This is a genomic window from Pararhizobium sp. (assembly GCF_965279435.1).
Classification (GTDB): domain Bacteria; phylum Pseudomonadota; class Alphaproteobacteria; order Rhizobiales; family Rhizobiaceae; genus Pararhizobium.
This window is the reverse complement of record NZ_CBDIHY010000001.1, coordinates 1-230,686: the sequence shown is the minus strand read 5'-3', so window position 1 is coordinate 230,686 and position 230,686 is coordinate 1. Positions and strand designations below refer to the sequence as shown.

The window sequence follows — 230,686 nt, the reverse complement described above, 5'->3', positions numbered from 1 at the left end:
CCTTTGTGAGGTTCACAAGTCTTGTTGCCGAAATCTTCCCCTAGCCTGATCCATAGCCCTTTTTTGAAACTGGCCATCGCCTGGCTGGTCGTCATCCTGTTCCTGTGGAAAGGATCCACTTGGCTTTCCCAGCCGATGACGGTCGGGGTGGCCATCGCCTGTTTCGCCGCGCTGTTTGGAACCATCCTGCTCGGTTCGTTCGGTGTCGTGCGCGAGGCCGACCATCTGGCTCACGAACTGGGCGAACCCTATGGAACGCTCATCCTGACGCTGTCCATCGTGTCGATCGAAGTCATTCTCATCGCCGCCGTCATGCTTGGCCCCAACGAGGCGCCGACCATCGCGAGGGATTCGATTTTCGCTGTCATGATGATCATCATGAACCTCGTCACTGGCCTTTGTCTGGTTGCCGGCGCTTTGCGTCATGGCGAGCAGGAGTATAATGCGCAGGGCGCCTTGGCCTTCTTGTCCATGACCCTGGTCCTGGCGGGTGTGGCGCTCATTCTGCCCAACACGCTGACGACCGGAAACGGCACCTTCTGGCCATCGCAGGCCATCGCGATCGGTTTGCTGACGGCGGCACTGTACGGGGCTTTCCTGGCTTTGCAGATTGGGCGGTACAGAACGCATTTCATGCAGCCGCCTGCGGGCGAAATGTCCATCCGCCGGGAGACCACGGATGCGTCCAGTGCAGCATCGTCATCGCAGCCAGGTTCGAACCGGCGCAAGCTGCTGGTGCATACCGCTCTATTGATCGCCTTGATGATCCCGATCGTCCTTTTGGCTCACGATCTTGCCGTCGTCATCGACTATGGCGTCGCCATCGCCGGTGCACCCGTTGCTGTCGGCGGCGTGCTGATCGCGATCATCGTGTTCACGCCCGAATCGATCACCGCCGTGAAGGCAGCGCTGAACAACGAAACGCAGCGGGCGATCAACCTTTGCCTCGGTGCCTTCGTGTCGACGGTCGGCCTCACCGTTCCCGCCGTGCTGGCGGTCGGCTTGCTGACCGGCAAAACAGTTGTTTTTGGGATTTCGCCAACGGAAACGGTGTTGTTCGGCTTGACCGTTGGGTTGACGGCCATGACGTATCTCGGACGCCGGACGTCGATCACGCAGGGGCTGCTGCATCTGATGGTGTTTGCAGTGTTTACCCTGATGCTGTTCACCAGCTGAACCGTGCCTGCCTGCGGCGGGTTGCAATCGCCGCAGGATATGGATATCAGACTTTTGCGCAGGACGACCTGCGCCTCGACCACCCTGGGGACGGCCCCGCATCTCATTCGTGAGAGCAGGAGCCGCCCGTGAAAACCCTTTCCCTCGCTTTCATCATTCAGTCCCGCGATCCCGTCGCGCGTGTCTTTGCGCCCTTGAGCCGGCGCGCGGACCTGCGCGTGATCGCGATCTCTTTTCAAGGATAACCGATGGCCGGTCCTATTGAACAATTCGAAATCAAGCCGCTTCTGGAGTTGACAGCAGGTGGCGTCGATCTGAGCTTCACCAATTCCTCCGCCTACATGGTTCTGACGGTCGCCTTGGCAGCCGGCCTGCTTCTGATCGGCACGGCCAAGCGCAGCCTCGTGCCCGGCCGCTGGCAATCGGTGTCGGAAGTCCTGTTCGAATTTGTTGGCAAAACGCTGCGCGAGAATGCCGGCAAGGAGGGCATGCGGTTTTTCCCGCTGGTGTTCTCGCTGTTCATGTTCATCCTCGTCGCCAACCTGATCGGGATGTTTCCGTTTGCCTTCACGGTCACCAGCCACATCATCGTGACCTTTGCGCTGGCGATGATCGTGTTTGGCACGGTGACGGTTTATGGGTTGGCGAAACACGGGTTGGGCTTTTTCCGGCTGTTCATGCCTGCCGGCATTCCGATGGTTCTGGCGCCGATCATCATCCCCATCGAGGTGATTTCCTACATGTCGCGGCCGATCAGCCATTCCGTCCGCCTGTTCGCGGTGATGCTGGCCGGACATATCACGCTGAAGGTGTTTGCGGGTTTCGTGGCGTCAATGACCGACCTTGGGACGCTGGGGATTATTGGCGCCGTACTGCCGCTGGCAATGACCGTTGCCCTGACGGCGCTGGAAATGCTGATGTCCGTCATCCAGGCCTACGTCTTCACCATGCTGACCTGCATGTATCTGAACGATGCCTTGCATCCCGGACATTGATATCCGGGAGCTACAAATTGGAAGGCCGCCGCTCCGGCGACCTTCATGACGTGCGAATTTGGCTGGCGTCCCGCCGTCCGCCCATCGTCCGGGTTACCCCGTCGGCTGCAGCCGTGACCACCGGTCCAAGAGCTGCCAGCGTTTCGTCCGGTAGCCTGACTGCCGGGCCTGACACGGAAATCCCGGCGATCGCCTCGCCATATTCGTTGAAGATCGGGGCGGCGAGGCAGCGCATGCCGAGCGTGTGCTCCTCGTCGTCGATCGACCATCCGCGCGTACGGATGGTTTCGAGGTCGGTCAGCAGTTTGGGCAGGGTGTCGCGGGTTCTTTCGGTGAACCGCGTCAGCGGGCGCGGCGTCAGCAGGCGTTCGATGGCGGCATTGTCCCACGTCGAGAGGATGGCCTTGCCGATGCCGGAGGCGTGGATCGGGCCACGGCGGCCGGGACGGAAGAAGGCGCGCATCGGGGCATGGCTTTCGACCTGCGAGATGAACACGACATCGCCGCCATCCTCGATGCCGATATTGGCGGTCTCGCCCGAATGTTCCATCAGCTGTTTCAGGAAAGGGCGGCTGATTGTCCCGAGCTTGCGGAAGCGAAGGAAGGCATTGCCGATCTCGAAGGCTTTCAGGCCGATCGTCCAGGCGCCGGTCTCGGCATCGTGGGTGACCATTCCGTGATTGGCAAGCGAGGTTAAAAGCCGGTGGACTGTGGACGGCGCCATGCCGGACAGGTCGGACAGGTCGGTCAATGCTGCGCCATCGCCACTGGCGACGAGATCGAGCAGTTTCAAACTGCGATCGAGCACCTGGACGGAGGAGGGGACGGCGTTCTCGCTCGCCTTGCGGCCGGGTTTGGCGCGCAATTGATCCTGGGGGGTCTGCTTGTCGGCCATGTCGGCTCCGTGTTGTCTCGTGGTCCCATGACATATTGCATCGGTGAGGGAAGCGGAACGGTTTTGATTGGCAGTTAGTGTTTACATTCGCTGGTGGCTCCTCTTCTCCCCTCGGGGAGAAGTGCCGAGCGCATGCGAGGCGATGAGGGGGCGGTTCGGCACGTTCTGAGCGTCTGCCCCCCTCATCCGGCGCTTTGCGCCACCTTCTCCCCTCTGGGGAGAAGGTGGGGAAATATGCGGCCATCCACATTCGCATACCACGCGTTTCGATGTCTCCATTCATGCCGGATTCGTTGAAGATGTTTATTTCCATAGAGTGGGAATGATTTCCATTAAATGATTGCTCGCCGGAAAAATTGGACTAACCTGATCCTCACACGATGGAGGAATAGTCATGGCGAAAATGCGCGCAGTCGATGCGGCGGTTCTGGTTCTGGAGAAGGAAGGTGTCGATTGCGCCTTCGGGGTTCCGGGGGCTGCAATCAACCCCTTTTACTCAGCACTGAAGGCGCGCGGCTCGGTGCGCCATATCCTGGCGCGGCATGTCGAGGGCGCTTCCCATATGGCCGAAGGTTATACCCGCGCTAAACACGGCAATATCGGTGTCTGCATCGGCACCTCGGGTCCGGCCGGCACCGACATGATTACCGGGCTCTATTCGGCCCAGGCGGATTCGATCCCGATCCTCTGCATCACCGGTCAGGCGCCGCGCGCCCGGCTCGACAAGGAAGACTTTCAGGCCGTCGATATCGCCAGGATTGCCGCTCCGCTGACCAAATGGGCGGTGACCGTCATGGAGCCGGCGCTGGTGCCGTTCGTCTTCCAGAAGGCGTTTCACCTGATGCGTTCTGGCCGCCCCGGTCCGGTGCTGATCGACCTGCCGGTCGATGTGCAGCTGGCGGAAATCGAGTTCGACATCGAAACCTACGCGCCGCTCGAGCCCTATAAGCCGTCGGCGACGCGGGCGCAGGCCGAAAAGGCGATCGCCATGCTGAACGCAGCGGAGCGTCCGCTGATCGTTGCCGGTGGTGGCATCATCAATGCGGATGCTTCGGATCTGCTGACCGAATTTGCCGAGATCACCGGTATTCCGGTCATCCCGACGCTGATGGGCTGGGGTACGATCCCGGACGACCATCCGCTGATGGCCGGTATGTGCGGCCTGCAGACATCGCATCGCTACGGCAATGCCAATCTTTTAGCCTCGGATTTCGTGCTGGGTGTCGGCAACCGCTGGGCAAACCGCCATACCGGCAATGTGCCGACCTATACCGAAGGCCGCAAGTTCGTCCATGTCGATATCGAGCCGACCCAGATCGGCCGGGTGTTTGCGCCGGATTTCGGCATCGTCTCGGATGCCGGTGCTGCGCTGAAACTGTTCCTCGATGTCGCCACCGAATGGAAGACGGCGGGCAAGCTGAAGGACTGGTCGGGCTGGGCGCAGGAATGCCGCGAGCGCAAGCGGACAATGCTGCGCAAGACGCATTTCGACCAGACGCCCTTGAAGCCGCAGCGGGTCTACGAGGAAATGAACAAGGCGTTTGGCCGCGACACCTGCTACGTCTCGACCATCGGGCTCAGCCAGATCGCCGGCGCGCAGTTTCTGCATGTTTACAAGCCGCGCAACTGGATCAATTGCGGCCAGGCGGGACCGCTCGGCTGGACGCTGCCGGCAGCGCTTGGCGTGCGGGCAGCGGATCCAAACCGGACGATCGTGGCGCTTTCGGGCGACTATGACTTCCAGTTCATGATCGAGGAGCTGGCCGTCGGCGCCCAGCACAAGCTGCCCTACCTGCATGTGGTGGTGAACAACTCCTATCTCGGCCTCATCCGCCAGGCGCAGCGCGGGCTGAACATGGATTTCGAGGTGAGCCTCGCCTTCGACAATATCAACCACTCCGGCGATGCCGAGAAGGGTTACGGCGTCGATCATGTGGCGGTGGCCGAAGGTCTCGGCTGCAAGGCGATCCGGGTCAGGAGCCCGAACGAATTCCAGGAGGCGTTTTCGAGAGCCAAGGACCTGATGGAAGAGCACCAAGTGCCTGTCGTCATCGAGTTCATCCTTGAGCGCGTCACCAATATTTCAATGGGCGCCGACATCAATGCGGTGGTCGAGTTCGAGGAACTGGCCGAACGCGGCGAGGATGCCCCGACGGCGATCATGGCGCTGCTCGACTGATCAGAGAACGGAGGATTTTTTCATGCCAAAATTTGCGGCAAACCTGACCATGCTTTTCAACGAGGTGCCGTTCCTCGACCGGTTCGCGCTGGCCGCCAAGGCCGGGTTCACGGCGGTGGAATATCTCTTCCCCTATGATTTCGACGCCAAGGCGCTGAAGACGGCACTCGAGGTCAATGGGCTGGCTCAGGTGTTGCACAACCTGCCGGCCGGCGACTGGGCCGGCGGCGAGCGCGGCATTGCCGTGCTGCCCGACCGGGTCGACGAATTCCGTCGCGGCGTGGCCTTAGCCATCGACTATGCAACGGCGCTCGGATGCACGCAGATCAACTGCCTTTCCGGCATTGCGCCGGTCGGCGTCTCCGACGACGTGCTGCGGGCCACATTCGTTGCCAATCTGCGATTGGCCGCAAGTGAACTCGGCAAGCACGGCATCCGTCTGTTGATCGAGCCGATCAACCGGTTCGATATTCCCGGCTTCTACCTCAACACGGTGGAGCAAGCCGCCTCGATCATCAAGGAAACCGGCAGCGACAACCTGTTCATCCAGTACGATCTCTACCACCAGCAGCGCACCGAGGGCGAGCTGATCGGCACGTTCAAGAAGTATCGAGCGCAGATTGCCCATGTGCAGCTGGCCGACAATCCCGGCCGCAACGAGCCGGGCACCGGCGAGATCAACTATCCCTTCGTCTTCGAGGCGCTGGATGCGGCCGGATATGACGGCTTCATCGGCTGCGAATACAAGCCGCGCACCACGACATCCGAAGGGCTCGGCTGGCTTGCATCCGCCACATCCGCCCGCGGCGCAGACATCATCAAGATCAGGAGTTAAGCATCATGGCCACAATCGGCTTTATCGGACTGGGTATCATGGGCACGCCGATGGCGCGCCACCTGCAGGATGCCGGCCACACCGTCGTTACCTCGAAATTTCACATCCCGCCGAAGCAGGAACTGCTCGATAACGGCCTGCAGTTTGCCGACACCCCAAAGGCGTTGGCGGAAAAGGTCGATATCACCATCCTGATGCTGCCGGACACGCCGGATGTGAAGGACGTCCTGTTCGGTGAAAACGGCGTTGCCTTTGGCCTGTCGAAGGGCAAGCTGGTCATCGACATGAGCTCGATCTCGCCGATCGATACCAAGGAATTTGCCAAAAAGGTTCGCGAAACAGGCGCCGAATATATGGATGCGCCGGTCTCGGGCGGTGAAGTCGGCGCCAGGAACGCGTCGCTGTCGATCATGGCAGGCGGCACCGAAGGCAGTTTCGAACGGGCGCTGCCGCTGTTCAAGCTGATGGGCAAGAACATCACGCTGGTTGGAGATTGCGGCGACGGGCAGGTGACCAAGGTCGCCAACCAGATCATCGTCGCGCTGACCATCGAGGCTGTCGCGGAAGCGCTGCTCTTTGCCTCGAAGGCTGGCGCCGATCCGGCCCGGGTTCGCGAAGCGCTGATGGGCGGCTTTGCCTCGTCGCGTATTCTGGAGGTGCATGGCGACCGCATGGTCAAGCGCACTTTTGAGCCGGGCTTCCGTATCTCGCTGCATCAGAAGGATCTGAACCTGGCGCTGCAGGGCGCAAAAGCTATCGGCGTTTCGCTGCCGAACACGGCGGCAACGCAGGAGCTGTTCAACAGCTGCGCTGCACACGGTGATGCCGGTCTCGACCATTCAGGCCTCGTCACGGCTCTCGAACGCATGGCCAACCACGCGGTCGCCTGACGACAAGGACCGGGCGGCCAGGAGGAGGGCCGCCCGGTTTTTTCATGAATGAGGACACAAGACATGGCCGTGATCGCCGACCCGAAAGCCTTTCTGGAAACGCTGTTTCATGCGGCGGTCGCTGCAGCCGATCCGGCCAAAGTGCTGGCCGCCAACCTGCCGGAAAAGCCGAAGGGCCGCACGGTGGTGATCGGCGCCGGCAAGGGTGCCGCCCAGATGGCGCAGGTGTTCGAGCGGCTGTGGGACGGACCGCTGTCGGGCGCTGTCGTCACCCGCTACGGCTATGGCGCGCGTTGCGAGCGGATCGAGGTGCTGGAGGCATCGCATCCGCTGCCGGATGATAACGGGCTGAGGGCGTCACGCCGGTTGCTGCAGGAGGTCAGCGGCCTTGGCGAAGACGATCTGGTCGTGGCGCTGATCTGCGGTGGCGGTTCGGCGCTGTTGCCGTTGCCAGCGGGCGACCTGACACTCGACGACGAGATTACCGTCAACCGGGCGCTGCTGTCATCCGGCGCGCCGATCAGCGCGATGAATGCGATCCGCAAGCATGTCTCTGGCATCAAGGGTGGACGGCTTGCGGTGGCGGCCTGGCCTGCAAAAGTCGTGTCGCTGGTGGTCTCGGACATTCCCGGCGACGATCCGGCGCTGGTAGCCTCGGGGCCGACCATTCCCGACAATAGTACACGGGAAGACGCTTTGACGGTTATTGAGCGCTACCGGCTGAAATTGCCGGAAAAGGTGATGGCGTTTATCCGCAGCGATGCGTCTTCAGCACCCAAGCCGGCCGACCAGAAGTTTCGCCGCAACGAGGTCCGGCTTGTCGCCTCGGCTGCGGTTTCGCTGGAGGCTGCTGCCGATCTTGCCCGTTCTGCGGGCGTCGAAGCAGTCATCCTGTCCGATGCCATGGAGGGCGAGGCGCGGGAGGTCGGGCGCGTGCATGCGGCGATTGCCCGCGAGGTTTCCGTTCGAAACCGGCCGTTCCGCAAGCCGGTGGTCATTCTGTCCGGCGGCGAAACGACGGTGACCATCCGCGGCAAGGGCAAGGGCGGGCGCAACAGTGAATTTCTGCTGTCGCTGGCGCTCGGGATCGATGGTGCCGACGGTATTTCCGCGATGGCTGCCGATACCGATGGTATCGACGGCTCGGAGGACAATGCCGGCGCGTTTGCCGACGGGACGAGTGTTGTGCGGCTTGTCAAGGCTGGCATCGATGGGGCCGCTTTGCTCGATCGCAATGATGCGTGGACCGCGTTCTATGCGCTCGGCGATATTTTCAAGCCGGGACCGACCGGGACCAATGTCAATGATTTCCGGGCGATTTTAGTGCGGTAGGGTCGTACCCGGGCTTTGCTTTCATAATGTAAGTTGGCTGGCGTGAGGTGGCTCCCTCTTCCGGCATTCCTGTGCCTGTCACAGGAATCCAGCGCGCCGCGTCTGCGGCGCGTATGACTTGCAATGCCAATTCCGTGGTGCGGTGTCTTCTTACGGCGCAGACGCGCCGTGACTGGATTCCTGTGACGAGCACAGGAATTGTCTGTGACTTTCGTGCTTTACTGCTCTTGAGGTTGGCGATGCGATCCCCGGGATGGCCATCCCGGGGATCGCCGCGGCAGGCGCCCGTACAGGAATAGGTCCTTGCGACCGCCGTCATCAGGGGACACTGCCGCTCCAGCCTCGCATCGCTTGCTGACTTGAATGGGCCATCGCGACGATGCGCCCGCAGACAATGCAAAGCATGGAGCATCATGATGACAGACGATGACAAAATCCAGTCCGTTCTCGGTCTCGACGTGTCCTGTGACAGCGTCACCCTGTTCGACAGCCTGACTGGCCACCCCCTGACGATCGGCAATACCCGCGACGCCCTGCATTCTGCCCTTCAGGCCTATGGCGGACGGACAGACATTCTGGCGGTCTGCGAGGCAACCGGGGGATATGAGGACCAGGTACTTGCCGTGCTGATGGCGCTTGGAATTTCCGCCCACCGCGCCGACGCCGCCAAGGTCAAGGCCTATATCCGTTCCTTCGGCAAGCGGGCCAAGACGGATGCCATCGATGCGCGCTGGCTGGCGCAGTATGGCCTCGACCGCAGTCAAACCCTGGTCCGCTGGCAGCCGCCGCAGGCCAGCCAGAGCCAGGTGCGGCTGTTGAGTGCCCGCCGCACCGATCTCGTTGCCATGCGGGTTCAGGAAAAAAACCGGCTCAAGGCGCCCCGCAGTGCCATGATCGCAGCCGATATCGAAGACCATATCGCCGAGCTCGACCGACGCATTGCTCTCATCGAGGCGCAGATCGAAACTCTCATCCGCGATGACACCGGGCTGCGGCGCCGTGAAAAGGCTTTGCGCTCCGTGCCCGGCATCGGCGCCACCATCGCAGCACTTCTGATCGCCGCCATGCCAGAACTCGGCAGCATCAACCGCCGGCAGGCGGCCAGTCTGGCCGGATGCGCGCCGCATCCCAGAGACAGTGGAAAGCTGAATGGCTATCGGGCAGTTTGCGGCGGACGCCGGCATCTCCGGCCAGCACTGTTCATCGCAGCCCTCACTGCCATCCGTGGCGACAACCCGCTCGCCACCGCATACAAGGCCTTCCTGTCCGCCGGAAAACCAAAGCGCCTGGCGCTCGGCGCCATCATGCGGAAGATCATCACTATCGCAAATGCAAGAATACGTGACGCCCAAGCGGCCCCCGACAACTGACTTGATGACGGGGGCGAGCGAAAGTTCTGCCGCCACGCATCGACTGGACGAAGAGTTGGGAACCAAACCTCTGATGGCCAGTTAATTTCCTCATGGTTTAACGCAAGAGGATAACGGCGATGCTGAAATCATTGTCTGGCGCGATCTCCGGCATCGAGATCGATCCACAGCAGGGCGGAATGAGTCTGGCGGATTTCGAATGGCGCTACCGGGTGGTGATCATTTTCCCTGACGACGGTCATATCGATGCGGCCCGTCAGGCGAACCAGCTGCTTGCCGAGGCAGCCGGTCTGCGTGAGCGGGATATGATCGTGCTGGAGGTCGGGCGCAATGACGTCAGGGCCTTGTTCGGGCCGGAACACGATCTCAATTGCTACGCCATCCGCTCCGATCTGGACGTCACGGACGGGTTCTTTGCGATGACGCTGGTCGGCAAGGATGGCGCGGTCAAATTCCGCACCGACGAGGTGGTGCCGGCAGCCGTGCTGTTTGAGCTGATCGACCAGATGCCGCTAACCCAGAAGAAACGTTCGAACTGAAACCGGTGATGCTTAAGCCGAGCTCAGCAGCCACTCGTTGATTCCCTTTGCCGCTGCCCGCCCGGTGGCAAAGCAGGCCGTTAGAAGGTAACCGCCGGTCGGTGCTTCCCAGTCCAGCATTTCTCCGGCAGCGAAGACGCCGGGCAGCGCTTTCAGCATATAGCGTTCGTCGAGGCCATCGAAGCGAACGCCGCCCGCCGAGGAAATGGCTTCGGCAATGGGGCGGGGGCGGACAACCGGGATGGGAAGCGCCTTTATTAGGTTGGCCAATCGGCCGGGATCATTGAGAGATTGGAACCCGAGTTCCCGAACCAGTGCGGCTTTGACGCCTTCGAGACCGGCGCCCTTGCGCAGGCGGTTGGAGAGGCTGATTTTCCCGTCCTGCCGCGCCAGGTCTTTTGCCAGGCGTTCGACGCTGCGGCCGGGAGCGAGATCGACAAACAAGGTTGCGTGACCCTGCCGCACCAGACGATCCCGCAATGCTGCTGAATGGGCGTAGACGAGGCTGCCTTCGATACCGTGGCGGGAGATGACGAATTCGCCCGGGAAGGTGCCGGCGTCCGATGTGGCCGTGACGGATTTCAGCGGCGTACCGGCAAAGCGGTCCTTGAAGACATCGCTCCAGTCGACATCGAAGCCGCAATTGGCGGGTTGCAGGTCAGCGATCTCCACACCCCTGTCTCTCAACAGTGGGATCCAGCTGCCATCGGCGCCCAGACGCGGCCAGCTGGCGCCGCCAAGGGCCAGCAGCGTCGCATCGCTGCGAATGGTTTTGAGGCCGTCCGGTGTTTCGAAGACGAGGCCGTCATCGGCAAAGCCCGTCCAGCGATGACGTGTCATGAGCTTGACGCCCTGCGCCTCCAGCCGCCCCAGCCAGGCGCGCAGCAGCGGCGAAGCTTTCATGACGGTTGGAAAGACGCGGCCGGATGTGCCGGTGAAGGTTTCCGTCCCGAGACCGGATGCCCAGGAGCGTACGTCTTGCGGCGTAAAAGCATCCAGTGCTGCGCGCAGGCGCTCCGACGCCGCGCCGAAACGGGTGGTAAAACGCTGGTAGTCTTCTGAATGGGTGATGTTGAGGCCGGATTTCCCGGCAAGCAGGAATTTCCGGCCGAAGGTCGGCATGCCATCATAGACCGTCACGGCATGGCCGGACACCGATAGCACTTCGGCCGCCATCAGGCCCGCCGGCCCGCCGCCGATGATTGCGATCTGTTTTCCTGACATGTTTTGCCTGTTGCCGTTTGTTCTGACCCCGTCTTGGAGACTGTGGGCGGTTCACGCAAGGGCAATCGCAAATCATTGCCGTCGCAGGAGAGGTGCCGTTGCCGTCCCGCCGGTGTCCCGCCACCTCAAACCAGCGGTCTGATGGGGCAATTTTTTACAAATCATGCGTGCAAGCGCCTGTCTTGGTTCGGAAATTGTTGTGCGGCTGTGTTAGTCTCGAAAAATGGCATCGGCGCGGTGGAGAGGAGTCCACAGCGCCGGCGTCTTGCAGCGGCTGCTGTACCGGGAGGAATGCAGGTATCCTTGACCGCCTTTTCGAGGCCGGGTCTCATATCATCGTTTTCTTTCCGTTCAGGCAGCGTGATCCGACAGGAGGAGGCCCGATGTATTCTGGCGGCTTGAATTTTGCCTTGGGCGATGAGATCGAGGCTCTGCGCGACACCGTGCAGCGGTTTGCCGGCGAGCGTATTGCGCCGCAGGCGGCCGATATCGACCGGAACAACAGCTTTCCGATGCCGCTCTGGCGGGAACTGGGCGATCTCGGCCTGCTCGGGATCACGGCGGGCGAGGATTACGGCGGCATCGGTCTTGGCTATCTCGCCCATTGCGTGGCGATGGAGGAGATCAGCCGGGCCTCGGCATCGGTGGCCTTGAGCTATGGCGCCCATTCCAATCTCTGCGTCAACCAGATCAACCGCAACGGCTCCGATGCCCAGAAGGCCCAATACCTGCCGAAGCTGATTTCCGGCGAACATGTCGGCGCGCTGGCAATGTCCGAGCCGGGAGCCGGGTCGGATGTGGTGTCGATGAAGCTTCGCGCCGACAAGCGCGGTGACCGCTATGTGCTCAACGGAACTAAGATGTGGATCACCAATGGGCCGGACGCCGACGTGCTGGTGGTCTATGCCAAAACCGATCCGGAGGCGGGACCGCGCGGCATTACCGCATTTCTGGTCGAAAAGAGTTTTGCCGGATTCTCGACTGGCCAGAAGCTCGACAAGCTTGGTATGCGCGGCTCCAATACCTGTGAGCTGATCTTCAGCGATTGCGAGGTGCCGGAAGACAATGTGCTCGGCAGTGTCGGCGGCGGCGTGCGCATTTTGATGTCGGGTCTCGATTATGAGCGTGTCGTCCTGTCGGCCGGGCCGCTCGGGATCATGGCGGCTTGCCTCGACGTCGCGGTCCCCTATCTGCATGAACGAAAGCAGTTCGGCCAGCCGATTGGCGAGTTTCAGCTGATGCAGGGCAAGATCGCCGACATGTATGTGACGCTGAACGCGGCACGCGCCTATGTCTATGCCGTGGCGGCCGCCTGCGACAGGGGCGAGACGACGCGCAAGGATGCGGCCGGCTGCATTCTCTACGCGGCGGAACGGGCAACGGCTTTGGCGCTGGAAACCATCCAGGTGCTGGGTGGCAATGGCTATACCAACGACTATCCGGCCGGGCGGTTGCTGAGGGATGCGAAACTGTACGAGATTGGCGCTGGAACCTCGGAAATACGGCGTATGCTGATCGGCAGGGAGCTTTTTGGCGAGACGGCTTGAGCGCAATGCGCGGAGCTTTGCAGGATGTTTGGTCGGGGGAATGAATGGCCGTTCTGAAATCGCAAATTACCACGTCATCCGAAACCTTCCGCGCCAATAGCGCGGCGATGGCAGACGCGATGCGGGTCGTTGAAGACGCGGCAGCGCTGGCTGCCTGTGGTGGCGGCGAGGTGGCACGCGAACGCCATGTCAGCCGCGGCAAGATGCTGCCGCGCGAACGCGTGGCGCAGCTGATCGATCCGGCGACGCCGTTTCTGGAAGTCGGCCTGACAGCGGCGCACGGGCTTTACAAGGGCGAGGCGCCGGGGGCAGGGCTGGTCACCGGCATCGGCCGTGTCTCCGGCCGCGATTGCATGATTGTCTGCAACGATGCGACGGTCAAAGGCGGCACCTATTACCCGATGACAGTGAAGAAGCATTTGCGGGCGCAGGAGATCGCGGCGGAGAACAACCTGCCCTGCATCTATCTGGTCGATTCCGGCGGTGCCAACCTGCCAAATCAGGACGAGGTGTTTCCCGACCGCGATCATTTCGGCCGTATCTTCTACAACCAGGCCAATATGTCGGCGGCCGGCATCCCGCAGATTGCCGTGGTGATGGGCTCGTGCACAGCAGGCGGTGCCTATGTGCCGGCGATGTCGGACGAGGCGATCATCGTCGAAGGGCAGGGAACAATCTTTCTGGCCGGGCCGCCGCTGGTACGCGCTGCGACCGGCGAAGTGGTGTCGTCCGAGGATCTCGGCGGCGGTGATGTGCATACACGGCTCTCCGGTGTTGCCGATCATCTGGCGCGCGACGATGCGCATGCGCTGGCACTGGCGCGCCGCGCCGTTGCCAACCTGAACCGGCCGTCGATAACCACCGTCGAGCGGCAGGCGCCGGAAGAACCGATCTACAATCCCGACGATATTGCCGGTGTCGTGCCTTTGGACCTGCGGACGCCCTATGATATCCGCGAGGTGATCGCCCGGATCGTCGACGGCTCCCGGCTGGACGAGTTCAAGGCGCGTTATGGCACGACGCTGGTCTGCGGCTTTGCCCATATCCACGGCATTCCGGTCGGCATCATCGCCAATAATGGCGTGCTGTTTTCGGAATCGGCGTTGAAGGGCACGCATTTTGTCGAGCTGTGCTCGCAGCGGAAAATTCCGCTGGTCTTCCTACAGAATATCACCGGCTTCATGGTCGGGCGGAAATACGAGACCGAAGGTATTGCCAAGCACGGCGCCAAGCTGGTGACGGCGGTGGCGACGACCAAGGTACCGAAGATCACCATGCTGGTCGGCGGCTCGTTTGGCGCCGGCAATTACGGCATGGGCGGCCGGGCCTTTTCGCCGCGCTTCCTCTGGACCTGGCCGAACAGCCGGATTTCGGTGATGGGCGGCGAGCAGGCGGCAGGGGTGCTGGCAACGGTTCGCGGCGACGCGCTGAAGCGGGCGGGCACGCCCTGGAGCGACGAGGACGAGGCAAAGTTCAAGCAGCCGGTGCTGAACCTGTTCGAGACCCAGAGCCACCCGCTTTATGCTTCGGCGCGGCTGTGGGACGACGGCATCATCGACCCGCGCAAGAGCCGCGATGTGCTGGCACTTTCCTTGTCTGTGGCGCTCAACGCGCCGATCGACGATACCCGTTTTGGCCTGTTCAGGATGTGAGGAGAAAGACCATGAAACGTGATGCTTTCAATGCCAAGAACGCCCCTCAGCCGCGCGGCGGTTATTCGCAGGCCGTGAGGATCGAGGATTTTACCAAGGTGCTGTTCGTCAGCGGCCAGATCCCGGCCGATTCCGACGATGTGCTGCCAACAGGCTTCGAAGGGCAGGCGCGACAAGTCTGGCTGAATGTCGATGCGCAGCTGAAGGTGGCCGGTATGAGCAAGGCCGATATCGTCAAGGTCACCACCTATCTGTCCGACCGGCATCATACGATGGCCAACCGGGAAATCCGTGCCGAATATCTGGGCAGTTTGGCACCGGCGATGACGGTGGTGATTGCCGGCATTTTCGATGAGAGCTGGCTGCTCGAGGTCGAAGTCGTCGCCGCGCAGTAACCGGGATAGAGTGATGTTTTCGAAGATACTGGTTGCCAATCGCGGTGAAATCGCCTGCCGGATCATCCGCACGGCGCGGCGTCTCGGCATTCGCACGGTTGCGGTCTTTTCCGATGCGGATGCCGGCGCGCTGCATGTCGAGCTGGCGGACGAAGCCTTTCGCATTGGTGCGGCGGTAGCCAGCGAAAGCTACCTGAACGCCGGGCGGATCTTTGCGGCGGCCGAGCGTTCGGGCGCGCAGGCGATCCACCCCGGTTACGGGTTTCTGTCGGAGAACGCGGAGTTCGCAGAAAGCGTGGAAGCGGCGGGCATGGCCTTTATCGGGCCTTCGGCCGCGGCCATCCGCGCCATGGGTCTGAAGGACGCGGCAAAGGCGCTGATGGAGCAATCCGGCGTACCGGTGGTTCCCGGCTATCACGGTGACAACCAGGACGCCGCGTTTCTTGCCGAACAGGCCATCGATATCGGCTTTCCAGTGTTGATCAAGGCGCGGGCGGGTGGTGGCGGCAAGGGCATGCGCCGCGTCGATCGGGCGGAGGACTTCGTAGCATCGCTTGAGGCGGCGCGGCGGGAGGCTGAGGCCGCCTTCGGCGACGGAGCGGTGCTGATCGAAAAATATCTGATGAAGCCGCGCCATATCGAAATCCAGGTGTTTGGCGACCGGCATGGCAATGCCGTGCATCTGTTCGAACGGGACTGCTCGCTGCAGCGGCGCCATCAGAAGGTGATCGAGGAGGCGCCAGCCCCAGGCATGACGGCGGAAATGCGCCGGGCGATGGGCGAGGCGGCAGTGCGGGCAGCGCGCGCCATCGATTATTGCGGTGCCGGCACGGTGGAATTCATCGCCGATGTCTCCGATGGGCTTTGGCCCGACCGGTTCTTCTTCATGGAAATGAACACGCGGCTGCAGGTCGAGCATCCGGTGACGGAGGCAATCACCGGCATCGACCTTGTCGAGTGGCAATTGCGGGTGGCCAATGGCGAGCCGTTGCCGTTGAAGCAATCGGAACTGTCGATCGACGGCTGGGCCTTCGAGGCGCGGGTCTATGCGGAAGACCCTGCGCGTGGTTTTCTGCCATCGACCGGCACGCTGTCGCATGTCGGGTTTCCGGACGACGGTGTGCGGGTTGACGCCGGTGTGCGCCAAGGTGACCGGATCAGCCCGTTTTACGATCCGATGATTGCCAAGCTGATCGTACACGGACCGACGCGGGCGGCAGCATTGGCCAGGCTGACGGCGGCCTTGACGGCGAGCCATATCGGTGGCGTCGCCAACAATCTCGAATTTCTGACGCGGCTGAGCCAGCAGCCGGATTTCGCGGCCGGGCATCCCGACACGGGACTGATTGACCGGGAGGTCGAGGCGCTGACGGTGGCGGATGCGCCGGATGAAACGGCGCTGGCGCTCGCAGCTGTGCTGTCGCTCGGCATCCTGCAGGTGCCGCCTGTCGGCGACCCCTGGCAGTCGCTTGGACATTGGCAAATCTGGGGGCAGGCGACGCGCACGGTGACGCTGGATCATGCCGGGCAACGGCATGTGCTGCGGGTGGCGGCGCGTGGTCTCGATCTGTTTGCCGTGCATGGCAGCAACCGGGTCATCCCGGTGCGGATATCCGGACGGTTCGACGGCGGTTGTCTTGTCGAGGCCGATGGCCGGCAGAGCCGGTTGCAACGGCTTGAGATACCGAAGGGGTTTACGCTTCTTGTCGACGGCCGGGCCTTTGATTTCCATCTTCCCGATCCGCTGGATGGCGAAGCAGAAGGTGCCTCTGGAAGCGACCGCCTGACGGCGCCGATGCCGGGGCTGATCAAGCTGGTGCGCGTCAAGGAAGGCGACGCGGTGTCGAAGGGCGATCCCCTGATCATCATGGAAGCGATGAAGATGGAGCTGACGCTTTCGGCCAGCCGCGACGGCATCGTTGAGAATCTGTTTGTCGGCGAGGGTGATCAGACGGTGGACGGCGCGGTTCTTCTTTCGCTGAAGCCCGAGGAGGCCTGATGTCTCTCACGGATACGGGTGCAGCCGTAAACCAGGTGTCCATCGTCGAGATGGCGCCGCGCGACGGTCTTCAGAACGAGAAGGTGCTGATCGAGACGCAGGACAAGATCAGGCTGGTCGATATGCTGTCGGGCTGCGGCTTCGAGCGGATCGAGGTGACCAGTTTCGTCAGCCCGAAATGGGTGCCGCAACTGGCCGATGCTGCCGAGGTGATGGCCGGGATCATCAGGCGGCCGGGTGTGCGCTATTCCGTGCTGGCGCCCAATATGAAGGGTTTCGAGGCTGCGCTTGCGGCGGGTGCGGACGAGGTGGCGATCTTTGCCTCGGCCTCGGAAGGATTTTCGCAGCGCAATATCAATTGTTCGATTGCCGAGAGTATCGAACGGTTTCGCCCGGTGGCGGAGGCAGCGCGCAATGAGGGAATTGCGGTGCGCGGCTATGTCAGCTGCGTGGTCGAATGCCCTTATGACGGGGCTGTGGCACCTGAAAGCGCTGCCCATGTCGCGGGGCAATTGCTGAAGCTTGGCTGCTACGAAATCAGCCTTGGCGATACGATTGGCCGGGGGACACCGGAGGCGATGGACCGCATGCTGGCGACGGTGCTTGCGGCAATCCCGGCGAGCAAGCTGGCCGGGCATTTCCATGACACGTCGGGCCGGGCGCTCGACAATATCGGCGTGGCGCTCGATCGCGGCATCCGGGTGTTCGATGCGTCGGTCGGCGGGCTCGGCGGCTGCCCCTATGCGCCGGGCGCCAAGGGCAATGTCGATACGCTGCTGGTGGATCGCTATGTGAAGGGCCGCGGATTTGTCACCGGCCTCAACGAGGAAGCGCTTGAGGCGGCCTCGGTGTTTGCACGCGGCTTGAGGAGCTTGGCATGACATACGAGACCATTCGCGTCGCGGTTGACGGCAGGGGCGTGGCAACGCTGACATTGGCAAGGCCGGAAAAGCACAATGCCATGTCCGGCACGATGATCGGCGAGCTGACCACCGTAGCAAGGTTGCTGGGTGCGGATGCCGCTGTTCGGGTGGTCGTGCTGGCGGCCGAGGGTGCGAGCTTTTGCGCTGGTGGCGATCTCGGCTGGATGAAGGCGCAGATCGAGGCGGACCGGGCGGCGCGCATGAAGGAAGCCAAGCGGCTTGCCTTGATGTTCAAGGCGCTGAACGATCTGCAGAAGCCGCTTATTGCCCGCGTTCAGGGCAATGCGTTTGGCGGCGGCATCGGTTTGCTGTGTATTGCCGATGTGGCGATTGCCGCCGATATGGCCAGGTTCGGACTGACGGAAACACGGCTCGGGCTGATCCCGGCGACCATCAGCCCCTATGTGGTGGCGCGGATCGGCGAGGGGCAGGCGCGGCCCTTGTTCATGTCCGGCAGGATTTTTGATGCGCAGGAAGCACAAGCGTCGGGTCTTTTGACGCGCGTGGTGCCATCAGGCGATCTCGATGCGGCGATCGAAGCGGAGATAACACCCTATCTGCAGGTTGCTCCCGGGGCCGTTGGGCAATCCAAGGCGTTGGCGCAGTCGCTGGGCATGCCGATCACCGAGGCCGTTATCGAGGCGACGATCGAGCGTCTGGCGGACGCCTGGGAAACGGACGAGGCGCGGGAAGGGATTTCGGCCTTTCTGGAAAAGCGGGAGCCCTGGTGGCGCAAACCCGTTTAATCATCGGCTGCGCTTGAAATGCGCATGGTTTGAGCATATTTTGATACTGTACTTATCAAGATGTGTTAGGAGAGTGTCATGACAGCTTTGAGCTTCGATATGACGGTAAGCCGGTTCGGCGACGGGCAATCGCCGTTCCTGTCGGCTGACCGTGTCTCCAAGCAGCTCGGCGTCACCCTGTCCGAACTTGCCCGGCTGATCGGCGTTGCCCGCAATACGCTGACGGCGAAATCGGGTGCGCGCAAGGTGGATCATGCCTTGAGCCATGTCGTGCGCATCCTTGCCATGGCCAGCGAAATGGCCGGCGACGACAACCGTGCGACCATCTGGTTCAAGCATCAGCCGATCCCCGGCTGGGCGGGCAAGACCGCCTATGATCTGGTGAGCGAAGGCAAATCGGACAAGGTATTGGCCTATCTTGAGGCGGTGCGGTCCGGCGTCTATGCCTGATAAAATCGGGGAAACGCTGACATTGTGGCGCGCCTTCGTGCCGCAATGGGCCTTTGCGCCGCTTTCCGGCGAGGGCGCGGCGCGGTTCGGTGGCCGCTGGAACCCGGTGGGTGCTGCGACGATCTATGCGGCGCGCGAACTCTCGACCGCATGGGCAGAGTATAATCAGGGTTTTGTCCAGCATCCGGCGCTGATTGCGCAGCTGGATCTGAAGGACGCCGCGCTCGCCGACCTCACCGACCCCGTGGTGCTCGCCAGTCTTGCCGTGCCCGAGGATATTCATCTTTGCGAGTGGCGGATGCTGCTTGATGAAGGCAAGGTTCCGGAGACGCATCAGCTGCGCCAGCGGCTGATTGCCGAGGGATTCGACGGCGTCGTCTATCCATCCTTCATGTCGCCGGGCGGAACCTGCGTGGCGCTGTGGCGGTGGAATGCCAAGGGGGCACCGCGTCTCGACATTGTCGATCCGGACGGCCGTCTGCCGAAGACGCCGGCATCCTGGGTTTGAGCATTTTTGTGTCGGGTTGCTCGGTCAGTGGATGAAAGCTGCGGGCGACGTCGCTGAGAACGAACGATTTTTCCCAAATAGTCCATAAAATAAATAAACATAATTATCTAAATGTATCGCCGCGATGTAATTTCCCTCTACTTCCGGGGGAATAGCCGCGCATGTCCGACACGCCATCCTACATTATCAAAATCCCGGCCCGCCGCGTCGAGTGGCCGACGGTCATTCTAACCATCGCAATCTATGGCGGTTTTCTGGCGCTGACATTCTGGTGGCAATCGTTGCCGATCGTCATCGTTGCCCTTGCGGGTGGTTGGCTGATCGCCTGGCAGGGCTCGCTGCAGCACGAGGTTATTCACGGACACCCGACCGGCAACCAGCACATCAACGATGCGATCGGCTCCATTCCGCTGTCGCTGTGGCTGCCCTATCCGGTCTACCGCGAAAGCCATCTTGATCATCACCGCGACGAGCATCTGACCGATCCGATCGAGGATCCGGAATCCTCCTATTTTACCAGGACCACCTGGGAGCGGCTGGGGCGGGTGGGCAAACGTCTTGCCCACTGGAATACGACGCTGCTTGGGCGGCTGACGATCGGCCCTGCGGTCATGTTGGTCAGCTTCCTGGCGCAGGAAATGCGGCTGCTGCGGGCCGGTGAGCCCGGCCGGGCTCGCATCTGGACGGTGCATATGATCAGTGTTGCCGCCGTGCTGTTCTGGGGCACGGTGATTTGCGGCATGCCGTTCTGGCTCTATTTCTTCGGTTTTGTCTATCTGGGCGCGGCACTAACGCGGCTGCGGTCCTATGCCGAGCACCGCTATGCTGAAAAGCATGAGGAGCGCACCGCGATTGTCGAAAACAGCCACCTTTTCGGGCTGCTGTTCCTCTACAACAACCTGCATGTGCTGCATCACTTGAAGCCCGGCATTTCCTGGTACCGCTTGCCGTCGGTCTATCGCAGCAACCGCGAGGCCCTGATCGGCACCAATGGCGGGCTGGTCTATAACAGTTACTGGGACATCGCCCGGCGGTTTTTCCTAAAGCCCCATGACGGCATCACGCATCCCAAGCATTCCTGAGTGGGGCGTATCCACTTCAAAGTCTGGCGATGCGGCGTGGGCCGGATTGTGCTAGTGACGCCTGTTACCTGTGAAAGCTCCTGAATGCGCCTTGCCAGTTTAGCCATGTATGCCAGTCCGCCACCGCTTGCCGAAGCCACGGCGACCCTCTGGGGCTTTCTCAGCGAAGCACTGAAGCGGGCAGGGTTGGACGAGGTTCCGGCTGGGTTGGACGATGCCGTGGATTATCATCAGGCCTGGACGCGGCCGGATCTGCTGCTGGCCCAAACCTGCGGTTTTCCCTACGTCAAGCACCTGCGCGGCAAGGTAAAGCTGGTGGCTACACCGGCCTATGGCCATCCGGGCTGCGACGGACCGCTGATGCGCAGCTTTATTGTCGTGGCGAAGGACAGTGCTGCCGAGTCACTTGGAGATTTGCGCGGTGCGCGGGCGGCGATCAACCAGCCCGACAGCAATTCCGGCTCCAACCTGTTTCGCGCTACCATTGCGCCGCTTGCGCGCAGTGGGCGGTTCTTTTCCTCGGTGATCGAAACCGGCGGCCACCGCAACAGTATTGCGGCGATCAGCGACGGCAAGGCGGATGTCGCGGCGATCGACTGCGTCACCTATGGCAACGTGCTGCGGTTTGATCCGGAGAGCTTGGCCGGTGTCCGAATCCTTGCCGAGACAGTCAACGGGCCGGGATTGCCGTTCATCACCCGGGCGGATGCCTCCGATACGGAGGTGGCGCTCATGAGGCAAGCGCTGCAACAGGCCATTGCCGAGCCGTCGTTGGCAACCGTGCGTGATGTGCTGTGCCTCAAGGATTTTGCCATTCTTTCCGATGCCGATTATGAACCGCTGGCCGAGCTTGAACGTCAGGCGCAGCGACTGGGCTATCCCGTCATCGCCTAATGCGTAACGGTCGTGTTGGCGTTGACAACGGCCGGACTTGCACATGATCCGTCAGTACTATCTCAAACACCTGCAGCCCGTGACATGTCAAAAGGCCGGCTTCCGTCGATGTCATAGCAGCGTGGCTGAGGGGAAATCAGTCAACTCTATTGTTGCACCATTTTACGGTTGACTCATATTCCATTCCAACTAATAGTTCGGTTACAGAACGAATTAATTGAGGTGACTGTGAGCGAAACCCTGCGCATCTCCCGGAAGTTTTCCCAAAGGGCCGTGATGGAGGCAATCATCCAGAACGGGCCGATCTCCCGCGCCTCGATTTCCAAACAGACGGGGCTGTCCAAACAGACCATATCGGAAATCGTCCGCCAGCTGGAGCTGGACGACTGGGTGCGTGAGACGGGCCGCACCAGCGGCCATGTCGGACGCACGGCCGTGACCTACGAACTCGTACCGGATGCGGCCTATATTGCGGCTGTCGATCTCGGCGGAACCAAGATCAGGCTGGCGATTGCCAATCTCTCCTGCCAGGTCTTTGCCGAGGAAGTCGTCGCGACCGACCGGCGCGGCGGCCAGTTCGTTGTCGACCAGATCGCCGAACTTTGCGCGCAGGCGGCGGAGCATCTGAAAATTCCGCGCGAACGCATTCGCATGGCCGTGATCGGCGCCCCCGGCGCGCCGGACGCCAAGACCGGCCGCATCCTGCTGGCGCCAAACATTGCCGATTTCGATACGATGAACGTCGCGGCCGCCTTCGAGAAGGCGCTCGGCATTGATGTCATCCTCGAGAACGACGTCAATCTGGCAGTGCTTGGCGAAAACTGGCTCGGCCAGGGTCAGGGCATCGACAATCTCGCCTTCATTGCGGTCGGAACCGGTATCGGCGGCGGCTTGATGGTTGGTGGACAGCTGGTGCGCGGCGCGATGAATGCTGCTGGCGAACTGGGCTTCCTGCCGTTTGGCGCTGACCCTTTCGACCCGGAATCGCTGCGTACCGGCGCCTTCGAACGGGTCGCCGCCTCGATCGGCATCATGGAACATTATGCGGCGGCATCCGGCAAGACGGCGACCGTTCCGGCGATTTTCGAGCGGGCGGCGGGCGGCGATGTGCATGCGAGCGCGACCCTGGACGAGACGGCAAAATACCTGGCACGGGGCATCAGCGCGATTGCGGCGATTGCCAATCCGGAAAAGGTCATCATGGGCGGTTCGATCGGTCTTCGCCCGGAGCTGATCGAGCGTATCCGCAAGTTCCTGCCGACGTGTTTTCCTTATCCCGTCGAGATCGAGGCAAGTCAGCTCGGGCCACGCGCGGCGATCGTTGGTGCGGCGGCAATCGGTCTCAGCCATCTCCACAATGCGCTGTTCGGCGCCGATGCGCCCGACAGCCGTGTGTCGCTACCGCCGGCAGAAACGGTGATCTTCCGGGAGGCCCTGCGATAACAAGGGCATAACATAGTTTTGCGTTACCTGGGCGTGGAATTGGCCGTTGCAGCGCGCTCGGTGTTGCTCACTGCGCCGGCGCCATAGGCCCGCATGAAGGTGCGCACGGCATTGCGGGCCGCAGTGTCCAGTTCTGCTTCCGTTGGCGTGACGCCAAACAGAGTGCTCATCTGCAGGTCGGCATTGACCAGCGCCAGGAACTGGCGGGCAGCGACGTCGAAATCGTCGATCTCCAGAAAGTTCTTGTGGGCGAGCCGGGCAAAAAGGGCAGCCAGAGCCGTGCCGATCTTGCCGGGGCCATGCTGGCGCCAGCTTTCGAACAGGTGCGGATAACGCTCGCCTTCGGACTGGACCAGCTTGCGCAGGAATTTTCCATCCTGGTTACAGATGCAATTGTGGCTGAGGCGCACGGCAAAGGCGACGAGATCGTCTTCGAGATTGTCCGGCTTCTCGGGAAAGGTCGAGAGGGTGGTGAACAGCATCGCGTTTGCCCTGTCCATCACGTCCTCGACAACGGCGGTGAACAGGTTCTCTTTTTCGCGGTAGTGATTGTAGACGGTCTGGCGGGAGACACAGGCTTCGGCGGCGATCTCGTCGATGCTGGCGCCGGTAAAGCCTTGACGGCAAAACACTTCCGCGGCGGCTTCCAGAATAGACTTGCGCTTGGCGCACTGTCCGCGCTGGCTGTGCACCGACATTTTCGGAACTGGGTCGCTATTGGTTTTCATAAGGTCGAAGATAATGTCTCTTGACGTTTTAGACAATGGTGTCTAATTTTACACATGTGTCCAATTATATTGACACTGCCTGCCAAGCCGCCGATGAATCTCCCAATCACCGCGCGATCCGCTGGCAGCGATTACATTGAAACCTTGAGAGCAACGCGGCGCGACACCGGTCCGGTTTTGTGCTGCCGTTTTCTGAAAGATGACCCCATGACGTCTTCCTTCTTCCGGACTGCGCTCATCCTCGGCCTGCTGTCGGCCATCGGCCCCTTCGCCATTGACATGTACCTGCCGGCGCTGCCCTCGATCGGGCAGGATCTGGGTGCCGAGAACCATATCGTGCAGCTGAGCCTGCTTGCCTTCTTCATCTCGTTTGCACTGTCGCAGCTGGTCTATGGCCCGCTGTCCGACATGTGGGGCCGCAAGGCACCGCTTTACATCGGTATCGGCATCTTCGCGCTCGCCAGCATCGGCTGTGCGCTGGCAAGCGATATCGAAACGCTGATTGCCTTCCGCTTCCTTCAAGGCATCGGCGGAGCAGCCGGCATGGTCATCCCGCGCGCCATTGTCCGCGACATGCACACCGGCGTACAGGCCGCCCGCCTGATGTCGCTCTTGATGTTGGTGTTCAGCATCTCGCCGATCCTAGCACCGCTGACCGGCAGCGCCGTCATCGAGTTCTACGGCTGGCGCGGCGTGTTCTGGGCCGTGATGATCGCCGCCTTCATCGGCCTCATCCTGCTGGCAACGCAGCTGCAGGAAACCCGTCCCAAAGAACATCGCGCCGAAAGCGGTCTGCGCAGCGCCATGGCGGCTTACGGCCTGCTGCTCAGGGACAAGAATTTTCTGACGCTGACCTTCATCGGTGGCCTCGGTATTTCCAGTTTCCTTGTCTATCTCGCCAACTCGCCTTTCGTGCTGATCGATTATTACGGGCTGACGCCGACGCAATACAGCTTCGCCTTCTCCATCAATGCCGTGTCGTTCTTCGCGGTGTCGCAGGCGACCGGCTGGTTCGGCGAGCGGTTTGGGCTTGTCCGCGTCATGCGCATCGCGGTGACGGCTTTTGCCTTGACCATGGCGGCGATGGCGATCGTCATGAGCCTCGGCTTCAATCAGCTTCCGGTGATGGCCGCGTTCCTGTTCGTCGGTTACGGCTTCCTCGGCCTCGTCATTCCGACCAGTGCTGTGCTGGCGTTGGAAGATCATGGTGAGATCGCTGGCACAGCATCGTCGCTGATGGGAACGCTGCATTTTGTCACCGCAGCCGTCGCCATGGTCATCGCATCGGTGTTCTTCGATGGCACCGCCGTGCCGATGGCGATGGGCATCGCGCTCTGCGCCGTTGGTGCATTGCTGCTCACCCAGGCCACCATCGGCCGCCGCGCGGTTGCCGCTGCCGAGTAAGCGGCCGGTCGCAGGGATACGCAACAACAAAGGCCCGGGGCGATACTCCGGGCCTTTGTTGTTCAGACAGCTTTGGTTCTCCGCCATTTCGGCCAAGCGGCGATAGTGATGGCACGCAGCCCCCATTCCAGCGGGCCATAGGCGAAACGCGCCATCCACCAACGGCTGAGCATCAACTGCAGCACGAAGATCGCCGCAGCCGCAAGCAGGCCGGCCAGCGGCGACCATTGCCCCATCAGCCTGAAGCCGTAAGCGTGGAACAGGACTGCGCAGATCAGGGATTGCAGCAGATAGTTGGACAGAGTCATGCGGCCCGCTGGCGCCAGCGCTGCCGCCAATGGCCGACCGGCTTTGTGCTGGAACAGCATCATCATACCGGCGAGGTAAGCTGCGGTCAGAAAGGGCCCAAGCAGAATACCGAGCGCCAGCCCCAGCACATCCCAACCGGTGCCAACCAGATAGACGGCGCCATAAGCATAGAGCGCCGAAGCCGGAAGGCCGACGAGCAGGCCGATCCGCAGCATTCGGGCGTAAAACGGTGCGTAGGTTTTGAAATCGGCCAGCATGCGTCTTTTGCCCGCTGCCATGCCGGCCAGGAACATGGCGAAGGCACACGGTGCCTGCATGGCGCCGGTGACCAGCCAGATTTCGCTGAGATCGCGCAGATGTTGCGCAATCACGGTGCCCGGCGTCTCGCGATAGGCTGCCATGATCCTGGTGGCGTCACTCAGCGACGTCGAGAAATCGACGGCGGATGGCAGCAATATTTGCATAAGGCCGAGGCAAGCCCAAAGCAGCGCCGTGGCGATGATCAGCACTTTGGCGAGCCTGAGTATCTTTGCCTCCGGCGCTTGCCGGAAGGCAAGAAGCAGGGCGCCAAGCACCGCATAGGTCGTCAGGATATCGCCGTGGAAAAGCAGCACGGCATGCAGAAGACCGATCACCCAAAGAGCGGCCTGGCGCCGCAGAATGCGTGGCAGAAACGCCGCTCCGGACTTCTCGGCCGACTGCATCTGCAGGGTGAAGCTGTAGCCGAACAGGAACGAGAACAGCAGGTAGAATTTCATTTCGAACAGAAAGGCGATGAGGAAGCGGACCGCCATATCCAGTTCCGACGTGAAGAATGGGTCAACCACCGAAGCACCGTAAAAAGGAGACAGGAAGGCGCAGATATTGACGATCAGGATGCCGAACAGGGCGAAACCGCGCACGGAATCGACGTCGAGGATGCGCTCCTCGGAGATTGTTTGATGGAGCATGACGGTCAAATCGCTCCGGTATTCAGGCCGTGGCGCAGGAAACGGTCGAGCAGCGTGTGCATCATCTGCTTGTTCTGCAGCGGCCGGAAGTCCGGATCGACGGCAATCCGGCTGAAGATGCCGTCGATCAACGCAGCGATCCAGACGGTCGCGCCTGGGACGTCAAGCGCCTGGTCGATCTGGCCGCGTTTTGCGGCCTCTCGCAGCAAAACTTGAAGTGCTTCACGCAGGATCTTGTCGTTACGCTCAACGCGGCTGCGGATTTCTCCCTCACGCGTGGCTTCTGCGGCAATTTCGAGCATCAGGCTTGCGAAGGCCGGATCGGCAGCGAGATCGAGCACCATGTCCATGAAGGCGACAAGGGCTGCATAGAGATCGCTCTGCTGATCGATCTCTTCGAAACAGGCGGCCAGCGCGACACCTTCCTGATCGACGATGGCGATGATGATCGCCTGCTTGTTTGGAAAATAGTGAAAGAGATTGCCGGGGCTCATCCCGGCGGCAGCGCAAATTTCCGCGGTGCTGGTGCCGTGAAACCCCTTCTGGGCGAAGCAGGCTGTTGCCGCATCAATGATTGTCTTGCGGCGTTCAGTATATTTTTCAGGATCGATTTTGCGCATCAGAACTGCTCACTAATTATTAGACTGATTACTCTATCTATTAATTGTGCGAGAATGTCAATCGCTACCAGCGGGTCCGGGTGGGTAGGCGAGCGCCGTGCGAGGGGTGCGGGTTTTAAAGGCGCGAGAATTCAATTAAAGACATAAGCATTCCTTTATGTCTCTTGACTGAGCTTCCTGCTTGACGCATGGTAATGAGATCGTGGTTCTCCGGAGTTCGCATCCGGAGCTAAGAGGGAATTCGGTGCGATACTGCAAGGTGTCCATGCCGGAGCTGCCCCCGCAACTGTAAGCGGCGAGTTTCTGTCTACCTAAAGTCACTGGGACGCGAATGCCCTGGGAAGACCGGACAGCGACGATGACCCGCAAGCCAGGAGACCTGCCGCGATAGATAACGTCCACGGGCGGGGTGTCCCGGTGTGCCGCTTTGCGAAACGGCAGCCCATGTCTACCGTTCGACACGCAACGCGTCCGCCAGTGCCTTGCCCTTAACAATCGGGGTAAGGAAAATGACCATCACCACAGCAAACCTGGGATTTCCCAGGATCGGGGCCAGGCGCGAACTGAAGTTTGCGCTGGAAAGCTATTGGGCCGGCAAATCGGGCGCAGAAGATCTGCTCACCACTGCCAAGGGCCTCAGGGCAAAAAACTGGAACCTCCAGAAAGACAAGGGGATCGCTGTCATCCCCTCCAACGATTTTTCGCTTTATGACCATGTTCTCGACACCGCCGTCATGGTCGGCGCCATTCCGGCGGCCTATGGCTGGACGGGCGGTCCGGTCGATCTCGACACCTATTTTGCCATGGCACGCGGTAGCGAGAGTGGCGGACACGCAAGCTGCGGTCATGCCGAACACAGTCACGGTGTTCCCGCCCTTGAGATGACCAAGTGGTTCGATACCAACTATCACTACATGGTGCCGGAATTCACCGTTGATCAGGCGTTCGAACTGACCCACAACCGGCCGCTCGAAGCCTTTCTTGAGGCAAAGGCGCTGGGTATTCACACCCGTCCGGTTATTCTCGGGCCGCTGACATTCCTCAAACTCGGCAAGGCGGCGCAGGACGGCGTGTCCCCGGTCAGCCTGCTCGACCGGTTGCTGCCGGTCTATGCCAAGCTGCTCAATGAACTGGCGGAAGCCGCTGTCGATTGGGTGCAGATCGATGAGCCTTGCCTCGTGCTCGACCTTTCCGATGCCGAGCGTGCCGCTTTCGCGCATGCCTATCAGACGCTTCGCCACGCGGCCCCCGGCCTCAAGGTGATGCTGGCAACCTATTTTGGCGCGATCGGTGACAATCTTGAGACAGCGCTGAAACTGCCGGTCGCTGGTCTGCATGTCGATCTGGTGCGGGCGCCGCAACAGGCCGCCGTGCTGATCGACAAGGCGCCGGCGGATCTGATCCTGTCGCTTGGTGTCATCGATGGACGCAATGTCTGGCGCGCGGATCTCGCCGGCCTGTTCAAGCGCATCCAGCCGCTGATCGAGGCGCATGGACACGGCAAGGTGCAGCTGGCACCTTCCTCGTCTCTTCTGCATGTGCCGATCGACCTTGCCCTTGAAACGGCGCTCGATCCGGAACTGGTTTCCTTGGCTCGCCTTCGCGACCCAGAAACTCGATGAACTTGCCGTGCTGGCAAAGGCATTCGATGCGGGTAGCGCCCAGGCCGCCCAGGTCTTCGCAACCTCGATTGCGGCAGCGAATGCGCGTCTGACCTCGGTCAAGGTGCATGATCCGCTGGTCGCAGGCCGCCTGAAGCAGGTTGATGCCGGCATGCTGAAGCGCACGTCGCCCTTTGCGAAACGGCAGAAGCTACAGCAGCAGAGACTACGTCTGCCTTTGTTTCCGACGACGACGATCGGTTCGTTTCCACAGACGGCGGACGTGCGCAAGGCCCGCTCAAAGCATTCAAAGGGCGAGCTCTCTTATGTGGATTACCAGGCCTTTCTCGAGCGCGAGACTGAGCAGGCGATCCGCTGGCAGGAAGAGATTGGCATCGACGTGCTCGTGCACGGCGAGTTCGAGCGCAACGACATGGTGCAGTATTTCGGTGAACAGCTTTCCGGCTTTGCCTTTACCCAGCACGCCTGGGTGCAGAGCTACGGTTCGCGCTATGTCCGGCCGCCGATCATCTACGGCGATGTTTCACGCCCGAACCCGATGACGGTTGCCTGGTGGAAATATGCGCAGTCGCTGACGGCAAAGACCGTCAAGGGCATGCTGACCGGACCGGTGACGATCCTCAACTGGTCATTCGTCCGCGACGATCTTCCACGCAGCACGGTTTGCAAGCAGGTCGCCCTCGCCATTCGCGACGAGGTTCATGATCTCGCCGAGGCTGGCGCTGCCATGATCCAGATCGATGAGGCTGCCCTGCGCGAAGGGCTGCCGCTGCGCCGGGCGGACTGGAAGGCCTATCTCGATTGGGCCGTCGAGAGCTTCCACCTTTGCTCAACTGGGGTTTCCGACGAGACACAGATCCATACGCATATGTGCTACTCGGAGTTCAACGACATCATGCCGGCCATCGCCGCCATGGATGCAGATGTGATCTCGATCGAGACCTCCCGTTCAAAGATGGAGTTGCTGTCCGCCTTTACTGGCCGCGGTTATCCAAACGAGATCGGGCCGGGCGTCTACGATATCCACTCGCCGCGGGTACCCGCCGTCGAGGAGATGGTCGAGCTGCTGGACAAGGCCAGCGAAGGGCTGGTTGCCGGACAGATCTGGGTCAATCCGGATTGCGGCCTGAAGACGCGCAAATGGGAAGAGGTCAAGCCGGCGCTCGTCAATATGGTTGCCGCAGCAGCCCGGTTGCGTGCCGGCCTTGAGCGCGGCCGGGCGGTCAATTTGTAGTATCCGAGCGGCATGAAGGAAGGCGCCGGCAATCCCGGCGCTTTCCGCGCGCATGGCATAATCCGGAAAAATCCGGTTGTCCCCGGCAGCCCCCGAGCTATCCACAGCCGATTGCCGCGTTTCGCATTAACTCCCCATTATCCACAATGCCGGAAAAATTATGCGTCGTGGAGTGCGTTTCCGGCATCTACACATTGACGTTATTTTCCTGTCGTATACTATATCTAGTGTTCAAGGTTCCTCCGAGTCGCAAGGTTTGGAGGCTAAGAGGGAATACGGTGCGTTTGGCCTTTCTGGCCGGGCAAATCCGGAGCTGCCCCCGCAACTGTCAGCGGCGAGCGTCTGTTTCATTTCAAGTCACTGAAGCCTCATGCTTCGGGAAGGCGGAATGGACGCCACGACCCGCAAGCCAGGAGACCTGCCTTAAACAAAAAAACGTCCACGGGCGGGGTGCCCGGAAGGTCGCGTGATGTCGAGCGGAATGATTCCGCTTTGGATTGCGTTCTTCCGATGCCCGCCAAAAAAGCTTCGGGGTGAAGGCATGTCAGTCAATCGAATTCGCAGACCAAAAGATGCGGGATCGGCGGCGCAGGCCTAACCTCTCGCAGCATCGCAATGCAAGACCCCACGATCGGATCCGCGTGCAGCGGCTCGGAGCCTTTCGTGTGCCCGCAACATCACAGACCACGAGGAACGTCATGAACATTACCGTCTACAGCAAGCCTTCCTGCGTCCAGTGCACCGCGACCTATCGCGCGCTCGATCGTGAAGGCATCGACTATCAGGTCGTCGATATTTCCAAGGATGAGGACGCCTTCGCAAAGGTGATCGGCCTCGGCTACCAGCAGGTTCCGGTGGTGATTGCGGGCCAAGACCATTGGGCTGGATTCCGTCCGGACAAGATCAGCGCTTTCCTGAGCGCGGCCTGAGTGCGGATGGACAAGCGATGGGCCTGATCGTCTATTATTCCAGCCTGTCGGGAAATACCCATCGCTTCGTCGCCAAGCTCGGTTTGAAATCGGCCCGTATTCCCGTCAGCAGTGGCGCGGAAACGCCCGATGTGCGCGAGCCCTTCGTCCTCATCCTGCCGACCTATTGCGGCGATGACGGCAAGGGCGCTGTTCCCAAGCAGGTAATCCGCTTTCTCAACAATGCGGACAACCGATCCCTCATCCGGGGCGTGATCGCTGCCGGAAACAGCAATTTCGGCGAGACGTTCGGTCTCGCGGGCAATGTCATCTCGGATAAATGCCGGGTGCCGTACCTCTACAGGTTCGAGCTTCTGGGTACGGACGAGGACGTCGCCAATGTCATCAATGGATTGGAACGATTTTGGACGTCTCAACGCTCGAACGCCCTTTGAAGGCGACGGAAACCGCGATTGACTATCACGCGCTGAACGCGATGCTGAACCTCTATGACGACGAGGGGAAAATCCAGCTGGACAAGGACCGGCTGGCTGCCAAGCAGTATTTTCTCCAGCACGTCAATCAGAACACCGTGTTCTTCCATAATCTGAGGGAGAAGCTCGATTATCTGGTGACCGAAGGCTATTACGAGCGCGAGGTTCTCGACCAGTATTCGTTCAACTTCGTGCGCGACCTCTATGATCACGCCTATGCGAAGAAATTCCGTTTCCCGACCTTTCTCGGCGCCTTCAAGTATTACACCAGCTACACGCTGAAGACCTTCGACGGAAAGCGCTATCTCGAGCGCTACGAGGACCGTATCTGCATGGTGGCGCTGGCGCTGGCGCAGGGCAACGAGGCGACGGCCCGCGACATGGTCGACGAGATCATTTCCGGCCGGTTCCAGCCGGCGACGCCGACCTTCCTCAATGCCGGCAAGAAGCAGCGCGGCGAGCTTGTCTCCTGCTTCCTGCTGCGCGTCGAAGACAATATGGAATCGATCGCCCGTGGCATCAATTCAGCGCTGCAACTGTCGAAGCGCGGCGGTGGCGTTGCGCTGTCGCTCACCAATATCCGCGAGGCTGGTGCCCCGATCAAGCAGATCGAAAACCAGTCATCCGGCATCATTCCGGTGATGAAGCTTCTGGAAGACAGTTTCTCCTATGCCAATCAGCTTGGCGCCCGCCAGGGGGCAGGGGCCGTCTATCTGAACGCCCATCACCCCGACATCATGCGCTTCCTCGATACCAAGCGCGAAAACGCCGACGAGAAGATCCGCATCAAGACGCTGTCGCTCGGCGTCGTCGTTCCGGACATCACCTTCGAACTGGCGAAGAACAACGAGGACATGTACCTGTTTTCGCCCTATGACGTGGAACGCGTCTACGGCGTGCCGTTCACCGAAATCTCGGTGACCGAAAAGTACCGCGAGATGGCGGACGATGCCCGCATTTCCAAGAAGAAGATCAAGGCCCGCGAATTCTTCCAGGTGTTGGCCGAAATCCAGTTCGAGAGCGGCTATCCCTACATCATGTTCGAGGACACGGTGAACCGGGCCAACCCGATCGCCGGCCGCATCACCATGAGCAATCTCTGCTCGGAAATCCTGCAGGTGAGCGAAGCCAGCGAATATAATGACGACCTTTCCTACAAGCATATGGGCAAGGACATTTCCTGCAATCTCGGCTCGCTGAACATTGCAGCGGCGATGGACTCATCCGATTTCGGCAAGACCATTGAAACGTCGATCCGGGCGCTGACCGCCGTTTCCGACATGAGCCATATCTCCTCGGTTCCCTCGATCGAGAAAGGCAACGACGACAGCCACGCCATCGGTCTCGGCCAGATGAACCTGCACGGCTATCTCGCTCGCGAGCGCATTTACTATGGCTCGGAAGAAGGCGTCGATTTTACCAATATGTACTTCTACACGGTGACTTATCACGCCATTCGCGCTTCGAACCGGATCGCCGTCGAGCGTGGATCGAGCTTCAAGGGCTTCGAAAACTCGAAATATGCGTCCGGCGACTATTTCGACAAATATACGGAACAGGAATGGGTGCCGGCGACCGGACGTGTGCTTGAACTGTTCGAGACCGCCGGCATCCACATCCCGACGCAGGAAGACTGGCTTTCCCTGAAGAAGGACGTCATGGCAACGGGGCTCTACAACCAGAACCTCCAGGCCGTGCCGCCAACCGGGTCGATCTCCTATATCAACCATTCGACCTCCTCGATCCATCCGATCGTCTCGAAGATCGAGATCCGCAAAGAAGGCAAGATCGGCCGCGTCTACTATCCGGCACCGTTCATGACCAATGACAATCTCGACTACTATCAGGATGCCTATGAGATCGGGCCTGATAAGATCATCAACACCTATGCGGCAGCGACCCAGCATGTCGATCAGGGCCTGTCGCTGACCCTGTTCTTCCGCGATACGGCAACGACGCGCGATATCAACAAGGCGCAGATCTATGCCTGGAAGAAAGGCATCAAGACGATCTACTACATCCGCCTTCGCCAGATGGCGTTGTCCGGCACCGAGGTGCAGGGCTGCGTGTCGTGCAGTTTGTGATTTGAGGCGCTGCCGTTTCAGTCACGCTTGAGCCCGGAGCCCCCTCATCCGCCTGCCGGCACCTTCTCCCCGATGGGGAGAAGAGACAAGCGGCTAGCGCGAGGTTCCCCTCTCCCCTTGGGGAGAGGGCAGGGTGAGGGGGCCAGGCACCCTGTAAGATTTTGTTGAAGAAAGACATCCCATGAACATCGCCATCAAGCCAGTTTCGCGCGTGTGCGCCATCAACTGGAACCGCATCGAGGACGACAAGGACCTGGAAGTCTGGAACCGGCTGACGGGAAATTTCTGGCTGCCGGAAAAGGTGCCGCTTTCCAACGATATTCCATCCTGGGCGACGTTGCGGCCGGAAGAGCAGCAACTGACGATCCGCGTCTTCACCGGGCTGACGCTGCTCGACACGATCCAGACCAGCATCGGCGCGCCAAAACTGATGGAGGATGCGATCACCCAGCATGAGGAAGCTGTTTATTCCAACATCTCCTTCATGGAAGCGGTGCATGCCCGTTCCTATTCCTCGATCTTCTCGACGCTCTGCTCGACGCCGGATGTCGATGACGCCTATCGCTGGTCGGAGGAAAATGAGCATCTGCAGAGGAAGTCGACGCTGATCCTCGAACAGTATCGCAATCCCGATCCGCTGAAGCGCAAGGTCGCCAGCGTCTTTTTGGAGAGCTTCCTGTTCTATTCCGGCTTCTACCTGCCGATGTTCTGGTCGAGCCGGGCAAAGCTGACGAATACCGCCGACATGATCCGCCTGATCATCCGCGACGAGGCGGTGCACGGCTATTATATCGGCTACAAGTTCCAGAAGGGGCTGGAGCGGTTGAGCACGGAAAAACGGCAGGAGATCAAGGACTTTGCCTACGAACTTCTGTTCGAGCTTTATGACAACGAGGCCAAATATACCGAAACGCTCTATGACGGCGTTGGCCTGACCGAGGACGTCAAGAAATTCCTGCATTACAACGCCAATAAGGCGTTGATGAATCTCGGCTACGAGGCGCTGTTTCCAGCCGAAGCCTGCAAGGTCAATCCGGCGATCCTCTCGGCGCTATCGCCGAATGCCGACGAGAACCACGACTTCTTCTCCGGCTCCGGCTCGTCCTACGTCATCGGCAAGGCCGTTGCGACAGAAGACGACGACTGGGATTTCTGAGTGAAACGGGATTGGAGGCCGGCCGGTCCCGCTATCTGCGCTATACCCAGAATTGAAGAATACCGGCAGCGTTTGCCGGTATTTTTATGCGGTTCGCGGTGACACCGCCGTGCCTGTTCGTATTCCGTGGCGATTGTAACTGTAACGTACTCCCCAGCGCCCGGGAAAACGGCAATATATGCTATAGCCCTCATTTGGGGTATGGCCCACTCGAATGGGTGAATTCGAACCGACAGATATACATCCGCCTACCAAACCAGGTACGAGATCGATGTCGACCGGCACGGCGCAAAAAGGATTGTGGAAGCTGATGCTGAAGTTGCCTGCCCTGCGCGGCCAGCTTCAGATACTCAGCGCGCGCAATGCAAGTCTGCTCACTCTTTGCGACGCTTTTCACGATGCAAGCTCCACGCTCGATACATTGAGGAGAGATCCCAACGTCGATAATGCGATCATTCGTGAATACGAAACGTTGTGCAGCGAAATCGAGGACGAGGTGATCGCGATCTGTCTGCTTGCGCCAAACAAGCTGCGTTGAGAAATCGGTCTATACTGTTGTTTGTCCTCTTTTTTGCCTTGCCTCAAAGTGGGACGTTTCTGCGCTCCATTATTACTTTTGAAACAGTCAATAGAATTTTTAGCGTTTGCGGACACAGTTCTTCAGCAAAGAGCGTTTGACTGCTGTGCCAATTCCGTGTGCTAATGTGACCTCAGGTTGAAGACTTGGGGGCGGGTATGAGCGGCGAGCGTAAAATCGAGCGATCATTCTGCGAACATATCGACCAGGGGAAGGCGCAGGCCGAGATCGACCGGCTGCTGACGGATTCCCGTTTTCAATCTCCCGAACGCAACAGAAATTTTCTCCGCTTCATCGCCTCCGAATTTTTCGAGGGTAGGGCCGAGGCTATCAAGGCTTATGCGATCGCGGTCGATGTGTTCGGCCGCCCAGCCAATTTCGATCCGTCGGTTGACCCGATCGTGCGTATCGAAGCAACCCGGTTGCGCGCCGCGCTGACACAATATTATGACGCCCACGGAAGCGACACCGGTATTCGTGTCGATCTGCCGCGCGGTCGGTATGTTCCCGTCTTCACCCGCATGGCGCCAAACGAGATGGCTAGCCCGTCTGCCGAAGCCGCTGAGCCGGATGTGTCGGCTCAGGCTGCGAGCGTGGAAGAGAGCTCAGGCAGGCGGTTTTGGGGAGCCAACACGCGGCTCGCCTTGGCGTGGTTGCTGGTCGGCATCGGCCTTGCCACATATGTGTTGACGATAGGTCTGGACGCCTGGAAGCATAACGCATTGAGGCAGAAACCCTTGGTTTCCATAGCGTTCAGCGGTGATACAGACACACCGGAACAGGACGTTGAAAAGATCCGGGATTACCTTGCAGTGGCGATCTCGCAGTTCCAGACCGTCCGGCTTGCCTCGACCGTTGATCATACGGTGACGGCGTCTTTGGGTGAATGGACTGCTCCAAAACTTGTATCGGCGCTCAGGGGGCAGCGGGTGGCCGATGACTATCGCATCGTTCTTAAATATGAAGGGAAGGGCAACCAGATCTTTGTCTGGTGGCAGGTGACGGATGCGTCCACCGGGGAAATCCTGCTGTCGGGGATCGAGGATGCGTCACTGCCGGATGCGGTTGCCTTGCCTGCAAGCCAGAGCCTGGCAAACCGGCTGGCACGGACGCTTGTCGGGACCCGTGGCGTCATCAACACCATCGAAACACTCCATGAACTCAATGCACCCTCGCTCGGAAACGGCTGTATCCTGAGAGCAATAGCTGCGGGCGACCGTGGCGACGAAGCGGGGATCGTCGATGCCCGCAGCTGCCTGGAACAGACTTTGGCTATCACGCCCAATGACGCCGGTGCCAAGGCGGAACTGGCAATTGTCCTTCTCGCACAGGACCCGGTCGAAGCGCCGACGGAGGTCTCCGATCGCGCCTATGAGCTGGCCGCCGATGCGGTGAAGCTCGCGCCGTTTTCCGACCGCAGCAAATATGCGCTGATGATCAGCCAGTTTCGCTCCGGTCAGGTCGAGGCGGCGATCGAGACGGGATATGCGGCGATCGCACTTAATCCCAACAACAGCGATATCGCCGCGCGGCTGGGGCTTTACCTCTTTACCGCCGGCCGTTGGGAAGAAGGCGCCGGACTTGCTGTGCGGTCAGCGCAGATGGCCCGGAATATTGCATCCGACAGCCTGTTGACCCGCGCGCTGAATGCTTACCGGCTTGGCCGTTTCGACGTTGCGCTGGCACTGTCACAGCAGCTGAAGATGTCTGGTGATTACGTGGTGCATGCGGTTCTGGCCGCTGCTGCCGGCCAGTTGGGAAGAACGGATGACGCACGATTGGCCCTGGCCAGTCTCGGGGCGGGTCGCGCCGATTTCGACGTCGCATTCCGCAAGAGCATGCGGGCGCGTTATTTCACGCCGGAGCTGACCGACCTTCTCGAAATCGGTGTGCTGAAGGCGGCGCCAAAAAAATCCTGAGACCGCAGTCCGTTTGGCAAGTGGTGTAGCCTGCATTCAGGGCACCGCCCGCCGCATGCCCTCGATTTCGCAAAAGTAACTGTAACGTACTTGTTTCAGCGCGCCATCGTGCAAGGCTTCCAAGTCTGTTTCCATGCCTGCCCGGATTTTAGCGGCGACACTCAATGCTCACGACGAGGCCCATGACAAGGATGAGAACGATGGTCAGATTTGGTTTTGCACTCATGACCGCCGCATTGACGGCCGGCTCCGCGCTCGCGGCACCTGCGGTCACCACGGCGAATGTGAATTTTCGCTCAGGCCCGGGCACAGGGTTCGGTTCCCTCGCACAGCTTGTCGAGGGAACCACCGTCGATCTCGGCGAGTGCGACGATAGCGGTGCCTGGTGCGCGGTTTCCGTCAAGGGCGAACAGGGTTTCGTCAATGGCAAGTATCTCAACCAAGCCGACGCGACGACGGACCGCCCGGGCTGGCCGCGGGTCTACACCACGGATGGCGGCGCGGAGATCACGCTCTATCAGCCGCAGATCACCGACTGGAAGGATTTCTCCACACTCTCGGCGCTCATCGCCACGGAATATAAGCCGACCAAGGATGCAAAGCCGATCTTCGGCGTCATCGGCGTCAGCGCCGACACCGTGTCCGATGCGGATGCTGGTACCGTCATCCTCAGCAATATCAAAGCCACGGAGATCAATTTCTCGGCGCTCGACCGCAAGCAGATTTCCGATCTGTCGCTGGAAATCGGCAAGCTGATGCCGACGGGCAATCTGACCTATCCCGAGGAACGCCTGACCGCCAGCCTTGCCGACTATCAGCGTATGGACGACATAAAAGGGCTGAAATCCGATCCGCCACCGATCTTCATCAGTGAGACGCCGGCTATCTTGCTGCAGACGGACGGCAAACTCGTGCTCGCTCCGGTGAAGGGCGTGACCGGGCTGTCGTTTGCGGTCAACACCAATTGGGACCTGTTTCAGGCCGACGCCGACAAGAGCTATTATCTGCGCGATGACAAGACCTGGCTGACCTCCAAGGACCCGGCCGGCGCCTGGCAGATCGCGACATCGCTTCCAGACGCATTGACGAAGCTTCCCGATGACGACAGCTGGAAGGCAGCCCGAACGGCCATTCCGCTGACAGCGGTGGAAGGCTACAAACTGCCAAAGGTGGTCTATTCGGAAACGCCGGCCGAGCTGATCCAGTTCGAAGGCGAGCCGAAGCTGGAGCCCGTCAAGGGCACTGCGCTGAAATGGGCGTCGAATTCGGCCGGTGACTTGTTCTATGACGATAATGGCAAGCAATGGTATGTGCTTCTCTCCGGCCGCTGGTTCTCCGCTGCATCGCTCGATGGTCCCTGGACATTTGCGACGCCGAACCTGCCGGCCGATTTCCAGAACATTCCAGATGATGCGCCCTATTATGCAGTGCGTGCATCGGTACCGGGAACATCGGAAAATGCCGAGGCGCGGCTGAAGGCCAGCATTCCGCAAACGGCGCGTGTCTCTACCGATGGATCGGTGAAGGTCGATGTCTCTTATAGCGGCGAGCCGAAATTCGAACCGATTGAGGGCACCTCGCTTGCCTATGCCGTCAATACCAACGAACAGGTCATCAAGGTCGGCGATCAGTATTTCGTCTTGAAGGATGGCGTCTGGTTTGTCGGCGCAAGCCCCACCGGCCCGTTCACAGTCGCCAAGGCTGTGCCGGACGAGATCTACAAAATCCCGCCGTCCTCGCCGGTCTACAACGCCACCTATGTGCGGGTTTACAAGACGGAACCGGATGCTGTCTGGTATGGCTACACCATGGGCTATCTCGGTGCCTATCTGGCCTGGGATACCTATGTCTACGGCACGGGCTGGGCCTATAACGACTATTGGGACTACGGCTGGGCGGGCGGCGGTTACGTCCCGTACTATCCGCGGCCCGTGAGCTATGGCGTCGGCGCCTTCTACAATCCGGCTTTCGGAACCTTCGGACGCTACGGCTATGCCTATGGTCCCTATCGCGGCATCGCGGGCGGGGCGGCCTATAATCCCCGGACCGGCACCTACATTCGCGGCGGCGCTGTTTCTGGCCCGGCTGGCGAGCGTGGCTTCATTGCAGCCTATAATCCGCGCACCGGAAACGGCGTAATGGCGCGGGGCGGCCACAATGTCTACGGTTCCTGGGGCTCGGCCAACGTCAAGAACGGTTCGGACTTTGCGCATATTGCCGGCGGGACGAACGCGGCGGGCGGGGCTGCGCATTGGCGCAACTCCGATGGCAACCATGGCTTTGTCGCAGGCGGCAAGGGCGGTGACATCTATGCCGGCCGGGATGGCAACGTCTACCGCCGCGACAACGGCCAATGGCAGAAGCATACGCCTGACGGCTGGGATCCCGTGCAGAAGCCATCGACCGACAATCTGAAACAACATGGCGAGAACTTTGCGGCCAAACATCCGGATGCGGCGCAGAAAATTGGCCAGAACCAGGATGCCATCAAACCTCTGGCAAACCGCACCAACAATCGCGTCCGCCCGGTGGCGCCGGACAATCTCGGCCTTGATCGCGCCGGCCGTCAGATCGGCAACCAGCGGGCATTCCAACAGGACATGATCCGCCGTCCGGCACCGGGCGGGTTCGATGGCGGGGATTTCCAGCGTGGTGGCGGTTTCGGTGGAGGTGGCTTCCACGGCGGCGGTAATTTTGGCGGCGGTGGCGGGTTCCACGGGGGCGGGGGCTTCCACGGCGGTGGCGGGTTCCATGGAGGTGGCGGTTTCCGCCGCCGCTGACCACCCGATCTATCTGCCGTTCGGAGGGGTTACCTTCGGACGGCATTTGCTTTTAGACGGTGCCAGCCCTCAAACGGTACTGGCCATCCCTGTTTCCAACGCTATTCTTCGTCCGACCTTTCACGACAATCGAGGATAAGCGATGGCAGGCCTGCAGGGACAATGGAACGGGGTTCGTATCGCCGACCTCGACGGCAAGATAATTCTGATCACCGGAGCTTCGACCGGCATTGGCGCAGCGCTTGTGCGTGCATTTTCTGCGCAAGGCGCAAGTGTCGCCATCCACTACAACGAGAGCAGGCACGCTGCAGAAAATCTCCTTTCCGAGATCGAGAGCGCGGGCGGCAAGGCCGTTCTGGTTCAGGGCGACGTCTCGGCCGATGGCGTGACGGAGCGTGTGGTCGAAGAGGCTGCCCATCATTTCGGCCGTCTCGATGGGCTGATCAACAATGCCGGCGGCATGCTTGGCCGTGTTGCGACGTCCGAGATGAACGACGCCCATTACGAGCGCGTCATGGACCTTAATGCCCGCTCCGTGCTGGCTGCCACCCGCGCCGCGCATCCGTGGCTGAAGAAGCAGGGCGGCTTCATCATCAACACGACTTCGATCGCCGCCCGCAATGGCGGCGGCAACGGTGCCATCCTCTATGCGGCGTCGAAAGGCTTTGTCTCGACGATTACCCGTGGCCACGCCAAGGAATTTGCCGGCGACGATATCCGTGTCAACGCGGTAGCACCCGGTGTCATCGCCACGCCCTTTCATGATCGCTATACCAGCCCGGAAATGCTCGACGCCCAGCGCAAGACCGTACCGCAAGGCCGGATTGGCACGCCGGAGGAATGCGTCGGCGCCTATCTGTTTCTCGCATCTCCTACACTCTCCGGCTATGTCACCGGCCAGATCATCGAGGTCAATGGCGGTCAGCTGATGCCGTAGACAGTGACGGGCGGTGCTGTCGTCTTGACGACGCCGCCATGCTCGGACTAAGTGGCATCCGACGGTTCCCCGATGGATGACTTCGAGGGGATTAATAGGGAACACGGTGCGGAAGACCCAACAGGGACCAAGACCGTGGCTGCCCCCGCAACTGTAAGCGGATTGCCGATCGCCACCCGGCGCTTTTTAAAGCGCCAAGCCACTGCGAGCCCTCCGGGTTTGCGGGAAGGCAGGCGAAAGGCAGATATCCGCGAGCCAGGAGACCTGCCGTCGAAAGCAACATCCAACTTCCCGGGCGGGGTTGCCCGGAACAGGAGCCATCATGTCTGATTTCGACGGCCGCATCCGGCGTTCTTTCGCCGTTTTCTTCCAAACGGAATATTCCACCCATCATTAAGCGATCGGCAGATTGCCTCTGAGCGTCAAAGCAAACCCGGCTAGCCCGGCAGTGCTGTCGCACAGACACGAAATCGCCGCTTCCCATCTTTCAATTCCGCTCACGCATTGCCGCCGGGCCTGGAATTCCGTTTCAAGAAAGTCACCATGTTTACCAACCGTATCCGTCATCTTTCCCGCGTTCTGGCTCCGCTATCGGCAGCCGCCTTTGCGGTCGCAGGCTTTACCACGCCCGCTGCTGCCGCATCGACCGCCTATCCACTGACTATTACCAATTGCGGCCAGACCGTCAGCTTCGACAAGGCGCCCCAGAAGGTCGTCTCGATCGGCCAGGGCATGACCGAAATCCTGTTCTCGCTTGGTCTCGCCGACAAGATCGCCGGCACCGCCGTCTGGGTTGGCCCGGTCCTACCGGCCTTTGCCGAAGCCAACAAGACGATCAAGCGGCTGGCCGACAACGACCCGAGCTTTGAATCCGTCGTTGGCGTTGAGCCGGATCTGGTGGCGGCAGAATTCGAATGGCATGTCGGCACGCAGGGATCGGTCGGCAAGCGCGAGCAGTTTTCCGGCCTCGGCATCAATACATATGTCTCGCCGACCGATTGCGTTGCCAAGATCAATACCGACGGCGGCGACGGTGTCCGCCGCGAACTCTTCACCATGGACCTGATCTATCAGCAGATCGGAGAGCTGGCGCAGATCTTCGATATTCAGGATCGCGGCGACGCTTTGATCGCCGACCTGAAGAAGCGCGAAGCCGATGCCGTTGCATCGATCGGCGCTGCCAAGCTGGGCGCGCTGCCCGTTGTATTCTGGTTTTCCAGCAAGGAAGTGCAGGGCGATGCCTTCATCGCCGGCAAGAACAGCGCACCGGCCTATATCCTGAAGGCGCTGGGTGCGAAAAATGTGGTGACGACTGAAGAAGAGTGGCCATTGGTCGGATGGGAAACCATCGCAGAGGCCAACCCATCGGTGATCGTCATCGCCACCATGGACCGCCGCCGCTATGCCGCTGACGATCCGGCCGTGAAAATCGATTTCCTCGAGAAGGATCCGGTCACCAGCCAGCTGGATGCGGTCAAAAACAAGCGCTTCGTCGAGATGGACGCGCAATCGATGAACCCGACGATCCGCACGATCGACGGCATCGAGATCCTTGCCAAGGGCATCAAATCCTTCGGCCTGTCGCAGTGAGCCTAACCATGGTTCAACCCGTCATGGCGGGCGAACGATGGTGGGCGCGCCTGGCGCTGGTCATCCTGTCGTTCGCCGTGCTCGGTTTCATCATCAGTCTCGCCGTGTCCATCGGCGAGATTTCCATTCCGCTGGAGACAACGGCCAAGGCCGTTTCCAATCGCCTGTTCGGCACCGCGTTCGAACTCAGCCGCATCCATCAGGGTATCGTCTGGGATTACCGTCTCAGCCGCGCATTGCTGGCGGCAAGCGCTGGGGCCGCCCTTGCCCTGTCGGGGGCTATCCTGCAGGCGTTGCTGCGTAACCCGCTGGCCGAGCCCTATGTGCTCGGCATTTCCGCCGGCGCCTCGACCGGGGCCGTGGCGGTGATGATCCTGGGTTTTGGATATGGTGCGCTGACCCTGTCGACCGGCGCATTCATCGGCGCGGTCGTTGCCTTCGTTCTGGTCTCGGCGCTGGCGGCTGGAGCAGGCGGCGGGGCGGACCGGATCATTCTGGCCGGTGTTGCCGGTTCACAGCTTTTCAATGCTCTGACCTCCTATATCGTCACGACGTCGGCCAATGCCGAGCAGGCACGCGGCGTGATGTTCTGGCTGCTTGGAAGCCTTTCTGGCGTCCGCTGGCCCGATGTCTATCTCGCGGCTCCGGTCGCCCTGCTCGGTTTTGCGGTGTCGATGTTTTATGCGCGCGCACTCGATGCCTTCACCTTCGGCGTCGATGCGGCGGCGGCATTGGGCATTGCCATCAACCGGGTACGGGTCATCCTGCTGGGCGCCACGGCGCTAATGACGGCAGCAATGGTCAGCATCGTCGGCTCCATCGGTTTTGTCGGGCTGGTCATTCCGCATGCCGCGCGGTTTCTGGTCGGCCCGTCGCATGGCCGCCTGTTGCCGGCATCGGCAATCATTGGCGCGATCTTCATGGTGGCTGCCGATATCGTCTCGCGCATCATCATTCCGCAGCAGATCCTGCCGATCGGCGTCGTCACGGCGCTGTTCGGCGCACCTGCCTTCGCGCTCATTCTCTATAGGGCGAGGAGGCCGGTGTGAGCATTTCCATCAAGGACGTGCGCTGGTCGGCCGGTGGCCTGATGATCGTCAACGGCATCAGTATCGACGTCGCCGCCGGAAAAACGCTTGGTCTGCTCGGTCCAAACGGTTCCGGAAAATCCAGCCTTCTCAAGCTGATCTGCCGTTTGCGCAACGTCAAGAGCGGCGTCATTGCGCTCGGCCATGCCGATATCGCCGGAATGGCCCGTCTCGATATCGCCCGGCGCGTGGCACTGGTCGAACAGCAGGCGACGACCGAGGCGCAGGTCACCGTGCTGGATGTTGTCCGGCTGGGGCGCACGCCGCATCGCGGGCCGCTATCGCCGTGGAGTGCGGCCGACGACAAGGCTGTCAACGACGCGCTGCATCACGTCGGCCTGCCGGAGCGGGCCGGCCAGTTCTGGCATACGCTATCGGGCGGCGAGCGTCAGCGGGTGCATATTGCCCGGGCACTGGCGCAGACCCCGAGCGAATTGCTGCTCGACGAGCCGACGAACCATCTCGATATCCAGCACCAGCTGGAAATCCTGTCGCTGGTGGCCAAGCTGCCGGTCACCAGCATCATCGCGCTGCACGACCTCAATCTGGCAGCGATGTTTTGCGATAGCCTCGCCATCCTCCACCACGGCAAGGTCGTGGCCGCCGGTACGCCGGAAGAGGTTCTGACCGAAGAGCTGATCGGCCGGGTCTTCGGCGTGCGTGCCTATATCGAACGCTCGGCCCATCACGGGCGCCAGCATGTGCAATACCGGATTGACTAGAACCCGCGCGGTTGCCAGCATGCGCAGTGGCGGCGGAACCCGGCTCTCCATAAGTGCGATCTGGTTTCAGCTTGCTGGAAACGGAAGATAGTCCACCGATAAGGCAGGTTGCCGGGCGTTGTTGCCCTTGCGCCGTCACCCCGCTTTGACGGGCCACACCCCTGGTTTTGTGTTTTTGCCGATCAAATTGGCCTGCCCGAAAGACGGGTTGGAATGATATTTGCATAAATGCTAATATAATTAGGCAGACAGGAGGAAAAGTGTCATGGGTTCGAACATGCCGCACCATTTTCCTGCACTTTGGGTCCTCATGAGTGTTGGAGAAAGATACAAGCGTATAGATACGGTGGACAGCGCAGCCCGGTTGCTGATTGAACAATGGCCTTCGCAGGAGGGAGGCAGATATATGGATGCTTTACGGGCTTGCCGGGATGCGTTGCGAGATATTGCGCCAGCCTATGCGGCCCGTGAAGCACTAACGCGCGCCGCAGACGAGGCTCTCATTTGCTACATCAGCGTCGTTCAAGGTGGGAAATCCCGAAATTCGACGAGAAATTCCAGTCCCGGCGCGAAACACGCTTGAACAAAGGTTGCTTTGATAAAAGCTATTTTATGTTCCATAAGATAGATTACGTGATTGGTTTATGTAGCGGGGGTGGGTTCAAGGATGAAGTGCGACGCAGTCGCGGTTTCACAATGATCATCGTGTTGTCTTTCGGGGCTTGATTTTATCAGGGCGGTCGTGAGGATGGCGCCGAGTAATGTCCGCCAATCCGTCGCCAGGAAACACCATGAAGCTCCAGTTGATCCGCAATGCCACTTTGAAGCTCGACTATGCCGGACGCACCGTGCTGATCGATCCCTATCTGGCGCCGAAACATAGCCTGCCGTCGTTTACCGGCCGGTCTCCCAATCCGATGGTGGAGCTGCCGACCGGGATCGAGGATATTCTGGAGGGCGTCGAACTGGTGATTGTTTCGCATCTGCATGACGATCATTTCGACAGCGTCGCCATGCAACGCGTCCCGAAACATCTGCCGCTTTTCTGTCAGCCGGGTGATGAGGTGACGATCCGCGAGGCTGGGTTTACCAACGTGACGCCGTTGACTGACAGTGCAACATGGGAAGGCCTGACGCTGACGCGCCGCGAGGGCAGTCACGGGCTTGGGCCGGTGGTCGAGCTGATGGGGTCGGTCATGGGGTTCAGCCTTGAGGCTGAGGGCGAGCCTTCGATCTACTGGGCCGGCGATACGGTGCTCTACCCGCCGGTGGCGGCTGTGATCGGTGACACCAAGCCGGATATCATCATCACCCATTCCTGCGGTGCCCGCTGGGATGGCGACCTGATTGTCATGGACGCCTTGGAAACGGTCGCGGTGTGCGAGGCAGCGCCGGACGCAATCGTCATCGCCACCCATATGGAAGCGCTTGATCACGCCACGATCACCCGCCAGGATTTGCGCCAGGCCGCAGAGGAAAAGGGCATTGCACCCTCACGGCTGCTGATCCCTTCAGATGGCGAGACGGTGGTGCTGGGTAGGCCTTGATCGGCCGCCCCTCCACCGGCCCTTTCAGCGCATCGTGTAGCCGCCATCGCTGTAGAGCGTCGATCCGTTCATATTGCCATTGTCGAGCAGGAACAGAGCAGCCCCCGCCGCGTCATCGACGGTGCCGACCTCGCCGGTGAGTGCAAGTGCCCGCCAGCTATCGAAAGCCGGTTCACGGATGGCTGCCTCGCGGTTGCGCCAGAGATTGCTGTCGATAGGTCCCGGTGACAGGCAGTTGACCCGGATCGGCCGCAACTCCACCGCCAACGCCCGGGCAAGACCCTCGATCGCTGCGTTGCAGGCGGAGTAGGCGGGATTGCCGAGCGGGCGAACCGAGGCGGCGCCCGACATCAACACGATGGCAGCATTTTTGCCTAAATAGGGTAGCGCCGCATGCACGGCCCAATACTGCCCCCAGAACTTCGATCGGAACGGGCTTTCCGCCGTCTCCGTATCGGCGTCGCGGAAAGAGGCCGTGCGATAGGTGGTGCCGGGGGTGAACAATCCCGCTAGTTCCTGCTGGCCGGCGAAGAAGGTGGTCAGTGACGCCCGGTCCTCGATATCGACGGACCGGGTGATTGCCAGCGGACCGAGTTGCCGGGCCGCCGCCTCCAGCCGCCCGCTGTTTCTGCCGCCGATCAGGACGCGATCGCCCCGCTCGACAAGCTGTTGCGCAAGGCCGAGGCCCATTCCCGAAGTGCCGCCGATGATGACATATGTCTTTGCTTTTCTCATGGTGCTGACTCTATTGACGACTTTACCGGCAGAGAAGCGACGTTTGAGCGTGACACTCACGACTTATTTTCATTAAATGGATCATGTCGAAGAATGACCGAACCGGTTCGATCCGCATTTTTCTCGCCGTTTGCAGTGCGCAATCCTTTGCGGCTGCTGCCGCGCAGCTGCATCTTTCGCCGTCTGCCGTTGCAAAGGCGATCGCGCGGCTGGAGGCCCGGCTTGGGGTGCGCCTGCTCGAAAGAACGACCCGGCGGCTGCAATTGACGCAGGAAGGCGAACGCTATCTCAGCGTTTGCCGTGGGGCGCTCGACGAGATCGACCGTGTGGAAGTGGAGCTGGCGGCGACACGGACGGAGCCGAGTGGACTGGTGCGGATCAGCCTGCCGCCGCTGTTTGGCATCTCAGTCATTGCTCCGGCACTCTTTGCTCTGGCGGATGCCCATCCGCTGCTATCCTTCGACATGACGCTCAAAGGCGAGAAGGTCGATTTCCTGGCACATCAGGTGGATCTGGCCGTCAAGATTGGCCACCTTCCCGACACATCCGGATTGACCGCACGTCGGCTTGGCACCCAGACGATCGTGCTCTGCGCATCCTCCAGCTATCTCGACCGGCATGGAACGCCACAATCGATATCCGATCTGTCGGCGCATCGGCTGGTCGCAACCAGTAGCGAGAAGGGTGTCGTTCCCTGGTCTATCGCCGGGCCTGACGGTGGGTTCGAGACGTGGATGCTCCCTGCCCGGCTGCTGCTGGACGGCAGCGCGCTCACCCTTTCAGCGATCAAGGCCGATCGCGGTATCGGCTTGCTGCCGCAGTGGCTGGCGGCACCGGACCTGGCGTCCGGCGCGCTGCGACAGGTGATGGCTGGCCGGATCGAAAGCCACCTGCCCATTCATGTGGTCTGGCCGAGTACGCCGATGATGTTGCCGCGATTGCGCGTGACGATCGATGCGATCGTTGCGGCCGCCCGTCATTCGGTGATTTCTGACGCGGGCAACGAGATGCGTTCGGCTTAGGATCGCGCCCTACTTGCCTTGGAATTGCGGTGGCCGCTTTTCAATGAAGGCGGCCATACCCTCTTTCTGATCCTGGGTGGCAAACAGCGCGTGAAAAATGCGGCGTTCGAACAGGATGCCTTCCCGCAGCCCGCCTTCGAGCGCACGGTCGACGGCTTCGCGGGCTGCCATGGTGGCGGCCTTGCCGTAACCGGCAATGGTTTGGGCCGCTGACAATGCTTCATCCAGCAGTTTTTCCGCCGGCAGGACGCGGGCGACGAGGCCGCAGCGTTCGGCCTCGGTCGCATCCATCATCCGGCCAGTCAGGATCATGTCCATCGCCTTTGCCTTGCCGACCAGCTTTGTCAGCCGCTGTGAGCCGCCCATGCCGGGGATGACGCCGAGCTTGATTTCGGGCTGGCCGAACATGGCGGTGTCGGCAGCAAAGATCATGTCGCACATCATCGCCAGCTCGCAACCGCCGCCGAGTGCATAGCCGGAGACGGCGGCAATCTTTGGCGTGCGGAACGACGCGAACTTGTCCCAGGCGGCAAAGAAATCCTCACCGAACATGTCCGGGAAAGACTTGTCGGCCATCTCCTTGATATCGGCGCCGGCGGCAAATGCCTTGTCGGAGCCCTTCAGCACGAAGCAGCCGACACCGGGATTGCGATCTAACGGTGCAAGGTCTGTCGCTAGCGCATTCATGATCTCGGAATTGAGCGCGTTGCGGGCCGCAGGCCGGTTCAGCGTGACGATAACGACCCGGTCCTGCTGTTCGACAATGATCGGTTTTTCCATGGGCGTGATCCTCTTGGCGGGCGATTCTGGGCTTCAGGCGGTGTTACCAGATTGTTGCCGTAGCATATCGATGATGCCGGAAAAATCCTTGCCGGCATTTCCCAGTTCGCTGAACAGGGCGTAAAGCTCGGCCGCCTTGGCGCCAAGAGGAGTGGCGGCGCCGGCTGATTGCGCTGCTTCCTGCGAAAGCTTCAGGTCCTTCAGCATCAGCGCACCGGCAAAACCCGGCTTGTAGTCATTGTTGGCCGGCGATGTCGGGACCGGGCCAGGGACCGGGCAATAGGTGGTCAGCGACCAGCACTGGCCCGACGATACCGAGGCGACATCGAACAGCGCCTGATGCGAGAGGCCGAGCTTTTCGCCGAGCACGAAGGCCTCGCCGACCGCGATCATGCTGATGCCGAGGATCATGTTGTTGCAGATTTTTGCCGCCTGCCCGGCCGCCGCGCCACCGCAATGGATGATCTTTTTGCCCATTGCCTCAAAGACCGGCTGGGACTTTGCGAAAGCCTCCTGTTCGCCGCCAATCATGAAGGTCAGCGTCCCGGCGGAAGCACCACCGGTTCCGCCGGATACGGGCGCATCCAGCGAGGGGCAGGTCTTGCCGGCCGCAAGTTCATGCGCCTTGCGGGCGCTGTCGATATCGATGGTCGAGCAATCGATCAGCAATGTGCCGGATGGCACCGTCGTCACCAGCTCCTGCCAGACCGACAGGACATGCTTGCCGGCGGGAAGCATGGTGATGACGGTGTCGGCGCCAGCGACCGCTTCGGCAAGCGATGCGCACGCTGTGATGCCCTTGCCTCGTGCTTCGTCCAGCAACGGCTGTGAAAGGTCGAAACCCCTCACCGCATGGCCTGCCTTGACGAGATTGGCGGCCATCGGGCCGCCCATATGACCGAGACCGATAAAGCCGATCGTCATGTTGGTGATCCTTCTCTGATCTTTTCCGCAAAGAGCGGATGAGCTGACGGCTGGAAATAGGCGTCGACATCAGCGGACGTGACATCGGCAAGCTGGGCTGGCCGCCATTGCGGATTGCGGTCCTTGTCGATCACGGCGGCGCGCACGCCCTCGTAAAAATCATGGCTGCGCAGGACGGCTGCCGTGGCCGCGAATTCCCGTTCGAGGCAGTCTTCCAGCCTTTCAGTCTTGCGGCCAAGCCGCAGGAGCCGCAGCGTGACGTTGAGACTGAGCGGCGATTTGGTTGAAAGAACGGAGGAGAGTTTTTCCGAAAAAGGGCTGCCATCCACACGCAGGGCAGCGACAATCTCTTCGATGGTGTCGAAGGTAAAGAGGCGATCGATTGCCGGTTGTTGGGATTTAAGGCCGTCGGCTGGCGGTGTTTCCGAAAAGCCTGCGATCGTGGTTGAAATTTCCTCACGTGGGCTGTCCGCCGGCAGCGATGCCAGCGCCGCGATCAACGCGTCGAGCCTTTCGGATCTGACGAAAACATCTGCAAGACCGACGAGGATGGCATCGGCGGCGCCCAGCGGTTCACCGGTCAGCCCGACATAGGTGCCGAGTTCGTTGGCTCGGCGCGTGAGGAACCATGATGCGCCGATATCGGGGAAAAAGCCGATGCCGGTCTCCGGCATGGCGAAGCGGGTGCGCTCGGTGACGATCCGGTGGCTGCCATAGACGGAGATGCCGACACCGCCCCCCATGACGATACCGTCCATGATGATGACGTAGGGCTTCGGGTAGCGACCGATGCGGGCGTTAAGCGTGTATTCTTCGCGCCAGAACGTCGTTGGTGCGTCCGATCCGGATTTTCCGCCGTCATAAATTGCGCGGATATCGCCACCGGCACAGAGGCCCCGCTCCCCCTCGCCCGTGACAAGCACGGCAGCGATGAACGGATCACGTTCGAAATTGTCGAGCGCCGCTTCGATGTCGCGCACCATCCGCAGCGTCAGGCTGTTGAGGGCCTTTGGACGATTGAGCCGAATGCGGCCGAGCGCGCCTTGGCGTTCGACCAGCGTTTCAGCTTCTGTCGCGGGGTGGTCAGATGTGGAGGGCATGGCCAAGGGCTTTCAAGGCGGCTTCCTGGAAGCCTTCACTACGGGTCGGATGGGCGTGGATCGTCGCCGCAATGTCTTCGAGACGCGCGCCCATTTCAATCGCCAGCGCAAAGGCGCTGGAGAGTTCCGAAACGCCGGAACCGACGGCCTGGATGCCGAGAACGAGGTTGCTGTCGGCACGCGCCACGATGCGGACGAAGCCGTCTTCCGAGAGCATGGTCATGGCGCGGCCGTTGGCATTGAACGGGAATTGACCGACGCGAACCTCGTAGCCCTGCGCCCGCGCCTCATCCGGCGAAAGACCAGCGGTGACGATTTCCGGGTCGGTGAAGCAGACGGCGGGAATGCAGCGCTTGTCCCATGTGCGCTTTTTCCCGGCGACGATTTCGGCAACCATCTCGCCCTGCGCCATGGCGCGGTGAGCCAGCATCGGCTCGCCGGTGATATCGCCGATGGCATGGATGCCACGCATCGATGTCCGGCAGCGGTCATCGACGCGCAGGAATTTTCCGGTGCGATCAAGGTCCAGTTCGTCCAGCCCCCAACCTTCGGTGCGTGGCTTGCGGCCGACTGTCACGAGGATTTTGTCGGCGGCAAGCTGTTCTTCCGCGCCTTCGGCTGTTTCGATCAGAAGCGCGTTGCCCGAAAGGCCCTTGGCCTTGGCGCCGGTCAGGACGCGGATGCCGAGATCGGCAAGCCGTTTGGCCACCGGCTTCACCAGCTCCGCATCATATTGCGGCAGGATCTGCGATGTCGCTTCGACCACGGTGACTTTCGACCCTAATTTGGCAAAGGCGGTGCCCAGCTCAAGGCCGATATAACCGCCGCCGACCACCACCAGCTTTTGCGGCACGGTTTTCAGGGACAGCGCTTCCGTCGAAGAAATTACCGGCCCACCGAAGGGCAGGAACGGCAATTCGACGGGCTCCGAACCGGTAGCGATGACGATCGTTTCGGCGCGGATGACCTGCATTCCGGTTTCGGTCTCGACCTCGACGGTCTTGCCGTCGCGGAACTTTGCCCGGCCGTGGACGATCTTGACCCGCGCCTTGCGCAACAGGCCGAGTACGCCGCTGTTCAGGCGCCCGACGATACCGTCCTTCCAGGCAACGGTCTTGGCTAGGTCGAGCTTTGGCGTCGCCACCGAGATGCCGAGAGGGCTTTTTGTACCGGCCATATGGCTGACTTTCTCGAATTCCTCGGCCGCATGGATCAGCGCCTTTGAGGGGATGCAGCCGATATTGAGGCAGGTGCCGCCAGCCTTGACGGCTTCGACGATGACGGTATCGACCCCGAGTTGTCCTGCCCGGATGGCGCAGATATAGCCGCCGGGACCGGCGCCGATGACGAGAAGTTTGCAGACGATCTCTTTCATGGGCTCAGCTTTCAATGAAAATCAGTGCGGGGGTTTCGAGCAGGGCCTTGATCCGCTGGACGAAGGTCGCGGCATCCCAGCCATCCACCACCCTGTGATCGAAGCTGGACGACAGGTTCATCATCTTGCGCGGGATGAACTGGCTGCCGTCCCAGACCGGCCGCGTCATGATCTTGTTGACGCCGACGATCGCCACTTCCGGGTGGTTGATGATCGGCGTCGTGGCGATGCCGCCCATCGCACCGAGCGAGGTGATGGTGATGGTCGAGCCGGAGAGTTCCTCCCGCAGCGCCGAGCCGGTGCGGGCGGCTTCCGCCAGCCGCACCACTTCGGCCGCGCAATCCCAGATGCCGCGCGCTTCCGCATGGCGAACGACAGGCACGGTCAGGCCCGCCGGGGTCTGGGTGGCGATGCCTATATGCACAGCTGCGTGGCGGCTGATGATGCCGGCGTCGTCATCGAAGGTGGCATTGACGACGGGCTGTTCATAGATCGTCTTCACCATGGCCCGCATCAGGAAGGGCAGGATCGTCAGCTTTGTCTGCTCATGCTTGCGGCTGGCGTTCATCGTTGCGCGCAGGACTTCCAGATCGGTGACGTCGATTTCCTCGACATAGGTGATATGGGGAATGCGCGAGGTCGCCAGCACCATCTTTTCCGAGATGCGGCGGCGCAGGCCGGTGACCTTGATTTCCTCGACGGCGGTTTTCTTGGCAAGGCCGGTCGGCGCCGGTTGCGGTTGCGCACCTCGGGCAAGGAACTGGTCGAGGTCGTCATGGGTGATGCGCCCGGCCGGGCCGGTGCCTGTTACCTGGCGCAGGTCGATGCCGCCATCCTGTGCCCGAAGACGGACTGCTGGCGAGGCCAGCGGCTTAGCAAGTGCATCGAGTGCGATACGCTTTCCCTTCTCCCCAGCGGGGAGAAGGTGGCCCGCAGGGCCGGATGAGGGGGATGGCTGAACAATTGGGGGCGGAGAGGCCCCCTCATCCGCCCTTCGGGCACCTTCTCCCCGCTGGGGAGAAGAGGAAGCAGCGGTCACCGTTTCCGCCATCGGAACCGCATCCGCCTCGCCGCCCTCACCCGCGACCTGAATGCGCATCAGCGGCGCCTTGACGGCAACGGTGTCGCCGATCTCGGCACCTAGCCAGAGCACCGTGCCTGTGACTGGCGACGGGATTTCGACTGTCGCCTTGTCGGTCATGACGGCGGCAAGCACCATGTCTTCGCGGACGGGATCGCCGACCTTGCAATGCCATTCGACAAGCTCGGCTTCCGCCACGCCTTCGCCAACATCCGGCATCTTGATGATGAATTCACCCATGGTCACGCCTCCATCACTTCGGCAAGCGCGCGGCCGACGCGGCCGGGTCCAGGGAAATAGTCCCATTCCTGCGCATGCGGATAGGGCGTGTCCCAGCCGGTGACGCGCACGACCGGGGCCTCCAGATGATAGAAGCAATGTTCCTGCACCAGTGCCGCAAGCTCGGCGCCGTAGCCCGATGTCAGGGTCGCTTCGTGAACGACGACGCAGCGGCCGGTCTTGGTGACCGATTGCACGATCGTATCGAGATCGAGCGGCAACAGGCTGCGCAGGTCGATCACTTCGGCATCGATGCCCATCTCCTCAGCGGCGGCCAGCGCGACATGCACCATCGTGCCATAGGCGATCACGGTGACCGCAGCACCTTGCCGGCGGATTTCGGCCTTGCCGATCGGAATGCTGTAATGGCCTTCCGGCACCTCGCCCAGGTCATGCTTTGACCATGGCGTCACCGGCCTATCGTGGTGGCCATCGAAGGGGCCGTTGTAAAGGCGCTTCGGTTCGAGGAACATCACCGGATCGGGATCTTCGATCGAAGCGATCAGCAAACCCTTGGCGTCGTATGGGTTGGAAGGCACGACGACCTTCAGGCCGCAGACATGGGTGAACAGCGCTTCCGGGCTCTGGCTGTGCGTTTGGCCGCCAAAGATGCCGCCGCCGGTCGGCATGCGCAGTACGATCGGGCAGGTGAAATCACCGTTCGAACGGTAGCGGATGCGGGCGGCTTCCTGGGTGATCTGGTCATAGGCCGGGTACATATAGTCGGCGAACTGGATCTCGACACAGGGTTTTAAGCCATAGGCGGCCATGCCGATCGCCGTGCCGACAATGCCGCTCTCGCTGATCGGCGCGTCGAAGCAGCGGGTCTTGCCATATTTCGCTTGAAGTCCCTGGGTGCAACGGAAGACGCCGCCGAAGTAGCCAACGTCTTCACCGAACACCACGACATCGTCGTCGCGTTCCATCGAGACGTCCATGGCGCTGCGCACGGCCTCGATCATCGTCATTCTGGCCATGTCAGTATCCTGCCTTCTGCCGCTGGCGGCGAATATGGGGCGGCATTTCGGCATAGACGCCTTCGAAAATATCGCGCACCGAGGGTTTTCCGCCGGCATGCAGGGTGCCGTGTGTCTCGGCCTCCTTTTGCGCCTGGATCACCTCGTCAAGAATTTCCGCCTCTGCCTGCACATGCCGCTCCTCGGACCAAACGCCGCGGACAATCAGGTGCTTCTTCAAGCGCAGGACAGGATCGCCAAGCGGCCAGGCTTCGGACTCGGTCTTCGGGCGGTAAGCGCTCGGGTCGTCGGAGGAGGAATGCCCCCCGACCCGGTAGGTCACATATTCGATGAGCGTCGGACCGAGATTGCGCCGGGCGCGCTCGGTCGCCCAAAGGGAAACGGCGTAGACCGCGAGATAGTCGTTGCCATCGACCCGCAGGGCGGGGATGCCGAAACCGAGGCCACGCGCGGCAAACGTGCCGGAGCCGCCACGGGCAATGCCCTGGAAGGTGGAAATGGCCCACTGGTTGTTGACGATGTTGAGAATGACCGGCGCCTTGTAGGTCGAGGCGAAGACAAGTGCCGAATGGAAGTCCGATTCCGCCGTCGAGCCATCGCCAATCCAGGCGGCGGCGATCTTGGTGTCATTCTTGATGGCCGACGCCATCGCCCAGCCGACGGCCTGGACATATTGCGTGGCCAGGTTGCCGGAAATGGTGAAGAAGCCATGCTCCTTGGAGGAATACATGATCGGCAGCTGCCGCCCGCGTAGCGGGTCTTTTTCGTTGGAGAAGATCTGGTTCATCATCTCGACCATCGGATAATCGTCGGCAATCAGCAGACCCGCCTGGCGATAGGTCGGGAAGTTCATGTCGCCCTTTTTCAGCGCCTTGCGGAAGGCGCAACTGACGGCTTCCTCGCCAAGATGCTGCATGTAGAAGGATGTCTTGCCCTGCCGCTGCGCCATCAGCATGCGGGCGTCGAATGCACGCAGTTTCATCATGTGCTTGAGGCCAGTGAGCAGTTCCTCATCAGACAACAGTCCCGCCCAGGGGCCGACCGCTTCACCATCCCGGTTCAGCACGCGGATGATCGAATAGGCGAGATCGCGGATATCCTCCGGCGCCGCATCGACTTCGGGCCGGGGCACAGAGCCGGCCTTGGCAATATTGACGTTGGAAAAATCCGGCATGCCGCCGGGCCGGACGGCCGGTTCAGGTACATGCAGGCTCAATTGCGGGAACTCGGTCATGCCGTGCTCTTCCTCCCATTTTCGCCCGTGCCTTCCAGTCTCCTCCCGGAAGGCGGGCTCATTTTCTTATAGACTACGTGCAATGACGATGCGTTGCACGTCGCTTGTACCTTCATAGATCTGGCAAATGCGGACGTCGCGGTAGATGCGCTCGACCGGATAATCCGACATGTAACCGTAGCCGCCATGGATCTGGATTGCGTCCGAGCAGACCTTTTCGGCCATTTCCGAGGCAAACAGTTTGGCTATCGAAGCCTCCGTCAGGCAGGGCTCCCCGGCCTCCTTCAGCTCGGCCGCATGCAGCACCATCTGCCGCGCCACTGTTATCTGCGTCGCCATATCGGCAAGGCGAAAGGCGATGGCCTGATGTTCGATGATCGGCTTGCCGAAGGCGATGCGCTCGCGGGCATAGTCGCGGGCTGCCTCGAATGCCGCCCGCGCCATGCCGACCGACTGCGAGGCGATGCCGATCCGGCCGCCTTCGAGATTGGCCAGCGCAATCCTGTAGCCCTCCCCCTCGGCGCCTAAACGCAGGTTGGCGGGGATACGCATATTGGTGAAGGCGATCTGACAGGTGTCGGAGGAGTGAAGGCCGAGCTTGTGTTCGACGCGAACGACCTCGTAGCCCGGCGTGTCTGTCGGCACGATAAAGGCGGTGATGCCTTTCTTGCCGGCGTCGGGATCGGTCACCGCAAAGACGATGATGACATTGCCGTTCTTGCCGGACGTGATGAACTGCTTGGCACCATCGAGTACGTAGTCGTTGCCGTCGCGGCGGGCACGGGTGCGGAGATTGGAGGCATCCGAACCAGCCTGCGGTTCGGTCAGCGCAAAGCCGCCGATCCATTCGCCGGAGGCGAGCTTCGGCAGAAAACGCTGCTTCTGCTCTTCCGTGCCGAATTTCAAGATCGGCACGCAGCCGACCGAACTGTGCACGCTCATGATCGTCGAGCATGGGCCATCGCCGGCGGCGATCTCTTCAAGCGCGACCGCATAGGCGACGGTACCCGTTTCCGAACCGCCATAGGCTTCCGGCACCAGCATGCCGAGGAAACCGAGTTCGCCCATCTCCTTCAGTTCACCTTTCGGAAACGCATGCGACACGTCGCGCTCGGCCGCACCCGGCGCCAGCCGTTCGAGGGCGAAATCGCGGGCCATGTCGCGGATCTGGATCTGCTGTTCAGACAGGATCATGTTTGGGTCTCCTCCCCTGCCCGATCAATGCCGCTCGACCGCAATCGCCGTCGCCTCGCCGCCGCCGATGCAGAGCGAGGCCATGCCGCGCTTCAGATCGTAATGCTCAAGGGCTGCCAGCAATGTGACGATGACGCGGGCGCCGGATGCGCCGATGGGATGGCCGAGCGCGCAGGCACCGCCATGGACGTTGACCTTGTCATGCGGCAGGTCGAGATCGCGCATCGCCGCCATGGCAACGACCGCGAAGGCCTCGTTGATCTCGAACAGATCGACATCCTTCAAGGCCCATCCGGTGCGTTCGCTCAGTTTCTTCAGGGCGCCGATCGGGGCTGTCGCAAACAGATTGGGTGCCTGTGCATGGGTGGAATGGCCGGTGATGGTCGCAAGTGGCGTCAGGCCCCTACGCTCCGCTTCGGAGCGGCGCATCAGCACCAGCGCGGCGGCGCCGTCGGAAATCGAACTGGCATTGGCAGCCGTCACCGTGCCGTTTTCGCGGAAGGCGGGCTTCAGCGTCGGGATCTTTTCGAGCCTCGCCTTGCCGGGCTGCTCGTCGCGGCTGACGACCTGTTCGGTCTTTCCGGCCTTCACGGTGACCGGCGTGATTTCACCGTCGAACGATCCGTCCTCGATGGCCTTCTTGGCACGGGTGAGCGAAGTCACCGCAAAATCGTCCTGGGCGGGTCGCGTGAACTGGTAGGCCTCGGCGCAATCTTCGGCAAACGTGCCCATCAGCCGTCCCTTGTCATAGGCATCCTCCAGCCCGTCGAGGAACATGTGGTCGATGACGCGGCCATGGCCGAGCCGGTAACCACCGCGGGCACGATCCAGCAGATAGGGCGCGTTGCTCATGCTTTCCATGCCACCGGCAATGGCGATGTTGGCGCTGCCGGCCAGAATAAGATCATGCGCCAGCATTGCCGCTTTCATGCCCGAGCCGCACATCTTGTTGACGGTGCTGGCGCCGGTTGCAAATGGAAGGCCCGCCCCGATGGCCGCCTGACGCGCGGGTGCCTGCCCCTGCCCGGCCGGCAGCACGCAGCCGAATACGACTTCGTCCACCAATTCTGGCGCAACGCCGCTTCGCTCAAGGGCGGCGCGGATGGCCGCAGCCCCGAGTTCGGGCGCAGTCGCCCCCTGCAGGTCGCCCTGAAAGCCGCCCATGGCGGTGCGGGCAGAACCGACGATGACGATGGGATCATATGCTGTCATTCAAACCTCCCGGAACCGTCTCAACGCGGTCCCATGCGCAGCGCACCATCCAGACGGATCACCTCGCCGTTCAGCATGGTGTTCTCACAGATATGGCGCACCAAAGCGGCAAATTCATCGGGACGGCCGAGACGTGGCGGAAACGGCACGCTCTTGCCAAGCGCTTCCTGCGTCTCGGGCGGCATGCCGGCCATCATCGGCGTTTCAAATATGCCGGGTGCAATGGTGACGACGCGGATACCGTAACGGGCAAGCTCGCGGGCAATCGGCAAGGTCATGCCGACGATACCGCCTTTGGAGGCGGCGTAGGCGGCCTGGCCAATCTGTCCGTCGAAGGCGGCGACAGAGGCGGTGTTGACGATAACGCCGCGTTCGCCTTCGCCGTCCGGCTCCTGTGTCTGGATGGCGGTAGCGGCGAGACGGATCATGTTGAATGTGCCGACCAGATTGATGCCGATCGCCTGCGCAAAACTCTCAAGCCGATGCGGGCCATCGCGGCCAAGAACCTTTTCGCCGGGCGCAACGCCAGCGCAGTTTACAAGGCCATGCAGGTGGCCGAAGCTGTCAAGCGCCGCCGCGATCGCGGCCTGTCCGTCGGCTTCGCTGGTGACGTCCGTACGGACGAACCGCGCGCTCGACCCCAGATAGGTCGCAATTTGCGCGCCAGCACCCTGGTTGATATCGGCGATAACAATGCGAGCGCCAGCCTCAGCCAGCATGCGCGTGACAGCCGCGCCAAGGCCGGAACCACCGCCGGTCACCACAAACACTTTACCGGAAATCTTCATAGCGCTGCCCTTCCTGTGCGAAGGTGAGCGGCAGTCAGTCCTTGATCCGTCATGCAGCCTCCCCGCCGCGTTCCGTCCATCATGCGCGATTTTCATCATAGCATCTTGCCGGACTCTACGCTCGCGCGATATTGCAAGCGATGACAGAACTGTCCTTCATTTTTCAGCCGGTTTTGCCATATGGGAGGAAAGTCGATGGTGGATGCTGACCGGCGGATGATCTCGCCTTCGTTTGTCGAGGAAGCGCTCGACTGCCTGCGCCGGGCGGGCAAGCCGACAGCGCCGCTTTTGACTTCACTGGGATTGCCGCCCGTAGTCGAAAAGCCGATTTCCGCTGAAAGTTACGGCGCCTTGTGGCTGGCGGTTGCTGCAGAAGTGGACGACGAGTTCTTCGGCATGGGCGAGCGGCCGATGCGGCGCGGTAGCTTTACGCTGCTCTGTCATTGTGTGCTGCATGCAAAGACGCTTGATCAGGCCCTTCGCCGGGCGCTTCGTTTTCTCGGCGTGGTGCTGGAGGACCCGAGCGGCGAACTGGTCATCCGCGATGGGCTGGCTGAAATCGTGCTGGCGGACAAGGGAAGCGCCAGGTCGGCCTTTGCCTATCGGACCTACTGGATCCTGCTGCACGGCATCACCTGCTGGCTGATCGGCCGCCGCATCCCGATCCGCCGGGTGGACTTTCGCTGCAGCGAACCGCTGGAGGGCGTCGACTACCGCCTGTTCTTCGGCGCACCGGTGCAGTTTTCACAACCCATCAGCCGCCTCGCCTTTGATAGCGCGGTGCTGAAACTGCCGATCGTCCGCACCGAACTGGCCTTGAAACAGTTCCTCCGTGGAGCGCCCGCCAACATTCTCGTGCGCTACCGGTATGACGCCGGACTTGCGGCCACTGTCCGCAAGCGGCTGCGGCAACAGGCGCCGGCGGCGTGGGCTGGGTTTGACGATCTGGCCACGCAGATACACATGTCACCATCGACGCTGCGCCATCGTCTGCAGGCGGAAGGTCAAAGCTATGCCGGGATCAAGGACGAAATCCGCCGCGACCTTGCCATCGCGATGCTGCAGGGCAGTGAAGCAAGTGTCGGCGAGATTGCGGCACAGCTCGGCTATTCCGAACCAAGCGCCTTCCACCGCGCCTTCCGCAAATGGACCACAAAAAGCCCGGCGGCGTTCCGGCGGCAGACGGCCCTGTTCGGCAGCGAATAGGTTCGCAAGTCTCTTCAGGTCTGATGCGAGAGTGCCAGGCTTAAGTTAGAGCGAATCGCGCACCCTGTCCCAGGCGTTGAACAAATGCCGGCCGAGAACTTCGGAGAGGCGGCCCTTGTCGCGGGATTCGAGCGCTGTGATCATTTCTTCGTGCTCGCTAACGGCAGCAGCCCATTTTTCCGGGCCCTCATGGCCGATGAAGCGGATGCGCTTCAGCCGGGTCTGCAGCATGGCATGGATATCGATCAGCGAACTGTTCTGCGCAATGCGGACGATCGCGGTGTGGATGTCCTGGTTGAGCTTGTAATATTGCAGGCGGTCTGCGGCCTTGTAGCGGTCGATCATCTCATCGTGCAGTGCCCGCACATGGGCGATTTCCGCGTCGGTCGCCGTTTCGCAGGTCAAACGCCCGGCGAGTTCTTCCAGCGTGCGCAGGACCGTCAGCATGTCGTGGACATCCTTCGGGCTAAACCGCTTCACCACCGCGCCCCGGCTCGGCACCAGTTCCACCAGGCCTTCGCTGGCCAGATACTTAATGGCTTCGCGCAGCGGCGTGCGGGAAACGCCGAGCTGTTCGCCCAGCTGGCCTTCATGCAGGCGAGTGCCGGGCTCCAGGTCGCCTTCGATGATCATGTCGCGCAGGTGATTGACCAGCGTGTCATGCAGCGCGGTGCGCCGGATCGGTCCGGCGCTACCGTCGGCGCGGCGTTGCAGTGAGGATATCTCGTCCATGTCTTTATGCCCGTTCCGCTCTGCCGCGTAAGTTTCTGAATCGTTTTTTAGCGCATTGCGAACATGAAGATTGCCTGATCCAACGTCAACAAAAAATGCTGCATACAGAATACAAAAGACTTGATGCAGAATTATGAATGCCGTATGACGGCTGCAACAGCATGAAGCGGAGGACTTTCATCATGACCCTGAGCGCCAACGATGCGCGTCCTGTCATTGCGCTCGCCATGGGCGATCCGGCAGGCATCAGCCCGGAACTGACCGCCAAGCTTCTTTCGATGGACGATATTCGCGATGCGGCCCATCTGGTGGTGATCGGCGATCGCCGCATCCTCGATGAAGGTGCCGAATGCGCCGGACTGACGCTCGATCTCGCTCCCGCATCGCTTGAGAGTTTTGAAAGTGCTGGCACTGACCGGCATGTTTTCATCGACCTTGCCCATCTCGATCCGGCCGATGTCGATCGCGGCGAGGCAACGCTCGCCGGTGGCACATTCGCCACCACCAATTTCCGGACTGCCCTGCAGTTGGCCGACAAGGGCCGGGCGCAGGCCGTGTGCTTCACGCCCTTCAACAAGAAGGCGATGCGTTTTGCCTATCCGGGCTATGACGACGAAATCCGCTTCGTTGCCGATGTCATCGGCTTCACCGGTAAGGTTCGCGAGTTCAACGTTCTGGAGAAGGTCTGGAACGCGCGTGTTACCTCGCACATTCCACTGTCGGCCGTCGCGGCCAACCTGTCGATCGATGGCATTCTTGCCGAAATCGAGCTGACGCGGCAGTGCCTGAAGGCGGCCGGCTATGACAACCCGCGCATCGCGGTCGCGGGCCTCAATCCGCATGCGGGCGATGGCGGCAGCTTCGGCATGGAAGAAATCGACATCATCGAGCCGGCCGTGCAGTTTGCCCGCCAGCGCGGATGGGATGTCGAAGGTCCCTTCCCGGCCGACACCGTATTCCTGCGGGCGCTGAAGGAAAGTTTCCAAGCGGTTTTGACCATGTATCACGATCAGGGTCAGATCGCGATGAAGATGATGGGCTTCGACAAGGGCGTGACGATGATGGGCGGACTGCCATTCGCTCTGTGCACACCCGCTCACGGCACTGCATACGACATTGCCGGCAAGGGCATTGCCGATGTTGGCGCGAGCCGTGAGGCCGTTCTTCTGGCAGCACGCATGGCGAAGAGAAGTGCGGCGCAGGCCGCCGCTGCCTGAATTCGACCTGTTTTGGTTTCTACCGGCTTGGAGGAGGTCCACGCCGTTCATTCAACGGAGGAGTTTTAGATGAAAACATCAGTCTCAATCGCGTGCATTATGGTTGCCGCATTCGGTGTTGCAGCCCCGGCAATGGCTTTCGAGCCGAACCGCCCGGTCGAGTTCGTCGTCACGGCCGGCCCCGGCGGCGGCACGGACATCTTCGCGCGCACCATCCAGTCGATCATCGCCAAGTATGAATTGATGAATGCGCCTGTCGTCGTCACCAACAAGGGCAGCGCTGGTGGCGCGGAAGGGTTCGTCTATGCGGCTGGCTACAAGGGTGATGCCTACAAGCTCGCCTTCGGCACCAACAACGCCTACCTGTTGCCGGTTCGCGCCAAGGTTCCCTACAAGTCGGAAGACCTGACGCCGGTCGCAGCGCTTGCAGCTGACGAGTTCGTGCTCTGGGTCAACGGCAAGGCCGACATCAATACGGCCGCCGATTTCGTCGCCAAGGCCAAGGAATCCGGCAACTTCAAGGTTGGCGGCAGCCAGTCCAAGGATGTCGACCAGATCCTCACCTCGATGATCAACGATGCGGCGGGTACCAAGCTCGGCTACATCCCGTTCAAGAGCGGTGGCGAAGCAGCCGTTCAGCTGGCCGGTGAGCACATTGCCGCCAACGTCAACAACCCGAGCGAAAACCTCGGTCAGTGGCAGGCCGGCATGGTCAAGCCGGTCTGCGTCTTCAAGTCGGAAAAGCTGAAGAGCGAAGGCAAGGTTGCCGGTGAACAGGGCTGGGGCGATATCCCGACCTGCAAGGAAAGCGGCATCGCCATCGACAACTATTCCATGCCGCGCACCGTCTGGCTGCCGGCTGGCGTCGAACAGGATGTTGTTGATTTCTACGCCGGCGTGCTGAAGAAGGTGTCGGAAACACCGGAATGGGCCAAGTATCTCGCTGATACCTCGCAGTCGGCCGATTATATGAGCGGCACGCAGCTTGCCGATTTCATCAAGACCAACGAGGCTTCGGTGACGCAAGTGCTGAAGCGCGAAGGCTGGCTGGCCAACTGAACCCATTAAGGTTCCCTGCGGACGCTTCGACAGCGTCCGCACCCACCGGAAAGGTTTGAACGATGAGCGAGAACAGCGCCAAGGGATTGTCCCGTTTCGCGATGGAAACCGGCGTCGCCCTGTTGACCGGCGCCTTCGGTGCCGCCGTCTGCTACGGATCGGTCGAGGCGGGAACCGGCTGGACCGACATGGGTCCGGATGCCGGCTACTTCCCCTTCTATATCGGCCTCCTGATCATGTTCGGTAGCGCTGCCAATCTGGCCGCCGCTCTGATCAAGCATCGCGGCAGCGGCGAGATCTTCTTCGAGGCTTCGCGCTTCAAGGTCGTTTTGTCGTTCCTGCTGCCGCTTGTGGCCTTTGCCGCAGTCTCCACCTTTCTCGGTCTCTATGTCGGAACGGCGCTCTATATCGCCGGCGCCATGACTTTCCAGGGCCGCTACAAGTGGTGGATCGGCCTGCCTGCGGGCATCGCCGTCTCGCTTCTCTTCTTCGTCATCTTCGAAATCGGCTTCAAGGTTCCGCTCCTGAAAGGTCCGGTCGAGGCGTGGCTCGGGATCTATTGATCCCGCCGCCTTGTTGTCTTTAGGAGGAAAGACATGGAAAATATCGGTCTGCTGATCGACGGCTTCGGCCATATCCTGAGCTTCAATCATATCCTGCTGATGATGCTCGGCGTGACGCTTGGCATCCTGGTCGGCGTGCTTCCCGGGTTGGGGGCTCCCAACGGTGTGTCGCTGCTTTTGCCGCTGACATTCTCGATGGATCCGATTTCGGCGATCATCCTGTTGTCCTGCATGTACTGGGGTGCGCTGTTCGGCGGCTCGACGACATCCATCCTGTTCAACATCCCGGGCGAACCCTCGTCTGTCGCCACGACGTTTGACGGCTACCCGATGGCGAAATCCGGCCAGGCAAGCCGGGCGCTGACGCTTGCCTTCGTGTCAGCCGGTATCGGCGCGCTTGCCGGCGTCGTGATGATCACGCTTCTGTCCGGCTGGGTTGCCAATTTCGCGCTGCGCTTCTCGTCGCCCGAATATTTCGCCGTCTATTTCCTCGCCTTTGCCAGCTTCATCTCGATGGGCGCGCAATCGCCGTTCAAGACGCTGGTTTCGATGATGCTCGGCTTTGCGCTGGCATCGGTCGGCATGGACACGATCTCCGGCAACCTGCGCCTCACTTTCGATATTCCAGAACTGATCAAGGGCGTTTCCTTCCTGATCGCTGTCATGGGTCTGTTTGGTATCGGCGAGCTGCTGTTGACCACCGAAGAAGGCCTGCGGTTTGAAGGTATCAAGGCCCGCGTCAAGCTTTCCGAGATCGGCCGCACGCTGAGGGAAATGCCGCGCTACTGGTTCACCATCCTGCGCTCGACCATCATCGGCATCTGGATGGGCATCACGCCCGCTGGCCCGACGGCCGCGTCCTTCATGAGCTATGGCGTTGCCCGCCGCTCGGCCCGCGACAAGTCGATGTTCGGCAAGGGTGACCCGCGCGGTATCGTGGCACCGGAAACGGCTGACCATTCCGCCGGCACGTCCGCCCTGCTGCCGATGCTGGCGCTGGGCGTGCCCGGCTCGGCAACCGCCGCCGTCATGATGGGCGGACTGATGATCTGGGGCCTGACGCCCGGTCCGACGCTGTTTACCGACCGTCCGGATTTCGTCTGGGGCCTGATCGCCTCGATGTATCTCGGCAATATCGTCGCGGTCATTCTGGTCCTTGCCACCGTACCGCTCTATGCGTCGATCCTCCGCGTACCGTTTGCCATCATCGGCCCGATCATCGTCGCCGTCATCTTCTCCGGCGCCTATCAGGTGGCCAATTCGGTGATGGATATCTGGCTGGTCATCGCCTTCGGTCTGCTCGGTTATATCTTCAAGAAGCTCGACTATCCGCTGGCACCGCTGGTGCTGGCCATGGTGCTCGGCGACAAGGCCGAGGATGCCTTCCGCCAGTCGATGCTGATGTCCAATGGCGAGCTCTCGATCTTCTGGTCGAACAGCCTTGTCTCCGGTCTGATGGCATTGGGTCTGGCACTGCTTCTCTCGCCGATGGTGTTCTGGCTGATCGGTCTTGTCCGTGGTTCAAAGAAGGAAACCCCGGCATCAGCCGATGATGGAAAAACGGCGGCTTGACCGGCCGCCGCATGTCCCGGAAATTTCAAGGATGAAACCATGACCGCTGAACCGCGCCGATGGAACAGAAACACCTGGCCGATCGCAGCCGCGATGATCCAGTATCCGAACACCCTGCCCGATGGGCGCTCCGTCCAGGACCAGTCCGTCGAGGAATGGGCAGAGACCCTGGCCGATGTCGTCGATGCCGGTTTTACCGAGCTTGACCCGACCGATAGCTGGATCCGGCTTGCTGACCTTTCGCCCGCGCGGCTCGACGCTTTCGTGGCGTTGACGCAATCGCTGGGGCTGACGATGCCGGCGATCTCGACGGCGCGCCGGAGCGTTATCGATGCGACGTTAGGCGACGACTATCTGGCCTATGGTCACCGGGTCATCGATACCGCCAAGGCGATTGGCGCCGGTTCGGTATCCTTCGGCCTGTTCGAGGCACTGACCGATGCGCAGAAGAAGGCGCTGTGGTTCTGGACCGTCGATGGCGCGAAGAACCCGGACGATGCAGCGACATGGAACAAGGCTGTGACGCGCATCCGCGAGCTGGGCCGCCATGCCGAAGAGCTTGGCATCGAGCTGGCGCTGGAAATGTACGAGGATACCTATCTCGGCACGGCGGAAAGCTCGGTCCGCCTCGTCGAGGATATCGGCCTTGCCAATGTCGGCATCAATGCCGATCTCGGCAATCTGATCCGCCTGCACCGGCCGGTCGAGCACTGGCAGGAGATGATGGCCAAGGTCGCTCCCCATGCGAAATACTGGCATGTGAAAAACTACACCCGCACCGAGGATCCGGCGTCCGGCGTCACCGTCACGCATCCGGCGCCGCTGGAGTCTGGTATCATCAATTATCGCGCCGCCATTCGCATGGCGTTGGCCCATGGCTTTTCGAGCCCCTTCCTTTGTGAACATTATGGCGGCGACGGGCTTTCCGTCAGCGCAGCGAATCGCGATTACCTGAGGCGCATCCTGCCTCGCGACCAAGGACAGACGTCATGACCACCATTTTCGATGAGCCAGAGGATTTCGCAACGACCGCTCTTGCAGGATTCGCCGCGATCTACAGCCGCTATGTCCGGCACGTGAAGGGCGGCGTTGTGCGCGCGACCAAAGTGCCGAATGGCAAGGTATCGGTGGTGATCGGTGGTGGCTCCGGCCATTATCCGGCATTTGCCGGTTACGTCGGCCCGGGTCTTGCCGATGCGGCGGTTGCGGGCGACGTGTTCGCCTCTCCTTCGACTGCTGCGGTCGCGCGTGTCTGCCGCCATGCGGATCAGGGCGGCGGCATCCTGCTTGGTTTCGGGAACTACGCCGGTGACGTGCTGAATTTCGGCGTTGCGGCAGAGCGCCTGCGGGCCGAAGGCATCGATGTGCGCATCGTGCCGGTAACCGATGATGTGGCGAGTGCGCCAGCGGATGCGGCCGGCAAACGCCGTGGTATCGCGGGTGATCTCGTTGTCTTCAAGATTGCTGGTGCTGCGGCGGAAGCGGGTATGAACCTCGACGGTGTCGAGCGCGTGGCGCGCCTCGCCAATGACCGTACGGTTTCCTTCGGCGTCGCCTTCAAGGGCTGCACGTTGCCTGGTGCCAACGGCCCGTTGTTCACGGTTCCGCATGGCCAGATGGCGCTGGGCCTCGGCATCCATGGCGAGCCCGGCATCAAGGAAGAAGCAATCGTTCCTGCCAAGGACCTTGCCAAGCTGCTGACGGAAAAGCTGCTGGCCGAGCGTCCGGCCGGGACGACCAAGGTCGGCGTTATCCTCAACGGTCTGGGTGCGACGAAATATGAAGAGCTGTTCGTGCTCTGGACGTCGGTTTCGACACTTCTCCAGGATGCCGGTCTGGATGTCGTGGCGCCGGAAGCCGGCGAATTCGTCACCAGCCTCGATATGCAGGGCTGCTCGCTGACGCTGCTCTGGCTCGATGACGAACTGGAAACGCTGTGGTCTGCGGCCTGTGATACGCCGGTCCTGCGCCGTGGCGCGACGTTTTCGACGGAACCGGCAACCGGTGCGCTTGACGACTTCGAAGGAAAGATGACGTTCGCCCCCGCCTCCGAAGCATCGAAAGAGGCCGGCAAATGCGTGGCTGGCCTGCTCTCGGGTATGGCTGCGGCGTTGAAGGCTGCGGAAGAGGAACTCGGCCGGATCGACGCCCATGCGGGCGATGGCGATCATGGTCAGGGCATGCGCCGGGGTTCGGCTGCAGCACTCGACGCTGCCAATGCTGCCGTTGCTGCTGGCGCTGGCGCCGCAAGTGTTCTGGCCGGTGCCGGTGATGCCTGGGCTGACCGGGCTGGCGGAACATCGGGTGCAATTTGGGGCCTGCTGCTGCGGTCGTGGAGCAATGCGCTGAGCGACAGTGACGCGATCGAGAAGGATGCGGCCGTCAAGGGCGCCCGGCTTGCGCTCGAAGGCGTCACCCGGCTTGGCCGCGCGCGTCTTGGCGACAAGACGCTGGTCGATGCGCTGATCCCGTTTGTCGAGACGCTGGAGCGTGAGGCAGCTTTGGGAAAATCGCTACCGGAAGCCTGGTCGCTGGCGGCAGACGCTGCAAAATCTGCTGCCGACGCGACCTCTGCCCTGACCCCGAAACTCGGTCGCGCCCGGCCGCTGGCTGAAAAAAGCATCGGCCATCCCGATGCCGGAGCGGTATCTCTGGCGCTCGTGGCGCGGGTGGCAGCCGACTATATTTCCGAGTCCGGCGCGAAGTAAATCGGACCATATCGACTTCGGCCGGCCATGACGAATGCATGGCCGGCCGTTGCCGTTTAAAGCCCGGCGCTTCTAATTTCGTTGCGCCAATTCCTTGTCGACAGCGGAAACAAGGCGTCCGTCCTCAGCCGTGACATCGGGTGAAAAGCGGGCTGCGACCTTGCCGTCACGGCCGATCAGGAATTTTTCGAAGTTCCACAGCACATCGGCTTTGTTGTCCGGCTCGACGCCATAGCCTTTCAGCCGGTCGCGCATAGGGCCTTCGCCGATCGCGTCAGGCGCAGTCGCCGTCAGGCTGCGATAGAGCGGATGAGCCGCCGCCCCCTTGACGGAAATCTTTGAGAAAATGGGGAACTGCACGTCGTAGGTGCTGGTGCAGAATTCGACGATCTCGGCTTCGGTTCCGGGTTCCTGCTCCATGAAATCATTGGCCGGAAAGGCAAGCACGACGAGCCCTGCGTCGCGCTTGGCTTCATAGAGCTTTTCGAGGCCTTCATACTGTACCGTCAGGCCACATTTTGAGGCGACGTTGACGACCAGCATCACGCGTCCACGAAACTCGGCGAGTGTTGTCTGACGGCCGTCAGCAGTCTTGACCGAAATATCCAAAGGGGAAGATGTCACGTTGTCCACTCCGCTCCCTGATGGCGACAGCGGAAAGCCGGGGGGAGCCTTTTGTCCCGGTCAATTCTTGTCGTTGAATATCTGGTAGAGAATGCCAAGTCCACGCTGGCCGTCGCGATTGCCGATGGCAGCCAGCGCCTCGAACACCCGCCGCGCGTCGGCGTAGCGCTTCAGCCGGAGATAGGCATAGCCGCGCAGAGACAGAAGGTCGGTTCTTTCGGGGGCTATCTGCTTCAACTGGTCGAGAATAAGCAGCGCTTCCCGGGCGCGGCCGCCGTCAAAGGCCGCCACGGCCTTGTCGGCGAGGATGGCCTGCTGCAGTTCGAAAGCGCGTTGGCGGTTCTGCGGCGCCTTGACTGCCGAGACCGCAGCCTTGCCGGATAGGCCGGCGCGCAAATAGGCGAGACTTTGGCCGTAAGCTGCGTCCTCGCGGGTTTTTGCCGATGAACCGAGCATGCCAACTTCGAACGCAGCGGCAGCTTCGATTGGCCTGTTGCGCTCCATCAGGCACCAGCCGCGCGTCAAGGCGGCTTCAGGTGCGAGGGTTTGTGGGTTGATGGTGGACTTGCAGCCCCGATCGGCCGCGACGGTCCTGCGCGGGCGTGTCATGACGACCTGTTCCGGCTGGACGTCTTCTACCTCTTGCAAAACCCGTGTGGTGCGCGGCTGCCGTTGAACGAGGACAGTTTCATTCGCTACCCGCTGTTGTTTGCTTGCCGTTTCCGGCTCTTCGACTTCACCGACCCTGGCAATGCGTTCCGACCGTCCGGCCCACAGGCGTTGTATCTCGCTCAGGCCCTTCAAATCTTCCAGCTGCAGATAGGTGACGGCCAGTCCATAGGCGGACGGTTCGTCGTCGAGCTTCCAGTTGAGTGCGGTCCGGAACCACTGCAGGGCAGTTTGCGGCTGGTTCAGCGCGCGCGCGTACCAACCAAACTGCTGGGCGGTTGACGCATCGCGCGATTTTATCACCTCTGTGGCGATCCGCTTCAACACGTCGCCTGAGATGGGAACCGGTGGCTCAAGCGCCAGCAGGTTGGCTGTGGCTGCGAGATAGACAGCCTTTGCCTCCTTGGAATCGTCACGCCAGCGATACATTGTGTCTTCGGCGGCAAGCTGATCGTTGCGGTCGATCAAGGCGAGCGCCAGACCCTGCGATGCAGACGCCGTATCTTCCTTGTCACGTGCCTTGCGGAACCATTTTTCCGCCGCTTCCATGTCCCCACGCGGCAGGTAATACCAACCCAGCAACAGGGCATCGGAGGCAAGGCCACCCGTCTCGGCTAAACGCTCGACGCGCGACAGATATTGCGGCGGGACGACGAGCTTGCCGTCGGCATTGGCTTCGGCGACAAACCGGCGCGCGAGATCGTCGCGAATGCTGTCGAATTCCATCGTGCCGTCAGGCGCCGTCTTTTCCTTAGCGAGAAGATCTTCGACGCTCTTGGCGGGAAGAATGGCAGCCGCCTTTTGAACCGTGGCAAGGCGCTCGGCTGCATTCTGGCAATTGTTCAGGATATAGGAATAGGCATCCGTCGCGCGCTGTGCCTTGTCGGTACGGAAGAAGGCCTCGGCCACGCGCCAAAGGACATCGACTTCGCTGCAGGTGAGAAGGCTTGGTGTTTCCGAACCGATCCGCACGACGGTTTCGTATTGTTTCAGGTCCGAGGCGTTGATCAGCCGCGCACGGGCTTCGGCAACGGTCAACCTGTCGATCAGGTCCGCCGGCGGTTTCCATGCGGGTTCAGCGACCTGACGTTCGGCAATGGCCTTGCGGACTTCGGGATAGCGGGCTTGCGCATAGAGGTCCCACATCGTCTCCAGCTGCTTGTCCTCGTTTTGAGGAACAGCCAGCGGATCCTTCGGCGGTACCCAATCCGGATAGAGCGCCTTCAAACGCGAGATTTCTGCCTGCAGCCGTGCCGTATCACCACGGCTGGCAAAATAACGCAACGCGCTTTCGTCGACCGTTGCCGTCGTTGCTGCAGTCACCACCGTGTCGAGCACCGGCCGGGCAGAGCGCTTGATTTCCCGGAATACCGGTGTGTTTGCGCCAGCGATGCCGGTATCCGCTTGCTGAGCCAGGCGGGATGATCGCGCAATAGGTTCTTCAGCATCCGCCAGCGAAAGGGATTGCATCGCATGCTTTATATAGTCGGGCTTGTTCATCCCGACGATACCGATGGCGACGACCGCTGCTGACAATGCGATGAAGGTCGACTTCATGAGCACTCCGGCTGCTGAGCAGCTATAAATGATAGCCCCAGCAAATGGAGCGTCGAAGGATAATAGCGGGTCGGCACGAATTGGTTCAAATCGTCGGGCACCGCTGTCTTATCCACCACACAGGCCAGAATATGGTTAATTATTCGATAACCGGGATCGGCAAGGTTGTCCTTCGCTGAACCGGAGACTGTATCTATGATTGTGTATTCTCCGTTTGCACCGGATGTTCCCCGCATCAGGCGCGTCAACAGATCGCGATCCGTTACACCCCCGCGCACGAGGTAAAGCGGTATGCGCAGGGCGTTGTATCCGAATTCGGCAGGAAAGCCCGTTGCGGGACCTGGCGGTGGTTTCAGGGAAACCCAATCGGAAGGAAGTTGTTTCGGGCCAAAGCGAAGTTCGCCGAGAATGGCAATGCCATCCGTACGCAGTTTTGCCCAGACCGGCGATGGCGCCAATTGGTCAAGCACCGGAAAGGCTTCGAATACCCAGTAAGAAGGATTGATGACAGGACCATCGTCACGGTCTTTGGCCGAAAAGCCTGTGGCGGCCGGTAGAAGCAGGGTTCGCCCTGAAATTTGAATGACGGTTTTTTCGAGGATGGCGCGCGCGATGCTGGCGCCATTCTTGATGTAGTCCGGCCGGTTCCATTGTTTTCCGGCCAAACCCAGCGCGTAGGCAATCAGGATATCACCATCCGTCGCATTGTTGATGTCGGTGACATGCGGCTTGGTGGCAGGGTTCCATTTCCACGCAGCCAGACCATCGCTGCGCAACAGCAGTTCGGTGCGGGTAAAGGACCAGATCAGTTCGAAATCTGCGGGGCTATTGGCAAGCACGGAGAGCAACAGCCCGTAGCCCTGCCCTTCGCTATGGCTGATATCGCCGTTGGCATCATCGATGATCCGGCCGCCGGGATCGAGAAATTTGGACTTGTAGGTTTGCCAGGCCTCGGCGGCGATCAAAGGCTGCTGCGCGTTTACCGGAGCACTCGCCAGACAGAAGCTGAAAAGTCCTGCAAGAAAAGCCGCCAGCAGTTTTCCTCTCATTGTCGCCGTCCGAGATTACTGAGCATCGTCGCGGTCGCCAATCCCAATACAACGGCAAGCACGGCGAGCAGAACCGCGTAGGACAGGATATTCGTCGACAACCAGTTGGCGGCGATCAGCCGATAATTGGAAAATGATCCGGCCTGGGTCGGTATGAACTGGAAGCTATTCACCGGCACCGTCTGCACGGTTTTGGTGCCACCCTCATATGTGGAAATGCGCCCGTCAAGCTGCGACCAATTCGCCTGCCCGCTCAGGGCTTGCATGCTGTCGCGCAGATCCTTGCCGGTCGGTGCTGCCACTACGGTCCATGTTCCCGTCCCATCGGGGCTGGATGCTTGCGCCATGAGCAACGATGCCTCGCTCGATGGCATGAAGCTGCTTTCTGATCTCGGCGCAAAACGCAGGGATGTCAGAGTGATGTCAAAATTCTGCTTCAGCCACCCTTCAAGAGCGCTGATCTGGCCGCTGAACAAGCCACCTTTCAATTTGTCGCGCCACTCATCATAGGCGGCCTGCGTGTCGACACCCTGGGCCTGGGCGCCGGTATTCGGCCCCCACGTGTTGCGGCTCGCTTCCGAGATGTTCATCTGGGCGAATACCGACGGTGGCATCTGCGACAGCGAACCGATGAAGATTGCACTTCTGTTGCCGATCAATGCCGGAGACGCCACCGTCTCGACAGCCAGTGGATGCCCAGCGCCGGCGGCAAGCCGTCCGAGGAATGTCGCCGCAGCAGAAAGCGTGTTGGTATCGATGCGATCCATGAACAGCGGAATAGGATCATCTCCTCTGTTGTAGGGCGCTCCCGTTCCTGCTGTCGCTGCCAGATTGGGCAGTTGGCCGACGCGGGCGAAGTCCGGCATGTGAAATTCGGACGTGTCGAACAGCGCAAAGCGTGGTTCATCCGTGCCGGTTGCTCCGGGCGCGCAGACCTTGTCACTTTCGGTTTCCAGGATGGCTTCGATTGCGATCGTATTCACGCCCGGCCGAAAATGCCGCATCGTCACGTTGATCGGCAGGTGACGAAGAAGCCCGCCGCCGGACGAGGTGATCGGCACCGTAGAAGCGATGCTATCGTTGACGTAGATATCGATATGGCTGCCCGGCAGGACGGCATCGGTATAGGCCGCGTCCAGAAGGATCACCGCCTCGCCATAGGCGGCGGCATAAAAGTCTGAAGGAATACCGACGGTAAAATCTGTGCGGAAACGCCTGCCGGAGAATTGCTCGGTCTTCAGCCCCAGTTGCGAAAAAGGAAGCCGGGTATCGGAAAACAGGAACGGTGCATCCGGAGCGCGCCAGCGTTGCGTGGTGATCACGTCGCGGCGAACCGGCCCGGCGACATCGGTCGGGGCGACAATGCTCTCGATCGCGCTGCGGATCGCCTGCCATGTCGGGCCGGTAATCACCAGAACCGGCAATCCGGTTTTCGCGTCCTGAACGAAACCGGCAACCGGTGCCGAAGCCGCGCCATCCGGCAGGGACGGAAACAGCGGCGACAGCTCGGCGGGTGTGCCGACGAGAACGGTCATTTCTCCGGGCCCGGATGGCGCCACCTTGTTCGTCTCGAACGAAAAGGATTGGTTCGGCATATCGGCGAGAACCGCCAGGCCCTGCGCAAGCCGCATCAGCGGGACGGTCGAGCCGGGCTGTTCCAGCTCCGGGACAACAAAGTTAAACCGGGTAAGGCCGCTCTCATCGACGCCGATAGCCCTGATGTCATCAAGGCTCTGCATCGTCAGCCGGTCGTTGCCGGCAAAGCTCAGATAGGTTTTTTCCGCATCGATGTTCGACCAGAGTTCATAGGTCGATTGAACGGAGCAGTCGGTGCGGTGACGCTGGTCGGAGCGCAGGCGGATCAGGTTCGATCCCGGCTTCAGCAGGTCCTTGGGAAGAGTGAGGCTGAGATCGGAGATGGATTCCGGCGAGCGGATGGCCTCCTCGGCAATTTTCGTATTGTTTACCTCAACGGTCAGGCGGGACGTTTCGGGGGCCACGAAAATCGAATTCTGGTAACCGAGGTTGAGCTTCGTCCCTGTCGCCGCCTGCTGCGGGGTGAGGTAGACAGACCACAGCCGATCCTCGAATTCCCCCGTCAGCCCAAGACTGCCTTCCGGAAGAACATAGCGCTGGAAGGGCACTGTCTCGACCGCTTCGGCAACAGGTGCGACGGTGACCGGCTGGACGTTGGACGGAGCTTTTCCCTGATCTTCGGTTGGGGTTGTGACGGCGGGACTGTCCGATGCCGGGCGCTCCGGCGTCATATCGAAAGGCACCGTCTGGGCGTGGATCGAGCCAGCCGGCAACGCCAGCAGGGTGAGAGCAAGGATGACAGCCTTCGTCATTTTTTCGCTCCCGCAGAAGCCCGGGGCTTGCCGCCTGCCCCGCGGTTGCTGAAGAAATAGGCCAGCCCACGGCTGGTTTGATAGAAAGCCAGCCCAAAAAACCAGAGCGTGCCACGGAAAAGGCCGGGATTGCCGCGACGCGACAACTGGAATTCCGTCCATTGCTGCGAATTTGCGAAAATCAGGTCGGCGACAAGACTGTGGTCACGTGCGGCTTCCGGCAGGTATTGGCACCCCATCGTGACGATATCGCCATCGACCTGCGTGTTGCGGACGGCGACCGGAAGGATTTCTGCGATCTCGCGGCCGTGGGGCGTGAAACGGATCAGGCCGCGTGTGTCGACCGCGGGTGATCCGATCGTCTTTGCATAGACATTGATACGGGCACCATAGACCGAAACGTCATCGATCGTTGCCGGATACCAGTGCTCGCCGAGGCCGAATTCGCACTGGCGCGTGACCTTGACGCGCCGCGTTGCCGACAATTCACCGCGCTCTGAAACAACGCCGAGCGCGCATCCCGCAAGGATAAGGTTGAGCAGGTTCCAGCCGCCGACGACGAGCGTGACATCCGCCTTAAACGGTTCGGTATAGACACGGTAGATGGTTACCAACAGGGCGAGCAACAGAACGGCAAAGATAATGAAGAACGGCCTGCTGATTTCGGACAGGCGGCTGACCAGAACGGATTCGTCCTTGGCCGTCACCTTGAAGCTCGGCTTTCTCGGGTTGACGATTGCCGAGACGACCGCAGGCAGGAGATGAACCGTCTGGACATATTCATATAGTTCTGAGATCCATGGCCAGCGGAACGAACCGTACAGATAGTTCTGCATCATCAGGTTCACGAGCATATAGGCAAGTGTGTAGCCCAGAAACTCGCCACCAGATGCGGTGAAGATTTCCAGATCGAAGAACAGGTAACAGAGCGGCGCGAACAGGAAGATCGTCCGGGGAAACGGAAAGAGCCAGAACAATGTCGACGACATGTAGCAAAGGCGCTGCGGGATCGACAGGCCGCGCTTCAAGGGCGGGAATTTGAACCGTAGGATCTGCATCATGCCTTGTGCCCAACGGCTGCGCTGGCCGATGAAGCTGGCAAAGGTCGCAGGCTGCAGCCCGGCAATCAGCGGCCGGTCGACATAGACGCTGTTCCAGCCGCTGGCATGCAGATCGATCGCGGTTTCGCAGTCTTCCGTAATGCTGACGCCGCTGAAGCCGCCGGTCTGGTCGAGCGCCTGGCGGCGCAAAACCGCGGCCGAGCCGCAGAAGAATGAGGCATTCCACTTGTCGAGGCCACGCTGGATGATGCCGTAGAACATCTCGTTCTCGCTGGGCATCTTTTCGAAGGTCCGCAGATTGCGCTCGACCGGATCGGGATTGAGAAAGAAATGTGGCGTCTGAACCAGGAATAGTTTCGGGTCATCCTCGAAATAGCCGACAGTTTCTCGCAGGAAGTCGCGCGCCGGCGCATGGTCGGCATCGAAGACGGCGATCAACTCGCCTTGGGAATGCTTCATGCCGTTGTTGAGATTGCCTGCCTTGGCATGCTCGTTGCGGTCGCGCGTCAGATACTTGACGTCAAGATCGGCGCAGAGGGTCTGAAGCTCCTGATGCCGGGACTTAGCCGTCTGGCTTTCGAGAAGGTTTGCCGAGGTGCGTTTCTGCAGGGTGCCGCCATCATCGAGCAGCCAGACTGTCAGCTTGTCGGCAGGGTAGTCCATGGCTTTTGCAGCGGCCAGTGTATTGGCAAGCAGATGCGAGTCTTCGTTGTAGGTCGGTACGTAGACATCGACGCTCGGATATTTACCTTCCGAGGCGGCCCGCGACGGGCGCGACGGCAGCGGCATGGCGACGACGAAGAGGCTGAGCGCCAGCATCATCACGCTGTACATTTCGGCCAGATAGAGCAGGAAACCGGGAATGAAGTTTTCCAACTGGTTGACCGGGGGCAGCGTGCTGGTGGTGCGCCAGTAGACGTAGCGCATCACGATTGCGGTACCGAACGCAAGCGCCGTCAGACGCCACGTACCCTCCGCCTTCAGAATCTTGAGCACGGCCATGAACGTGACGACGGCGATGCTGGCGATCAACTGGGTCTGCAGGTTGATCGGCAGGGTGACCAGCGCGATGACGCAAAGGGAAGCAATTCCCCAGAAAAGAATGATACTCGCCTTGCGCATGATTGGTGCCCTTCAGGAGGCCACCCGGTGACATGCAGATGCCGACGGAAGCCCTCAAAACGCCATGGTCAACTCAAACTGCAATCGGCAATTTGGATCATGCCGACGTTACTTGCATTGTCCGGCACCCGCTGACTGGTTCACACAATCGGGGGAAGGAACAACGATCCCACTCATATCCCCCGTTGTTGGTAAAGGAATGGTTTCTTCCGGCGCCGGTTGTTTGATCGGCGCGACTTTTTCCGTTGCGACAACGACCTGCCGGAACTGCACGACTGGGCGTACCCTCTCGGCTTCGACAGCCGGCATCATATTGTCGCGCGCGTCATTCGGCTTGGGATAGATGGGGTTTCCAGTCCGCCCCAGCGTCGGATCAACGCTCGGGGGCTCGCCATAGGGGTTCCAACCCGCAGCATTGAAGGCACCACGGATCGTGTAGCCATACATATTGCTGACCAGTTTTTCTTCGCTGGCGTTCTCTTCGCAGAGCCGCAGGCGAACCTGGATCGTGCCACGGTTTTGAAAGGCCGATCTCGCGTCCTCGGGCGAACGGATTTGCTGCCAGGCATAAAGGCACGCATCGCTGCCACTGCCGCGGCCATAGGCGTAGCTGAAGGGACCGTAATTGTTCTGCAGGTAAATCGGCGATTGCCTCAGTGCTACGCCGGGAAGTTCACGGCGCATTTCCTTGGCAATTTCGCTGGCCCGCACGGATGAATAACCAAGCGACTTCGTCCCTTCGAAATTTGATCCGACGGGACCGAACAATCGTACGCGCAGGACATTCTGGCCGGGCGTGGACGCGGATGTGAACAGGAAAATATCCTGCTGTGTCGCATTGCTGAAATTGCGCTGGACGATATTGACGATGGCTGGTCCGCCAGGACCTGGCAGGGCATACGCTGTGTCGTCGGGCACGGTGGTCGCGGTATCGGACAACTTCACGCCGTCGCGCACGCCACAGCCTGCGAGACCAAGCGTCAGGACGATGCCGGCAAGCGTAAATCGAATGGCTGGGGTTCGCGAGAAAGACAATATGCCTCCGTCAATTTCTCCGTGAATGGCTCCCGGCCAGACGCGGTTTCGAATCAGATCGGATCGAATCATCGCATACTGATAAATCATGAGGCCAGATTCGGGAATCCCCATTCCTGATGGGGCACAATTCGGAGTTGCCAGTTTGTCGGCCGATTGTGGCTCAGATCTGAAGCAAGAGGATGATTCTAGTTCAGAAAAACCCGCACGCTTGCGGCACGCCCGGCCGCGTCGATGACCGTCAGCGTCGAGTAACCGGCACCGTCCGGTACCCACTGGTTGACCCGGCGCCGCGATGTTTCAGGCAACGGCTTGCCGTTGGCAAGCCATCGGAAAGGTGCCCTACCCCCCTGCAGCTTCAGAACAAGCGGCATGGCCATGCCATCGGTATCGACGCCCAGTTCGACGCGGGCACCTTCCGGTGGATAAACAATCTGCGGCGCCGCCTCGCGGACAGTCGCGGAAACGAGGCCGTTGGCGGTCAGCGAAAAACGGCGCTGGCTGATTGGCAATTCTGCCTGGGCAATACGCACGGCGCCAGCCGGAGCGCGGGGCAGTGGCGTCATGGCAACGCCCGATTTGGCAAAGCCCTCGAACAGGATCGGGGCTGCCGTTCCATAGCCGGTCAGGCCAGGGACTGCGCCATTGTCCGGCCGGCCGACCCAGACTCCGAGGACGTAGCGGCCGTCAAAGCCGACAGACCAAGCATCGCGGTAGCCATAGCTGGTCCCGGTCTTGTAGGCGATGCCGCGCTGGACAGCACCCGCAGGCGGCAGAACGCCGGACAGAATGTCGGCGATTTGCCACGTGGCGACAGGATCGAGAAGCGGTTCGTTTTCGATGATGCCGGGCAGATCGCGGATGCCGTCGCCGAGCCGCACCGGTTTGCCGCGATTGGCAAGGGCGGCGTAGAGCTGCACCAGGTCCTTCAGGTTGACACCCAGCCCGCCGAGACCGATCGCAAGGCCCGGTGCCTCGTTCGGCGGCAAGATCGGCCGGACTTCGGCGCGCCGGAAGCGCACCATCAGCCGCGTCGGGCCGACGGAATCGAGCAGCCGCACAGCTGGAACATTGAGAGAGAGCTGCAGCGCCTGGCGGATGCTGACATCACCCTGATAGGTCATGTCGAAGTTGCGCGGCCGGTAGCCAAAGAAATCCGCCGGGCGGTCTTCTATGATGGTTTCCTGCGAAACCAGCCCTTCCTCGAAGGCGAGGCCATAGATGAACGGTTTCAGTGTCGAGCCGGGCGAACGGGAGATGCGCGTCATGTCGATCCAGCCGGAGCGGCTGGCGTCGAAATAATCGGCGGAACCGAGTTCCCCGACGATCTCGCCGGTGCGCGCATCGGCCATGACCATGGCGATCGAAACCTTTGGGCCAAGGCGTGCAGCCGCTTCCTTGGCGACCGTTTCCAGTCCTTTCTGGATGTTCCGCCGCAGTGTCGTCTGATGCTGGATGACCTTCGGCTCCTTGCGCCGCGCTGCCTCGGCGACATGGGCGGCAAAGGCCGGCAGTTGCAGGCGCCGAGCCGGTACTGAAACCAGGCCGGCGCGTTCGGCCTCCCCTTCCCCGATGACGGCGGAAACCGCCATTCGTTCCAGAACCCTTTGCCGCGCCGTCTCTGCCGCCTTCAAATGGCGATCGGGGCGCCGCTTCTCCGGCAGCTGCGGCAGCGCGACCAACAGCGCTGCTTCGGAGACGGTGAGACGGCGTGGTTCCTTGCCGAAATAGGCAAGGCTTGCGGCGCGAATGCCTTCGAGATTGCCCCCATAGGGCGCATGGGTGAGGTAGAGATCGAGGATTTCGGCCTTGCTCAGGCGACGTTCGATCTGCACGGCGCGGGCAAGCTGTCGAAATTTTGCTGCAAAGGAACGCCCTTCGCGGGGTTCGATGAGGCGCGCCACCTGCATCGACAGCGTCGAGGCGCCCGAGACGATCCGCCCATGGGTGGCGAACTGCCACGCAGCGCGCGTCAGGGCGAAGGGGTCGACGCCCTTGTGCTCCCAGAAGCGTTGGTCCTCATAAGCGATGAGCATGCGGACGAACTGCGGATCGACGTCTTTTGCGGTCGTCTGCAGCCGCCAGCGGCCTTCCGGTGTCGCAAAGGCGCGCAACAGCTGACCTTCGGCATCAAGCACCTCGGCCGATACCGTGCGGGCGCCCTCCAACGGCGGCGGAAAGGCGCGGTCCGCTACTTCCAGGCCAAACATGATGGCGACGCACACAAGTGCGGAGCCCACCAGTGCGGCGCAGGTTTTCGCCCAGAGAGACATTATTCGACCGCCTGAACCTCCATGCGCCCCATCGCGGAGCGCGCGGAGAATTGCGGCCGGTACATGTCCTCGATGCTGGCTGCTGGGTGATCGTAGGTGCCCGGCGTAACGGCGCGAACGACATAGGCGACCGTGATGGTGCGGTTGTCACCGGCCGTGCGATCAAAGGCGGCGACGAAGCGATCGCTGCGGAACTCCGTATGGGCAGCCTCGACTTCGCCGATCCACTCGAAGTTCGACAGCTTGGCGCTATCGACCAGCGTTGGATTGTCGATCTCGAAGCCCGCTGGCAAGAGGTCGGTGATCAGCACGCGCGACGGCCAGGTGTTGCTTTCCGTGGCGTTGATGACGACGACATAACGTTCGTTCTGCTTGGCCTGCGTGACATTGGCCGCCTCGCCGTCGAGCGTGTAGTAGGTGCGTTCGATGGTAAAGCCGTTGCCGCCGGCAGGTAGCGGGAATGCCGGTGCAGCAACTGTCGTCACGACGGCGGCAACCGGTTCGCTCGACCGGTTGGTGATCGTCACGGGCTGGTCGAGGACCTCGTCGCCGGTGAGGCGTGCCGCATAGGCGCCAGTGCGCGGCGTGCCGTTGATATCGAGGCTGAGGTCACTGTCGCCTCCTTGGATGGCGCGGGCTGCCATCAGCGTCCACATCTGCTCCTGCGTACTCGTATAGGATTTTTGTTCCCATTCGCGGGCGACAATCTTGGCGAGCTGCGGGATGATCGTCGGTACGGGCCGGGCTTCGGCAGCCAATGTCAGCACAGCGGCATCATCACGCAGGGCCGAGCCGTAATCGGAGCGATCAAGGCTGGCATTGCTTGCCGTTACCGACATCTGCAGCGCATCTTCGAAAATGCTCTGCGAACGCTGCGCATCGCCATAAAGGGCGAGAGCGGCGGCCAGATGCCCCTTCGACAGCGGCGTCGGGAATTCCGAGAGCTTGGTGTCGGCGTAATACCGCAGATCGCTGATCGCGGCCTTGCGGTTGCGGGCGAGCACATAGAGAGAGTAGGCGATTTCGTTGCCCTGGCTCTTCATGTCGACGTCGTAGCTCATTGCATTCTGCAGGTTGTCGAGCGCCTGAACCATCGCCTGGTCCGGCACCTGGTACTTTTGTTCGCGGGCGCGCGTCAGGAAGTCGGTGACATAGGCGTCGAGCCAGAGATCGCCCGAGCCGGGGCTCCAGAGACCGAAGCTGCCGGTCGAGGATTGATAGGACAGCACCCGGTAGATGGCTTCCTGCACGCGCTTCTGCACGTCGCCATCCTCCGGCAGACCGGATTGTTTGGCGAGTTCGCTGAGATAAAGCAGAGGCAGCGCCCGGCTGGTCGTCTGCTCGGCGCAGCCATAGGGGTAGCGGTCAAGCGATGTCAGCAATGCAGGGATGTCGAAGGCAGCGGAGCGGGTGACGCTGATGCTGACAGCCGATCCTTGCAGCATGCTTTCGGCCAACAGGTCACCATCGACCTTCAAGCTGGCATTCGGCTCTATGGTCAGCGGATGCCGTGTCGTCAACGGCAGGGCGGCTGGCCGCACCGGAACGGAGACCGACTGTTGCAGCGACAGGCCATCGGCGCTGGTCAGCTCGATCGAGATCGCACCGTCGCCCGGATGAACCCCGGAGAGCGGCAATGTCAGGTCGAACTTTCCACCCGGCTTGACGCTGAACGTCTGCTGGGCTTGTGCCGCGTCGATGACCACCGAGGAACTGCTTGTCACCTTGAGGTTCATGTCGCCGGCCGGGCCATCGGTATTGGCGATGTCGAGCCGCAGCTCCGCCTTGTCTCCCGGCGCGAGGAATTGCGGCAGGCTTGCCGTCACCACGACCGGATCGCGGATGACGACATCAGTCGAAGCGTGGCCGACGCCGGTCTTCGACCAGGCGACAGCCATGACACGCGCGGTGCCGTTGAACTGCGGGATATCAAAGCTGATGATTGCCTTGCCATTTGCATCGAGCTGGACCGGGCCGGAGAAGAAGGCCACCAGCTTCTCGGTCGGCGGTTTGCCCTGCAGCGCCATCTGTCCGCCGTCACCACCGGTGCGCAGACGCCCGGTTGCACCGAGCGATCCGTCGATCAGCCGTCCATAGAGGTCGCGGATTTCGAGGCCGAGCTGGCGCTGGCCGAAATACCAGCCATCCGGATTGGGCGCTTCATAGCGCGTCAGGTTGAGAATGCCGACATCCACGGCAGCAACCGTGACGTAGGCCTCGTCGCCCACCCCTGCCCCTGTCACTTCCACCGGAATGTTCAGCGTCTGGCGTGGCAGCGTCTTTTCCGGCAGATCGAGTTTGACCGACAGCTTGCGATCAGCAGGATCGACGGCGAGCCACTTGATGCCGATGGAACGCATCGGCATGCGGCTTTCCTGCGCGTCGCCCGGACGATAGAGCGTTGCGGTGACATAGGCACCAGCGCCGAAGTCGGCAGTGATCGGAATATCGACCTCGCCGCCGCCGGCGGGAATGGTCGCGGTTTTGGTGGTGATCAGCTTTTCAGAACCAATCGTGACCAGAACTTCACCGGCAAAGCGCGGCGAGACGCGTAGCTTGGCGGTGTCGCCGATCGCATAGTTCTGCTTGTCGAGCGCGACTTCCAGCCCATCCGGTGTTTCCGTCGAGCTTGCGGTGACATACCAGCCGGAATCGAACTCAACGCTCGATGTCGGGCCATCGATATCGGCCGTCTCGACTTCGAGCCGGTAGCGGCCCCATCCGGCCGAGATGGAAATCTCGCCGCCATCCGTGGTGACGTCCAGCTTGCCGGTCGAAACCTGCTTGGTCGAGGTGACCGGTTCATATTTCCAGGCGGTGCCGTCGCGGTACCACTGATAGTCCTGCTCGACCCGCAGCAGCTTCCAGCTTAGACCTGTCTTTGCCTGCTTGGCGCCGCTCTGTTCGATGGCGATGACGTGGAATTTTCCGACGGCGTTTTCCGCGAGATCGCCGGAGAATTCCGGCTTGATGCCGATCATCGCGCCCGCCGGTTTGACCGGCAGTGTAAGGGAGCGCTCGACGGCACGGCCGCCGGCCTCCTGAACGCGAACGGTGATACTGGCGTTGAGCAATTGCGTCGTGGAGGGAACGTCCGTCAGCGTGACGTCGAAGGTTGCCTTGCCGTCCTCATCGAGCGGCTCCAGTCCTTCCAGTGTCGTGCGACTGTCTTCCGTGGCTTCCTCATCGGCGAGGCCAAAGAAGTAGCCCTTGAAGTCGAGGCTTTCGCGGGTCGGCTTCAGGCCGACTTCGCCTTCGAGTTCCAGCCCCGCTGCCGGCGCGCCATAAAGGAAGCGGCCGTCGATGGTGATTGGTGCCGGTGTATCGATCTCAAGCTGCTTGACCGTGCTTGCCATGTCGAACTCGACCCGATCGGGCACGAAGTCATCGACCTGGAACTGCTTCTCGCTGATCGCGGTGCCCTTGGCGTCGGTAAAGATCTGCACGGTCCAGGTGCCGCGCATCGCATTCGGCTGCAGCGGGAGATCGAGCGCATAACCGCCTGCCAGTCCGCCATCGCTGACAACGCGGCGATCTTCGACACCATCGGGGCGCATGAAGATGAAGGTCAGGGGCAGTTTTTCGATGGCTACCGAGGCGCTGTCGCGGGCGAGTGCTGAGACATGCACGGTCTCGCCGGCGCGGTAGATGCCGCGTTCCGTCCAGGTCAGCACATCGATAGCGCCGGGGGCTGCACGTCCGGTGACGCCGCGATCAGAGAGGTCGAAACCGGCACGGGTGAGATCAAGGAAGACGAAATCGTCCGCACCGCTCTTTGCCGTGATGACCGCTGGCGTCATGGCGGCGGTGCCGCGCAGCAGGCCGGCGTCGAAGGTCGCGCGGCCATCAGCGTCGGTGGTGGCGGTGCCGAGGATTTCATTGTTCTTGGCAAGCAGGGTCAGTTCAATCCCGGAGAGTTGCTTTGCCGATGCCAGCGACCGGGCAAAGACGGAGAGCCCATCGGTGCCGGAATAGGTGGAGAGGCCGATATCCGAAATGACGAACCATTGTGTCGCCTGGCTGTCCCATTCGTTGGAGGCGCCCGTCGCTGAAACGGCTGTCAGCACATAGACGCCCGGCTTGCGTTGCGGCAGCGCTTCATCGACCGGGAAGCTGGTGACGACTTCCTTGTTGAGGTCGGTCGCGATGTCGATCGCCCCCTGCCACACCATTTCGCCGTTCTCATCCTGAATGCGCTGGGCGCTGTAGCCGTCAAGCTGTGTCAGGAATTGCGAGGCTGTCAGCAGCGAGGCGATATTGCGGTCACCGATGCGGTAAAGTTTCAGATTGGCGCTGGCGGTGTTGACCGAAACGATCGGAATGCCACGACGGGCTGTTCCCGGCAAAACGAAACTATCGCCGGTAAAGCGGATCATCGCCGCGCGGTCAGGGATATAGACGTCGAGATTGACGTTGGCTTCCAGCGGTTCATCGACGGAAGACGGAAGTCCGGAGCGCAGGGCGATCTTGTATCGCTGGCCGTGGCTGAGGCCCTCGACGCAGATTTCGCTGCCCTTGGCTTCGACAGCCTTGGGTGTGGCACCATCCAGAAGAACGAACGGCGTGTAATCGACCCCGGCCTTGACCAGCGGTTCGGAAAACTGGACGCAGACCCGCGGCGTGGCGCTATCAGAGTCAATCTTGTGTTCGGTGACGCGAAAGCCCTGGCGGGTGCGCAGGTCGGTATAGTCGGTGCGAACGGATTTGGCTTCGACCAGTTCGAGGCTGGCCTTGTAGGCGCTGAGCGCACTCCGGAAATTCTCGGCGTTCTTTAGCGCGGTGGCGAGAACCGCCAGTGCTTCTGCCCGTGCCTGCGTGGTGCGCGACAGTTGATAGGCGTTGAGCGCTGCAAGCGATGCCTGCGTGGCAAAATCGGAGTTGCCGAAAACGCGGTTTGCCGCACGTGCGGCTTCGATCCACAATGCGCCGTCATCGGGCGTAATGGACAGAGCACCCTGAAAAGCCTTCAGCGCCGGGCCAACATTGCCGGCTGCCAGTTCGCGATAGGCGGCAGCCTTGCGGCCATTCAGGCCGAGCGCATCCTGGTCTGCCAGCACCGAGAGATTTTCCTTGGTGGCGCGGGCATCTGTGAGGAGCTGCTCTGTCACGAACGGCAATGCTGGCGGCGCACCGATATCCGGTTCGGCGGCTGAAGCATCGACGACCTTACCGGCGACAGCGCCAGCGAACGTGTTCAACGTGTTATAGTCGGATTTGAGGAAGCACCATTTCACCTTGGGATTATAGGTGAAGGCGCGGCAGGAGGAGTCTGCGACGCAAACCTTCTCGCAATCGGCAAGGGAGACGTTCTGTTCTGTCCGCAGGTCAAAGCCGAAATAATCGCCATCCTGCGTGGTGACGATATGCCTGCCGGTTTCCGCCGCCTGGACTGCGGGTGAAAACGCAAGGGCACTGAGAATGATCGCTGAAAACCGGATAAACGCGCGCATAGACAAAAGTCCTCCCCAACGCTGCCGTTTTGACCGGTTTACTCTTTAGGCTCGCCTTGAGCTTGTCAACCGGAAGTGGACAGCGGCTGTCCCGTAGCCACTGCCCTGGTTAACGGTTGAACGTTACGATTTAATCGCGGCGTCACGAATAAAAACGCCGGTCCAGGCTTTATCCCCGTCAGGACTGCGACACCTTGAGCTTCGGACGGTGATCGCCGGCAATCGTTTCGCCGAACGGACCGGTATTGGCGCTCGCCTTGTGGGTCTTGACCGGATGGTTGAGCGGCAGATTGGGCAGGACGAGTTCGCCGAACCGGTATGCTTCTTCCAAATGCGGGTATCCCGAGAAGATGAAGGTATCGATGCCGATCTGGCGGTATTCATCGATGCGGGCCTTGACCTGGTCGGGGTCGCCGACCAGCGCGGTCCCTGCCCCGCCGCGCACGAGACCGACACCGGCCCACAGGTTGGGACTGATCTCCAGTTTGTCCTTGCTACCGCCATGAAGCTTGCTCATCCGGCTCTGACCGACGGAATCCATCCGCTGGAAAACCTTCTGGGCTGCGGCAATCGTGTCTTCATCAACATATTTGATCAGTTCGTCGGCAGCAGTCCATGCTTCCTTGGCCGTCTCGCGGACGATGACGTGAAGACGGATACCGAAGGTGACCTCGCGACCTTCGGCTTCCGCCAGCGCCCGCACTTCAGCGACCTTCTTCTCGACATCCTCGGGCGGTTCGCCCCAAGTCAGGTATTTGTCGATCGTGCGGGCCGCAACCTGCTGGCCGACGCCAGAAGAGCCGCCGAAATAGAGTGGCGGATGTGGTTCCTGCACCGGCTTGAACAGGAGTTTGGCGTCTTCGATGTCGAAATGCTTGGTCTTGGTGGTGACGTCTTCACCGCGCAGCACGGCCTTGTAGATGTTGATGAACTCTTCGGTGACCTCGTAGCGTTCCTCATGCGAATAGTGGATGCCGTCGCCCTTGTTCTCGATCGGGTCGCCGCCGGTGACAACATTGATCAGCAGGCGGCCGTTGGAAATCCGGTCGAGCGTCGCGGTCATGCGGGCGGCCAGCGTCGGGCTGAGCAGGCCTGGGCGTACGGCGACGAGATAGCGCAGTCTCTCGGTCAAAGGTGCGAGCGCAGACGCAACAATCCAGCTGTCCTCGCAGCTGCGGCCGGTCGGGATCAGCACGCCGAAATAGCCGAGGGTATCGGCAGCCTGAGCGACCTGCTTCAGATAGTTGAGATCGACATTGCGGCCGCCGATCGAAGTGCCGAGATAACGGCTGTCGCCATGGGTCGGCAGAAACCAGAGAACGTCGATCTTTTCCGGAACGGTGCTCATATGCGATTGTCTCCAGCGGATACGAAATAGGTCATCGCCTAGTTTTTCCGGGATCGGCCGTGATCGCAAAATTATAATATCTATAAATTTTCTCGTGTATGGAAAATCCGTTCGCGTTTGCAGCCTTCTTGAGGCGTTACGCCCGGGGGCGAACAGCGCGTCGGTTAACTGCAGGAAATGGTAAGGCCCAAGCCGGGAAATACCGCGCGTGGTGTCGGCTTGCCGGCGAGCAACTGCCCGATGTCAGCTCGCCTGCAATTGCGGCAGCGATCGGGCGCCGATCAGGGTTGCCGCCGCATAGGTCTGCGTGACGATTTCCGGAACAAGATCGATATCCGGTAGCGAACCGAGACCAAGCGGACCCACAGCGAAGAGGCCGGCCGGCCGGCCCTTCGGCGTCAGCAGTTCACCGGATGGGTTGACGGCGAGGCCGAGGTCGAGTTCGTCTGTCGCTGCAAGGCCTGCCTCGAGAAGCTCGACCACAACAGGATCCTTGAGGTCTGGCGACAGGCAGCGGCAGTCGATCACCTCGTCGGCGGCAAAATGGCTTTCCGCTGACTGGCCGGCCCAGCGGACCAGAAGGCCATCCGAAGTGCGTTTGAGGGTGGTTCCGCGCTTCAACTCGGTGAGGCCGCTGGCGAATTCGCGTTCCAGTCTTGCATGCACATCGGCCGGAAGCCGATTGCGATGGCTGTCATAGATGGCGCGCAGGTGCCGGTTGAACTGCCGTTTCTCACTGGGTGGCAGGGATGCCCAAAGGGTGCGGGCGCGTTTGCGCAGGCCGTTCATTGCGGCCTGCCAGCTCCAGCCGTTTTCTTCCGCCTCCGCGCAGGCGTCGCGCACGAAACGGACGATATTGCGCAGCTGCGATGGCATCGGCTGCGTTGGGAAGACCGCGTCGGCCGGCATTCTTGTATGCGGCTGTGGCAGGAAACCGCGGCGCGACAGGATGGTGATGTGGCCGGTAAAGCCGCCGCCGCGCAATTGCAAAACCTGATCGACGGCGCGCAGGCCGTTGCCCATGACGATCACATGCCGGCGCGCCTCAGGACGTTCAAGCAGAAGCGCATCCATATCCTGCTCGGTTGTCTCCAGCGGCGGCTTCAAACCGTAGCCGGTCGCCAGCACAACCGTATTATAGATCCTCTCGCCGCCATCGGCGATGCTGAGCGTAAACTGGCCGTTGTCGTTGCGGCGGATATGGGTGATGCCCTCATTGGACATCTGCACAGTCACATCAGTGCGCTGCGCCAGCGCTTCGGAGAAACGCTGATAGACATAGTCGCTGAACGTCGCCTTCGGCACAAAGATTTGACCAAATCCGGGGATTGCAGCCGTAACAGCTTCGCGAAATGGCGCATTCGCCTGCAGCCAGCGGGTAAAGTCCTTCGGCTCGCCGGTCGATACGGAGAGGTCGCGGGCGCGGCTGTTGAGGATTTCGGTGGAGTGCGCTGTGGCCAGTGCTTGGCCGCCGCTGATGATCGGGCGAGGATCGAACATGCGCAGCCGGAAAGGCTGGTTGACCGACTTCAACAGGGCGATTGCCATCATCAGGCCAGAAAAGCCCCGGCCGACAATGGCGATCTGCAACGGCTGATCGCTCTGCGGACTGAAGGGCGACGAAAGACCACGAACCGTCATATCATTTCCTCCCCGCATCATGCGGCTGGATGTTGAACCTTGGCACCCCTACTCAAACGCCAGTTCATCAATATGCGGCATGTAATTTGCCATTTTAAACACGGAGAACCCATCCTATCAAGCCGTTTTCACGGCCTGTTAAAACGCGATATGTTTCCGTTACTTATCCAGTGCGCGGTTGAAAATGCCACTTCCGGTAGAGCCGGAAGTGGCTTGGAAACCCGAAACGTCAAGGGTCAGCGCGGCTCGACCGCAACTTTTCAAACCGGCGCAGGAAAACGCCGATGTCGGTGCCGCTGCGTTGCAGCTGTCTCTTGCGGATGACGACGCACATCACCCTGGCCGCCGTGGAAAACGTCATATTGTCCAGCGAGTTGTTGCTGTTCCCGGGCTTGGTCAGCCGCTCGGTAATGGCGCTGACCATGTTATTCGGCAGGATATCGGTGCAATCGCGCATATGATCGAACACCTGCCCGATCGGCACTGGCATGCCGAGGTGGAAAACCAGCGGAACGTCTGTTTCATCCCCCCAATCGTCGTAGGCTTCCAGTGCATCGCGAAACAGCAGATGCAGTGTGATCGGGGCATGGCCTTCATGCAGTTCGGGTAGACGGTTGTTCATCTGCACATCCTCATCGTTGTGAACGGTGGTTGGTGCCGACAGAAATCGACCTGACGCAAAAATGCACGGGAAGGCGAATTGTTCCCTCGTTTTCAAAATAAAATTGAGATGATTTTAAATGGCCCTCTCGGGGGCCTCTGCATCAATGCAGCCCGCCGACGCCAAGCAGCCGGTTTACAGTCTCATGGTCAGAGGCCAGTGCTTGCGGCGTGCCGCTCCAGGCCACCCTGCCCCGTTCAAGCACAATGACCTGATCGGCGAAATCAAGTGCGCTCTGGATGCGCTGCTCGACAAGCACGATGGTCATGTTGCCAGTGCTGGCCAGTTCGGAAAATGCCTTCATCAATTCTTCGCAAATAACCGGCGCCAGCCCCTCGAGCGGTTCATCAAGCAACAGCACCGTGGGGCGGCCGAGAATGGTTCGTGCCGTCGACAGCATCTGCTGCTCACCACCGGATAGCTGCGAGCCAAGATTTCCCTTGCGCTCGAAAAGACGAGGAAACATCGCATAAGCATCCTGCAGATCGCTCTTTGGCCTGTCCTTGAGGCCGACAAAAAGGTTCTCCTCCACCGTCAGCGTCGGAAAGATACACCGTGTCTGCGGCACGTATCCAAGCCCGGTGCGGGCGCGCAAGGCACTGGATATTCCGGTGACGTCGGTTGCGCCGATACGGATGTGCCCGTCATAGCGTTTTGTCTGCCCGGCCAGTGTGGCAAGCAGCGTCGTCTTGCCCATGCCGTTGCGCCCAAGCACTGCCAGGCGCTGTCCGGCGGGAACCGAGAAGGAGACGTTTTCCAGGACCCGTGTCGGACCATAGCCGGCCGACAGGTTTTCGACGTCAAGCGGCGTGGCTGGCATTGGCATAGCTCCCGAGATAAGCTTCGCGCACGGCGGCGTCCTTGGTGACGTCGGCGGGTGAGCCGTCGAAGATGATAGTGCCGGCGGCCAGCACGATGACCCGCTTGGCAAAACGGAAGACCAGATCCATGTCATGCTCGATCATCAAAACGGCAAGGTCGGCCGGCAGATCGGCCAGGGCCTGTTCGATACGGCCGGTATCGCTCTGCGGCACGCCGGCGGCCGGCTCATCGAGCAACAGCACTTTCGGCTTGAGGGCCAGCGCCATGGCGATTTCGAGCAGGCGCTGCTGTCCGTAGGCGATCTTGCTCACCTTGCGGTGCTTCAGATCGGCCAGACCGAGCTTGGCCAGAAGCGCGCTCGCCTCGTCCATGACACCGGGCATGGATAGGAAATTGCCGAACATCTTTCCGGCGCGTCCGTCCCGCTGCAGGATGGCCAGGGCCACATGTTCGGCCGGTGTCATCTCCTGAAACAGCCGCGTCACCTGAAAAGAGCGGACCAGCCCGCGCCGGACGCGGCCGATGGCATCGATTTTCGTGACGGTTTCACCGTTGAGACGAACCTCGCCGGAATCCGGCCGCAGATTGCCGGTGACGAGATTGACGAAGGTGGTTTTCCCTGCGCCGTTCGGGCCGATCAGCGCCACCCGGTCGCCAGGCGCCATCGACAGGGAGACGTCGTTGGTGACCGTCAGACCGCTGAAGGCTTTTTTTAGATTGAGAACATCGAAGACCGCGCTCATGTGCGTTTCTCCAGGCGGCGGGCGATGAACCCGGCGGCAGTGCCGTAAAGCCCTTTGGGCGCAAACAGGACGACCGCGATCAGGAGGACGCCCACCATGGTCAACCAGTGGAAGGGATTGGCGGCCGAGACATAATCTTCAAACAGCATGAACACGACCGTACCCATCAGCGCCCCGAACAACGAGCCGGTGCCGCCGAGAACCAGCATGACTAGGGCTTCAGCCGATTGCGTGAAGGACAGGCTGTCGAGGCCGACGACCTGTGTCGAGATCGCATTCAGGGCACCGCCGACGCCGGCGACAGCGCCGGAAATGACATACATCTTGATCAGCGTGACTTTCGGGGAAGCGCCCATGGCCATGATGCGCAGTGGATCCTCCTTGATGCCACGGCAGAGCATACCGAAAGGCGAGCGCACGAGGACACGCAACAGCACAAAGACGGAAAGCAGCAGAAAAACGCCGAAGATATATGCCGTCTGCCCCCAGAGGTCGAACTCATAAGTGCCGAACAGCGGGTCGGGTGAAATTCCCGACAAGCCGTCACTGCCGCCTGTCCAGGACGAAGCCTTGTTGGCGAATTCGTGGAAGAGGTAGATCAGTGAAATCGACAGGACCAGCTGCGGCAATCCGTGTGCCCGCAGGATGATGACACCGCAGACCAGACCCGCAATGGCTCCGCCCAAGATACCGGCAAGCGTCATCAGAAAGGGGTTGGTGATACCGTAATGCGCCGCCGCAATCCCTGCGGCATAGGCACCGGAGCCAAACAAGGCAGCATGGCCAAGAGTCGCAACGCCGCAATATCCGGTGACCAGATCAAGCGACAGAACGAGAAGCGCAATGGCGATGATCCGGGTCAAAAGCGCCAGATTGTCGGGAAACAGGAGATAGCCGACCGCTGCGAAAGCGATGATGGCGCCGATGCCGAGCAGATCGCGGCCGGTGCTGCGGTTCGGGGCGCGCGTCTTGGTGACGGTTTCGTGGTTCATGATCATTGTCATCCTAGCGCGCCCGTCCGGCAAGGCCACGCGGAAAAATGCAGATGATGGCGATGACCGCGAGGTAGAAGAAGAATTCGCCGAATTCCGGCATGAGGTAGCGGCCTGTCGTATCGATGCCGCCGAGCACAAGGCAGGCGAGGAGGGCTCCGGGGATGGAGCCGGCGCCACCAACGGAGACGACGACCAGGAAGGTCACCATGTAGCGCAGGGCGTAATAAGGCTCAACCGGCAGCAATTCGGCACCCAGCACACCGCCAAAAGCGGCAAGACCGACCGCGACCGAGAAGCTGACTGCGTAGATGATTTCAGTCCGCACGCCGAGAGCGGCAGCCATAGAGGCATTGTCGACGGAGGCGCGCAACTTGACGCCGAAGGCGGTTTTTTCGATCGCGTACCAGAGTGCACCGGCGACTGCCAGACCGCAGACGATGGCAAACAGGCGGTATACGGCGATCGTGCGGAAGCCGAGGTCGGCCGAACCTTGCAACGCGGGCGGCAACGGGATCGTTTTCAGCGTCGGGCCGAAGACATAGTTGGCGATGCCGATAATGCAGAAGGTGATGCCGATGGTCATTAGCACCTGTGTCAACTCGGGCGCGCCATAAATCCGCCGGTAAAGCAGCCGCTCGATCGGGATGGAGATGATTACGGTGCCGACAACAGCCAGAAGAACGGCGACGGCATAGTTGAGGCCAAGGTCTTGCGCTGCATAGGAGGCGATATAGCCGCCGATCATCGCGAAGGCGCCGTGGGCGAGATTGACGACGCGCATCAGACCCATGGTGACTGAAAGGCCAATCGAAATGACGAAGAGCACCATGCCATAGGCAAGAGCGTCGATGGCTATGCTGAAGGTCTGCATCGGGCGATGTCCACTCGGTTGTTGGCGGGAGATGGGAGAGCCCTCCCCTCCCCCCGCAATCGCGAAATCAGGGCAAGGTATCGGCAACACGGTCTTCGCCACTATATGCCGATACGATTTGCCGCCGGGACGTTTACTTGACGGCCGCGAGCCCAGGATCGCCCTGCTTTTCGAACGTCTGGATTTCCTTGTTGTAATAGGAACCGTCATCCGCCTTCGTCACTTCGCGTAGGTAGATGTTCTGCGTGATGTGCCGCGATTCCGGATCGATCGAAACCGGGCCGCGCGGGCTGATCCAGGACAGGCCCTTTACCGCATCAACGGCTTTCTGCGCGTCCTGTTCTCCGCCGGTCGCCTCGATCATCTTGTAGATGACATTCATGCCGTCAAACGCGCCGACCGAGGGGAAGGAAAGCTCGGCTGGATTGCCGATCGCCTTGGAGGCAGCTTCGATAAAGGCCTTGTTTTCCGGGGAGTCGTGGGAAACCGCATAGTGGAACGTCGTCTGGATGCCGAGGGCCGCATCACCGAGAGCCGGCAGGTCGGATTCCTGTGTCAGGTCGCCAGGCGCAAAAAACTTGATACCGGCAGCCTTCAGCCCATTTTCATTGTAGGCTTTTACGAAGCCGAGTGTCGTCGGACCGGATGGCAGAAAGGCAAAAACGCCCTGCGCTCCGGAATCCTTGATGCGCTGCATGATAGGACTGAAATCGTTGGTGGAAAGCGGCATGCGGATCGCTTCGACGACTGCCCCGCCCTCTTTCTCGAAGCCGGCCTTGAAGGCATTTTCGGCGTCGATGCCCGGGCCGTAGTCGCTGACGATGGAAATGACCTTGGCAACGCCAGCGTCATGCGCCACCTTGGCGATCGGCGTCGAGGTCTGCCAGGTGGTGAAGGACGTGCGCACCACCAGCGGGCTCTTGGTGACGATCGCAGATGTTGCGGCATTCATGACGATCAGCGGCACGTTCGCCTGTTTGAGGATCGGTGTGACCGCCATCGCATCTGGCGTGAAATAGAACCCGGCGAGATATTGCACCTTTTCCTTGACCACCAGTTCCTGTGCCAGCGCCTTGGATTGGGCCGGATCGGCAGCCGGCAGGTCGCGGTAGATGATCTCGACAGTGTCGTCGCCGATCGTCGTGCCGTGCATCGCCATATAGGCGTCGATACCCGCCTTGAAGTTTTTGCCCTGCAGCGCAAATGGTCCGGAGAATGGACCGACGACACCGATCTTGATCGTGTCGGCATAGGCACCACTACCCATGATGATGACCGCAAACGCGGCGATGATGGCCCGTTTCATGTTTCTCCTCCCTGAATGGCCGGCATGCTCCCGAAGAACCGGCACAGAATGACTGGCAAAGCAGCTGGTCTCAGTTTGTCATGCCGAATGGTAATGTAAAATGAAATATCAAAAGGGATTCCATATGCATTTGATTATGGTTCAGAGCCTTTGAGCGTGATCGCCGTGGCCATTGCGTTTACCGTTGCCGCATTTTCGGAAGCAGTTTTAGGCCGTTGAAGCGGTCAAATATACGCGACAAAACGGTGGTTGTAGTGGAGACTCTAAACCGGATGCGAGTGAGTCGCTTTTGGCTCCCCTCCCCCTCATTGGTCAGGACGTCGCCCAAATCAGAATTACACACATGAATCATTTCCTTGCGCGTTTTTCACTCTGGCACATTTGCAAAAACAGGAACGCTTTGGATTCATAGGCGAAACGTGTTGGCAAGCGCCGTAGATTCAGTTTCTAACCTCTCCGGTGTAAGCAACTGTTAACCAATAATTTCTTGCACGAATCGTTGCGTTGCGTATCGTCACGGTTATATCTCCCATCGGGCCATTTTACCGTGACGAAAGTTTTTCAACGTGAGCAATGCCATTCGAGCGTCCAAGATTGAGCGGAAGACCGTCGATGAGACGATCGGAGATCATGCGGCAATCATCAGCTCGCAGCTCCAGGCGATCAGCGAAGCGCTCTTTCCGCCAACGGCAAACAAGACCTTGCGCCGGTTCACCTCTGGCGAGGCAGCGAAGTTGATGGGCGTTTCGGATTCGACGCTGCGCAAGATGACGTTGGCTGGCGAAGGACCACAACCGGATCTGACCAGCAACGGCCGCCGTCTCTATACCCTACGCCAGATCAACGAATTGCGCGAAAAGATGGCGCAAACGGCGCGTGGCCGCGAAGCCTATAATTTTGTACCGCGCCGTGGTCCCGAGGATCATCTGCAGGTGATAGCCGTTACCAATTTCAAGGGCGGCTCCGGCAAGACCACGACCTCGGTCCATCTCGCCCAATATCTGGCGCTGCAAGGCTACCGTGTTCTGGCCGTCGATCTCGATCCACAGGCGAGCCTTTCGGCGCTGCTCGGTGTGTTACCGGAAACGGACGTGAAGTCGAACGAGACGCTCTATGCGGCGATCCGTTACGACGACGAGAAGCGGCCTTTGGCCGACGTCATCCGCAATACGTATTTTGATGGCCTCGATCTCGTTCCGGGTAATCTTGAACTGATGGAGTTTGAGCACACGACGCCCCGCGCCCTGACGACAGGTGCCCGGGATGCCGATGGGATTTTCTTCACGCGCGTTGCGCGCGCCCTCGATGAAGTTGCCGACAATTACGATGTTGTCGTGATCGACTGCCCGCCCCAGTTGGGTTACCTCACACTGAGCGGACTTTGTGCCGCAACCTCGATGGTGGTGACCATTCATCCGCAGATGCTCGACGTTGCGTCGATGAGCCAGTTTCTTCTGATGACGCATGATCTTCTCGCGGTCGTTCGCGAGGCGGGTGGCGAACTGAAATACGATTTCATCCGTTATCTGCTCACGCGCTATGAACCGCAGGATGCGCCGCAGACGAAAGTCGCCGCCCTCCTCCGCAATCTGTTCGATGACCATGTCATGACCAATCCGATGGTGAAGTCGGCGGCTGTCTCCGACGCCGGGTTGACGAAGCAAACGCTTTACGAGATCGGCCGCGAAAACCTTACCCGGTCAACATACGACCGGGCGATGGAAGCCCTTGATTCCGTCAACAGCGAGATCGAGTCCCTCATCCGACAGGCTTGGGGACGGACGCCAAGATGAGTTTGCTTCACGCGCCGCAGTTGATGTGTTGGGAACTCCCAACGACAGGTTTCCGAGACACCAAGGTGCTTGTTGGAACGACGGCGAGTGCGAGTTTTTCCGTCAGAACATCGTCGTTGGGAACTCCCAACGATCGCGCTTTACGATTGAATGAAGGTGGCCCGCTGTGAGCCGAAAAGATACCGTCAACACGCTGTTCATGCGAAAGCCCGAAGGATCGGCGCCGGTCGCTGGTGTCGAGAAGAACACCGATCGCGTCCGCAGCGGTGCGATCTCGGCGATGGGCGCATCGCTGCAGGAAATGACTGAAGGTGCTCGTAGTGCTGCAAGATTGCAGGAGCAACTGGCTTCCGGTTCGTCGGTGGTTGATCTTGACCCATCGCTGATTGACCACTCTTCGGTCAGCGACCGCATTTCCATCACTGTTGATCCGGGCTTTGAGTCGTTGGTCGATAGTATGCGCGAAAACGGCCAGCAGGTTCCCATCCTGGTCCGGCCGCAACCGAAGTCGCCCGGACGTTTCCAGGTCGCCTATGGCCGCAGGCGGCTGCGTGCAGCGGCGCTGCTTGGGCGAACAGTGCGGGCAATTGTCCAGACACTGACGGATAACGAGCTTGTCATCGCGCAAGGGAAAGAGAACCTCGACCGGCAGGACCTTTCTTATATCGAGAAGGCGCAGTTTGCGCGCCGTCTGGAAGATGGCGGTTATGATCGCACCACGATCATGGCGGCACTTTCGACCGACAAGGCTGATCTCAGCCGCTACATCAGCATAGCCAGAAGCATTCCCGAATACCTTGTTCAGGCGATCGGGCCGGCGCCAAAAGCCGGCCGGGCGCGGTGGGCGGCATTGGTGGATCGGGCAGAGCGCAAGCAGCATATGCTTGAAGCGCTGATCACCGGACCGGATTTTCTGGCCGGTGATAGCGACGCACGCTTTAGCCGTGTCTTTGAAATGCTTGGAGCCGAACCAGCAAAACGGAAGCCGAAAGCTCAGGAATGGAAAAGCCCACAGGGACGCAAGGCGGCGCGCATCGAGCGCGACGATGTCCAGACGCGAATCGTTTTTGACGAACGACAGGTTCCCGAGTTCGGCGGATATCTCGCCGATCGATTGGACGAACTTTATGCGGAATTTACGGCAAGCCTGAAACAGGGCGGTCGGCAATAGCTTATACCGGGTCCCTGCAGTGCAGGGGCCTTTAGATCAACCGCTATCGAAGGATAGTCACAAGGGAAAATTAGGCAAAGAAAAAGGCCCCCGAAATCTATTCCGGAAGCCCTTCTCGACTGTTTGGCGACTGAGAGAATCACACTTCCTGGAATCGTAGTCAAGTCTCTTCATCGAGATAGACGTCATTTCGACGTGCCGGATAGCTTTGTCCTTGCGAAAGGCAGAGGCGATGGAAAGTGGAAGTGTAACGACGCCTTTTGGGCGGCGGCCGATGACGCTTGGCATGTTGGCAAGCCAACTTGTGTCTCGGGATATCGAAGACGGTAAAAGCATCGATAAGTGGAAACTCTATCGGGCGCTGTGTGAAGCCAGGCCGCTGATTGGGGTGACCGACCGTGCGTTGGCGGTGATGAGCGCATTGCTCAGCTTCTACCCGAAAGATGAGCTGTCCGAGACCAATGGTCTTGTGGTGTTCCCATCAAACGCACAGTTATCTCTGCGATCCCACGGCATGACCGAACAGACGATCAGGCGCCACCTGGCGATTTTGGTTCAGGCCGGACTGATCGTCCGAAAAGACAGTCCGAATGGCAAGCGCTACGTGCGCCGGGGCAGTACGGGCGCTATCGACGATGCCTTCGGGTTTTCTCTTGCGCCACTGCTTGCCCGTGCCGACGAACTGGAGGAACTCGCAGCACAAGTGGTCGCCGAGCGGCTGCAGCTGCGGCGGTTGCGCGAACGGCTGACATTGTGCCGCCGCGACGTCGCCAAGCTGATCGAGGCTGCACTGGAAGAGGGCGCAAGCGGCAACTGGGAGATGACCACGACCCATTTCCGCGCTCTTGTAACGGCAATTCCCCGCACACCGACGGCAATGGAAGTGACGACAACGCTGGGTGAAATGGAAACGTTGCGGGAAGAGATCGTCAACCAATTGGTAATGCAGCTTAAAACTAAAGATATAAGCGGCAATCCCTTCCAAAATGATCGGCATATACAGAATTCAAATCCCGAATCTATTTCTGAATTTGAACCTGCCAATGAAAAATGGCAGGGCGAAAATTCAGAACCCGGACAAATGCCCCCTAGAACGGCGATGACGCGGCAAAAGCGTGATGGCGACGGCAAACCAAACAGCGCGGCTGCGACAACCGGCGAGGGCGAACAAAACTCCTCGGCGGCAACTGGCAAGGTGAAAGCCTTCCCGCTGGCTCTGGTGCTCCAGGCATGCCCGGAAATCATCCTCTATGGCTCTGGAGGAGCGATTTCAAGCTGGCGAGACCTGATGGCCGCCGCTGTTGTCGTGCGGTCGATGCTTGGGGTCAGCCCCGATGCCTATCAGCAGGCGTGCGAAATACTCGGGGCCGAAAATGCAGCGACGGTGATTGCCTGCATTCTGGAACGGGCAGGGCATATCAACTCCGCCGGCGGCTACCTGCGGGACCTGACGCGGCGGGCGGAAAAGGGTGAATTTGCCATCGGCCCGATGATTATGTCGCTTGCGCGGGCGAATGAAAATTCTCTGAGAAGGGCCGGCTAGAAAGGGCTGATTAACCTTTATTTTCTATTGAAAAGGGGTGTGCCCATTACGCGTGAATTTTGAGTGAGCAGGTCCCTATGCGTCTTTCCCGAACCAACTTTTCGAACGGCTTCGATAACACTGGGGATCAGCCCGCAGAACCGGACAATCATCTGGGAAAAGCGGAGCCGCAACGCCGCATCTACGGCGCTCCCGCCGATGTGAAAAGCGATGAAGGCCTCCTTGAAGCGGACACCGATGCGATGGCTGAAATTGAGGGGCGAGGGGAGGCCCCGGTGTGGCAGAGCGCTTTTGTGCTTGGCCCGAATGTGCGCTTCACCCGCACCCCGGAGAGTGTCTATTCGAAGCGGCCGGCCAGCGACCCCAGGAAGGATGCCGAGGAGACAGTCCCGGCTGAGCAACCGGTTGCCGAAGTCGTAGAAACTATCGCGGTAGTCGAAGACTATTTGCCGGTTATCGAACCCGTTCTTGACGACACGCTGGCTGTTTCCGGAATTCAGTTGCTTTCGCTGCGTTTGAGGCAGGAACTTGAAACATCCTTGAATGAAGCCCCTGCGGTCGAATATGCAGGTCTTGCCGATATCGACCTGGCGTGTTTTCCGGCTGGAGAGGAGCAAGTGTCTGGAGATCTGACCGAAGCGACGGTCAAGCGCACCGGTTCCTTCCTTTACGTGTCCGACGAAGTGTTCTGGGACACTCTGGATATGGAGGCCGATATCAATGCTCTGACGCCGGTCATGCATTGGCAGCCTCCAGAGGTTGTTTCTCCTGCGGGTTCGGTCACGGCACTTTATCGCGAAATCGGTGTTAAGGCGGCCGATCGTCCCGTTGCTGCACCCGTTGTCAGCCGGTCCGTGCCCATCACCGCGCCTTTACCGATTGTCGAAGAAGAAATCCGGCCGGTTGTTGCCGAGGTCGCAAGCCTGGTCGAACCCGTGCGCATCATTAAGCCGCCTGTGGCGGTTTCCAGACCGATCCGGGCTGTCCGTCCGGATACGTTCATGGCCATCCCCGAAATGACGACAGAACCTGGTGCAGCCGAATATGTCTTTCCCCCGATAGACCTCCTGCAGGAACCGTCCGTCCAGGAAACCGCGGTAATCACCCAGGAAGCGCTGGAGCAGAGCGCTGGCCTGCTCGAAAGCGTGCTTGAAGATTTCGGTGTCCGCGGCGAGATCATCGACGTTCGCCCCGGTCCTGTCGTTACGCTTTACGAATTCGAACCGGCGCCCGGTGTGAAATCCTCGCGTGTCATCGGTCTTTCCGATGATATCGCCCGCTCGATGTCGGCGCTGTCGGCGCGTGTTGCCGTTGTGCCAGGCCGCAATGTCATCGGTATTGAGTTGCCGAACCCGGTGCGGGAAACGGTGTATTTCCGCGAACTGATCGAGTCGGAAAACTATCAGGAGACGCGCTTCAAGCTGGCGCTTTGCCTTGGCAAGACCATTGGTGGCGAACCGGTCATCGCCGAACTTGCGAAAATGCCGCATCTTCTGGTCGCCGGGACGACGGGCTCCGGCAAATCGGTCGCCATCAACACGATGATCCTGTCCTTGCTCTACCGGCTGAAGCCGGAGGAATGCCGGCTGATCATGGTCGATCCAAAGATGCTGGAATTGTCGGTTTATGACGGCATCCCGCATCTCTTGACGCCTGTCGTTACCGACCCGAAAAAGGCAGTGATGGCTTTGAAATGGGCCGTGCGGGAGATGGAAGACCGGTATCGCAAGATGTCGCGGCTCGGTGTGCGCAACATCGATGGTTACAATGCACGCGCCGCAATGGCCCGGTCAAAGGGCGAAACGATCCTGTGTAGTGTCCAGGCCGGCTTTGATCGCTCGACCGGCGAGCCGATTTTTGAACAGGAGGAAATGGATCTCGCACCGATGCCTTACATCGTCGTCATCGTCGACGAGATGGCCGACCTGATGATGGTCGCCGGCAAGGAGATCGAAGGCGCGATCCAGCGTCTGGCGCAGATGGCACGTGCTGCCGGTATTCACCTGATCATGGCGACACAGCGCCCGTCGGTCGATGTTATCACTGGCACGATCAAGGCTAATTTCCCGACCCGCATCTCCTTCCAGGTGACCTCGAAGATCGATAGCCGCACCATTCTGGGCGAGCAGGGCGCCGAGCATCTGCTGGGGCAGGGGGATATGCTGCATATGGTCGGCGGCGGCCGGATCGCCCGTGTGCACGGGCCGTTCGTCTCCGACGAGGAAGTCGAAAAGGTCGTCGCACACCTGAAGACGCAGGGGCGCCCGGAGTATCTCGGTACGGTGACAGAGGATGCCGAGGAAATCGACGGGCCGGTGGAAGAGGACGCTGCGGTCTTCGACAAGGGTGCAATGGCGGAAGAAGACGGCAACGACCTCTACGACAAGGCGGTCAAGATCGTTTTGCGCGACAAGAAATGCTCGACGTCCTACATCCAGCGCCGCCTGCAGATCGGTTACAACAGAGCCGCGTCGCTGGTCGAGCGGATGGAGCGGGAAGGGCTGGTCGGATCGGCAAACCACGTCGGCAAACGATCGATCCTGTCCGCAGGCCGCGAAGTCGCAGAAATGCCAACCGGCGATGAAGAATAGGCGGGCTGGCGGTTCCGGCGTATAGGGTGTTGTGAACTTCGGTGGGATCGGCGCTGTTCCTAGGTGTTCAGTCCCGGCATTTGATGGATCGGACTTGACCTGAAACGTTCGGGTTCCATTGTCCAGCATTTGCAGATGAATTCGTATGGAGTGAGGCCTTCGAGTGTCTTGAGGCGGCGCCCGAAATTGTAGGCTGCGACGAAGTCTTTGAGGTGCGTTCTCAGTTGGGCATGGTCATCGTAGTGGAAGCGTTTTACGGTTGCGTCCTTGATGGTGCGGTTCATCCGCTCGACCTGACCATTCGTCCAGGGATGTTTCACCTTGGTCAACCGATGCTCGATACCGTTTTCGTCGCAGACCCGATTAAAGATGTGGCCGAAATCGTAGATGTCACGGGTGCGATTGGTGAACTGAATTCCGTTGTCCGTCAGCACGGTATGAATTGCGTAAGGAACGGCTTTGACCAGATTGCGCAGGAACTGGGCTGCGGCCATCTTGCCTGCCTTCCCGTGCAGTTCGACATAGGTAAACTTGGACGTCCGGTCGATGGCGACGAAGAGGTAGAGTTTGCCCTCGGCGGTCTGAACCTCAGCAATATCAATGTGAAAATAGCCGATGGGATAGGACTTGAATTTCTTCTTGGCCGGCTTGTCACCCTCGACCTCTGGCAGTCTGGAAATCTCGTGCCGTTGCAGACATCGGTGCAGCGATGAGCGCGTCAGGTGAGGAATGGTCGGCTGAAGAGAATAGAGGCAATCGTCGAGTGGCAGCAGAGTATGTCTGCGGAACGCGACAATCACGGCCTCTTCCTCAAGTGGCAAGACTGTCGACTTCGGCTCTTTGGGGCCGGTGGCCAGATCGGAAACAAAAGTCCGTTTCTTCCACTTCGTAACCGTCTTCTGGTTGATCCCATAGTGCTTCGAAAGCGCCCTCAGGCTCTCTTGACTATTTTGCATTACTCGACGGACTGCCTCAGTCGTCGTGGCGCTGCCGTGTAAAATCTGCCCCATAGTGCATCCCTCCAGGCATGGGAAAATAATGCACCATCAAAACCCGGGATCAAACAACTAGGCCAACGGTAGGGGAGCCTGCTGGGTATTCTGTAAAGCAGAGTACCGGAACTACCGGAAAGCGAATTCGCTGATAGGGTCAGTGATTTTAGGTACGGTTGTCGAGGTTAAATGATATGCGACCGATAATGCAACATTATCGGTCGTTGTAACCACGTTACGAGTGGTGCGCTTATTTGAAAAAAAGTCCGGTTTAAGTACACGGTCCGAAATCACTTAAGCCGGAGATCGACCATGATAACGCAGGCAACTTTGAAGTCCTTGACTTTGCGTGTCCCGACCGTCGGCCCATGAATTAGAGCCGTCGCCGCGATCAACACATCGACTCCATCGCGCCGATCGGGAACCCGCATGCCCCGAAACCTGACTGGGTCGAGGCACGCGGCCAGCGTGTCGAAGATCAGTTGGTACGATAACGTGCCAGCCAGTGTGCATAAGGTGGCGGCAGCGTCGCCCAGGCCGGATTTTCGATGTCCAACGCTTTGGCTGCGGCATAAGGCCAGTGCGGATCTGTAAGAAGCGGCCGGGCCAGCATCACCAGGTCGGTCTTTCCACTCTGGATGAGCGCGTCGGCCTGCTCGGGATCGCTGATGAACCAGCTGGTCGATGCTGGCAGGCCAGTTTCTGTGTGGACGCGTGCGGCTGTCTCGGCCAGGAAATTCGGCCCCCAGGGAATCTGGGCCTGGGGTGTGGAGAACCCGACGCTAACATCGATGGCGTCAAGACCTGCGTCCTTGAAACGGCTGACCAGGGCGATCGATTCCTCGAGGGTTTCTTCATCGCGACCGTCGAACTCGATCACGCCAAAACGAGCGGTCAGCGGAAGATTCTCAGGCCAGACTTTGCGAACAGCCGCGAGTGTTTCCAGCAGAAAACGGCCGCGGTTTTCGGCACTTCCGCCATACTCGTCCCTTCTCTGGTTAGAGTGGACTGAGAAAAAGCTCTGCGCCAGATACCCGTGCGCGAAATGCAGCATGAGCCATTCGAACCCGGCATCGCGCGCGCGTGCTGCCGCAGCCACGAAATCCTGCTGTACGCGAAGAATGTCTTCCTTCGTCATCTCGGTAGGCACTTTGCCGAGATCTCCGCCAAAGGCCAGCGCCGATGGTGCGATGGTCGGCCAGCCGCGCGGGTCGCCATCGGCAATATGATCGTCGCCTTCCCAGGGGAGATTGGCGCTCGCCTTGCGGCCGGCATGGGCAATCTGGATGCCAGGCGTAGAACCTGCAGCCTTGATAGCCTGGACGATCGGGCGAAGCGCTTCGGCTTGGGCGTCGTTCCAGATGCCGACATCGCCGGGCGTAATCCGGCCCTCCTTTGAGACGGCGCTTGCCTCAAGGACGACCAGACCCGAGCCGCCACGCGCCAAGCCCGCGTAGTGGGGAAGGTGCCAATCGGAAACCACGCCGTCCGTCGCCATGTACTGGCACATGGGCGAGACTGCAATGCGATTGCGTAGGGTAACGCCCTTGAGCTTGAAGGTGTCGAAAAGTCTTGGCATTCGTAAACTCCAGTGAAAAGGTCAGCCTGATCTATCCATTCGTTAGTTCGATTACAATAGAACAATAGCGAGAAGGCGAGATCGGTGATAAAGATGGTGATATGAGAATCATGAAGCATCCAGCCCTGCACGAGATCAGCATCGAGCAAGTGTTCTACGCGCTTAGCGATCCCGTTCGTCTTGAGATTGTGCAGAAGCTCTGCGTTACAGACGAAGCAACCTGCAGTGCGCTAGATGGTGGCCGGCCAAAATCCAGCGTATCGCATCACTTTCGGGTGTTGCGTGAAGCAGGCCTTGTGTGGACACGCAATGAAGGCGTCTCACATATGAACGCACTTCGGCGTGCCGAGCTGAATGAGCGCTTCCCTGGCCTGATAGACGTTGTTGAGGCCGCGATCCACAGCAGGGCAGGGCAGGGTGCGGCCTAAGTCCGCCTCGTGATCAAACTGACCAAACTGCGCTTCGGAGAAGTCTGCCAACAATGCCATTCCTGCTCGGCGTCGGGCAATGGCGCGAGCAGCAAGTCCCAACCTCCCGACAACGTCGTCCGTAGGCAGCAAGACATCGCGCTCTCGAACGCTGCGACACGTAACATGATGCCTCTGATCCGCGCGTCAACATGTGGCGGCCGGACGCTACTGTCTCGGTCACGACTCGTGGGGGATTGCACTTTCAAAACAAGAATTGCTTTCCCTTCATACTCGCCGGTATAGGCACTCCGAGCCTAGACAAAACAGTGGGTGCGAGGTCGAGTTGGTCGAGGAGGGTATCGACAGGCAGGCCATCGCCGCTGCCGAACCAGTAAAACGCAAAGTCCTGCATGTCGTCATCATGGCCGCCGTGATGTCCGCGGCCGGTCTGGCCATGGTCAGCTGTCACGATGACTTCGTAGCCATTCTTGCGCCAGCGCGGCAGGAAAGCGGCAAGCTGAGCGTCGATTGTAAAGCAGGCAGCGTCCATCTGCGAGCAATCGTGGCCATATCGATGCCCCATACTGTCCAGCGTACAAGTGTGCAGGATGCCGTAGTCGATGGAATGCCGCTCGGTCAGCATGGTGAGCGTTGCGAACAGATCGAGATCGCTGGGTGTCATCTGGTTTTGGTGGTTGTAGCCTGCCATCGTATGAAAACGGCCGTGATGTATGGGGCCAGCCGCCTCGTCATACTCGATGTCACGCACCATATCGAAGGGCGCGCGTTGAAAAAAAGTTGACCAGAACGAATGGGTGACGGCGCCTGTCTTGCCGCCGGCCTTTGAAACTTCGGAGAAGATGTCGGGCTGCTCGACGCGAAAGAGCGTCTCGTTGGACAGGACGCCGTGGACCTGGGGCGGCACGCCGGTATGGATCGAGGCGTAGCAGGATGCCGAGGTGGAGGGCAGCACGGAGCGCATCTTCCAGACCTGCGCCTCGCCGGCCTGGACCCAACCCTCGAGATTGCCCATGAGCCGCCGCGCGGTGCGCCAGGGCTGGCCGTCGAGAATGATAAGCAGAAGTTTGCTGCGAAGAGGCATGGTGCTGTTCGGTTACCTGTGCTGGCAGGATGCGCCGCCTTTTCTCAAAGGCGGCGCGGCGGGTGGTGTTGCTGACGATGTTTCAGGCGTTGAGCCAACAGCGCAGCGGCGCGTCTCCATTCATCAGTTCCCCGGCCGGATTGTCCACCCAGCCCGCGACGTTTTCGCTGACCCCGTCGATGAAGTCGTTAAACATCGGCACGATCAATCCACCTTCGTCCCGCATCATGACTGCCATGTCCTGGTACATCCCCCGCCGCTTGGTCTCGTCCAGTTCTCCGCGCGCTGTGATCAACATCTTGTCGAAGCTCACATTCTTGAAACGGGTATCGTTCCAGTCGGCTGTCGAGAGGTAGCCTGTCGAGTACATCTGATCCTGCGTCGGCCGCCCGCCCCAATAGGAGGTCGCAAAGGGCTGGGTATTCCATACGTTCGACCAATATCCGTCACCCGGCTCGCGTTTGACCTCAATGTCGATGCCGCCTTTCTTGGCGCTTTCCTGGTAGAGGACGGCTGCATCCACAGCGCCGGGGAAGGCAACCTCGGACGTGCGCAGCAGGATGCTGCCTTTGTGGCCGGATTTCTTGAAGTGGAAGGCGGCCTTGTCGGGGTCGAAGTTGCGCTGTTCGATGTCTTCGAAAAGCGGATAGGCCTTGTTTATCGGCGTATCGTTGCCGATCGAACCATAGCCGAAGAGAATGCGCTTGAGCATCGTTTCGCGATCCATCGCGAATTTCAGGGCGAGACGCAGATCCTTGTTGTCGAAAGGGGCGGTGTCGCAGAACATGTTGAAGGGATAGAAGCCGCGGCCTGCAACGTTCTTGATGGTGACCTTGCGCATGTTCTTGAGCAGGGGGACGGTCTTTGGCTCGATGCGGTTGATCATGTGGACCTGGCCGCTCTGAAGGGCCGCGATCCGTGCAGTAGCGTCGTTGATAACGACGATTTCCACCTGTTCTGCAAAGCCGACCTTGCCGGTTTCCCAGTAATTTTCGAAACGGGTCGCGTTATAGCGCACCCCGGCTTCGCTGCTGGCAAGCTTGTAGGGCCCTGTGCCAATCGCGGCTTCCGGTGCGCCGGCTCCGCCATTTGGCTGAATGACCAGATGATAATCGGTCATCAGGAACGGCATGTCGGCATTGCTTTCCTTGAGCGTAAAGACAACCGTATCGCCGTCCACATTGACGGTGTCGATGTCCTCGAGGATGCCGAGCGCGCCGGATTTCGACTTTGCATCCGTATGCCGTTCGATCGTCGCGGCGACGTCTTGCGGGGTCAATGTCCTGCCATCGTGGAACTGCACGCCCTTGCGAATTTTGAAGGTCCATGTCTTGGCGTCGGGCGCGGCAACCCATTCTTCCGCAAGCACTGGAATGGGCGAACCGTCCGGCGCCAGCCAGACAAGCGTTTCGCCCCAGAGATGATTGACCATCGCGGAGACCTGGTTGGTGGCCAGACCCGGATCGAGGCTATCGGTCGATGCGCCGCCCTGCATGCCGACCTTGAACGTGCCTCCACGCACGGGCCCTTCGGCGCGCACAGCCGTGGACAAGAGGGACCCGGCCATCGCAACACTCGCACCCAGAGCAGCACTGCGCCCGAGAAAATCACGGCGCGACAGCCGGCTTTTTGCAACGAGGTTTGAAAGGTAGGTCAATTCATCCATCGATAGTCCCCCGTTACGGACAAAATCTGCCGGGTCACGGCCCGTTCAGCGATGCCCTTTTGAAAATCGTATGTGGATATTGCCCGGAAAGAATGCTGGATACATATCCAGAAAACGGAAATATGACCAGTCCACTTGTCATGGCCGTGAAACACCCGATGGAGATGACTTATCGCGCGCGTGATCGACGGGTCCAGTTTGGACGGGCTGATACTCGATGCAAAGAGTGCGCTGCCGCTCTACCTGCAACTTTATGACGGGTTGCGGCAGATGATTCTGTCCGGGGCCATTCCGGGCGGGACGCGCATCCCGTCATCCCGGGTGTTATCGGAAAGCCTGGGGATTTCCCGGTTCACCGTCGTGACGGCGCTCGATCAGCTGATCGCGGAAGGATACCTGAATTCCGCGCGTGGCAGCGGAACCTATGTCGAAACCGTCCCAAGGCGCACCCCCAGCGCCTCCAATATTGCCCTGCAGCGCGAGCCAGCTTCGCGCCAATTTGATGGATTGATTTCGCGGCGCGCAAAGGCCCTGTCATGGCGCAGTTCGCTTACCCTCAACGATGGATCTCAATATCTGCACATGGCCACGCCCGATCACCGGTTGTTCCCGGTGCAGATATGGTCACAGCTGACGAAAGAGGTGTTTACCGAGTGTGATTTTCGCATCGTCAATTATCGCGAGATCCTCACGCCCTCCCTGCTCGAACAGCAGATTGCCCAGCATATAGCCATCAGCCGCGGCATTAGATGCGATCCCGAGGAGGTGGTGACCACGCTCGGTGCACATCACGCTGTTAATCTCCTGGCAGAACTGCTCCTCGATCCGGGAGATACGATCGCCTTTGAAGAGCCGGGAATGGCGGCGATCCGGTCGATCTTCCAGTCCTATGGCTGCGAAGTGTTGCCGATGCATGTCGATGCTTCCGGACCCAATCCGCACATGATTGATCGGCGCGACGTCAAGCTGGCCTTTGTCACGGCCGCCAAGCAGCAACCGATGACGATCGCCATGCCGATGAAACGAAAGCTGGAAATGCTGCATTGGGCTGCCGATTGCGGCACTTTGATCGTCGAGGATGATCTGGGCAGCGAGTTCCGTTATCAAGGTGGTCCCATTCCACCCCTCAAGGCTCTGGACCAGGCCGGCCAGGTCATCTATGTCGGGGCGTTCAGCATGTCCTTGCTGCAATCTTTGCGCGTCGGCTACATGATCATGCCGAGAGCGCTTGCCGAGAAATGCCGCCGGTTGATCCAGGTCCGCTATCGGGCATTACCACAGTTTACCGAGCAAATCGTTGCACGCCTCATCGAGGACGGCCACTACAGCCGTCACCTTCATCGCATGCGCCGGATCTACGCAAAACGCCAAAACCGGCTGCTGCAAATCATTCGTTCCGATTTCGCGGATGTCTTCGAGCCACCTGAGTTCGCGTCTGGATTTTACATCCTTTGCTACTATAGGGATCAGTCAATCGACGAAGATTCAGTCCTGATCCGATGCCGGGAGCATAATCTTGGCGTCGAGCAGCTGTCCTACTACTATTCCAACAGAACATCGCCACGAAAGGCACTCCTCATCGGTTTTGCTGCATCAAACGAGGAGGAGATCGAGCTGGGAACTAAATTGCTGAGAGGCTGTATTGACCATCGGTCATCTCCCACTGGCTGATACATTGTTAAACTCGATCCACCAGATGCAGTGATTGAGCAGCGAGGGGACCTGTGGGTGGGATGCATTTCTGCGCTGACTTGGTTACATGTGTTCGGCTTCGAGGGCAAAGGGTGTTGGGTTTCATCAGTACATGCCCCATTTTTCCGTATCCAATATAATTGATTGTCTACGAGACAACTTTTGTCGCTCTGGTTGAATCACGGCGAAATGGAAAAACGGGTCCAGTTCGTACGAAAATCAACACTCAGCACTGCGCTAGCCGATTACAGGTGTGTTTATCCTCTGGAGCCCCTCATCACCGTCGCCGCAACCGTGTCGCTTACCCGTCGTGTCTCCAGGTTTCTCGGCTCGTGCGAAGCTTTTCCAGAACATCATCGACGGGAGCAAACGGTCGATTTATGCAAAGATTGCCGTCGCGCTAGTGATCAGCAAGATGGCACCCACTAGGGCAATTCCGACGGTCTTTTTGCTTTTCGCAAGCGCGGCGGTGCACAGTAGGCTGTAATAGGTCAAATTCAGGCCAGCCCAAAGCGTGATGTCGGATAGGGGCCACGGCGTGGTGAAAGCGGAGGTCGCCGGCGGAATCTGAGTCAGCAGATTGCTGGCCAGCACGCAGAAGGCCACCTCTCGCCGATGCCCCATGATATGATCGTCGAGCGTGTCCGTCTCAGTGGCCTTCGGAAAGACCTGGGTGGCGGCGAAATAGTAGAGCAACGCGACAAGTGCCACGGCGAAAGCGGCCAGATAGCTGATCTCAGCCAGCTCGCGATAAGCCCATGCGTTCATCCAAAACGTGATGAGATCAACGAGAAGGAGTGTGCCGAACAATGGAGCGACGAAGCCCAACCTGCGCGTTTTGCGTTCGTCATAAGCGCGCGAAAAGCCAGACGCGACTTCTGCGACGGCCAGACCTAGCAGTAGGCCGTAAAAGGCGAACATGAAACCGAAGGCTTCGCTCACGGAATGCTCCTCAAGAGGCTGGATAATTGTTATTGAAGGCCAACGTCGCAATCTGCGCTGACTTCACCGCTAGCATGGCTTACGGTTGAGATCAGAACCTGGCGCGAAGACCCATCTGGAGCGATATCGTCTTGAACGACGCACCGGCGGCGTTTCTGTAGAGGGTCGCCTTTCCGGTCGCTGTATCGATAGAATTCATATCGCCTCTCTTGCGGAAAACAGTCTCAAGATTGCTAGCGAGATAGATCGACGCCGTGTCAGTAAGTTGGTAGTCAATTGCTGCATTGAGCATCAGGACAGGCGCGGCATTCATACCGCCGAACACACGCGTCTCGGTAAGCCAATGGTCGTCCTGATCGTCGATGCCCAGGGTCATGCCGCCTTTGACCCCGCCGGACAAGGTCAGGCGATCGAAGTTCGTCGAACCGTCGAATCCGAGAAAGATCGTCGGAATCTTCTGTTTGTAGGAAATGCCTTTGAGGCCGTTAGGCAATTCGCCAATGTCGTTGCGCACGCCGCCATCGCTGTAGATGTACGAACCACCAAAGGCCTGCCAGCGAACCTCGGTGTATTTGAAGCCGCCGCCGAGACTGACATTGCTGCTCTCATCAGTGAAAATGTTCCGGCCGACTTCAAGCGCACCGCTGACATAGTAGTCCAGGTGCGTATCGGGATGAACGGAGCGGTCGCTCCAGCCGTCTTTGCTCTGATTGACGGCGAAGCCTGGCACCCAGTCATAATCGACCATGTGGCCATCGCCGCCAAAACCAAGATCCAGTCTGCCCTTGACGTGCCAGTCTGCGCCGAGGTCGGCCCCTGCCGAGGCCGTGTAGAGAACGACACCGTCGGTGTCCCAGTCAAGCTGGCTCGCTTTGTTGTTGCCCAGGTAGACATATTCATGTGCTTCGATGTTCATGAGACCAACGCCGCCAGACAGCCAGAAGCCGTCGGGGGTGCTCGCTAACAGATTATCTGCGCGCGCAGCCGACGCTCCAAGTATCAAGACCATCAGCATGCACCGAAGTATCTGAAGCGTCATATGCATGAATCCCCAACAAGAACTGGGCTCGTTTCTTGCTCTATTGGAGGTCTCCTGCAATGGCGGGATATCCCTAAACTTAAAATTGAGAAGGTGTGTTGCAGATTTGCACTACGATGAGATTGGCCGCATTTTTCTGTGATGCCATCCGAGAGGCAATGGTGCGTCCATTGCCTCCATTTCTGCTTTTATTTTTTGCTTCGGAGCTCCGTTACGGGCGTCCTTACCGACGGCGCAATATCGGTCGCGCCGTCACAGCATATGACTGGATTTTCCTCGATCACCGTCGAAAAGTAGCTCTGATGGGAAGCTTTGATTGGAGTGGCTTGCGCGAGAAGGCCGCGCTTTTGCTATTGCGAAGATTTTCAACCACAGTAACGCCGAGCATGTTTTAATGGGAAGCTGTCGGTTCGGCAAACGACCGGCGAGGGCGAGGAAAGCTCGGCTTGCTATACCCTCCTTACGTTCGCGCGGGGCCGATAGCTGGAAGGTCCACATGTTCATTAGTGCCTGCGAAACTACGCGCTTCTGCTTGGCTGATCAATCGTCTCAGCTTTCTTGGTTCTAGCCCTTCAGGACTTGCGGTATTGTACGATGCGGGGAAGGTGAGAGATGCATCGATACTGAAATGGGGCCGTGACGAAAACGAGTGCTTCAGATGTCGGCCGAGCTTTCCACAAATTGGCTCTGTCAAACAGCTGTCGAAATGCGCGTTAACTGATTGCCGCGAGTAATTGGACTTGCGGAGGCGCCACAACACATACGGGCCGAGCGCCGATCAAGAACTCCGCCGCCATTGTCCCGGCGTTGTGCCGACGACAGTTGCGAACACGCGAGTGAAATGGCTTTGATCCGCAAACCCGCAGGCGATGGCGACCTCGGCGAGCGGCGAGTTGGACGTTCGCAGTAGCCCACGGGCCCGGTTTATCCGCTCACCGAGAAGCCATTGATACGGTGTCATCCCGGTTGTTTCCCGAAACGCCCGAATGAAATAGCCACGTGACAGGCTGCAGGCCTCCGCAACTTGCGAGATCGAAATGTCGCCTTCGAGGTTTTCAAGAAGAATGCTCTTGGCCAGATCCTCGTGCGACCGCGAGAGGGTTCTGATCCGGACAGGGGGCGAGTTTCCTTGTCCGCCGTAACGCTGAACCAGATAGGTGCCGATCGCCGTTGTCATCTGATCGACAAACAGCGCGCTTGTTTCCTCCGGTCTTTCGAGTGCCGGGATCAGCGCACGGGCAAGATTGGCAAGCACGATGTCCTTGGACGCGGTGTCAGCTGAAAGCGAGGTCACTCCGGCCAGTTCGGCCTCATCGGCATACTTGATGAGCGACGCCTGCGAAATCTCGAACAAAAGAAAATCGAAAGGCGTGTTCAGATCGGCTTTGTAGGCTTCGGAGAGATCGCGGATGTAGATCGAGTTTTCGGCGAAGTCGTGGGTCGTCACATGATGCTGGTGGAAGATGCGGCGCCTATGGCCTGCGACCGACGACACACCGACGACGAAGCCCCGATCGCTTGCCGATGTCATGACCTGATCGAGTTGGATAACGTTCGTTGCCTTGCGAAAGATGGCGACGTCAGAAGTGGTCAGCGACTGATTGATCGCCAATTGTTTCAAGGAACAACCGAACCCATCGGTCACCCGTTCAGCGGGAAATCCGATATTATGGGTGGGAACTTGGGCCAAGACGCATTACCTCGCTCTCGAAACATCGGATGCTGTAGCAGGGCTATCCTGGTTGTCAGAGATTTACGTGACGAACAACCGGTCGAATTTCCTCGGCGAGGATGCTTTTCTACAAGATAGCCGCTTGAATGACGGATAGATACGTCCAAATAGCGGAGCGTGGGTTACAGAGTTAGAATTCGCTGTTCAGATGATGAAGACGAATGTGAGTGAAGTGTTGGCGGCTAGCGACAGAATTTCGGCGAGTTTCGGCGTTGCGGAAGCGAAGGCACTGCTGATCAGGCCGCTTAGCGACGCGACGCTTTCCGTCGTTCATCTTGGGCGCTCCTACGGCGATGGCGATGATCCGATCATCCTCTCGCCGGACGACGCGTTTCTGGTCATGCTCTATCTCGTCGATGTCGATCATTGCGACGTTTGGCCTGATCGGCCGTCGGCGCCGTTGAAGAGGTATCCAAAAGGCTCGATCTGCCTAATCAGCCTGAAGGACGGTGCTGCAATTTCAGTTCGTGGCCACTTTGAAGCCCTCGCGTTTCATATCCCGAGCGCGCATCTTGCAGAGCTTACGGATGAAGCAGGCGAACCGCGGGTCGATAATCTTGTGACCTGCCGCGGGATTGACGATCAGGTGATCCGCAATCTTGGGGCAGCTCTGATGCCGATGTTCGACATGCCGGACGAGGTAAGGGATACACTGCTGCCGCATATCGGACTGGCCTTCAACGCCCATCTCGCGCATCGCTACGGACGGTCGCCGGCCCAGTACCTCGCTACCTCTGGCCGACTTTCTCCCACACAGGAAAGACGCATCAAGAACTACATGGCGGCAAATTTATCGCGCGACATAAACATCGATGAGATTGCCGATGCGAGCGGGTTTTCTTCCGGCGATCTGGCTTCCGGCTTTATGAAGACGACGGGGCATTCCGTGCGTGAATGGCTTTCGACAAATCGGGTGACCAGGGCCCAAAGCCAATTGAGCAAGACGGGTGAGAGTATCGCCAGCGTGGCGCAACTATGCGGCTTTCCCAATGAGGGCGCATTCATCGAAGCCTTTACAAGCTCTGTTGGAGTTAGCCCGGCTAACTGGCGCTTGCGCAACCGGCACTGACAGGTTTCAGGGGAGGGTTCTCCTGTGGTGCCGGCAGCCAAAGCGCCTTCGGCACCACTCCGTCCGTTTACTGTGCTGCAGCTTCGATGATCTTCGCAACCGTGCCGGGATGTGAGACCATGACGACGTGAGACGCGCCTTTGACGACAACCGTCTCTTTTGAATTGGCACGCTTGGCCATCCAGGCCAGGGTCTCTGGTGGGATGTTCTTGTCCGCATCACCGTAAACGAACCAGGACGAAATGTCCTTCCAGCCCGCATTGCTATTAGCCTGCCCGAGCGCGAAGTCTGTTACCGGACGCTGGGTGGCGGCCATGAGCTTTGCATCCTTTGCAGGAACATCCGCCGCAAACTGATCATGGAACTTAGACTGCTGGATGTAGAGGTCCTTCACACCATCTGCCAGTTCGACGGGTTGGGCCAAGGTGGGTGGCAGGGTACTTCCAGGGAACTTGCCAGTCAGCGCAAGCGCTGATTCACCCACATCCGGAGCGAACGCAGCGACGTAGACCAGTGACTTGATGTTTCCACCCTTCGAAGCCGCCTCCGAAATGACCGAGCCGCCATACGAGTGGCCTACGAGGACGACGGACGTTTTCAGCCCGGCAACGATGCGGCGGACATAGTCGCCGTCGCCTTTGACGCTGCGCAACGGGTTCGCAACCGCCACAACCGGGTACCCATCCTTTTCAAGTTTCGCGATGACGCCGCTCCAGCTTGAGGCGTCGGCGAATGCGCCGTGAACAAGGACAATGGTCGGCTTCGGGCCTTCAGCGGCAAAAGTCGATCCCGCAGCAAAGGACGCAGCAAATACGGCAAGGCCTAGTAGCGATTTCAACATGATAAACACCTTTGTTTGGATTTGATCAGCGCCGCCTGTAGACCTCCATAAGGTGCTACAGGCGGTTTTGATGTCAAAGTGGAATGCGTTCAGTTGTTGCCTTAAGCCTTGATGAATGCGAGGAGGTCTGCATTTAGAACCTCGGCATTGACGGTCAACATCCCATGTGAGAAGCCGGGATATGTCTTTATGGCCCCATCCTTCAAAAGCTTGATGGACTTATGCGCAGCGTCCGCGATCGGAACGATCTGGTCGTCTTCACCATGCAACACCAGCGTGGGCACGCTTATTGCCTTGAGGTCTTCGGTCTGGTCGGTTTCGGAAAACGCCTTGATGCCGTCGTAGTGGGCTTTTGCGCTGCCCGTCATGCCCTGACGCCACCAATTCTGGATCACGCCTTCATGCGCCGTCGCACCGTCGCGGTTGAAGCCATAGAACGGGCCGGAAGGAACGTCGCGGAAAAATTGCGCCCTGTTGGCGGCCAGTGCCGAACGGAAACCGTCGAAGACTTCTATCGGCAGGCCTTCCGGATTGGAGGCGGTCTTCAGCATCAAAGGCGGTACGGCAGAAACGAGTACGGCCTTGGCGACACGGCCGGCCGGCTCGCCAAACTTGGCGACATACCGGGCGACCTCGCCACCGCCTGTCGAATGGCCGATATGAACGGCATTCTTCAGGTCGAGCGCCTCGACGACGGCAAATGCGTCGGCGGCATAGTGATCCATGTCATGGCCGTCAGACACCTGTGCCGAGCGGCCGTGGCCACGCCGATCATGGGCAACGACGCGGTAGCCCTTTGCAAGGAAGAACAACATCTGGGCATCCCAGTCGTCTGATGAAAGCGGCCAGCCGTGATGAAACACTATCGGCTGTGCGTCTTTCGGACCCCAGTCCTTGAAGAAGATGTCGGTGCCGTCTGTGGTGGTAACGAAGCCCATGGTATTTTCTCCTGTGGTTGCCTGGATGGTGGCCGCAGCGGATGCTGCGCCGGTGGAACGAAGTGGAAGCGCGATGCCAGCGGCAAGAACAGCGCCGGAAAGAAGGACATCACGTCTGCTGAGAGTGAAATTTCTGTCGGCCATGTCTGCTCCTGCGCTCTGATGCGGTTATGGCGTTGCGGTGTTGTTGGAGGCATCTTCGGCCACAAATACTCCGTCAACAATTGCAATAAAACTGTCTATTCTGTTGTGATTTATGCAATTATTCTAGCGTGCAAGGATGACCTTTTGATCAGGTCGCTCTGCCAGGCTTGTTGATTGCGAGCAGATGCCGAACGACGGGTTTTTCAGGGCCGCTGTGGAATGTGAGGACTTTGCTCTGCAGGTCTGCGTCGGCGTTGGATACCCGTTTGTGCTGTCTCATGTGTTCCGCCCAGGATTCGACCATGAACCACTCGGTGATCTTATCAGGATTGGCAGAATCTTCTGTGACGCCCCAGCCATAGGCTCCGTCCCGACGGCGTTCCGACGACATGTCGTTGAGAGCATGCAGGAACTTGGTGCGGTTGTGTTTCTCGACGTGGTAGTCGATCAGAATGAGCACGGGGCCGCGGTCGTTTGCAACGGGCTCTGCGACGAGAGGCTCCGGCCAATGGTTGGATGACACTAGGTCCGCCTCGCCTGACGGTAGCTTAATACGGTGCATGATGAAACCGGCGACGAGCAATCCCGCGGCTCCGATCAGCAACGTGCCGGGTACGCCGGCCGCTTCCGCAACGGCACCCCATCCAAGGCTGCCAGCCGTCATCGCGCCGTTGAAGACGGTCAGATAGACGGCAAGGCCACGGCCTCGCACCCAGTTCGGCAGAACGGCCTGTGCTGCACCGTTAAGGGTGGTGAGCGCAGTGATCCATGCAGCACCCAGGAAAAGAAGGATGACAACAGCCAGCCATTGCGGCGGTGCAAACGAGAGCGCCCCCATGACAACGGCCGTGACGATGGCCGAGCCCAGAAGCAGCCCATCGGCATCGAAGCGCTGCCTGAGTTTTGGCATGATCAGAGCGCCGCCGATGGCACCGGCTCCGACCGATCCAAGCAGTAGCCCGTAGAAACCTGCATCGCCGCCGAGAAGCTGGCGGGCAACGAGCGGCAGAAGCGCCCAGACCGCGCTGGCAAAGGCGAAAAAGATCGCAGCACGCAGAAGTACGACGTGCAGTGGCTTGCTGGCGCGGGTGTATCGCAGTCCCGCGCGGAAAGCTCCGAAGAAATTCTCCGACAAGGCGTCATCCGCATTTTTGGCGCGCGGCCACCAAAGCAGTGCCGCGATGACCAGAATGTAACTGGCAACATCTGCGCCATAGGTAACGGCTGCTCCAAAGGCGGCAAGCAGCAGGCCGCCCGCCGCCGGGCCGATCGATCGTGCGATATTGATGCCAAGCGAGTTCAGGGCAACCGCCCCCTTCACGTCGTCGCGCGGCACCAATTCAGGCACAATCGCCTGCCATGTCGGCCCCATCAAGGCCGCGCCGATGCCGCCTAGAAACGTCAGCCCGATCAGCGCGCTGACCGACAGCATGCCCATGTAGGACAGGGTCATCAGCGATATACTGACGCTTGCCAATAAAAGCTGGATGGCGATCAGGAACTTTCGTCGATCGAGAATGTCCGAAAGCACACCGGCAGGAATTGCCAGAAGGAATATCGGCAGGGTGCCGGCAGCCTGGACCAAAGCAACAGCTGCAGGTGCTGCCGACAAATCGGTCATCAGCCAGGAACTGGCCACATCGCGCATGAAGCTGCCGGTGTTGCCCAAGACAGTTGCAGCCCAGAGGACGGCGAAGACGGGCTGACGGAGTGGTGCGAAACTGCCGCCTGAAGACTTCGTGGCACTCATTGGCGTGCTCCTTTGGTAAAATCAATGATGGCGACGATCACGAACGCACCCGTAAGCCCAAGATGCTCGAAGAAGGCGTTGGCCGCCATCATCCGCTCCATGCCGGAGGGCATCTCCCAGAACCGGAGGGCGATGAAGGTTGCAAGAAGCGTGAAGACGGCAAGCGCGAGCGCTCCCAGCCAGCGCAGGAAGCCCGACAGGATCATTGCCGAAGCCGTCAGTTCGAACGCGATGACGGCGACCGCGAAAAACGCTGCCGGGTGAAGACCGAAGTGCTCCATTTCGGCGATCGCGCCCTGGAAATCAGAGAGCTTGGTGAGCGGCCCCTGGATATAGGCCGCACATAGGCCGAGGAGTGCCGTGAACCAGAGCGCCGGGGAAGCGATGAGCGACGCAAGGCCACCATGGGGTTTGCTAGGAGATATCACGTTCTTTTCCTCATACCGCCCAGCAGGCGCAGCCAAGCGCACCGAAAAAACCCTTGATGTCGGCGATCGGCAGCTTCGACGTCCAGGCTCCGGCGTGATCGTGACCATGGACGTTACAAGAACTGGCGCAGCCGCAGGTCGAGATCGCGGTTCGGCGCAACGAGTTCATGCCAGCACCTTGCGGCTCGCCCCATGCCGCGTAGCCGCCAAAGGATCGAACTGGGGACCAGTCCGGCATGGCAGGCGGCACGTCGTTCTCATTCAGCGCACGGAAATCGCCCGCACCATAGACGACCTTTCCACCAACCATGGTGAGGTCCGACGTGAGAAACGAAATCTCATCCTCGGAGCAGGTGAAAAAGTCCTTGTCCGGAATGATCAGATCGGCGAACTGGCCCTTTTCGATCCGGCCCTTCTTGCCTTCCTCATTGGAGAACCAGGTGACCTTTTCCGTCCACATCCGCAGCGCGGTCTCGCGGTCGAGGCAGTTGGCGCGGGGATAGAGCTGCATGCCACCAACCGTCTTGCCCGTGACCATCCAGGAGAGCGAGACCCAGGGATTGTAGGAGGCAACACGGGTCGCATCCGTGCCGGCCGAAACGTTGACGCCCTTCTCAAGCATACGCTTGATAGGCGGTGTCGCTTCTGCAACACCGTGGCCGTAACGCTCGACAAAATATTCGCCCTGATAGGCCATGCGGTGCTGGGTGGCGATACCGCCGCCAAGTGCTGCAATCCGATCGATGGAGCGATCCGAAATCGTTTCGGCGTGGTCAAAGAACCAGTTCAGGCCCTCAAGTGCAATGTCCTTGTTGACCTTCTCGAACACGTCGAGGGATCGGCTGATGGTTTCATCGTAGGTGGCGTGCATGCGCCATGGCCAGCGGTTTTCGGCGAGAACGCGCACCACTTCCTCAAGTTCGCCTTCCATCTCCGGAGCCATTTCGGGTCTTGGTTGACGGAAATCTTCAAAGTCGGCGGCGGAGAAGACGAGCATTTCACCAGCACCGTTGTGGCGGAAGTAATCGTTGCCCTGCTTGTATTTGACCGACTGGGTCCAGTTGAGAAAATCCTGCTTTTCTTCCTTCGGCTTCTGTGTGAACAAATTGTAGGCGAGGCGCACCGTGAGTTGGTCTTCGTCGGACAATTTCTGGATGACCGCGTAGTCGTCGGGGTAGTTCTGGAAGCCACCGCCGGCGTCGATCACGCCGGTGATGCCGAGACGGTTCAATTCCCGCATGAAATGCCGCGTCGAATTGACCTGGTACTCGAAGGGAAGTTTTGGGCCCTTGGAAAGCGTGGAATAAAGGATGCCCGCATTCGGCTTGGCGAGCAAAAGACCAGTTGGATTGCCGTTAGCGTCGCGGGTGATCTCGCCACCCGGCGGGTTCGGGGTGTCCCTGGTGTAGCCCACGGCGCGTAGAGCAGCGCCATTCAGCAACGCGCGGTCATACAGGTGCAGCAGGAAAACGGGTGTATCGGGTGCGACGGCATTGATCTCGTCGATCGTTGGCAGGCGTTTTTCGGTAAACTGATGTTCGGTAAAACCGCCGACAACACGCACCCATTGCGGGGCGGGCGTGATCGCCACTTGCCGCTTCAGCATGTCCATCGCATCGGCAAGTGAGCGCACGCCGTCCCAGCGGAGTTCCATGTTGAAGTTGAGACCGCCGCGCACGACGTGGGTGTGGTTATCGATCAGGCCGGGCAGTACCCGCTTGCCCTTGAGGTCAACGGTTTTTGTGTCCGGCCCGGCAAGCGCCATGACGTCGCCGTCGGTTCCCACGTGCAGGAACAGGCCATCCTTGACGGCGATTGCGGTGGCGTTCGGATTTGCGCGATCAAGTGTCGTGATCAATCCGTTGTGAAAAACGATGTCTGCGTGCATGGAAGCGGCTCCGGTCTTGATGGGATCGGCGGCATTGGCCGGTGAGAATAGGTTTGAAAAGGCAAGGCTCGATGCCGCGCTCAGGAACGTGCGGCGCGTCGTCATGAGCTTTTCCCCGATGCCGGATCGTCGCCGGCAGGAATCACCTCCACCACGTTCGATCCGCCCTTCGGCAAGTGACCGAACATATGCGGCTTGACTTGGTGAAGCCAAGAAATGGCGGCAGGCTCGCGGGCCCAAATGCTTTTTGCCAGCGGCACGAGTTGCTCGCCGACGAGGATACCCAGCAAACCGATGAGTGCGACGACAGGTGGGGCAGGCGAACGGACATTCAGCAGGCTGTAGACCACGCCCACCAGCAGGCCAGCGCCAAGCGACAGGAGATAGATTTTCATCTGAGTGTTCCTTGTCCAAAAAAGCGCCCCGCCCGGTTCATCCAGGCGGGACTTTTCAGATCAAATGGCTGCCGGGTTCGGGCCGATCCGCTTGCCATGGCTCACGCGTTCCGAGCCGCCATGAACGTGTGTGACCGCATAGTCGATGCCCATGCCGTAGGCGCCGGAATGCTCTTTCACCAAGGAGGTAACCGCGTCGTAGGTTTCCTTGCGTGCCCAGTCGCGCTGCCACTCGAGCAGAACCTGCTGCCAGGTGACCGGTACGACGCCTGCCTGCACCATACGGTCCATTGCATATTTGTGTGCATCAACCGACGTGCCGCCGGACGCGTCCGCGACCATGTAAATTTCATAGTCGGTGTCGTGCATGCAGGAGAGTGCGAAGGTGGTGTTGCACACTTCGGTCCAGAGCCCCGCCACGACAATCTTCTTGCGGCCGTCAGCGGCATGCTTGGCAAGCGCATCGCGGACGTTCTGGTCGTCCCAGGAATTCATCGAGGTTCGCTCGAGGATGTCATTTTCAGGAACGACGGCAAGCAGTTCGGGAAAGGTGTTGCCCGAGAAGCTGTCGGTCTCGACGGTGGTGATCGTTGTCGGGATGTTGAAGATCTTTGCCGCCTTGGCAAGGCCGACAACATTGTTCTTCAAGACCTGGCGGTCGATCGACTGGACGCCGAAGGCCATCTGCGGCTGCTGATCGATGAAGATGATCTGGCTGTTCTGTGGGGTCAGGACCTGAAGCTTATTAGACATCGCGTGTGTTCCTTTTTTGCTGGATTGAGTGAGGGAATGAAGCAGGGAGGGCGGCACGTCTTGAACGTTATGCCCCCGTATTGTTGGAAAGCGACTTCAGGCGGCGAGCGGAGCCAGTTCGGCCTCGATCTGAGCACGATATGGCTCGTACCGCGCTGGCAGCTTCAAGATCTCGCCGAGATGTGCAGTATCTTCGTCGCGGTCGAAACCGGGTTCATTGGTGGCGATTTCGAACAATACGCCGCCGGGTGTGCGGAAGTATATCGCCCAGAAATAGTCGCGGTCGATGACGGGAGTAACCTGGTAACCGGTATCCATCAGTGCCTTGCGGACTTCGAGCTGTTTTGCGCGGTTCTCGACTGCAAAGGCGATGTGGTGCACAGAACCGGCGCCCTGTCGTGCAAAGGGTGTCTTGGGAAGCGCTTCAAGGTCGATCACATCGGCGCCATTGCCGCCGGGAATGACAAAGCGTGTCACATCCCCTTCGGTCTCGGCCCGCTGGTAACCCATGAACCCCAGCAATTCGGCCGTGGCTGCGGTGTCTTGCAGTCGAAACTTTGCGCCGGAAAAGCCCTGGATAGCGGCGCTGTCGGCGATGCCCGCACCGGTCCACGCCTTACGGGCATCGCCATCTGCTTCGATCAAGGCAAACCCTTCACCGTCCGGCCCGCTGAACTGCAGGCGATCTGTACCAAAGGCAGTGCCGGTTTGCAGGTTGCTGACACCCTGTGCAGTCAGGCGTTCGTGCCAGAAGGAAAGCGAGCCTTTCGGAATAGCAAACTGCGTCTCGCTCACTTCTCCAATGCCTGGCCTGCCGCGCATGACATCGGCGAACGGGAAGTAGGTCATGACCGTGCCGGGAGTGCCGGCTTCATCACCATAATAGAGGTGATAGACGTTCGGATCGTCGAAGTTCACGGTCTTCTTCACACGGCGCAAACCAAGGGTATTGGTGAAGAATGTATTGTTCTGACGGGCATTGGATGCCATCGACGTGATGTGGTGCAGTCCCTTGATATCCTTGATCATGATATTTTCCTTTCGCTGGCTGTTGCCGTTCGTCTGGTGTGATTGAACACTACGCCAGTTGCTCATCTTCCAGAATTGCAATAATAATCAGCAATGAATTGCGCAGGATGAAATAATAGGATGAATGACTACAAGGCTCTTCGAACATTCCTGCTGGCAGCCGAGAAGCGGAATTTCGCGCAGGTCGCACGCGAGCTGGACATGACCCCCGCAGCCGTGACGCGGGCTATCGCCGCCTTGGAGGAAGACCTTGGTGTACAGCTCTTCGTTCGAACGACGCGTCAGGTATCTCTGACGACGGATGGAGCTATCTATGCCGCGCAGGTTCAGCCAGCGATGGACGTGCTGGAGAATGCGCGCAAAGAGGTGATGAATACGCATAAGGCGGATCACGGCCGGCTGCGGATTAGCGCGCCGACCTGGTTCGGTCAGCAGGTTCTGCCACCCATCCTGTCCGGCTTTAGGGAGCGCTTTCCAAAGATCAGTTTCGAAATCTCGCTTGCGGACGGACTGGTGAACATCGTCGACGGTGACTACGATCTGGCGATCCGTATCTCTGCCGCACCATCGGACAAATTCACCATCTGGCGAAAGATCAGCGTCGTTCACCGTATTCTCGTCGCAGCACCCGGCAGCAGGTTTGCGGAGATGCGGCATCCGAACGAACTCAGCCCCGACGATTGCCTTGCTTACAGTGGCGAGAGTAAGCGGGAGGCTTGGTCGTTATCGGATGGAAACGGCAGCGCCACGATTTCGGCAGGCCGGGCCTTTAGCGCCAATAGCGGGGAAGTGCTAGCGAGCATGGCGGCGGACGGTACCGGGGTCGCTATGCTGCCCAAGTTCCATGTGGCCGAGCATTTGCGGACCGGACGGCTCGTACACGTCCTGCGGGAATGGTCGCCGCCAGACTTGTGGTTGACCCTGTACTACCCCCCGTACCAGACACTGCCGCCGCGGATCGGCTCGTTTTCGAAGTTCTTTGAACAGCAAATCCCGGCGTACTTTTCGGCGATCGAATGAACTATCGCCGGCAAGGCGGTAATGTTGTTCTTAAGGTCTTAGGGAGAAGGTTATCACAGTGCTCTAGGCCAAGTTTTTGAATGTCGTGTAAACGATCCAATGAGGTCGCGTGTTCGATATCGTTCATGGCGTCTGATTTGGCTCCGGCCCGGCTAGAACGTTTGTGCGGGCACCCGGCCATGTTTCTCCTGTGCTTTACGCTCTGCCGGGGCTTCGGCGTGGTCGGCCATTTTATCTTCATCCTGCAAAATGACGTCATGATACCGCGGCCCGGCCTTTTTTAACTGAGTGCGACAAGAGCTTCGGCGGCGTCGCCGTCAATAATAAGGCCATTAATGATTCCGCTCTTCAGCAATCCCTTTGCCGCCGACGCCTTATCCTGTCCGGCAATAAGCAATATGACTGGCATCTGCTTGAGCTCCTCGAACCCAAGAGCAATCGTTCTCCTATTGAGATCGTGATCGACCTGCATGCCTTCGCTATCGAAGAAAATGCCGTTGGTATCTCCGATCGCTCCACATTTTCTAAGGCTTTCCAGCTCGGCGCGAGAGATCATGCCTTGGCGGCGCAACAACGAGTCCTCTGTCAGTTCACCGGCGCTGATGAAGCATACCGATGCCGAGCGCGCGATCTCCATCGCTTTGACCACTGAGCGTTGAGATAGCAGGACTTTTTTGTCCTCGATAGAATCTGCAATGAAAGGCACGGGCAAAAAGAACCCCTCACCACCCGTTCTTCGGGCCAGCGCATGCACCACCTCAAATGGGTTATAGGCGCTGTTTGCCGTCAGTGACCCCATGATGGAAATGAAGCGAGCATGGGGCGCGCGAACGCCTGCCAGTTGTAGCGTCATCTGCTCGATCGTGCGCCCCCAGCCCGTTCCAATCGTTACGGTTTCGCTTTCTGAAAGCAGGGATTTCAAATGGTTGGCGGCTGCTACGCCGACTGCGCGAAAGGCGATCTGTTTGCGGACTTCGGTGTCTGCATCCTTCGCATCCTGGAAGCCGAAGGCTGGTGTGGAGATACAGAAGTCGAGACCATAAGTCATCCGTAGGTGGTCTTCGAACGGTAACATGCCAACGCGTTGATGGTCGATGGAGATGCTCACCAGTCCGCTGTCGCGGGCTTCTGAAAGCATCTTGTTGACGCGTGCACGGGTGACCCCAAGCCTTCCAGCTGTTTGCTCCTGATTGAGGCCTCCAACATAATAGAACCAGGCCGCGCGTACCATAAGTGCTTCTTCGCTATCGGACATATTTTCTCCCGTTTATTACATATGTATTTGTGATTGACATTTGTAATGAAGTCAATTTAGATTTCGATCGTTCGCTGTTTAAAGACCGCGAATGGAGAAGCGGGTCAATGTGGAGGGCTCGCAAGCGGAGGAGAACGCAATGACTAAATTTTGGAAGCGGATGGCTGCGGCAACCGCTGTGACATTTTTGATTGGCGCAGCCGGCGCGAATGCCATGGACATCGCGTGGGTTCATGCCAACGCCGCTGCGCAGTCGGAGCAGCGCGTGAAAGCCGGTTTCGACGCTTGGTTGAAGGAAAAGGGTAAGGATTGGAAGATCAGCCTGCTCGACAGTGGAGGATCTGGCGAACGGACGGCATCCAACCTTCAGGATGCGGCGTCGCGGGGGGTCGATGCCATCGTCATCACCATGGCGGATTTACGCGCATCGCGCGCGGCACTCGACGCGGCTATCGCGGCGAAGATTCCGGTTTTTACAGTCGATAGTGGATACATCACCGGTGTCATGGTCGATATCACCACCAACAATTGGGCGATGTCATCTGACGTCTCGCCATACCTGCTCAACGAGCTTGGAGGCAAGGGGAACATCATCTTCTTGCGCATGGCTGAACATCACGGCACCCGCAAGCGCGGCGACGTGATGGAGACCATCCTCAAGGAATATCCGGATATCAAGGTTCTGGCCGAGCACAACATCGATTACACCGCCTTCTTCGAAGACACGACCTCGACTATGCAGGACTATGCCGCCCGCTTCGGCGATCAGATCAACGCTGTCTGGGCGCCCTGGGACGAACCGGCACAGGCGGCCATCAACGCGCTGACGGCCGCAGGCCTGAAAAATGTCAAGGTCATCGGCATCGACGGACATCCGCAGGCGGTGGCCGAGGTTTGCAAGCCGGACGGCCTGATGATCGCTACCGTCAGCCAGCTCTTTGAGAAGATGGGCGCGCAGGTCGGTGACTGGATCGAGGCCATCGTCGAGAAGAAGGAAGACCCTGCAAAGATCATCCCGTCGAAGACGGTCTATCTCGATGCACCGCTCGTGACCAAACAGAACTGCAAGGACTTCCTCCCCAAGTGACCGCAAGGCCGGTCCTGGCGTGAGGTTGGGACCGGCAGTCACAGGACCGTAGTGAGGAGGAGAGACCCATGTCCGTCAGTCTATCCGGAATTGTCATGCAATATCCCGGCACGCGTGCGCTTGATGATGTCTCCGTCGATTTCCGCTACACGGAGGTCCATGGACTGATCGGCGAAAACGGTGCGGGCAAGACAACGCTAGTCAGCATCCTGGGCGGCAGTAAGCAGCCGACGGGAGGCGTTGTCGCCATCGACAGCCAGCCGGTCACGTTGCACAATCCGGGCGATGCGTTGCGTAAGGGCATTGCCCATGTCTCGCAGGAAGGCAGCCTCGTGCCGGGTCTGACCGGCGCGCAGAACATCCTGCTCGGCGGTGAGCCAAAAGTGGGATTCGGCATCATCAGCAAGACGAAATTGCGCCAGCGCGCGCGCGATCTGCTAGAACGCTGGTTTCCACAGCTCGATATCGATCTCGACGCATCGGTCGAGACCCTGCCCATGGCCGACCAGAAGGTCATCGAGATCGTCCGGGCGTTGCGCGGAGAAATTCGCCTGCTCATTCTGGATGAACCGACAGCCACACTTCCCGCCCGCGAGAAGGAAAGCCTCTGGAGCATCATCCGGACGCTTCCATCCAAGGGGGTGGGCATCGTTTTGATCAGCCACTTTCTCTCAGAAATCAAGGCGCTCAGCGACCGCGTGACCGTGCTGCGCGATGGGCGGCATATCGCTACCCTTGCGGCAGACGACACCAGCGAGGCGCAGCTAGTCGATATGATGCTGCAGCGTTCCGGCAAGACAGGGTCGGCTGCCACGGACACCAAAACCCTTAAAAGCATCGGCGAGACCGTGCTCGACATCCGCGACTGGAAAGCGGGCAATATAAGCGTAGAGAAATTTACCGTCCGCGCTGGCGAAATCGTAGGGCTTATCGGACTAACCGGAGCCGGACACTTCGGCTTTGCGCGCACGCTTTATACCGGGACGGGCGCTACGGCCGGAGCATACCGGTTCTGCGGCAAGGCTCTGAAGGCCGTGGACGCGCGCACCATGCAGCGCAAGGGCGTCGCCTTCATTCCCGACCAGCGCATGGAAAACTCGCTGATCGGCGACTGGGACGTGCGTGAAAACCTCGCCATGGTGCATCCCGACTACGGGGCGTTTGGCTCGACCGGTGTAATTTCACCGGCACGGGAAGCGCGAGAAGCCAATGTCATCATGGCGCTTCTCAATGTAAAGGCGCATTCGCACAGCCAGATGATCAAGGATCTGAGCGGCGGCAATAAGCAGAAAGTGTCGATCGGCAAATGGCTGTACGGGGCCGAGGCCCGCTATCGCCTGATGATTTTCGTGGAACCGACCGAAGGTGTCGATATCGGTGCGAAGCGCGAGATCCACGCACAGTTGCGCAAGCTCGCCGCGCAGGGTGCAGCCGTCGTCGTTGCCTCGTCGGATCTGTTGGAAATTGCTGATATCGCCGACCGCGTCGTGCCCTTCGTCAACGGCGAGGCCGCAGCCGGCCTCGAACGTCCGGCCTTTTCTGAGGCACGTTTCATTTCCGCCATGGCAGGAGTTTCCCCATGACCGCCGAGTCCCCGGCCTCATCCAAGGCCGCCCGTCCGAGCACTTCCTCACCTAGCCCGGTACACCGCGACTGGATACTTAAATACAGCACGCTCTTTGCGCTGATCCTGCTTTTTCTCGGCTTTGCGCTGACGGTGGATCGGTTTCTCACCACCTCCAATCTGCTCAATATCATCCAGCAGATTTCGATGCTGACCATCGTGGGTGCTGGCCTGACCTTTGGCTTCGCTGCCCGTGAGATGGACCTGTCCGTCGGTTATATGGTTGGTCTTGCCGGAATTCTGGTGCCGCTGCTTCTGATCTCCGGCGTACCACTGCCCTTGGCACTTCTGGCCGGTATCGCTGCAGGCTTCGCCGTTGGTGCGGTCAATTCGGCGTTGGTCACGCTTGTCGGCGTGCCGTCGCTCATCGCCACGCTCGCTACGGGTTCGATCCTCTACGGCATCAACTTTTTGATGACGGGCGGACGCGCCATCTATGGCGGTTTGCCGGAGGAATATCTGTTTCTCGGCCAGGGCCAGCTTTTCGGCATTCCGGTGCTGGCCTACTTCATGGCTACTTTCGTAGTGCTTGCGTGGTTCCTGATGGAGCGGACCATTTTCGGCCGCTACATCTACGCGGTGGGCGGCAACCTGAAGGCGGCCGAACTGTCCGGCGTCAACGGTCGGTTCTACCGCGCTGCCGCTATGATCGTGTGCAGCGTATTTGCGGGCATCGCCGGCGCGTTGCTGGCCGCCCGCCTAGGCTCCGGCCAGCCCAATGCGGGCGAACGTTACCTGCTGGATGGTCTGGCCACCGTGTTCATCGGTATGACGATGTTCCGGCCGGGCACGGCGACGATCACCGGCACCTTCTTCGGCGCGCTGTTCATTGGCGTCATCAACAACGGGCTCAACCTCATCGGCATGGACACGTATATCCAGAGCATCGTGAAGGGCCTCATCATTCTGATTGCGGTGGCCATCGTCTCCCGCACCACCAAGCTCAAACTTCTCTGAGATCGAGGACGGCATATCCATGACAATCAAAACCGAACTGTCGGGCGAGAGTAGGGCCACGCAAGGCCACACCAATTCCAATTTACTGGATCTCTATCGCACCATGCGGCGCATCCGGACCTTTGAGGAACGCGTCGGCGAGCTGTTCATCCGCGGTCAATCGGCCGGCTCAATGCTGCATCTGTCGATCGGCGAGGAATCGACCGCTGCCGGGGTCTGTGACGCCATGCAGCCGCAGGATACCTTCACCACCCATCACCGCGGCCACGGCATCTTTTTGGCGCGCGGCGCCGATCCCAAACAGATGATGGCGGAAATCGGCGGCAAGGAAACCGGCTATTGCAAGGGCAAGGGCGGATCGATGCACATCGCCGACATGGCGCTCGGGCATCTGGGCGCGAATGCGATCGTAGGTGGCGGCATTCCGGCGGTGGTCGGAGCGGGCCTGTCGTCAAAGTACTTCAACAAGGGCTCTGTCTCCGTCGCCTTCTTCGGTGACGGCGCAATGCAGCAGGGCATTCTCTACGAAAGCATGAATATGGCGGCCCTTTGGGATCTGCCGGTGCTGTTTGTCTGCATCAACAACCAGTACGGCATGGGCACCCGAGTCGATCAGGCCACCCGCAACACGGCCTTCGATCAGCGCGCCAAGGCCTTCGGGCTGAACGGCGCGGTCGTGGACGGTCTCGACGTCGAGGCCGTGCAGTCTGCCGCCCGCTGGCTGGTGGACGACGCTCGCGCGGGCAAGCCCGGCTTTCTTTCCATCGACGTCTACCGTTTCTTCGGCCACGCTCGCATGGACAAAAGCCCCTACCGCCAGGAAGAGGAAGAGCTGGAGGGCCGAAAGAAGGATCCAGTGCGCTTTGCCCGCGACCGCCTGATCGAGACCGGTCTGGAAAAGGAGGCGTCTCTCGACGATCTCGACAAAGCCATCGCGGCCGAAATGGACGCCACCATCGACTTTTCCGTCGACTCCAAGGCGCCCCCGCTCAGCTCGATGTTCCGCGACGTCTATGCCGTCGGCGAGCCGGAACCGGAGCCCGTCAGAACCCGAATCGATCGCGTACTTGCCAGGGATGAAGCATAATGACCGCGATGACCTATAGAGACGCGCTGCGCAAGGCGCTGGATGATGCAATGATGGAAGACAAGTCCATTGTCGTTATCGGCGAGGAAGTCGGCCGGTATGGCGGCGCATATGGCGTGACCAAGGATCTCATCAAGATCCATGGAGCGGACCGGCTGATCGACACGCCTATTTCGGAGCCTGCCATCATCGGAGCCGCCGTCGGCGCGGCCATGACCGGCCTGCGTCCAGTGGCTGAGCTGATGTACATCGACTTTCTCGGCATGACCATGGACCAACTCGCAAACCAAGCGGCGAAAATCCGCTATATGTTCGGCGGTCAGACCGGAGTGCCGATGGTGCTGCGCACGCAGGGTGGCACGGGCCGGTCCGCCGGCGCTCAGCATTCCCAGAGCCTTGAGGCCTGGGTCATGCACACGCCGGGCCTGCGGCTCGCCATGCCGGCGACAGTGGCTGATGCCTATCATCTGCTGCGCCAGAGCCTGACCAAGCCCGATCCGGTCGTCTTCATCGAGCACAAGGCGCTCTACACCCGCAAGGAGGACGTGGATCTCGACGCCGAGCCTCTGCCGTGGGGCAAGGCCGCAGTGCGCCGGGAAGGCAAGGATCTCGTCATCGTCACGTATTCGCGTCAGGTGCATTACGCGATGGAGGCAGCCGAAGCTCTGTCAAAGAAGGGCATAGAGTTGACCGTGATTGATCTTCGCACGCTCAACCCCCTCGATTTCGACACCGTGCGCGAGCATGTGGAACGGGTAGGCAAGGCGATGGTGGTAACGGAGGCCGTCATGACATCCGGGGTTGCCGCCGAATTGTCTGCCCGCATCACGGAAGAATGCTTCGATTTCCTCGAACAGCCGGTCGTGCGCGTGGCGGGTGAGGATATCCCGATCTCCGTATCGCAGGACCTTGAAACCAACAGCGTTCCCACCGCCGCCCTGATCGCCAGCACTGCCGAGAGAATGGTGAGATGACAGAACGAATGCTAAAGATGCCTCGCCTCGGCGAGACTATGGATGAAGGAAAAGTCGTCGGCTGGCTCATCCAGCCCGGCGATGCCTTCAAACGTGGCGATCCGATCATCGAAATTGAGACCGACAAGACCATCGCCGAATTTCCAGCGCTTGGCGACGGCACGTTGCATGACATCATCGCCGTTGTCGGCGACACGGTGGAAGTCGGTCAGCCGCTCGCCCGCATCGATATTGGTATCGGCCCGGACTGGACCGCCGAAGATGGCGATATGTCTGCGGAAGAGCCAGACGTGCCGGCTCAGGTCACGCTGGCAGGTATGGTGGAAATCGATCTCGACATGCCGCGTCTCGGCGAAACGATGGACGAGGGCCGCGTTGCCAAGTGGCTGAAAGCGCCGGGTGACAGATTTGCACGCGGTGAAGCCATTATCGAAATCGAAACGGACAAAACCATTGCCGAATTTCCCGCATTGATGGACGGAACGCTTGTCTCCATCCTGCGGGGCGACGGAGAAATGGTGGCGGTTGGCCAACCCATTGCCCGCATTGCAATTTCGGCATCGGATGCTCTGGACGTGAAAACTGCCGAGGCGGAAGCGCCTACCAAACCCTACTCCGCGCCACACGTGCAAACGGAAATCCGGGATCGCGCCGCCGCTACAGACGGACCCGTTCGCGCGACCCCCGTGGTCCGTCGTCTGGCGCGCCTGCATGGTGTGGATCTCCAGACCGTTTCGGGCACTGGGCGTCGGGCGCGGGTGGAAAAGGTCGATGTGCTTGCCGTCCTTTCCGGCACGCCGCAAACGAACGGCAAGGCGCTGGACGATGTGTTGTTTGCGGACCTGCCTCGCGGCCGCATGGCCTATCTTGACACGGGCAACTCGGCAGGCCGCACGGTTCTTCTGCTGCATGGATTTGCGGGCGACCGCACCACATGGGCAGCCGTTGCCTCCGGGCTGAAGCGCGCCGGACATCGCGTTCTCATTCCCGACCTGCCTGGTCATGGGCTGACGCAGATTGCGGCGTCCGCCGCGGCCGATCTGTCAGCAGATCTTGCCGCATTTCTCCAGCGCGTTGCCCCGACCGGGTCGTTCGATATCGTCGCGCATTCGCTCGGATGCGTGGCGGCCGTGGATTTCGCGGTGATGATTCCGGATCGGGTGGCCTCGCTGACGCTTCTCGCTCCTGCGGGTCTTGGACCAGAGATCGATGGCGACTTCGTCCGTGGCATGGCGCAGGCAACAGTGGCTGCGGAAGTGTCGCATCTCCTGCGGCGCCTGTCGGTCAATCCCGTCCAGCTATCGGATGGCGCGCTCACCGCCCTTGCAGCGGATCTGGCGAAGGGGCGCCTGGCAGCACTTGCCTCCGCTATTGCCGGTCCATCCGGACAAAAGGTTGACAGCCTCTCCAAGCTTGAAAAGCTGGCGGCTAGCGTGGGAACACGCGTCATCTTCGGTCTGGAAGATCGCATCATTCCGTGGCGGCACGTGACATCCGTTTCGCCGCGTGTCGCCATCCATCTCCTGTCCCGCTCCGGCCACATGCCGCAATGGGACCAGCCGAAGGATGTTCTCGATATCCTTCTTTCTGAAAGAGCTTGAGGTTAATAGATGAGCACTGCAACGGACACTCTGAAAGACGCCCAGCGCCGCATTGGCACCTTTGCCAAGACCAGCCCAGAGCTGTTCGGCGGTTTTGCCCGCATCAGCAAGGTGGCGACGACGGCAGGTGCATTCTCCTCGGCGCAGCGAGAACTGATCGCAGTCGCCATTGCCGTGTCGAAAGGATGCGACGATTGCATCGTCTATCACGTTGATGCCGCCATGAAGCACGGGGCAACCGAGGCGGAGCTGGTGGAAGCGCTTGAGGTCGCTGTCGAAATGGGTGGTGGTCCGGCGGTGATGTATGCCGCAAAAGCGCTGGAAATCCTGCGGGGACTGCAATAACGGAAGAGATCTGCTGTTCTGGAGGGATCGGCAGAGGAGGAGGGTTAAATGGCCTATTTTCTGACGGCGGATGGCGGTACCGAAAGCCTGCGCGCCCGCGTTTACGATCTGTCGGGCACCTGCCTCGGCAGCGCCGCCGTTCCCTATGAGACGAAGTTTTCAAGTGGCGCGCGCGCCGAGCAGAACCCGGAGGACTGGTGGAACGCGTTTGTGACCGCATCCTGCCAGGCTATCACCGAGAGCCAGGTGGATCCCAAAGCGATTGAAGCGATCTGCCTTGCGACCACCAGTTGCACGGTGGTTGCGCTTGACCGCGATGGACGCGCGCTTCGCCCCGCCATCATCTGGATGGATGTGCGCGCCAATGCGGAGGCCGACGCGGTGCTGGCCACCGGCGATGGTGCGCTGATCACCAATGGCGGCGGCAAAGGGCCGGTCTCGGCCGAATGGATGATCCCGAAGGCCTTGTGGATCGCCCGCAACGAGCCGGAGATCTTCAAGGCGGCGCACACTATCTGCGAATATCAGGACTTCATGACGCTGCGGCTGACCGGCGAGCGTGCCGCCAGTCTTAACAACGTCGCGCTACGCTGGCATTACCAGACGGATCGAGGCGGATGGGCGACATCGCTGGTCGAGGCGCTCGGCATACCCGAACTGATGCAGAAATGGCCACAGCGCGTGGTGGCTCCCGGCGAAGTGGTTGGTACGCTCACCGCCAGGGCGTCCGAAGCGCTGGGGCTTCGCGCGACGGTCAAGCTCGTGCAGGGCGGCGCGGATGCGCTGATCGGCATGATCGGTCTTGGCGTGGCGCGGCCGGGGCAGCTCGCGCTGATCACCGGCTCCTCTCATCTGCAATTCGGTGTTTCGGAGACGCCGCTCAACGCCCCCGGCATTTGGGGGAGCTATCCCGATTGCGTCTATCCAAAGCGATACATCGTCGAGGGCGGACAGACCTCTACGGGTTCGATCATCGCCTGGCTCGGGCGAGTGATGAACGGCGCGATGAATCTCGACGAACTGAACCGCAAAGCGGTGGCGCTGGAACCGGGCTGCGACGGGTTGATCGTGCAAGATCATTTCCAGGGCAATCGTACCCCTTATACCGATCCGCTGTCCCGCGGCGCCATTATCGGCCTGACGCTTGCGCATGAGCCGGCTCACATTTTCAGGGCCATCATGGAAGGGATAGGTTTCGGCACCCGCGCGATCCTCGACGCCATGGCGGAGGCGGGCTATAGCGGCCAGGAGATCACCGTCGGCGGCGGAGCTGGGGCATCGGATCTCTGGCTGCAGATCCACGCCGACACGGCGGGCCTGCCGGTCTGCGTGCCCGCATCCCGCGATGCGCCGTCTGTGGGTTCTGCCGTGCTGGCGGCCCATGGCGCCGGCCATTTCGCCACGATCGACGACGGGATCGCTTCGATGGTCAAACCCGGAAAGCGCGTTGAGCCCCGCCCGCGCGAGACAGCGCTCTATAACGAGATCTACCAACAGTACCGGGCGCTCTATCCCGTCTTGAAATCCATTCGCGAGATGAGGGGGACCACGGCATGACGGGAGACGCGGATTTCAGGCTGGACGGCAAAGTCGCGGTGGTAACGGGAGCTGCCCGTGGAATAGGCCGGGCGGTCGCCGAACGGTTGGCGGCTGCCGGCGCGCATGTGGTGATCGCCGACCGCGACACGGCCGAAGCGGCTGTCGCAACGTCCGCAATCAAACAAGCGGGCGGCAAGGCGAGCGCCGTTGCGCTTGATGTCACGGATCGCGACCAGATCGCCGAGGTGGTCGAGCGTCTCTATGCCGCGCATGACAGGATCGATATTCTGGTCAACAATGCGGGCATCGTTCGTAATGCGCCGGCCGCCGAGATGAGCCTGGACGACTGGAAATCCGTGATCGATATCGATCTGGGCGGGGTCTTTCATAGTTCGCAGGCCTTCGGCCGGCGCATGATTGCGGATGGACGCGGTGCGATCGTCAATATTTCGTCCATCTGCGGCGAGGTAACGGTCTATCCGCAGCCACAGGTCTCCTACAATGCGGCGAAGGCGGGGGTGAACCTACTGACCAAATCGCTGGCGGTGGAATGGGCCAAGCTGGGCGTGCGCGTGAACGCTGTCGCGCCCGGCTATGTCGGCACCGAACTGACGTTGCGGGGGCGCAGCAACGAGGAATGGTTTGGCACTTGGATGCGCATGACGCCGATGGGTCGCCTCGGCGAGCCGCGAGAAATCGCCAATGCTGTTCTATTTCTCGCTGCCGATGCGTCAAGCTACATCACCGGCACGGTGCTGACGGTCGATGGCGGCTATACGGCAATGTAACCTGGAGGAATTGGAAAAATGAGCGAACCGACAAGAACGGTGCTGGTCACCGGCGCAAGCCGCGGCATCGGCAGGGCCATCGCAGTGGGTATGGCCAAGCGTGGCTATGATGTGGCGATAAACGACATCAAGCGTCAGAAAGACGTACTTTCAGACGTCGCGCTGGAGATCGAGGCGCTCGGCCGCAAAGCGCTTGTGGTGTTCGCCGATGTCAGCAGCAAGGCTGATGTCGGCCGGATGGCGGAAGAGATCGCTGCCGCCTTCGGCCATCTCGATGCCGTGGTCAACAATGCCGGCATTTTGATTTCCGGCGATGTCGAAGGCCTGAAAGAAGAATACTGGGACAGCGTCATGGACGTGAATGCCAAGGGCACCTTCCTTGTCATACAGTCGGTCCTGCCGATGATGAAGGCCCGCAAATATGGCCGCATCGTCAACATCGCGTCTATCGGCGGCAAGCATGGCGCGCCGGAACAGGCGCATTACTCCGCCTCCAAGGCAGCAGTCATGGGGTTCACACGGGTTCTGGCGCAGGAGGTCGGTGTCGATGGCATCACAGCCAATTGCGTCTGCCCCGGCATCATCCTGACAGATATGGGGCGCGTCAATCTCGACGATCCGACTGTCCGAAAGGCTTGGCAGGACAAAACCGCGATGCGCCGGATAGGTGATCCGGAGGACGTGGTGGGCGCAGTCGCTTTCTTGGCGTCAGATGATGCGGCATTCATTACCGGACAAACACTTAATGTCGATGGTGGAATTGTGTTGAGTTAATTGCGATGTCCTGATCCAAGTCGGCGAGATGATACTCGTTCTGTAGATCGGTCTAGTACTGATTTTCAGCAAGATTTCCCCCGCGTTTTCATTCGCCTAGTACCGCCCACTGCACAGCGCAACCAAGGCAACGGTCCGAAACTTGGCACGCAGCGAGGCACTGGACCTACGAGGCACCGGCATCCGCGTCAATGTGATGTCGCCTGGCCCGATCACGACGGAGCTGGCACTGGAAGTTCTCGGTGACGAAGGAATGAACGCAAGCGGAGCTACAACGGTGCTCGCACGCATGGGCGAGCCATCAGAGACTGGGGCCGTCGCGGCGGTCCTGGCATCTTCGGATAGAAGCTTTATGACCGGCGGCGAAGCCTTTGTCGATGGAGGCCTGGCACAGGTCTGATAGCAAGCCGCAGGAAATCGTAAGGCTGTGGCCCACGCGCGAGCCTCTTGCCAGAGGTGAGGCACAGGGTTCAGATGACACGGTCACGTCCGCGCGACCTTGAAAGAGGTCGAGATCGCAGGGCGTTAGCTAGTCAGACTCCCTGCCGTTGGTTCAAATCCCATCAAGGCGACTAAGCCCCGCCGGTTAAACGCCATCGCGCGATACGCTGGAAGATGGCTATTCACTTACCGCCGATTGCCGCGGAGCGCTCCGTCCTTCCCTGTTCAATGCCTCGCGCTGGGCGAAGACGCGAGTGACCTCGGCCAGGCTCCTACCCAACGGAGTAAGACTGTAGTCCACCCGCGGTGGAATCTCCTTGTAGTCGGTCCGCTTCACAAGATCATCTGCCTCCAACTCCTTGAGCTGCTGGATCAGCATCTTGTCGCTGACATCACGCACGGCTCGCCGCAGCGCGCCGTATCGGCTCGGGCCGCCCTGGGCGACGAAGTACAGGATCAACGGTTTCCACTTGCCGGCAATGACCCGCAAAGTCGCGTCTAGGCCGAAGGTGAAACCGGGTAGCGTCGGGGTGCAGGTCTGGGCCGGCGGCAGAGGCTGCGCCAGCGGCGAGGTCCGCTCCGTCGGTTGATAGATTTCCCCTCAGTGGTCGTGTTGGCAGAATTGCTGGCACCCGCGAACTGGTAATAAACAGCACGCAATACGTCGCGACGTATGCAATTACCGAAACAGCGGTCCGTGTTCTTCGCGTTCTCCATGGTGCGCAGGAATGGCCAGACACTTTGAGGGCTAGGTTTTGTTCTCAATGCTGAGATCCACGGGTCAGTGGTCCGAACTGGTCCTAGGCGGTGGTTGTTGCTGTCGTGGAAGGCGTTTCACCGTGAGGCCATGACGGCGGCTCCCGCTGCATCGAACAGCGACAAACGGAGATTGTCGATATGAATGCCTACCGTCTCGCCGATGCCGAACCCGGTGTCAGCAGGTGCGCTGACATTAATCAGCCCGAGTTCGGGATTGCGCACAAACACCGAGGTGGTGCCGCCAAGATACTCGCGGGCTTCGACCGTTCCCCGGCAGTGGCCGTTTTCCGGTGCAACGAGCGACAGATGCTCGGGCCGCGCGCCGAGGTGCACGGGCGCCGCGTCGCTCCTTAACGGCATCTCCAAGAGCCCTTGACCTGAGAGATCAAGCTGGCCATCGCCATTTCGCTTACAAGCCAGAACGTTCATCTTGGGGCTACCGATGAATTGAGCGACGAACAGGTTGGCGGGGTTTTCGTACAGTTCGTGTGGCGTGCCCTGCTGCATGACGCGGCCGTCTTTCAATACGACAATGCGATCCGCCAGCGTCATGGCCTCGACCTGATCGTGGGTGACGTAGATCATGGTGGCGCCGAGCGTACGGTGCAGCTTGGCAATCTCGAGCCGCATATCCACGCGAAGGGCGGCATCCAGATTTGACAGCGGTTCATCGAACAGGAAACCGACGGGTTCGCGCACGATCGCCCGCCCTATTGCAACACGCTGGCGCTGGCCGCCGGAAAGCTCCTTCGGGTAGCGATCGAGAAGTGGCGCCAGTTTCAACGTATCGGCTGCCGCATCCACCTTTGTCTTGATCGCGCCGCTCGAGAGCTTGGCGAGTTTCAGGCCAAAACCCATGTTCTGGCGAACGGTCATGTGTGGGTAGAGCGCATAGGACTGGAACACCATTGCGAGCTTGCGCTCGACCGGCAAGGCCGCGGTCACGTCGCGTCCGTCGATGACGATCTGGCCGGCGGTCGTCGCCTCCAACCCTGCGATCATACGCAGCAAGGTGGACTTGCCGCAGCCGGAAGGACCGACAATGACCACGAATTCGCCGTCGGCGATCTCCAGGTCGAGATCCCTGATGATCTCGACAGTGCCGTATTGCTTGCCTGCCTTGCGCAGCGAAATCTTACCCATGGTACTCTCCTGAAATAAGATCAGCCCTTGACCGCTCCGGCCGTCATCGACCCGCTGATCTGGCGATACATGATGAGACCGAGCAGGACCGGCGGCAGTGCGCCGACGACCATAACGGCTGAGGCGACGCCCCATTGCACGCCGCCGCCGCTGGCAGCGAAGAAGAATGAAGCGCCAACGGTGATCGGCACTGCCTTCGAGGTGGTCAACATCAGGCCAAACAGGAATTCGTTCCATGCGGTGATGAAGCCGAAGATCAGGCTGGTGACGATGGCCGGGCGGCAGACGGGCGCAATGACACGCAGAAGAATCTGCGTGCGGCTGGCACCATCCATCAGTGCCGCTTCGTCGAGTTCGTTAGGGAGGTCGCGGATGGCGTTGACCAGGATGACGAGGGCCAGTGGCAGGTTGACGATGGACAGGATCAGACCAAGGCCAAGGCGGGTGTCCAGAAGCGCCAGCCACTGGAACATCATGTAGAGTGGGATGGCAAAGATAATCAGCGGCACGGCGCGCAAATTGACTATAAAGGGCAAAAGCGTGCGTTCGCCGAGCCTGCCGCGGGCAATTGCATATGCTGCCGGCAGGGCAAGAACAACCGCTAGCGTAGTGCCGATGAACGCAACCGTGATACTGTTGAACAGGTAAAGGAAAATGTTCAACCTATCGGACACTTGGAACACCGCGAAATAATTGTCGAGTGTCGGCGCCTGTACCCATAGTCCGGGATTGGTCGACAGTTCGCGCGCGCTCTTGAAGGAGGTTACAAGCGTGACAAGAATTGGAAAGTTCATGGCCAGCGCGGCAATGGCGAAGACGAGCCAGCGAAGAGCGTTGATCATTTGAGTGCTCCCTTGCGGCGGCTGGCAATAAAATTGAGACCGTAGAGGACGGTGAAGGAGACGGCGAACAGGATCACGGACGCAGCGACCGCCTTGCCGATAGCACCCTGCTTGAAGAAAGCCTCGTAAATATAGATCGATAGCGAAGCCGTGGAGCCGCCCGGGCCGCTGCCGGTCAAAACATAGACGTTGTCGAAAACACGGAAACCATCGATGAAGCGGATAAGCAGGGCAACGACGATCGTCGGCGCCATCAATGGCAATTCAATGTACCACAACAGATGCCACCGCCGGGCGCCATCCATGGCGGATGCCTCGACGATCTCGGTGGGGATCGCCCGATAGGCCATGTAGAACAACAGCAGGGCAAACGGTGTCCACTGCAAGGTTTCCACGACGATCAGCGTCCAGAATGCGGAGGTTGGACCGAGGAAGGAAACACTGGTGCCGAACCAGGCCCAAAGATAATAAGGCACCGGCCCCGCGAATTCGTGCAGCACGAGACGATACATCAGGCCGACCAACGCCGGTGCCACCATCAGCGGCAGCATCAGGATCGCCATCAGCCAGCTGCGTCTTTCGATCAGCGGCGACAGGAAGACAGCAAGGATTAGCCCGAGCGCGCATTCGAGCAGCGCGGTCAGCGCTCCGAAGCGCAATGAAAACCAGCTGGCCTGCCAGAAGGCTCTGTCGTTCCACACCGCAGCAAAATTTGACAGACCAGTGATCTTAGGCTGGCGCAGCGTCTCGAACGATACGTCGGAGACGGAATAGATCAGGTTGACGATTGCGGGAAAACCGAGGAAGACCAGCAGAAACACGACGAGCGGCATCGCCAGTAGCCGAAACTCCGAAGAATGGGCGCGCTGTGTATTCATCGAACCGCTGTCCTTCCGTTAGCAACTGGGTAGGCGATCATCTGGCGTGTCCGTTCGCTTAGGAGATTGCTTGTCGGCCCAACGTCGCTGCGCCGGTTCCTGCCGTTAATGCTGGCGGCGATCACGCCGCCGCCAGCAAAGCCGCTACTTGAGCAGCTCAGTCATGCCCTTTTCGGTATTGGCAAGTGTATCGTCCAGCGACTGTTGGCCGGACCAGTAACCGGTGAATTCCTTGGCCTGAAGTTCGTAGACAGACAAGGCCTTTGCAGCGGTGCCGCCGTTCATGACGTAGCCGTATTTGGACGCGAACTCGCCGAGCTTGACGAGATCGGGGCGTTCCTTCGCGACTTCGGTGACGACTTCCGGTGTCAGCGCCGGCGCGCCGTTGTTCCGGGCGTACGTCAAAGCCGCTTCCTTTGAGGAAAGCCATTTGATAAACGCCTGGCCACCGGCCTTGTTTTCGGCGTTCTTGTTGAGACCGAAACCAAGGCCATGGATGTGGGTGAAGCGACCTTCGGGGCCAGCGGGGGGAGCAACCGTTTCCGTGACGTCGGCGACAGTCGGCGACTTTTCCTTGCTGGTCAGGTCGGATGCGGCAGCATTCCACTGCATCATCGCGGCAACCTGGCCCGACGTATAGGCCGCATTGGCTTCAGCAAATTCGTACGATAGGGAATCGGTAGGTGTCGCACCGGCATCGTAGAGCAGCTTGTAGGTCTCGAGCCCCTTGCGATAGGCATCGGAATTGACCGTGATCTTGCCGCTCTCATCCATCCAGTTCCCGCCATAGGCACGCGGCAACGACTGGAACACCATCATGTTGAACAGAAGGTTCTTGAGCTGCAGAACGGTGCCGTAGCGCGTCGGGCTGTCAGGATTGACGGCCTGAGTGAAATACAGCGCGGTTGCGGCGTAATCATCCCATGTCCATTCGTCCGGGCTCTTCGGCTCGAGCTTCTTGCCAAGGTACTTTTCAGAGATTTCGGCATACTTCGCCCTAGCGGCGTCGTCCTTCATTAAGGCCTCGACCAGGTCCTTGCGATAGTACATGAAGTGCATCGAAAGGTCGGTCGGAACACCGAACTGCTTGCCTTCGTATTGCATGGTCTTGAGCACGGATTCGCCGTAGACCGACGCTGCCTCGCCCGACAGTTCGACTGGCTCCATGAACGGCGCATATCGGCCGATTGAATAGGTTGCAAGCAGGTTGACGTCGAAAGCCTTGGAACCGGCAGCGAGGTCGGCCTGGAGCTTGTCCCAGAAACCATCGCGGTTGAAGAACAAAAGCTCCACTTTGTCGTTTTCAGCGACATCTGGTTTCGCATTATAGACGCCGGTTGCGGCCCGCAGCGCTGTCTCTTCAGGTCCGCCCGGCCAACCGAGCACGGTCACTTTGGCGAATGCTGAGCTTGCCAGAAGGCTGGCGATGGCAACCGCTAGAAGGCTGCCCTTCGTGATCGTCGTCAATGTCATTTTAGTTCTCCTCTATGTGATTTTTCTGGTGATTTTTTGCAAGATCGGCGATCCCCACGACGCCGGCACTTTCCCCGAGAGCGGCGGCGTGGATGTTCGGTGTGAGCCGCGGCGGTACGCCTTCTAGCGCCTGCCGGACGGTGTCGAGATAGTTGGGCGCAAGCCCGATACCGCCGCCGATGATGATGCGCGGGGGATCGAGTGCGAGATGGATATTGCGGCAAAGCTGGGCGGTCTGGCGTGCCGATGCGCCAATTATGTCCATCGCCCACGTCTTGCCGGCGGCTGCAGCTTCGAAAACATCGCGCGCGGTTGCGCCTGCCTGATGGTCCTTGGCCTGGCCAGCTATCCAGTGACCTGAAACCTGATCTTCCAGCGTCCCGGCAACATCCTCGGCAACGCGGAACTGCCCGAAATGGCCGGCAAGGCCGAACATCGGTTTGCCGTTGACGACGATGCCACCGCCGATACCGGTTGAGATGGTAAGAAACACCATGTCTTCGTTCTGGCCAGCGCCGAACCGGTGTTCGCCCCAGGCTGCTGCCTGCGCATCGTTGGCGGCGAGAACCGGCACTCCAGAAAGGCGCGTGATCGTCTCTGCAAGAGGAAAACGCTCCGGGAGGTCAAGCGTGTTGCGGTTGAGCGCCGACCAGAATCCCTGATCGACAATGCCGGTGACGGCGGCGCCCGCTGTCGCGTAGCGGCCCTGCCACGAAGCGATCGCTGCAAACAGCGCTTCAAGCCACTGCTCGGGATTGCCGCCGCGGGGTGTCGGCACCTTGTGGGATTCCAGGACAGCGCCTCCGCGCACCAGTGCGGCAAGCATCTTGGTGCCGCCGATGTCGAGTGCGAGAACAGTATCCGGGTCGATCATGCGGGTCACGCTCCGACCGAAGCGAGGGTATCATCGAGTGCGGCGCGGAACCAGGAGGTAACGTGCTCCGGGCGCGTGATCGCCGAACCGACCACCACCGTGAACGCGCCGCTGGCCAAGGCTTTACAGGCTTGCTCTGGCGTGCGGATATTACCCTCGGCGATAACGACTGACGTGAGTTTTGAAGCCGCCGCGATCAGCGCGAAATCGGGCTCCGTGGGTTCTACCGGTCCGGTATATCCTGCTAGTGTGGTGCCGACGATCTCCGCGCCTTCGGCCAGTGCCCGTTCGGCGTCCGCCAGGATAGAGCAATCGGCCATGGCGATGCGGCCATGTGCGTGGATGCGGTCGATCAGGGTCTTGGTATCGACCGGGCGGATGCGCTGGGTTGCGTCATAGGCGATGATATCTGCACCGGCTGCTACCAACGCATCGACATCCTCGATCCATGGCGTGATGCGCACCTGCGTGTCATCGAGATCGCGCTTGACCAATCCGATAATCGGCTTGTCGGTTGCCGCACGGACGGCGCGGACATAGTCAGCCGACTCGATGCGCAGCCCCGCCGCACCGCCATCCAATGCCGCCAGGCTGAAGCCGACGACCATCGCGGCATTGTCCATCGCGCCACCTTTTACCGGCTGGCATGATACGATTAGTCCATTTTTTAAGGCTTGAATGTCAAGCAACACATTCGGCTCTCCTGTTGTGCGATCACGGTAACAGGACAAGACCAGATTGCAACAGGACTTTAACTGGTATTATCGCATCAACTCGATGACAAAGTCGTAGACGTCGCCGCGATATTTGGTTTGCGTGAACTCGACGATCTGGCCATCGGCAAGGAAGCAGCGGCGCTCCATGATCAGCAGACTGGCATCCTCGGGTGTGCCCAGAAGGCGGCGCTCCTCGTCGCTCGCTGGCTTGGCCTGCATGCGCTGCAGGGCGCGAACGGGAAGCGCGCCATTGGCTTCTAGATACTCATAGAGCGAGTCCTGGATCGCCTGCGGGTCGGGCACCAAACGTGCCGGCAACGTCGCGATTTCGATCGCGATGGGGGTATTGTCGGCAGTGCGCAAACGCTTGAGTCGAACGACCTTTTCGCTGCCTGAAATCCCCAGAGCCATCATTTCGGCGGGCGAAGGCCGCGAAATATTGCGCGAAATCCATACGCAACCCGGCTCCAGACCACGAGAGCGCATGTCCTCGGAAAAGCTGGTCATAGTAGCGAGCGATTTCTCGAGACGCGACGAAACGATGGTCTTGGCACCTTGGCGGCGATCGAGAAAACCGTCGGAAACCAGATTATCTATGGCCTTGCGCACCGTCACGCGAGAAATGTCGAGAGCCGCACACAAGGCGCGTTCACTGGGGATGACAGCGCCCCGCTTGATGTGTGCTGCCCCGATCGCCGCCTTGATCGCATCTTCAAGCCTGCGGTAAAGCGGCTCGCCACTTTCGCCGGCCAGAGCTTTTGTGAGAAGGGTTAGGACCGCTAGATCGCTCATCGAAGCACCCGCGCAAGAGAGAGCTTCCTTATGCAAAATATTTTTCAACGGGTAAACTGGTATTGTTCTGCCGCTACCAGTTTGCTGTATATGGCCTGTTTTACCCGACGCCTCTGGCTATGTACCGACTGGTTGTGTAGCTCACGCCGTGGCCGGTATTTCGCTCATGACACAACCTGAACGTCGGTTTACCCCATCACCCCGACGAGACTTGATCGCCTGGGTGACGGCATTGTGGCGTAGGTAAAGAGCGCGACAACCAACCGATCGTCAGTTCGACAGCGGGTCTGCCAAGTCCAGAAGACGATCAACTGTGATGGGCCGATTGCCCGTCTTGAGCGACCCAACCGCCGACCAAGATGTTTCGACTGGCCGGTCCCAGGTTGATCGACGCCGTTCTAGTCAGGATCGCGCGTACGTACCGACAGGCTCGTCCCGTGATCCACCACATTGTCGATAATGATCCTGGCCGCAAGAATTCATCGGCACGTGACCTGCAGGATATCGAAGGCCGCGTCATCACCGGTTCGTTTTGTGGCCTTCATGTTCAGGACGTCCCTGTAGAAATTAAGGGACGTTTCGAGGAGCGGGCCGATAGGTTCATGTGGCCGATACGCGCACGGGTTCAACGACCTGAAGTTTAGGGTGGATTAGAAAGTCTGATGCAGATGGAGCATCTAGCAACCGGGTCACGGTTGAAACTGGTTCAAGGCGAGACACGCGCACATAGGCTGCGGTGCTGAATTGCGATGAGATTCAACTTGTGGCACTACTCCGCCACGCCGCGTAGTGAACGGATAATTTCTTCAGCGAACATCGTGGCGGCGAGGCCGTGGTTGCGCTTTTCACGTTGTACGAGCGAAAGCACGTTCTTGCCGAACGTTCGGTCGCGAATCTGCACATAGGTCAGGACGCCATTGCGTTGTTCTTCCGCGACATCGAACCTGCTGAGAAATGCTATGCCATCACCAGCTGATGCCAGGGACTTCATCGCCTCGATCGAATTCGCTAGGAACGCCGGCTCTACCGAGATGCCCGCCTCGGCAAAAGCATCGGCGACAATGCCATGGATCAGCATCGGCTTGTCAGCAAAGATTAACGGGTATGGCTGGCAGGCAGACAATGGGATGGAGTCCTGTCCTGCCAGCGGGTGCTCGGGTGATACCACCGCGCCAAGCCGCGTGTCCATTTTCCAAAGTGTTTCCAGTTGCGGGACAGACGGAAGATTGAAAGCGAGGCCGAGATCTGCCTTTCCGTCCAATAGGGTCTGCACGATATCGTGCACGAACATCACCCGGATCGTGATTTTAAGTCTCGGGTGACGCGTGGCGAAATGCGCTGCAGTCTTCGGCACGATGCCGCCGGCAAGCCCGCCCATCGTGGCGATAATGATCTCTCCGCTTTGGAGGGTCTTCATGTCGCGGATGTCGGCCTCTACCTGACTGAATTCCTTGATTGTACGGCGGACATGGGCAACGAGAATTTCGCCAGCCGGTGTCAATCGCAGTCCACGCGGCAGGCGCTCAAACAAGGGTTCGCCGATCGCCTCCTCCAATTGCAGGATGTGCTTGTTGATTGCAGACGGTGCTACATTAAGCCGCTCACCAGCTGCCCGGATCGAACCGCAGCGTGCGACTTCGTCGATGTAGCGCAGGACCCGTGAATGCAGCATGGGTGATTTCCACCGTTCTCAAAAAGCGTACGAACTGCGCGGAAAATACTGCTTTTCGGAAGCAGTGCAATCCTTTCTTATCCTCCACGGAACCTGCGGAACACGCCTGGCGCTGGCTAGGAATGCTGCTGGATAGAGTGGAGGAAAGACTTGAACACATTGGAAGCTGCACATTACGACAAGGTGCGTGCGATATTCGATATCCTTGAAGGTCGAGGCGAGGCGGACCTTCTTCTAAAGAACCTGAACATTCTCGATGTTCATGGAGAGACCGTCTATCACGGCTCAATCCTTGTCTATGACAAGCGCATCATCGCGCTCAATCCTGACGAGGACATACTGAAGGTCAAGGAAGTCTTCGACGGTCAGGGTCTATACGCGATACCAGGTCTGATCGACGCCCATATCCACTTTGAATCCCAGCTGGCGCATCCAACGGCTCTTGCAGAAGCCATGGTGCCCTGTGGAACGACGACCATATTCGCCGAGTGCCTGGACCTCCTGAGTGCGGCTGGCGAGGAGGGTGCGAAGGCGGCCGAAAAGTTATTTCAGGACTATGATCAGCTTCCTTATCGGCTCTACGCCTTCGCGCCAATCTTGGCTTCATCCGGCCGGTGGAGAACATTGGTAGCCTGCGGTTCTTCTCGATGGCCAACGATGAATATCTTTTGGCAGTCGCAAAAGACAGCCGGCTTGCGGGTTTGGCTGAGATCGGTATTGAGGACTTGCGTGATCAGAAGATCATCTCGTTCTCGCGCCAGAACCTCTCCTACACCGAACGGTATTTCGCCGAGATGTTTGCCGAGCACGATCTGGCCCGCAACATTGCGTACAGCTGCGACGATACGTTTGCGCTGATTTCGTTGGTATCGGCCGGTCTTGGCATCGGCTTTGCGCCGCAATGGACCAGGGATTTCCCAAACCGCAATTTCGAGCTTCGAAAGGTGAGGGGCGTGGATTTCAAGATCGGCATGGGGGTTGCGTGGAATATGGAGGATCCGACGGCGTCACGCGACGACATCATAGATATTGCGCGGTCCTTGGTCAGGCCATCGAAGCAGGGAACGCCGGAAATCATGCGTGCGCGTTAGGCCGGGATATGGAATGCAACTTCGGGGACAGTCGGTCCCGGTTTCCACCGCGCCGGCGGCGCTTTGCTCAATCTCCTATGGCTAACCCTGGAACCGAAGCCGCATGCGTGAATTCCCGAACCGTGGCCAAAGCCACCGCTGTGATAGGCTCTTCGATATTCTCATTGCCAGTTAGCCGGTATATTGTTCCGCGTTTTGCCAACTCGACACGTAGGCCCAACTGGCCTCGATATCAGATAGGCCTCGAAGAGGCAGCGTCAGCGTGGCGAATCTCTCGCATGTGTTTCACCGGTCCGAAATAAGTTCGACATTCTTTCACGAAAGCCCAAATCCCCCGAAGAATGGCCGGTTCCAGAGATAGCCCTATATCCCTCCTATGTTTCACGGAAGGGAGCCATGTAAAATGGTCACAAAATCGGTGCCGCCTGTCACTCTAGTCATATTCGGGGCCACCGGCGACCTGACCCGTCGTCTGCTTGTTCCGGCGATCATCAATCTGACCCGCAGCGGTCTGGTCGGGGATGACCTGACTGTTGTCGGCGTCGGGATTGATGAAGGTGACGACGAATTCCTTCGCCAACGCCTCGACGAATTTTTGGGCCATCTTAGCCCCCAGGCAGAAGCACAGACGACGAGGGATGACGCCTGGGACAGGCTGAGATCGCGCATTTCCTATCGGAGTGGGGACTTCACTAAAGACGAGATATACGAGGCCATCAAATTGCGACTTGGATCGGCGGCGAATATTGCTTTCTGTCTCGCCGTTCCGCCAAGTTTGTTCGGGCCGATTGTCGAAAAGCTTGCCACGCATGGCTTGATGGAAGAAACCGACGGCTGTTTCCGGCGCGTCGCGATCGAGAAACCGTACGGTACCGACCTCGCATCTGCGCGCGCGCTCGATACCCAGATACTGGCTCAGGTTGTCGAAAAACAAGTCTATCGGCTCGACCATTTCCTTGGCAAGGAAACCGTACAGAACCTGATGACGGCACGCTTTGCCAACATGATTATAGAGGGCCTGTGGAGCAACAATTATATCGACCATGTCCAGATTACGGCTGCGGAGACCGTTGATGTCGGGAGCCGCGGCAAGTTTTATGATGCGACTGGAGCGCTCAGGGACATGATTCCCAACCACCTGTTCCAGCTGTTGGCGATGATCGCAATGGAACCGCCGAACAGTTTTGATGCCGAAGCTGTTCGTAATGAAAAGGGCAAGGTATTGAAGGCTTTGCGCGTTTATTCGATGGAGGAGGCTGCGGCGAATAGTGTGCGCGGCACCTATGGCACCGGAAATATCGACGGCCAACCATTGAGCGCCTATAGGGAGACAAAAGATGTTTCATCTGATAGTCGAACTGAAACCTATGTCGCCCTCAAACTCTACGCCGACACTTGGCGTTGGGCCGGCGTCCCGTTTTATCTGAGAACGGGAAAGGCTTTGACTGCGCGCGACACCGAAATTGTTATCACGTTCAACAAGGTGCCATTTGCTCAGTTCCGCGAATCCGAGGTGACAAGACATCTGCCACCAAATAGGCTCGTCATCCAGGTTCAGCCGGACGAGGGGATCAGCATGGAGATCTCAATCAAACGTTCCGGGCAATCCGTCGAGACAGTCCCCGTATCGCTAGATTTCCGTTACGCCGACAGGTTCGATATCGGGCATACGACAGGTTATGAATCTTTGATCTATGATCTGTTTATCGGCGATCAGACACTGTTCCAGCGTGCAGACAGCATCGAAGCCGGATGGGCGGCAGTTCAGCCCTTTCTCGACGCATGGTCGGCCGACAACACAATCCCCGAAACGTATGTTCCCGGCAGCATGGGACCAGCCTCAGCAGATGACCTGATCCGGAAAGACGGCCGCGAATGGCATGAGCTTGGTGTTGTTTTGCATCAACGGAGATAAGTCTCCCGCTCTGTCGCCGAGTCCATTTGGCGTTTATGCATAGAGAAGTGCCCTGTTGGTTCACTGCGTCACTCGAACAGAATGTTTATGAATGCTTTGCGCATGCTTAAATCTGTGGCGTGCCTTTCGAAGGGGATCATTTTGAAATTGGCGGGTTTGAAGCAATCGCTTGGGAGAGCGGGTGATGAATCCTCGAATTTGCGCCAAGAACTATGGTCCAGACCGAACATAATCGCGAACCCTCATTATGCCGCAAGCGGAGCTGCTATCAAGGCGATCGGGTTTCGTTTTTAGACGGACCAAGTTCAAATCCCGTCAAGGCGTGCAATGGCTTTGTGTGTGTTTCATTCTTCCGACGCAATGTTGCTGAGGGGCGAATTGTCTCCGTCTGAAAAACCTCGATATCGCAGGTGACTCCTGCTGAGGTGTGCCCGCATGGCCTCGCGCGCCCGTTCTGCACTCCCCGAGCTGATCGCCTCGCAGATCGCCCGATGTTCGACCACTGTATTCTGAATATAGTCGAGAGTAATAAGGGCCGGGTTGAGCTGCTTGGAGAAAGCCGGTTGAGGCAGAATCTGCAGGCTCATAAGGCTGAAGAACTCGATGAAGGCTCCATTGTTTGTTGCCTCTGCGATCGATCGGTGAAAAACAAAGTCGAGATGGTCAAGCGCGGCCTCGTCCTCAAGTGAAGCTTCAAACGCGCGGGCTGCGTTCCAGATGTTGGATTCCTGAGACCAAGATCGCCGAACGGCCGCCAACCCGGCAGCATGAACCTCAAAAGCCATTCTAAGTTCCAGCAAGTCCATGAACGACGTTTGCAGACGAGCCAGGGGAGCAAGCGTGATGTTTGCATCCAACGAGTTGGCGTCTTCGATGTCGGGACCGGGTCTTTTTCGGAAGAACACCCCGACACCATGTCGCGACTCGACAATGCCGTCGGACCGCAAGGCCGATACTGCTTCTCGAATGACGGTCCTGCTGACGCCGAACCGCTCGGATAATTCGGCGAGCGACCCCAGTTTGGCACCGCTCTCGAATTGGCCGTTGCCGATGTGAGTCTTGAGCGCCTGAATTGTTCGGCCCGTTAAACTGTCCAAAACCTGTTTCCCTTTGCCCCAAATCACGCTGCAGAGTCTAAGTATTTTGCGCAAGGTAGCACTTCTCTGGGAGGTGATGCTACCACTCGGTGGTAATCTTGTTGATAGAGAGTGCGCACACTTGGTCAACCTGAAGGGGCCAACAAGCATTTCATCGGGTCAGAAGCTGGAAAAAATTTGCTCATAAAGCCCATGAATACCGAGACTACTTCTATTTAATAGATTTGGATTGGTGCGTAAATATCTGTTAATACTGAATAAAACACATATTTTACGAGATCAGCGCGCTAAGAGGTAGTATCTCTCGATTTCGTCTTGACAAGAGATACTATTTCAACAATTCTCATCAACAGAAAAGTGGGGCAACACCTGACGCATTGTAGCGTGGGTAAATGCTCCCGGGAACATGGTTTGCGCATCCGCGCGTCTGACAATGATGGAAAATGCTATGGGTGTCGTCGCCGCACGTCTCTCCGAGCTCGGTATCGTATTGCCTACGATTGCCCCGGCTTCAGGAAATTACATTCCTCATCGGCTCGTCGGAAGCCTTCTTTTTGTATCAGGCCAGATCCCGCGAATCGATGGTGTTGAGCATTATGTCGGCGTGGTGGGTCAGGGTATCTCGCCTGAGGACGGATACAAGGCTGCTCGCTTCTGCGCGCTCAATATCGTGGCACGGGTCAACGCCGCTCTCGATGGGGATCTTGATCGCGTCAACGCCTGCGTCCAGTTGCGTGGCTTCGTCAATGCGCCCGCTGATTTCACAGGTCATCCAGCAGTCATCGACGGCGCTTCCGACTGTCTCGTGGAGATCTTTGGCGACAAAGGGCGTCATGTGCGCACCGCGCTTGGTGCGGGGTCATTGCCGCGCGGTTCCTCCGTGGAAGTCGACGCCATCTTCGAAGTCGCACCAAATCCTGACAGCAAATAAAGGGGAACTGGCCATGAACGGGACCAGCATGTCGGAAAAAGCCATAGCCATGATGGGCGTCAACAAATGGTACGGTCACCTTCAAGTCCTGAAGGGGATAAATCTTGAGGTTGGTCGCGGCGAGCATATCGTCCTTTGTGGACCTTCGGGTTCGGGTAAATCAACCCTCATCCGCTGTATCAATCACCTCGAGGAAATCCAACAGGGCAGCATCGCCGTTAATGGCACGGAGTTGAGCCAAAAGGGCAGCAATGCCGACCATATTCGCCGCGATGTCGGCATGGTTTTCCAGCAGTTCAACCTATTTCCACATCTCACCGTTCTGCAGAACTGCATGCTCGCCCAGCGCCGGGTGCGCAAAGCTTCGGTGGCCGAGGCGAAAGACAAGGCGATGCGCCATCTGGACCGGGTGCACATCGCTGAACAGGCAGAAAAATATCCCGCCCAGCTGTCCGGGGGGCAGCAGCAGCGCGTTGCAATCGCCCGGGCGCTGTGCATGGACCCCAAGATCATGCTGTTCGACGAGCCCACTTCGGCGCTTGACCCCGAAATGGTCAAGGAAGTGCTCGACACGATGATCTCACTTGCAGACGACGGCATCACGATGATCTGCGTCACCCACGAGATGGGTTTTGCGCGAGCCGTCGCACATCGCGTCATCTTCATGGACCGTGGCGAAATCATCGAGAGCGCTAAGCCGGACGTCTTTTTCAGCAACCCGGCTCACGAGCGAACCAAAACGTTCCTCAGCCAGATCCTCAACCATTGAGGAGGGGCTGATGAATTACACATTTGACTTTGCACTGGTTTTTGCCGCGTGGCCGATGCTGCTGGAAGGCGTGATCGGTACGTTGAGAATGTCGTCCCTTTCGATGGTCTTCGGATTGTCGCTCGGTATTGTCTTCATGATGATGCGCATGAGCAAGGTACCGGCACTTCGCACCATCGCCGTTTGCTATATCGAGTTGATCCGCAACACGCCCATCCTTGTGCAGGTGTTTTTTGTTTTTTTCGGCATGCCGGCGATTGGCATCCGGCTCAGCGGCGAGCAAGCGGCGATCCTGGCCATGACGCTGAACTGCGCAGCCTATGCGGCGGAGATCGTACGTGGGGGCGTGCAGTCCATTCGTCCGGGCCAGATCGAAGCGGGCAGGGCGCTTGGGATGCATATGGCCGACATCTATCGGTTCATTGTCTTCCGGCCAGCGATCAGGGCCGTTTACCCGGCGCTGTGCAGCCAGTTCATCCTGATGATGCTGAACTCCAGTCTGGTCTCGTCTGTCTCGGCGGAAGAGCTCACCTATTTTGCGCAGACGCTCGATGCCCAGACATTCCGCAGCTTCGAGATTTATCTCACGCTGGGTGTCATCTACCTCCTCTTGTCCCAGCTCGTCTCTATCGCTCTCGGCATAATTGGCCGGGTCTATTTTTCCTATCCGGCAAAGTGAGGCAGTGCGATGATCCGTCAATTTGGCTGGAATGAATTCTTCTTTCTCCTCGAAGGCGCGCGTTGGACGGTTGTTCTATCGCTCCTCGCATTTACCGTCGGCGGAGCGCTGGGCCTGGCGGTCGCGTTTGGACGCACCAGCAAATGGAAACTGTTGCGCATTCTTATGGCAACCTACATTCAGATCTTCCAAGGCACGCCGCTGCTGATCCAACTGTTCTTCGTCTATTTCGGTCTGCCGCTTCTGGGCTTCAAGGTAGATGTCTGGGTGGCGCTGACGATTGGCCTGTCGCTGCACACAAGCGCGTTTCTCGGCGAGATCTGGCGCGGTAGCATCCAGGCCGTTCCAGATGGTCAAAGCGAGGCTGCCCGAGCACTCGGTATTGGCTATATGCATCGTATGGTGGATGTAGTGTTACCGCAGGCTTTTCGCATCGGTCTGCCCGCTACCATCAGCTTTCTCGTCAACCTGATCAAAGGCACCGCGCTCGCCGCTCTGCTCGGTCTGACGGAGCTCACTCGCTCCGGTCAGTTGATGGCGAACATCACGTTTCAGCCGCTACAGGTCTATGGGGCGGTCGCAGTCATCTACTTCTTCATCTGCGTACCCCTGACCTACTGCAGTGCCCGGATCGAGCAGCGCCTCAACGCTGCGCGGTAAAACAAGAACGCATTCCAAGAAACCAACCAGAGGTGATCACATGACCAAGAAAGTATCGACCCCTTCGCGCTCGACAATCCTGAGTGGGTTTGCCGCAATGCTCTTCGCCGCGACCTCATTCGCGACGACAGCGCTCGCCGTCTCACCCGAAGAGCTCAAGTCAAAGGGTACCGCTACCATCGGCGTACAGATGGATCAGTTTCCATGGGGCTTCATCGATGCCAACGGCGGCAACGACGGTTTCGACATTGAAGTCGCCAAAATGATCGCCAAGGAACTGGGCGTTGAGGTAAAGTTCGAGCGCATCACCGGGCAGAACCGCATTCCACTGCTGGTGAACGGCAATGTGGACTTCCTGGTACCGTCGATGACGATCACAGAAGAACGCGCCAAAGTCATCCAGTATGTTATTCCTTATTCGTCAAACGACATCACTGTGTGGGGTAAGACCGACGCTGCGATAAAAGGCAACGAAGATCTTTCGAAATATGTAATCGGCGTCAACCGCGGCAGCGCCTTCGAGCCGTTGCTGGTCAAGGTCGCGCCGAAGGATACGCAGATCAAGCGCTTCGACGATGATGCGACGACGGTCCAAGCATTATTGTCCGGCCAAGTCGATGCAATCCTGGGAAGCGTGACCTATGGCCTCGTCATCAAAGAGACCGGTTATGACAAGCAATTCGAGCGCAAATACAAGGTCGCCGACAATTTCCAAGGCATGGCGGTTCGCAAGGGCGATCAAGAAATGCTCGCTTTCCTGACTGATTTCGTTGCCAAACACACGGCGGACGGATCTCTCGATGCCCTTTACAAAAAATGGATCGGTGTCGACCGCCCGAAACTCCCGACAACATTGCCGGGTGTAGACTTCATCGGAAAGCAATAACGCCAAAGCCTGCGCGGCCGTTACAACCGCCGCGCAGAGCTTGAGAAATCAACAATCAAAGAGCTTTTGGCCCCCGCCTGTCTGTGCGGGCGGGGACGGTCTGCTGCACGCCGAAAATCGGGTTATCGGGCAAGCGCAACAAAAGCTCGCTTAGGGAGCATGGACGAGAAAATGATGAAAGATGGCAAGCAGATCAGGGTCGGAGTTGATATCGGTGGGACCTTTACTGACGTTGCGATGGAGGTCGGTAGCACACTCCATTCGGTCAAGGTGCTAACTGATTACTCCTATCCCGAAAACGCAATCGTCAAGGGCATCCACGAGGTGGCGGAGATCGCCGCTGTCGAGCTTTCGCGGATTGACACGATCATTCACGGAACCACGCTTGCAACCAATGCGCTGATCGAGCGGCGCGGAGCGCGCACCGCCTTCATCACCACCAAGGGCTTTCGCGACGTCATCGAGATGCGCACGGAAAGCCGCTTCGAACAGTATGACCTCGATATTGTGCTGCCGGCGCCGCTGGTGCCGCGCAACGAACGCTTCGTTATCGACGAGCGTATTGGTGCGGACGGCTCGGTTCTAAAGGCGCTTGATCTCGCCGAAGTCGACGCACTGTGCGACAGCATCATCGCCGCAGGCTACGACAGCGTCGCCATCGGCTTCATCCATTCCTATCTCAATGGTGCGCACGAAACGGTCGTTCGCGATCGGCTGCTGGCCAAGAAAGCCGGCATTTCCGTCTCGATCTCGTCGGAAGTGTCGCCGCAGATGCGGGAATTCCAGCGCTTCAACACTGTCTGCGCCAACGCCTTCGTCAAGCCGCTGATGGCATCCTACCTCAACCGGCTCGTCGGTCGTCTCACCGAGGAAGGCACGCGTTGCCCGGTCTTCATGATCCACTCGGGCGGGGGCATCATCAGCGTCGAGAGCGCCATCGAATTTCCGGTGCGCCTGCTCGAATCCGGCCCGGCCGGTGGTGCGATCTTCGCCGCTCACATCGCCAGCAGCTACGGCCTCGATCGGGTGCTTTCTTACGATATGGGCGGCACCACTGCAAAGATCTGCTTGATCGAAAAGCAGACGCCGAAGACCTCCAAGACCTTCGAAGTGGCCCGCACCTGGCGCTTCAAGAAGGGCAGCGGCATGCCGATTTCCATTCCGGTTATCGAAATGGTCGAGATCGGCGCCGGTGGCGGCTCGATCGCCACGATCGACAGCATGCGCCAGATCCGAGTCGGCCCGCATAGTGCCGGCTCCGAACCGGGACCAGCTTGCTACGGCCGCGGCGGCGCCCACCCCACCGTCACCGATGCCGACCTAATCCTCGGCCGCCTCGATCCCGACGAATTCGCGGGCGGGGCGATGAAACTCGACCGCCCGGCCTCTGACAGAGCCATGGATGCCGACATCGCCTCGAAACTTAAAACCAATGTTGCAACGGCCGCTTTCGGGCTTAGCGAAGTGGTTGATGAAAACATGAGCAATGCGGCGCGCATGCACGCAGTGGAGAACGGTAAAGAGCTTTCCGAGTTTACCATGATCGCCTTCGGCGGCGCAGCACCAATCCACGCCGCGCGTCTGTGCGAAAAGCTCGGTATGTCCAAACTGCTGATCCCGCCGGGTGCGGGTGTTGGCTCGGCCATCGGCTTCTTGCGTGCTCCCTTCGGGTTCGAGAGTGTGCGCAGCGCCTACAGCCGCATCAGCCGGTTCGATGCGGCAGCGATCAACCAAACGATCGCCGACCTCAGCGCCGAGGCCATATCCTTCGTGCGCTCCGGTTCGCCCGAGGCCGATCCGGATCTCGAATGCACAGCCTACATGCGATACGTTGGCCAGGGATGGGAAGTGCCGGTCACCATCGAAGTGCGCGATTACGCAGATGCCGACGGCGAGCTGTTCCGAAACCTGTTCGACGAACAATACGAACATTTCTTCGGCCGCGTTATTGAAGGTCTCGATGTCGAGATCGTCAGTTGGTCACTGCGCGCCACCTCGAAACTCTCGCCCCCAGATAGGATTGGCAAGACCGAGAAGGCGGACGAAGCAAAAGTCCGCGGCACCCGCGAAATTTTCGATGTTCAAGAAGGCAGTTTCCAGACGGCCTCGATCGTTGCACGCGCCGATATGAAGCCGGGCGATTTCGTCGCCGGCCCCGCCGTCATCACCGAACGCGAAACCTCAACGATCATCACCGCAAGCCGAGAAGTCATCATGCAGGCCGATGGCTGCCTGCTCATACGCGTCAAGCAGAGCGCTTGAACGGAGGATTTGACATGAAAACCAGTGCACTTTCCGACGTCCACATGCAGATCATGTGGAACCGGCTGATCTCCGTTGTCGAAGAACAGGCCGTCACCCTCATCCGCACCGCGTTCTCCACCAGTGTGCGTGAATCGGGCGATCTTTCCGCCGGTGTCTTTAACCGAGGCGGCAAAATGATTGCCCAGGCGGTGACCGGCACACCGGGTCACGTCAACGCCATGGCCGAAGCCGTCGGCCACTTCATCCGCGACATCGGCCCTGAAAATATCTTTGAGGGCGATGTCTACATCACCAACGATCCTTGGAAGGGAACCGGCCACCTGCACGACTTCACCGTCGTCTCGCCCAGCTTCCGAAATGGCGCGCTGGTCGGCTATTTCGCCTGCACGGCGCACGTTGTGGACGTTGGCGGCCGCGGTTTCGGCCCGGACGCGAATGAGGTCTACGAAGAGGGGATCTTCGTTCCAATCATGAAGTTCGCTGAGCGCGGCAGGGTCAACAAGGACCTCGTCAACATCCTGCACAACAACGTCCGGGAAAGCCACCAGGTGGTGGGCGACGTCTATTCGCTGGCGGCCTGCAACGAGATCGGTCATCGCCGCCTGATGGACATGATGGAAGAGTTCGAGCTGGCCGATCTGGAGACGCTCGGTGAATTCATCTTCAAGCGCAGCTATGACGCTACGATCGAGCGCATTGCCGCCCTGCCGAAGGGTTCCTATTCCAATACGATGCGCGTCGACGGTTATGGTTCGCCGATCGATATCGTGGTACGACTCGATGTGGGGGAAGACTACATCCTTGCCGATTTCGAGGGTACATCGCCACCGAGCCCCAAGGGCATCAATTGCCCGATCATCTATTCGGCGGCCTATGCCTGCTATGGCATGAAATGCTCTATCGCGCCGGAGATTCCCAACAACCACGCTTCGCTGCTGCCGTTTCGCGTGACGGCTCCCAAAAACTGCATCCTCAATGCTCAGCACCCGGCGCCGGTTTCCGTTCGGCACGTGCTTGGACACCTTGTCCCCGATGCGGTGCTCGGCGCCGTGCACAAGATGCTCCCAGGAAAGGTGCCAGCGGAAGGTGCGGGTGCGCTGTGGAACCTGCATGTCAGCGTGCGCCCATTGCAGGGCGAAAACGCCCCCGCTGACGGCGGCCAGCGTGCCGAAGTGCTGCTGTTCAACAGCGGTGGCGCCGGCGCACGCTCCACGCTCGATGGTCTCAGCGCCACGGCGTTTCCGAGCGGTGTGCATTCCATGTCGATCGAGGCGACCGAGCATGTGGGCCCGGTGATTTTCTGGCGCAAGGAACTGCGTGACGGTTCCGGTGGTGCGGGCAAGTTCCGTGGTGGTCTCGGCCAGGTCGTGGAGATCTCACCAACCGACGGTCACGAGATGCATTTTAACGCCATGTTCGACCGCGTCGATCATCCACCCCGTGGACGCGAGGGCGGAGCCAATGGCGCAGCGGGTGCCGTGTTGCTCGATGACGGGACGATCCTAGCCACCAAAGGGCGCCAGCACGTGCCCGCGGGCCGCAGATTGATCCTGCAGCTTCCGGGTGGCGGCGGATACGGTGCGCCCGACAACCGCGATCCGATAGCTGCGCAACGCGACCGGGATTTCGACTACGTGTCGAATAGCTAATCCGCTTGTGACCGGTGGAGAAATTGGCCGGTCATCACCAATGTTTTTCGGGAATTTGGAAATGAGTTTTCAAAACAAACGTGCGGCTGGTATCAAATCGTCGCCGAGCATGGCGATCGCCATGGCAGCAAAGAAATTGGCCGCAGAAGGCCGCGACATCATTGACCTGTCGCTTGGCGAACCGGATTTCGAGCCTCCCGCACATGTTGCGGACGCTGCTGTAGCAGCGATCCGCAAGGGTGGCGTCCGGTATGGTGCTGCGGCCGGTACGGAAAGCCTGCGTCAGGCGATTGTGGCCAAGTTCAAGCGCGAAAACCAGCTCGATTACTTTGTCGACGAGGTGATGGTAGCCAATGGCGCCAAACAGATCTTGTTCGACGTGTTTCTTGCCACACTGGAGCGGGGGGACGAGGTGATCATCCCGACGCCCTGCTGGGTTTCCTATGGCGATATCGTATCGCTGCATGGCGGCGAACCAGTCTATGTGTTCTGCAGCCCAGAGGTCGGTTTCAAAATCGATGCTGCAAAGCTTGAGGCGTCGATCACACCAAGAACACGCTGGCTGATGCTAAATTCTCCGTCCAATCCCACCGGTGCCATTTATTCGCAGAAAGAATACCGTGCGTTGGGCGAGGTTCTGGCCCGCCATCCTCGTGTCTTGGTGGTCTCAGACGAGATCTACGAACATGTGCTCCTGAAAGAGGTGCCTTTCGTATCCTTCGCGAAGGCCTGCCCGGAGTTGCGCGACCGCACCCTCATCGTCAACGGCGTCTCGAAAGCATATGCGATGACCGGATGGCGCCTCGGTTATGCCGCAGGCCCCGCGGCATTGATCGCAGCGCTCAGCAAGATGCAATCGCAGAGCGTCACGTCGGTCTCAACCATCGCGCAGGCGGCAGCCCTTGCGGCGTTGACGGGCGACCAGACGTTCGTCGGGAACGGGGCGGCGATATTTGCCAGCCGGGCCAACATCGTCGCCGAACGTTTGGGGCAGATCCACGACGTGGATTTCACGCCACCGGATGGAGCCTTTTATGCATTCATTGGTATTCACCGGCTGCTTGGCAAAAAGTCCGCGGCAGGTGAGGTGCTTGCCGACGATTCAGACTTTGCCGCCCATCTGCTGAATGGTTTTGGCCTATCGAGCGTACCAGGTGCGGCATTCGGCGCGCCCGGCTTTATCCGCTTTTCCATCGCGGCATCTGACCGGGAACTTCAAGCTGCCTGCGACCGGCTGGCCGCCATGGTTCACTCCCTAAAGGGCTGAACAGCGTTTTCAATCACTCACTCACCAACCCGGCGGCGCTCGAGTGCGCTTCCCCCACAGGAGTTAAATCCATGAAGACCGAAGACTTGAAGCATGCGCTGGGAGCAGGGCTCCTTTCTTTTCCAGTCACTCACTTTGGCTCAGATGGAAAGTTCAAGGCCGACAGCTATGCCAAGCATGTCAATTGGCTGTCCGGTTTCGGGGCCGCAACGCTATTTGCCGCAGGTGGAACGGGCGAGTTCTTCTCGCTCACCCCCGATGAAATTCCTGAAATTGTTAGAGTAGCGAAAGAGGCTGCCGGCACCACTCCCATCGTTTCGGGCTGTGGATACGGCACAGAAATTGCGGTCTCTATCGCTCGGTCAGTCGAAAAGGCTGGGGCAGACGGCATCCTGCTATTGCCGCACTATCTGATCGACGCGCCACAGGAAGGGCTGTACCAGCATATCAAAGCAGTCTGCGATGCCACGGGCATGGGCGTCATGGTCTACAATCGCGACAATTCGGTGCTGCAGGCTGATACCCTGGCCCGGCTCTGTGATGCGTGCCCGAACCTGGTGGGTTTCAAGGATGGAACAGGTGACATCGGGCTCGTTCGCCAGGTCACTGCAAAGATGGGCGACCGTCTGACCTACCTCGGTGGTATGCCGACTGCGGAACTTTTCGCAGAAGCCTATATGGGCGCCGGATTCACCACCTATTCATCAGCAGTCTTCAACTTTGTCCCGGCGCTTGCTATCGATTTCTACAAGGCATTGCGGGCAGGTGATCGGGCCAAGTGCGAAGCCTATCTGAATGATTTCTTCTACCCGTTCATGGCAATCCGCAACCGGAGCAAGGGTTATGCGGTCTCGGCCGTCAAGGCAGGCGTCAGGCTGCAGGGCTTCGATGCTGGCCCAGTTCGTGCCCCACTCAAAGATCTTTCGAGCGATGAAATGGACATGATGGAAGCCCTCATTGGAAAGCATAAGCGCCAGTAACACTTTCAGGGGCCGCCTACCTAGGGAGGCGGCCCTTTCATCGATCGAATGGAGGGGAGATCTATGACACTTCATCACAACCTGATCGCCGGCGAATGGGTCGGCAGCAACGGCGTTGAAAACATCAATCCGTCGAACACCAAGGAAATCGTCGGCCTTTATGCCAGCGCCAGCGCTGACGATGCCAAGACTGCGATCGCTGCTGCAAAGGCCGCGTTTCCGGCCTGGTCGCGCTCCGGCATTCTCGAGCGTCACGCGATCCTGAAGAAGACCGCCGACGAAATTCTCGCCCGCAAGGATGAACTCGGCAACCTGCTTGCCCGCGAAGAAGGCAAGACCCTGCCGGAAGCCATCGGCGAAACCATCCGTGCCGCCCAGATCTTTGATTTCTTCGCTGGTGAAGCCCTGCGTCTGGCTGGCGAAGTGCTGCCGTCCGTTCGCCCGAACATCGGCGTCGAGATCACCCGAGAGCCGATCGGCGTCATCGGCATCATCACGCCGTGGAATTTCCCGATCGCTATCCCGGCCTGGAAGATTGCGCCGGCACTCTGCTACGGCAATACCATCGTCTTCAAGCCGGCCGAACTGGTGCCAGGCTGCTCGTGGGCGATCGCCGATATCCTGCACCGCGCCGGCCTGCCGAAGGGCGTCTTGAACCTCGTCATGGGCAAGGGCTCGGTCGTCGGCCAGGCCATGCTCGACAGCCCGGATATTGCAGGTATCACGTTTACCGGCTCGACCGGCACAGGCAAGCGCGTCGCTGCGGCCTCGATCGAGCATAACCGCAAGTTCCAGCTGGAAATGGGCGGCAAGAACCCGATGGTCGTGCTCGATGACGCCGACCTGACCGTCGCCGTCGAAGCGGCTGCAAACTCCGGCTTCTTCTCGACCGGCCAGCGCTGCACGGCATCGTCACGCCTGATCGTCACTGAAGGCATCCACGACAAGTTCGTCGCGGCACTGACCGAAAAGCTGAAGACGCTGGTGGTCGATGATGCGCTGAAGGCTGGTACGCACATTGGGCCGGTTGTCGACGAGCGCCAGCTTGCTACCGATACCGATTACATCGCCATCGGCAAGCAGGAAGGCGCCAAGCTCGCTTTCGGCGGCGAGACCATCACCCGCGACAATCCCGGCTTCTACCTGCAGCCGACGCTGTTTACCGAAGCCACCAACCAGATGCGCATCAGCCGCGAAGAAATCTTTGGCCCCGTCGCCTCGGTTATCCGGGTCAAGGATTACGAGGAAGCACTCAGCGTTGCCAACGACACGCCGTTCGGCCTGTCGGCCGGTATCGCCACGACCAGCCTCAAGCACGCGACGCATTTCAAGCGCAATTCGGAAGCCGGCATGGTGATGGTCAACCTGCCGACCGCCGGTGTCGATTTCCACGTACCGTTCGGTGGCCGCAAGGCCTCCTCCTTCGGCTCGCGCGAGCAGGGCAAGTATGCGGCCGAATTCTTCACTGTGGTGAAGACTGCTTACACGCTGGCGTAAAGCCGCGTCTGCGGTATGACCGACGGACCTGATTGCAGATACACACTCTCGTGGCTTTCACCCAAGAGCACAAATTCACTGTGTGATCTCGCGAGCACTCTTTGCAACAAGCAACTGATTGTGCCTGCCGCCTAACGCAAGTCTCACCGTTTTTTGGCGGACCGCCAGGCGGCGAAATCAAGAAGGCTCTGCTCATCTGTCGCCGGGTAGAGGCCGATGATGGAGCGGCCATTCTGCACCTGCGACAACACGAAATCCTCGAACACGGTCATTTCCGTTGCCTCGTCGGCAATTTCGTCGGCGATTGCGGCGGGGATGACGACAACACCTTCTCCATCACCAACCATGACATCGCCCGGCCAGACAGCGACATCTCCGCAGCCGATGGGGCCATTGATATCAAGCGCTTGATGCAGGGTGAGGTTCGTGGGAGCAGACGGGCGATTGTGATATGAGGCGAAGGGCAGCTCGGCGATTTCGTGGGAATCGCGAAAGCCGCCATCGGTGACCACGCCCTCCACCCCGCGCACCATCAATCGGCTGACGAGAATGGAGCCTGCTGACGCAGCCCGCGCGTCCTTACGGCTGTCCATGACGAGGACCGCGCCTGCGGGGCACTCCTCGACCGCCTTGCGCTGGGGATGTTCGCGGTCGCGGAACACCGAAAGCGGATTGAGGTCTTCACGGGCCGGAATATAGCGCAAAGTGAACGCTTGTCCGACCATCGTGCGAGTGGGGGCGCCGAGTGGACGGACATCCTGAATGAACTGGTTGCGCAGGCCGCGCTTGAACAGCGCCGTACATAGTGTGGCGGTACTGACGTGGCGTAGCTTTTCACGGGTCTCGTTTAAGAGGGGCATGTCGATGTTCCTGAAGGAAGTTGGCTGAAGAAATATTGGGTAAGGGCCTACCAGCGGGGCACGCGTCGCTCGTAGGCCGGGTCAAATTGCTGCATATACAGCGTGTCGTTACGGTCGTTCATGCCAGCCGAGGCATAGAGCGCGGCCAGTTCCTTGAGCTTTGCCTGATCGATCGATACACCAAGGCCGGGTTTGTCGCAGACTGAAAGCGCGCCGTCCTCAAACTGGAACAGCCCTCCTTCGATAATATCGGTGTTGGTCCAGGGGTAGTGCGTATCGCAGGCGTAGTGCAGGTTTGGTGTTGCCGCCGCTAGATGGGTCATTGCTGCCAGCGTGATGCCGAGATGAGAATTCGAATGCATCGAGATCTGGAGGCCGAACACCTCGCAGAGTTTTGCCAGATGGGTGGAAGCCCGAAGGCCGCCCCAGTAGTGATGATCCGACAGAATGATCCTTACGGCGTCCTTGCGAACGGCTTCGGCAATCTGGTCGAATTCGAGCACGATCATGTTGGTCGCCAGCGGGATGCCGCAGTCACGGGCAACCTGTGCCATCGCTTCCATACCCAATACGGGGTCTTCCAGATATTCGATGACGCCCTCCAGCTTTTTGGCGATGTAAAGTGCGGTCTCCACCGTCCAGCCGCCATTTGGGTCGATGCGTAGGGGATGGTGCGGAAATGCTTCCCGCAGTTTCAGAATTGTCTCGATCTCAAGATCCGGCGCAAGCACGCCTCCCTTGAGTTTTAGCGACTGAAATCCGTGCTGCTCGACAAACTTCTGGGCCTGCGCGACCATGGCGCCCGGTGTCATTACCTCGCCCCATTCATCTGGATCCTGTCCGATATGGCCTGCGAACTTGAAGAAGAGATAGGCGCTGAAGGGAACGCGGTCCCGGACCGCGCCGCCCAAAAGATCTGATACCGGACGTCCGAGCACCTTTCCCTGAATGTCCATGCACGGAATCTCAAAAGCGCTAAAGACGACGTCGGTGAGCTTGTGATCCGCGACCGCCGTCTTTGCATTGATGCCGCCGCCGTTCGGCAAAGCCTGCAACACACGGGCTTTCAGGTCGTGGAGATGAAACGGATCGAGGCCGATGAGGCTGCCGGCCGCCTCCCGCAGGCCAGTAAGGGCTTTGATACTTCCATAGCTCTCGCCCAGGCCGACAGTGCCGTCGTCGCATGTCATTTCGATGATAGTGCGCAGCGCGTAAGGCTGGTGCACCCCCTTGCAATTCAGCAGGGGCTTGTCCGGTATGGCGACCGGGGTCAGGCGGATATCGGCAACTTTCATGAATTCGTCCAGAACCGTTAATATTCCTCTTTCTTGCACTTGCATCTTACAAATGCAATGTGATATCTCAGATTAATAACGGAGATATCAGATGAGTGTGGATTTTGAAGAGGCGTTGGATACGGTCCTGACGCCCGTTTCGCCGGAAGGCGATGGTAATCTCGTTACCCAGGTTCACCAGGCACTCCGCACCGCCATTGTTCAGGTGCGGCTTCGTCCCGGCAGCGCGCTCTCCGAAAAGGAAATTGCCCGCTGTCTCAAGGTGAGCAAGACGCCGATCCGCGAGGCTTTGATCCGTCTGGTCGAGGAGCGGCTGGTGACGGTGGTTCCAAAGAGCGGCACGCGGGTGGCGCCGATTGATATCGAGCGGTTTCGCGAGGGCTGTTTTGCAAGGCTGCACATCGAGGTGGCGGCCGTGGCACAGGCAGCCACGCTACGCAACGACGAGCATATCATCCAGATGAAGGCCAATCTCTCGCGTCAGCGCGACGCGTTGAACCGCGAGGCCTACTGGGACTTCTTCCTCTGCGACGAGCAGTTTCATGGGCTGATTCTGAAGGCCGCCGGTCTGAAGGGTCTGATCCCGATCATGGAGGTTGCCAAGGTGGAGGTGGATCGTATCCGCAGCCTTAAGAACCGGCTTGGCATTCGCCGCACCGAAACAGTCATTCGCCAGCATGAGGAGATCGTCGATGCCATCGCGGCTCGCGATCCCGGCAGGGCGGCGGATGCCATCCGCAATCACCTCGGGGAGGTCGATACCCGTATCTGGGAACTTGGCGAGGATCACGCGCTCTGGAGTTTCATCGAATCCGTCAGCCGCCGTCCGCAAAAGACATCCCTCGGGTTCACGGCCTGAGCCGTCCACTTCCCAAACATTATTGCATTTGAAAGGTTGAACTCATGTTCAAAGAAAAAACCGCGATCATCGCCGGAGGCGCGCGTGATATCGGCCGCGCCTGCGCGGAAACGCTGGCAGCTGGTGGCGCCAATGTCGTGGTGGTTTACAACTCCAGCAAAGCGTCCGCAGATGAGGTGGTCGCGACGATAGTGAAGGCCGGTGGGTCGGCCATCGCTATAGCCGCCGACCTGACGAAAGAGGCTGACGTCACCGCCGTGATTGATCAGACCACGGCGCGCTTTGGACCGAAAATCGATATCCTGCTGCATGTCACCGGCGGTATTGTTGCGCGTAAAACGGTTCCGGAAATGGATGCGCCCTTCTGGCATTCCGTGCTGGACCTCAATCTGACGTCTTTGTTCCTAATGACGAAAGCCGTTTTGCCGCATATGTCGGGCGGCGGGGCTATCGTCACGCTGGCGTCCCAGGCCGGTCGCGATGGCGGCGGTCCGGGCGCTCTTGCCTATGCCACCGCCAAGGGCGGCGTCATGAGCTTTACGCGCGGCCTTGCCAAGGAGGTCGGCCCCGGCATCCGTGTCAACGCGCTCTGCCCCGGAATGATCGACACGACTTTTCACGACAGCTTCACCAAGCCGGAGGTTCGAACCCGGGTTGCCGGTGCAACTGCACTCAAGCGCGAAGGGCGGCCGCAGGAGGTGGCGGAGTTCGCAGCATGGCTCGCGTCCGATGCAGCGAGCTACGTCACCGGCGGGTGCTTCGATATCAACGGCGGCGTGCTTTTCTCGTAGGCGGTTTACCGCGCGGGACAACCGGGCTTCTTTTTGAACAGACGATTGATCGGGAGGATCACTCCAATGCACTTCAGACATGCTTTTCTATCCGTAAGCGTTGCGGCCTTCGTTGCCGTGCTTCCTGTTTCCGGGCTGGCGGAGACACCCAAAGACCAGCTCGTGATCGGTCTTTCCATGACCAATCTTTTGACGCTGGACCCGGCGGAAGCGGTGGAAACCGAATCCTTCGACGTCCTCAACAATCTGTATGACCGTCTGGTCGAAATGGATGCGAAAAACCCGAGCACGCTGGTGCCAGGCCTTGCGGAAAAATGGACTGTTGCGGAGGATGGCACCATCACGTTCACCCTTCGCGACGGCGCGACGTTCCATTCGGGAAATCCGGTTACCTCGGCCGATGTCGTCTGGTCCCTGAAGCGCGTCATGACGCTTAATCGTGGCCCAGCTTCGTTCCTTCGGGAACTGGGCTATTCAAAAGAAAATCTCGAAACACTTTTGACCGCGCCTGATGCGCGTACGGTCGTCCTGAAGCCATCGGAAGCGATCAACCCTGAGATCATTCTCTACACGCTGGCGCGAACCGTCGGCAACATCATCGACAGCAAGACCGCGATGGAGCATCAGAAAGGGGAGGATCTAGGCAAGGCGTGGCTCACCAACACGTCTGCCGGGTCCGGCCCGTTCGTGCTCAGGCGTTGGAGCGCCAACGATGCGGTCATCTTGGATCGCAGCGAGACCTACTGGCGCGGTGTGCCGCCGATGCGCCGGATCGTGATCCGGCATATGCCGGAATCTCAAAGCCAGCGATTGCAGATCGAGAACGGTGATATCGACGTCGCACGCTCGCTGTCGGCCTCCGACATCAAGGCCATGGGTAAGAACGACGCGATTGTGATCCAGAAAGTGGCCAGCGGCGGCTTCTATTATCTCGCTGTCAGCACAGCCGATCCGATCTTTGCAAAGCCGGAAGTACGCCAGATTCTCACCTCGCTGATCGATTATGACGGTATCGGTGCGGCGGTGGTTGGAGACTACGGCGTGAAAAGACAGGTGCCGGTCCCTGCGGATTATGCCGGTGCGATCCCCGATCCGGGCTATACGGTTGACGTGTCCAAGGCAAAGGAACTGCTGGCCAAGGCTGGCTATCCCGATGGATTCAAGACGAGCATGCTCGTGCTTTCGGACTCGCCGTTCGTGGAGATCGCAACCGCCATTCAAGGCACGCTGGCGCAGGCCGGCATTCAGGCTGAGATCACGCAAGGCAACGGCACGCAGGTCTATGGCAAGATGCGAGACCGCAAATTCTCGATGATCGTCGGGCGTAGCGGAGGCCAGATGCCGAATGTGCTGGGTGCTATCCAGGCCTATACCAGCAATTTCGACAACGGTCCGAAAAGCACGCAGACCGCGAGCCTTGCCTGGCGTACCTCCTGGGATATTCCGGAACTGACGAAGCTCACCTCCGAGGCCCGGTCAGAAATCAACGCGGAAAAGCGCTTGGCCCTCTACAAGGAGTTGCAGGAGAAGTTCCTGTCCTCGTCTCCACCCTTGTTCGCCATCGCCGCCGCCGCCCAGCCAAGCGCCATCCGTGCCGATGTCGAAGGGCTCGTCGATCAGCAGTCGCGGTCGCCACAATGGTATTATGTCAGCAAAACCGGGCAATGATTGAATGCCAGGGAAGGCTTGAAATGTCTGTAAAATCGCTTTCTGGAAGACATGAAATGGGTCAGCGCCTCCGGGCGTTGACCGGCAGTGCTGTCGGTCCATTCGTCAGCGTGCTCGTCGCGTTCATCGGTCTTCTCGTCATCATTTTCTTCATCGGGCGCATCCTGCCGATCGATCCCGTTTTGTCCATCGTCGGGGATCAGGCGGATGCATCCACCTATGAGCAGGTCGCGCGCGAGATGGGGCTCGACAAGTCGTTGCTCCAGCAATTCCTGATCTATGTCTCGGATGCGTTGCACGGCAACTTTGGTCAGGCGCGTCTGACCGGCAATCTGGTCTGGTCGGATATCCGCGCAGTGTTTCCAGCTACCATCGAGCTCGCCACCTGCGCCATCGTCATCGGTGCCCTGATCGGCATTCCGTTTGGTGTCATTGCCGCTGTCAATCGCGGCAAGACGCTTGATCATGTTTTGCGTATCGTCATGCTGATGGGGCATTCCGCACCGATCTTCTGGCTCGGGCTGATGGGACTTTTGGTATTTTATGCGGCTCTGCACTGGGTCGGCGGTTCCGGGCAGCTTAGTCTTTACAATATGGATATTGTGCCGAGGGTTACGGGCTTCATCACCATCGATGCACTTCTATCCGGCGACACCGATGTCTTTTGGGATGCGATCAATCATCTGGTGCTGCCGGCCAGCATTCTCGGGTACAGTTCCACGGCCTTCATCGGGCGTATGACCCGTAGCTTCATGCTGGACCAGCTGACGCAGGAATACATCACGGCAGCGCGGGTCAAGGGCCTGTCACGACGGCAGGTCATCTGGGGGCACGCCTTCCGCAATATCCGTGTTCAGCTTCTGACGGTGCTGGCGCTTGCCTATGGCGGATTACTGGAAGGAACGGTGTTGGTCGAATCCGTGTTTTCGTGGCCGGGCCTTGGCCAGTATTTCACCAATGCGCTCCTGATCGGCGATATGAACGCCGTCATGGCCGCAACCCTGTTGATGGGCTCCATCTTTCTCGGGCTGAACCTTCTCAGCGACATCCTCTACCGGGTCCTCGATCCGAGGACGCGATAATGCACGACATGATCAAAACCGCTCCTCGCGCCGCCAAAACCGCCCCATTCGAAAACCAGCGTGCGCAGTTGATGGCGTTCTGGCGTCTCTATCGCACCGATCTGACGGGTGTGCTGGGCATAACCGTCATTGGGATTCTGCTGGTCGTGGCGCTTTTCGCTCCGGCGCTGGCACCTTACGATCCGTTCGCGCAATCGCTGACAACGGCGCTTCAGCCGCCAAGCTGGGCGCATCCCGCCGGAACCGACGAGCTTGGACGCGATATTCTGAGCCGGCTATTATATGGCGCGCGAACCACATTGCTGATCGTCATATCCGTGTCGCTGCTTGTCGCTCCAGTTGGTCTTTTGATCGGCGTCTACTCGGGTTATTTCGGCGGATGGGTGGACAGAATTCTGATGCGCATCGTCGATATCTTCCTGTCGCTCCCCTCACTCGTTCTTGCTTTGGCTTTCGTCGCAGCCCTTGGCGCGGGGACCGAGAACGCAGTTCTAGCGATCGCATTTACCTCGTGGCCGGCGATCGCCAGGCTTGCGCGGGCCGAAACGTTGAGCATCCGGTCGAACGACTACATCTCGGCGGCCCGGCTCTACGGGGCGTCCCCGTCAAGGATCATCCTGCGCCATATTGTGCCCTTGTGCATGCCGTCGATCATCGTGCGCATCACGCTCAGCATGGCAGGCGTTATTCTCACGGCAGCCGGCCTCGGCTTCCTCGGTCTCGGTGCACAACCGCCGAGCGCCGAATGGGGCACGATGATCTCGACAGGCCGCAAGGTCATGATCGATCATTGGTGGGTGGCGGCCTTTCCAGGGTTTGCCATCTTGATCACCAGCCTTTCTTTCAACCTGGTGGGTGACGCGCTGCGTGATGCGCTTGACCCGAGGAAATCTTGAATGAATGACAATCCGTTGACCTCGTCTCCCTTGCTTCAGGTGCGCAATCTCAATGTCCGCTTCGGCTCTTCGCCGGATGCCGTGCGCGCATTGCGCAACGTCTCTTTTGATCTCGGCAGGGAGAAGCTGGGCGTCGTCGGCGAATCCGGGTCGGGAAAATCGACGCTGGGGCGCGCGCTGCTGAAGCTGTTGCCTCCAATCGCCGACGTTTCCGCCGGGAACATGCGGTTTTCGGATCTCGATCTTTCCGCAGCGTCGGAAAAGCAGATGCTGAGCGTGCGCGGCAGTCAGATCGGCATGATCATGCAGGACCCGAAATTTGCGCTCGATCCGACCATGAAAGTCGGCGATCAGATCGGTGAGGCGGTGACGCTTCACTTGGGTAAACGAGGTAGGGCGCGCCGCAAACATGTGCTCGAAATGCTCGACATCGTCCAGATCCGCGATCCCGAACGGGTCTACGATCTCTACGCCCATCAGATATCCGGCGGAATGGGGCAGCGGGTGATGATCGCCATGACCCTGGTGGCTGAACCGAAAATCATTATCGCAGATGAGCCAACCTCGGCACTTGATGTAACAGTGCGGCGCAAACTCCTGATGCTTCTCGACGAACTGGTCTCTGCGCGCGGCATCGGGTTGATCTTCATCACACATGATCTGGATTTGGCAGAGGGTTTTTGTGACCGTCTGCTGATCATGTATGCAGGCCAGATTGTCGAGGAACTGCGGTCGGCAGACCTCAAGAATGCCCAACACCCCTATACGCGCGGACTTCTGGCAAGCCTGCCGAGGCTCGACCGCCCTGTCGACCGTCTCTCCGTTCTTGTCCGTGATCCGGTCTGGTGCAAAGACGTTTCGCAAAGGGTAGAAATATGATTGAGATCAGCGATCTTCATTTGACCTTCGGTATCGGCCGCAGCCGTGTTCAACCGCTCGACGGCGTAACCTTATCGGTCGCAAAGGGCGAGACCTTTGGGATCGTGGGAGAAAGTGGCTGTGGAAAATCCAGCCTGCTGCGTTGCGTCAGCGGCCTTGAATCCGGCTGGACGGGCGCGATCAACATTGGAGGGATACCGGTGTCGCTTGTTCGCAAAGGCGCCGACTGCCGGATCGTGCAGATGGTTTTCCAGGATCCCTATGGCACGCTGCATCCGCGTCACACCATCGAGACCGCACTTTCCGAACCGCTACGGGCCCAGGGTATGGACAGGTCGGCGGGCCGGATTGAGGAGGCGCTGGTGAGCGTCGGTCTAAGCCCCTCTTTTGCTTCCCGTTACCCGCATCAGATCTCCGGCGGTCAACGCCAGCGAGTTGCGATTGCACGCGCATTAATCCTGAAACCGGATGTGATTTTGCTGGACGAGCCGACTTCGGCGCTTGACGTCTCCGTCCAAGCCGAGATTCTTAATCTACTCGCCGACCTGAAAAACGACAGGGGATTGACTTTTATCCTCGTCAGTCACGACCTCGCCGTCATCGCGCATATGTGCGACCGGCTCGCCGTCATGAACGGAGGCCGGATTCTCGAGGAGTTGCGCCCTGAGAATCTGCGCACCGGAGCTGTCTCGAATGCCTATTCACGGGAGCTTATCGAAAGCAGCCGGGTTTATGCCGTGAGATAGCACTTGCTCGTTCGCAAGCGCAAATAAGATTGTATCTCGCTGGTGATCTCGCCCAATGTTTCGAAGCGGAACTTGAAGAGGCTGCGTTTCCTAAGCTTGCAGATTCTCCCTTACTACCTTGCGCGTGACGATCTACTCGCCGCCTCCAAGTCCTGACGTGCTTCTTCATGTTGGTAAGTGTTAACGGAAGGTATTTGCCGGAGTGGTGATCGAGGCGTCCCGTGACCGATAGAGTGCCCTGCGGCGGTAGAAAGCGAAAGCACCCCCCGATATTTCGCCTGCTCCCCGCAAGCAGTCCACCGACTAACGCCCAACCACCCCATCGTAGCAAGTTCATAGGGCAAACAGAGAATTTAAAAAAAGGATTGAGAGTTTAACAACAGCGGCAGCGGTTCGACACCCCTTCAAGGCGGGCTATGCGCAGATAGAGCGTCGATGAAAGATGGTTTCCGTCTGTATGGCGGAACGAGCGGCTCAGCGCGTCGAGCGGCTATCTTCCGCCAAATCCATGATTTGCATCAAGCCGTTTGCAAGACTTCGTGTGCGAAGCCCGCGGTAACTACCGACGGCAAAATGTCTGGTGGATTGTTCATGTCGATGCGCAGCAGTGACCACGACGACACAACTGCCAGCAAGTTCACCGGCGATGATCCCTGCTGGCGCATCCTCGAACACAAGACAGTCCAACGGGTCTACCCCCAGTTTTTCCGCCCCAAGCAGATAACAAGCGGGATTGGGCTTGCCGAGAATGACGTCTTCTCCGCTGATGATGACATCTGGCATCGGAATACCGGCAGCGGCCATGCGCCTCCTTGCAAGTTCAATCGGCGCCGATGTCACGATTGCCCATTTCTCACGGTGAAGGCTGTTCAGGAAGTCGATCGCTCCGGCGATCGGCACGACGCCATCAAGGTCCTCCAACTCCTGCGCCTCCATATTGAGCGCCTCCTTCCGGGGATCGATGTTTTCGAGGCCCAGCGGCGTGATGACGTCGATTGCTCGCACGCCATGGATCGTGCGGATGAAAGACTCTGGATCAAAGCCGTGACGGATAGCCCATTTCCCCCAAATCCGTTCGACGAAGGCTGTGGAGTCGAGGAGTGTGCCGTCCATATCGAACAGGAAAGCCGAGAAACTGCGGCCGGGAGCACCGAGAGCGGTCACGTTCTATCTTTCTTCAGTGGATGGAATGAGAAGCGCGCGTTCTGACGCGCTCCGAAGGGGAAAATCAGGCAAGCTTCTTTTCGGCTGCTGCGACGATGGCGTCGGAGGTGATGCCGAAATGCTTGAACAGGTCCTTGGCCGGGCCGGAAGCGCCGAACGAGTGCATGCCGACAAAATCGCCATCGTTGCCGATGAAGTAGTCCCAGCCCTGGCGGACTGCGGCTTCTGCGGCGATCTTGACCGGTGCAGTGCCGATAACGGCCTTGCGGTAATCGTCCGGCTGTTCCTGGAACAGTTCGACGCAGGGAACCGAAACCACGCGGGTCGCAATGCCCTTGCCGTTCAGTTCGGCTGCAGCCTTGACGGCCAGTTCGACTTCCGAGCCGGATGCGAAGATCGAGACCTTGGCATTGTCGGCTGCGATCAGCTCGTAGGCACCCTTGGCCGAGAGGTTTTCGGCCGAATAGGTCAGGCGCGCCGGTGCCAGATTCTGGCGGGTCAGCGCCAGGCCGGATGGACGGTGCTGTTCCTTCAGCGCCTGCTGCCAGCATTCGGCGGTTTCCACCGCATCGGCCGGACGGAACATCAGGAGGTTCGGAATGGCGCGAAGGGCTGCCATATGCTCAACCGGCTCGTGCGTCGGACCATCTTCGCCAACACCGATCGAATCGTGCGTCAGGACATGGATGACGCGGATGCCCATCAGGGCAGCCAGGCGGATCGACGGACGGCAGTAGTCCGAGAAGATCATGAAGCCGCCGGAATACGGGATCAGGCCGCCGTGCAGGGTGATGCCGTTCATGGCCGCAGCCATGCCGTGTTCGCGGATGCCCCAGTGCATGTAGCGGCCGGAGAAATCGGTCGGGGTGATCGACGTCATCTGGCTGGTCTTGGTGTTGTTGGATGGCGTCAGGTCGGCCGAACCGCCGAGCATTTCCGGCACGATACCGTTGATGACTTCGAGCGCATCTTCGGATGCCTTGCGGGTGGCGATTGCCGGAGGGGCGTCGGCCAGCTTCTTCTTGTAGGTGTCGATGGCGGCATCGAGATTGCCCGGGAGTACACCGGCAAAACGGCGGGTGAACTCGGACTTCTTGCCGGCTTCGGTCGATGCCAAGCGGCCTTCCCAGGCCTTGTGCGCGTCTGCTGAGCGGCCACCGGCCGTGCGCCAGGCGTTCAAAACGTCCGCCGGGATTTCAAAGGCCGGGGCTTCCCAGTTCAGCGCCTTGCGGGCTGCCGCGATTTCCTCGGCGCCGAGCGGCGAGCCGTGGACCTTGTGGGTGCCCTGCTTGTTGGGGGCGCCGAAACCGATCACGGTCTTGCAGGCGATGAAGGTCGGGCGGTCGGATTTCTGGGCTGCCTCGATGGCTGCCGCGATCTGGTCGGGATCATGACCGTCAACGCGGATCGTGTTCCAGTGAACAGCCTGGAAGCGGGCGATCTGGTCGGTCGAATCCGACAAGGAAACAGCACCGTCGATGGTGATGTTGTTATCGTCCCAGAACAGCACCAGCTTGTTGAGCTTGAGGTGGCCGGCGAGCGCAATGGCCTCGTGGCTGATGCCCTCCATCAGGCAGCCGTCGCCGCACAGCACATACGTGTGATGGCTCTGCAGGTCGCTGCCGAACTCTTCTTCGAGCTTGCGCTCCGCAATCGCCATGCCGACAGCATTGGCAATGCCCTGGCCGAGCGGGCCGGTGGTGGTTTCGATGCCGGAGGCATGACCATATTCCGGATGACCGGCGGTCTTGGAGCCGAGCTGGCGGAACTGCTTGATGTCCTCGATGGTCATGTCCTCGTAGCCCGTCAAATAGAGCAGCGAGTAGAGCAGCATCGAGCCATGGCCGGCCGACAGGACGAAACGATCGCGGTCTGCCCAGAGCGGCGCCTTCGGATCGAATTTCAGGTAACGGGAGAATAGCACCGTTGCCACGTCGGCAGCACCCATGGGTAGGCCGGGATGGCCGGAATTGGCCTTTTCAACGGCATCCATGGAGAGGAATCGGATTGCATTTGCCATCCGGTCGTGATTTTCGCGAGAGATCATTGTCTGTCCGGTCTTTTGAACAAAAGGGATTGGGGTGGAAGCGACTTCAGTTATCGTAGATTTTCTCTAGCTCGGCATAGACCGTTTCATTGCCTGCCAGCACGCGGTTACCCTTGTTCAGTCCGTCATTTTCCAGGAAATTGTTGGTTTTCAGACCGGCAGACCGAATAACCGCGATGGCGCCGAGGCAATCCCAGGAATTTATGTGGGGCTCGATATAACCGAGCAAACGGCCGCAGGCGACATAGCAGAGAGTCAGCGCGCCGGAGCCGTCCCGGTAGAACATGCCGCCATTTTTCAAAAACCGCTCGAACATAGGCAGAAATTCGTCAGGTGTTACGCGGGGCGAATACCCAACGCCAACGATGCCGTCCTTAATGGTCGTGCCGGGATGACGCGGGACCGGCTTGCTGTTCAAAGTCGCAGGGAAATCAACCCCGCCGGCAAAGAGTTCGTTTCGCTCGGGAGCATAGACCATACCGAACTGAACCTGGTTGCTTCTGACAAAGGCGATCGAGACACACCAGCTCGACATTCCCGAGACGAAGGGCTGAGTGCCATCGATCGGATCGACGACCCAGATGCCTTGATCGGCAGCGAAAGCGGAAATGCCCGTTTCCTCTCCAAGGAAAGCATCCTGAGGGAAGCCGGCACGCAGCCGGTCGCGGATCAGGAGTTCGGTATTCAGGTCGGCCTCGCTCGCCATGTCTTGAAGGCCCTTGCTTTTTATCGTCAGGGCGTCGCGGTTTTTGAAATAGCCATGCGCCAAATCGCCGGCGTCACGGATGAGCTGGAGCGCGAATTCATAGCGATCTTGCAACGAGGATGTGTCGGTCATTGTGCGTCTTTCAAAGGGTGTGGAGGCCGTTCGGCCTTAGGATTTCCAGAGCCAGGCAGCACCGCGCACGCCGCTGGAATCGCCGTGGACCGCCTTGCGTATCGGAGTGCTGAACACGGTAGAAAACGTTCGTTTCGCCAGTTCACGGGGGAGGTCGTCATAGATCTCGTCGACATTCGACATGCCGCCGCCCATGACGAGGATATCCGGATCGAGCGTGTTGACCACTGTTGCAAGGCCGCGGGCGACGCGATCGATGTATCGCTCCCAGAGCAGACCGCAGAGCCGGTCGCCCTTGCGCTTTTTCTCGATGATCTCGCGGGCCTTCAGTTCCTCGTTCGTGTGGCTGGTATATTCCGCTTCGAAAGCTCGGCCCGACACCCAGGTTTCCATGCAGCCGTGACGACCGCAGTAACAGGGCTTGCCCGGCATTTCCGTCACATTGGGGAAGGGGAGCGGGTTGTGCCCCCATTCGCCACCGCTGTTGTTGGGACCATGATGCGCCTTGCCGCCAACGGCGATACCAGCGCCGGCACCCGATCCGAGAATGACGGCAAAAACCACGTTATGGCCGGCGCCGGCGCCGTCAACGGCTTCCGAGGCGGCGAAACAATCGGCATCGTTTTCGACCCGTATCTCACGGTCGATCGCATCGTGCAGGTCCTTTTCGACCGGACGGCCGAGAAGCCAGGTCGAGCTTGCCCCCTTGCCGAGCCGGCTGACGGGCTCGAGAGAACCGGGGATGCCGATGCCAAGCGTTCCTGTCTGGCCTGTTTGGGTCTCCAGCCCGTTGATCATGTCCCTGATCACGCGGATACAGCCAAAATAGTCATGGCGCGGTGTCACCTCTCGCAGGCGAAGAAGTTCGCGGCCATCATTTTCCATTGCGACACCCTCAATCTTGGTGCCGCCCCAATCAATTCCAATCAGCATGTCAGTCTTTCCTCCCGCCGGCCCGTGGGAGGGGCCGGTCATCCAAAACAGTCAGTTTTCTCCAGTGTCAGCTGAAGAGGATATCGCGGTCGCGCGCATAATCCGCGAGAAGCGGCAGGCTGGCGGCACCGAGAACGCGCGCATCGCTGCCGATCCGGCCTTCGACAATTTCCACCGGCGCCACACCCTGCATGTCCATCTGCGCGACCTTTTCGCGGGTCTGCCGTACAATTTTCGACCGCACATCCGCCGGGAAGCCGCCGTCGATGACGACATTGTGGAAGTCAATCACGGAGATCGCAGCGCCGATGGCAAGTGCAAGGCTGTCGGTGGTTTGCTCGATCCAGCGATCGAGAACCGGACCAAGATGGGACCAGTCGGTGTTGTTGTGCCAGATTGCACTTGGATCGCCACCGCTGTCGCTGATCATTCGCTCGAGCAGGAAGATCGACGCGCATTGGATCAGGCGCTTAGGCGGTTCTCCCGGTTCCGTGGAGGGGACCGGCGTAGAACCAATGGACCCGGCATAACCACGCCGCCCAGGGTAGAGACTGCCATCGAGAACGACGCCACCGCCAATCAGTGTGGCGAAAAAGACGTAAAGGAAGTCCTGGTATTTGCGGCCTTCGCCAAAAGCCAGTTCCGCCGCACAGGCGGCCGTGGCGTCATTGTAGAAGTGTACCGGCCAGGAAAACATCTGTTCGACCTCGGCCTTGAGGTCGAACAGGCGCCACGATTCGACCACGTCATGCGGTGCACCGAATTCTTCCTCCCAGCTCCACATCTCCGATGGGGCCGCAATGCCAATCCCGCGAATGCGCCCGTACTGAACCCGGGTCATGTTGTCGATAATCTGGTTGACGCCGTTTTCCAGGAAGGTCTTGAGCAGTTGCGGTGTCGGATAGGCATAGGACGTGCGGATCAACTGCCGTGCTTTACCCACCATATCCATCAACACGACATCGGCGGAGCGACGGCCGACCTTGAACCCGATCGAGAAGGCGCCCTCCGGGTTGAGCGACATGGGCACCGATGGCTGCCCGACTTTTCCCCGCTGGGGCTCTCCCTTGACGAGAAGGCTGTCGCCCTCCAACTGCTTCATAATCACCGAACTGGCTTGCGCCGATAGCCCGGTCATGCGGGCGATTTCGCCCTTGGAGAGCGCCCCATGGGCTCGGATCAGCGATAGCACAAGCCGTTCGTTGTAGAGTTTCACGCCAGTCTGGTTGGTGCCACGATTGGTGTCCGAAAGCAGCGGCAGGTCCCCGGCGATTCTTTCTGTGGTCAGCACTTTTGGTTCCCCTCAACGAATAGCGCGGATGGATGCGGCGCTGCGCAAATCCATCGTACCTGTTGATATGGGAAGCTCCAAGTCATCGAAATCCATTCTCTCCTGTTTCGCGGGAATTATGGCCGGGAAGCATTTTTTCGTCAATAGATAAATCATACCGGATTATTTATTAAGACTGCCACGTTGTTTTTTCAGCCATGCAAAAATGCCATAAGCATAGGTAATTGATCCAAAACCCAGTATTAACGTTATTTTTGCGGATTTCGCCGATCTCCAAATTGAGCTGATGCGTCGTAGGGCGAATTTCAGCGCGCTTCGCATATTTAATAAATCATACCGCCTTATCTATTGACACAATTATATTTTGATGTTTGCTTATGTTCAGCGCCATTGAGCTGAGGAGCCGATGGAGCCGCAAAGGGAGCACCGGGGAGGGGTTTCCAATCAACGCAGCCAGCTTCGGCCTGGCCTGGAGGAGAAAATGAAAACAGTTTTCGTAAGCGCGATCTCGGGCGCAGTGCTTTCTGCTGCCGCCTTGATCGGCCCGGCTCAAGCAGCAGCCGTCACCGCCTGCCTAGTCACCAAGACGGAAGTCAATCCGTTCTTTGTTAAGATGAAGGAAGGTGCCACCGCGAAGGCCAAGGAGCTTGGCATCAATCTCATGACCTTTGCAGGCAAGCAGGATGGCGACGCCGATACGCAGATCGCTGCCATCGAATCCTGCATCGGCAGCGGTGCCAAAGGCATTCTGCTGACGCCAAACGATTCCAGCGCACTCGTGCCAATTATTACCAAGGCGCGGGAGGCAGGTCTTCTGACGATCATGCTAGACACGCCGCTCGATCCCGCCAGTGCCGCAGACGCGACCTTCGCGACCGACAATTTCAAGGCCGGCGAACTCGTCGGCCAGTGGGCCGCCGGCAAGCTCGGCGCGGATGCAAAGAACGCCAAGATCGCGCTTCTCAACCTCAACCCGCAGGAAATCACCGTAGACTATATGCGCAACCAGGGATTCTTGAAGGGCTTCGGCATCGACATCAAGAATCCCACCGATATTGGCGATGAGGACGACCCGCGCATCGTCGGCAATGCCGTGACTAACGCCAACGAGGAGGGCGGACGCACCGGCATGGAAAGCCTGCTGCAGATCGATCCCGATATCAACCTCGTCTATACGATCAACGAGCCGACGGCTGCCGGCGCTTATGAAGCGATCAAGGCGGCGGGCCGCCAGGGCAAGGTCACCATCGTTTCGGTCGATGGCGGTTGCCCCGGCGTCGCCAACATCAAGGAAGGTGTCATCGGCGCGACCTCGATGCAGTTTCCATTGCTGATGGCCTCCATGGGGGTTGAGGCAATCAAGGCTTTTGCCGAAACCGGCAAGAAGCCGCATGTCACGCCCGGCCTCGACTTTTTCAATACAGGTGTCGAGCTGATCACCGATCAGCCGGTGGATGGCCTGCTATCCATAACCTCCGAGGACGGCCTCAAGAAGTGCTGGGGATGATTTCCTAGCGCCAGCCCATCGCCTTGCCCGTTGACGATCGGTCCCGCGGTTGGAGGGCAGGCGTACTGCGCGCAACTCCCGAGGCGCGCCGGGGAATGGGCGGCGAAAGCCGCCCGCCCCACCCCCTGAAGAGGGTGACCACAATGATGAAGAGAGTTCTTGCCATGGCAGAAAAATTCCAGGACCGACCGGCCCTTGCAGGTGACGCGGCTTTAAGTGACACGGATGCGTCCGATACCCGTTTCGATCATGCCCGCTTCGATATTGATAATATCGGCCTGCTTGTCCGCGTGCAGCGTTTTCTGCACAGCTATCCGACGATGGTCCCGCTCATCGTCCTGATCCTGTCGCTGATCGGGTTTGGGCTGTTTGCGGGAACCAAGTTCTTTTCACCCTACAATATGTCGCTGATCGTCCAGCAGGTTTCGATCATCGGCGTGCTGGCGGTGGCACAGAGCCTGATCATCTTGACCGCCGGCATCGATCTTTCCGTTGCCGCGATTATGGTTTTAAGCTCCGTGATCGCAGGGCAACTCGCGGTGAAGCTCGGCTTTAACGCGCCCCTGTCGCTTCTGATATCTTTTGCGTGCGGCACCGCCATCGGATTCCTCAATGGATTTCTGGTGACCAAAGTCAAGCTGCCGCCATTCATCGCGACGCTTGGCACCTGGAATGTGTTCTACGCACTCAACCTCTACCTCTCGGGCGCTCAGTCGATCCGCGGCAGCGAGATCGACGCAGCTGCGCCGATCCTCAAGTTTTTTGGCGAAAATATTTCGTTGTTCGGGACACAGATCAGCTATGGTTCCTTCCTGCTCGTTCTGGTCTTCGCCATCCTCTGGTATGCGCTCACCAAAACTGCCTGGGGGCGTCATATCTATGCCGTCGGGGATGACAAGGAAGCCGCAGAACTTGCCGGCATCCGGACCGACCGCATCCTTATCTCAGTTTACTGCGTCGCCGGCTTTATCTGTGCCATTGCTGGGTGGTCGGCCATCGGCCGCGTTGGTGCGGTATCCCCCACAAGCTTCTTCGAAGGCAATCTTCAGTCGATCACTGCTGTGGTGATCGGGGGAATATCACTTTTTGGCGGCCGGGGCTCGATCATCGGGCCACTCATCGGCGCTCTGATCGTCGGTGTGTTCCAGTCGGGCCTGCGCATAGCCGGCGTCGATGTGCTCTGGCAGCTTTTTGCGATCGGCTGGTTGATCATTATCGCCGTTGCCGTCGACCAATGGATCAGAAAGGTATCGGCATGAACGCCTCCGTCACTCCAGCGCTCAGCGCCCGCGGCCTCGTCAAGCGCTATGGCCGCGTGGTTGCCATCGACAATGCCGAATTCGATCTGATGCCCGGTGAAATTCTCGGGGTAATCGGTGACAATGGCGCCGGAAAATCCAGCCTGATCAAAGCGCTTTCCGGTGCCATCCGCCCGGATGCAGGCGAAATCCGTCTCGATGGAGAGCTGGTATCCTTCACGTCGCCGATAGATGCGCGGCAGGCCGGAATCGAGACCGTCTATCAGACACTTGCGCTCTCGCCGGCCCTTTCGATCAGCGACAACATGTTCCTTGGCCGCGAGATCTACAGCTCCAATCTTTTGGGTACACTGTTCCATCAGCTTGATCGAAAGGCGATGGATGAGATCGCCCGCAGGAAATTGTCCGAGCTTGGGCTTTTGACGATCCAGAACATTCAGCAACCCGTTGAGACTTTGTCGGGCGGGCAGCGCCAGGGCGTGGCCGTTGCGCGTGCTGCCGCCTTCGGGAGCAAGGTCATCATCATGGACGAGCCGACCGCCGCTCTCGGTGTGAAAGAATCGCGCAAGGTTCTCGATCTCATCCTGAAGGTTCGGGCGAAAGGTGTTCCGATCGTCCTGATCAGTCACAACATGCCGCATGTCTTCGAAGTGGCGGACCGCATTCATATCCACCGGCTCGGCAAGCGCGCGGCCGTCGTCAGTCCAAAGGACCTATCGATGTCCGATGCGGTAGCGATCATGACCGGCGCTCTGGCGCCACCGGTCGCTGCGTGACGCACAATCCTCACAACTCGTCGCTGGCGCGTGTCACCGTGCCCTGGAGCCCCAATCCATGAAACTGGCCTTCAACACATTTCCGTTCAGCAGTTTTCCCAATTTTTTGCCGACCTACCCATTGGAAGAGGCAATACGTTCTATCGCCGCCATCGGCTACGATGCCGTTGAAATTGGCTGCTGCGCCCCACATGCCTGGCCGCAGCAGCTGTCGCGAACACGGCGGAAGGAAATCCGCCAGATCGCATCAGGCGAGGGGCTGGCCATTTCGAGCCTTTTACCCGCCATTGGCGGTGGGTTTGGGTGCAATCCCTGCTCTGTCCTGCGCGCCGAGCGGCACGCCACGATCGAACACTACAAGGAGATCGTCGACCTGGCGGCAGACCTTGGCGCGGGACTGGTGCTCTATATCGGCGGCTGGCGCGCCGAGGACCTTTCACATGAAGAGGGTTGGGCGCAAAGCCTGGATTGCCTGCGCGCGGTCGCAGCGCACGCAGGCGATCGCAACATTGTCATCGCCATCGAGCCGACCACGGCTGATACGAACCTGATCGATACTGCCTCCGATGCACGTCGCATGATGGTTGAGAGCGAAGCGAGCAATGTGCGGCTGATGTTCGATACCTGCCATATTGCCTATGACGGCAAACCGCTGTCGAGTTATGTCGAAGAGATGGGGACGGAACTCGTCCATCTTCACGCCGCAGACACGAACCGCAAGGCGATCGGAGACGGGGACATGGACTGGGACAACCTGCTGCGGTCATTGACCGCGTCCTCCTATGCCGGATATTTCACGGTCGAGACCGGCTTTGGCGCTCGTGGAATCGACCCGCGCGGAATTGCCGCGAGGAGCTTCAGATTTCTGAAAGACCGGTTAGAAGCGCTTGCCTAGTCTAGTGCAGCTTTAATTAGTCGATTGCTACGGGTTAGCACCGCGCCGACTGGTCCCGGCGCGGAACCCTAGGGGGATGATGCCCAGCTTTTTTAGAGTGATGATTCAACCTCATCAAGGTGATCAATAGCGGTTTTGTTGCTCCAACCCGCTTGTCGACCGGGCAGCATTAAATGCTCGTTCTACAGGAATTGGCGGCGACAACTTGAAATACTACAAATCGGAAAGGTTTCGGGTGCATGTGACCAATACCGGTTGTGATCTTCATAAGGGGTAAGCTTCGAGCCCAGGTAGTCGGTTATCTCTGTCAGTCAGGGCACCCTCTGGGTCAGATCCCAGTCACACGCAACGGTACTCGCCCGACAGCGCATGGATATGGTCGGTGCCAATACCGCAGCAGCCGCCGATGATGCTAGCTCCGGAAGCTGCCCACTGCTTTGCCCACTGGCCATAGGCGTCGGGATTAAGGTCCGTGCGAACTTCGGTGATCTTGGCATTGGCTTCCTTGTCATCCTGCTGGGAAGGAAAGGCATTGGCGTAGACGCCGACCTGAATATCTGCGCCTAGCGCTTCGAATGTTGCTTTGGCGGTTGCTATCGCCGCCTCCATGACTTCCGGCATGCTGCAGTTGAACAGCATGGCCTCGACGCCGAGGGAGGCGACAAGTTCTGCTGCAGCCTTGACGGTTTCGTTCGAGCGTAGCAGAGGCTCGGGCATGGCGACAATATCGTCGCGCAGAGTAAAGGAAACCCACAGGGGCTTGCCAGTTGCCTTTGTCGCCTCATGTGCGGCACGTGCTTCGGCTAGGCTGCTTTGTGTTTCCGCGAGCCAGAGATCGACGGACGGTGTCATTCCGTTGACCAGGACCTCGAGATACCGTCCGGCCAACTCTGCATTAAACAGGTCGGGCTGATACGAGCCGAACACAGGCGGCAGCGAGCCTGCGACAAGGACCTTGCGATCCTTAAAGGCACCGGCTGCTTCGCGGGCGATGCGTCCGGCACGGGCCGCGAGCATTTCGCCGTCGGTCTCGAAACGGTCTTCGCCTATATGGAAGGGAACCACCGCGTAGCTGTTGGTGGTGATGACGTCAGCACCGGCGTCGATGTAATTATTATGCACCGTGCGGACGAATTCCGGCGCTTCCATCAAGGCCAACGCCGACCACTCGGGCTGGCGAAAGGGCGCACCGATACGCTCGAGTTCGCGGCCGGTGCCGCCATCCAGGATAAGTCCACGCCGTGTCATGTCGTCGTTCCTTGCTTCGTCATTGTGTTGTTCAGTCGTTGCGCCGGGCGATAGCTTCGTCGAGCCAGCAGGGCCGCATTTCAGGAACCCAGGCAATCAGCTTTTCGGTATAGGGATCGAAGGGCGGCGCGAGAACCTCTGCCTTTCTGCCATAACGCATCACCTTGCCCTCCAGCAACACGGCGACGGTATCGGCAATCGCCCGCACGATGGCGAGATCGTGTGTGATGAACAGATAGGATGTGCCGACCTCCGTTTGCAAGCGCGTCAGAAGGTCGAGGATGCCTTCAGCGACCAGAGGATCAAGCGCGGAAGTCGGTTCGTCGCAGATGATCAATTTGGGATCGGCCGCAATCGCCCGCGCAATGCAGATCCTTTGCTTTTGTCCGCCCGAGAGTTCGGCGGGATAGCGGTCGAGCATGATCTGCGGAAGTTCGATCTGGTCGAGCAGGGGTGCCAGGCGTCGTTTCAGGTCCACGCTCTTCAGCCCAAAATAGAAGGCGAGGGGGCGTGACAGGATGGCCTCGACGGTCTGGCGCGGATTGAGAGCGAGATCGGGATCTGGTTGTGATGATGGCGCGCTGATGCCGCCCGTGCAGACGACCGAAACGTCCATGGCCTTTTCAAAGTCCACTTCAAAATCAACTCATAACTTCAAGTTGGGTGGGAGTGTATTTTTTCTCGCCTGCACATATCCGGCTCAGCCGCTATCGTAGCGGCTAACAAATGGGAACGACCGCTCAGCTGTAAAACAGCGGGCACAAAACCAACGCCATCAGGACCTCTGACGCTTCCTCCCGGGAGGTTGGGGACCTGTGCGTACAGGGGATCCGAATGATATGGACGGTGCAGTATTCTACACCCCCCAAACACGGGCCACAGATCTCGGCACTGTTAACCTACCTCCGGGGAGCGCTGGCTCAATGACGGCGGTGCAAAACGCTGGGCCTTTGATCAGACTTGCGGCGCTGAGCAAGCATTACGGCACCCACCTCGTCCTCGACCAAATTGACCTTGAGGTCATGAAAGGTGAGGTTCTTGCCATCATCGGGCCAAGCGGTTCCGGGAAAAGCACTCTTCTTCGATGCATCAACTATTTGGAAGTTCCTGATGGCGGCCTGATCACGGTCGGACCCACGACTATTGATGCCACCCGGTCTGCAAGCCGCTCCGAGTTGTCTGGCCTGCGTCGGCGTGTCGGGATGGTGTTCCAGTCATTCAATCTATTCCCGCATATGACAGTTCTGCGCAACGTCAGCCTCGCGCAGGAGCGGGTTCTCGGCCGGCGCCGCGGCGAAGCGGATGAGCGCTCAATGCAGCTGTTGAAGCGGGTCGGGCTCGCAGACAAGGCCGGACAATATCCCGTTCGCTGTTCTGGCGGGCAGCAGCAGCGCATCGCCATTGCACGCTCGCTGGCACTGGATCCGGAAGTCATGCTGTTCGACGAACCGACTTCTGCGCTTGATCCTGAACTTGGCCTCGAAGTTCTTGCCGTGATGCGCGAGCTTGCCGAAAGCGGCATGACGATGATCGTCGTCACGCATGAGATGGGCTTTGCCGAAAACGTGTCGGACACCGTCATGATCATGGCTGATGGCAAGATCGTCGAGAAGGGGCCGTCTGCGCAGGTCATGCGTAACCCGCAGCAGGAGCGTACAAAGCGCTTTCTCCGTGCGGTGCACGACCGATGAACGCGGCCGATTTTCTGGCCATCCTGCGTGGCCTTCCCTTGACGATCGCGCTGACCATGGGGGCTTTTACAGCAGGCGCGCTGCTCGGCATTCCGCTGCTTGCGGCGCGCCAGAGCCGCCTTTTGCCGCTGCGGTTCGTTTCCATGGTGCTGATCCAGATCGTGCGCGGCATCCCGCCGATCCTCTGGCTCTTCATCATCTTCTTCGGTCTGGGCATGAGCTATCTGCCGATCAGCCCGTTCAACGCTGCGTTGATCGGCCTAAGCCTGATCGCAGCCGCCAATATGGCGGAAATTTATCGTGGTGCGCTGGCGTCCATCCACTTCGGGCAGTGGGAAGCTTCTCTCTCGCTTGATCTGGGCCGATGGTCGACGTTGGTCGATATTGCAGCGCCGCAGGTCTTTCGCGTGGCTCTGCCGTCGGCGGCAAGCTATCTCATCGGACTGATGAAGGAGACCGCCGTCGCATCGACGATCGGTGTCGCCGAGCTTGCTTTTCAGGGGAACCAACTTTCACAGTCAACGTTTCGAGGGCTCGAAGTCTTTGCAATCGTCGGTCTGTTCTACATCCTGCTTAGCCTTCCCGTGGCATGGCTTTCGCGTGTAGCCGACAGCTACCTCCAGGCAAAGGTGGCCCGCTGATGATCCCCACCTATGGAGAACTCGTCGTCTGGCTTCCCGAGCTTCTGTCGGGGCTTTCCATCAGCCTGCAGGTCACAGCCCTTAGCCTTGCACTCGGCATCCCTTTCGGCCTCCTCCTGGCTCTTGGGGTTCTGGCAAAGGGCAAGGCGGCAAAGACCATTGCGCTCATCCTCGTAGAGGTCGGGCGTGGCGCGCCGGCACTGGTCTTGCTGCAATTCATTTATTTCGGCTTGCCATCGGCAGGACTGACACTGGGATCATTCGTCGCTGCGGTGATCGCCCTTGCCTGGAACACGGGTGCCTATACCAGCGAAATCATCCGTGCCAGTCTACAATCCATTCCGCATGGCCAGCGTGAAGCAGCCGTTTCGATCGGCCTCAACCGGCTTGATGAACTCCGCTACGTGCTCTTGCCGCAGGGGTTGCGGGTGGCGCTGCCGGCGCTTCTCGGTTTCTCCATCCTAATCTTTCAAGGCACGTCGCTCTGCTTCACCATCGCCTTACCCGAACTTGTCAGCCGAGCCTACGAAATCGGTTCCACCACGTTTCGCTACTTTCCGGCGCTTCTGACCGCGGGTGCGCTCTACGCTTCCATATCTATTCCCGCCTCGCTTCTCGTCAATCATGTCGAAAAACGGGCCGGTTCTCACGCGCAACGTTGACCCACGTAACCCAAAGGATATCCAGCATGCCTACCTTGAAGACGACCATACAGTTCCTTCTGACCGGTATTGCCGGAGCAGTGGTGTCAGGCCAGATCGCGCTGGCGCAAGATTGCACGCCGAAGCATACATTCACCACTATCGAGCCGGGCACCTTGACCGTTGCCGTGACGACTTACTCCCCTCATTCCTTTCTCGACGACAGCGGCGCAATGAAGGGCATCGACGGCGACATCGCGGCAGAATTTGCCAAGCGCGAATGCCTGAAGGTGAAAGCTGTCGCGGTCGATCCGGCCGCCGCGATTCAATATGTCCTGTCGGGACAGGCCGATATCACCACCGGCGACTGGTACCGTACTGCCGAACGGGCAAAGGTGATGAGCCTTTCGGCCCCGCTTTATACTGACCAGATGGGCGTTTACTCGAAGGAGGGTTTCACCAACGTCTCCGATCTCGAAGGCAAGCAGGTCGGAACGGTGCAGGGATACCTTTGGGTTGCCGACCTCAAAACGCTGCTCGGCGCGTCGCTGAAGCTCTATCCGAATTCTGTCAACATGCAGCAGGACCTGTTCTCCGGCCGCATTGATGTTGCCGTCGACGGATATTCAACTGGCGTCGTTGCCGAACAGAAGGGTGCGTTGAAGGACGTCAAGGTCAAGGTTGCGGTGGCCGATGAACGGGTTAAGGCAACCAAGGAAGCAGCGCAGGCAGCCTTCCCTTACTCATTCAATGCCAAGGAACTCGGGGCAGCGCTCGATGCGAATATTGAAGCGATGCATGCCGATGGTACAATTGTCACGATCCTCAAATCCTACGGTCTGGATGGCACGGCTGGTGATACCGGCGCGCCGCGTCTCGTCCAGTAACATTCCGCGGGCGGGGCACATGTCTCCGCCCGCTTCGATCCAGCCAAAAAAGAAAATCGGAGACGAGACGATGACTGTCTACACGGTCACGCGCAAAACGCAGTCCTGGTACGGCGACCAGATCGGTATCCTCATCCTGGATGCCGCCTATCCTTGCATTCCCGGCAATGTTGGCAATGCCACGACCTATGATTTTCCGGTACGGTTTCAAGAAGTGCGCGGCGCATCGATCGATCGGCTCCTCAATCAGCGCGATCCTGCCCTGTGCGAAGTTTTCATCGAGGCGGCTGTTGAGCTGCAAAGCCGAGGCGTGAAGGCTATTACCGGCGCCTGCGGCTTCATGGCCTATTTCCAGGAAGAGGTGGCCGCCGCTGTCGACATTCCGGTTTTTCTGTCGAGCCTGATGCAAATACCATTCATGCATGCACTTGGCGGCGGAATGGTCGGGATCATTACCGCCAATGCGGGGCGTCTAACACCGCGGCATTTCGCGGCGAGTAACGTGCCGGGTCACATCCCTTTGGCGATCGCCGGTATGGAGAGGCAGACAGAGTTCCGCGAGGCAATTCTTGAGGAGAAGGGCACGCTTGATTCAGCTGCTATCGAACGCGAAGTGACCGAAGTTGCGTGTGACCTGGTCAGGGCGCACCCGGAAATCCGCACGATCTTGCTGGAGTGCAGCGACCTGCCACCCTATGCCCATGCCGTGCAAGCCGTCACCAACCGTCCCGTGTTCGACTTCGTCACCATGATTAATTATGTGCAGCAGGGTATCGCCCGCAGGCCATACCACGGCATCATGTAATCATCGACACAGACATGTGTCGCAACGTGACAGGATCGTTCATGTCCCTAGACAATTACTATCTTCTTGGCCGTTCCGGTTTGCGGGTCAGCCGTTTCGCTCTTGGAACCATGACTTTTGGCAATGGCGGTATTCGCGGTATCGGCGGATCGTGGGGATCTGACGAGGCAACAGCGCGAGCGATCTTTGATCACTATGTCGGGGTTGGGGGCAACTTCATCGATACGGCCGATTCCTACGCCGGTGGGCTCAGCGAAACGCTGGTCGGCAAGTTCGTTGCCGAAGCGGGCTTGCGCGACCGCGTTGTGATCACCACCAAATTTTCCAACAGCATGGATCCGGGAAATCCTAACGCCGGCGGAAACGGCCGAAAGAACATGTTGCGGGCGGTCGATGCTTCTCTGCAGCGGCTGAAGACCGACTATATTGACCTGTTCCTCCTGCACACCTGGGACCGCATAACGCCTGTCGAGGAAGTGATGCGGACGTTCGACGATCTCGTCAGAGCAGGCAAGATCAGATATGCGGGGCTATCGGACGTGCCAGGCTGGTACGCTGCCCGCGCCCAAACCTGGGCGGAAGCACATGCTTTGACGCCGCCGATCACCCTACAACTGCCTTATTCGCTTGTCGAGCGGAGCATTGAACAGGAGTTTGTGCCGCTTGCGCAAACGCTTGGACTGGGTATCACCGCCTGGAGCCCGTTGGCGATGGGGCTTTTGTCCGGTAAATATCGTTCCGGATCGGCTGGGAAAGGCAGGTTGTCACTCGACGCCTCAGGCGGTGGGCTCGGGCTTTTTTCCGAGCGCAATGCCCGCATTGTCGCGACGCTGGAAAAGGTGTCGGAGGAAATTGGCCGCGAGATGGCGCAGGTCGCCCTCAATTGGGCTGCCACGCAACCCTCAATCGCTGCGTTGATCATCGGCGCCAGCCGGCCCGAGCAACTCGCCGCCAATCTTGCAGCACTCGATTTCACTATTCCCGCCGAGTTGCGTGCCGAACTTGAGCGATCGAGTGCGATCGAGCCTGTCTACCCGTATTCGCTGTTTGCCAGCGATTATCAGGCGGGCATCCTCAACGCCGGTGTATCCGTCGGCGACAAGCCACATGGCTATGGCAGCGAGACCTTTCTGCCAAAGGTTGCAAGCTACACCTTCGGCCAGGCCAGGCCAAAAGACTGATCCCGTAACTTTGCCTATGCCCGTTCACACGGATGTTTTTGAAAAGGATTGTGGCATGACATTGATGCCTGCATCGTTTGTGGCCGGAAACAAGCCGGCTGCGTTGAGCAGTTTCATCCTTGCGCTGACGTGCGAGGATAAACCGGCCATCGTCGCAGCGGTGACCACGGAACTGGCGGCAATCGGCGCAAACATTACCGAGAGTGCGCAGTATCGCGACGTCGCAAGCAACTGCTTCTTCATGCGGATCGCCTTCACTGTGCCTGCCGGTATCGGAACGGGCGACGTTGAGCGGATCTTAAAACCGGTCGTCGAGAGATTTTCCATGAAGGCGAGCGTCAACGATAGCGGACGACGTGCAAAGCTTGTTGTCATGGTCTCGAAATTCGATCATGCGCTCTTGCATCTGCTCTATCAGATCCGGGTGGGCTGGCTGAATGCAGACGTCGTAGCGATCGTTTCCAATCATAAGGATAGCGCCGGTACAGCCTCCATTTCAAATGTCCCGTATTTCTGTTGGCGGGTGACCGGAGACAACAAGGCCGAGCAGGAACAGCGGCTTTTCGACCTGGTCGATGAGACCAAGGCTGACCTGGTGGTTCTCGCCCGCTATATGCAGGTCTTTTCGGACACGCTGTCCACGCGTCTGTCCGGAAAGGTGATCAACATTCATCACTCCTTCCTGCCATCCTTCAAGGGAGCAAAACCCTACCATCAGGCTTACGATCGCGGCGTTAAGCTGATCGGGGCAACCGCGCACTACGTGACCCCTGAGTTGGACGAAGGTCCAATCATCGAGCAGGAGACCGAGCGCGTGACGCATTCAATGAGTGCGGAGGATTTTGTGGCGGCCGGCCGCGACATCGAGAGCCGGGTTCTGGCGCGCGCGGTGAAGCTCCATGCGGAAAATCGAGTTATGCTGAATGGCCATAAGACGGTGATCTTCCAGCAATGAGACAATCGGCTGCAGCCGACTTGCCCACAAAGGAAACGTGACGATGCTGAACGATCCGCGCTCCCATGGCCTGTGGGAACAGACCGCACCCGAACCGCCGGCCACGGGACCGCTCGAAGCGGATGCGAAAGCCGATGTGGTGATCGTCGGTGGCGGCTTTACCGGCCTTTCCGCAGCCCTGCATCTGGCTGAGGCCGGGCGCAGGGTAATCGTGCTGGAAGGCAACGAGATCGGTTTCGGTGCGGCGGGGCGCAATGTCGGCTTGATCAATGCCGGCATGTGGGTGATGCCGGATGATCTCCCGGGTGAACTGGGCGAAGTCCATGGCGAAAGGCTGCTGAATCTTCTCGGAAACGGTCCGCAGGTCGTGATGGAATTGATCAACAGGCATGGCATTGCCTGCGAGCTTGAGCGCCAAGGCACGCTACACTGTGCTGTCGGTAAGGCGGGTCTGAAAGAGATCACCGATCGCGCCAGCCAGTGGCAAAAGCGCGGTGCAGCCGTTACGCTGTTAAGTGCTGCTGAAACCGCCGCTCGCGTCGGCAGTACCGCCTATTCCGGGGCGTTGCTCGACAAGCGCGCAGGAACGCTGCAGCCACTTGCCTATGTCCGTGGGCTGGCCCATGCCGCCGTTCGGGCGGGGGCGATCCTGCATACATCGTCACGCGTCGTTTCCAGTGAGCGCGCGGGAAGCGGATGGACGGTCGCGACTGCGAAAGCGTCCGTTACCGCAGAATGGGTCGTGGTGGCCACCGATGCCTACAGCACTGGTCCTTGGGAAAGCGTGCGGCGCGAACAGGTTCATCTTCCTTATTTCAACCTCGCCACGCCGCCGTTGCCGGCGGAGGTATTGGCCAGCATTCTCCCGGGCCGCGAAGGCGTTTGGGATACGAAGGAAATTCTCTCGTCGTTCCGCAGGGATCAGGCCGGACGGCTGGTGTTCGGAAGCGTCGGGGCATTGCGCCGCGGCGGGGCCTCCATTCACAGGGCATGGGCGAGGCGGTCACTCGCGCGGCTTTTCCTGCAGATCGCCAATGTGGAGTTCGAATGGGAATGGTACGGCAAGATCGGCATGACCGATAACGCCTTGCCGCGCTTCCACCTGTTCGCGCCCAATGTTGTCGGCTTCTCCGGCTACAATGGCCGGGGTATTGCTCCGGGCACGGTGTTCGGGCGTACGCTGGCGCAGCATATTCTCGGCGAGCTCGGTGAAGCCGACCTGCCTCTCCCGGTGTCGGATATCAGGGAACCTTTGTTTCGTGGAATGAAGGAAGCCTATTACGAGACGGGTGCGCAGATCGCGCATTTCGCTGGCGAGCGATTTTAAGCGTCCGTTGTTTCATGCTTTCCGATCGGTAAAAAGGATATCGTCAGCGCCCTGTTCCATCAACCAGTCGCGAAAAAGCTCGGCGCCTCGCTTCGGGGGACGTTGCGCCGGCATGATGATGTGGATCGACTGACCGGAGCGGTAGTTCTCAGGCAGCGCGCAGGTCAGGCGTCCGGCTTTGATGTGATCGTGAACGAGATGTTTCCAGCCAAGCGCAATGCCCTGGCCGAACACGGCAGCCTCGATCGAGCTGACGGCGTCGGTAAAGACAAAATCCTGCTTCAGCTTGCCGACCGGAACCGCCTGCCGTTCCAGCCACTCGTGCCAGCCAAGTCTGGAGCGATGCCGTTCTTCGAAATGCAGCAGCGTATGGCCAAGCAGCTGCGATGGGCGCTCGATCGGAGCGTGTTCTGCCAGATAGGCCGGACTGCAGACGGGCCAGACTTCCTCGGTCACAAAATGCCAGGCGTGGATGCCGGTCCATTTGCCGTTTCCGAGCCGCGCCGACACATCTATATCCTCCTCGATGAGATCCTGATCGTCACGGCTACTTTCCTCGATGCGCAGTGAAACATCGGGATGCCGGGCCTTAAAATCCTTTAGCCGCGGCAAAAGCCAAAGTTGAACGAAGGAGGTGGAGAAGGAGACGCGGACGATGTCGCTGGAATGTTTCCGCTGCAACGAGGAAATGACCATGTGCAAATGATCAAAGGATTCCTGCACTTCCTTGTAAAGCCTTTGTCCTTCGGCGGTCAGTTCGAGGCGCGTGTGTTCGCGCCGAAACAGCTTCAGGCCGGTGGCTTCCTCAAGCAGCCTGATTGTCTTGCTGACGGCCGGCTGGCTAACGTTCAATTCCTGGGCGGCGGCTGTGAAGCTCTTGCGGCGTGCGGCGGCCTCGAACGCGAACAGATAGTTGGCCGAAGGCACGAGGGAGCGGAGTCTATGCATAATCTGAAGTTATGCCCCGAAGCAATTTTTAGCAAGCATACAATGGCTTCGTGCATTTGTAGGGTCAGCCAAATTCAGTCAAGGGAACATCTCTCATGCAAACTCATGCTCGGGCTGTCGTGATCGGCGGCGGTTGTGTCGGCGCTGCCATTCTTTACGGTCTTACCAAACGCGGCTGGACCGACGTCGCACTGCTGGAACGGACACAGCTGACGGCGGGATCGACTTGGCATGCCGCTGGCCTGATCCCATCCTACGCGCGCAGCATCAATATCGGCCGGATGATTTCCAAGACGATCGAAATCTATGAGGGTCTTGAAGCAGAGACAGGACAGCATGTCGGCTGGCACAAGTGTGGTCAGTTGCGCATTGCCAACACGCGCGATCGCCTGGACGAATACAAAAGCTATATGAGCGTTGCCGCAGTGCAAGGCATCCGCGCCGAGCTCGTGACCCCGGCCGAAGCTCAGGCACTTTGGCCTTTGCTTGAAGAAAACAAGAATATGCTGGCTGCCTTGTACCATCCTGACGATGGTCACATCGCACCGGCCGATGTGACGCAGGCCATGGCTAAGGGCGCCCGCGACAGGGGTGCGAAAATTCACCTGAATACCGAGGTGCGCGGCTTCGAGCGCTTGCCGGGCGGTGAGTGGAAGATCATCACCAATCAGGGCGAGATCATTTGCGAACACATCATTTCGGCGACCGGCAACTACGCCCGCCAGACCGGCGCGATGCTTGGCCTTGAAATTCCGGCCATCCCGATAGTGCACCAGTACTGGATTACCGATGCAGTCCCGGAGGTGATGGAGCGCAAGCGGCAGGGGCTGCCGGAAATGCCTATCCTGCGGGAAGAGGGTTTCGAAGGGTATCTGCGCGAAGAAGGGGACGGGCTAATGTTCGGTCCCTACGAGCGTACCGAACATCTGAAGCTGTTCGCTGAGAACGGTGTTCCGGAATGGTTTGGCGCCGATCTTCTCGAAGAGGATTTTGATTCCGTCGCCTGGAACTGGGAGCGTGCCATCGAGATGGTACCGGCGCTGGGCCGGGTCGGCATCAAGGCAAATGTGCGTGGGCCATTCCAGATGACAGCTGACGAATTGCCGCTGATGGGGCCGGCATGGGGACTGGAGAATGTCTGGATCGCCGAAGGCGTCCCCGGCGGCATCCTGTGGGGCGGTGCAATCGGCTATTACCTTTCCGAACGCATTGTCGAAGGCGCAAACAGCGTCGATACGTCCGAGCTCGATCCCCGCCGGTTCGGAGACTATGCCAACAAGAACTGGACGCGTGAAAAGGTCCGTGAGGCTTGGGGTACCCATGCAGAGCAGCACTATCCCGGCGAAGAACGCCCTGCGGCTCGGCCACAGAAAACAGCGCCTTCCTATGATCGCTTGAGCGAACGCGGCGCTGTCTGGGCGGCTCTGAATGGCTGGGAAATGCCGAACTGGTTTGCACCAGCAGGCGTTGAGGCCAAAGACCAGAACAGCTGGCGCTGGACGGAAAAAGGCAAATATGTCGGCGAGGAAGTCCATGCGGTGCGTAACGCCGTTGGCCTTGTTGAGATGACACCGATGACGAAATTCGAGGTCACCGGTCCGGGGGCCGAACTTTGGCTCGATGGCATTCTTGCCAACCGTCTGCCGGCAACCGGCCGCGTCAATCTCAGCCATCATTTGACTATGAAGGGGACAGTGCAGGCGGAGTATGTCGTTTCCCGTCTTGAGGACGGCACGTTCTATATGATCTCGACGCCACGCGCCGAGCGGTGGAATTTTGACGACCTCTCTAAGCTTCTGCCTAGGGACGGCAGCGTGCAGCTGCGCAATGTCACCAATGAACGGGGTTGTTTCACCATCGTCGGCCCCAAGGCGCGCGACGTTCTGCAGTCGCTGACGGAGATCGATCTTTCGAACGAGGCCTTCCCATGGTTCAGCGTTCAGACAGGCAATGTCGGCCTTGCAAGTGACGTCAGGCTGCTGCGTGTCAACTATGAGGGGGAACTCGGCTGGGAGGTTTATCATCCACTCTGCTACCAGCGGTCCTTGCTCGATGCCGTTTTAAAGTCGGGCGAGCAGCACGGGCTGAGGCTGATCGGCCTGCAGGCTTTGGAATCCCTGCGTCTCGAAAAATCTTACCGGGCCATGTATCGCGACATGAACCCCGAGCTGACAGCCTTCGAAAGTAGTCTCGATCGTTTCATCCGCCTCGACAAGGGTGAGTTCATCGGCCGCAATGCGCTATTGCAGGAAAAGGAAAAGGGTATTGCTCGGCGCTCCTTCACGATTTCGATCGATACCGAAGGCGCAAGCTCGATGATCCACGAGGCCGTGTATCATGACGGTGTCCTAGTCGGCCGGATCACCTCAGGTGGTTACGCCTATACACTCGGCCATGACGTCGCCTTTGCACTGCTGCCCGTCGAACTGGGTGTTGCGGGTACGGCACTTGAAGTGCCGATCCTTGGTGAAATGCGCAAGGCGTGTGTCATCGAGGAATCTCCCTACGATCCGAAGGCTCTTCGCGGCCGCATGTAAGTGGCTCAACCCGAGCAAAGTAAAGGTAACGCTGCCATGAAAGTTCTGGTCACCGTCAAGCGTGTCGTGGATTACAACGTGAAGATCCGGGTTAAGCCGGATGGATCGGGTGTCGAGCTTGCCAATGTGAAGATGTCGATGAACCCGTTCGACGAGATTTCGGTCGAGGAAGCCTTGCGGCTGAAGGAGGCCGGCAAGGTCGAGGAAGTGGTTGTCGTCTCGGTCGGCCCGGCCAAGGCCGAAGAGACCCTGCGCACGGCTCTGGCCATGGGTGCCGACCGGGCAATCCTGGTCGAGACCGACGATGCCGTCGAGCCGTTGGCCGTTGCCAAGATCATCAAGGGTGTAGCCGAAGCCGAGCAGCCGGGCCTGATCATCGTCGGCAAGCAGGCGATCGATGACGACAGCAACCAGACCGGCCAGATGCTGTCGGCACTGCTTGGCTGGGCACAGGGCACCTTCGCCTCGAAGATCGAGCTTGGCGATGGCAAGGCTGCGGTCACCCGCGAAGTCGACGGCGGTCTGCAGACCATCGAGATCAAGCTGCCAGCGGTTGTCACCACCGACCTGCGCCTCAACGAGCCGCGTTATGCTTCGCTGCCGAACATCATGAAGGCCAAGAAGAAGCCGCTCGACAAGAAATCGCCAGCCGATTTCGGCGTCGACACGAGACCGCGCCTGAAAGTTCTGAAAACCGAGGAGCCGAGTGGCCGCAAGGCCGGCATCAAGGTCAAGTCGGTTGCTGAATTGGTCGACAAGCTGAAAAACGAAGCCGGCGTCCTCTAAGAATTCCAGAATAAGGAGACTAACATCATGGCCATTCTTCTTCTGGCTGACCACGACAACGCAACCCTGTCCGACCAGACCGCCAAGGCACTGACGGCTGCTGCCAAGATTGGTGGCGATGTGCATGTGCTGGTGGCTGGCAAGGGCGCCAAGGCTGCTGCAGACGCTGCTGCAAAGCTCTCCGGTGTGTCCAAGGTGCTGCTTGCCGACAGCGACGACCTTGCCAACAATCTGGCAGAACCCCTGGCAGCGTTGATCGTATCGCTGGCAGACAGCTACGACACCATCCTGTCGGCAGCCACATCGACCGGCAAGAACGTGCTTCCACGCGTTGCAGCACTCTTGGACATTGCCCAGATCTCGGAAATCACCGAAGTCGTCTCGGCCGACACGTTCAAGCGACCGATCTATGCCGGCAATGGCATCCAGACGGTGCAATCGGGCGAGGCCAAGAAGGTCATCACCGTGCGCACCGCGTCCTTCGCCTCGGCTTCAGACGGTGGTTCGGCCTCGGTCGAGACCATTTCGGCCGCCGCCAATCCAGGCCTCTCGACCTTCGTCAAGGACGCGCTGTCCTCGTCGGATCGTCCGGAACTGACCTCTGCCAAGATCATCATTTCCGGCGGCCGGGCGCTCGGTTCAGCAGAAAAGTTCCAGGAAGTCATCCTGCCGGTAGCCGACAAGCTCGGTGCTGCCGTCGGCGCATCGCGTGCTGCCGTCGATGCGGGCTATGCCCCGAACGACTGGCAGGTCGGCCAGACCGGCAAGGTCGTCGCACCGCAACTCTATATCGCGGTCGGCATTTCCGGTGCAATCCAGCATCTGGCCGGGATGAAGGACTCGAAGGTCATCGTCGCCATCAACAAGGACGAGGAAGCCCCGATCTTCCAGGTCGCAGACTACGGCCTCGTCGGTGACCTCTTCCAGATCCTGCCAGAGCTCGAAAAAGCACTCTGAGCAGCCTGGAAAGGTTTGCGACAGAGAAATCTACTGTCACGGGCATAGTCCTCTTCAACTTGCTTCTTCCTGACGCCATCAAACGAACGGGTTCGGCAAGCGTAGATCAAATCGCCAGCGCAAATATCCATGCCTATGTCGGGGTGGCGATCTTGATCCTCGTCGTGCTGCGCCTAACCCTTAGGGTCGTTCAAGGCGTTCCGGCTTCACCACCGCAGGAGCCCAAGATCATCAGGCTGGGATCTCAAGCCGTCCACGTGTTCTTGTATGGTCTTTTGATCGCGATGCCAGCGACGGGCATGGTTGCCTACTATCTAGGCTTTAGAGCAGCTGGCGACGTGCATGCTGATATCCTCAAAGTTATCCTCTGGCTGCTCATCGTTGGCCATGTATTGGGAGCTCTGGCTCACCATTTTTACTGGAAGACAGATATTCTCCGGCGGATGACGGTCGGCTGATCTTGTAATTGGGCCGATTATTCTGCTGGAGCGACGCGTCTTGCAAACGGCAGACACATAATGGCACAGGCCGTCAAAATTGCGATCACCATCCAGGCTTCGTTCAGTGCCTGCACCGTTGCCGCTGTCTGCAGTAACGGGTCGAGCATAGCCATAGTCGCCTCGTCCAAACCAGTCTTGTGCTCGGCTAAGGTTTGAAGCGGCACGCCGATAAACGTGGCGGCATCCGTATCGCCAGCCTTCAGACGTTCCAGCAGCGCTTGTCCGAGCGGGTGTAAATGATGGTATCGATCAGCGCGATCCCGATCGCGCCACCGAGATTTCGCATCAAATTGAACAGCCCGCTTGCATCAGGTACCTTGTCCGGCGGAAGCGTGCCGAGCGCCAAGCGCGTCGGCGGCAAGAGGCAGAACATGATGGCGACGCCGCGCACGATCTGCGGCCAGAACATCGCGTCGTAATCGGATTGCGAGGTCTGAAACGCACTCACGGCTATGCCGGCAGCAAAAAGTGTGAATCCGGCGGCGGAAAGCATCCGGGCGTCCACGCGCTTTTCAAGCGCGACGGCGATCGGGGCGGTCACAAGTTGCGCCATTCCTATCACCAGCATGGTCATGCCGATTTCAAGCGCATTATGGCCCCTGACGAAGGCGAGGAAGACCGGCATGAGGTATACCGAGCCGAACAAACCGATGCCGAGAACGAAGCTGAGAACCGAACCGACGACAAAGTTCTGGTCGCGAAAATTATGGAGATCGACGAGTGGCCGTGCCCTGTTCAGTGACCTCCAGACGAAGGTGCATTCGCACATCGCTGACAGGCAAAGCAAACCGGTAATATAAAGCGAAGTCCAGCCACTGGTCGGTGCTTCCTTCAAGGCGAGTTCCAGAGAGGCGAGGCTGATCGCCATCAGCACGAGTGAAAGTCTGTCCAGAAACCGGAGTTCGGACGTATCGACGTTTTCGCGCGGCAGGGACCGCGTCGCGACCAAGGCAGCGATGATGCCCGGAATGACGTTGATGAGAAATAGCCAGTGCCAGGAATAGGTTTCCGTCAGCCAACCGCCAACAACGGGCCCAACCGTGGGCGCAAGGACGGCAAGCACGCTGGCGATGGTGGTGGCGATGGCTTGCCGCTCTTTTGGAAAGAGGATGAACACGGCTGAAAAGACCGACGGGATCAGCGTGCCGCCGGAAAAACCCTGGAGTACGCGCCATGAGACGAGTTCGCCGAAACTGCCGCTCACCGCGCACCCAGCCGATGCGATGACGAAGAGCGCCAGTGATGTGACGAACAGCCAGCGCATAGTCAGGAGCCTGGTCAAGAAACCCGTCAATGGGATGGCGACGACTTCCACAATGAGATAGGCGGTCTGAATCCAGCTCGTCTGGTCAGGATTGATATCGAGCGCCGATTGGATAGTTGGAAGTGAGGTTGCGACCACTTGGACGTCGAGGATGGCCGTCAACATGCCCACGCACATCGCCGTGAACCCAGTCCAGACCAGAACCGGGTTAATGGCGATGCAAGCCGCGGCACCTTCGCCGAACAAGGCGGTTGCGACGATATTAGCCTTCGTCAACTTGTCGATCCGGAATGCAAGAGTGCAGGTTTCCACCGCAACCAGCAGCACAACAGATCCCGGCCGTGAAGCAGCCAGCCGTGATGCGAGGGAAAACCCCGAGACGCCACCTGCGCAGCCGAGCCCGAAAACCGGAACGCGCTCGATATCGGCGCGAAATCCCAACCGTTTGCTTACCCGCGCCTCAAGGCTCGGTGTTGCAATGTCGGTGGAGGTCACGGTAACGACTGTATCGACGTCGCCAGCCGACAAACCGGCTGCCTGTAGCGCTTTCTCGGCGGCAGAGACGAACAGGGCACCCGCGCCCTCAATAAAGGCATCGTTCCTGTCCGGCCAGCCAGGTGTGCTAAAATACCAGTCAAGCGGGCGAACCCCGTAGCGCCGCCTGATGCCGGAACTCTCAAACACCTTTGCGAGACGATCGAAATCAGCGTACCGGGATGAAAAGGCTTTGTGGGAGGCTAGTGCAGCTCACGTTGGTCGATCACATGCGGCGGGACTGCGGTCCCGATGGAGACTAGCTTAACGGATTCCGGCATGAAAATTCCTGCTCGGGCGCTTTTGGGCTTGGGTCGGCCGCGCCACAGCGGGTCCACCATAGGAACGTGCGGACACCGTAAAGGTTTCATACCCACGAATTGACTTCGCAGGATCTCGACCCTTGATTTTCACCATGTTCGTTAAACACGCATATGCCGTTGCTCAAGCAAGGCCCAAACCTTGAATCGAACCATCGCCTCCTCAACGCGTTGATGTAAAATACATCGATACCTCCGGCCGGATTGGCTTTCATGACGCGCTTGTTGGTTTTCACGCGGAACTGAGCCGGTTTTTCCACCGAGAAGTGAGCCACCTCTAAGTATGGTTTTTTGATCAGGCTCTGGTCAAGTGACTGGCTTTTTCTCCTCTCTTTTGCGCTGCTGCGGCCGAGCTGGCTTTGAAGCGGAAGCTGTCGTTCCCGGTTTCAAGGATATGGCAACGATGGGTCAAACGGTCGAGCAGAGCTGTGGTCATCTTGGCATCGCCAAAGACGGTGGCCCATTCGCTGAAGCTGAGGTTGGTGGTGATGATGACGCTGGTGCGTTCATATAGCTTGCTCAGCAGGTGGAAGAGCAGTGCTCCGCCTGAGGCACTGAACGGAAGATATCCGAGTTCGTCGAGGATCAGCAGATCGAGGCGAACCAGCGTCTCAGCGATCTGGCCTGCTCTGCCTTTGGCCTTCTCCTGCTCGAGCGCATTGACCAATTCAATTGTTGAGAAGAAGCGGACCTTTCGGCGATGATGCTCGATTGCCTGGACACCGAGGGCGGTCGCGACATGCGTTTTGCCTGTACCCGGTCCGCCGACAAGCACGATATTCTGCGCTCCGTCGATGAACTCGCATCGGTTTAGTTGGCGCACCGTCGCTTCGTTGATCTCGCTGGCGGCGAAGTCGTATCCGGAGATGTCCTTGTAGGCCGGGAAGCGAGCAGCCTTCATATGATAGGCGATGGAGCGGACCTCGCGTTCGGCCATTTCGGCTTTCAGCAATTGGGACAGGATCGGCACGGCGGCATCAAACGCTGGAGCGCCTTGCTCGATCAGGTCCGTGACGGCTTGAGACATGCCATACATCTTCAGGCTACGCAGCATGATGACGACGGCGGCGCTGGCAGGATCATGACGCATGACGACCTCCTACGATCCGGACCCGCAGACCGTCATAGCGTTCTACATTGGCCTTGGGTTCACGCAGCAAGGTTAGCGCCTGTGGCGTGTCGATATCGGGACCGTCTGTCGTCTTGCCGTCGATCAACCGATGCAGCAGGTTCAGCACATGCGTCTTGGTCGCCACGCCTTGATCCAGAGCCAGTTCCACAGCCCTGACGACAACCTGTTCGTCGTGATGAAGAACCAGAGCGAGGATGTCGGCCATCTCCCGATCACCACCGGGGCGGCGAAGCATCTGATCCTGCAGTTGTCGAAAGCCCGGCGGCAATTCCAGGAAGGGTGCGCCATTGCGCAAAGCACCGGGCTTGCGCTGGATGACGGCAAGGTAATGCCGCCAGTCATAAATCGTCCGTGGTGGTTTGTCGTGGCTGCGTTCTATGATCCGCGGATGTTCGCAGAGGATATTGCCCTCGGCCGCAACGACCAGTCGCTCGGGATAAATCCTCAGGCTGACGGGCCGGTTCGCAAAAGACGCAGGCACGCTGTAACGATTGCGCTCGAAGGTGATCAGGCATGTCGGCGAGACGCGCTTGCTCTGCTCGACGAAGCCGTCAAATGCGTTAGGCAATGCCATCAATGCTGCCCGCTCATCAGCCCAGACATCTGCAATCGTACCGGACAAGGTGCCATGCGCCGTCTCTCGCCACAGGTCCTGGCAATGCTGTTCCAGCCAGATATTCAACGCCGCCAGATCTGGAAAGTCCGGCATCTGTTGCCACAAACGTGGTCGGGCATCCTGAACGTTCTTCTCGACCTGCCCCTTCTCCCAGCCTGCGGCAGGATTGCAGAACTCGGGCGCAAAAACGTAGTGGTTCGTCATCGCCTGGAAGCGGACGTTGACCTGTCGCTCCTTGCCGCGGCCAACACGATCGACCGCGGTCTTCATGTTGTCGTAGATGCCGCGACCAGGTACGCCGCCAAACACACGGAACCCGTGCCAGTGAGCATCGAACAGCATCTCGTGCGTCTGCAGCAGGTAGGCTCTGACCAGAAACGCCCGACTGTGCGATAGCTTGATGTGTGCGACCTGAAGCTTGGTGCGCTCGCCGCCGATCACGGCATAATCTTCACTCCAATCGAATTGGAATGCTTCGCCTGCACGGAAAGACAGCGGAACGAATATGCCGCGGCCAGTCGTCTGCTGCTCAACCCGCCACTCACGGGCAAAGGCGGCGACCCGACCATAGGAGCCGGTAAAGCCGAGAACCACCAGATCGGCATGAAGCTGCTTCAGCGTTCGGCGCTGCTTGCGCGACCTCCCGGCCTCGGTCTTCAGCCAGGCCGCCAGTTTGTCGGCAAAAGGATCAAGCTTGCTCGGTCGCTCCGGTACCGTGAACGTCGGCTCGATCGTGCCAGCGTTCAAATACTTCGCAATCGTATTGCGCGACAAACCGGTATGCCGACTGATCTCGCGGATCGACTGCTTCTCGCGCAGCTTCATCCGACGGATGATGTTTAAAAGTCCCATGTGGATCACTCCGTTGCCCCCGTCGCTCACCGCGTTGGGGGGAAGGTCACATGGCTCAATTCTCAATGGAAATTATGTGTCTAACCGGCTCAGTTCTGAGTGGAAACCAACATCGAGATGCAGTTCGTCTATCCGCCGCATGAGCGATGATCTCGGCGGGAAAACGGTGACGCTTATAGCGGGGCGTCGTAACATCGGTCGGCGGGCTCGAGCTCATGCCGGTAAACACCGCCCTACATGTTAAGGCGACGCTACCCATTCAGCATCTGGTCGGTATGAAGGACAGTAAGGTCATCGTTGCCATCGACAAGGACGAGGAAGCCCCGATTTTCCAGGTTGCACTACGGCCTGGTCGGTGGCCTCTTCACCATCCTGCCCGAGCTTGAAAAAGCGCCGTAAGGATCCATCTGATAATCGAAAGTAAAATGGCAGCTTGGAAAGACGCTTCCGTTTTGCTCTCTAAAATCTCTCTTGACGGCCTGATACAGCGGGCCAACGGTTCGATCCCCATCAAGGCGAAAGAGGTTCGTTCGGTACTGTGCCCGATGCCAAATTGCGGCTAGCGATTAAGGCCGGCTTCGCGCCTTAATCATATCGGCCATAGAGGCGATCTTGCGTTCGCCCGAAAGCAGACATTGCGGCGACCACCTAAAGTTCATAGTTTTGCCACAACCGGCCATTCCCGCAGGTCTGTGCGCGTCACGCCCGCCTCGCCCTAACGCTCAGCCAACGATCATGCGGCCTTCCGACGCACCGACGTACCTCGGTGACGATCCAGCCGGCGTCTGTAAGTGCGGACCGAAGTGCAGACTCGCGCCAGTACGTCTCGACGTAACGCCGCGGCACTGCAGCACTGCCGTGTGTGGACGCATCCTCGCCGTCGCCCTCTCTAACCGAGGCGTGCAGTCGGCCGCCGGTCAAGGTGGCCTCGGCAAGCCGTTCAAGCACCGTGCGGAAATCATCGCGTGCAACGTGAATCAAGCAGGCACAGGCCCAGATACCGTCGTACGGTGTCCCAGGGCGCTGCGGGTCGGACAAGTCTTCGGTCAACGGGTCCAACAGGTCGGCCTCGAAGCCACACTTGCGAAGCAGTTCGACGAAACTCTTCGAAATGTCGGTGCGCCGGACGCTAATCCCCCGCTTCTCGAGCTCAAGTGCGTCTCGCCCGCCCCCCGCTTCCGATCTCCAGCACCCTGCCCGAGCCAGCCAGCTCGGTCACGAACGCATCGATCTCTGTCGCGACCCATTCGGGCATTGCCGCGGCCTCGGCAGCGTACTCCGCCGCGACCGCATCATAAGACTGCACGGTATCCCGGTCAGTGCTCATGTTAGCGCTCCTCCTTTAAGATAAGAGGCTCGATGTGCGAGAGGCTCATCGGCCCGTTGCGCCTTTCAAACTTCGCCAGTGGATGACACCGCGGGCGATTTTCTTCCTAGCTTTAGCAGAAATGCGATCAGAGACACTACCGACCGATTGCCAATGCCGCCGGGCGGCAATGCGCCTTCAAGCTCGACCTTTGCAGGCTCTCCGGCGAGTTCCGATAGCTGACCAGTGCCGCAGACTGGCGCAGTGAGCAGTATCCTTGGCCTCCTTCTGAAGTCGACTTGAGGGTCGCGCGGTCTCTGTTAGGGCTTCACGAACCGATATGCGAAGCGATCCGTCTTGCCCTTTATCGAGGCGTCGAAGACTTTGATCGCGTGTCGATCGTTCCTGTTCGCGAGTAGGGTGCTTTCTGCATCCAGCAAGAGGTCGGCAGCCTCCACCTCCTCGCGCACGGAGGCAGGGTCGATGCGATGCAATGACTGGGCATCACCTGGGCCGGCTCCGGCGGCGGCGGCGTGATCGATGACGACGTAGAACCCACCAGGCTTCAGCCGCTCGTAGACAGCTCGATTGAAGTCGGCCGCCGACGCGCCCTTAGCCTGCATCAGCGCGGTGTGGAGATCGTGGTAGAACAGGTGCAGCCACAGTACATCCGCTGGCTGCGTGACCTGCGGCATTGCCACGAGGTCCGCTGAGACGGCTTCGATGTTTTCCCGGCCTGGCTCTTGCGCGAGCGTTCGCATGAGGCCAACCGGATCGTTCTTGAAGTGCGCGACTTCGGCCGGCACGAAGCTGGTGACTCGACCTTCGGGTCCAACGATGTCGGAGAACAGGCGCGTCCAGGAGCCGTCGCCTGGATAAACGTCGATGACGGTGGCACCCGCATCAATGCGCGCGAACCGGATCAACTCGGATAGTTTGGATTGGTCGTACATCGGAATCTCCTTTATGATCGGGTATTCGACGAGCACGGCACGCGATACGGCGGTCCGTGGCTCATTCATCTTCGGCGAAAGCCGGTGGTGCAGAACGCCTGCGTTATACGGGCCCGGACGCGTCTCTCTGCGCGGCGCGTGCCAACGCTAGCGTGTCGATGTGTTCCTGGATGCGGGTCAGTCTTCCGTCCCGGACCGTGATGGCAAAGATCCAGTCGTCCTCGAACGGCTTGTTCGTGGCTTTGATCTTCCCGCTTGCGAAGCCGACGGCAAGAACCCGGTCTCCTTGTGCGACAAACTCCCGGGGTTCCGTGGAGGTTTCCATCGACCTGGATGCCGTATCCGGCAAATCTGCCAGTCCCGTGTGCCCCCGGTAGGTGCCGGCCAGCGGCCATTCCTCGCCCGGGATGATCCACTCGATGTCCTCAGTGGCCAGCGCCGACAGAGCCTGTCTGTCGCCGCGGCCTATCGCGGTGAAGAAGTCCTTCACGGTCTGGATGTTTTTTCAACACTCATGGGAGTATCCCCATTTCGCTGTGATCGGTTCGCGCTCGATCCGATCGGTACATCGTGGTTCTTTCGGTGGGGCCGTGGTTTTATCCGTCGAACTTGACCAGATCCTTGAAGATAAGGTGACCCCAGCTCTTTCCGCGCGCCTGGACCAGCAGGCCGCCTCCCGACAGCTCTCCAAGCTTGATCGGCGCGTAGCCGAGATTTTCCGCAAGTTCGCCAACTATGTCTGCTGCAGCGTCATCGTCGCTCGCCAGAAAGACGACTCTCCTGCCGCTCTGCAGGGCAGGATCTTGGGCCAGAACGGCTGCGCCCAAGTGGTTGAAACCCTTGACCAGTGCTGAGCCAGAGAAAGCTTGCGCGACGGCCCTGGAAGACGGTTGTCCTGCGAGTTGCTCAGGAGGCACGCCGTAGGCATTGGTCACATCGATGATGGTTTTTCCTTGCCATGTCGGCAGCGCCTTCGCGACATCTGGATGTGCCTCGAAACGGACGGCCAAGAAGATAACGTCCGCCTTGACGGCTTCCGCCAGTGTTTTCGCAACGACCTTGGGCCCGATCGCCGCCGCGTCGGATGCGAAACTTTCCGGGTCACGCGTGGTTGCCACGGACACTTCGATGCCCTTGCGGGAAAACGCTTGGGCCAGAGCTCGGCCGATATTGCCGAAGCCGATGATTGCGTAACTCATAATGCTTCTCCTATCCTGTGTTGATGCTGGGTCAGACCTGCGCCCAGCCGCCATCGACGGCGAGATCTATGCCGGTGATGTACGAGCTCTCATCGGAGGCGAGGAAGGTGAGGGCAGCCGCGATGGCTCTGTTGCAAAAATCCCGTTTATGTCCGAAAGAGGGCCGAAGATTTTCGGCGAGACTATTGATGAGCGATTTCAAGTGGCGTCATTTTCAGGGTGAAGTGATTTTGTGGGCGGTGTGATGGTATTGCCGCTATGGGGTCAGCTACCGCGACCTTGAGCAAATGATGGGCGAACGGGGTGTGCCAGTCGATCATTCCACGATTTATCGTTGGGTTCAGAGATATGCTCCGGAGATTGAAAAGCGGTTGCGATGGCACTGGCGCCGGCCGCAGTCAACGAGTTGGCGCGTTGATGAAACCTATGTGAAAGTTCGCGGACAATGGACGTATCTTTACCGGGCCGTCGACAAATTTGGCAACACGATCGATTTTTATCTGTCCCCGACCCGCAATGCCAAAGCGGCCAAACGCTTTCTCGGGAAGGCCTTGAATGGCCTGAAGGACTGGGAAAAGCCAACTGTCATCAACACCGACAAGGCCCCGACTTATGGCATTGCCATTGCGCAATTGAAGGCCGAAAGCAAATGTCCCGTAGAACTCGTGCACCGACAGGTCAAATATCTGAACAACGTAGTTGAGGCCGATCACGGCAAGCTGAAGCAACTGATCAAACCGGTGAGAGGGTTCAAGACGCTGAAAACGGCCTATGCGACGATCAAAGGTTTCGAGGTCATGCGCGCTTTGCGCAAAGGACAGGCCGCGATTTTCAACCTAACGGGCGACATCCGTGGAGAAGCACGCATTGTTGAACGTGCTTTCGGCATCGGACCAAGCGCGCTGACGGAAGCGGTAGCACTGCTCGCTCAGAGCCTCGAAAACCGCGAGGCTGCCAGGTAATCGACGTACCAACCAACGGCCATTATGATCAAAATGGAAATTTGCAACAGAGCCGCGTCCTTCTGCTGTGCGGCTTGCGCGTTGATCAATCAAAAATAAACATGAGCGTCACAGACAGGTTTATTTCTTCGTGTTATAGCCACCCAGCTTGCGTGATTTAAACTTGGCTAACATGAACGGGACGATGCGGATAAAAGGTGGTGGCAAGGACCGATGGAATGCGGGCATGACATGCGCTGCACATGCATATGGGCTGGGCTCGTGATCGACTTGGAAGCACGTCACGAGGTCTATATTGCCAACCGGACGGCGTTGGTCGCCTATGCCACGCGCATCCTCGGATCCCGGGAAGTGGCGGAGGACATCGTCCAGGATGCTTTCCTGCGGTTTGCGCCAGCCAACACGAATACCGGATCATCGGCGCAATCCCTTGCGTATCTCTACAAGATCGTTCGCAATCTTTCCTTCGACTTTCTGAAGCGGCAGAAAATCGAAATGCGCGAAAAGCAGAGCGAGCCACCATTCTGGTCGATACCAAACGCGCTGCCGACACCGGAAGACTTCGTCGTTGTGGCGGATGAAGTAAAGCAAATATCCCGCGCACTGGATGATCTGCCCGTCGATGTGCGTATCGCACTCGAGATGCATCGGTTCGGGGGATATAATCTGGAAGAGATCGCAGTGCATCTGGGCATCTCGGTTGCGACCGCCCATCGCCATGTGCGCACGGCCATGATGCGGGTGGCGACCATGATGGTCGCGAGTGCATCGTAAAATACTTCAACGCGGATGAAAATAAATCGAGCGCTGTTCGTCTTTGTACGAGAGAGGATGATTCGGCTAGAAATGCCCGAAGTGACATGAGCCGAGCGCTGCAGGTAAAATTTTGACTGAGAACAACACGATACCGCCCGCGATACTGGAAGAGGCCATGGATTGGTTTCTCGACCTGAAGGCACGTCCAGACTGTCGGCAAACGGAGCAGGACTTTCAGGCCTGGTTATCCCGTTCGCCACTGCATGAAACCGCCTGGGATCAGGCTTTGAAAGCCTGGATGCTGTTGGGCGAAGTGCCGCCGGTCTACGAGCATGTCTGGCGGCCAACTTCTTCGGTTGCGTCCCTACCTCAACGCCGCCGCTGGAGACAATGGACGGTTGGGGCAGGTCTGGCACTCGCCGCCAGCGCGCTCATCTTGCTTGCGGGACCGTCGCTTCTAATCCGATGGCAGGCGGATCACATTACCCGAACAGCTGAAAGCCGCACCTTAAAGCTGGAGGATGGAACTGTCATCGAGATGGGTGGAGACAGTGCAATTGCCACCGAGATCACGGCGTCTGTCCGCCGGGTTACGCTTCTCTCCGGGGAAGCATTTTTCGATGTCGCGCACGACACCTTGCGCCCCTTCACGGTCGATGCCGGGGGAGTTGCGATTGCGGTCCTCGGAACAGCCTTCGATGTGCAATTGGCGGACAACGAAACGACGGTCGAGCTTGCGCGCGGGACCGTCGCCATCTCCTACGCCGGACCTGAGCACAAGGAAAATTTCGAACTCTCGCCGGGGGAAATGGCCGCAATTGATCGTCGAACGGGAGCCGTGGAGCGCAGCGTGATTGCGCCGGAGGATATCGCCGCCTGGAGAAGTGGCCGGATGTTCGTCAACGATATCACCGTCGGCGCGGCCGTCGAGCGCTTGCAGCGCTATCATCAGGCTTGGATCAGTGTTCCTGATCCGGCCCTCGCCGCCCGCAGGGTGACAGGTCTCTATGATCTCAAGAACCCCGATAGCGCCCTGGAGGCATTGGTGAAACCGTTTGGAGGCAAGGTTCGCGAGGTGACGTCGTACGGGCGCGTCCTGAGCCGATTTTAAGCTGACAGAAATAATCAGGAAAAAATTCGGATTTGATGAAAAAAAATCCGGAGCCGGTCGTCTTTGGTTGGAAGCGCATGCTGGGGCACTGCGCGGGAAACCTGGACGGGGGTAAAATGAGTTCGCCGAAATGCCGCACTGGAAATAGACGTCTTGAAGCAAACCGCAGCCGGACGATCGGATTGCGCCTGCTCGCCACAACGGCAATCGTCGGACTGTCGTCCCTTGCCTTCGGGTCGATGCATTCAGCTTTGGCACAGGAAAAAACCTCGCGAACCGGCAATAGCCACACCTTCGATATTCCCGCCCAGTCACTGGCCAGTGCACTCAACGCGTTTGGCCGGCAGTCCGGCCTTCAGGTAACGCTGGCTGCGGCGACGTCGCGTGGTGTTCGCTCAAACCCTGTCAGCGGCAACCTCGCTCCGCAGCAGGCGCTGGCACAATTGCTATCGGGCACGGGCATCTCCTATCAGATTTCCGGCGGCACGGCGGTGATCGGATCGTCCACTGCGGCTGGGGACAGCGGCGCAGTTACCGTTGCGGGTGCGACAGCGCTTGAGCCTATCTCCGTCTTTGGCGGGAGCAGCGGTAATCTTGGCGCCGGTGAAATTCAGATTTCGGCCGAAGAGCTCGAACAGAAGAATCCGGCCAATATCGCCGATGTGTTTTCCGGCGAACCGGGTATTTCGGTCGGCAGCTCGCTGCCGATGTCACAGAAGGTTTACGTGCACGGTATCGAGGAAACCAATCTTGCGGTCACGATCGACGGAAGCCGCCAGAACAACAAGGTCTTTCATCACGCCGGCACCAACATGATCGATCCCAGCCTGCTGAAAGCCGTCGGTGTCGACGCCGGCGTTGCGCCTGCCGATGCCGGTCCGGGAGCCCTTGGCGGCGCCATCGCCTATGAGACCAAAGATGCCCGCGATCTTCTCGACGGCGATGGTTTCGGTGGCTTCATCACCTCAAGCTACAATTTCAACAGCGATACCGTGACGACCGGCCTTTCCGCCTATGGCCTTCACGAGGGCCTGGAGTTTCTCGGCGCCTTCAACTTCGGCAATGGCAATGATTTCAAGGCGGGCAACGGCAGCAACGTCGAGGGAACCAGCACCGACATCCTGAGTGGTCTTGGAAAACTCGGCTACGAGTTCGACAGCGGCGACCGGATCGAAATCAGCCATGAGCGTGTCCACGATGATGCCCCGCGGCCATATCGCGCCAATGCCGGATTTGTCGATCCCGGACGGCCATGGAAAGAGCCAACGGTCCGCGACTATATCCTGGACCGCCAAAACACTGTTTTCACATATACGGACAGCACGCCGGAAGGCTGGTGGGATCCGAAGCTTGTTCTCGCCTACAGCAAGACCGAACTGGAAACGACGGTGTTCCTCGACCCACGCTTCAGCATTGCGCCCTATGACGCAATAGGGACGACGGAAAGCTTCAACGGCAAATTCGAGAACAAATTCTCCTTCGATATCGGCAATGTTGTCGCCGGCGTCGATTTCTATAACGACAAGGCGGAACTTGAGGACCAGTTCGATCCAGGAACGGAGAAAGCCCGCAATGTGGGCCTCTACGCGCAGGCCCGGATCGAGCCGTGGGACCGCACGCGGCTTTCGTTCGGTGGACGAGGCGATACGCAGAAGTTCACCGGAACCACTGGCGAAGACTGGAACAACTCCGGTCTCAGCGGTAATATCTCCGGTGAATACGATCTGATCGAAGATTTCCTCATTGCCAAGGCCGGCTATTCGCATGTCTGGGCCGGTATTCCGCTTGCTGAGAACTTCGTTGTGAACCCCAACTGGAATTACGGCGACGGACCCAAGCCGGCTACGGCCGACAACTATAATATCGGGCTGGAAGCAAACTATAACGACTTCACGATCGAAGGCAGCGTTTTCCAAACCGACATCACCGATGCCCGTACGCCCCGCTACAAGAACCCATTGGCCATCGATGCCCATGACGTTCGCTCCAGAGGATTTGAAATCGGCGGCGGCTACAGCTGGGGCGACGGGTCTTTCAACGTGAAATACGCCAATATCGACGTTGAAATCGATGGCAAGCCGGCCGATTCCGATCTCGGCACATACCTTGCTGCACCAGCTGGGCAGATCATCACCTTGCAGGCTGTTCACACCTTCACGGACTGGGGCGTCACGCTCGGCGCCGACGCGGAAATCGCGCTCGACTATGATGACGTGGCGCAAGGCAGCAAGCCCTACGAGGGCTATCAGGTCTTCAACGCTTTCGTTGAGTACAAGCCGCCGACCCGGCCGCACCTGACTTTCAGGGCGGATATCAAGAATATCTTCGACGAGACATATTCGGACCGCGCGACCTACGGCCAGGAATTCGCCAACGTGACACCGCTCTACGAGCAGGGCCGGGCTTTTATTCTGACCGCGAAGGCGACGTTCTGATCGGTTGACTTCATCGCCCCAGGTTGGCGATGCGCGAAGAAACGAGAGCGGGGATGCGGACTGAAGAACCGCTGCAGATCTCACCCCGCTCTCCATGACCTAAAGTCGAAAGACAGGAGTTCCAGATGCAAGAAGCGACAACCCGTTTTGCGACGGAAAACGGCCAAAAATATCTGACCCAGCTCTGCAAGCATTTCGCCCACAAGATCGAGGTCAGTCAGGCAGACGATCATGGCGAGCTCAAATTTTCGTGTGGGACCGGATATCTCGAGGCCCAGCCAGACGGACTGCACATCCGGGTGCGATCTCCAGACGACGCCAACCTCGCGGACACCAAATCGGTGGTTGAGGATCATCTTCTCCGGTTCGCGTTCCGGGAAAATACCGGTCCGCTCGACTGGCAGCCGGCTGGTTGAGGCCCTGAACTGATCGGGTATGGTCCTGTTCGACAAGAGAATTCAATGCGTTGCGTGGATATTGCAGCGCTGTTGCGCGACTGTGCATGTTGCGTGCCAAGGATCTACAGAATGCAATCGTCTAGGCAAATCGCAGAAACGGCGACCTTCCAGAGTTTCGCAAATTGCTACCTGCGCGAGGTGAATTGCGGCGTATCGGTTGTGCACAGGACCCCAAATGGTCCGGCAGACTGCATCGAATGGCCGTTGCCGAGACAGCAGATCATCCTGCGCGCCGAAATAACGTCCTCATCCCTGTGCGGTCCGCAGCATTTCGGCCGCGTCTGGTGCAAGGGCGTATCCGATGCGCTCTGGCGGCCACTCGAACTGATGTCCGCGCTTCATAGCCTCGTCCACGAAACCTATCGCCAGGTAGACGAAGGCCGCGCCGATGCTTTGCGCGGCTTCGAACTCGAACTGCTGATGCGGGTGCTGGAAAGCTATCAGCAGACCGCCCTTTTTATCGAAAAAGTTAAGCCAGCCCCGGCCGATGATGATCACTTCATCGAGGCCGAGCAGGGGCTTGTGTTCGGCCACTGGCTGCACCCGACGCCGAAGAGCCGTCAGGGCATGACGTTCTGGCAGCAGGAAAGCTACGCGCCGGAGCTGCGCGGCCAGTTCAGGCTGCATTATTTCGCCGCGAAAATGGACCAAGTGCGACATGCCTCCGCGCGGCCAACCGCAGCGCCAGACATCGTCCGTTCCCTGATCGGACAGGCCAGCAAAACGCTTTCCGTCGGGCAAGACGAATACCTGCTGCCGATGCATCCGCTTCAGGCCGAGGCGCTGCTGCTTGACCCGGATATCCAGGCAATGCAGCGGAATGGCATATTGCGCCATCTTGGACCGGCCGGTTCGCCGTTCACGGCGACCTCGTCCGTCCGCACCGTCCACAGCGCGAACACGGACTGGATGTTGAAATTCTCGCTGCCGGTCCGCATCACCAATTCCGTCCGCCTCAACCGGCGGCAGGAACTGGAAGCCGGCGTCGCCATGGCAAAGCTGATCGACCGGATCGGCTTTACGCAACGGTCGAAAAACTTCCGGATTATTCAGGACCCGGCCTACATCACGCTCGACATACTGGGCCGAAGCGAAAGCGGATTTGAAGTGATCCTGCGCGAGAACCCGTTTACGGGCGACAAGGGCAGAGGGGTCATCACCGTTGCCGCCCTGACAGCCGATCCCCTTCCAGGCAAACTTTCACGTCTCGAACGCCTCATTCGCACCCTTGCCATCCGCGGCGGAGAGGCGGTGTCCGATGTTGCGCTCATATGGTTCCAGCACTACCTCACATGTGCGGTCGAGCCGCTGATCCAGCTCTACGACGATTACGGCGTGGCGCTGGAGGCGCACCAGCAAAACAGCCTGCTGGATATCGGCACGGGCTATCCATCCGTCAGCTATTATCGCGACAACCAGGGCTTCTACCTCTCCGAGCGCTACCGTAGCATGCTTTCCGGCCACGTTCCCGAGACGGAAACCATTACCTCGCTCTATTTCCCGGAAGCGGAAATCCGCGACCGGTTTGCGTACTACCTGATCGTCAATCAGGTGTTTTCGATCATCAGCCGCATGGGTCACGACGGGCTGTGCGACGAGGGCCAGCTTTTGCGGATGATGCGCGCGCATCTTGAACGCTGCGCGCACGAGATGACCGGCGCTGGCAGGGATTTCGCGCGGCATATTCTCGACCTGCCGACGATCGCTTCGAAGGCCAACCTGACGACACGCCTGTTTGATGTCGACGAGCTGCAATCCGACAATGCGCCGACACTTTACCGTCCCGTGCCGAACCCCTTGAGAGGGGCAGCGGCACTGGCTGTTCCAAGGACACGCCATGCCATTGCCTCTTGATCTCAAAGGGCAGCCCGGCGAGCGGGTCATGCGCCAGCTGGTGGGCGCTCTTCTTTACGAGGGCGTCATCGATGCGCGTCAAAGCAACGAAGACGGGTTGATGCATTTCCATTGGTCGCTTGGCGGCCGCAACTACCGGTGCAGCGGCTCCATCGGCCCCTTCGGACGTATCCGCCCAATGGCAGGGTCGGTAGAGGTTATCGGCGACGATGGTGCATGGGGCGCGGCATCGATGGCGCATTTCGTCTCCGCTCTGCCCGGAACCGGTATGTCCCGTGGCAAGCTTCTCGGCGAGATGAAGCAGACGATAGCCTTTTCCGAGTGGAATGATCGCAATATTCCGGCCCGGGATCGCCGCTCGATGTCCTTTGCTGCCCTTGAGGGCGCGCTGGAGGAAGGGCATCCCTATCATCCCTGCTACAAGGCAAGGACAGGATTTTCGGACGCCGATCACGCAGCCTATGGTCCAGAAACCGGCAAGGCCTTCCAGCTGATCTGGATGCTCGTTGCCCGCAAGCATCTTCGCTCCGCCCTACCGGCTGACGAGACCGCCTTCTGGAAAGCCGAGCTGGGCGCGGAAACCTGGGCGCATTTGCAGACCATGCTGGCGCCACTCGATCTGCCTCCGGGAGATTTTGGCCTCGTGCCTTTGCATCCCTGGCAATGGCGCAATCTCGCTGAGACGTTGTTTGAGAGCTGGATCGCTAAGGGGGAAGCCTATTGCCTCGGTTCGACCGGAGATCGCTATACGGCGACCCAGTCGGTGCGGTCGTTGCTGAACCTGGACCGCCCGCTTGCGGCTAGCGTCAAGCTGCCGTTGAACATGATCAACACGTCCTCACGGCGCACGCTGGAGCCACACTCGGTGTGCACGGCGCCGGTGATCTCGCGCTGGATCGCCGGCATCGTCGCGGCTGATCCGCTTTTCTGCGAGCGGTACCCGCTGACGATCCTGCAGGAATATGCCGGCATCATTGCTGATGCTGAGGGACCGCTTGCAGGCCAGGTTGGCGCGATCTGGCGCGAGAGTGCCCAGGCGACGCTCCTGCCGGGTGAGGCGATCATTCCCTTCAATGCCCTGATGATGGTGGAGGCGGATGACAAGCCGTTTGCCGACGACTGGATCCGGCGTTTCGGCCTGATGCCATGGACCAACCGCTTGATCGAAGTGTCCGTCCTGCCTGTCTGGCATCTGCTCGTCCATCATGGCATCGCGGTAGAGGCACATGGCCAGAACATGCTGCTTGTCCATCGCGACGGCTGGCCGGTGCGCCTGATCCTGCGCGATTTCCACGACAGCATGGAGTTCTGCCCGGCATTCCTGCGCGAGCCCGAAAAGGCTCCGGATTTCCTGTCGTTGAACCCGCTCTACAGCCAAGCCGAGCCGGATCAGTATTACTGGACGGACAATCTGGACTCACTGCGCGAACTGGTGATGGATACGCTGTTCGTCTACAATCTGACCGAAATTTCCCACCTTCTCGACCATTGCTACGACCTGCCGGAGGCACGTTTCTGGAAACGGGTCGAAAGCCTTCTGTCGTCCTATGCTGTTGAGCATGACGCGGCCGAGCGGCAGGCGCAGCTCGGCTATGACCAGCCGTTTATTCTCACCGAATCCCTGATGACGCGGAAGCTTTTCGCGCTGAGGCCGGAGTACCACCACACGGTACCCAATGCCTTGGCGGCTGATCAGCTGCAACGAAGGAGAAAGCCATGATCCAGATCGATGACAGGCTTTACGATCACGCCTATTTCGAAGAAGCCTCGGCGCGCCTGGCGGAACAGGCCGGGCTTTCGGCACGCAATGGCGGCCGCTATGCCGTCTGCTTTACGAAGACCGTTGATTGGCTGTCGCTGTTCTTCGCCATCCGCAAGGCCGGCGCGAGCGTGCTGCCGATCCATCCCGGCACGCCCCATGCCGCTGCCCGCAAGCTCGCAATCGGCGCCGGCTGCGACCGGCTGTTCTATAACAGCCTGACCGCCGAAGTGTTCGACGTGCGGGTGAACACCGCACCGCAGGGCCAGCTGTTGCAGATGAGTTCCGGCACGACAGGCGCGCCAAAATGCGTGGCGCGCAGCTGGGACGAGATCGATGCAGAAATCGAAAGCTATGTCCGGACATTCCGCGAACCGGAAGATATGACACCGGTTGTCGCTTGCCCGGCCACCCATTCCTACGGTCTGATCTGCGGCATCCTCGTGGCGCTGAAACGCGGCCAGACGCCAGTGATCGTCAATACGGCCAATCCGAAATATCTCCTGAAGGTACTGCGCGAAACCAAACGGCCGCTGCTCTATTCGTCACCGGCGATCCTGCACACGCTCGCTCGTTTGTTGCCAGAGGGTGAGCGGATCCATGCAACCATGACATCAGGCACGCTGCTGCCCGATGCCTGGTTCTCACTGATCCGCGCCAAAAGCCATCACATGTTCCAGCAATACGGCTGCTCTGAATCCGGTTGTATCGCCATCAATCCTGACGTGACTGCGACGGGAGACATGGGGTTCGTTCTACCGCACCTGATCGCCGAAACCGGAACCAGCGCCGATGACGCCGGCGAGATCGTGGTGAACAATGCAGACGGTATCGCGATTCATACCCGCGATCTTGGCTATATCGGCGATGACGGGATGCTGGTTTTCATCTCCCGCATGGATGACATGATCAACGTCTCCGGCCTCAACGTCTACCCGAAGGATATAGAGGATGCCGTCATGGTGATGCCGGCCATCACCGATGCGGTCGCCTTCCGCAAAAGCGATAGGTACGCCGGCGAGCGTGTCGCGCTGCTGTTCAGCGCTGCTGAAACAGTTGCCCCCCAGGCCGTTCGTGAATGGTGCAGCCGCAATCTGGCCAGCCATCAGCTGCCGATGGAGATCCTGCAGATCGACACTATTCCGCGCCAGGCCAACGGAAAGATTAGCCGCCGTGACGTGGCAGCGCGTCATGCCGCAGGCGAATTTACAACACCGGTCGCCGGAGCGGCATCATGACCCGGAACGAAATCCTCGCCGCCATCCACACGGTTTTGAGCGAACAGATGATGCATGCGCATCTGGACGGTTTCGCCCTTGAGGCTCGCCTCAACGAGGACCTCTATCTCGATTCCGTGCTGATCCTGCAGATATTCCTCAATCTCGAACTGGAGTACGGCCTTTCTGTTCCAGAGGAGGCGATCGCCAGGCAGGATATCGAGACCGTCGCCGATCTGGTCACGCTTTACGAACCAAGGAATACGACAGTCGCCGCTCCGGCATTTGCGCTGACTGGGGGCGCGACCGACGAAGGCGTGCACGGAGAGGCCTATTACGACATCAAGGTCCACTGCTTCGTCAGTTGCGTCTGCGATGGCCTGAAGCGGCAAGGCCTCGATCACCGGCCATTCTATTTCGGCGTCTGGGACGCGAAGTTCGCCGTCGGCGATCGTTTCGAACTACTCTACCACGCCCCCGAAATCAGCCAGAACTTCCTGCGTGAATGGTTCCAAAGACTTTACGGCGTCCCGGTTCGCGAATGGTACGATCCTGAAAAAACCAAGATCGAAAACCTCGCCGTACTGCTCGACCTCATCAAGACCCGCAGCGCGACAGGGTCCGTCATGGTGATGCTGGATATGTTCCACCTGCCGGAACGCGAGAACAAGTTCAACCAAAACCCCTTCCCACATTATCTCATGCTGCAGGAGATGAGCGACCCTGAAACCTGGTTCGTGCATGATCCGGATTATCGCTGGGAGGGCGAGATCGCGCGGGAAAAGGTTATCCACGCTATCATGCAGCCCACCGTCAGTGGCGGCTACGTGTTCGATAGTGCCGAGGCCCGCCCGCCCGAGCCCGAAGATCTGAAAGCCTATTTCGAAGCCTGCTTCGTGCAGGAGAAAAATCCGCTTATCGATGCCATCCGCGCGATCGTCACGGCACATCTGGCGGGAACAGAAAGTGTCGTTCTCTCGGAGCTGACGGCCGCCGTGCGTGAACTGCCCGTGATCACCATCCGCAAATATGCCTATGAGCATGGCTTTGCCTTCTTCTGGCGGGCGCTGAAACTGCCAGCGGGGGAGTTCGAGACATGGTGCGAGGAGATTGAATCGCTCGTGCAATCGCTGAAGACGCTGCACTACGCCTGCATGAAACTGTCCCAGACCGGTGACCGCGCCTTCGCAGTTCCGGTCTTTGAACGGCTCGACGAAGCCGACCGCCTGGAGACCAAGCTGAAAGCCAAGCTGGCCGAGATTTTCGGCCTGTGGTGTGAACAGCATGTTCCGGCGAGCGTCGACGTCCGCATACTGAAGAGGGTTGCACGATGAGAGTATCACTCTGCACCATCACCTTCCGCCATCATCTGATTTCGCTCGGCGAGATTGCCGCCTGGGCGCAGTCCAACGACTTCCAGGGCATAGAGCTCTGGGGCGCGCATGCGCGCAATCTCGCGCAGCAGCCGGATCGCAATGCAGAATGGCTGGACACTTACGGACTGTCTGTGCCGATGATCAGCGACTATCTGCCGATCGATGCCGATCCGGAGACGCTGCGCCACAAGACTGTGGACCTGTGCCGGCTGGCGCGCCGCTGGCGGGCGAAGAAAATCCGGACGTTTGCTGGCAATCGCGGCAGCCTTGCCACCTCGACCGAGGAGCGGCGCCGGATTGTGGAACGGCTGCGGGAGATCTGCGCGATTACCGCCAGCTACGGCATTCATCTGCTGGTGGAAACGCATCCTCAGACGCTGGCGGATACCGCAGCATCGACGATGCAGCTCATTGAAGAAGTGGGCCACCCTTTCCTCGCGATCAACTTCGATACGTTGCATGTCTGGGAAGGCGGTGACGACCCGGTGGCCGTGCACCGCAAGATGAAGCCGCACATCCGCCACTACCATCTGAAAAACATTCTCGACCGGTCCGACCTCCCGGTTTTCGAGCCAGCCAATGTCTACGCGGCTGCCGGGCGTCGCGACGGCATGACGCCGCTGTTCGAAGGCACCGTCGACTACGTCGGCTTTCTCTCCGAGGTCTCCGGCGATCCGCTGATCGATGCATCGCTGGAATGGTTCGGCAATGATTGCCTCGACATCCTGCGGCGCGACCGGCGACAGGTTCGCCAGGTGATCGAGGGCCGTGAACCGGCCCGGCGGACAGTCAATTTCTAAGGAAAAAAAGATGCTGAAAACGAAAATCACGGCTGTTGCCGCATTTCTATCGCTGGCCTTTATGGGCACAGTCGGTGCCGCCGACATCGATACCGCAAAGGGACCCGTCACGATCGCGGTGACACCCGCCAAGATCGCAGTGTTCGACATCGCGGCCATCGACACGCTGGATAGCCTCGGCATAGAGATCGCCGGGCTTCCGTCCAACCTCTATCTGCCGGAACTCGCGCATCTGAAGGACGGCTCCGCAGTCGTCGGCGACATTTTCGAGCCGAACCTCGAAGCACTGAGCGAATTGCAGCCCGATCTCATTATCTTGGGCGGCCGTTCATCGACGCAGGTCGACGCGGCATCGCAGGTGGCCCCGACGATCGACATGACCATGGATGGCGACGACCTTCTCCAGCAGGCGAAAACACGGCTTACAACCTATGGCACGCTGTTCGGCAAACGGGCGGAAGCAGATACAGTTGCAAAAGCGCTCGATGCCGTCGTCGCTAAAGCCCAAGCCGCTGTTGCCGGCAAGGGCAAGGCGCTGATCATCATGACCAACGGACCTAAGGTCACGGCCTATGGTCCGGGATCACGGTTCGGATGGGTGCATTCCGCGCTCGACCTGCCGCCTGCCGTGCCGGATGTCCAGGCCGCTACACATGGCGAGGCCGTCTCCTTCGAGTTCATCGCCAACGCCAATCCTGATTGGCTGCTCGTGCTCGACCGGGCAGCCGCGATCGGTTCGGAAGACCAGAACGCCAAGGCGACATTGGACAACGAGCTGGTGGCGAGCACGACCGCATGGAAAAAGGGGCAGGTCATCTACTTGCCCGACGGCGATTTCTACATTGCAGCCGGTGGCATCCAGGCGATGAGCCGAGTATTTACCGCCATTACTGATGCATACGCCAAGGCACAATGACAGAGATACGCACGTCCAAAACACGGATGACGAAGCTGGCCGCCTGCGCGGCCTTTGTCGTGATTGTGATCCTCAGCATTTTTATCGGTGCAGGGGCGTTCTCGCCGTTGCAGGCCTTCAATGATCCTGCGGCCCTGCAGCTCTTTTTCGCCAGCCGCTTGCCCCGGACCATGGCGGCCATCCTGACGGGTGCTGCACTTTCGATCGCCGGCCTCATCATGCAAGCTCTTGTGCGCAACCGCTTCGTCGAACCCTCGACGGCCGGAACGGCACAGAGCGCGGCGCTCGGTATCCTGATCATGACCCTCGTCTTTCCCGGCGCGGCTCTTGCGGTGAAAACGCTGTTTGCAAGCGCCTTGGCTCTGCTCGGCACGTCGATCTTCATGATGACCGCACATCGCCTTCCCCCGACCCAGCCTTATCTCGTACCGCTGTTCGGGCTGGTTTATGGCGGCGTCATCGGTGCCGTGGTGACCTTCGTCGGCTGGCAGACAGATCTGCTGCAGTTCATCGATATCTGGACCAATGGCGAATTTTCCGGCGTCGTGCGCGGACGCTACGAGCTTCTGTGGGGCACAGCGCTGATGGCCGCCCTGGCCTGGTGGGTCGCCGACCGGTTGACCGTGCTTTCGCTGGGCCGCGATGTCAGCATCGGCCTCGGCCTCAGCTACCAGCGTACGCTCCAGCTCGGGTTGGTTATTGTCTCGGTCATCTCGGCACTGACGGTGGTGATCGTCGGCATTATTCCTTTCGTCGGCCTCGTCGTCCCCAATCTCGTCTCGCGGGTACTCGGCGACAATCTGCGTGGAACCATCCCCTGGGTGGCCTTGAGTGGCGCAACCCTGGTGCTCGGTTGCGATGTGCTCGGGCGCCTGCTGCGCTACCCCTACGAGATTCCCGTCGCAACGGTTATGGGTGTTGTCGGCGCGCTGCTGTTTCTCCGCCTGATGTTCATGCGGGCGACCCATGCTTGACCGCCGCCTGATCATTCTTGCAGCCATTGCCCTTGCCGCTGCAGTCGCTTTCATGACACTGGGACTGCGAGGCAACATCGCTTTCGTATTGGAATTGCGGGGGATCAAGCTTCTGGCCCTGATTCAGGTTGCCGTTTCTATCGCGATTTCGACAGTTCTCTTCCAGACGGTGACGGCAAACCGTATCCTGACGCCGTCGATCATGGGACTTGATGCGCTCTACCTGTTCGGCCAGACGGCTCTGGTCTTCTTTCTCGGCATTCTCGGCTATTCCGCTCTCAACGCTGGAGTAAAATTTGGTGTCGAAGTGCTGCTAATGATCTCGGTCGCTACACTGCTGCTCTGGCCGCTGCTTCGAACCCGCGTGGACATGAACCTGATGTTGCTCATGGGCGTGACGCTGGGTCTTCTCTTTCGAAGCCTTTCCGCCCTTCTCTCGCGGCTGCTTGATCCGAATGCCTTTGCCGTCGTGCAGACCGCAAGCTTTGCCAATTTCAACACTTTGCGCGCCGATCTGACGATCCTCGGCACCATCGTGACGCTTGGCGCTGCGATCCTCTGTTGGCGCGCGCGCCACCTGCTCGACATCATAGGGCTGGGACGCGAAACGGCGATCGGGCTCGGCGTCCACTGGACCAGGGCGGCGGCCGGCCTTCTACTGCTCGTCGCCCTCCTCGTGGCCGTGTCAACTGCGCTGGTCGGCCCCGTTGCCTTCTTCGGACTGCTGGTCGCAGCACTGGCGGAACGGTTGATGCGGACACAGCGCCATGCGCTGCTCTTGCCTGCGGCAGCCCTGGTGGCGATCATCGTGCTTGTTGGCGGGCAGACCCTTTTTCAGCATGCGTTGGGCGGAGCCTCGACCTTGGGCGTCGTGATCGAATTCGGCGGCGGCCTCCTTTTTCTCATGCTGCTTATTGCCGGGAGCCGGAAATGATCCAGATTGAAAACGTATCGCTCTCTTATCGCGACATCCCCATCCTGCGCGATATCAATCTTTTCCTGTCCAAGGGCGGCATCACTGCACTCGTCGGCCCGAACGGCGCAGGAAAGTCCACCCTGTTGTCGCTGATCGCACGGCTGCAGCCACTCCAGACCGGCCGTATCCTGATTGACGGTTTGCCGGTCGACAGCACGGCAAGCCGGACCCTCGCCCAGCGCCTCGCCATCCTGCGCCAGGATGGTGCGATCGCCAGCCGCCTCACCGTGCGCGAATTGATCGGCTTCGGCCGCTTTCCGCATCATCAGGGGCGTCCGGGCGCCGGCGACATCGCGTTTGTCGAAGCGGCATTGGAACAATTCGAGCTGCAGGCCCTGGCAGAGCGCTTTATCGATACCCTGTCCGGGGGGCAGCGTCAGCGGGCGATGGTGGCGATGACGTTTTGCCAGGGTACGGATTATCTGCTTCTCGACGAGCCCTTGAACAACCTGGATATGTTCCATGCCCGCCAGCTGATGCGTTCTTTAAGGGCAATCGCCGATGAGCGGCAACGAACCGCGATTGTCGTCCTCCACGATATCAACCAGGCCGCCATCTATGCAGACCGGATCGTTGCGATGCGTGATGGCAGGGTGATTGCCGACGGTGAACCAGCTGCCGTCCTGACGGAAGGCAATCTTGAGGCGGTTTTTGGATATCGAATGCAGATCAGACAGATCGACGGCAGACCTCTAGTCCTGCACCATCTCTGATGGCGCGCTGTGTTTGAAGCTCGCTGAGGCAACAGTAAGCTTTACGCGAAGCTTCAGACGACTTACGTTCGTCACTATGCCTCCTGCGGCACCGACCATGCTCTTGATGGTCACCAACACACCGCGTGTCTTGACACCGCGATCGGGCCGGCCTTCATCCGGTCGCCAAAGCCGTAATATCCGTCGGCGGCGATGGTGCCGGTACCGATGAGGTTGTTGCAGTCGAGTTCGTTATTGATCTAGCCGAAGGCAAAGGAGCAGCATGACGAGCCGATCATGCCGATGAGCTTGATGGTGATCCACCAGGCATTCGTGGGCGTGCCCTCGTAGCTGAACATCACTGGCAGAACGGTGGAGGCGATCGTGTAATAGACTGCACATAGCACGATTGCGAGGAAGATGAAGCTGATCCAGCCGAAGACCGGATTGGAGATGCGCGAGGCCCACTGGTAGACATAGCCGGTGACGGGAATGCCGGCGGCGAGCGAGCCGAGGATGAAGGCGACCTCGAGCTGGCCGACGACGACCACGGGCCAAGTCTAGATGCCCATCGGACCGAGGTCGAGAGCATCGCGCCATAGGCGGTGAAGATGCCGGTGGCGATCGACAACAACACAAATCGGGAAGGTTTTAATTAGTAGGGACTGAGCCTCGTTTCCAGTTGCTGCCATTGCCTTCTTCTTGATGAACTATTTGCATCACAGCAGGAGGAGTTTCTTTAAGACGGATATGACTTCTTTGTACGGCAGCATCGTCGCTCCCACCACTGCGAAGGGAATAAGCGCTGCGGCGGCGACGGGGACGACGGCTGTCCTGCTAACGAGGATCGTTGAAAGCTTGCGCATCGCCTCATAGTGCTTGCCCGGATCCGACAGTTCCGCGTCTGGCTCGGGCGTAGGATCCGAAAAGATGTTCCGGCCGATAGTCTTGCGTTCGGCAGATCGATAAAATTGTGTTGCCTGGGCAGCCAGCAACGACAAGCCTTCCTCCTTCAATCGATGAAGCGGAGGGGTGAAGGCGGATAGCGGATAGGCGAAGAAACTAATGACAATCGCCAGCCAGCCGCTCATGACCATGCTTAGCGTCGTCGCGGACAGGTCTTCGTGGAGGGTATATTTTGCGACTGCCGCAGCTATCGCGCCGCTCATTCCAAAGACGAAAATGGCGTAGGCATTGGGATACTGTCCCATGAACGCCAATCCGCCCTTGCCGTCGGGATGAGTTGCAACCAGGCGGAGATCAAGGGTCGCGAGCTTGCGAAGCATGCGAGCCCACACAAAGTGCCTCCACATACCCCGTAGAAGGAGGAAGACGAATAATGGGAGGCTGAAGCAGATCGACCACCAACCGGCAAGCGTGATCCTATTGCCGTCGAGCGAATGCTCGACGGCCCATGACGACGCCGCCACCGTGTGAAGGTTCAGATAGGAAAGGGTCGAAGCGAAAATCGCCAAGGCCAGGCAAACAAGCTCCGCTCCCCGAGAATCGCGCTTGCGAAGTGCCGAGGACACAAAAGCCGCGGCGGCCGGAATTGACGTGGGGGCAATGATTGGCGCGTACACAAGCTGGGACAGCTTTGCCTTCAGGCCCTTTTCCACCTGCTGCTCGGCCAAGATAAAGGCACCGATCCCGAGAAAAAACTTAGCCCATACCCCGAAATCGGCAAGATAGGCTCCTTGGCCACGCTCCAAGGAGAAACTGCGTGGCAAACCAAGCAGAAAAGGAACGCCCCAAGCCAAGGCCACGAACAAAGCCGCTCGAGATCCTACGCGAAGCGTGTTCCGCCGAAGCAATTTCAGTTGCTGTTGCAGATCGAAGAAAGGTCCGCCGTGAGACGCGAGAAATTCGCCCAGATCGGCGCGCGCGCGCGGGGGCGGATCTCCCGCTGTGACTTTCACTGGGGCCGTAGCATCGGTCTCGTTCATTTGGCAAGCCACCTCTTGGATAGGATTCTTAACGGGATTTCGGGCAAAATTGGCAAATTCGAGCAGATGGGCCGGTAACGGCCCCAGACCGGCCCACCCTTCGGCCAACGGCCCGATTGGGTGAACTGTTGCTTGCCAGACCAAAAGTAAGAGGCTGATGCCTATCTAAGATAGGTAGGCTGCGCCTCCGGTATCATCGACCTGCCTTTCAGGATCGCGGGGCGGCGGAGCCAAGCTGTGTAATTTCACCCCCGCGTAATCGGCAGGTAATTCGTGATCTTCCCGTCGTAGCCACCGCGAGTAGCGCAGACAGGGGAATATGGGCGGCTCGCACCGCAGTCCCGGTCATCGACAGTCCATTCCTTCCGACATTGCCGAACGCATGAAGGTCCGGTCATTAGCAGGCGGATTCCGTTGCGAGCATTTCACGCATGGGCAGCTTACCCGTCTTGCCATTTCGCGCCAATCGCGATCTGCTATGCTCCGTTCCCGCCGTTCGAAAATTCCCCATGTTTCGACTTTGTAGAAAGCACCAACCCGGTTGCAGCGGATCCGATGGCTGAGATCCCTGTCGGCGGTCCCGTCACGTTCAACCGCGGCCAGCGAACTACTTGGGGAAGAGAAGGCTGATGCCGGCGCGAAAGCCCCAACCGTCCGGCCCATGTTCGTGTGATGCAGCCCAGTAGCGCGGGCCACCCGAGAAACTCACCGGCTGCTTGCCGAACATGACGAGCTTCGACACCGTAAAATTGATTGGCACGCTCCATTCCTGGCTTTTCCAGTCATAGGTGCTCTCGGTATCGAGCGCGAATGTCCAGGCATCCTTCGTCGTATAGGAGATGAAGGGCTGCAAGAACGTGGAACTGATGTCGCGCCGCCCGCTGTTGCCGGCGACCGACCAGATATGGTTGCCAAGTGCTCCATAGGTCCAAGGCCCCTCCTGCTTCAGCAGGACCGCCGTCGGACCGAGGCCCCATTTTTCTCCGCCCAAAAGCGGATCGGTTGCGGTCGGCAGCAGAATGGCAGGCCCAACGCCCCAGATCAGGCCTCCAGCGGTCGGCTGCTTCGGCGAAAAGAAGAAGCTTTGCACGATGTCGCCGATACCGGCCTGACTGCCCGAATTCCCCGTGATATCGCTCTGCGAGACGACCGGAACAACCGTACGGGAAATGACATTCCAGTCTTCGTTGATCGAAAACGGAATAACCGGCTGGATATTCAGGACCGACTTGTGGCCGCCAGCGGGACCGTAGCCGTTATCATGATTGAACTGGAACGGAACGCTGATCAGCGACGCGACGGGATTTGATAATTGCTTCGCAAGATCGGCCTCCTCTGCGGTAGCCGGACTGGCCAGGACAGTCGCTGCGATCATGAATAGGAGCGATTTCGGGTTCATGATGTCCTCGACTGAAATTTTCCGGCTGACGCGCCGGCTGCAGACAACGACTTAGTGGATAAGCCGAAGGCCGCGCTGGATTGGAAAAATCCCTTCCATTGTTGGCCGCAAGTGCGGCGGAAGAGGGCGAAAGGGCGGGCGGAAGCCTCAAGTCAAGTATCGTTCCCGAATGCAGATCGAGTTCTACCGGCGTCAGAAATGGTAAACGAGCCCGAGGATTGGACCTTGCTGGACGACGTCGAAGACAAAGCCGTCATGGCTGTAGTTAACGCCAAGGGCACGGTATCCGGCGACGGCGGACAGACTGTCCTTGATCTGATAGCCGACGGCCGCCGCGACATCCCAATCGAGCTTCGCCTGCCCGGCGCCGACATTTCCCCAGCCCGTCAGGTAAAGCGCGTCGGAGAGGAAATACGTTCCGCGCACGCCCGCCACGGCATTGACCCATGTCGCGCTGTCGGTGCGGCTTATGCCATTGAGGGGCCCGCCTTGCAGGGACAGCTCGGTGCTCGCGTACCAGACGCGCGCGCCGGCAATCACATCCAGATGGTCCCTGCCGTTCGCCAGGACACTGTAGCCGCCGCCGAAGAAACCGGTGAAGGTCTGCGATGTCACACCGATGTTTTGCGTCAGGATCCCCTTGGGGCTCGCATCAGACATGGAAATCTTCGTGTAGATGACGTCGCTGAAAATACTGAAGCGGTCATTTCTGCCTTCAACCATTCCCATGAAGGCGAAGTCCAGCTCATTGATAATGTTACTGAATTTGGAATCGAGGCTCGCCGGAGGAAGACCGAACTGCCCGACGGTGCCATCGACCCCCGCAGCCCACAAATACGGGCTGGCGCTGAAATGCCAGCCGGGGTCGGCCTCGCTGTTGTAGCCGGGCAGGAGCGGCAATGGCACTATGGCATCAGCCGCCCGCGTCGAAGGGGAAAGGCTCAGAAGCGATGCGAGCGCAATGGAGGATACCGAAAGAGACTTCATGCATTTCCCCAACAACGGGTTCTGTTCGATCATTTCTGTGACAACGCAGCCGCTTCGGCGGAACAGTCGGCTTTGGGGGCTTCACCCGCCGCCTTGGCTTTTTCCACTTCCCCGCGCGCAGCCTCGACGTCCGCGAGGAAGGCAGGATCGACATGAAGCCGGGCTACGGTGGCGGCACCCATGACGCGTCCGGCATCGACGTCGCTTTGCCAGTGCGCATTGCAGATCACCCGGCTTTGCCCGAACGCCAGGCCGCGGCTCAGGAGTTCATTCGCACGCTCGGGATTGACCTGCGCCAGAACAAGCGCCCAGCCCCAGCCCGCTGCCGTATGACCGGAAGGATAGGACCCATCGCTTCGCAGAAGCGGTTCCTGATCGGGCCAGCACGTCCCTTCGTTGTGGGCAACGAAGGGACGGACCCGGTTGTATTTGTTCTTCACGCCATATGTGGACAGTCCGGCATCCGTCAGAACCCTCTGCATGACCTTGTAAATATGAGGCGTCTTCTCCTTGTCGATCTTCATGCCCATGGCGCAGGAAAAAGTCTCCGCTGGCTGCGGGAAGTTGAGATCTGCATCCCGCTTCGCCAAGTCCCATCTCGCGGTTCCGCGAAGCGGAACGGTGTCCTGCCTGGCTTCCTCGTCACGCGCGAACGCTTTGCTTTCGGCCGAAGGCGGCGGTCCCAAGAGCTGCAAGCTGTTGGGGAGATCCGCCTGCTTGAGATAACCGGGGCTCAGCTGGAAATGTGGATCCGTCACGTCGGGAGCCTTGCTGTCGCCCTGCGCAGTAGCGGTCGATACGATCAGCCCGAATGCGGAAATCACCAGGGACTTATTGAGATATGAAAGCGTAGGCATGCACTGAGATCCTCCTGAAAAATCCTTGGTCGTTTTCGATCGCAAGGCGTCTCCATTGTCCTTGCCGAGAACCGGCGGATCGACTTGCGCGGGGACGTTGCTGCGCATCCTCGATCCGCGTTTTCCGCCAGGGTCACTTGTCGAACGCTGCTTTTTTGGCGGCCCCTCACTGCAGAGGCTGCGCCTCCGGCATCTTCCACTCGCCGTTCAGGACCACGGCTTGAGGACGGTAGAGCCGAAGTGTGTAGTTCCACCCCTGCGTAATCGGCAGGCAATTTGCGATCTTGCCGTCGCAGCCGCCGAACTGGATGTCGATCGCGCCATCAGCGCTCTTCTCGGCGGTGATGCTGTTGACCGAATAGGCGTCGTAGTCGTTCTTCTGGAAAAAACCCTTGTCGTTGTAGACACTGATCGACCAGAATGCGTCGACGGGGACCTCCCTGACCTTGAGCTTGTAAACCGTCGTGCCATCATTTTTGGCCGGGGTGAAAGAGGGGTAGGATGCGTCCTTGTCGGGGTTGCCGCCCCAGCCGGCTGCCGTACCGATCAGGTGCTTGACCGGATCGACCTCTCCCTTCCGGCCGAAAGCGTTGCTGAAGCTCCCGGTTGCCGCAGCCAGCGCTTCGAGCGCGTCACGGATCTTCTTCTGTTGAGCCAGGTCCCAATTAGGGGCCTCGAACGTACCGGCCGATTTCTGCTCCACCGTCAGCGCATCCTGCAGGGCGTGAACCTGTGCGAGATCATTCGGGTCGTTGGGGTCGACAAGGATACGAACCGCGACGAACACATAACGGGTGCCGATCTCATCCCTGGTGAGCGTCGTGCGGCCTGGCTCGTAAACCACCATCGGGGTGTAGTGGTCTTCACTGATGACCTGCATCGAGATGAAGCGCTTGCCGGCTTCGGGAAGGGTGATTGTCACCGGTCCGGCGTCGAGATCGAAGATCGCCTGGGAATAGAGTGTATCCCGGTTCATCCGGACAACGGGCTGATGGTCTATCGGTGTCGGCATCCTGTTATGGGCAAACTTGCCGAGGCCGCCGTCATCGACCGTTTTAGCCATGTAGAAATCGGTCTCGGCTCGCTTGAAGTTGTCGACGTCGACGGGAACCGTCTGTGCGGACACCACGCATGGCGCGAGAACCAGGAAACTCAGGCTGTAGACCAACGTCATGCGCATTGAACGGTACCTCATTAGCGTTTTTGATCCATTTGCTCATCGGGGCAGGGCCGAATGGTCCGCGCCCGTACTTCGGCTGATTGTCAGCTACGGGCAGAGAGATGCCCGTCATCCGTGCAACCAGGAATGTCCGGCTCCGGGCGGCGAGCCGATACTCGTAAGTGGCGTGCAGCGCCTCCCAGTTCCGTTACGGCCCGGACAGGACTGTGGCCTCTACGGCACATTCCGACGCCGGGGCACTCTCTTTGTGCGCCCCGCAACGCGGTCCGGTCATCGACATTCTTTTCGATATTGCCACACGCTGAAGGCCGGTCATCAGCAGGCAAATTCCGTTGCAAGCATTTCGTGCATGGGCGGCTTGCCCGTCTTGCCATTTCGCGCCAATCGCGATCTGCTATGCCCCGTGCCCGCCGGTCGCGAATTCTCCGTGATACGGCTTTGTGAAAAGCACCAACCCGGGTGCAGCGAGGTTCGATGGCAGAGATCCCCTTGACGCGCGGCCAGTTCTTGCTGCCATTCGTCAGCATCCTCGACGATATTGGTGCTCCGACGGAAACGCTCCTTGAGAGGTCCCGGCTGCCATCGTCCCTCGCCGAAAAGAGTGATCTCTACCTGCCGCTCGTGCCAGCGCTGCGCTTCGTCGAGACTGCCCAGAGAACCCAGGGCATCGAGGATTTCGGCTTTCTCGCCGCCCGGCGCCTGCAGTTCTCCCATATGAGGGAAAAGACGCGGGCCCTGATCGCCCACTCCCCGACGCTGCTCGTCGCGCTTCGGCACGCCTGCTACTGGGCGTCGCGAGAAGACACCATTTTGAGCATGTGGATCGAACATGACGCGGATCATGTGCGGGTCTGCAGCAGACTCGCAGGCACGAGCGGGCGCCTGCATCTGAAGTATGCACAATGGATCCAGAATATTTTCTCGGTCTACATCGTCCGGCAATTCGCGGGGCCAGACTGGATGCCGACGGCGATTGCCTTTGAATCGTCTTATGCGCCGAGTCCGGCAACGCGATCTTCCTGGCCGAATGTGCGGCTTTTGTCAGGTCAGCATGCCGCTTGGATCAGCCTGCCGATCACGCTTCTCAGTCTTTCCAACCGGTCGGCCGCCTTGCTTGCGCCGCCGCGGGACCAGGAGGACGGCCCTTCCGGTTACGACATCGTCGATCTGCTCAAGCTGATGCTGCCGGCTTATCTCGACGAGGGAACAACGGCTCTAGCCGACGTCGCCGAGATCGCAGGCGTCAGCACGCGGACGCTTCAACGCAAGCTCGCCCATCTCGGTCTTACCTATTCGGACATTCTCGAAATGGCCAGATATGAGAATGCGAGCCGGCTTCTGCGCGACACCGATTGCAAGATCATCGATGTCGCCTTTTCCTCCGGCTACACGGATCCCGCGCATTTCAGCCGCGCCTTCCGCCGGATGACGGGCACCACGCCGCGTCATTATCGTGAACAATCGCGCCTTGGTTAAGCGTCCGCTATCGCACATACGAAGGCATGAAGCTGCTAGTTTGCTTATGGCTCAAATCAGTCGTTCGGTCGGCCAAGCCAATGCCTGGACTGGAGAATCTGTTACGGACGGAAATTTTACCAACAGGGTCGTTGGTTTCGATCCCTTCAAGGCGGCCAGATGATTGAGGCCGCACCAGACCATTAATCCACAGACTTTCGTATGGTTACTATAAATTTAGTCGGGAAAAGCTGGTGTTTACGGCCACCGCATTTTGCGCGCGGCACCGAACCTGTGATCCCCAACAATCCCACCAGAAAACGAATCCAGCCTTTCGATCCTGTGGCGTACAAACGTAGAAACATCATCGAACGCACCTTCTGCCGCCTCAAGGGATTGGAGACGTGTCGCAACCCGATATGACAAGCTTGGAACCAACTTCACAGCAACATGCTACACCGCCGCCATCTTCATATGGTGGGCCAATTAAGTCTCGAGCCTCGGCTGTCCTACTAGGTTTCAGTCCGGCGGCTTCAGAGTCCGGGACCCGAAGATTGCCATGAGAAATTCTTATGAAGCCTTAGACCCACGACATTCGTTTCGACCCCATCGACACGGGCGTTGCTATAGGCAGCATCGACCCGAAATTCGCCGGTCATATCGGTTTTGAAGATACGTCCGAAACTGGCCGTCAGCATGTAATCGGCTGGACCGGACGCGCCGAAACGATCATGAGCGGCGGCGACGGCCGAGGTGATCCAGTCACCTTGCTGGAACTCAAGTCCGAGCGTGACCGAAGCAGCATCCTTCCCATAGCCATTCTCGTGGATGAAGTATGCGATTTCCGCAAGTGGCCTCAGTGTTTGCTCGTCGCCGAGGTCGATGGCCGTTTGCCCGGCTGCCAGCAGGTCCCATTCGTCAGAGACGTTGCTTGCGCGGGCGGCTAGGCGTCGAAGAGCGATCCGGCCTGTCGGACCGCCCACTTCGTCGTCAGCGTTCAATGTGCTGTAGACATAGGCTAGCGCGAAAGATTCCGGCAGATCGGTGTTGCCGACACGGTAATCCTGCCAATGGAATTGGCCGCGATCCGTAAACAGCGAACGGCTGAGCACGCTGGGATCGGCCGTGAAAATGGAGGCGTCGATCGTCTGCTTCACAGTCAGAGCATCGTCGCCGCTTCCGATGGTGTCCTCGGACAGGAAGAATTTGACCCCCAGTCCCAATGCGCCTTTGAAGTCGTAATTACCCGCAAAGTCAGCGCCATAGATGCCTGGCGCTTCGTCGGTGGCAACGCCGAAGACGGGATTGATCTTGCCGAGCGCGAACTTGGCCTGTCCGACAGTCAGACCGGCATAGAGTTCTTGCGCGTAAAATCCCTGCGAGCGGAAGACATTTGTCTCTCCCTCAATCGGGTCGAGGACAGGTTCGTAGACGAAATGCCCAAACAGCCGGAACGCGTCGGATAGATTCACGGTAACTTCCGGTTCGACTGTCGCATAGAGGGAAGTCGTACCATTGTTGCCGATGCCAGCATCCATCTGCAATTCGCCGCTTCCCTCGATGGCGATCAGCGGCACTGCCTCGTCTGCCGTGTCCTCTTGAGACGGCTGTTCATCGGGTGCTGCCGCATCTGCGGCGTTCGCTGCCTGGCAGAGGCAGCCTGCGAGCAGGGACGTCATGGCAAGCAAGGTGATTCTGCGGCTCGAAACTGTCGTCATGACGATCTCCCAGGATGTGTCAATGTGGGCCGTAGGCCCATCGGGAAAGACAACGGCGCGCTTCAGGGAAGCGCGCCGTCACATCTCGCTAGACTTCGATGCTCTGCAAACGATGCCGGCGCATGTCGTAGACGACCAGCGCGGCGAGGATGCCGAGGAGAATGGCAGACGAGCCGATTGTTCCGAAACCGAAGCCGCCCTTTTCGTGGGCTTTGGTCAGCAGATCACCCATCGTTGCTCCGAACGGGCGGGTGAGGACGAAAGCCGACCAGAACAGGATGGTTTTCGGAATCGCTGTCATGTAGTGGGCGGCGATGATCAGCATCAGACCGGTGGAAATCAGCAGGTTGCTGCCGAAATAACCAAGGCCGGATGTATCGGCGAGGAAATCGCCGAAGGCCGTACCCAGAGTGTTCGAGGCGAGGATCGCGATCCAGTAAAATATCTCGACCTTGCGATGGGTGATGTGATTGACCGAAATAGAGCCGGTCGACAGTCGCCAGACGGCGAGCGTGGCGATCAGGATCGAAACGAGGATCGAAGCGCCAGCGGTATATCCAAGGCCGAGACTACGGTCCATGTAGTCGGAGATGGTCGTTCCGGCCGTGCTGGTGGAAAGAATGACCAGCCAGTAGAGGCTGGGATGGAAGGCCTTGGCGCGCAGTTGCCAGGCCAGGGTGACGATGAAGAAGGCCAGCAGCAGGATGGAGCTTGCCGCATAGCCGATGTTGAAAGTCATCGAAAACATGTCGCCTCCCGTCTCGCCGACGGTCGTTGCGCAGATTTTCATGATCCAGAAGGCCAAGGTGACTTTGGCGACCTTGCTGGTGGTGCCCGTATCGGCAAATGGGATCTGTCCATCGCCGAGGGATGTCATTGTGCTCATATCTGTTCCGTTTGATGATTGCCAAGGTTGGGAACCTTGGTGTTTGACGCGAGAGCACTTGCCACCATCATTTCGGCGACAGTCATGGCAGTGCTGCCTTGGCTTATCCGGCGCATCTCATACGCGGCGGTTTTGGAGAGGCCCCGGCCTCCATGGCCGGAGCCCCGTCGAGCCCCGGCTCTGCGGGGGGGGGCAAGCGGTCAGGGCTCGACAGTGTTCCCTTGGGGCATGGCTTCTTCAGGTTCGTGGGCAGAGGTCATGTAAATGACCGTTGCGATGATGGCGCCGAGGAAGATCACACTGGTGATGATCGTGCCGAAACCAAGTCCGCCGTATTCGCCGGGTTGAGATAGGAGATCGCCGATCGAAGCGCCCATCGGGCGGGTGAGAATATAGGCAAGCCAGAATGCCAGAATGCCGTTGAGTTTCAGGACATAATGGGCTGCGGTAATGGCACCTATGATCACGGCGAAGATGATCGCGGTGGTGAGATAACCGAACTCGAACTTCTCGGCGACCAGATCGCCGGCGGAGGTGCCGAGCGCGAAGGTAAGAAGAATGGCCAACCAGTAGAAGGCTTCGCGCCGGGTGGTGTAGATGGAGTGGATCGACAGTGTCTTTTCCATCGCGTACCAGACGGCGAAGGTTACCGCCAAAAGCAGGGCGAAGGCGATGGTGTTGGTTTCCAAGGGAACGCCGAGATTGTCGACGAGGTTGTCGGTCACCAGCGTGCCGACGACGCTGATCAGCACCACGGCAAGCCAGTATGTCCACGGAATGTACCGTTTCTGGGCGAACTGCAGAACGAGCGCAATCACCAGTATGGCCGTCATGATGAGCGACGTCGCGGTCAGGCCCAGGCCCATGTTGACGGCAAGATAGTCCGCCGCCGTCTCGCCCATCGTCACGGCCATCAGCTTGATCAGCCAGAAGTCGGCGGTGACACGGGGAACACGGTTGAGAAGACCGGGTGCGGTAAACGATTGTTGCAACATCTCTACGCTCCGAAGGTTCGGTTACTTGCCCATCGCGGTCATGGCATCCTTGAAGAAGTCATTGGCGCGGTTGTCGTCGTCGGCGTTGCAGCGGTCGATGCCCTTGTTGATCAGATCGTCGACCTTGGTGGTATCCGCGTCGCTGAGCTTGGCACTGGTGCGGGCGGTGCGCACGTCTTTCAGAGTTTCCTCACAGGGTACCTTCGCGAAGGCGGCCGCCGGCACGAGGACGGTGAGCGCGCCGATGACGGCGGCGTTGATGATCGATTTCACTGGGGGGTCCTTTGAACGGTAATTTTGAAGGATGCGGAGATTAGTCTGCGACGGGGTTTTTCAGGGTATCGATCAGCGCCGATACGGTCGTCTTCGCATCGGCAGCTTTGGGCTTGCTTGTGCGAAGGGAGGTGATCGCTGCGTCCGCGGCGTCGTCGATCACGCCCCATTCATCGATGTTTTTCGGGCGCATTGTCGGCTCGGCCTTGTCCCAGGCGGTTTCGAAATCGGTGATCCGTTTCTTGGCAGCCTTGAAGTCGCCCTTATCGACAAGCACGAGCGTGTCACTGGCAATTGTCTCAAGCGAGGAGAGGTCTCCAAGTTTGCTCGTCAATTGACCGGCGTAGGCTACGGGGAGGGTTGGGGAGAGGAGGACCGGGGTGGCAAGCAGAGCTACCAGTAAAGGCCATTTCTTCATTCAGTACATCTCCAGTTTTCGTCGATAGACGCTTCGGAGGCGACACTGGAGGTCTCAGTTTACCCCCACTTTGCTGGAACTATACCAATCCGTAAGGTGACAAAAAATCGACACCATACAAAATTGCCAGAGCCCGCTAAGGTTGAGACATGTGAGCTGGAGCCAATCGCGGTGACGCAACGGCGAGGCCGAACGGTGCGAGGACAACAGATGCGCATTCTGCTGATTGAGGACGACGGCAAAACGGCCGAATACGTGTCCCGGGGGCTTACGGAAGCCGGCCACACCTGCGACGTCGTCAATGATGGCCGCGATGGTCTCTACCAGGCA

The 230,686-nt window shown here is 59.5% G+C and carries 191 protein-coding genes, 13 pseudogenes and 3 riboswitches; of the genes and pseudogenes, 114 read left to right on the top strand and 90 right to left on the bottom strand.

The annotated features are described in order from the left end of the window. The first annotated feature begins 63 nt into the window (after positions 1-63). Both ACQY8Q_RS01020 and ACQY8Q_RS01015 read left to right on the top strand, forming a co-directional pair. On the top strand, positions 64-1,176 hold the full coding sequence (locus tag ACQY8Q_RS01020; protein WP_428423758.1) for a calcium:proton antiporter: 1,113 nt from the start codon (positions 64-66) through the stop codon (positions 1,174-1,176). A gap of 248 nt (positions 1,177-1,424) precedes the next feature. Continuing rightward, positions 1,425-2,171 (top strand): F0F1 ATP synthase subunit A, encoded by a 747-nt coding sequence (locus tag ACQY8Q_RS01015; RefSeq protein WP_428423756.1) that lies wholly within the window; start codon positions 1,425-1,427, stop codon positions 2,169-2,171. Between the two features lie 43 nt (positions 2,172-2,214). Here the strand turns inward: ACQY8Q_RS01015 and ACQY8Q_RS01010 are convergent, their stop codons facing one another. Next, the gene (locus ACQY8Q_RS01010) at positions 2,215-3,066 is read right to left on the bottom strand and encodes an IclR family transcriptional regulator (protein WP_428423754.1); all 852 of its coding nucleotides are present in this window, start codon (positions 3,064-3,066) and stop codon (positions 2,215-2,217) included. Positions 3,067-3,460: 394 nt separating this feature from the next. On the opposite strand from ACQY8Q_RS01010, the gene gcl reads away from it, so the two are divergent. From gcl to ACQY8Q_RS00990, 4 genes are all read left to right on the top strand, one after another. Next, positions 3,461-5,245 (top strand): glyoxylate carboligase, encoded by a 1,785-nt coding sequence (gcl, locus tag ACQY8Q_RS01005; protein WP_428423752.1) that lies wholly within the window; start codon positions 3,461-3,463, stop codon positions 5,243-5,245. Positions 5,246-5,267: 22 nt separating this feature from the next. Continuing rightward, positions 5,268-6,080, top strand: a complete 813-nt coding sequence (gene hyi / locus ACQY8Q_RS01000; RefSeq protein WP_428423750.1) for a hydroxypyruvate isomerase — start codon at positions 5,268-5,270, stop codon at positions 6,078-6,080. A 5-nt stretch (positions 6,081-6,085) separates the two neighbouring features. Continuing rightward, positions 6,086-6,970 carry a 2-hydroxy-3-oxopropionate reductase gene (locus tag ACQY8Q_RS00995; RefSeq protein WP_428423748.1) on the top strand — a complete coding sequence of 295 codons (885 nt, stop codon included), beginning with the start codon at positions 6,086-6,088 and terminating at the stop codon, positions 6,968-6,970. Between the two features lie 63 nt (positions 6,971-7,033). Then, on the top strand, positions 7,034-8,302 hold the full coding sequence (locus tag ACQY8Q_RS00990; protein ID WP_428423746.1) for a glycerate kinase type-2 family protein: 1,269 nt from the start codon (positions 7,034-7,036) through the stop codon (positions 8,300-8,302). 318 nt (positions 8,303-8,620) lie between these two features. Here the strand turns inward: ACQY8Q_RS00990 and ACQY8Q_RS00985 are convergent, their stop codons facing one another. After that, the gene (locus ACQY8Q_RS00985) at positions 8,621-8,707 is read right to left on the bottom strand and encodes a DUF2180 family protein (RefSeq protein WP_113313656.1); all 87 of its coding nucleotides are present in this window, start codon (positions 8,705-8,707) and stop codon (positions 8,621-8,623) included. 8 nt (positions 8,708-8,715) lie between these two features. Here ACQY8Q_RS00985 and ACQY8Q_RS00980 point away from each other — a divergent pair, with 8 nt between their 5' ends. Further along, positions 8,716-9,672: an IS110 family transposase gene (locus ACQY8Q_RS00980; RefSeq protein WP_428423744.1), complete on the top strand. Its 957-nt coding sequence runs from the start codon at positions 8,716-8,718 to the stop codon at positions 9,670-9,672. A gap of 119 nt (positions 9,673-9,791) precedes the next feature. Beyond that, positions 9,792-10,211 carry a DUF4174 domain-containing protein gene (locus ACQY8Q_RS00975; RefSeq protein WP_428423742.1) on the top strand — a complete coding sequence of 140 codons (420 nt, stop codon included), beginning with the start codon at positions 9,792-9,794 and terminating at the stop codon, positions 10,209-10,211. Between the two features lie 12 nt (positions 10,212-10,223). On the opposite strand, the gene ACQY8Q_RS00970 is transcribed toward ACQY8Q_RS00975, so the two are convergent. Continuing rightward, positions 10,224-11,435, bottom strand: coding sequence for a TIGR03862 family flavoprotein (locus ACQY8Q_RS00970; protein WP_428423740.1), 1,212 nt, complete (start codon positions 11,433-11,435; stop codon positions 10,224-10,226). Positions 11,436-11,818: 383 nt separating this feature from the next. Here ACQY8Q_RS00970 and ACQY8Q_RS00965 point away from each other — a divergent pair, with 383 nt between their 5' ends. The 11 genes from ACQY8Q_RS00965 to ACQY8Q_RS00915 all read left to right on the top strand — a co-directional run bounded on the left by ACQY8Q_RS00965 (position 11,819) and on the right by ACQY8Q_RS00915 (position 23,074). Beyond that, positions 11,819-12,982 (top strand): isovaleryl-CoA dehydrogenase, encoded by a 1,164-nt coding sequence (locus ACQY8Q_RS00965; RefSeq protein ID WP_428423738.1) that lies wholly within the window; start codon positions 11,819-11,821, stop codon positions 12,980-12,982. Between the two features lie 44 nt (positions 12,983-13,026). Then, complete coding sequence (locus ACQY8Q_RS00960) at positions 13,027-14,634, top strand: carboxyl transferase domain-containing protein (protein WP_428423736.1); 1,608 nt, start codon at positions 13,027-13,029, stop codon at positions 14,632-14,634. A gap of 11 nt (positions 14,635-14,645) precedes the next feature. Beyond that, positions 14,646-15,029 (top strand): RidA family protein, encoded by a 384-nt coding sequence (locus ACQY8Q_RS00955; protein WP_428423734.1) that lies wholly within the window; start codon positions 14,646-14,648, stop codon positions 15,027-15,029. A 13-nt stretch (positions 15,030-15,042) separates the two neighbouring features. Further along, a complete protein-coding gene (locus ACQY8Q_RS00950) occupies positions 15,043-17,028 on the top strand; it encodes an acetyl/propionyl/methylcrotonyl-CoA carboxylase subunit alpha (protein ID WP_428423732.1) in 1,986 nt (661 codons plus the stop codon). Beyond that, positions 17,028-17,909: a hydroxymethylglutaryl-CoA lyase gene (locus ACQY8Q_RS00945; RefSeq protein ID WP_428423730.1), complete on the top strand. Its 882-nt coding sequence runs from the start codon at positions 17,028-17,030 to the stop codon at positions 17,907-17,909. The genes ACQY8Q_RS00950 and ACQY8Q_RS00945 overlap by 1 nt, the downstream gene beginning before the upstream one ends. Next, on the top strand, positions 17,906-18,697 hold the full coding sequence (locus tag ACQY8Q_RS00940) for a crotonase/enoyl-CoA hydratase family protein (RefSeq protein ID WP_428423728.1): 792 nt from the start codon (positions 17,906-17,908) through the stop codon (positions 18,695-18,697). The genes ACQY8Q_RS00945 and ACQY8Q_RS00940 overlap by 4 nt, the downstream gene beginning before the upstream one ends. 78 nt (positions 18,698-18,775) lie before the next feature. Next, positions 18,776-19,147: an antitoxin Xre/MbcA/ParS toxin-binding domain-containing protein gene (locus tag ACQY8Q_RS00935; protein ID WP_428423726.1), complete on the top strand. Its 372-nt coding sequence runs from the start codon at positions 18,776-18,778 to the stop codon at positions 19,145-19,147. Continuing rightward, positions 19,140-19,655 (top strand): RES family NAD+ phosphorylase, encoded by a 516-nt coding sequence (locus ACQY8Q_RS00930; RefSeq protein ID WP_428423724.1) that lies wholly within the window; start codon positions 19,140-19,142, stop codon positions 19,653-19,655. The genes ACQY8Q_RS00935 and ACQY8Q_RS00930 overlap by 8 nt, the downstream gene beginning before the upstream one ends. Before the next feature lie 161 nt (positions 19,656-19,816). Beyond that, positions 19,817-20,737 carry a fatty acid desaturase gene (locus tag ACQY8Q_RS00925; RefSeq protein ID WP_428423722.1) on the top strand — a complete coding sequence of 307 codons (921 nt, stop codon included), beginning with the start codon at positions 19,817-19,819 and terminating at the stop codon, positions 20,735-20,737. An 84-nt stretch (positions 20,738-20,821) separates the two neighbouring features. Continuing rightward, positions 20,822-21,631 (top strand): phosphate/phosphite/phosphonate ABC transporter substrate-binding protein, encoded by an 810-nt coding sequence (locus ACQY8Q_RS00920; RefSeq protein WP_428423720.1) that lies wholly within the window; start codon positions 20,822-20,824, stop codon positions 21,629-21,631. Positions 21,632-21,859: 228 nt separating this feature from the next. Continuing rightward, complete coding sequence (locus ACQY8Q_RS00915; protein WP_428423718.1) at positions 21,860-23,074, top strand: ROK family transcriptional regulator; 1,215 nt, start codon at positions 21,860-21,862, stop codon at positions 23,072-23,074. A gap of 23 nt (positions 23,075-23,097) precedes the next feature. On the opposite strand, the gene ACQY8Q_RS00910 is transcribed toward ACQY8Q_RS00915, so the two are convergent. Further along, a complete protein-coding gene (locus ACQY8Q_RS00910; protein ID WP_428423716.1) occupies positions 23,098-23,838 on the bottom strand; it encodes a TetR/AcrR family transcriptional regulator C-terminal domain-containing protein in 741 nt (246 codons plus the stop codon). Positions 23,839-24,009: 171 nt separating this feature from the next. Between ACQY8Q_RS00910 and ACQY8Q_RS00905 the strand changes: the two genes are divergently transcribed. Beyond that, on the top strand, positions 24,010-25,206 hold the full coding sequence (locus tag ACQY8Q_RS00905; RefSeq protein WP_428423714.1) for a multidrug effflux MFS transporter: 1,197 nt from the start codon (positions 24,010-24,012) through the stop codon (positions 25,204-25,206). A 62-nt stretch (positions 25,207-25,268) separates the two neighbouring features. On the opposite strand, the gene ACQY8Q_RS00900 is transcribed toward ACQY8Q_RS00905, so the two are convergent. Together ACQY8Q_RS00900 and ACQY8Q_RS00895 are read right to left on the bottom strand one after the other, a co-directional pair. After that, a complete protein-coding gene (locus ACQY8Q_RS00900; RefSeq protein WP_428423712.1) occupies positions 25,269-26,465 on the bottom strand; it encodes a DUF418 domain-containing protein in 1,197 nt (398 codons plus the stop codon). 5 nt (positions 26,466-26,470) lie between these two features. After that, on the bottom strand, positions 26,471-27,085 hold the full coding sequence (locus ACQY8Q_RS00895; RefSeq protein WP_428423710.1) for a TetR/AcrR family transcriptional regulator: 615 nt from the start codon (positions 27,083-27,085) through the stop codon (positions 26,471-26,473). Positions 27,086-27,271: 186 nt separating this feature from the next. Further along, positions 27,272-27,486, top strand: a riboswitch (cobalamin riboswitch). 108 nt (positions 27,487-27,594) lie between these two features. On the opposite strand from ACQY8Q_RS00895, the pseudogene metE reads away from it, so the two are divergent. The 14 genes and pseudogenes from metE (at position 27,595) to ACQY8Q_RS00825 (ending at position 45,743) form a co-directional block, all read left to right on the top strand. Next, positions 27,595-29,941: pseudogene (gene metE / locus ACQY8Q_RS00890) on the top strand (5-methyltetrahydropteroyltriglutamate--homocysteine S-methyltransferase). A 217-nt stretch (positions 29,942-30,158) separates the two neighbouring features. Next, a riboswitch (cobalamin riboswitch) is annotated at positions 30,159-30,381 on the top strand. A 258-nt stretch (positions 30,382-30,639) separates the two neighbouring features. Then, positions 30,640-30,870 carry a glutaredoxin-like protein NrdH gene (gene nrdH / locus ACQY8Q_RS00885; protein WP_428423708.1) on the top strand — a complete coding sequence of 77 codons (231 nt, stop codon included), beginning with the start codon at positions 30,640-30,642 and terminating at the stop codon, positions 30,868-30,870. 17 nt (positions 30,871-30,887) lie between these two features. Further along, positions 30,888-31,304 carry a class Ib ribonucleoside-diphosphate reductase assembly flavoprotein NrdI gene (gene nrdI, locus ACQY8Q_RS00880; RefSeq protein WP_428423706.1) on the top strand — a complete coding sequence of 139 codons (417 nt, stop codon included), beginning with the start codon at positions 30,888-30,890 and terminating at the stop codon, positions 31,302-31,304. Further along, a complete protein-coding gene (gene nrdE / locus ACQY8Q_RS00875) occupies positions 31,274-33,427 on the top strand; it encodes a class 1b ribonucleoside-diphosphate reductase subunit alpha (RefSeq protein WP_428423704.1) in 2,154 nt (717 codons plus the stop codon). Before nrdI ends, nrdE begins: the two co-directional genes overlap by 31 nt. A 181-nt stretch (positions 33,428-33,608) precedes the next feature. Beyond that, entirely contained in the window at positions 33,609-34,583 is a 975-nt protein-coding gene (gene nrdF / locus ACQY8Q_RS00870) for a class 1b ribonucleoside-diphosphate reductase subunit beta (protein WP_428423702.1), read from the top strand. Between the two features lie 271 nt (positions 34,584-34,854). Continuing rightward, a complete protein-coding gene (locus tag ACQY8Q_RS00865; RefSeq protein ID WP_428423700.1) occupies positions 34,855-35,121 on the top strand; it encodes a hypothetical protein in 267 nt (88 codons plus the stop codon). A gap of 197 nt (positions 35,122-35,318) precedes the next feature. Continuing rightward, positions 35,319-37,079, top strand: a complete 1,761-nt coding sequence (locus ACQY8Q_RS00860) for a tetratricopeptide repeat protein (protein WP_428423698.1) — start codon at positions 35,319-35,321, stop codon at positions 37,077-37,079. Positions 37,080-37,279: 200 nt separating this feature from the next. Then, positions 37,280-39,859, top strand: coding sequence for an SH3 domain-containing protein (locus tag ACQY8Q_RS00855; RefSeq protein WP_428423696.1), 2,580 nt, complete (start codon positions 37,280-37,282; stop codon positions 39,857-39,859). Positions 39,860-40,001: 142 nt separating this feature from the next. After that, positions 40,002-40,796 (top strand): SDR family NAD(P)-dependent oxidoreductase, encoded by a 795-nt coding sequence (locus ACQY8Q_RS00850; protein ID WP_428423694.1) that lies wholly within the window; start codon positions 40,002-40,004, stop codon positions 40,794-40,796. A gap of 45 nt (positions 40,797-40,841) precedes the next feature. Further along, a riboswitch (cobalamin riboswitch) is annotated at positions 40,842-41,082 on the top strand. 257 nt (positions 41,083-41,339) lie between these two features. Then, on the top strand, positions 41,340-42,386 hold the full coding sequence (locus tag ACQY8Q_RS00845; RefSeq protein ID WP_428423693.1) for an ABC transporter substrate-binding protein: 1,047 nt from the start codon (positions 41,340-41,342) through the stop codon (positions 42,384-42,386). An 8-nt stretch (positions 42,387-42,394) separates the two neighbouring features. After that, a complete protein-coding gene (locus ACQY8Q_RS00840; protein ID WP_428423692.1) occupies positions 42,395-43,435 on the top strand; it encodes a FecCD family ABC transporter permease in 1,041 nt (346 codons plus the stop codon). Further along, on the top strand, positions 43,432-44,196 hold the full coding sequence (locus ACQY8Q_RS00835) for an ABC transporter ATP-binding protein (protein ID WP_428423690.1): 765 nt from the start codon (positions 43,432-43,434) through the stop codon (positions 44,194-44,196). Before ACQY8Q_RS00840 ends, ACQY8Q_RS00835 begins: the two co-directional genes overlap by 4 nt. Before the next feature lie 265 nt (positions 44,197-44,461). Further along, positions 44,462-44,779 carry a DUF982 domain-containing protein gene (locus ACQY8Q_RS00830; RefSeq protein WP_428423688.1) on the top strand — a complete coding sequence of 106 codons (318 nt, stop codon included), beginning with the start codon at positions 44,462-44,464 and terminating at the stop codon, positions 44,777-44,779. Between the two features lie 208 nt (positions 44,780-44,987). Beyond that, positions 44,988-45,743 carry an MBL fold metallo-hydrolase gene (locus ACQY8Q_RS00825; RefSeq protein ID WP_428423686.1) on the top strand — a complete coding sequence of 252 codons (756 nt, stop codon included), beginning with the start codon at positions 44,988-44,990 and terminating at the stop codon, positions 45,741-45,743. Positions 45,744-45,767: 24 nt separating this feature from the next. Here ACQY8Q_RS00825 and ACQY8Q_RS00820 read toward each other — a convergent pair whose 3' ends face one another. Then, positions 45,768-46,478 carry an SDR family oxidoreductase gene (locus ACQY8Q_RS00820; protein ID WP_428423684.1) on the bottom strand — a complete coding sequence of 237 codons (711 nt, stop codon included), beginning with the start codon at positions 46,476-46,478 and terminating at the stop codon, positions 45,768-45,770. 83 nt (positions 46,479-46,561) lie between these two features. Between ACQY8Q_RS00820 and ACQY8Q_RS00815 the strand changes: the two genes are divergently transcribed. Continuing rightward, positions 46,562-47,500, top strand: coding sequence for a LysR family transcriptional regulator (locus ACQY8Q_RS00815; protein ID WP_428423682.1), 939 nt, complete (start codon positions 46,562-46,564; stop codon positions 47,498-47,500). Between the two features lie 9 nt (positions 47,501-47,509). On the opposite strand, the gene ACQY8Q_RS00810 is transcribed toward ACQY8Q_RS00815, so the two are convergent. The 10 genes from ACQY8Q_RS00810 to ACQY8Q_RS00765 all read right to left on the bottom strand — a co-directional run bounded on the left by ACQY8Q_RS00810 (position 47,510) and on the right by ACQY8Q_RS00765 (position 58,444). Next, positions 47,510-48,280 (bottom strand): enoyl-CoA hydratase, encoded by a 771-nt coding sequence (locus ACQY8Q_RS00810; protein ID WP_428423680.1) that lies wholly within the window; start codon positions 48,278-48,280, stop codon positions 47,510-47,512. 33 nt (positions 48,281-48,313) lie between these two features. Then, positions 48,314-49,204 carry a 3-hydroxyisobutyrate dehydrogenase gene (mmsB, locus tag ACQY8Q_RS00805; RefSeq protein ID WP_428423678.1) on the bottom strand — a complete coding sequence of 297 codons (891 nt, stop codon included), beginning with the start codon at positions 49,202-49,204 and terminating at the stop codon, positions 48,314-48,316. Beyond that, on the bottom strand, positions 49,201-50,304 hold the full coding sequence (locus tag ACQY8Q_RS00800) for an enoyl-CoA hydratase/isomerase family protein (RefSeq protein ID WP_428423676.1): 1,104 nt from the start codon (positions 50,302-50,304) through the stop codon (positions 49,201-49,203). The genes mmsB and ACQY8Q_RS00800 overlap by 4 nt, the downstream gene beginning before the upstream one ends. After that, on the bottom strand, positions 50,288-51,679 hold the full coding sequence (gene lpdA / locus ACQY8Q_RS00795) for a dihydrolipoyl dehydrogenase (RefSeq protein WP_428423674.1): 1,392 nt from the start codon (positions 51,677-51,679) through the stop codon (positions 50,288-50,290). Before lpdA ends, ACQY8Q_RS00800 begins: the two co-directional genes overlap by 17 nt. A 4-nt stretch (positions 51,680-51,683) precedes the next feature. Continuing rightward, positions 51,684-53,000 (bottom strand): dihydrolipoamide acetyltransferase family protein, encoded by a 1,317-nt coding sequence (locus ACQY8Q_RS00790; RefSeq protein ID WP_428423672.1) that lies wholly within the window; start codon positions 52,998-53,000, stop codon positions 51,684-51,686. A 2-nt stretch (positions 53,001-53,002) separates the two neighbouring features. After that, complete coding sequence (locus ACQY8Q_RS00785; protein ID WP_428423670.1) at positions 53,003-54,016, bottom strand: alpha-ketoacid dehydrogenase subunit beta; 1,014 nt, start codon at positions 54,014-54,016, stop codon at positions 53,003-53,005. A gap of 1 nt (position 54,017) precedes the next feature. After that, entirely contained in the window at positions 54,018-55,250 is a 1,233-nt protein-coding gene (locus tag ACQY8Q_RS00780) for a 3-methyl-2-oxobutanoate dehydrogenase (2-methylpropanoyl-transferring) subunit alpha (RefSeq protein ID WP_428423668.1), read from the bottom strand. 66 nt (positions 55,251-55,316) lie between these two features. Continuing rightward, complete coding sequence (locus ACQY8Q_RS00775) at positions 55,317-56,444, bottom strand: acyl-CoA dehydrogenase family protein (RefSeq protein ID WP_428423666.1); 1,128 nt, start codon at positions 56,442-56,444, stop codon at positions 55,317-55,319. A gap of 24 nt (positions 56,445-56,468) precedes the next feature. Next, positions 56,469-57,656, bottom strand: coding sequence for an acetyl-CoA C-acyltransferase (locus ACQY8Q_RS00770; protein ID WP_428423664.1), 1,188 nt, complete (start codon positions 57,654-57,656; stop codon positions 56,469-56,471). 20 nt (positions 57,657-57,676) lie between these two features. Beyond that, the gene (locus ACQY8Q_RS00765) at positions 57,677-58,444 is read right to left on the bottom strand and encodes a 3-hydroxyacyl-CoA dehydrogenase (RefSeq protein WP_428423662.1); all 768 of its coding nucleotides are present in this window, start codon (positions 58,442-58,444) and stop codon (positions 57,677-57,679) included. A gap of 195 nt (positions 58,445-58,639) precedes the next feature. Here ACQY8Q_RS00765 and ACQY8Q_RS00760 point away from each other — a divergent pair, with 195 nt between their 5' ends. Next, positions 58,640-59,650 (top strand): AraC family transcriptional regulator, encoded by a 1,011-nt coding sequence (locus ACQY8Q_RS00760; protein WP_428423660.1) that lies wholly within the window; start codon positions 58,640-58,642, stop codon positions 59,648-59,650. Positions 59,651-59,695: 45 nt separating this feature from the next. Here ACQY8Q_RS00760 and ACQY8Q_RS00755 read toward each other — a convergent pair whose 3' ends face one another. Next, positions 59,696-60,382 (bottom strand): GntR family transcriptional regulator, encoded by a 687-nt coding sequence (locus tag ACQY8Q_RS00755; protein ID WP_428423658.1) that lies wholly within the window; start codon positions 60,380-60,382, stop codon positions 59,696-59,698. 182 nt (positions 60,383-60,564) lie between these two features. Between ACQY8Q_RS00755 and ACQY8Q_RS00750 the strand changes: the two genes are divergently transcribed. The 6 genes from ACQY8Q_RS00750 (at position 60,565) to ACQY8Q_RS00725 (ending at position 67,501) form a co-directional block, all read left to right on the top strand. Beyond that, complete coding sequence (locus ACQY8Q_RS00750) at positions 60,565-61,599, top strand: 4-hydroxythreonine-4-phosphate dehydrogenase PdxA (protein ID WP_428423656.1); 1,035 nt, start codon at positions 60,565-60,567, stop codon at positions 61,597-61,599. A 69-nt stretch (positions 61,600-61,668) separates the two neighbouring features. Further along, positions 61,669-62,658 (top strand): Bug family tripartite tricarboxylate transporter substrate binding protein, encoded by a 990-nt coding sequence (locus ACQY8Q_RS00745; protein WP_428423654.1) that lies wholly within the window; start codon positions 61,669-61,671, stop codon positions 62,656-62,658. Positions 62,659-62,720: 62 nt separating this feature from the next. Beyond that, positions 62,721-63,221, top strand: a complete 501-nt coding sequence (locus ACQY8Q_RS00740) for a tripartite tricarboxylate transporter TctB family protein (RefSeq protein WP_428423652.1) — start codon at positions 62,721-62,723, stop codon at positions 63,219-63,221. Between the two features lie 33 nt (positions 63,222-63,254). After that, complete coding sequence (locus ACQY8Q_RS00735; RefSeq protein WP_428423650.1) at positions 63,255-64,793, top strand: tripartite tricarboxylate transporter permease; 1,539 nt, start codon at positions 63,255-63,257, stop codon at positions 64,791-64,793. Positions 64,794-64,832: 39 nt separating this feature from the next. Continuing rightward, on the top strand, positions 64,833-65,786 hold the full coding sequence (locus tag ACQY8Q_RS00730) for a sugar phosphate isomerase/epimerase family protein (protein WP_428423648.1): 954 nt from the start codon (positions 64,833-64,835) through the stop codon (positions 65,784-65,786). Next, the gene (locus ACQY8Q_RS00725) at positions 65,783-67,501 is read left to right on the top strand and encodes a dihydroxyacetone kinase family protein (RefSeq protein ID WP_428423646.1); all 1,719 of its coding nucleotides are present in this window, start codon (positions 65,783-65,785) and stop codon (positions 67,499-67,501) included. Before ACQY8Q_RS00730 ends, ACQY8Q_RS00725 begins: the two co-directional genes overlap by 4 nt. 72 nt (positions 67,502-67,573) lie before the next feature. On the opposite strand, the gene ACQY8Q_RS00720 is transcribed toward ACQY8Q_RS00725, so the two are convergent. The 16 genes from ACQY8Q_RS00720 to ACQY8Q_RS00645 all read right to left on the bottom strand — a co-directional run bounded on the left by ACQY8Q_RS00720 (position 67,574) and on the right by ACQY8Q_RS00645 (position 93,076). After that, complete coding sequence (locus tag ACQY8Q_RS00720; protein ID WP_428423644.1) at positions 67,574-68,125, bottom strand: glutathione peroxidase; 552 nt, start codon at positions 68,123-68,125, stop codon at positions 67,574-67,576. Positions 68,126-68,185: 60 nt separating this feature from the next. Beyond that, on the bottom strand, positions 68,186-70,351 hold the full coding sequence (locus ACQY8Q_RS00715; RefSeq protein WP_428423642.1) for a cellulose synthase: 2,166 nt from the start codon (positions 70,349-70,351) through the stop codon (positions 68,186-68,188). Continuing rightward, complete coding sequence (locus tag ACQY8Q_RS00710) at positions 70,348-71,400, bottom strand: glycosyl hydrolase family 8 (protein ID WP_428423640.1); 1,053 nt, start codon at positions 71,398-71,400, stop codon at positions 70,348-70,350. Before ACQY8Q_RS00710 ends, ACQY8Q_RS00715 begins: the two co-directional genes overlap by 4 nt. After that, positions 71,397-73,748: a cellulose biosynthesis cyclic di-GMP-binding regulatory protein BcsB gene (locus tag ACQY8Q_RS00705; protein WP_428423638.1), complete on the bottom strand. Its 2,352-nt coding sequence runs from the start codon at positions 73,746-73,748 to the stop codon at positions 71,397-71,399. Before ACQY8Q_RS00705 ends, ACQY8Q_RS00710 begins: the two co-directional genes overlap by 4 nt. Beyond that, the gene (bcsA, locus tag ACQY8Q_RS00700; protein ID WP_428423636.1) at positions 73,745-75,931 is read right to left on the bottom strand and encodes a UDP-forming cellulose synthase catalytic subunit; all 2,187 of its coding nucleotides are present in this window, start codon (positions 75,929-75,931) and stop codon (positions 73,745-73,747) included. Before bcsA ends, ACQY8Q_RS00705 begins: the two co-directional genes overlap by 4 nt. Before the next feature lie 108 nt (positions 75,932-76,039). Continuing rightward, positions 76,040-76,966 (bottom strand): cellulose biosynthesis protein BcsN, encoded by a 927-nt coding sequence (bcsN, locus tag ACQY8Q_RS00695; protein ID WP_428423634.1) that lies wholly within the window; start codon positions 76,964-76,966, stop codon positions 76,040-76,042. A gap of 188 nt (positions 76,967-77,154) precedes the next feature. Further along, entirely contained in the window at positions 77,155-79,176 is a 2,022-nt protein-coding gene (pbpC, locus tag ACQY8Q_RS00690) for a penicillin-binding protein 1C (protein WP_428423979.1), read from the bottom strand. 62 nt (positions 79,177-79,238) lie between these two features. Then, positions 79,239-84,689 (bottom strand): MG2 domain-containing protein, encoded by a 5,451-nt coding sequence (locus ACQY8Q_RS00685; protein WP_428423632.1) that lies wholly within the window; start codon positions 84,687-84,689, stop codon positions 79,239-79,241. Between the two features lie 178 nt (positions 84,690-84,867). Further along, complete coding sequence (ssuD, locus tag ACQY8Q_RS00680) at positions 84,868-86,037, bottom strand: FMNH2-dependent alkanesulfonate monooxygenase (RefSeq protein WP_428423630.1); 1,170 nt, start codon at positions 86,035-86,037, stop codon at positions 84,868-84,870. A 243-nt stretch (positions 86,038-86,280) separates the two neighbouring features. Next, the gene (locus tag ACQY8Q_RS00675; RefSeq protein WP_428423628.1) at positions 86,281-87,678 is read right to left on the bottom strand and encodes an FAD/NAD(P)-binding protein; all 1,398 of its coding nucleotides are present in this window, start codon (positions 87,676-87,678) and stop codon (positions 86,281-86,283) included. Between the two features lie 229 nt (positions 87,679-87,907). Beyond that, entirely contained in the window at positions 87,908-88,300 is a 393-nt protein-coding gene (locus ACQY8Q_RS00670; RefSeq protein ID WP_428423626.1) for a hypothetical protein, read from the bottom strand. 142 nt (positions 88,301-88,442) lie between these two features. Continuing rightward, positions 88,443-89,159 (bottom strand): ABC transporter ATP-binding protein, encoded by a 717-nt coding sequence (locus tag ACQY8Q_RS00665; RefSeq protein ID WP_428423624.1) that lies wholly within the window; start codon positions 89,157-89,159, stop codon positions 88,443-88,445. Beyond that, positions 89,140-89,904, bottom strand: coding sequence for an ABC transporter ATP-binding protein (locus tag ACQY8Q_RS00660; protein ID WP_428423622.1), 765 nt, complete (start codon positions 89,902-89,904; stop codon positions 89,140-89,142). The genes ACQY8Q_RS00665 and ACQY8Q_RS00660 overlap by 20 nt, the downstream gene beginning before the upstream one ends. After that, entirely contained in the window at positions 89,901-90,908 is a 1,008-nt protein-coding gene (locus ACQY8Q_RS00655) for a branched-chain amino acid ABC transporter permease (RefSeq protein WP_428423620.1), read from the bottom strand. The genes ACQY8Q_RS00660 and ACQY8Q_RS00655 overlap by 4 nt, the downstream gene beginning before the upstream one ends. Before the next feature lies 1 nt (position 90,909). Beyond that, the gene (locus tag ACQY8Q_RS00650; RefSeq protein ID WP_428423618.1) at positions 90,910-91,770 is read right to left on the bottom strand and encodes a branched-chain amino acid ABC transporter permease; all 861 of its coding nucleotides are present in this window, start codon (positions 91,768-91,770) and stop codon (positions 90,910-90,912) included. A gap of 133 nt (positions 91,771-91,903) precedes the next feature. Further along, positions 91,904-93,076, bottom strand: coding sequence for an ABC transporter substrate-binding protein (locus ACQY8Q_RS00645; protein ID WP_428423616.1), 1,173 nt, complete (start codon positions 93,074-93,076; stop codon positions 91,904-91,906). 566 nt (positions 93,077-93,642) lie between these two features. Here ACQY8Q_RS00645 and repA point away from each other — a divergent pair. The 4 genes from repA to ACQY8Q_RS00625 all read left to right on the top strand — a co-directional run bounded on the left by repA (position 93,643) and on the right by ACQY8Q_RS00625 (position 100,174). Next, positions 93,643-94,869 (top strand): plasmid partitioning protein RepA, encoded by a 1,227-nt coding sequence (gene repA / locus ACQY8Q_RS00640; protein WP_428423614.1) that lies wholly within the window; start codon positions 93,643-93,645, stop codon positions 94,867-94,869. 166 nt (positions 94,870-95,035) lie between these two features. Beyond that, a complete protein-coding gene (gene repB / locus ACQY8Q_RS00635) occupies positions 95,036-96,040 on the top strand; it encodes a plasmid partitioning protein RepB (RefSeq protein WP_428423612.1) in 1,005 nt (334 codons plus the stop codon). A 232-nt stretch (positions 96,041-96,272) separates the two neighbouring features. Continuing rightward, positions 96,273-97,583 (top strand): plasmid replication protein RepC, encoded by a 1,311-nt coding sequence (repC, locus tag ACQY8Q_RS00630; protein WP_428423977.1) that lies wholly within the window; start codon positions 96,273-96,275, stop codon positions 97,581-97,583. A 77-nt stretch (positions 97,584-97,660) separates the two neighbouring features. After that, complete coding sequence (locus ACQY8Q_RS00625) at positions 97,661-100,174, top strand: DNA translocase FtsK (protein ID WP_428423610.1); 2,514 nt, start codon at positions 97,661-97,663, stop codon at positions 100,172-100,174. Between the two features lie 59 nt (positions 100,175-100,233). Here ACQY8Q_RS00625 and ACQY8Q_RS00620 read toward each other — a convergent pair whose 3' ends face one another. Then, positions 100,234-101,184, bottom strand: coding sequence for an IS481 family transposase (locus ACQY8Q_RS00620; RefSeq protein ID WP_428423608.1), 951 nt, complete (start codon positions 101,182-101,184; stop codon positions 100,234-100,236). Positions 101,185-101,644: 460 nt separating this feature from the next. Further along, positions 101,645-102,745 (bottom strand): NADH:flavin oxidoreductase/NADH oxidase, encoded by a 1,101-nt coding sequence (locus tag ACQY8Q_RS00615; protein ID WP_428423606.1) that lies wholly within the window; start codon positions 102,743-102,745, stop codon positions 101,645-101,647. 101 nt (positions 102,746-102,846) lie between these two features. Between ACQY8Q_RS00615 and ACQY8Q_RS00610 the strand changes: the two are divergent. Then, positions 102,847-103,032 (top strand): annotated as a pseudogene (locus tag ACQY8Q_RS00610) (ArsR/SmtB family transcription factor); the annotation flags it as partial. 33 nt (positions 103,033-103,065) lie between these two features. On the opposite strand, the gene ACQY8Q_RS00605 reads toward ACQY8Q_RS00610, so the two are convergent. From ACQY8Q_RS00605 to ACQY8Q_RS00595, 3 genes are all read right to left on the bottom strand, one after another. Continuing rightward, positions 103,066-103,224 (bottom strand): hypothetical protein, encoded by a 159-nt coding sequence (locus ACQY8Q_RS00605; protein WP_428423995.1) that lies wholly within the window; start codon positions 103,222-103,224, stop codon positions 103,066-103,068. 193 nt (positions 103,225-103,417) lie between these two features. Then, positions 103,418-104,257, bottom strand: a complete 840-nt coding sequence (locus ACQY8Q_RS00600; RefSeq protein WP_428423604.1) for an alkaline phosphatase family protein — start codon at positions 104,255-104,257, stop codon at positions 103,418-103,420. Positions 104,258-104,339: 82 nt separating this feature from the next. After that, positions 104,340-105,923, bottom strand: a complete 1,584-nt coding sequence (locus ACQY8Q_RS00595; RefSeq protein ID WP_428423602.1) for an ABC transporter substrate-binding protein — start codon at positions 105,921-105,923, stop codon at positions 104,340-104,342. Positions 105,924-106,103: 180 nt separating this feature from the next. On the opposite strand from ACQY8Q_RS00595, the gene ACQY8Q_RS00590 reads away from it, so the two are divergent. Continuing rightward, positions 106,104-107,594, top strand: coding sequence for a PLP-dependent aminotransferase family protein (locus ACQY8Q_RS00590; RefSeq protein ID WP_428423600.1), 1,491 nt, complete (start codon positions 106,104-106,106; stop codon positions 107,592-107,594). A 399-nt stretch (positions 107,595-107,993) separates the two neighbouring features. Here ACQY8Q_RS00590 and ACQY8Q_RS00585 read toward each other — a convergent pair whose 3' ends face one another. The 3 genes from ACQY8Q_RS00585 to ACQY8Q_RS00575 all read right to left on the bottom strand — a co-directional run bounded on the left by ACQY8Q_RS00585 (position 107,994) and on the right by ACQY8Q_RS00575 (position 111,208). After that, the gene (locus ACQY8Q_RS00585) at positions 107,994-108,557 is read right to left on the bottom strand and encodes a hypothetical protein (RefSeq protein ID WP_428423598.1); all 564 of its coding nucleotides are present in this window, start codon (positions 108,555-108,557) and stop codon (positions 107,994-107,996) included. Positions 108,558-108,648: 91 nt separating this feature from the next. Then, a complete protein-coding gene (locus ACQY8Q_RS00580; RefSeq protein WP_428423596.1) occupies positions 108,649-109,596 on the bottom strand; it encodes an omptin family outer membrane protease in 948 nt (315 codons plus the stop codon). A 778-nt stretch (positions 109,597-110,374) separates the two neighbouring features. Next, positions 110,375-111,208, bottom strand: coding sequence for an AraC family transcriptional regulator (locus ACQY8Q_RS00575; protein WP_428423975.1), 834 nt, complete (start codon positions 111,206-111,208; stop codon positions 110,375-110,377). 268 nt (positions 111,209-111,476) lie between these two features. Between ACQY8Q_RS00575 and ACQY8Q_RS00570 the strand changes: the two genes are divergently transcribed. After that, entirely contained in the window at positions 111,477-112,397 is a 921-nt protein-coding gene (locus ACQY8Q_RS00570; protein WP_428423594.1) for a helix-turn-helix domain-containing protein, read from the top strand. A 67-nt stretch (positions 112,398-112,464) separates the two neighbouring features. Here ACQY8Q_RS00570 and ACQY8Q_RS00565 read toward each other — a convergent pair whose 3' ends face one another. From ACQY8Q_RS00565 to ACQY8Q_RS00530, 8 genes are all read right to left on the bottom strand, one after another. Then, a complete protein-coding gene (locus ACQY8Q_RS00565) occupies positions 112,465-113,238 on the bottom strand; it encodes an alpha/beta fold hydrolase (protein WP_428423592.1) in 774 nt (257 codons plus the stop codon). A gap of 101 nt (positions 113,239-113,339) precedes the next feature. After that, positions 113,340-114,176 carry an alpha/beta fold hydrolase gene (locus ACQY8Q_RS00560; RefSeq protein WP_428423973.1) on the bottom strand — a complete coding sequence of 279 codons (837 nt, stop codon included), beginning with the start codon at positions 114,174-114,176 and terminating at the stop codon, positions 113,340-113,342. Positions 114,177-114,468: 292 nt separating this feature from the next. After that, entirely contained in the window at positions 114,469-116,070 is a 1,602-nt protein-coding gene (locus tag ACQY8Q_RS00555) for an MFS transporter (protein WP_428423590.1), read from the bottom strand. Continuing rightward, complete coding sequence (locus ACQY8Q_RS00550; RefSeq protein ID WP_428423971.1) at positions 116,067-116,456, bottom strand: DoxX family protein; 390 nt, start codon at positions 116,454-116,456, stop codon at positions 116,067-116,069. The genes ACQY8Q_RS00555 and ACQY8Q_RS00550 overlap by 4 nt, the downstream gene beginning before the upstream one ends. A gap of 52 nt (positions 116,457-116,508) precedes the next feature. Then, the gene (locus ACQY8Q_RS00545; protein WP_428423588.1) at positions 116,509-118,491 is read right to left on the bottom strand and encodes an amidohydrolase; all 1,983 of its coding nucleotides are present in this window, start codon (positions 118,489-118,491) and stop codon (positions 116,509-116,511) included. Beyond that, a complete protein-coding gene (locus ACQY8Q_RS00540; protein ID WP_428423586.1) occupies positions 118,488-118,781 on the bottom strand; it encodes a XapX domain-containing protein in 294 nt (97 codons plus the stop codon). Before ACQY8Q_RS00540 ends, ACQY8Q_RS00545 begins: the two co-directional genes overlap by 4 nt. A 60-nt stretch (positions 118,782-118,841) precedes the next feature. Further along, on the bottom strand, positions 118,842-119,534 hold the full coding sequence (locus tag ACQY8Q_RS00535) for a hydrolase (RefSeq protein ID WP_113244414.1): 693 nt from the start codon (positions 119,532-119,534) through the stop codon (positions 118,842-118,844). Between the two features lie 96 nt (positions 119,535-119,630). Continuing rightward, positions 119,631-120,563: a ring-cleaving dioxygenase gene (locus tag ACQY8Q_RS00530; RefSeq protein ID WP_428423583.1), complete on the bottom strand. Its 933-nt coding sequence runs from the start codon at positions 120,561-120,563 to the stop codon at positions 119,631-119,633. Positions 120,564-120,683: 120 nt separating this feature from the next. Between ACQY8Q_RS00530 and ACQY8Q_RS00525 the strand changes: the two genes are divergently transcribed. Continuing rightward, a complete protein-coding gene (locus ACQY8Q_RS00525; RefSeq protein WP_428423581.1) occupies positions 120,684-121,583 on the top strand; it encodes a LysR substrate-binding domain-containing protein in 900 nt (299 codons plus the stop codon). Positions 121,584-121,863: 280 nt separating this feature from the next. Here the strand turns inward: ACQY8Q_RS00525 and ACQY8Q_RS00520 are convergent, their stop codons facing one another. Beyond that, complete coding sequence (locus ACQY8Q_RS00520; protein WP_428423579.1) at positions 121,864-122,838, bottom strand: sugar-binding transcriptional regulator; 975 nt, start codon at positions 122,836-122,838, stop codon at positions 121,864-121,866. Between the two features lie 139 nt (positions 122,839-122,977). Between ACQY8Q_RS00520 and ACQY8Q_RS00515 the strand changes: the two genes are divergently transcribed. The 11 genes and pseudogenes from ACQY8Q_RS00515 to ACQY8Q_RS00465 all read left to right on the top strand — a co-directional run. Continuing rightward, positions 122,978-123,925, top strand: a complete 948-nt coding sequence (locus ACQY8Q_RS00515; protein WP_428423577.1) for a sugar ABC transporter substrate-binding protein — start codon at positions 122,978-122,980, stop codon at positions 123,923-123,925. 68 nt (positions 123,926-123,993) lie between these two features. Next, positions 123,994-125,508 carry a sugar ABC transporter ATP-binding protein gene (locus ACQY8Q_RS00510; protein WP_428423575.1) on the top strand — a complete coding sequence of 505 codons (1,515 nt, stop codon included), beginning with the start codon at positions 123,994-123,996 and terminating at the stop codon, positions 125,506-125,508. Further along, positions 125,505-126,506, top strand: coding sequence for an ABC transporter permease (locus tag ACQY8Q_RS00505; protein ID WP_428423573.1), 1,002 nt, complete (start codon positions 125,505-125,507; stop codon positions 126,504-126,506). Before ACQY8Q_RS00510 ends, ACQY8Q_RS00505 begins: the two co-directional genes overlap by 4 nt. A gap of 19 nt (positions 126,507-126,525) precedes the next feature. Continuing rightward, the gene (locus ACQY8Q_RS00500; protein WP_428423570.1) at positions 126,526-127,593 is read left to right on the top strand and encodes a thiamine pyrophosphate-dependent dehydrogenase E1 component subunit alpha; all 1,068 of its coding nucleotides are present in this window, start codon (positions 126,526-126,528) and stop codon (positions 127,591-127,593) included. Beyond that, complete coding sequence (locus ACQY8Q_RS00495) at positions 127,593-128,567, top strand: alpha-ketoacid dehydrogenase subunit beta (protein WP_428423568.1); 975 nt, start codon at positions 127,593-127,595, stop codon at positions 128,565-128,567. Before ACQY8Q_RS00500 ends, ACQY8Q_RS00495 begins: the two co-directional genes overlap by 1 nt. 8 nt (positions 128,568-128,575) lie before the next feature. After that, positions 128,576-130,168 (top strand): acetoin dehydrogenase dihydrolipoyllysine-residue acetyltransferase subunit, encoded by a 1,593-nt coding sequence (locus ACQY8Q_RS00490; protein ID WP_428423566.1) that lies wholly within the window; start codon positions 128,576-128,578, stop codon positions 130,166-130,168. A 9-nt stretch (positions 130,169-130,177) separates the two neighbouring features. After that, positions 130,178-130,513, top strand: coding sequence for a carboxymuconolactone decarboxylase family protein (locus ACQY8Q_RS00485; RefSeq protein WP_428423564.1), 336 nt, complete (start codon positions 130,178-130,180; stop codon positions 130,511-130,513). 48 nt (positions 130,514-130,561) lie between these two features. After that, positions 130,562-132,070, top strand: coding sequence for an FGGY-family carbohydrate kinase (locus tag ACQY8Q_RS00480; protein ID WP_428423562.1), 1,509 nt, complete (start codon positions 130,562-130,564; stop codon positions 132,068-132,070). Next, entirely contained in the window at positions 132,067-132,840 is a 774-nt protein-coding gene (locus ACQY8Q_RS00475; protein ID WP_428423560.1) for an SDR family NAD(P)-dependent oxidoreductase, read from the top strand. The genes ACQY8Q_RS00480 and ACQY8Q_RS00475 overlap by 4 nt, the downstream gene beginning before the upstream one ends. 18 nt (positions 132,841-132,858) lie before the next feature. Then, positions 132,859-133,614 (top strand): SDR family NAD(P)-dependent oxidoreductase, encoded by a 756-nt coding sequence (locus tag ACQY8Q_RS00470; RefSeq protein WP_428423558.1) that lies wholly within the window; start codon positions 132,859-132,861, stop codon positions 133,612-133,614. A gap of 112 nt (positions 133,615-133,726) precedes the next feature. Then, positions 133,727-134,014 (top strand): annotated as a pseudogene (locus ACQY8Q_RS00465) (SDR family oxidoreductase); the annotation flags it as partial. A gap of 219 nt (positions 134,015-134,233) precedes the next feature. Here the strand turns inward: ACQY8Q_RS00465 and ACQY8Q_RS00460 are convergent. Next, a complete protein-coding gene (locus ACQY8Q_RS00460) occupies positions 134,234-134,620 on the bottom strand; it encodes a winged helix-turn-helix transcriptional regulator (protein WP_428423969.1) in 387 nt (128 codons plus the stop codon). 56 nt (positions 134,621-134,676) lie between these two features. Here ACQY8Q_RS00460 and ACQY8Q_RS00455 point away from each other — a divergent pair, with 56 nt between their 5' ends. Then, positions 134,677-134,826 (top strand): type II toxin-antitoxin system RelE/ParE family toxin, encoded by a 150-nt coding sequence (locus ACQY8Q_RS00455; protein WP_428423967.1) that lies wholly within the window; start codon positions 134,677-134,679, stop codon positions 134,824-134,826. A gap of 63 nt (positions 134,827-134,889) precedes the next feature. On the opposite strand, the gene ACQY8Q_RS00450 is transcribed toward ACQY8Q_RS00455, so the two are convergent. The 7 genes and pseudogenes from ACQY8Q_RS00450 to ACQY8Q_RS00420 all read right to left on the bottom strand — a co-directional run bounded on the left by ACQY8Q_RS00450 (position 134,890) and on the right by ACQY8Q_RS00420 (position 143,204). Further along, positions 134,890-135,957, bottom strand: coding sequence for an ABC transporter ATP-binding protein (locus ACQY8Q_RS00450; protein WP_428423556.1), 1,068 nt, complete (start codon positions 135,955-135,957; stop codon positions 134,890-134,892). A 20-nt stretch (positions 135,958-135,977) separates the two neighbouring features. Continuing rightward, positions 135,978-136,799: a carbohydrate ABC transporter permease gene (locus ACQY8Q_RS00445; protein WP_428423554.1), complete on the bottom strand. Its 822-nt coding sequence runs from the start codon at positions 136,797-136,799 to the stop codon at positions 135,978-135,980. After that, the gene (locus tag ACQY8Q_RS00440) at positions 136,796-137,677 is read right to left on the bottom strand and encodes a carbohydrate ABC transporter permease (RefSeq protein ID WP_428423552.1); all 882 of its coding nucleotides are present in this window, start codon (positions 137,675-137,677) and stop codon (positions 136,796-136,798) included. Before ACQY8Q_RS00440 ends, ACQY8Q_RS00445 begins: the two co-directional genes overlap by 4 nt. Before the next feature lie 144 nt (positions 137,678-137,821). After that, on the bottom strand, positions 137,822-139,150 hold the full coding sequence (locus ACQY8Q_RS00435) for an ABC transporter substrate-binding protein (RefSeq protein WP_428423549.1): 1,329 nt from the start codon (positions 139,148-139,150) through the stop codon (positions 137,822-137,824). 1 nt (position 139,151) lies between these two features. Beyond that, positions 139,152-140,647: pseudogene (locus ACQY8Q_RS00430) on the bottom strand (putative N-acetylmannosamine-6-phosphate 2-epimerase). Positions 140,648-140,785: 138 nt separating this feature from the next. Continuing rightward, the gene (locus ACQY8Q_RS00425; RefSeq protein WP_428423547.1) at positions 140,786-141,532 is read right to left on the bottom strand and encodes a GntR family transcriptional regulator; all 747 of its coding nucleotides are present in this window, start codon (positions 141,530-141,532) and stop codon (positions 140,786-140,788) included. A 769-nt stretch (positions 141,533-142,301) separates the two neighbouring features. Then, positions 142,302-143,204 carry a LysR family transcriptional regulator gene (locus ACQY8Q_RS00420; protein WP_428423545.1) on the bottom strand — a complete coding sequence of 301 codons (903 nt, stop codon included), beginning with the start codon at positions 143,202-143,204 and terminating at the stop codon, positions 142,302-142,304. Between the two features lie 593 nt (positions 143,205-143,797). On the opposite strand from ACQY8Q_RS00420, the pseudogene ACQY8Q_RS00415 reads away from it, so the two are divergent. Together ACQY8Q_RS00415 and zwf are read left to right on the top strand one after the other, a co-directional pair. Further along, positions 143,798-144,295, top strand: a pseudogene (locus ACQY8Q_RS00415) (LysR family substrate-binding domain-containing protein); the annotation flags it as partial. Between the two features lie 403 nt (positions 144,296-144,698). After that, entirely contained in the window at positions 144,699-146,210 is a 1,512-nt protein-coding gene (zwf, locus tag ACQY8Q_RS00410; RefSeq protein WP_428423543.1) for a glucose-6-phosphate dehydrogenase, read from the top strand. 344 nt (positions 146,211-146,554) lie between these two features. Here zwf and ACQY8Q_RS00405 read toward each other — a convergent pair whose 3' ends face one another. Further along, positions 146,555-147,307, bottom strand: a complete 753-nt coding sequence (locus ACQY8Q_RS00405) for a FadR/GntR family transcriptional regulator (RefSeq protein ID WP_428423965.1) — start codon at positions 147,305-147,307, stop codon at positions 146,555-146,557. A 448-nt stretch (positions 147,308-147,755) separates the two neighbouring features. Here ACQY8Q_RS00405 and ACQY8Q_RS00400 point away from each other — a divergent pair, with 448 nt between their 5' ends. The 10 genes from ACQY8Q_RS00400 to ACQY8Q_RS00355 all read left to right on the top strand — a co-directional run bounded on the left by ACQY8Q_RS00400 (position 147,756) and on the right by ACQY8Q_RS00355 (position 158,890). After that, positions 147,756-148,238 carry a RidA family protein gene (locus ACQY8Q_RS00400; RefSeq protein ID WP_428423541.1) on the top strand — a complete coding sequence of 161 codons (483 nt, stop codon included), beginning with the start codon at positions 147,756-147,758 and terminating at the stop codon, positions 148,236-148,238. A gap of 28 nt (positions 148,239-148,266) precedes the next feature. Next, entirely contained in the window at positions 148,267-149,007 is a 741-nt protein-coding gene (locus tag ACQY8Q_RS00395) for an amino acid ABC transporter ATP-binding protein (protein ID WP_428423539.1), read from the top strand. Positions 149,008-149,017: 10 nt separating this feature from the next. Then, on the top strand, positions 149,018-149,686 hold the full coding sequence (locus tag ACQY8Q_RS00390) for an amino acid ABC transporter permease (protein WP_428423537.1): 669 nt from the start codon (positions 149,018-149,020) through the stop codon (positions 149,684-149,686). A gap of 9 nt (positions 149,687-149,695) precedes the next feature. Beyond that, positions 149,696-150,346 carry an amino acid ABC transporter permease gene (locus ACQY8Q_RS00385; RefSeq protein WP_428423535.1) on the top strand — a complete coding sequence of 217 codons (651 nt, stop codon included), beginning with the start codon at positions 149,696-149,698 and terminating at the stop codon, positions 150,344-150,346. A gap of 97 nt (positions 150,347-150,443) precedes the next feature. Then, positions 150,444-151,232 carry a transporter substrate-binding domain-containing protein gene (locus ACQY8Q_RS00380; RefSeq protein ID WP_428423533.1) on the top strand — a complete coding sequence of 263 codons (789 nt, stop codon included), beginning with the start codon at positions 150,444-150,446 and terminating at the stop codon, positions 151,230-151,232. Between the two features lie 171 nt (positions 151,233-151,403). Beyond that, a complete protein-coding gene (locus tag ACQY8Q_RS00375) occupies positions 151,404-153,494 on the top strand; it encodes a hydantoinase/oxoprolinase family protein (RefSeq protein WP_428423531.1) in 2,091 nt (696 codons plus the stop codon). A 14-nt stretch (positions 153,495-153,508) separates the two neighbouring features. Next, a complete protein-coding gene (locus tag ACQY8Q_RS00370) occupies positions 153,509-155,146 on the top strand; it encodes a hydantoinase B/oxoprolinase family protein (protein WP_428423529.1) in 1,638 nt (545 codons plus the stop codon). 61 nt (positions 155,147-155,207) lie between these two features. Further along, complete coding sequence (locus ACQY8Q_RS00365) at positions 155,208-156,413, top strand: pyridoxal phosphate-dependent aminotransferase (RefSeq protein WP_428423963.1); 1,206 nt, start codon at positions 155,208-155,210, stop codon at positions 156,411-156,413. Positions 156,414-156,484: 71 nt separating this feature from the next. Beyond that, on the top strand, positions 156,485-157,393 hold the full coding sequence (kdgD, locus tag ACQY8Q_RS00360; RefSeq protein ID WP_428423527.1) for a 5-dehydro-4-deoxyglucarate dehydratase: 909 nt from the start codon (positions 156,485-156,487) through the stop codon (positions 157,391-157,393). A 63-nt stretch (positions 157,394-157,456) separates the two neighbouring features. Continuing rightward, a complete protein-coding gene (locus ACQY8Q_RS00355; RefSeq protein WP_428423525.1) occupies positions 157,457-158,890 on the top strand; it encodes an aldehyde dehydrogenase family protein in 1,434 nt (477 codons plus the stop codon). Between the two features lie 143 nt (positions 158,891-159,033). On the opposite strand, the gene ACQY8Q_RS00350 is transcribed toward ACQY8Q_RS00355, so the two are convergent. Both ACQY8Q_RS00350 and ACQY8Q_RS00345 read right to left on the bottom strand, forming a co-directional pair. Next, complete coding sequence (locus ACQY8Q_RS00350) at positions 159,034-159,750, bottom strand: ribonuclease activity regulator RraA (RefSeq protein ID WP_428423523.1); 717 nt, start codon at positions 159,748-159,750, stop codon at positions 159,034-159,036. A 47-nt stretch (positions 159,751-159,797) separates the two neighbouring features. After that, complete coding sequence (locus ACQY8Q_RS00345) at positions 159,798-161,045, bottom strand: glucarate dehydratase family protein (RefSeq protein ID WP_428423521.1); 1,248 nt, start codon at positions 161,043-161,045, stop codon at positions 159,798-159,800. A gap of 91 nt (positions 161,046-161,136) precedes the next feature. On the opposite strand from ACQY8Q_RS00345, the gene ACQY8Q_RS00340 reads away from it, so the two are divergent. The 7 genes from ACQY8Q_RS00340 (at position 161,137) to ACQY8Q_RS00310 (ending at position 167,966) form a co-directional block, all read left to right on the top strand. Next, positions 161,137-161,904 (top strand): GntR family transcriptional regulator, encoded by a 768-nt coding sequence (locus tag ACQY8Q_RS00340; protein WP_428423519.1) that lies wholly within the window; start codon positions 161,137-161,139, stop codon positions 161,902-161,904. 44 nt (positions 161,905-161,948) lie between these two features. Then, positions 161,949-162,695 carry an SDR family NAD(P)-dependent oxidoreductase gene (locus ACQY8Q_RS00335; protein WP_428423517.1) on the top strand — a complete coding sequence of 249 codons (747 nt, stop codon included), beginning with the start codon at positions 161,949-161,951 and terminating at the stop codon, positions 162,693-162,695. A 66-nt stretch (positions 162,696-162,761) separates the two neighbouring features. Further along, a complete protein-coding gene (locus ACQY8Q_RS00330; protein ID WP_428423514.1) occupies positions 162,762-164,363 on the top strand; it encodes an ABC transporter substrate-binding protein in 1,602 nt (533 codons plus the stop codon). Positions 164,364-164,419: 56 nt separating this feature from the next. After that, positions 164,420-165,445 carry an ABC transporter permease gene (locus ACQY8Q_RS00325; RefSeq protein WP_428423512.1) on the top strand — a complete coding sequence of 342 codons (1,026 nt, stop codon included), beginning with the start codon at positions 164,420-164,422 and terminating at the stop codon, positions 165,443-165,445. After that, positions 165,445-166,341: an ABC transporter permease gene (locus ACQY8Q_RS00320; protein ID WP_428423510.1), complete on the top strand. Its 897-nt coding sequence runs from the start codon at positions 165,445-165,447 to the stop codon at positions 166,339-166,341. Before ACQY8Q_RS00325 ends, ACQY8Q_RS00320 begins: the two co-directional genes overlap by 1 nt. Next, positions 166,342-167,220, top strand: coding sequence for an ABC transporter ATP-binding protein (locus ACQY8Q_RS00315; protein ID WP_428423508.1), 879 nt, complete (start codon positions 166,342-166,344; stop codon positions 167,218-167,220). It begins immediately after the preceding gene. Continuing rightward, the gene (locus ACQY8Q_RS00310; protein WP_428423506.1) at positions 167,217-167,966 is read left to right on the top strand and encodes an ABC transporter ATP-binding protein; all 750 of its coding nucleotides are present in this window, start codon (positions 167,217-167,219) and stop codon (positions 167,964-167,966) included. The genes ACQY8Q_RS00315 and ACQY8Q_RS00310 overlap by 4 nt, the downstream gene beginning before the upstream one ends. A gap of 474 nt (positions 167,967-168,440) precedes the next feature. On the opposite strand, the gene ACQY8Q_RS00305 is transcribed toward ACQY8Q_RS00310, so the two are convergent. The 5 genes from ACQY8Q_RS00305 to ACQY8Q_RS00285 form a co-directional block, all read right to left on the bottom strand. Further along, the gene (locus ACQY8Q_RS00305; protein ID WP_428423504.1) at positions 168,441-169,130 is read right to left on the bottom strand and encodes an HAD family hydrolase; all 690 of its coding nucleotides are present in this window, start codon (positions 169,128-169,130) and stop codon (positions 168,441-168,443) included. A gap of 64 nt (positions 169,131-169,194) precedes the next feature. Continuing rightward, positions 169,195-171,177: a transketolase gene (gene tkt / locus ACQY8Q_RS00300; RefSeq protein ID WP_428423502.1), complete on the bottom strand. Its 1,983-nt coding sequence runs from the start codon at positions 171,175-171,177 to the stop codon at positions 169,195-169,197. Between the two features lie 46 nt (positions 171,178-171,223). Then, a complete protein-coding gene (locus ACQY8Q_RS00295; protein ID WP_428423500.1) occupies positions 171,224-172,015 on the bottom strand; it encodes an inositol monophosphatase family protein in 792 nt (263 codons plus the stop codon). 36 nt (positions 172,016-172,051) lie between these two features. Next, a complete protein-coding gene (locus tag ACQY8Q_RS00290) occupies positions 172,052-172,948 on the bottom strand; it encodes an ROK family protein (protein WP_428423498.1) in 897 nt (298 codons plus the stop codon). A gap of 67 nt (positions 172,949-173,015) precedes the next feature. Continuing rightward, positions 173,016-174,239 (bottom strand): ROK family transcriptional regulator, encoded by a 1,224-nt coding sequence (locus tag ACQY8Q_RS00285; protein WP_428423496.1) that lies wholly within the window; start codon positions 174,237-174,239, stop codon positions 173,016-173,018. Between the two features lie 481 nt (positions 174,240-174,720). Between ACQY8Q_RS00285 and ACQY8Q_RS00280 the strand changes: the two genes are divergently transcribed. From ACQY8Q_RS00280 to ACQY8Q_RS00265, 4 genes are all read left to right on the top strand, one after another. After that, entirely contained in the window at positions 174,721-175,746 is a 1,026-nt protein-coding gene (locus ACQY8Q_RS00280; protein ID WP_428423494.1) for a sugar ABC transporter substrate-binding protein, read from the top strand. 143 nt (positions 175,747-175,889) lie between these two features. Further along, positions 175,890-177,005, top strand: coding sequence for an ABC transporter permease (locus ACQY8Q_RS00275; protein WP_428423492.1), 1,116 nt, complete (start codon positions 175,890-175,892; stop codon positions 177,003-177,005). After that, positions 176,981-177,781, top strand: coding sequence for an ATP-binding cassette domain-containing protein (locus tag ACQY8Q_RS00270; RefSeq protein ID WP_428423490.1), 801 nt, complete (start codon positions 176,981-176,983; stop codon positions 177,779-177,781). The genes ACQY8Q_RS00275 and ACQY8Q_RS00270 overlap by 25 nt, the downstream gene beginning before the upstream one ends. Positions 177,782-177,839: 58 nt before the next feature. Next, entirely contained in the window at positions 177,840-178,676 is an 837-nt protein-coding gene (locus ACQY8Q_RS00265; RefSeq protein ID WP_428423488.1) for a sugar phosphate isomerase/epimerase family protein, read from the top strand. Positions 178,677-179,015: 339 nt separating this feature from the next. Here ACQY8Q_RS00265 and ACQY8Q_RS00260 read toward each other — a convergent pair whose 3' ends face one another. Both ACQY8Q_RS00260 and ACQY8Q_RS00255 read right to left on the bottom strand, forming a co-directional pair. Beyond that, positions 179,016-179,924 (bottom strand): homocysteine S-methyltransferase family protein, encoded by a 909-nt coding sequence (locus tag ACQY8Q_RS00260; protein WP_428423486.1) that lies wholly within the window; start codon positions 179,922-179,924, stop codon positions 179,016-179,018. A 31-nt stretch (positions 179,925-179,955) separates the two neighbouring features. Beyond that, positions 179,956-180,480: pseudogene (locus ACQY8Q_RS00255) on the bottom strand (ATP-binding cassette domain-containing protein); the annotation flags it as partial. A 367-nt stretch (positions 180,481-180,847) separates the two neighbouring features. On the opposite strand from ACQY8Q_RS00255, the gene ACQY8Q_RS00250 reads away from it, so the two are divergent. The 8 genes from ACQY8Q_RS00250 (at position 180,848) to ACQY8Q_RS00215 (ending at position 188,052) form a co-directional block, all read left to right on the top strand. Beyond that, entirely contained in the window at positions 180,848-181,615 is a 768-nt protein-coding gene (locus tag ACQY8Q_RS00250; RefSeq protein WP_428423961.1) for an amino acid ABC transporter ATP-binding protein, read from the top strand. Continuing rightward, complete coding sequence (locus ACQY8Q_RS00245) at positions 181,612-182,256, top strand: amino acid ABC transporter permease (RefSeq protein WP_428423484.1); 645 nt, start codon at positions 181,612-181,614, stop codon at positions 182,254-182,256. Before ACQY8Q_RS00250 ends, ACQY8Q_RS00245 begins: the two co-directional genes overlap by 4 nt. After that, on the top strand, positions 182,256-182,918 hold the full coding sequence (locus tag ACQY8Q_RS00240) for an amino acid ABC transporter permease (RefSeq protein ID WP_428423482.1): 663 nt from the start codon (positions 182,256-182,258) through the stop codon (positions 182,916-182,918). The genes ACQY8Q_RS00245 and ACQY8Q_RS00240 overlap by 1 nt, the downstream gene beginning before the upstream one ends. 26 nt (positions 182,919-182,944) lie before the next feature. After that, positions 182,945-183,784 (top strand): substrate-binding periplasmic protein, encoded by an 840-nt coding sequence (locus tag ACQY8Q_RS00235; protein ID WP_428423480.1) that lies wholly within the window; start codon positions 182,945-182,947, stop codon positions 183,782-183,784. A 70-nt stretch (positions 183,785-183,854) separates the two neighbouring features. After that, positions 183,855-184,589 carry an aspartate/glutamate racemase family protein gene (locus tag ACQY8Q_RS00230; RefSeq protein ID WP_428423959.1) on the top strand — a complete coding sequence of 245 codons (735 nt, stop codon included), beginning with the start codon at positions 183,855-183,857 and terminating at the stop codon, positions 184,587-184,589. A 41-nt stretch (positions 184,590-184,630) separates the two neighbouring features. Then, positions 184,631-185,770: an aldo/keto reductase gene (locus ACQY8Q_RS00225; RefSeq protein ID WP_428423478.1), complete on the top strand. Its 1,140-nt coding sequence runs from the start codon at positions 184,631-184,633 to the stop codon at positions 185,768-185,770. Positions 185,771-185,834: 64 nt separating this feature from the next. Continuing rightward, positions 185,835-186,725 (top strand): formyltetrahydrofolate deformylase, encoded by an 891-nt coding sequence (gene purU, locus ACQY8Q_RS00220; protein WP_428423957.1) that lies wholly within the window; start codon positions 185,835-185,837, stop codon positions 186,723-186,725. A gap of 43 nt (positions 186,726-186,768) precedes the next feature. After that, positions 186,769-188,052 (top strand): NAD(P)/FAD-dependent oxidoreductase, encoded by a 1,284-nt coding sequence (locus ACQY8Q_RS00215; RefSeq protein ID WP_428423476.1) that lies wholly within the window; start codon positions 186,769-186,771, stop codon positions 188,050-188,052. Between the two features lie 12 nt (positions 188,053-188,064). On the opposite strand, the gene ACQY8Q_RS00210 is transcribed toward ACQY8Q_RS00215, so the two are convergent. Next, positions 188,065-189,000 carry a LysR substrate-binding domain-containing protein gene (locus ACQY8Q_RS00210; RefSeq protein WP_428423474.1) on the bottom strand — a complete coding sequence of 312 codons (936 nt, stop codon included), beginning with the start codon at positions 188,998-189,000 and terminating at the stop codon, positions 188,065-188,067. Positions 189,001-189,095: 95 nt separating this feature from the next. Between ACQY8Q_RS00210 and ACQY8Q_RS00205 the strand changes: the two genes are divergently transcribed. The 4 genes from ACQY8Q_RS00205 to ACQY8Q_RS00190 are packed head-to-tail and all read left to right on the top strand — an operon-like array spanning position 189,096 to position 193,738. Then, complete coding sequence (locus ACQY8Q_RS00205; RefSeq protein WP_428423472.1) at positions 189,096-191,537, top strand: GcvT family protein; 2,442 nt, start codon at positions 189,096-189,098, stop codon at positions 191,535-191,537. Positions 191,538-191,573: 36 nt separating this feature from the next. Further along, a complete protein-coding gene (locus ACQY8Q_RS00200) occupies positions 191,574-192,323 on the top strand; it encodes an electron transfer flavoprotein subunit beta/FixA family protein (protein WP_428423470.1) in 750 nt (249 codons plus the stop codon). A 27-nt stretch (positions 192,324-192,350) separates the two neighbouring features. Next, positions 192,351-193,280: an electron transfer flavoprotein subunit alpha/FixB family protein gene (locus ACQY8Q_RS00195; RefSeq protein WP_428423468.1), complete on the top strand. Its 930-nt coding sequence runs from the start codon at positions 192,351-192,353 to the stop codon at positions 193,278-193,280. Continuing rightward, positions 193,277-193,738, top strand: coding sequence for a cytochrome b (locus ACQY8Q_RS00190; protein ID WP_428423955.1), 462 nt, complete (start codon positions 193,277-193,279; stop codon positions 193,736-193,738). The genes ACQY8Q_RS00195 and ACQY8Q_RS00190 overlap by 4 nt, the downstream gene beginning before the upstream one ends. Before the next feature lie 17 nt (positions 193,739-193,755). On the opposite strand, the pseudogene ACQY8Q_RS00185 reads toward ACQY8Q_RS00190, so the two are convergent. The 4 genes and pseudogenes from ACQY8Q_RS00185 to istA form a co-directional block, all read right to left on the bottom strand. Further along, positions 193,756-195,290 (bottom strand): annotated as a pseudogene (locus ACQY8Q_RS00185) (DHA2 family efflux MFS transporter permease subunit). A gap of 27 nt (positions 195,291-195,317) precedes the next feature. Further along, positions 195,318-195,728 (bottom strand): annotated as a pseudogene (locus ACQY8Q_RS00180) (type III polyketide synthase); the annotation flags it as partial. Between the two features lie 465 nt (positions 195,729-196,193). Continuing rightward, positions 196,194-196,988 (bottom strand): IS21-like element helper ATPase IstB, encoded by a 795-nt coding sequence (gene istB / locus ACQY8Q_RS00175; protein WP_428423465.1) that lies wholly within the window; start codon positions 196,986-196,988, stop codon positions 196,194-196,196. After that, the gene (gene istA / locus ACQY8Q_RS00170) at positions 196,978-198,498 is read right to left on the bottom strand and encodes an IS21 family transposase (protein WP_428423463.1); all 1,521 of its coding nucleotides are present in this window, start codon (positions 198,496-198,498) and stop codon (positions 196,978-196,980) included. The genes istB and istA overlap by 11 nt, the downstream gene beginning before the upstream one ends. A 257-nt stretch (positions 198,499-198,755) precedes the next feature. Here istA and ACQY8Q_RS00165 point away from each other — a divergent pair. Continuing rightward, positions 198,756-198,897, top strand: a pseudogene (locus ACQY8Q_RS00165) (electron transfer flavoprotein subunit alpha/FixB family protein); the annotation flags it as partial. 300 nt (positions 198,898-199,197) lie between these two features. Here the strand turns inward: ACQY8Q_RS00165 and ACQY8Q_RS00160 are convergent. The 5 genes and pseudogenes from ACQY8Q_RS00160 to ACQY8Q_RS00140 form a co-directional block, all read right to left on the bottom strand. Continuing rightward, positions 199,198-199,825, bottom strand: a pseudogene (locus ACQY8Q_RS00160) (class I SAM-dependent methyltransferase). A 299-nt stretch (positions 199,826-200,124) separates the two neighbouring features. Beyond that, positions 200,125-200,757 carry a class I SAM-dependent methyltransferase gene (locus ACQY8Q_RS00155; RefSeq protein ID WP_428423461.1) on the bottom strand — a complete coding sequence of 211 codons (633 nt, stop codon included), beginning with the start codon at positions 200,755-200,757 and terminating at the stop codon, positions 200,125-200,127. A 103-nt stretch (positions 200,758-200,860) separates the two neighbouring features. Further along, complete coding sequence (locus tag ACQY8Q_RS00150; RefSeq protein ID WP_428423459.1) at positions 200,861-201,247, bottom strand: nuclear transport factor 2 family protein; 387 nt, start codon at positions 201,245-201,247, stop codon at positions 200,861-200,863. A 106-nt stretch (positions 201,248-201,353) separates the two neighbouring features. Beyond that, positions 201,354-201,956: an NADPH-dependent F420 reductase gene (locus ACQY8Q_RS00145; RefSeq protein ID WP_428423457.1), complete on the bottom strand. Its 603-nt coding sequence runs from the start codon at positions 201,954-201,956 to the stop codon at positions 201,354-201,356. A gap of 31 nt (positions 201,957-201,987) precedes the next feature. Next, positions 201,988-202,119, bottom strand: a pseudogene (locus ACQY8Q_RS00140) (SDR family oxidoreductase); the annotation flags it as partial. A 25-nt stretch (positions 202,120-202,144) separates the two neighbouring features. Here ACQY8Q_RS00140 and ACQY8Q_RS00135 point away from each other — a divergent pair. The 14 genes and pseudogenes from ACQY8Q_RS00135 (at position 202,145) to ACQY8Q_RS00070 (ending at position 218,263) form a co-directional block, all read left to right on the top strand. Continuing rightward, a pseudogene (locus tag ACQY8Q_RS00135) lies at positions 202,145-202,918 on the top strand (IS6 family transposase). Positions 202,919-203,179: 261 nt separating this feature from the next. Beyond that, complete coding sequence (locus ACQY8Q_RS00130) at positions 203,180-203,692, top strand: sigma-70 family RNA polymerase sigma factor (protein ID WP_428423455.1); 513 nt, start codon at positions 203,180-203,182, stop codon at positions 203,690-203,692. Positions 203,693-203,849: 157 nt separating this feature from the next. Beyond that, complete coding sequence (locus ACQY8Q_RS00125) at positions 203,850-204,785, top strand: FecR family protein (protein WP_428423453.1); 936 nt, start codon at positions 203,850-203,852, stop codon at positions 204,783-204,785. Positions 204,786-204,901: 116 nt separating this feature from the next. Further along, positions 204,902-207,220 (top strand): TonB-dependent receptor domain-containing protein, encoded by a 2,319-nt coding sequence (locus tag ACQY8Q_RS00120; protein ID WP_428423451.1) that lies wholly within the window; start codon positions 204,902-204,904, stop codon positions 207,218-207,220. A gap of 125 nt (positions 207,221-207,345) precedes the next feature. Continuing rightward, a complete protein-coding gene (locus tag ACQY8Q_RS00115) occupies positions 207,346-207,636 on the top strand; it encodes a DUF2218 domain-containing protein (RefSeq protein WP_428423449.1) in 291 nt (96 codons plus the stop codon). Between the two features lie 111 nt (positions 207,637-207,747). Continuing rightward, positions 207,748-209,532: an IucA/IucC family protein gene (locus ACQY8Q_RS00110; protein ID WP_428423447.1), complete on the top strand. Its 1,785-nt coding sequence runs from the start codon at positions 207,748-207,750 to the stop codon at positions 209,530-209,532. Further along, entirely contained in the window at positions 209,516-211,252 is a 1,737-nt protein-coding gene (locus ACQY8Q_RS00105; RefSeq protein WP_428423445.1) for an IucA/IucC family protein, read from the top strand. The genes ACQY8Q_RS00110 and ACQY8Q_RS00105 overlap by 17 nt, the downstream gene beginning before the upstream one ends. Continuing rightward, positions 211,249-212,529: an AMP-binding protein gene (locus tag ACQY8Q_RS00100; protein WP_428423443.1), complete on the top strand. Its 1,281-nt coding sequence runs from the start codon at positions 211,249-211,251 to the stop codon at positions 212,527-212,529. The genes ACQY8Q_RS00105 and ACQY8Q_RS00100 overlap by 4 nt, the downstream gene beginning before the upstream one ends. Continuing rightward, positions 212,526-213,842, top strand: coding sequence for a DUF6005 family protein (locus ACQY8Q_RS00095; protein WP_428423441.1), 1,317 nt, complete (start codon positions 212,526-212,528; stop codon positions 213,840-213,842). Before ACQY8Q_RS00100 ends, ACQY8Q_RS00095 begins: the two co-directional genes overlap by 4 nt. Continuing rightward, positions 213,839-214,684, top strand: a complete 846-nt coding sequence (locus ACQY8Q_RS00090) for a sugar phosphate isomerase/epimerase family protein (RefSeq protein WP_428423439.1) — start codon at positions 213,839-213,841, stop codon at positions 214,682-214,684. Before ACQY8Q_RS00095 ends, ACQY8Q_RS00090 begins: the two co-directional genes overlap by 4 nt. A gap of 10 nt (positions 214,685-214,694) precedes the next feature. After that, entirely contained in the window at positions 214,695-215,600 is a 906-nt protein-coding gene (locus ACQY8Q_RS00085) for a siderophore ABC transporter substrate-binding protein (protein WP_428423437.1), read from the top strand. Beyond that, positions 215,597-216,574 (top strand): ABC transporter permease, encoded by a 978-nt coding sequence (locus tag ACQY8Q_RS00080; protein WP_428423435.1) that lies wholly within the window; start codon positions 215,597-215,599, stop codon positions 216,572-216,574. Before ACQY8Q_RS00085 ends, ACQY8Q_RS00080 begins: the two co-directional genes overlap by 4 nt. Beyond that, positions 216,567-217,508 carry an iron chelate uptake ABC transporter family permease subunit gene (locus ACQY8Q_RS00075; protein WP_428423433.1) on the top strand — a complete coding sequence of 314 codons (942 nt, stop codon included), beginning with the start codon at positions 216,567-216,569 and terminating at the stop codon, positions 217,506-217,508. Before ACQY8Q_RS00080 ends, ACQY8Q_RS00075 begins: the two co-directional genes overlap by 8 nt. Next, positions 217,505-218,263, top strand: a complete 759-nt coding sequence (locus tag ACQY8Q_RS00070; protein ID WP_428423431.1) for an ABC transporter ATP-binding protein — start codon at positions 217,505-217,507, stop codon at positions 218,261-218,263. The genes ACQY8Q_RS00075 and ACQY8Q_RS00070 overlap by 4 nt, the downstream gene beginning before the upstream one ends. A gap of 239 nt (positions 218,264-218,502) precedes the next feature. Here the strand turns inward: ACQY8Q_RS00070 and ACQY8Q_RS00065 are convergent, their stop codons facing one another. The 6 genes from ACQY8Q_RS00065 to ACQY8Q_RS00040 all read right to left on the bottom strand — a co-directional run bounded on the left by ACQY8Q_RS00065 (position 218,503) and on the right by ACQY8Q_RS00040 (position 224,605). Beyond that, the gene (locus ACQY8Q_RS00065; RefSeq protein ID WP_428423429.1) at positions 218,503-218,793 is read right to left on the bottom strand and encodes a hypothetical protein; all 291 of its coding nucleotides are present in this window, start codon (positions 218,791-218,793) and stop codon (positions 218,503-218,505) included. Between the two features lie 168 nt (positions 218,794-218,961). Further along, the gene (locus tag ACQY8Q_RS00060) at positions 218,962-220,188 is read right to left on the bottom strand and encodes a hypothetical protein (RefSeq protein WP_428423427.1); all 1,227 of its coding nucleotides are present in this window, start codon (positions 220,186-220,188) and stop codon (positions 218,962-218,964) included. 607 nt (positions 220,189-220,795) lie between these two features. Continuing rightward, positions 220,796-221,587, bottom strand: coding sequence for a transporter (locus ACQY8Q_RS00055; RefSeq protein WP_428423425.1), 792 nt, complete (start codon positions 221,585-221,587; stop codon positions 220,796-220,798). 192 nt (positions 221,588-221,779) lie between these two features. After that, on the bottom strand, positions 221,780-222,574 hold the full coding sequence (locus ACQY8Q_RS00050; protein ID WP_428423423.1) for a hypothetical protein: 795 nt from the start codon (positions 222,572-222,574) through the stop codon (positions 221,780-221,782). A 29-nt stretch (positions 222,575-222,603) separates the two neighbouring features. Beyond that, the gene (locus tag ACQY8Q_RS00045) at positions 222,604-223,539 is read right to left on the bottom strand and encodes an acid phosphatase (protein ID WP_428423421.1); all 936 of its coding nucleotides are present in this window, start codon (positions 223,537-223,539) and stop codon (positions 222,604-222,606) included. A 58-nt stretch (positions 223,540-223,597) separates the two neighbouring features. Further along, a complete protein-coding gene (locus tag ACQY8Q_RS00040) occupies positions 223,598-224,605 on the bottom strand; it encodes a DUF1254 domain-containing protein (RefSeq protein ID WP_428423953.1) in 1,008 nt (335 codons plus the stop codon). Positions 224,606-225,085: 480 nt separating this feature from the next. Between ACQY8Q_RS00040 and ACQY8Q_RS00035 the strand changes: the two genes are divergently transcribed. Further along, on the top strand, positions 225,086-226,087 hold the full coding sequence (locus ACQY8Q_RS00035; protein WP_428423419.1) for a helix-turn-helix domain-containing protein: 1,002 nt from the start codon (positions 225,086-225,088) through the stop codon (positions 226,085-226,087). A 512-nt stretch (positions 226,088-226,599) separates the two neighbouring features. Here the strand turns inward: ACQY8Q_RS00035 and ACQY8Q_RS00030 are convergent. The 5 genes from ACQY8Q_RS00030 to ACQY8Q_RS00010 form a co-directional block, all read right to left on the bottom strand. Continuing rightward, positions 226,600-227,784, bottom strand: coding sequence for a hypothetical protein (locus ACQY8Q_RS00030; protein ID WP_428423417.1), 1,185 nt, complete (start codon positions 227,782-227,784; stop codon positions 226,600-226,602). Between the two features lie 88 nt (positions 227,785-227,872). Further along, positions 227,873-228,670, bottom strand: a complete 798-nt coding sequence (locus ACQY8Q_RS00025; RefSeq protein WP_428423415.1) for a COG4705 family protein — start codon at positions 228,668-228,670, stop codon at positions 227,873-227,875. Positions 228,671-228,870: 200 nt separating this feature from the next. Then, entirely contained in the window at positions 228,871-229,665 is a 795-nt protein-coding gene (locus ACQY8Q_RS00020) for a COG4705 family protein (RefSeq protein WP_428423413.1), read from the bottom strand. 21 nt (positions 229,666-229,686) lie between these two features. Then, positions 229,687-229,938 (bottom strand): hypothetical protein, encoded by a 252-nt coding sequence (locus tag ACQY8Q_RS00015; protein ID WP_428423411.1) that lies wholly within the window; start codon positions 229,936-229,938, stop codon positions 229,687-229,689. Positions 229,939-229,978: 40 nt separating this feature from the next. Next, the gene (locus ACQY8Q_RS00010; protein ID WP_428423409.1) at positions 229,979-230,356 is read right to left on the bottom strand and encodes a hypothetical protein; all 378 of its coding nucleotides are present in this window, start codon (positions 230,354-230,356) and stop codon (positions 229,979-229,981) included. Between the two features lie 210 nt (positions 230,357-230,566). Here ACQY8Q_RS00010 and ACQY8Q_RS00005 point away from each other — a divergent pair. Continuing rightward, positions 230,567-230,686 (top strand): annotated as a pseudogene (locus tag ACQY8Q_RS00005) (DNA-binding response regulator); the annotation flags it as partial.

Bases quoted from the DNA above. Each gene is read 5' to 3' on its own strand.
- ACQY8Q_RS00950 (WP_428423732.1), top strand. From the start codon at position 15,043: ATGTTTTCGAAGATACTGGTTGCCAATCGCGGTGAAATCGCCTGCCGG.
- ACQY8Q_RS00375 (WP_428423531.1), top strand. From the start codon at position 151,404: ATGATGAAAGATGGCAAGCAGATCAGGGTCGGAGTTGATATCGGTGGG.
- ACQY8Q_RS00855 (WP_428423696.1), top strand. From the start codon at position 37,280: ATGGTCAGATTTGGTTTTGCACTCATGACCGCCGCATTGACGGCCGGC.
- ACQY8Q_RS00090 (WP_428423439.1), top strand. From the start codon at position 213,839: ATGAGAGTATCACTCTGCACCATCACCTTCCGCCATCATCTGATTTCG.
- ACQY8Q_RS00450 (WP_428423556.1), bottom strand. From the start codon at position 135,957: ATGGGTAAGATTTCGCTGCGCAAGGCAGGCAAGCAATACGGCACTGTC.
- ACQY8Q_RS00840 (WP_428423692.1), top strand. From the start codon at position 42,395: ATGGTTCAACCCGTCATGGCGGGCGAACGATGGTGGGCGCGCCTGGCG.
- ACQY8Q_RS00365 (WP_428423963.1), top strand. From the start codon at position 155,208: ATGAGTTTTCAAAACAAACGTGCGGCTGGTATCAAATCGTCGCCGAGC.
- ACQY8Q_RS00725 (WP_428423646.1), top strand. From the start codon at position 65,783: ATGACCACCATTTTCGATGAGCCAGAGGATTTCGCAACGACCGCTCTT.
- ACQY8Q_RS00395 (WP_428423539.1), top strand. From the start codon at position 148,267: ATGTCGGAAAAAGCCATAGCCATGATGGGCGTCAACAAATGGTACGGT.
- ACQY8Q_RS00845 (WP_428423693.1), top strand. From the start codon at position 41,340: ATGTTTACCAACCGTATCCGTCATCTTTCCCGCGTTCTGGCTCCGCTA.
- ACQY8Q_RS00675 (WP_428423628.1), bottom strand. From the start codon at position 87,678: ATGACGGTTCGTGGTCTTTCGTCGCCCTTCAGTCCGCAGAGCGATCAG.
- ACQY8Q_RS00975 (WP_428423742.1), top strand. From the start codon at position 9,792: ATGCTGAAATCATTGTCTGGCGCGATCTCCGGCATCGAGATCGATCCA.
- istB (WP_428423465.1), bottom strand. From the start codon at position 196,988: ATGCGTCATGATCCTGCCAGCGCCGCCGTCGTCATCATGCTGCGTAGC.
- ACQY8Q_RS00505 (WP_428423573.1), top strand. From the start codon at position 125,505: ATGACCGCCGAGTCCCCGGCCTCATCCAAGGCCGCCCGTCCGAGCACT.
- kdgD (WP_428423527.1), top strand. From the start codon at position 156,485: ATGAAGACCGAAGACTTGAAGCATGCGCTGGGAGCAGGGCTCCTTTCT.
- ACQY8Q_RS00030 (WP_428423417.1), bottom strand. From the start codon at position 227,784: ATGACGACAGTTTCGAGCCGCAGAATCACCTTGCTTGCCATGACGTCC.
- ACQY8Q_RS00755 (WP_428423658.1), bottom strand. From the start codon at position 60,382: ATGGACGAGATATCCTCACTGCAACGCCGCGCCGACGGTAGCGCCGGA.
- ACQY8Q_RS00790 (WP_428423672.1), bottom strand. From the start codon at position 53,000: ATGGGTGAATTCATCATCAAGATGCCGGATGTTGGCGAAGGCGTGGCG.
- ACQY8Q_RS00310 (WP_428423506.1), top strand. From the start codon at position 167,217: ATGATTGAGATCAGCGATCTTCATTTGACCTTCGGTATCGGCCGCAGC.
- ACQY8Q_RS00905 (WP_428423714.1), top strand. From the start codon at position 24,010: ATGACGTCTTCCTTCTTCCGGACTGCGCTCATCCTCGGCCTGCTGTCG.
- ACQY8Q_RS00250 (WP_428423961.1), top strand. From the start codon at position 180,848: ATGACGGCGGTGCAAAACGCTGGGCCTTTGATCAGACTTGCGGCGCTG.
- ACQY8Q_RS00020 (WP_428423413.1), bottom strand. From the start codon at position 229,665: ATGTTGCAACAATCGTTTACCGCACCCGGTCTTCTCAACCGTGTTCCC.
- ACQY8Q_RS00025 (WP_428423415.1), bottom strand. From the start codon at position 228,670: ATGAGCACAATGACATCCCTCGGCGATGGACAGATCCCATTTGCCGAT.
- ACQY8Q_RS00325 (WP_428423512.1), top strand. From the start codon at position 164,420: ATGGGTCAGCGCCTCCGGGCGTTGACCGGCAGTGCTGTCGGTCCATTC.
- ACQY8Q_RS00230 (WP_428423959.1), top strand. From the start codon at position 183,855: ATGACTGTCTACACGGTCACGCGCAAAACGCAGTCCTGGTACGGCGAC.
- ACQY8Q_RS00815 (WP_428423682.1), top strand. From the start codon at position 46,562: ATGTCGAAGAATGACCGAACCGGTTCGATCCGCATTTTTCTCGCCGTT.
- ACQY8Q_RS00115 (WP_428423449.1), top strand. From the start codon at position 207,346: ATGCAAGAAGCGACAACCCGTTTTGCGACGGAAAACGGCCAAAAATAT.
- ACQY8Q_RS00095 (WP_428423441.1), top strand. From the start codon at position 212,526: ATGACCCGGAACGAAATCCTCGCCGCCATCCACACGGTTTTGAGCGAA.
- ACQY8Q_RS00355 (WP_428423525.1), top strand. From the start codon at position 157,457: ATGACACTTCATCACAACCTGATCGCCGGCGAATGGGTCGGCAGCAAC.
- ACQY8Q_RS00510 (WP_428423575.1), top strand. From the start codon at position 123,994: ATGTCCGTCAGTCTATCCGGAATTGTCATGCAATATCCCGGCACGCGT.
- ACQY8Q_RS00485 (WP_428423564.1), top strand. From the start codon at position 130,178: ATGAGCACTGCAACGGACACTCTGAAAGACGCCCAGCGCCGCATTGGC.
- ACQY8Q_RS00390 (WP_428423537.1), top strand. From the start codon at position 149,018: ATGAATTACACATTTGACTTTGCACTGGTTTTTGCCGCGTGGCCGATG.
- ACQY8Q_RS00770 (WP_428423664.1), bottom strand. From the start codon at position 57,656: ATGACAGCATATGATCCCATCGTCATCGTCGGTTCTGCCCGCACCGCC.
- bcsA (WP_428423636.1), bottom strand. From the start codon at position 75,931: ATGCGCAAGGCGAGTATCATTCTTTTCTGGGGAATTGCTTCCCTTTGC.
- ACQY8Q_RS00685 (WP_428423632.1), bottom strand. From the start codon at position 84,689: ATGCGCGCGTTTATCCGGTTTTCAGCGATCATTCTCAGTGCCCTTGCG.
- ACQY8Q_RS00650 (WP_428423618.1), bottom strand. From the start codon at position 91,770: ATGCAGACCTTCAGCATAGCCATCGACGCTCTTGCCTATGGCATGGTG.
- ACQY8Q_RS00545 (WP_428423588.1), bottom strand. From the start codon at position 118,491: ATGACGACGCGCCGCACGTTCCTGAGCGCGGCATCGAGCCTTGCCTTT.
- ACQY8Q_RS00490 (WP_428423566.1), top strand. From the start codon at position 128,576: ATGCTAAAGATGCCTCGCCTCGGCGAGACTATGGATGAAGGAAAAGTC.
- ACQY8Q_RS00195 (WP_428423468.1), top strand. From the start codon at position 192,351: ATGGCCATTCTTCTTCTGGCTGACCACGACAACGCAACCCTGTCCGAC.
- ACQY8Q_RS00475 (WP_428423560.1), top strand. From the start codon at position 132,067: ATGACGGGAGACGCGGATTTCAGGCTGGACGGCAAAGTCGCGGTGGTA.
- ACQY8Q_RS00495 (WP_428423568.1), top strand. From the start codon at position 127,593: ATGACCGCGATGACCTATAGAGACGCGCTGCGCAAGGCGCTGGATGAT.
- ACQY8Q_RS00895 (WP_428423710.1), bottom strand. From the start codon at position 27,085: ATGCGCAAAATCGATCCTGAAAAATATACTGAACGCCGCAAGACAATC.
- ACQY8Q_RS00525 (WP_428423581.1), top strand. From the start codon at position 120,684: ATGAATGACTACAAGGCTCTTCGAACATTCCTGCTGGCAGCCGAGAAG.
- ACQY8Q_RS00570 (WP_428423594.1), top strand. From the start codon at position 111,477: ATGATGAAGACGAATGTGAGTGAAGTGTTGGCGGCTAGCGACAGAATT.
- ACQY8Q_RS00080 (WP_428423435.1), top strand. From the start codon at position 215,597: ATGACAGAGATACGCACGTCCAAAACACGGATGACGAAGCTGGCCGCC.
- ACQY8Q_RS00925 (WP_428423722.1), top strand. From the start codon at position 19,817: ATGTCCGACACGCCATCCTACATTATCAAAATCCCGGCCCGCCGCGTC.
- ACQY8Q_RS00215 (WP_428423476.1), top strand. From the start codon at position 186,769: ATGCTGAACGATCCGCGCTCCCATGGCCTGTGGGAACAGACCGCACCC.
- ACQY8Q_RS00055 (WP_428423425.1), bottom strand. From the start codon at position 221,587: ATGAACCCGAAATCGCTCCTATTCATGATCGCAGCGACTGTCCTGGCC.
- ACQY8Q_RS01010 (WP_428423754.1), bottom strand. From the start codon at position 3,066: ATGGCCGACAAGCAGACCCCCCAGGATCAATTGCGCGCCAAACCCGGC.
- ACQY8Q_RS00615 (WP_428423606.1), bottom strand. From the start codon at position 102,745: ATGCCAAGACTTTTCGACACCTTCAAGCTCAAGGGCGTTACCCTACGC.
- ACQY8Q_RS00930 (WP_428423724.1), top strand. From the start codon at position 19,140: ATGCCTGATAAAATCGGGGAAACGCTGACATTGTGGCGCGCCTTCGTG.
- ACQY8Q_RS00370 (WP_428423529.1), top strand. From the start codon at position 153,509: ATGAAAACCAGTGCACTTTCCGACGTCCACATGCAGATCATGTGGAAC.
- ACQY8Q_RS00010 (WP_428423409.1), bottom strand. From the start codon at position 230,356: ATGAAGAAATGGCCTTTACTGGTAGCTCTGCTTGCCACCCCGGTCCTC.
- ACQY8Q_RS00515 (WP_428423577.1), top strand. From the start codon at position 122,978: ATGACTAAATTTTGGAAGCGGATGGCTGCGGCAACCGCTGTGACATTT.
- ACQY8Q_RS00760 (WP_428423660.1), top strand. From the start codon at position 58,640: ATGGTGGATGCTGACCGGCGGATGATCTCGCCTTCGTTTGTCGAGGAA.
- nrdI (WP_428423706.1), top strand. From the start codon at position 30,888: ATGGGCCTGATCGTCTATTATTCCAGCCTGTCGGGAAATACCCATCGC.
- ACQY8Q_RS00560 (WP_428423973.1), bottom strand. From the start codon at position 114,176: ATGGGCTTCGTTACCACCACAGACGGCACCGACATCTTCTTCAAGGAC.
- ACQY8Q_RS00200 (WP_428423470.1), top strand. From the start codon at position 191,574: ATGAAAGTTCTGGTCACCGTCAAGCGTGTCGTGGATTACAACGTGAAG.
- ACQY8Q_RS00920 (WP_428423720.1), top strand. From the start codon at position 20,822: ATGCGCCTTGCCAGTTTAGCCATGTATGCCAGTCCGCCACCGCTTGCC.
- ACQY8Q_RS00270 (WP_428423490.1), top strand. From the start codon at position 176,981: ATGGATCAGAAAGGTATCGGCATGAACGCCTCCGTCACTCCAGCGCTC.
- ACQY8Q_RS00985 (WP_113313656.1), bottom strand. From the start codon at position 8,707: ATGCTTTGCATTGTCTGCGGGCGCATCGTCGCGATGGCCCATTCAAGT.
- ACQY8Q_RS00655 (WP_428423620.1), bottom strand. From the start codon at position 90,908: ATGACAATGATCATGAACCACGAAACCGTCACCAAGACGCGCGCCCCG.
- hyi (WP_428423750.1), top strand. From the start codon at position 5,268: ATGCCAAAATTTGCGGCAAACCTGACCATGCTTTTCAACGAGGTGCCG.
- ACQY8Q_RS00205 (WP_428423472.1), top strand. From the start codon at position 189,096: ATGCAAACTCATGCTCGGGCTGTCGTGATCGGCGGCGGTTGTGTCGGC.
- ACQY8Q_RS00070 (WP_428423431.1), top strand. From the start codon at position 217,505: ATGATCCAGATTGAAAACGTATCGCTCTCTTATCGCGACATCCCCATC.
- ACQY8Q_RS00600 (WP_428423604.1), bottom strand. From the start codon at position 104,257: ATGCCTCTTCGCAGCAAACTTCTGCTTATCATTCTCGACGGCCAGCCC.
- ACQY8Q_RS00535 (WP_113244414.1), bottom strand. From the start codon at position 119,534: ATGTCTAATAAGCTTCAGGTCCTGACCCCACAGAACAGCCAGATCATC.
- ACQY8Q_RS00750 (WP_428423656.1), top strand. From the start codon at position 60,565: ATGACCCTGAGCGCCAACGATGCGCGTCCTGTCATTGCGCTCGCCATG.
- ACQY8Q_RS00940 (WP_428423728.1), top strand. From the start codon at position 17,906: ATGACATACGAGACCATTCGCGTCGCGGTTGACGGCAGGGGCGTGGCA.
- ACQY8Q_RS00280 (WP_428423494.1), top strand. From the start codon at position 174,721: ATGAAAACAGTTTTCGTAAGCGCGATCTCGGGCGCAGTGCTTTCTGCT.
- ACQY8Q_RS00990 (WP_428423746.1), top strand. From the start codon at position 7,034: ATGGCCGTGATCGCCGACCCGAAAGCCTTTCTGGAAACGCTGTTTCAT.
- lpdA (WP_428423674.1), bottom strand. From the start codon at position 51,679: ATGAAAGAGATCGTCTGCAAACTTCTCGTCATCGGCGCCGGTCCCGGC.
- ACQY8Q_RS00980 (WP_428423744.1), top strand. From the start codon at position 8,716: ATGATGACAGACGATGACAAAATCCAGTCCGTTCTCGGTCTCGACGTG.
- ACQY8Q_RS00620 (WP_428423608.1), bottom strand. From the start codon at position 101,184: ATGGGGCAGATTTTACACGGCAGCGCCACGACGACTGAGGCAGTCCGT.
- ACQY8Q_RS00480 (WP_428423562.1), top strand. From the start codon at position 130,562: ATGGCCTATTTTCTGACGGCGGATGGCGGTACCGAAAGCCTGCGCGCC.
- gcl (WP_428423752.1), top strand. From the start codon at position 3,461: ATGGCGAAAATGCGCGCAGTCGATGCGGCGGTTCTGGTTCTGGAGAAG.
- ACQY8Q_RS00745 (WP_428423654.1), top strand. From the start codon at position 61,669: ATGAAAACATCAGTCTCAATCGCGTGCATTATGGTTGCCGCATTCGGT.
- ACQY8Q_RS00350 (WP_428423523.1), bottom strand. From the start codon at position 159,750: ATGCCCCTCTTAAACGAGACCCGTGAAAAGCTACGCCACGTCAGTACC.
- ACQY8Q_RS00225 (WP_428423478.1), top strand. From the start codon at position 184,631: ATGTCCCTAGACAATTACTATCTTCTTGGCCGTTCCGGTTTGCGGGTC.
- ACQY8Q_RS00830 (WP_428423688.1), top strand. From the start codon at position 44,462: ATGGGTTCGAACATGCCGCACCATTTTCCTGCACTTTGGGTCCTCATG.
- ACQY8Q_RS00340 (WP_428423519.1), top strand. From the start codon at position 161,137: ATGAGTGTGGATTTTGAAGAGGCGTTGGATACGGTCCTGACGCCCGTT.
- ACQY8Q_RS00715 (WP_428423642.1), bottom strand. From the start codon at position 70,351: ATGAAGTCGACCTTCATCGCATTGTCAGCAGCGGTCGTCGCCATCGGT.
- ACQY8Q_RS00100 (WP_428423443.1), top strand. From the start codon at position 211,249: ATGATCCAGATCGATGACAGGCTTTACGATCACGCCTATTTCGAAGAA.
- ACQY8Q_RS00335 (WP_428423517.1), top strand. From the start codon at position 161,949: ATGTTCAAAGAAAAAACCGCGATCATCGCCGGAGGCGCGCGTGATATC.
- ACQY8Q_RS00245 (WP_428423484.1), top strand. From the start codon at position 181,612: ATGAACGCGGCCGATTTTCTGGCCATCCTGCGTGGCCTTCCCTTGACG.
- ACQY8Q_RS00110 (WP_428423447.1), top strand. From the start codon at position 207,748: ATGCAATCGTCTAGGCAAATCGCAGAAACGGCGACCTTCCAGAGTTTC.
- ACQY8Q_RS00045 (WP_428423421.1), bottom strand. From the start codon at position 223,539: ATGCGCAGCAACGTCCCCGCGCAAGTCGATCCGCCGGTTCTCGGCAAG.
- ACQY8Q_RS00820 (WP_428423684.1), bottom strand. From the start codon at position 46,478: ATGAGAAAAGCAAAGACATATGTCATCATCGGCGGCACTTCGGGAATG.
- ACQY8Q_RS00265 (WP_428423488.1), top strand. From the start codon at position 177,840: ATGAAACTGGCCTTCAACACATTTCCGTTCAGCAGTTTTCCCAATTTT.
- ssuD (WP_428423630.1), bottom strand. From the start codon at position 86,037: ATGAGCACCGTTCCGGAAAAGATCGACGTTCTCTGGTTTCTGCCGACC.
- ACQY8Q_RS00580 (WP_428423596.1), bottom strand. From the start codon at position 109,596: ATGACGCTTCAGATACTTCGGTGCATGCTGATGGTCTTGATACTTGGA.
- ACQY8Q_RS00035 (WP_428423419.1), top strand. From the start codon at position 225,086: ATGGCAGAGATCCCCTTGACGCGCGGCCAGTTCTTGCTGCCATTCGTC.
- ACQY8Q_RS00810 (WP_428423680.1), bottom strand. From the start codon at position 48,280: ATGGAAAAACCGATCATTGTCGAACAGCAGGACCGGGTCGTTATCGTC.
- zwf (WP_428423543.1), top strand. From the start codon at position 144,699: ATGGTCACAAAATCGGTGCCGCCTGTCACTCTAGTCATATTCGGGGCC.
- ACQY8Q_RS01015 (WP_428423756.1), top strand. From the start codon at position 1,425: ATGGCCGGTCCTATTGAACAATTCGAAATCAAGCCGCTTCTGGAGTTG.
- ACQY8Q_RS00530 (WP_428423583.1), bottom strand. From the start codon at position 120,563: ATGATCAAGGATATCAAGGGACTGCACCACATCACGTCGATGGCATCC.
- ACQY8Q_RS00400 (WP_428423541.1), top strand. From the start codon at position 147,756: ATGGGTGTCGTCGCCGCACGTCTCTCCGAGCTCGGTATCGTATTGCCT.
- ACQY8Q_RS00860 (WP_428423698.1), top strand. From the start codon at position 35,319: ATGAGCGGCGAGCGTAAAATCGAGCGATCATTCTGCGAACATATCGAC.
- ACQY8Q_RS00240 (WP_428423482.1), top strand. From the start codon at position 182,256: ATGATCCCCACCTATGGAGAACTCGTCGTCTGGCTTCCCGAGCTTCTG.
- ACQY8Q_RS00970 (WP_428423740.1), bottom strand. From the start codon at position 11,435: ATGTCAGGAAAACAGATCGCAATCATCGGCGGCGGGCCGGCGGGCCTG.
- ACQY8Q_RS00315 (WP_428423508.1), top strand. From the start codon at position 166,342: ATGAATGACAATCCGTTGACCTCGTCTCCCTTGCTTCAGGTGCGCAAT.
- pbpC (WP_428423979.1), bottom strand. From the start codon at position 79,176: ATGTTTGGCCTGGAAGTAGCGGACCGCGCCTTTCCGCCGCCGTTGGAG.
- ACQY8Q_RS00210 (WP_428423474.1), bottom strand. From the start codon at position 189,000: ATGCATAGACTCCGCTCCCTCGTGCCTTCGGCCAACTATCTGTTCGCG.
- ACQY8Q_RS00085 (WP_428423437.1), top strand. From the start codon at position 214,695: ATGCTGAAAACGAAAATCACGGCTGTTGCCGCATTTCTATCGCTGGCC.
- mmsB (WP_428423678.1), bottom strand. From the start codon at position 49,204: ATGACGATCGGCTTTATCGGTCTCGGTCATATGGGCGGCCCGATGGCC.
- ACQY8Q_RS00945 (WP_428423730.1), top strand. From the start codon at position 17,028: ATGTCTCTCACGGATACGGGTGCAGCCGTAAACCAGGTGTCCATCGTC.
- ACQY8Q_RS00900 (WP_428423712.1), bottom strand. From the start codon at position 26,465: ATGCTCCATCAAACAATCTCCGAGGAGCGCATCCTCGACGTCGATTCC.
- ACQY8Q_RS00735 (WP_428423650.1), top strand. From the start codon at position 63,255: ATGGAAAATATCGGTCTGCTGATCGACGGCTTCGGCCATATCCTGAGC.
- ACQY8Q_RS00155 (WP_428423461.1), bottom strand. From the start codon at position 200,757: ATGTACGACCAATCCAAACTATCCGAGTTGATCCGGTTCGCGCGCATT.
- ACQY8Q_RS00440 (WP_428423552.1), bottom strand. From the start codon at position 137,677: ATGAATACACAGCGCGCCCATTCTTCGGAGTTTCGGCTACTGGCGATG.
- ACQY8Q_RS00385 (WP_428423535.1), top strand. From the start codon at position 149,696: ATGATCCGTCAATTTGGCTGGAATGAATTCTTCTTTCTCCTCGAAGGC.
- ACQY8Q_RS00295 (WP_428423500.1), bottom strand. From the start codon at position 172,015: ATGACCGACACATCCTCGTTGCAAGATCGCTATGAATTCGCGCTCCAG.
- ACQY8Q_RS00865 (WP_428423700.1), top strand. From the start codon at position 34,855: ATGTCGACCGGCACGGCGCAAAAAGGATTGTGGAAGCTGATGCTGAAG.
- ACQY8Q_RS00050 (WP_428423423.1), bottom strand. From the start codon at position 222,574: ATGAAGTCTCTTTCGGTATCCTCCATTGCGCTCGCATCGCTTCTGAGC.
- nrdH (WP_428423708.1), top strand. From the start codon at position 30,640: ATGAACATTACCGTCTACAGCAAGCCTTCCTGCGTCCAGTGCACCGCG.
- ACQY8Q_RS00780 (WP_428423668.1), bottom strand. From the start codon at position 55,250: ATGACCGAGTTCCCGCAATTGAGCCTGCATGTACCTGAACCGGCCGTC.
- ACQY8Q_RS00705 (WP_428423638.1), bottom strand. From the start codon at position 73,748: ATGACGAAGGCTGTCATCCTTGCTCTCACCCTGCTGGCGTTGCCGGCT.
- ACQY8Q_RS00290 (WP_428423498.1), bottom strand. From the start codon at position 172,948: ATGCTGATTGGAATTGATTGGGGCGGCACCAAGATTGAGGGTGTCGCA.
- nrdF (WP_428423702.1), top strand. From the start codon at position 33,609: ATGAACATCGCCATCAAGCCAGTTTCGCGCGTGTGCGCCATCAACTGG.
- ACQY8Q_RS00670 (WP_428423626.1), bottom strand. From the start codon at position 88,300: ATGAACAACCGTCTACCCGAACTGCATGAAGGCCATGCCCCGATCACA.
- ACQY8Q_RS00565 (WP_428423592.1), bottom strand. From the start codon at position 113,238: ATGTTGAAATCGCTACTAGGCCTTGCCGTATTTGCTGCGTCCTTTGCT.
- ACQY8Q_RS00935 (WP_428423726.1), top strand. From the start codon at position 18,776: ATGACAGCTTTGAGCTTCGATATGACGGTAAGCCGGTTCGGCGACGGG.
- ACQY8Q_RS00420 (WP_428423545.1), bottom strand. From the start codon at position 143,204: ATGCTGCATTCACGGGTCCTGCGCTACATCGACGAAGTCGCACGCTGC.
- ACQY8Q_RS00470 (WP_428423558.1), top strand. From the start codon at position 132,859: ATGAGCGAACCGACAAGAACGGTGCTGGTCACCGGCGCAAGCCGCGGC.
- ACQY8Q_RS00785 (WP_428423670.1), bottom strand. From the start codon at position 54,016: ATGGCCAGAATGACGATGATCGAGGCCGTGCGCAGCGCCATGGACGTC.
- repC (WP_428423977.1), top strand. From the start codon at position 96,273: ATGGAAAGTGGAAGTGTAACGACGCCTTTTGGGCGGCGGCCGATGACG.
- ACQY8Q_RS00825 (WP_428423686.1), top strand. From the start codon at position 44,988: ATGAAGCTCCAGTTGATCCGCAATGCCACTTTGAAGCTCGACTATGCC.
- ACQY8Q_RS00765 (WP_428423662.1), bottom strand. From the start codon at position 58,444: ATGAAGATTTCCGGTAAAGTGTTTGTGGTGACCGGCGGTGGTTCCGGC.
- ACQY8Q_RS00540 (WP_428423586.1), bottom strand. From the start codon at position 118,781: ATGAAAATCTATCTCCTGTCGCTTGGCGCTGGCCTGCTGGTGGGCGTG.
- ACQY8Q_RS00730 (WP_428423648.1), top strand. From the start codon at position 64,833: ATGACCGCTGAACCGCGCCGATGGAACAGAAACACCTGGCCGATCGCA.
- ACQY8Q_RS00075 (WP_428423433.1), top strand. From the start codon at position 216,567: ATGCTTGACCGCCGCCTGATCATTCTTGCAGCCATTGCCCTTGCCGCT.
- ACQY8Q_RS00275 (WP_428423492.1), top strand. From the start codon at position 175,890: ATGATGAAGAGAGTTCTTGCCATGGCAGAAAAATTCCAGGACCGACCG.
- ACQY8Q_RS00435 (WP_428423549.1), bottom strand. From the start codon at position 139,150: ATGACATTGACGACGATCACGAAGGGCAGCCTTCTAGCGGTTGCCATC.
- ACQY8Q_RS00125 (WP_428423453.1), top strand. From the start codon at position 203,850: ATGGATTGGTTTCTCGACCTGAAGGCACGTCCAGACTGTCGGCAAACG.
- ACQY8Q_RS00595 (WP_428423602.1), bottom strand. From the start codon at position 105,923: ATGGATGAATTGACCTACCTTTCAAACCTCGTTGCAAAAAGCCGGCTG.
- ACQY8Q_RS00625 (WP_428423610.1), top strand. From the start codon at position 97,661: ATGCGTCTTTCCCGAACCAACTTTTCGAACGGCTTCGATAACACTGGG.
- ACQY8Q_RS00555 (WP_428423590.1), bottom strand. From the start codon at position 116,070: ATGAGTGCCACGAAGTCTTCAGGCGGCAGTTTCGCACCACTCCGTCAG.
- ACQY8Q_RS00345 (WP_428423521.1), bottom strand. From the start codon at position 161,045: ATGAAAGTTGCCGATATCCGCCTGACCCCGGTCGCCATACCGGACAAG.
- ACQY8Q_RS00740 (WP_428423652.1), top strand. From the start codon at position 62,721: ATGAGCGAGAACAGCGCCAAGGGATTGTCCCGTTTCGCGATGGAAACC.
- ACQY8Q_RS00040 (WP_428423953.1), bottom strand. From the start codon at position 224,605: ATGACGTTGGTCTACAGCCTGAGTTTCCTGGTTCTCGCGCCATGCGTG.
- ACQY8Q_RS00660 (WP_428423622.1), bottom strand. From the start codon at position 89,904: ATGAGCGCGGTCTTCGATGTTCTCAATCTAAAAAAAGCCTTCAGCGGT.
- ACQY8Q_RS00425 (WP_428423547.1), bottom strand. From the start codon at position 141,532: ATGAGCGATCTAGCGGTCCTAACCCTTCTCACAAAAGCTCTGGCCGGC.
- ACQY8Q_RS00850 (WP_428423694.1), top strand. From the start codon at position 40,002: ATGGCAGGCCTGCAGGGACAATGGAACGGGGTTCGTATCGCCGACCTC.
- ACQY8Q_RS00665 (WP_428423624.1), bottom strand. From the start codon at position 89,159: ATGCCAGCCACGCCGCTTGACGTCGAAAACCTGTCGGCCGGCTATGGT.
- ACQY8Q_RS00060 (WP_428423427.1), bottom strand. From the start codon at position 220,188: ATGAACGAGACCGATGCTACGGCCCCAGTGAAAGTCACAGCGGGAGAT.
- ACQY8Q_RS00320 (WP_428423510.1), top strand. From the start codon at position 165,445: ATGCACGACATGATCAAAACCGCTCCTCGCGCCGCCAAAACCGCCCCA.
- tkt (WP_428423502.1), bottom strand. From the start codon at position 171,177: ATGATCTCTCGCGAAAATCACGACCGGATGGCAAATGCAATCCGATTC.
- ACQY8Q_RS00520 (WP_428423579.1), bottom strand. From the start codon at position 122,838: ATGTCCGATAGCGAAGAAGCACTTATGGTACGCGCGGCCTGGTTCTAT.
- ACQY8Q_RS00965 (WP_428423738.1), top strand. From the start codon at position 11,819: ATGTATTCTGGCGGCTTGAATTTTGCCTTGGGCGATGAGATCGAGGCT.
- ACQY8Q_RS00380 (WP_428423533.1), top strand. From the start codon at position 150,444: ATGCTCTTCGCCGCGACCTCATTCGCGACGACAGCGCTCGCCGTCTCA.
- ACQY8Q_RS00105 (WP_428423445.1), top strand. From the start codon at position 209,516: ATGCCATTGCCTCTTGATCTCAAAGGGCAGCCCGGCGAGCGGGTCATG.
- ACQY8Q_RS00260 (WP_428423486.1), bottom strand. From the start codon at position 179,924: ATGACACGGCGTGGACTTATCCTGGATGGCGGCACCGGCCGCGAACTC.
- istA (WP_428423463.1), bottom strand. From the start codon at position 198,498: ATGGGACTTTTAAACATCATCCGTCGGATGAAGCTGCGCGAGAAGCAG.
- purU (WP_428423957.1), top strand. From the start codon at position 185,835: ATGCCTGCATCGTTTGTGGCCGGAAACAAGCCGGCTGCGTTGAGCAGT.
- ACQY8Q_RS00800 (WP_428423676.1), bottom strand. From the start codon at position 50,304: ATGCCCTCCACATCTGACCACCCCGCGACAGAAGCTGAAACGCTGGTC.
- ACQY8Q_RS00775 (WP_428423666.1), bottom strand. From the start codon at position 56,444: ATGATCCTGTCTGAACAGCAGATCCAGATCCGCGACATGGCCCGCGAT.
- ACQY8Q_RS00500 (WP_428423570.1), top strand. From the start codon at position 126,526: ATGACAATCAAAACCGAACTGTCGGGCGAGAGTAGGGCCACGCAAGGC.
- ACQY8Q_RS00445 (WP_428423554.1), bottom strand. From the start codon at position 136,799: ATGATCAACGCTCTTCGCTGGCTCGTCTTCGCCATTGCCGCGCTGGCC.
- ACQY8Q_RS00120 (WP_428423451.1), top strand. From the start codon at position 204,902: ATGAGTTCGCCGAAATGCCGCACTGGAAATAGACGTCTTGAAGCAAAC.
- ACQY8Q_RS00955 (WP_428423734.1), top strand. From the start codon at position 14,646: ATGAAACGTGATGCTTTCAATGCCAAGAACGCCCCTCAGCCGCGCGGC.
- ACQY8Q_RS00645 (WP_428423616.1), bottom strand. From the start codon at position 93,076: ATGAAACGGGCCATCATCGCCGCGTTTGCGGTCATCATCATGGGTAGT.
- ACQY8Q_RS00960 (WP_428423736.1), top strand. From the start codon at position 13,027: ATGGCCGTTCTGAAATCGCAAATTACCACGTCATCCGAAACCTTCCGC.
- ACQY8Q_RS00995 (WP_428423748.1), top strand. From the start codon at position 6,086: ATGGCCACAATCGGCTTTATCGGACTGGGTATCATGGGCACGCCGATG.
- ACQY8Q_RS00145 (WP_428423457.1), bottom strand. From the start codon at position 201,956: ATGAGTTACGCAATCATCGGCTTCGGCAATATCGGCCGAGCTCTGGCC.
- ACQY8Q_RS00710 (WP_428423640.1), bottom strand. From the start codon at position 71,400: ATGAGAGGAAAACTGCTGGCGGCTTTTCTTGCAGGACTTTTCAGCTTC.
- ACQY8Q_RS00330 (WP_428423514.1), top strand. From the start codon at position 162,762: ATGCACTTCAGACATGCTTTTCTATCCGTAAGCGTTGCGGCCTTCGTT.
- ACQY8Q_RS00235 (WP_428423480.1), top strand. From the start codon at position 182,945: ATGCCTACCTTGAAGACGACCATACAGTTCCTTCTGACCGGTATTGCC.